Below are 220845 nucleotides of genomic sequence, written 5' to 3'. Positions count from 1 at the left end.
GGGTGCTCATCGAACGCACCCGAAGGTATTCATCGCCGTGCGGAGACGGCGGCCGAGACCCGCAGGAGCCTCAGGCGGGGGTCGCCTGCGCAGGCGCCTGCAGCGGCGGCGTGCCGGTCTTGAACATGCTTGCGAGCTGCGCGCGCAATTCCGGCGTGTCGGCGTGGCCGTGGACGGCCACGGCGTGCTGGACGGCGGCATCGAGCAGTTCGCTCTCGCTATCGGCGGAGAGCGCGACACTGCAGTTCATCGTGCTTGGAAACTCGCGGCAGTCGATGTATTGGCGTGACATGGTGGCTCCTGGAATGCCCTTTCGGGCGTGATTCGAAGGCCAGGCCGGCCGGCAGGGGCCGGCCGGGGGCTACCCATGCAGGCGTCAAACCGTGTTTCGTCGATGGCCATGTGTATCCCCGCCGCCGGCAGGCGGCCTGCGCGCCCCGTGTCTGCCTATACTGCTTTGGTGGTGAACTTTGGTGGCAAAGGGCCTGCGAGCATCCTGCGTCTCGATGCGTGCAGGCGCCATACGCAGCAATGCGTATGCACCGTGAAAGGGGCATGCCATGACACACCTGATGCGCAACGACCGAGCGGGCGCGCTTCGCCTGCTGGAGCAGCTGGAGTCCGGGCATTCGCCGATGCGGCCCCATGGCGCCGGCAGCAGCGGCCTGCGCACAAGTCCGCGCATCGCCGCCAAGGCACCGGGCCGCAGCGAGTTCCGCCGCGCCGCATGGCAGGCCGACCGCTACCGGCGCGCGGGGCTGGAGCATGCGGTGGCGGTGGCCTTCCTGTACCGGCTCGCCTGCCGCGCCGCGGTTCCGCTGCATGATGTGCCGCTCTCCGATGCCCCGCTGGCCGGCCTCACGCCGCGCGAGGGCGACGTCATGCACTGGCTCTCGCGCGGCAAGACCGACTCCGAGATCGCCGCGCTGCTGGAGATCAGCCCGCGCACCGTCCACAAGCACCTGGAGCATGTGTACGTGAAGCTGGGCGTCGAGACGCGCACGGCGGCCGTGGTGCGCGCGCTTGCCATGGGCAGGGCCTCCTGAGAGGCTGTCTGGCGATCTGCTTGGGGTCGCGTTGTTCGGGGCGGCGCTCCCGCCGACGGGGTACCTTGCTCCGCGAATGTCCTCCGGCCTTCGGCCTCCCCCTTGATTTCGCTGCGCAAGGCACCCCATCGACGTGATCGTTATTCAGAACGGCCGTTGATCGGCCAGCACCGCAGCCGCGCCTCACGGGCACAGGACATCGGGTGCTCCCCGCAGCGAAATAAAGGAGGAGGCCGAAGGCCGGGGGACATTCGCGGAGGGGAGTACCCGGTGTCCTGTGCACGCACCCTGAACTGATGCCCTCAGCGCGAGGCCACCGCCACCGGCGCATCGGTCGGCGATGCGGACCGCCCGATCATCCAGGCGCACGCCGCCGACACCACGCCGGCGAACAGCACGTACATGCAGATCTGCCACGGCTGGCCGCCGCCCGACTTGAGCAGCGCGGTCGCGATGATCGGCGTGATGCCCGAGGCGAAGATGCCCGAGAACTGGTAGACGAAGGAGATGCCGGTGTAGCGCACCTTGGCGTCGAAAAGGTCGCAGAAGAGCGCCGCCTCCGGCCCGTACACCGAGGCATACAGGATGCCGAACGGGATGATGATCGCGAGCCACACCAGGAGCACGTTGCCGCCGCTGTGCGTCATGAGCCAGAAGCCCGGAAACGCCGACACCGCCGTGATCAACGAACCCCACATGTAGACCTTGCCGCGCCCCATCCGGTCGGACAGGCGGCCGAAGAAGGGAATGAAGAAGATCATCACCACGGCCGCGGCCATCACGCCCAGCAGCGCGTCGGTGCGGCTGATCTTGAGCGTGCCGGTCAGGTAGTTGATGGAGAACACGCCGAAGATGTTGAAGAACACCCCGTCGATGTAGCGCGCGCCCATGCCCTTGAGCACGTTGCCCGGATAGCGCCGCAGCATGTCCATGAACGGAATGCGCAGCTCCGCGTTGCGCGCCTTCACGGCCGCGAACTCCGGCGTTTCCTGCACGTGCAGCCGGATGTACATGCCCACGCCCACCATCACGCCGGAAATCAGGAACGCGATGCGCCAGCCCCATGCCAGGAACTGCTCGTCGGTCAGCAGCCACGACAGCAGCGCCACCACGCCCGAGGCCATGCACAGGCCAATGGCCAGCCCGATCTGCGGCAGCGACGCATAGAAGCCGCGCTTGCCCTTGGGCGCGTACTCGTACGCCATCAGCACCGCGCCGCCCCATTCGCCGCCCAGGCCGATGCCCTGCGCCACGCGAAGCAGAAGCAGCAGCAAGGGTGCCGCGATGCCGATCTGCGCATAGGTGGGCACCAGGCCGATCAGGAAGGTGGCCACGCCCATGATCATCAGCGTGATGATTAGCATGCTCTTGCGGCCGATCTTGTCGCCGAAGTGGCCGAAGATCACGCCGCCCAGCGGCCGCGTGACAAAGCCCACGGCAAAGGTGGTGTAGGCCAGCAAGGTCGACACCACCGGGTCGCTGCCCGGGAAGTAGAGCTTGTTGAACACGATGCCGGCCACCACGCCGTACAGGAAGAAGTCGTACCACTCGATGGTGGCGCCCACCAGGGCCGAAGCCACCACCCTGCGAATCGCTTTCTCGTCGCTTGTGCTCATGTCGTTGTCTCCGATGTGGTTGTCGCGGCGGCTGCCGCCCTCACGTCCTCCCTGATCATGTCGACGGCCTTCTCGGCCATCATCACGGCCGGTGCGTTGGTGTTGCCCGACACCAGCGTGGGCATGGCCGAGCAGTCGACCACGCGCAGCCCGGCCACGCCGTGCACGCGAAGGCGCGCATCGACCACCGCGAGCGGGTCGCTGCCCATGCGGCAGGTGCCCGTGGGATGGAAGATGGTGGCGCCGTTGTTGCGGCAGAACTCCAGCAGCTCGGCATCGCTCGCGGCTTCGGGGCCGGGCTTGACCTCGCGCTTCACATAGGGCCGCATCGCGGGCGCCTCTGCGATGGCGCGCGCCGCCTTCACGCCGGCCACGGTGGTGGCGCGGTCGAGCTCGGTGGCCAGGTAGTTGGGCTGCATCTCGGGCGGCTCGGCCGCGTCGAGCGAGCGGATGCGCACGTGCCCGCGCGACTCGGGCCGCAGCTGGCACACCGACATCGTGAAGCCCGAGTACGGATGCACCTTGCCGCCCGCCATGTCGGCCGAGAGCGTGGCCACGTGGAACTGGATGTCGGGCGTGGCGGCCACCGGCCGGCCGTTTGCGTCTTTCAGCGCGCGCATGAAGCAGCCGCCCTGGTTGATGCCCACCGCGAGCGGGCCGGTGCGGCGCATCAGCCATTCCAGGCCCATGCTCGCCTGGCCGAACCAGGAGTTGAGCTGGTCGTTGGTGGTGATGGGCTTGCTGCACTCGTAGCCCAGCCGGATCTGCAGGTGGTCCTGCAGGTTCTCGCCCACGCCCGGCAGCACCTGCACCGGCGCAATGCCCATGCGCTCGAGCAGCGCGCGAGGGCCGATGCCCGAGAGTTGCAGCAGCTGCGGCGACTGGATCGAACCGGCCGACAACAGCACCTCGGCGCGGCAGCGCGCGGTTTTCATCTCGCCGCCCTGGCGATAGGTGACGCCCACGGCGCGCCGGCCGTCGAACACCAGCCGGCTGGCCAGCGCATCGGTCTCGATGCGCAGGTTCGGCCGGTGGCGCGCCGGCACCAGGTAGGCCTTGGCGGTGCTGCAGCGCCAGCCCTTGTGCGTGGTGAGCTGGTAGTAGCCCGCGCCTTCCTGCGCGGCGCCGTTGAAGTCGTCGGTGCGCGGCACGCCGATCTGCTGCGCGCCGCCGATGAAGGCCTCGATGAGTTCGTGCTTCGCCGCAATGTCCGACACCTTCAGCGGCCCGTCGCCGCCATGGAAGGCGTTCGCGCCGCGCTCGTTGCCTTCGCTGCGGATGAAGTAGGGCAGCACCTCGTCGTAGCTCCAGCCGGGGTTGCCGAGCGCGGCCCAGTGGTCGTAGTCCTCGCGCTGGCCGCGGATGTAGATCAGTCCGTTGATCGAGCTCGAGCCGCCCAGCGTCTTGCCGCGGGGCCAGTAGATGCGCCGGCCGTTCATGTGGGGGTCGGGGTCGGTCTCGAAGCGCCAGTTGTAGGTGGGGCTCCACATCGTCTTGCCGTAGCCGATGGGCAGGTGGATCCAGAGCGACCGGTCGACCGGGCCCGCCTCGAGCAGCAGCACGCGCGTGGCCGGGTCTTCGCTCAGCCGGCCGGCCAGCACGCAGCCGGCCGAACCGGCGCCGACGACGATGTAGTCGAACTCTTCATCACGCATGCAGGGCACCCGGGGAGTGGAACAATCGCTTCGCTTGCTTGCATCCTAGGTTATTGTTTTTCGGAACGCAATGTTCCATTTTTAAGGTTTACCCGCATGCCACGTCCCGCGCGCCCCGCAGCCGCCGTGTCTTCGCCACCGCTTTCCGTGCCCGCCGCGGAGGAGCCAGCCTCCGGCTCGTCGGCCGAGCGCAGCCTGCGCCTGCTGGCGCTGCTGGCCAGCGAAGGCCGCGCCCTCACGCTCGCCGACCTGGCCGCGCAGCTGGGGCTGCCCAAGGGCACGGCGCACCGCATCTGCACCCAGCTGCTGGCCACCGGCTTCCTGGCGCGCGACGTGGACGAGCGTTCGTTCAGCGTCGGCCCCGCGCTGCGCAAGCTGGCCTTCGACACCCTGAACCACGGCACGGTGCGCGGCCTGCGGCACGAGGTGCTGTCCGAGCTCGTGCGGCAGGTGGGCGAGACCTGCAACCTCACCACGCTCGACGGCGCCCAGGTGCTGTACCTCGACCGCGTGGAGGCGAAGTGGCCGCTGCGGCTCACGCTCGACGTCGGCTCGCATGTGCCGCTGCACTGCACCGCGAGCGGCAAGCTGTTCCTCGCGCAGATGCCGAAGAAGGAGCGCGACGCGCTGATCGACCGGCTGCCGCTGGCGCGCATGACGGCCAACACGCTCGTCAAGGCCGATGCGCTGCGCACCGAATGCGATGCGATCGCCAGGCGCGGCTATTCGCGCGACTGCGAGGAATTCATCGCGGGCCTGGTGGCCGTGGCGGTGCCGGTGCGCGACGCGGCCGGGCAGGTGCGTGCGGCGCTCGCGGTGCACGCGCCGACCGCGCGCATGTCGATGGAAGAGGCGGTGAAGCGCATCGATGCGCTCAAGGCCGCCGCGCAGCGCATGGGCACGCTGCTCTGAGCGCAGGCCCTTTGGCTTGCGGTGCGACGCCTCAGCGCCACTGCAGCAGCAGCGACCACGGCTGCCAGCTCATGTGGCGGTCGGTGCAGCCCGCCGCGCCGAGGGTGCAGCCGGCGGGCAGGTAGTAGCTGGGATCGAGCGTCCGCGTGCCGGGGGCAAAGTCGAGCCGCCTGCGCGTGACCGACTGCAGCACGTTGCCGCCGATGGTGTCGAAGCCGCGCTCGTCGACCTTCACCACCACGTCGCAGTGCATCGGCAGCGGCTCGCCGCCCGTGGCCCGCGTTGCCAGCACGGCGCCGATCCTTTCGAAGCTGTCGAGTTCCGATGCCGCGCCGCGCGTGTGGCAGGCCAGATCGCCCACGCGCGGCGGCGTGCGCGCGAGGTCGCAGGCGCGCATCGCGTAGCGCGTCTCGTGGCCGGCGGCCTCGGCCGCGCCGGCCTGCCAGGCGGCGCCCGCGTAGTCCGCATGCGCTTCCGAGAACACGAACTCGTCCGCGCCCAGCCCCGCCTGCTGCGCGAGCCAGCTCACGAAGGCCGCCGACCATGGCGTATCGATGGCCGCGACGCGATTGACCGCGGTGGCCATTGCACGCAGCTCGGCCGCATCGAGGCCCTGGTCCGGCCCCACGCCCAGCCCCCGCAGGTGCGAGGCGCTGGCCTCGCTGAGCGCCTGCAGCAGCAGCGTGCGGTCGGCCGGTTGCAGCGCGCCGAAGCGCACCAGCGAAGGCAGCGGGGTGCGGGGCTGCGGCACCGCCTCCCAGTAGCCGAGCACGCGCTGCCACGGCGCGGCGCTTGCGAGCGTGGCGCGCGAATCCTCGGCTTCGGAACGGCCGGATTCGACGAGCCGGCCTTCGGCGTCCATCGCCTGCGCGCCGAAGGCCTCGTGCTCGCGCTGCGCGGCGGCGGCCATTGCCAGGGCGCGCGGGGGCGGCGTCCGCATGGCGGTGTCCAGGCAGGCCGATTCGGCGGCGGCACCTGCCGATGCGAACAGGAGCACCGTGGCCGCCGCAAGCGCGCGTCCCGGTGGCCGAGAAAAGAATGAAGAAGTCAGCATGTCGCGCGCAGCATAGCCAGCGCGGGCGTTGCCGTGCGGAATCTTGCCGCTCAGGCCATGGCCAGCGCGGCCACGGAGCGCGCCACGCTCACGGCCGCCAGTGCCACCAGCAGGTTCAGCACATGCCGGCGGAACTGCGCGGGCGACACGCCCTTGAACGAGCGCTGGCCCCACCAGATGCCGGCCAGCATCGCGGGCGCGAGCCACAGCGCCCACTTCAGCGTGCCGGCCCCGAGCAGGTGGCCCGACGCGGCATGCGCGGCCGCGGGCATGAGCGCGGCGCTTGCGAGCGACACCACGTCGCTGAAGAGCAGCAGCGCGATCATGGTGGCGCGCAGGGCGGCCGGCGCCATCGCGGTGGTGCTCAGCAGCACCGCAATGGCAATGCCGCCGATGGCCGCCACGCCGTTGATGAAGCCCGAGGCCAGCCCGGCCGCGAAGCGCACCGCGCGCGTGGGCACCAGCGCGGCACGCGTTCCCGCGCGCAGCAGCAAGGCGGCGGCCATCAGCAGCGCGCCGATCAGCAGGCGCAGCGGCGTCTCGGGCAGCCAGGCCAGCAGCGCGACACCGAGCGGAATGAACAGCAGGTTGCCCAGCATCAGCCAGCCGAGCCAGGGCATGTCGACGTCGCGCGCAATGCCGCGCAGCTGGCTCAGGCTCGCGAGGATCTCGAGCATGAAGATGGCCGGCACCACCAGCGCGGGCGACACCACCAGCGAGAGCCCCGCCACGGTGACCGCCGAGAAGCCGAAGCCCGCGAAGCCGCGCACCACGCCGGCCGCGAACACCACGCACAGGCTGTAGGCGAGCAGCGCCGGCGCCAGCGGCGGCACCAGCAGTTCCGCCGACGTCATACGTCGAACAGCGGCAGCAGCTTCAGGCGCTGCACCTTTCCCGAAGGCCCGCGCGGCAGGTCCGTGACAAAGCGGTAGTGGCCCGGCGCCTTGTAGCGGCCGAGCACCTCGGTGCTGAAGGCGCGCAATTCGTCCTCGGTGCAGGCGCAGCCGTCGCGCAGCACGATGCACACGCCGATCTCCTGGCCGTAGTGGCGGTCGGGCACGCCCACCGCCGCGGCCTCGAGCACGGCAGGATGCCGCAGCAGCGCCTCGTCGATCTCGCGCGGGGCGATGTTCTCGCCGCCCTTGATGATCAGTTCCTTGATGCGGCCGGTCACGAAGAAGAAGCCATCGGCGTCGCGATGGCCGAGGTCGCCGGTGCGCAGCCATCCGTCGGGCGTGAAGCTCGCGCGCGTGGCTTCCTCGTTCTTGTAGTAGCCGCGCATCACGTTGGGGCCGCGGATGGCCAGCTCGCCGGTGCTGCCGTCGGGCACCTCGGCCAGTGCGGCATCGATGACGCGCGCCTCGCAGCCCGAGGCGCGGCCCACCGAGCCGAGCTTGCGCAGCGCGGGATCGAGCGGGTTCGAAAAAGACGGCGCCGCGGTTTCGGTGAGGCCCATGGTCTCGACGATGCCGATGCCGAACTTCTGCTCGAAGGCGCGGTGGTGCTCCGGCGGCAGCGCGGCCGATGCCGAGCGGCAGAAGCGGATGGCAGCGGTCTGCGCGGGCGGCGGCTCATCGCCTTCGAGCAGGTACGAGATCATGGTGGGCACCACGTTGATCCAGCTGCACCGCGTGCCCGAGGCCTGCTCCCAGAAGCGCCCAGCCGAGAACTTCGGCGGCATCGCGAGGCTGCCGCCGTGGGCGAGCGGCGCGAGCATGGTCACGGCGAAGGCGTTGATGTGATAGAGCGGCAGCACGGCCAGCACGCGGTCGGCGGGCTGCAGCGCGTGCTCGGCGCTGATCGCATGCGCATTGGCCGCGAGGTTGCCTTGCGTGAGCATCACGCCCTTGGGCATGCCGGTGGTGCCCGAGGTGTACATCAGCAGGGCCACGTCGCCGGCGGCGGGCGGCGCAGCCTCATTCAGGGGCTCCGCCTGCGCCTCCTGCGCTTCGCCCGGCAGCGCATCGGCGTCGGGGCTCGCCACCAGCACTTCGACCGGCCGGCCGATGCCATCGAGCATCGCGCGCACGCGTGCTTCCCACTCGGGCGCGACGCACACCACGCGGCAATCCGAATGCGCGAGCACATAGCGCATCTGCTCGGGCTGCGACAGCAGGTTGACCGGGTTCACGCACAGGCCGCCGTGCATGGCGCCGAGCAGCAGGCGCAGCGTCTGCAAGCCATTGGGCATGACCACCGACACCGTGTCGCCCTGCCGCGCGCCATGCGCGTGCAGCACCGCCGCCACCGTGCGGCAGCCGCGCGCGAGCTCGCCAAAGCCGATGCTCTTGCGCCCGCCTTCGGTGGACAGCGCATACACTGCCTGCGGCCGTGCCGCCGCCTGCAGTTCGATCAGCTCATGAACGGTGGAGGCCGCCACGGTCAGCTTGCACCGTATTCGGCGAAGTAGGCGCCGAAGATGTCGTCCTCGCTGGGCACCCGCTCCGGAATCGGCCGCGACACGCGCGTGATGTTCAGGTAGTGCCGGTAATTCATGTTGTCGGAGAAGTTGTTCTTGCCCCAGGTGCCGCAGCCCATCGACAGCGAGAACGGCAGGCCGTTGTCGAAGCTGCCGCCGGTGGCGATGCAGTGCGCCTGGTCGACGATCACGCGCGACACCGGCAGCGTGAGGCCGAGCCTCAATGCGCGCTCGGGCACCGTGCTGTGCAGGCCGACCGAATGGCCCGCGCCTTCGTAGGCATAGATGCGCTCGACGGTGGCGGCAGCCTCGTCGAAATCGCGCGCCGAATAGATCGCGAGCACCGGGCTCAGCTTCTCCCCCGAGAACGGATGCGCGTGGCCCACGCTGTCCTCGGCGACCATGAGGACGCGCGGGTCCCTCGCCGCAATGGCCAGCCAGCCTTCGCGGTTGGCACCGTCGAGGGCCGCCGCGCGCTCGGCGATCACGCGCGCCGACTGGCCGATGACGGCGGCGGAGAGCTTGCCATCCGGCCACATCAGCGACTGCAGCGTGGCCTTCTGCGCGGCCGCGAGCATGAACGCGCCGCGGTCCTTCAGTGCCGAGAGCATCTGCGCGCGCACCGCGTCCACGATCACCAGGCTGTTCTCCGACGAGCAGCTGGTCGCGTTGTCGAAGGTCTTGGAAAGCAGGATGCGGTCGGCCGCCGCGTTCACGTCGGCCGTTTCGTCGACGATGCCCGCCACGTTGCCTGCGCCCACGCCGAAGGCCGGCGTGCCGCTGGCATAGGCCGCGCGCACGTTGGCCTGCGAGCCGGTGGCCACCACCAGGTCGCACAGGCGCATCAGCTCGGCCGTCGATTGCTTGTTGACCGGCGAGGGCAGCAGCTGCACCAGGTCGCGCGGCGCGCCGATGCGGTCGAACTGCGCATGGATGAACTCGATCAGCCGCGCCGCCGTCGACCAGCCCTTGGGCGAGGGCGCGACGATGACCGCGTTGCGCCCCTTGAGCGCATTGATGATCTTGTTGGCCGGCGTGGCGCCCGGGTTGGTGGACGGCGTGACCGCGCACACCACGCCCACGGGCCGCGCAATCTCGATGATGCCGCGCGCCGGGTCTTCCGAAATGACGCCCACCGAGCGCGCACCGCGCAGGTCGCGCAGCAGGCCGAAGGTCTTGCGGTGGTTCTTGCGCACCTTGTCGGGGGCATTGCCCACGCCGGTGTCGGCCACCGCCAGCTCGGCCAGCTCGCGGTTGCGCGCCGGCTCGATGATGGCCCAGCCCGCGGCCACCACGGCGGTGTCGACCTGTGCCTGCGACCAGGTTTCGTAGATGCGCTGCGCGGCGCGCGCACGCGCCACCAGTTCGGCGATGGGGGAGGAGGGGGAATGTTCCATAGTCGTCATCTTTGCCTTGCGTATTCAGTCGGGGAACACCGCGGAACCGGCTTTGCCGGGCCGCTGGTGTTGCCCCCGGTAGGGGGTGGGAGAAGCGACACGAAGTGCGCGGAGCCTGGGGGCGAGCTCTAGTCCACCTTGATGCTGGCTTCTTTTGCGAGCTTCTGCCAGCGCACGAGTTCCGTGGTCACCACCTTGCCCAATTGCTCCGGCGTGCCGCCGACGCCTTCGCTGCCCTGCGCCAGCAGCTTGTCGCGGATCTCCGGTTCCTTGACCACCGTGTTGATGACGCGGTTGAGCTTGTCGATGGTGGGCTGCGGCGTCTTCGCGGGCACGAACACCGCGTACCAGGAGTCGACGTCGAAATCGGCAATGCCTGCTTCCTGCATCGTGGGCACGTCGGGGAAGGCCGCGCTGCGCTTGGTGGTCGACACCGCCAGCGCCTTGAGCTTGCCGGCCTTCACGAACTGCGCGGCCGCGGGAATCGACACCCACAGCAGCGGCACCTGCCCGCCCATCACGTCGGTCACGGCCGGGCCGCCGCCGCGGTAGGGGATGTGCGTCATCTGGGTGCCGGTGCGCAGCTTCAGCAGCTCGCCCGCCAGGTGTCCGGGCGAGCCGTTGCCCACCGAGGCGAAGGAAAGCGAGCCCGGCTTGGCCTTGGCGAGCGCCACCAGCTCGGCCACCGTGTTGGGCGCGAACTGCGTGTTGGCCACCAGGATCTGCGGCAGCGAAGCGACCAGGCCCACGGGTGCGAAGTCTTTCGCGGTGTCGAACGAGAGCTTGGTGTAGATCGCCGGGTTGATGGTGTGCGAGGACAGCGTGAACAGCACCGTGTAGCCGTCGGGCGGGGCCTTGGCCACGATCTCGGTGCCGATGGAGCCGGCCGCGCCGCCGCGGTTGTCGATGAGCACCTGCTGGCCGAGCAGCGTCGAGAAGCGCTCCTGCACGATGCGCGCGATCACGTCGGTGCCGCCGCCGGGCGGGTACGGAACGATGAGCCGAATCGGCTTGTTCGGATAGTCGGTGCCGTTTTGCGCCTGCGCGGCAAAGGGCAGAGCCAGGGTGGCCGCGGCCAGCAGCGCGGCGCGCAGCCAGGGGGCGGGGAACAACAGGTTCATTCGAGTCTCCTTCTCCTTGTGGTGGATGCCGGCAGCGGCGTCGCGGGCACCGGACTTGCCCGGTAGCCGAGCGTGACGCTCGCGTCGCGCGCGCAGGCCATGAGGCGGTCGGCCAGTCCGCGCGCCTGCGTCCGCGCGAAGCGGATCGAGGGCACGCTCATGCCGACGGCCGCAACCGCCTCGCCGCGCGCGTTGAACACCGGCACGCCCAGACCGCAGACGCCGAGGCGCCATTCCTCGCGGTTTTCCGCATAGCCGCGAACGCGCGTGCGTTCGAGTTCCGACAGAAGGGCATCGAAGCTGGTGATGCTGTTCTTGGTGTGCGCCGCGAGCGTGCCGAGGCGCTCATGCAGCGCTGCAAGGTCGGGCGCGGCCGCGGCGAGCAGGGCCTTGCCCGAGGCCACGCAATACGCCGCCGCCCGGCCGCCGATGCGCGAATAGGCGGCCACGGGCAGGGGGCTGTCGAACTTGTCGAGGTAGACGATCTCGGCGCCGTCGAGCACCGCAAGGTGGATGGTCTCGCCGGTCTGCTGCGCCAGCGCCGCAAGGTGCGGCCGCAGCAGCGAGCCCATGTCGGTGGCCTCGGAAACCAGCGCGCCCAGTTCGAACAGGCGCAGGCTCGGGCGGTAGGCGCTGGTGTCCGGGTCCTGCACGGCCCAGCCGCACTCGACCAGGGTCTGCAGCGTGCGGTGCGCGTTGCTGCGCGCCATGCCGAAGGCCTGGGCGAGGTCGGTGACGCGGCAGTCGCGCTGTTGCCGCGTCATCCATTCGATGGCGGCAAGGCCTTTGGCGAGGGTGGAATCCATGAGGTTCTGGGTGTTCCAAATATTGGAACGTTGTTCCTGGATGTGAGACGCGATGTTTGGACTGATCGGTTGTTTTGTCAATCGGGGACTTGGATGTAGTTCTAAATGTTTCAGGTTTTGCTTGTTATTTTTCAGGACGCTTTTGTTCAGGGCGCGTGCACAGATCACCGGGTACTCCCCTCCGCGAATGTCCCCCGGCCTGCGGCCTCCTCCTTTATTTCGCTGCGGGGAGCACCCGATGCTCTGTGCACCTGGGCACGCTGCTGGTGTATTGCTGATCAACCACCGCTCTTTGCAACGCTCCCGTCGATGGGGTGCCTTGCGCAGCGAAATAAAGGAGGAGGCCGAAGGCCGGGGGACATTCGCGGAGCAAGGTACCCCGTCGGCGGGAGCGCGCCCCGAACAGCAGCGCCTCGGTGGCGCTCAGCGCCGATGCCGACCCGCCATCAGGTCGATCACCTCGCGGAAGATCGTATTGCCGCAAGACGTCGCAAGGCCCAGCACATGGCTGCGGCTGTAATACGGGCTCAGATCGAGCCCGACACCAATACCGGCTATCTCGATGTCGCGCCGCTGCTCCTGCCGCGCCACCACGTCGCGCAGGTGGTGGTCGAGATAGTGCGCATCGTTGGCCAGGTGCGTCGCGCTGTCCATCGGCGAGCCGTCGGAAATCACCAACAGGAGCTTGCGCGCCTCCGGCCGCTCGCGCAGGCGCGTGCAGGCCCAGTCGACCGCTTCGCCGTCGATGCCCTCGCGGAACAGGTCGGCCTTCAGCAGCGCCGCCATCGCGGGCCGCGCGCGGCGCCAGGGCGTGGCGGCGGCCTTGAAGACGATGTGGCAGCGCTCGTTGAGGCGGCCGGGGTGAGGCGGCCTGCCGGCACGCACCCACTCGCGCTGCGCGCGGCCGCCGTTCCAGGCGCCGGTGGTGAAGCCCAGCACCTCGCTGGCCGCGCCGGCCTGCTCGAGTGCGCGCGCGAACACGTCGACCATCATCGCGACCGATTCGGCATGCTCCTTCATCGAGCCCGAGCAGTCGATCAGGAACGTCACCATGCAGTCGGCCACCGGCTCCATGCGCTCGGTGCGGAACAGCCGGCGCTCGGTCGGCGAGGCCACCAGCTGCGCGAGCCGGCGGCCGTCGACCAAGCCTTCTTCCTGGCCGCTGTCCCAGCCGTCGCGCGTGGGGTCGGCGAGCAGCGCGCGCAGCTCGCGTGCCAGGCGAGCGATGTTCACGCCCTGCGCGGCGATGCGGCGGTCGAGCTTTTCGCGGTGGCCGGCGAGCACTTCCTTGCGCGCGAGCGCGGCGGCGTCGTGCTCGCGGTCGTAGGCGGCGGTGAAGACGCGGTAGGCGCCGCCCGCGCCGTCGAGCACCGCGCTGCGGCCCGACTCGGCGGTGGTGAAGCGTTCGATGATCTCGCGGTCCATGTCGGCGACGAGCATGAACACGCTGCGCTTGTCGTCCACATGCGGGTCGCGTGCGTCGCTGCTGTCTTCGCCGGCCTCGTGCAGCATCGCGGCGACGGTGCGCGCGATGGCGAGTGCGTGCACGGCATAGGCGGCCTGGTCGGCGCGGTCGCGGCGCAGGCCTGCAAGCGCGTGGCCGATCAGCGGCGCAAGGTGAAAGCGCGTCGCTTCGAGCATGTCCTCGGTTTCTTCCACCACCTGCTGGCCGCTCACGCGGGCGCGGCAGATCTGCGCCACGGCATAGAGCAGCAGGCCGCGGGCCGTGTCGGTCAGGCCCGAATGGTGGAAGGCGAGCGACCACTGCTCATGGCGGTGCCGCAGGTTGTGGCGCATGCCCGCCATGATCTCGGGCGCCATGGCTTCGGCGCGGAACTGCTCGAGCATCTCGAACAGCATGCGCTCGACGGGCTCCTCGGGCCGCAGGCTTTCGTGCAGCGCGGCATCGGACACCGTGAGCCGCAGCGCCAATCCGTCGGCCACGCCGCGGAAGGAGGCGAAGTCGTCGGTCTCGGGCGAAGGATGCAGGTGCGGCGCGAACCACGGCAGCGCCACGCGGCCGCGGTGCAGCCGCCGCCCGCGAAAGTGCAGGTCGCGCTCGCCGCAGAAGGCGCGCACCACGCCTGCGCAGAGTTCGGCGACCTGCTCCTCCTGCCGCACGCGGCGCTGCATGGCGCTCGCGGGCATGTCGGTCATTCTTGCGAGCCCGGCGACAGCTGGTGCGACTCCTTCAGTTCCTGGTCGAAGCAGCGCTGGAAATATTCGGCCACGAGCGGCCGCTCCGCGTCGTCGCACTTGTTGACGAAGGACAGGCGAAACGCGAGCGCCGGGTCCTTGAAGATCTCGACGTTCTCGGCCCAGGTGATCACGGTGCGTGGCGACATCAGCGTCGAAAGGTCGCCCGCCGCAAAGCCCTTGCGCGTGAGATCGGCCACGGCCACCATCGATGCGACCAGCCGGCGCCCCGCATCGTCCGCCAGCGAGGGCACGCGCGCCTGCACGATCGCGATCTCTTCGCCGGCCGGCAGGTAGTTGAGCGAGGCCACGATGTTCCAGCGGTCAATCTGCGCATGGTTGAGCCGCTGCGCGCCGTGGTACAGGCCGTTGAGGTTGCCCAGGCCGACCGTGTTGGCGGTGGCGAAGAGGCGGAAGAAGGGGTGCGGGTGCAGCACCCGGTTCTGGTCCATCAGCGTGAACTTGCCGCCCTGTTCCAGGATGCGCTGGATCACGAACATCACGTCGGGCCGGCCCGCGTCGTACTCGTCGAACACCAGCGCCACCGGCCGCCGCAGCGACCACGGCACGATGCCTTCCTGGAACTCGGTAACCTGTTTTCCTTCGCGCAGCACCACCGCGTCCTTGCCGACGAGGTCGAGCCGGCTGATGTGGCCGTCGAGGTTCAGCCGCACGCAGGGCCAGTTCAGCCGCGCCGCCACCTGCTCGATGTGGGTCGACTTGCCGGTGCCGTGCAGCCCCTGCACCATCACGCGCCGGTCGCGCATGAAGCCCGCGAGGATGGCGAGCGTCACGTCGGGGTTGAAGCGATAGACCGCATCGACCTCGGGCACGTGGTCGTCGCGCTCGCTGAAGGCGGGTACTTGCAGGTCGGTGTCGATGCCGAACACCTCGCGCACGCTCAGCATGCGGTCGGGCCGAAGGTCTGCGATGTCGGTCACGATGGGTTTTCCATAAATGGAGTGGGTCAGGCCTGCGCGCGGCTGGTGGTGCCCGCGTCGGCATCGATGCGGCTCAGCGCCAGTGCGGCGCGCTGCAGGGCGGGCAGCAGCGCCTTCGCCTTCGCGGCGTCGAGCCGCATGACCGGCGCCTGCACCGCGATGCACAGGTTCGAGGGGCCGTCGTCGCCCGAAGGCACCAGCGCGGCAATGCACAGCAGGCCGGGCAGGAACTCTTCGTTGTCGATGGCGTAGCCGTCCTTGCGCACGCGCTGCACTTCCTTTTCGAGCGCCTCGGGGTCGGTGAGCGTGCGGGGCGTGTAGGGCTCCAGCGGCGCGTTGGAGAGCAGGCGGCGGCGCTGGGCCGCGCTCATCTGCGCGAGAAAGATCTTGCCGCTGGCCGAGCAGTGCACCGGCACGCGCGAGCCCGAGTGCAGGTAGAAGCGCAGCGGCGCGGCGGTTTCCACGCGGTCGAGGTACACCACCTCGCTGCCCGAGAGCGCGGTGAGGTTGCAGCTCTCGCCGATTTCTTCCACCAGTTGACGCAGCACCGTATGGCGTGCACCGTGGAGGCTGTCGTTGAGCAGCAGGTTCTCGGCCAGCCGCCGCAGCCGCGTGCCGATGCCGTAGTGGCGGCCGTCGCCCTCGCGCTGCAGCAGGCCCGCGCCTTCGAGCTGCTGGAGCATGCGGTGCAGGGTGGGCTTGGGCATGCCGGTCTCTTCCACCAGGCCCTGCAGCGAGTAGCGCTGGTCCTTGGCGGCCATGACTTCGAGCAGCCCGAAAAGGCGCATGGTGGGCGTGTCGCCCGGCGCCGGCTCCAGGGTTTCGGGCGTGGGCCCCTTGACGATCTTCATGGGCCGGATCATAGTCTTTTTACAAAAAACAAGACAAGAAGTACCGATTTTTGTAAATTGTTTGACGCCAAGGACTTGCCGCCCTATATTCCGCCGGAGAGAAATCGGAACAACCCGTTCCGGCTTTTGAAACCCGCCGACCGCCCCATTCCCTTCAGGAGACGCCTTCCATGAGCCAGAAGCAACCCGCCGCACCCACCCGCGAAGCCGTCGCCGGCGTGCAGAAGATGACGCCCTCCGAGGCCTTCGTCGAAACCATGGTCGCCAACGGCGTGACCGACATCTTCGGCATCATGGGCTCGGCCTTCATGGACGCGATGGACATCTTCGCGCCCGCCGGCATCCGCCTGATTCCGGTGGTGCACGAGCAGGGCGGCGCCCACATGGCCGACGGCTATGCGCGCGTTTCGGGCCGCCACGGCGTGGTGATCGGCCAGAACGGCCCCGGCATCAGCAACTGCGTGACGGCCATCGCGGCCGCCTACTGGGCGCACAGCCCGGTCGTGATGATCACGCCCGAGACCGGCACCATGGGCATGGGCCTGGGCGGCTTCCAGGAAGCCAACCAGCTGCCGATGTTCCAGGAGTTCACCAAGTACCAGGGCCACGTCAACAATCCCAAGCGCATGGCCGAGTACACCGCGCGCTGCTTCGACCGCGCCATCTCCGAGATGGGCCCGACGCAGCTCAACATTCCGCGCGACTACTTCTACGGCGAGATCACCACCGAGATCCCGAAGCCCATGCGCGTGGAGCGCGGCGCGGGCGGAGAGAACAGCCTGAACGCGGCCGTCGAGCTGCTGGCCTCGGCGAAGTTTCCCGTGATCCTCTCGGGCGGCGGCGTGGTGATGGGCGATGCGGTCGAAGAGTGCAAGGCGCTGGCCGAGCGCCTGGGCGCCCCCGTGGCCAACGGGTACCTGCGCAACGACTCGTTCCCCGCGAGCCATCCGCTTGCCGCCGGCCCGCTGGGCTACCAAGGCTCCAAGGCCGCGATGAAGCTGATTGCGCAGGCCGACGTGGTGCTGGCGCTCGGCTCGCGCATGGGGCCCTTCGGCACCTTGCCGCAGCACGGCATGGACTACTGGCCGAAGGACGCGAAGATCATCCAGGTGGAAGCCGACCACACCAACCTGGGCCTCGTGAAGAAGATCACCGTCGGCATCCACGGCGACGCCAAGGCCACCGCCCGGGAACTGCTCAAGCGCCTGCAGGGCAAGACCCTGGCCTGCGACGCCACCAAGGCCCAGCGCGCCGACAAGATCAAGGCCGAAAAAGCCGCATGGGAAAAGGAGCTCGACGAGTGGACCCACGAGCGCGACCAATTCAGCCTCGACGCCATCGAAGAGGCCAAGGGCGAGAAGACGCCCACCGGCGGCACCTACCTGCATCCGCGCCAGGTGCTGCGCGAGCTCGAGAAGGCCATGCCGCCGCGCGTGATGGTCTCCACCGACATCGGCAACATCAACGCCATTGCCAACAGCTACCTGCGCTTCGAGGAGCCGAGGAGCTTCTTCGCGCCGATGAGCTTCGGCAACTGCGGCTACTCGCTGCCGACCATGATCGGCGCCAAGTGCGCGGCGCCCGACCGTCCGGCCGTGGCCTATGCCGGCGACGGCGCCTGGGGCATGAGCATGGTCGAGATCATGACCGCCGTGCGGCATGACATCCCGGTGACGGCCGTGGTCTTCCACAACCGCCAGTGGGGCGCCGAGAAGAAGAACCAGGTCGACTTCTACAACCGCCGCTTCGTCGCGGGCGAGCTCGAGAGCGAGAGCTTCGCGGGCATTGCCAAGGCCATGGGCGCCGAGGGCATCGTGGTCGACCGGCTCGAGGACGTGGGCCCGGCACTGAAGAAGGCCATCGACATGCAGATGAACCAGAAGAAGACCTGCGTGATCGAGATCATGTGCACCCGCGAGCTCGGCGATCCATTCCGCCGCGATGCGCTGTCCAAGCCGGTGCGCTTCCTCGACAAGTACAAGGACTACGTCTGACCGATTCGCTGTTCACCCTCAACGCCGGGTCGTCGTCGATCAAGGTGGCGCTGTTCGAGGCGCCGGCCGAGGGCGGTGCGCTGCCCGCCGCCCGCTGGTCGGGCCAGGCCGATGGCCTGGGCGCGGGGCTGAAGGCGCGGCTGCGCGTGCGCGATGCCGACGGGCGCACGCTGCACGACGCGGCGCTGGAAGGCGACAGCCGCTCGCACCAGGGCGCGCTGGCCGCGCTGCTCGAATGGCATGCACAACAAGGCGACGGCGGCCGCATCGCGGCGGTCGGCCATCGCATCGTGCATGGCGGCGCGAACTTCGTGGCGCCGGTGCGCATCGACGATGCGGTGCTGGCCGAACTGGCTGCGCTCGAGCCGCTTGCGCCGCTGCACCAGCCGCACAACCTCGCGGGCGTGCGCGCGGCCATGAAGGCTTTCGACGGCGTGCCGCAGGTGGCGTGCTTCGACACCGCCTTTCATGCCAGCCAGCCCGATGTGAACCGCCGCTTCGCGCTGCCGCGCGCGCTGCACGATGCAGGCGTGCGGCGCTACGGCTTCCACGGCCTGTCCTACGAATCGATCGTGACGCAGTTCGCGCAACTGGCGCCGCAGCTGGCACGGCAGCGCGTGATCGTCGCGCACCTGGGCAACGGCGCATCGATGTGCGGCATGGCCGAGGGCCGATCGGTGGCCACGACGATGAGCTTCTCGCCGCTCGACGGCCTCACCATGGGCACGCGCTGCGGGCACCTCGATGCGGCCGTGGTGCTGTATTTGATGCGCTCGCAGGGCATGTCGGCGGACGATGTCGAGAAGCTGCTGTTCCGCGAGTCGGGCCTGCTGGGGCTCTCGGGAATTTCCAGCGACATGCGCGAGTTGGAGGCTTCGGCTGCGCCCGCTGCCGCCGAAGCCATCACGCATTTCATCGAGCAGGTGGTGCAGCACGTGGGCAGCCTGGCTGCGGCGCTGCGCGGCGTGGATGCCATCGTGTTCACCGGCGGCATCGGCGAGAACGCCGCCGCGCTGCGCGAGCGCATCCTTCTGCAGTGCGGCTGGCTCGGCCTTCGCGTCGATGCGGAGGCGAACCGCGCAGGGCATGCGCGGCTCACCACGCCTGGGAGCACCGTCAGCGCCTGGGTGCTGCGCACCGACGAAGAGGCCGTGATCGCGCGGCACACCGCGCGGCTGCTGCGGCTCAGCCAGGCTGGATAGCCGCCGCCTTGATGACGTGCGCCCAGCGCGCGATCTCGTCAGCCAGGAACGCTCCAAAGCGGTCCGGCCCGCGCGCATCGATCACGAAGCCCTGCTGGCGCATGCGTTCATCGAGGCCGGGTTGCGCGAGGATCTTCACCACCTCCGCGCCCAGCTTCTGCACCGCGGCATCGGGCATGCCGGCCGGCGCCATCATGCCGGTCCAGTTCTCGACCTGCAGCGCGGGCATGCCGGCTTCGGCGGTGGTCGGCACATCGGGCAGCAAGGGGTAGCGGGTCTTGCTTGCGATGGCGAGCGCGCGCAGCTTGCCGCCCTTCACATGCGCAATCGACTCCGGGATGTTCGAGAACACCACGTCGAGCTGGCCGCCGATGAGGTCGGTGATGCACGGAGCGCCGCCCTTGTAGGGCACGTGCTGGATGTTGGACTTGTTGAGGTCGTTGAAGAGCGCGAGCGTCAGGTGAGGCGGCGTGCCGTTGCCGCTGGAGCCGGCATTGAGCTTGCGCTCCTTCGCCGCCTCGACGAGGCCCTTCATGTCCTGGATGGGGCTGGCCACGGGCACCACGATCAGCATCGGGCTGCCGGCCAGCAGCGCCACCGGCCGCAGGTCCTTCTGGAAGCTGAACGGCGACTTCGGAAACAGCGTGACGTTGGCCGCGTGCGTCAGCGTGACCGCGAGCAGCGTGTTGCCGTCGGGCGGCGCCTTGGCCACCAGGTCGGCGCCGATCTGCCCGTTGCCGCCGGGCCGGTTGTCCACCAGCACGTTGACCTTCCAGCGCTCGCCCAGCTGCTGGCCGATCTGCCGCGCCATCACGTCCGTCAGGCCGCCCGGCGGAAAGGGCACCACGTAGCGCAGCGTGGCGTCGGGCCTGGGGTAGTCGCCGCCCTGCGCGCGGGCCAGCATCGGCATGAGCGCGCCCAGCGATCCCGCCGCAGACAGGGCGGTGGTTCCCTGCATCCATTCGCGTCGTTTCATCGTGTTGTCTCCTGTTGTTGTGTGGGGTCGTGGCGCCTAGCTTCGCCACTGCGCGAGCAGCGCCTCGGGCACCTCGATGCCCTCGGCCTCGGCGCGCAGCCGCAGTTCCTCGCGCCGCGCGCCGGGCAGGCGCACGCCGTCGTCGCGCAGCATCTCGCCCACCAGCACCTCGACGCGGTCGAGGTAGCTCGCAGAGCCCGCGAGCGCGCCGGGGTCGATGACGATGAAGGCCTGGCCGATGCGCGGCCGGTTGCCGGCGTCCTCGAAGAAGCTCGACGCTTCGAAGCCGAACTGCGCACCGATCAGCGCCGTGACCAGCAGCTCGACCACCAGCGCCAGCATCGCGCCCTTGGGGCTGGTGGCCGCGCCAATGGGCAGCATCGAGCCTTCGAGCGCGGCCTGTGCGTCGGTGGTCGGCTGGCCGTTGCGGTCCACGGCCCAGCCGATCGGTATGGCCTTGCCCTGCTTCGCGGCCACCATGACCTTGCCGCGCGCCACTTCCGAAAGGCTCAGGTCGATGGCGAGCGGCAGCGCACCGCGGCGCGGAAAAATCGCCGCCACCGGATTGGTCCCGAAGATCGGATGGCGCCCGCCGGCTGCCGGCATTGCGGCCGGCGAGTTGGCAAAGCCGAGCCCGACCATGCCGGCTTCGGCCACCGGCCGCAAATGGTCGACCACCACGCCGCAATGGTGGCTGTCCGTGACGCCCGCAATCGCAATGCCGAAGTCGCGCGCGCGGCCGATGGCCTCGGCAACAGCCATTTCGCAGGCGGCGAAGGCCAGGCCCTCGTGCGCATCGATCAGCGCGGCCGCGCCTTTCTGGCGGCGCAGCGTAGGCACCGCATTGCCGTTCACCCGGCCGTTGCGCAGGTGCGTGGCGTACTGGGCCACGCGGGAGAGGCCGTGCGAGCCCAGGCCCTGCGCCTCGGCCAGCACCAATGCGCGTGCGGCGGCGGCTGCCATCGCCTCGTTCGCGCCAGCCGCGCGCAAGGCCGCGGCCACCGCGTTTCGCGCTTCCTCAAGACTCAGCATCGTCATGGTTCCAGCGCCTCCAGCACCTTCTGTGCAATGAGGCTGCTCACGCGCTCGTTCGACTCGGCCGTCACGCCCGCGATGTGCGGTGTCAGCAGCAGGTTGGGGCAGCCCTCGAAATGCGGGCTGGCCGCGAGCGGCTCGGCCTCGAACACATCGAGCGCCGCACCTCCGAGCCGGCCTTCGCGCAGCGCAAGCGCCACGGCGGCTTCGTCGACGATGCCGCCGCGCGATGTGTTGACGAGCACCGCGCCGCCCTTCATGGCCGCGATGCGCGGCGCATGGAAGAGGTTGCGCGTGCCGTCCACCAGCGGCACATGCAGGCTCACCACGTCGGCCTGCGCCACCAGCGCATCGAGGCCCAGCGGCTGCGTGCCCGTTGCGGCGAAGGCCGGGTGGCTGCCGTCCATCATCGCGTCGAAGGCCACCGTGCGCATGCCGAGCGCCTGCGCAAGCCGCGCCGTCAGTTGCCCGATGGCGCCGAAGCCGACCAGCCCCAGCGTCTTGCCCGCGAGCTCGCGCCCGTTCGACAGCGCATTGCGCGGCCAGCGTCCCGCGGCCACCGCGGCGGTGGAACCGTAGGCGCCGCGCAGCAGCAGCATGGCGCTCGCGATCACGTACTCGGCCACGCTCAGTGCATTGGCGCCCGTGGCCGGAATCACCCGGATGCCGCGTGCTTCGCAGCCCGCCACGTCGATGTTGTCCAGGCCCACGCCCAGCCGGCCCACCACCGTGCACTGCGTGAGCGCATCCAGCAGTTCGCCGCGCACCTGCGTGCGGTTGCGCACGATGAGCGCGTGGGCCCACTTCGCTTCCTTGTAGAGCCGGGCGCCGTCGTCCACCAGCGCCACCTCGTACAGAACGTCGTGCCGCTCGCGCAATTGCGCAACCGCGGCGGCGTCCATGAACTCCGCAATCACTATCCGCTTCATGATGCCTGCCATCGCGCGGGCGCCGTCAGGCCGACTCGTACAGCCGCGTCAGCACGAACTCGCGGTGGCCCAGCGCTTCGGCCGCGGTGAGCCGGCCGTTGGCGGTTCGCAGCATGCATTCGAGCAGTTGGTCGCCGGCCTGGTCGAGCGTCATCTCGCGCTGCAGCAGGCCCGAGGTGTCGACGTCGACGTGCTCGCTCATCAGCCGCACGGTGCGCGGATTGGCGCAGATCTTGATGACCGGCAGGATCGGGTTGCCGATCACGTTGCCCTGGCCCGTGGGAAAGAAGTGCACCGCGTAGCCCGATGCGGCGCACAGCGTCACCATCTCGGCCGCCGCGCTGGACGAGTCCATGAACCACAGGCCCGGGCCGGTGGGCGCCTCGGCCTTGTCGAGCACGCCGTCCACCATGCACTTCTTTCCGATCTTCTGGATGTTGCCCAGCGCCTTTTCCTCGATGGTCGTGAGGCCGCCCGCGATGTTGCCCTTGGTGGGCTGCGAGTCCGACAGGTCGCTGGTCTTGTGGCGGTTGATCATGTCCTGGTAGCGGTTGAACATGAACATGAAGCGCTCCTTCACGTCGGGCGTGCGGCAGCGGTCCGCCACGATGCGCTCGCCGCCGGTGATCTCGGAGGTCTCGCCGAACACCAGCGTGTTGCCGGTCTCGTAGAGCTTGTCGAAGGCGTTGCCCACGGTGGGGTTGGAGCCGCAGCCCGAGGTGGTGTCGCTCTCGCCGCACTTGGTGGACACCCACAGCTCGTGGATGCCGCAGGGCTCGCGCTGCTTCTCGCTGGCCGCTTGCACGAACTCGCGCGCCACCTTGCTCGCGCGCAGGATGGTGTCGTGGTCGCCGTGGCCCTCGATGCCGAAGCCGGCCACCGGCTTGCCCGTGGCGGCGATGCCGTCGACCACCTTCTGCGTCCAGCTGTCCTCGATGCCGATGACGACCACCGCCGCCACGTTCGGGTTGCAGCCCGAGCCGATCAGCGTGCGGAAGTGCAGCTCCAGGTCGGCGCCGAACTGCAGGCGGCCGTAGGGATGCGGAATGGCCAGCGCGCCCTTGATGTTGTGGGCCACCGCTTCGGCGGCCGCGTTGGAGAGATCGTCCAGCGGCAGGATGATGACGTGGTTGCGCACGCCGACGCGGCCGTTTTCGCGGCGGTAGCCGAGGAAGGTGGTGTCTTTGGAAATGATGGACATGCGGTTCTTTCGGATTCGTGGGTGATGTGGAATTCGCGAAGCGGGGCAGGGCCTTACCAGCGCTTGGTCTTGATGTTCTGCACGTGCGCGTGCTCGCCGGCCTTGATCGGCGCGACCACCTTGCCCATGTCGATGCCGTACTTCCACACCGTGTCGCCGGGCGCCATGTCCTTGAGCGCGACCTTGTGGCCGATCGGGATGTCCTGGCGTGCGTCGACGCTGGTCATGCGGTCCTCGTCCATGATCCAGCCGCTGAGCGATATGCCGGCCTTGACGCCTTCCACCACCACGACCGCGACCGTGTCCTTCGCGTCGTGCAGAACGAAATGAATCATCGTTGTCTCCTGTTGTGACTCGCTGAGAATTTGCAGCCGGGCCAGTGTCCGAGTGCGCGTCTCCGCGTGTCAAACAGGTCATATGAATGACTTGGATGAATCGCGATGCGGCCGCCACAATGCGCCATGCCCCGCTCGACAGACATCTCCGCGTTCGAACCGATTCCCGCCGAGTCGGCGGGCGCGCCGCTCTACCGGCTCGTCAAGCGCTCGCTGCTGCGCGCCATCGAATCGGGGCGCTGCGCGGCCGGCAGCGTGCTGCCGAGCGAGAGCGAGCTGGCGGCGGCCCTCGGCGTGTCGATCGGCACGCTGCGCCACGCGACCGACGACCTGGTGGCCGAGCACATCCTCGTGCGGCGGCAGGGGCGCGGCACCTTCGTGGCGGTGCACAACGACGACCGCTTCATGTTCCAGTTCTTCCATGTGGAGCGCAGCGACGGCCTCAGGCAGGCGCCGCAGGTGGAGTTCGTGGCCTTCGAGCGCGTGCGCATGGACGAGGGGCCCGCGCAGGCGCTGGGGCTGCGAACCGGCGAGCCGGCCATCCAGATCGACAACCGGCTGCTGCTGCAGGGCCGGGCGGTGATCCACGACCGGCTCACGCTGCCGGCGCTGCTCTTCAAGGGCCTGACCGAGAAGCGCTTTCGCGAGCGGCCGAGCACCATCTACCACCTCTACCAGACCGAGTTCGGCATCACCGTGACGCTGGCGCGCGAGCGCGCACGCGCGATGGCGGCCGACCGCAGCGTGGTGCGCATCCTGGGCGTGGCGCCGGGCGCGCCGGTGATGGAGGTGCGGCGCACCGCGCTTACTTTCGGCGACAAGCCGGTGGAGTACCGCGTGTCGACCATCAACACGGCGCAGTACGAGTACGTGCACCTGCTGTCGCGGCCGGCTTGATCGGCCTGATCGGCTTCGTGCGGCCTAGCGCGCGGACGGCATGCGCGGCACGGTCGCCCCGCAGTGCCGGAGGAAGTCGGCCGTCGCGCGGCCCAAAAGCTTGTCGCGATGCATCACCGTGGCCAGCCGCCGCATACCCGCGGGCAGCCGCGTGCGCAGTTCGATCAGGTGGCCGTCTTCGAGTGCCTGCGCCACCGTGTAGCGCGAAAGGCAGGCCAGGCCCGTGCCCGAGGCCACCACGCGCTTGATGGCCTCGGTGCTGCCGAGCTCGAAGCCCACGCGCACCTGCTCCAGGTTCTGGATCAGCCACGCATCGGTGACCTGCCGCGTGCCCGAGCCGTGCTCGCGCAGCACCCAGGTGGCCTGCGAGAGCTGGTGGTGCGTGGCAATGCGCTTGGCGAGCGGATGGCCCGGTGCGGCGACGATCACCAGCTCGTCTTCGCGCCAAGCGCGCACCACCAGGTCGGGGTGCGTCTGCGGCCCCTCGATGAAGCCGACATCCACGTCGAAGCCCGCCACCGCCTCGATCACGTCGCGCGTGTTGGCAATGTGCAGGTGCACCTGGCTCTGCGGATGGAGCGCCGTCCATTGCGACACGCGCTCGGGCAGCAGGTATTCGCCGATGGTGAAGCTGGCCGCCACGCGCAGCGGCGCTGCATGCTCGCCGCTGAAGAGTGCCTCCACCTCGCCGGCCTGGTCGAGCAGTGCCTGGGCCTTGGGCAGCAGCGCGCGGCCGTTTTCGTTGAGCACCAGGCGGCGGCCGAGCCGGTCGAACAGCAGGGCGCCCACGGAAGACTCCAGGTCGGCCAGCGCGCTGCTCGCGGCCGACTGCGAGCGCGCGACGCGGTCGGCCGCGGCGCGCGTGCTGCCTCCCCGGGCCGTGGCCACGAACACTTCGAGCTGGCGCAGGTTGAGCCGAAGCCGCTGCGCGGTCTGCTGCTGATCTGTTTTTCCGGTCATCGTGAGCGATATTCTCCGCTTTTTCGTTTGATCGATGCTCTCTAACATCGGCGCAGCCCCGCACAAAAAAACGAAGGACCGCCAGTGTTCAGTTTCCTGTCCCGAGAGCCCGTCCACGATCCGCTCGCCGCCCCCACGCCAACGGCGGACACCCAGGTCAAGACCACCACCTGCTACATGTGCGCCTGCCGCTGCGGCATTCGCGTGCACCTGCGCGAAGGCGAGCATGGCCCCGAGGTGCGCTACATCGACGGCAACCCCGAGCATCCGCTGAACAAGGGCGTGATCTGCGCCAAGGGCTCGTCGGGCATCATGAAGCAGGTGTCGCCTGCGCGCCTCACGCAGCCGCTGCTGCGCAAGGCCGGCAGCGAGCGCGGGGCCGGGGAGTTCGAGCCCATCAGCTGGGAGCGCGCCTTCGACATGCTGGCCGAGCGGCTCGGCAAGATCCGGGCGACCGATCCGAAGAAGTTCGCCCTCTTCACGGGCCGCGACCAGATGCAGGCGCTCACGGGCCTGTTCGCGCGCCAGTTCGGCACGCCCAACTATGCGGCGCACGGCGGCTTCTGTTCGGTCAACATGGCCGCGGGAATGATCTACACCATCGGCGGCAGCTTCTGGGAATTCGGCGGGCCCGACCTCGACCGCGCCAAGCTGTTCGTGATGATCGGCACGGCCGAGGACCATCACAGCAACCCGATGAAGATCGCCATCAGCAAGTTCAAGCGTGCAGGCGGACGCTTCATTTCGATCAATCCGGTGCGCACGGGCTACTCGGCCATTGCGGACGAGTGGATTCCGATCAAGCCCGGCACCGACGGCGCATTGTTCATGGCGCTGCTGCATGAGCTGATCGCGAACGACCTGATCGACCACGCTTTCTTGAAGCGCTTCACCAATGCGCCGCAGCTCGTGGTGCTGGACGACTGCGAGCGCCAGGGCCTGTTCGCCTTCGACCCGGACCCCACGCGCGGGCCGCCCGGCGACGGCCGCCATCCGCACAACAAGCTGGTGTGGGACAGATCGAGCGGCAGCGTGAAGAACGCCTACCCCGAAGGCATTGCCGACGGCTGCGATCCCGCGCTCGAAGGCCACTACACGCTGGCCGACGGCACGCGCGTGGCGCCCTCGTTCCAGCTGCTGCGCGAGCGCGTGGCCAGCTGCACGCCCGAATGGGCCGAGGCCATCACCGGCATCGATGCCGAGCGCATCCGCAAGCTTGCGCGCGAGATGGGCGAGACCGCGCTGCACCAGGCCTTCGAGCTGCCCATTGCGTGGACCGATGCCTGGGGCAAGAAGCACCCGACCACGCAGGCGCGGCCTGTGGCCTTCCACGCGATGCGCGGGCTCGCAGCGCATTCGAATGGCTTCCAGACGGTGCGCGCGCTGGCCGTGCTGATGAGCGTGCTCGGCACCATCGACGCGCCCGGCGGCTTCAGGCACAAGGCGCCGTACCCGCGCCACATCGTGCCCAACTACCGCGCCTTCAACGACCCCGGAATGATCCAGCCCAACACGCCGCTCAATGCCGCGCCGCTGGGCTTTCCGGCCAACCCGGAAGAGCTGGCCATCAACCCCGACGGCTCGCCGATCCGCATCGACCATGCGTTCTCGTGGGAGCACCCGCTGTCGGCGCACGGGCTCATGCACAACGTGATCACCAATGCGGTGAAGGGCGACCCCTACCGCATCGACACGCTGCTGATCTTCATGGCCAACATGGCCTGGAACTCCAGCATGAACACCATGGCCGTGCGCGAGATGCTCAACCGCAAGGACGAGAAGGGCGAGCACATGATCCCCTTCCTGGTGGTGTGCGACGCCTTCCAGAGCGAGACCGTGGCCTTTGCCGACCTGGTGCTGCCCGACACCACCTACCTGGAGCGCCACGACGTGATGAGCATGCTCGACCGGCCGATCTCGGAGTTCGACGGCCCGGTCGATTCGGTGCGCATTCCGGTGGTGCCGCCCACCGGCCAGTGCAAGCCGTTCCAGGAAGTGCTGATCGAGCTGGCCTCGCGCCTGAAGTTTCCGGCCTTCACCACGCCCGAGGGCGGGCGCAAGTTTTCAGGCTATCCGGACTTTGTCGTCAACTTCCAGCCGCAGCCGGGCATCGGTTTTCTGATGGGCTGGCGCGGCAAGGACGGCACCGAGCATCTGCGCGGCGAGCCCAACCCCAAGCAGTGGGAAGCGTATGCGCAGAACAACTGCGTGTTCCAGTACCACATGCCCGAGACCATGCACTACATGCGCAACTGGAACCGCGAGTACCTCGACTTCGCAAAGGACAAGGGCTGGCGCCAGCGCAACGACCCGGTGCAGCTGGCGCTGTACTCCGACACGCTGCAGAGCTTCCGCCTGGCCGCGCAAGGCAAGAGCCCAGGTCGGCAGCCGCCCGATGCGCTGCGGGAGCGCATCGACACCTACTTTGATCCGCTGCCTTTCTGGTATCCGCCGCTCGAGGAGGCCTCGACCGATCTCGACGCGTATCCGCTCAACGCCATCACACAACGGCCGATGGCGATGTACCACTCGTGGGATTCACAGAACGCGTGGCTCAGGCAGATCCACAGCCACAACTATCTTCACGTGAACCCGCTCACCGCGCAGGCCGCGGGCATTGCCGATGGCGGCTGGTGCTGGGTCGAGAGCCAATGGGGCCAGGTGCGCTGCATGCTGCGCTACAGCGAGGCCGTGGAGCCCGGCACCGTGTGGACCTGGAACGCGATCGGCAAGGCCGATGGCGCATGGCAGCTGGCGCCCGGTGCGGACGAGGCGCGCAAGGGCTTCCTGCTCAACCACCTGATCAGCGAGGAACTGCCTTGCGCAGGCACCGCGAGCGGCCGCATCAGCAATTCGGATCCGGTCACGGGGCAGGCGGGCTGGTACGACGTGCGCGTGCGCATACGGCCGGCGGAACCGGGCGAGCCGGAAGAAAGCTTTCCGCAGATGGCGAGCATGCCGAGCGCACCGGGGGTGCTGGGGAAGGCGGCGAGCGTGCTGACGTACTTTGCGGGGAGGGGGAAGAAATGATGCAGTGGCTCAAGGACTTGATGGCCCCGGATCTGCTCCCTCCCCCGGAAGGGGAGGGAGAAATGCCAGCGTCCGCGCCGAGCCGGGCGAAACCCTCGCCAAGCAACTCGCCCTCGTCATCGACCTCAACGTCTGCGTCGGCTGCCATGCCTGCGTCACGTCGTGCAAGCAGTGGAACACCTCCGGCAGCGCCGGCCCGCTTGCGGATGCGCAGCCCTACGGCGCCAGCCCCACCGGCACTTTCTTCAACCGCGTGCAGACCTACGAGGCCGGCACCTTCCCGGCCACGCAGACGGTGCACTTCCCCAAGAGCTGCCTGCACTGCGAAGACCCGCCCTGCGTGCCCGTGTGCCCCACGGGTGCCAGCTACAAGCGCAAGGAAGACGGCATCGTGCTGGTCGACTACGACAAGTGCATCGGCTGCAAGTACTGCGCATGGGCCTGCCCGTACGGCGCACGCGAGCTCGACGAAGAGCGCCAGGTCATGACCAAGTGCACGCTGTGCGTCGACCGGATCTACGACGAGCACCTGCCCAAGGAGGACCGCAAGCCCGCCTGCGTCAAGGCCTGCCCCACCGGCGCGCGCCTGTTCGGCGACGTGAAGGACCCGGACTCCGAAGTGTCGAAGGCCATCCGCGAACGCGGCGGCTACTCGCTGATGCCCGAGTGGGAGACGAGCCCAGCCAACCAGTACCTGCCGCGCCGCGTCACGCAGCAGACCACCCCCTCGATCGAAGCGCGGGAGTAGCCGCATGCATCCCGCGTTCTCCATTCTTTTCTTCACCACGCTGGCCGGCGCCGCGCAGGGCCTGGTCGTCGCGCTTGCGCTCGCGGCGCTGTTCGGCATGGGCCTCGCGCCCGGCTTTCTCACGCTGGCGCTCGGCGTGGCCGAAGTGCTGCTCGTGGCGGGCCTGGCCGCATCGTTCATGCACCTGGGCCGCAAGAGCCGCGCATGGCGCGCCGTGCTGATGTGGCGCACCTCGTGGATGTCGCGCGAAGTCATCGTGCTGCCGGGCTTCATTGCGCTGGTGGCGCTGTGGTGGCTGTCGCTGCGCTTCGGCGCCGGTGCGCCGTGGTCGTGGCTGCTGCCGGTGCTGGTGCTGTGCGGCGCGGTTGCGCTCTGGTACTGCACCGCCATGATCTATGCGTGCCTTCGCTTCATCGAGGAATGGGCGCACCCGCTGACCGTCGTCAACTTCACGCTGATGGGCCTCTCGTCGGGGCTGGTGCTGGCTTGTGCGATGGCGGTGCTGTCGGGCGAAACACGCTTCGTGCAGCTGTTCGGGCCCTGGGCGCTTGCCGCCACGCTCGCGGCATGGGCCGCACGCGGCGGCGCGCTCAGGCGCAACGCGGCGATCCGCCACAAGTCGACCTTGCAATCGGCCACCGGCATCCGCGCCGGGAAGCTCGTGCAAAAGTCGATGGGCATGTCGGCCGGCTCGTTCAACACGCGCGAGTTCTTTCATGGCGCCACGCTGGCCGCGCTCAGGAACATGAAGCTCGGTTTCCTGCTGCTGGCCTTCGTGCTGCCTTCGCTGCTGCTGCTGTGGGGCGTTGCCGGCGGGGCCGTGTGGCCGTGGCTGCTGGCGGTGCTGGTGCAGGCGCCAGGGCTGCTCGCGGAGCGCTGGTTCTTCTTTGCGCAGGCGAAGCACCCGCAGAACCTGTACTACCAGGTGGTGTCCTGAAGACCCAGCCAAGGGCGTCGTTCAGGCCTGGACAGGCCCCCCTAAGCGTGCGGCCGTCAGGCGACAGCGCGATGCCGTTGGGCGTCATCACCGGCCGCGCCCACGTCATGCCTGGATCGGCGTCAGCAGTTTGTCGGGCGTGATGGGCAGGTCGCGCACGCGGCGCCCGGTGGCGTTGTAGACCGCGTTCGCAATGGCGGCGGCCACGCTGGTGATGCCGATCTCGCCCACGCCCTTCACGCCCATGCGGTTGACCCGGGTGTCGGTTTCGGGCGCAAAGAGCACCTGCACGTCGCCGATGTCCGCGTTCACGGGCACGTGGTAGTCGGCTAGCGTGCGCGTGACGAAGTGGCCGGTGCGCTCGTCGAGCACCGACTCTTCCATCAGCGCGTTGCCAATGCCCCAGACGACGCCCCCGATGATCTGCGACGCCGCGGTCTTGGGGTTGAGGATGCGCCCGGCCGCAATCACCGCCAGGTAGCGAGGCACGCGCACCAGCCCCAGGTCTTCGTCGACCCACACTTCGGCAAAGTTGGCACCGAAGGCGTAGTGCGACCAGGCGGCGATGTCCGCGCCCGGCGTGGCCGTGTTGCTGGCGCGCCATTCGTTCAGCTGGGCCGCCTGCAGCAGCTCCGCCACGCTGGGTTCGCGCACGAAGCGCAGGCTCACCTTCTCGCGCAGCTGCTGCTTGGCCGCTTCGCAGACCGCGAGCGCCGCGGTGCAGAAGGTGTTGGCGCCCCAGGAGCCGCCCGAGCCTGGCGTGGGCGGCAGGGCCGAATCGCCGAGCCGCACCTGCACCTTGTCGAGCGGCAGGCCCAGCGTCTCGGCCGCGGTCTGCGCAATGACGGTGTAGCTGCCGGTGCCAAGGTCGGTCGCACACATCTCCACCACCGCGCGCACGTCGCGGCCATTGCGCGTGAGCAAGAGGTTGGCCGAGGCGCCGCGATGCGGTGCGCCGCGCGATGCCGCGCTCATGCCGTAGCCCACGAGCCAGTGGCCCTGCCTGCGGCTGCGCGGCATGGCGCTGCGATTGCTCCAGCCGAATTTCTCGGCGCCGATGCGCATGCATTCGACGAGCGAGCGGCTGCCGAAGGGCTTGCCCGTGTCGAGGTCGGTCTTGGCGTCGTTCCTCACGCGCAGTTCCACGGGGTCGATCTTCAGCTGCTCGGCAAGTTCGTCCATCGCCGATTCGAGCGCAAAGCTGCCGGGCGCCTCGCCCGGTGCGCGGGTCCACTTGGGCGTCTGCACGTTGAGGCGGAAGGCGCGGTGGGTGACCTGCGAGTTCGGCACCTCGTACATCATTCGCGAGATGACGCCGGTCTGCTCGACGAACTCCTCGTGCACCGAAGTGTGGGTGACGGTGTCGTGGCCCAGCCCCGTGAGCCGGCCGCTCGCATCCGCACCCAGCCGCATGTGCTGGCGGTTGTGCTGGCGCAGGCCGACCACCATGAACATCTGCTGCCGCGTGAGCACATGCTTGACCGGCCGCCTCACGAGGCGCGCGGCCAGCACCGTGAGCATCGCGTTGTCGCGCGTGAGGATCTTGCTGCCGAAGCCGCCGCCCACGAACGGGCACACCACGCGCACGTTCTCGCGCGGAATGTCGAAGGTGGCGGCAATGGCCGGGGCGGCATCGCTCACCATCTGCAGCGAGTGGTGCACCGTGACCTTGTTGTCGCCCTCCCATGCGGCCACGGTGGCGTGCATCTCCATCGGGTGGTGGTGCTCGATGGGCGTGTTGTAGACCGCATCGACGGTGCCCGCTGCGGCGCGCAGGCCCTGGTCGAGGTCGCCGCGGCGCGTGTCGGTCTTGTAGCCGGCGTTGATGGCCGCCGGCGCGTAGGCGTTCTTGACGTTGGCGTCGAAGCCGATGCGGGGCTGCGCCGCGTCGTAGCTCACCTTCACCAGCGTGGCCGCATGGCGCGCCTGCTCGAGCGTTTCGGCCACCACGAAGCCGATGAGCTGGCCGTGGTGGTGAATGGCCGTGTCCTGCAGCAGCGGCGTGGCGCGCGTGAAGCGGTTCTGCGGCGTCTCGGGCGCGGGCGGCGCCATTTTGGGCACGTTCTTGTGCGTGAGCACCAGCAGCACGCCGGGCAATTGCTCCGCCGCCGCGGTGTCGATGTCGCGCACGCGCCCGGCCGCCACGGTGCTGCCCAGCGCAACGCCGTACACCAGCCCCGGGTACGAGAACTCGGCCGCATAGCGCGCCTGGCCGGTCACCTTGAGGCGGCCGTCCACGCGGTCGACCGGCTGCCCGATGAGGGGAGTCGCTTGCCTGTTCATGCCGTGCTCCTGCTCGTGGTTTCCAGCGCGCGCACGATGCTTCGCCTGGCCAGTTCGATCTTGAAACGGTTGTGCTCGAAGCCCGTGGCACCGGCCAGCGCGGCCTCCGCCGCCTGGCGGAACAGCGCCATGCTGGGCTCGGCGCCTTGCAGCAGCGCCTCGGCCTCGCGCGCGCGCCAGGGCATGTGGGCCACGCCGCCCAGGCAGATGCGCGCCTGCCGGATGCGGCTGCCCTCCATGTCGAGCGCGGCCGCCACCGACACCAGCGCAAAGGCATAGCTGGCACGGTCGCGCACCTTCAGGTAGTGCGAACGCTGCGCGAAGCGGGCGCTTTCGGCCGGCAGGTCGATGGCGGTGATCAGCTCGCCGGGCGCCAGGTTGGCATCGAGCTCGGGCGTCTCGCCCGGCAGGCGGTGAAACTGCGCAATCGGAATGGTCCGGCGGCCTGAGGGCCCCTGCAGCTGCACCACCGCATCGAGCGCGTGCAGCGCCTGCGCCATGTCGCCCGGATAGCTTGCGATGCACTTCGCACTGGTGCCCAGCACCGCGTGGTTGCGGTTGAAGCCCTGCAGCGCGCTGCAGCCCGTGCCCGGCTCGCGCTTGTTGCAGGGCTGCGTCACGTCGTAGAAGTAGGGGCAGCGCGTGCGCTGGCGCAGGTTGCCGCCGTTGGTAGCCGCATTGCGCAGCTGGCCCGAGGCGCCCGCAAGAATGGCCTGCGCCACCAGCGGATAGCGCGTGCGCAGCACGGGGTGGCTGGCCGTGTCGCTGTTGCGCGCCAGCGCGCCCAGCCGGAGCCCGCCCCCGGGCTGCGCCTCGATGGCCGCGAGCGGCAGGCGGTTGATGTCCACCAGCTGGTCGGGCGCTTCCACGCCTTCCTTCATCAGGTCGACGATGTTGGTGCCGCCGGCCAGGAATCGGGCGCCCGGCTGCGTGGCCGCCCGGACGGCCGTGTCCACGTCGGTGGCGCGGGTGAATGCGAAGGGCTTCATGCGCGGCTCCTTCGGCTGTTGCCCGCGCGCGGCATCAGGCTCACTTCGCGCACCGCGGCCACGATGCCCGGGTAGGCGCCGCAGCGGCAGATGTTGCCCGACATGCGCTCGCGGATCTCGGCGTCGCTCAGCTGCGCCACCGGCCCGGTGCGCCGCACATCGGCCGTGACATGGCTCGGCGCGCCTTGCTCCGCCTCGCGCAGCATGCCCACGGCCGAGCAGATCTGCCCCGAGGTGCAATAGCCGCACTGGAACCCGTCGTGCTTGATGAAGGCGGCCTGCATCGGATGCAGCTCGCTGCCGCGCGCGAGCCCCTCGATGGTGGTGACTTCCGCGCCATCATGCGAGAGCGCGAGTGCCAGGCAGGAGTTGATGCGCCGGCCATTGACGAGCACCGTGCACGCGCCGCACTGGCCGTGGTCGCAGCCTTTCTTCGTACCCGGCAGCGCCATCTGCTCGCGCAGCAGGTCGAGCAGGGTCGTGCGCGGATCGACTTGCAGCGCATGCGGCTTGCCGTTGACGCGCAGGGCGAGGGCCATCGAAGAAGAAGAGGGCGGCGCTGCATTGGCATCCGCCTGCGCGGCCGTTGCGACAGACGCTGCCATGGGCGCGGACGCCAGGATGCCGGCGATGCCGGTCGTCCCGCTTTCCGCAAGGAAGGCGCGGCGGGTCAGCTGGCCGGCGGGTGAGGGGAGAAGAGGGTTGCTGTTGTCGTTATCGTCGTCAGGCAAATCATCGGCCTGCCGTTCATCGGAAAGGAGGGATGTCATCGTGTGTGGCACCTGGGGTGGATCGATCGATGAAGGGACCTCGCCGCGCGAGCTGCGGCCCGTGCGCTGTCGAGGGGCGTCGATTCCCCAGCTTAGCTATCGATAACTTGTTGCAGGCATCGGTTTTTTTAATACCTGCTGCGGGGGGCGAGTCAATCCCCTCCACACCCCCCGCGCTCCAGCACCGGCAGCAATTGCGGCCCCAGCGACTTCAGCAACTGCGTCGGCAGTGCGCTCGTGAACCGGTAGCGGGCGGCGTAGGGCTCGTTCACGTAGGCCATGATGGTGCCGAAGTAGCGGTCGCCGATGGTGAACACGAAGGTGGCCGAGCGGCTGATCTTGCGCTCCGGGCCCGCGCCTGCGCCGCGGCCGTTGTGGCCGTAGCGGTGGTCGCCGGTGCCGGTCTTGCCGCCGATCTCTATCGCGCGGCCGTTCGCGTCCACCAGGGCATCCTTCAGGCGCCGCGCCGTGCCGTCCTGCACCACCTGCACCAGCGCGCGGCGCAGCGTTGCGGCCACTTCGGCGGGCAGCACGCGCTCGGCACCCGCGCCTTGCGCCTCGAGCCGCGTCTCGTAGGGCGTGTCGCGCGCAAAGTGCAGTGCGCCGACGCGCTGCACCGGCCGCCGTACGCCGTCGTTGGCGATGATGCCCATCAGTTCCGCCAATGCGGCCGGCCGGTCGCCCGACGCGCCAATGGCGCTCGCATAGGACGGCGTCAGCGATTCGAAGGGGTAGCCCAGGCGCTGCCACGAGCGATGGATTTCCGCGAACGCATCGAGCTCGACCAGCTCGCGCAAGCGCTTGTCCTGTGCGCTCTTGTGCCGCGTCTTGAAGAGCCAGGCGTAGACCTCCTGGCGTTCGCTCGCGCTCGCGTCGAGCACCTCGGTCAGTGTTGCGCCGGGATGGCGCCGCAGGTATCCCACCAGCCAGAGTTCGAGCGGATGCACGCGCGCGATGTAGCCGCGGTCCGCGAGCGACAGGCCCGAGTAGGTGGTGTGCAGCGCCCGCAGTGCACGCGGCGAGCCGGCGCCCTTGCCCAGCCGCTGCGTGAGCAGCTCGTCGAGCCGTTCTTCGCTGGCCCCGGGTTCGATCGTGAACAGCGCGCTCGCCAAGCGCGGCGCCGATGGCTTGAGGCTGCGCAGCAGCAGCGCCTCGGCGCCCGCGGCCGATTGGCGCTGGTACTTGCGATAGAAGCGGATCAGGTAGGCCGAGCCTTCGCGGTCGGCAAAGCGCTCGAGCATCTCGCGCCGGCGCGGGTCGGCCGGGTCCTTCAGCAGGGTCTCGGCATCCGATGCGCCGCCGAACATGCGGTGGCGCACCACGTCGCGCATCAGGCGGATGAACACCAGGTTGACCGAATGCTTGAAGCCTTCGCGCACCGTCATCGATTCGCTGTTGCGCGAGCGTTCGAAATTCTCGAACTGGTGCAGGCCGCCGCCGGTGAAGAACGATTCGCCGGGGTTCGCCGAATACTTGCGCTCCATGGCCGCCTCGAGCATTGGCGTGAGTCGGCGGTCCTTGGCGCGCAACAGGTACTGCCGCGCCCACGCACCGAGCGGATCGCGCGGGTTGTTCGGCAGCGCCGAAAGTTGGGCGGCGCCCAGGTCCGCCCAGCGGGCGTGCAGCTCGGCCACGATCTCGAGGTAGCTCACCAGCGTGCGCAGCTTGGCGGTGGAGCCCAGGTCCAGCCGCGCGCCCTGGTTCACGTCGAATGGCTGGTTGATGTTGTCGGCCTGCACGCGCAGCAGGTTGGCCTGGGCGCCGCGCTCGAACAGCGTGAAGCTGTAGATCAGCGGGGCCGGGTCCGCGCCCGGGTCGAGCATGTGGGCGCCGAACAAGCCCGCGGCCTTGGCGGCGGCGGGCGTGCGCAGGCCGGTCAGCACCTGCGCCGCCAGCGCCTGCGCTTCGCCGTCCAGGCTGGTCTCAGCCTCCAGGTCGAGCCGTTCCAGGTCGTAGGCGCGCGGCACGTCGAGCAGCGTGGAGATGTGGGTGCGCAGCGCGATGGTGGCCTTGCGCTGCACGAAGTCCGTGCGCGGCCTGGTCGGCAGTTCGGGCCGCAGATTCAGCGGCAGCGGCAGCGCCGCATCGCGCAGCGTGGGCGCGATCAGGCCCGCATCGCCCATCAGCCGCAGGTAGCTGTCGGTCAGCCGCGCCAAGCCGGTGCCGTCGCCGAGCAAGTGCTGCGAGGGGCGGCGCTGCGCGATCATCAGCGACAGCGCCTGCTTGAAGGCCTCGGCCTGGCGCTGGAGCGCCTCGGGCGTGGGCGTGGTCGCCCCTTCCGCGTTGTCGGCGAGCAGGCGGTTGACCTCGCGGAAGTCGCGCCCGTACCAGGCCCACAGGCCATCGCCCATGCCGTGCACTTCGCCGATGCCGGGGCGCGCGGCCAGCGGCACCGTGTCGAGATAGTCGACGACGATCTGGCGGCGCCGCGCCAGCGTGTCGTCGCCGTCCTGGTAGGCGCGCACCGAGGCCGAGGCCATCTGGCGCAGCTTCTCGCGGACCGACCCGGTGCGGCCTTGCGGCGAATGGCGGTACTTTTCGATCTGCGTGGCCAGCGTGCTGCCGCCGGTCGCGGTCGCGCCCGGGCTGAACACCCGCAGCCCCTGCTCGACCGCGGCCTTGGCAAAGCGTTCCGGATCGAGCGCGGGATTGCGCTGCGCCGGCTCCGCATCGAGCAGGTGGCGGTCTTCGACGAACAGCAGGGCGCTCACCAGCAGCGGCGGCACGTCTTCGAAGCGCTCGTAGGCGCGCTGGGGCACGCGCGTGTGCAGCAGCGCCGTGTTGCGGCAGTCGCGCACCGTCAGGCCGGCCTGATTCTTCTCGCGGTAGGGCGTGAAAAGCCCGCGCTCCTGCAGTTCGACCAGCCGCGGCGACATGCGCGCCTGGCGGGTGATGGCAAAGCCCCGCGGCTGCAGGCGTTCGATGAAGTCGGGAAGACCGTGGTAGCCGAGCCGCGCGTCGTACGGCCCGCTATGGGGAAAGCGGATGGCGTCGCTGGCACCGTCGCTGACGCTGAAGCCCGCGCCGCTGGCAAAGTCGCGCCACAGGGCCGATTGCCATCGGGAGGTCTTCAGCTCGTCGACCACCGCAAAAGCGGCAAGCGCGCCTACCACGGCGAGCCCAGTGCCGATCCAGAAGACCTTCTTGAACCTTGTCATGCTGCCTCGCACAGTCTGAACCGGGGGTCCGTCCAGCGCGATGATGCGCTTTCCGCGGCCACTTGGCGCGCATGCGCGGCAATCTTGCGTGCCGGAAAACTACCTATGGCGAGTCAACGCCGCGTTGGCATACAAGTCGTAGTTCGGTTGTTTCAGCCGTAACGAGGTAGGCGGCCGGGGGTTTTTCAGCCCACCGCCTTGATGAGCCGTTCGCGCCCCGCCTTGGCCAGCATCGAAGCGACCGCGCAGGAGGCCAGGCGAGCCGGCTCCGAGTCGGCCCGGCTCGTCAGGATCACCGGCACCCGGGTGCCCAGCACGATGCCCGCCGCATAGGCCCCGCCCAGGAAACTCAGGCTCTTGGCCAGCATGTTGCCCGCGTCCAGGCTGGGCACGATCAGCACGTTGGCGCGGCCCGCCACCGGCGAGACGATGCCCTTGATGCGCGCCGCCTCAGGGTCGATGGCGTTGTCCATGGCCAGCGGTCCGTCGAGCTGCGCCCCGGTGATCTGGCCGCGGTCGGCCATCTTGCACAGCGCGGCGGCATCCAGCGTGGACGGCACCTTGGTGTTGATCGTTTCCGTGGCCGAGAGAATCGCCACCCGCACCGCCGGCATCAGCAGCGCATGCGCAAGGTCGATCGCGTTCTGCACGATGTCGACCTTTTCATCGAGCGTGGGCGCGATGTTGATGGCGGCGTCCGAAATGATCAGCGGCTGCGAGTGGCCCGGAATGTCCATCACGAAGCAATGACTGATGCGCCGCGATGTGCGGAGGCCCCCTTCGCGCCGCACCACCGCGCCCATCAGCTCGTCGGTGTGCAGGCTGCCCTTCATCAACGCATCGACTTCGCCGCGCAAGGCCATGGCGACGGCGGCGTCGGCCGCGGCGTGGCTGTGAGGGGCGTCGACGATGGGGATGTTCGAGAGGTCTGCGCCGGCTTCGCGTGCGGCAGCTTCGATCTTTGCGCGGGGGCCGACGAGCGTGGGGGCGATGAGGCCGAGCGCGGCTGATGCGAGGGCCGCTTCTAGGGAGACGGCGTTGGCTGGGTGGACGACCGCGACGCGAAGCGGTGGGAGCGCGCGGGCGGTGGCGATCAGGCGGTCGTAGTGGGGGTGGGTGGCGGGAGATGCGGGTGGCATGCGGGCTCCGGAGAGTGGGGAGGGGCACTACGATGTCACGGATTTTCCCTTGTCGCGTAGATCGATCGATGCGGCGGCCTTACGCAAGCGACCGCGCAACTGCATCTCTGTGATCGCCGTTATGACGAACACCTTGAACAACTTCGAAAGGAAGGGCTGATCAACGGCTAAGAAATTTGCAGACTTGCGGACGAAAATGAAGCCCGATGTTCAGGCACGTTCCAACACCAAGGTGCTGGAAATGCTGGCAGAAATGCCGCTCCACGAACTTCGTCAAGCGCGCAACCTGTCTCAGAAGATGCTCGCCGATGTTTTGCATGTGCAGCCGCCATCGATTGCAAAGCTGGAGCGACGCACGGATATGTACCTCTCGACCCTGCGTAGCCACATCGAGGCGATGGGCGGCGAACTGGAAATCGTGGCTCGCTTCCCCGATGGTGCCGTGAAGATCACCAAACTGGCCGAGATCGATGATGTCGAAGGCATCGCTCGTATATAGCCTGGCGACCTGGATCAGACAGCCTTTCGCGAGCGGGTCTTACGACGTGGAGTGGGACATGATCAAGAGCGGAATGCGGCGGCCCTCACTCCGGCGAAGTGGACGGCGGTGCTTGCCGCCCGGATGCCGAGCGTGCAAAGCGCGTTTCAGCACTTCAGATCGAAGAATCGCTTGCGGGCCTTGTAAAGGTCGACATCGGCACGAGCCTTTGCTTCGCCCGATGCTCCCGCTGCGTCCGACTCCAGTTGGGATAGACGATTGTCGAGATTGGCGCACTGGGCCTGATCGTCCCTGGGCAGTTTGACGCGGCGACGCATCAGGTCCATGTCGGCATGCGAGCGGCCATGGAGCGGACGGAGTGCGTTGTCGAAGGTCGTATTGAACTCTTCGCGCTGCACCTCGCGGCCTTTGCGGGACTGCCCGCTCATCTTGTCCATGCCTTGCGTGGGTGTTGCGTCGATCACCTTGGCCCCGACGCATGGGGCGTCCGAGTAGCTGACCTTGCCGTTCGTCTCGCAGCGATAGACCGGGTGTTGCGCCGCGGCTGGGAAGATCGCGATGGCCAACAGGGCAGTGGCCAAGCACAGCGGGCGCCAAAGCGCATGGCGGGTAGGAATCGGCGTGGAATGCGACAGCATCAGAGTCATGCCTCAAATCCTCTTACATTGGCTACTACATCGCCTAAGAAAAAAGCCCCGTCGCTATCGTCCTGATAGCAACGGGGCTTTTCATTTGGTGCCGGAGAGATGAATCGAACACCCGACCTTCTCATTACGAATGAGCTGCTCTACCGACTGAGCTACACCGGCGAAGCCTCGGATTATAGCAACACCGTCAGGCCTTTTCGGCGTGGTACTTGGTCAAACGCTCGACTTCGTTACGCGAACCCAACATCACGCTCACGCGCTCGTGCAGTTTGGTGGGCTGCAGCTCCAGGATGCGCTGCTTGCCGTTGGTGGCCGCGCCACCGGCCTGCTCGACCAGCCAGCTCATGGGGTTGGCCTCGTACATCAGGCGCAGCTTGCCGGCCTTTTCGGGCTCGCGCTTGTCCCACGGATACATGAACACGCCGCCGCGCATCAGGATGCGGTGCACGTCGGCCACCATGCTGGCAATCCAGCGCATGTTGAAGTCCTTGCCGCGCGGGCCTTCCTTGCCGGCCAAGCATTCGTCGATGTAGCGCTTCATGGGCTCGTCCCAGTGGCGCATGTTGCTCATGTTGACCGCAAATTCCTTCGTATCGGCCGGAATCTGGATGTCTTCCTGCGTGAGCACGAAGCTGCCTTGCTCGCGGTCGAGCGTGAACATGGCCACGCCGTTGCCCACGGTGAGCACCAGCGTCGTTTGCGGGCCGTAGATGCAGTAGCCGGCGGCCACCTGCTGGGTGCCGGGCTGCAGAAAGTCGGCTTCCTGCACGCCGGGGGTGTCGTCGGGCTTCTTCAGCACGCTGAAGATGGTGCCGATGCTCACGTTCACGTCGATGTTGCTGCTGCCGTCGAGCGGGTCGAACATCAGCAGGTATTCGCCCTGCGGGTAGCGGTTGGGCACCACGTAGATGCTGTCCATTTCCTCGCTGGCCATGGCCGCAAGGTGGCCGCCCCATTCGTTGGCTTCGATGAGCACTTCGTTGGCGATGATGTCCAGCTTCTTCTGGATCTCGCCCTGCACGTTTTCGCTCTCGGCGGTGCCGAGCACTCCTCCCAGCGCGCCCTTGTTGACGGCCTGGCTGATGCTCTTGCAGGCGCGGGCCACCACTTCGAGCAAAAGGCGCAGCTGGCCGGGAATGAGACCGTCGGCGCGCTGCTGTTCGACGAGGTAGCGGGTGAGGGAGATCTTTTGTTGAGCCATAGGGTTCTGCTTCCTGGATGGGGTTCGGTTGCGATGTCGTGGTTGGCCGGGGTCAGTCGGCGTTGTCCTCGGGCCAGGGGGCGCCGAGGTCGTAGGCGATGCGCGTTGCAACGTCGGTGGCCGCCTTGGCGAGCCCTTCGTTGAGCAGCTTGCCCTGGTTTGCCAGCCACAGCGCGCGGCGGGTGCTGCGCTGCGTATTGGCGTCCTTGCCGCGCAGTTCCTGTTTCAGCGAAGGTCCGACGAGGTCCGACAGCGACACGGTCGAGCGGTACGAATACTCGTGCCAGAGCGTTCGCTTGTCGGCAGAGCCGATGAGCACATTGGCGCGCACGACGGCCTGGTCCTCGTCGTCGGAAACACTAGCCCAGCCTTCGACCACGGTTTGGGCATTGCCGGCGTTCAGTGGGTAGCCCCTGAACTGATCGCGGGTGGGGGGCTGGTAGGTGGCGTCGCGATAGTGAGGGCTGGTGCGCAATGCCTTTTCAAGGCGCGCGCCGAGTTGAGGCGCCAGTTCATAGCTTCCCATGACCGCCAGATAGAGGGCCGACCGAGACTCGCTGTCTTCCTGAAGCGATGCCTGGTAGCCCTGGTTGGCGGCCCCGGCCGCGCCACCGAGGGCCATGGCGCCAATGATTCCCACGCCGGGAATCGCCGACAAGCCGGCGCCCACGGCTCGCATGCGCTTTGAGCCTGCTGCGGGATCGTTTTCCACGCCGATGCCGGTATCGGGCGCTACCACCTGCACGGTCGAGCCGGGCAGGGTGGCCAGCTGCGAAGACTTGATCCACGGCTGCCGCGAGCTGCTGCCGCCCGCGCAGCCGGCGAGCGCCGCGCAGAGCATCAGCACCGCCGCGAGCGCGGGCCGCTTCGGGCGTCGTTCAGTTGCCGGCCAGCGCACGCGTCACCACCTCATGCGTGTCCTTGCTCAGGTCGGGCTTGGCGGCCACGCGGGCGATCGCTTCGCGCGCGGCGCTGCGGTACGGCTCGGCCAGCTTGCTCCAGCGGTCGAGGGCGCGGGCGAGGCGGGCGGCCACCTGGGGGTTGATGGCGTCCAGCTCGATGACGCGCTCGCTCCAGTACACGTAGCCGGCCGCGTCGGGGCGGTGGAACGCGCCGGGGTTGGCGCTGCAGTAGCTGAAGATCACGCTGCGGGCGCGGTTGGGGTTCTTGATGGAGAAGTCCGGGTGCTTCATCAGCTGCTTGACCAGCGGCAGGATGTCGCCGCCGCGGTCGGGCGCGCCGGCCTGCAGCGAGAACCACTTGTCGATGACCAGCGCCTCGTCCTTGAAGAGGGCGTGGAAGCGCGCGAGCGCCTGCGCGGCCAGGGTGTGGCCCGACGACACCAGCGCGTTGAGCGCGTTGAAGCGGTCGGTCATGTTGCCGGCGTCCTTGAAGCGCTGCAGCGTCTTGCCGGGCCACACGGTGTCGCCCGAAACGCGCGCCGCCAGGCACAAAAAGCTGAGCGCCATGCCGGCCAGCGCGCGGCGGCCCGACGAGGTCGGGTCGGGCGTGTAGGCGCCGGTGTCGTGGTTTTCTTCGTAGACCTGTTGCCAGGCCGAAAAGAGGGTGGTGGCCAGCTGCGCGCGCATGGCTTCGCGCACCAGGTGCACGCGCTGCGGGTCGACCACGTCGAGCTGCTCGGAGATGTAGGTTTCCGAAGGCAGCGTGAGCACCAGTTCCTTGAAGGCGGCATCGAGCTTGGGGTTGCGCAGCACGCTGCGCATGGCGTCCAGGTAGGCGTCGTTCAGCACCGGGGTGGTGTCGGTGGCCAGCGCGGCAATGCCCTGCAGCGCGGCGCGCAGGCCCAGGCGCTGGCCGGCTTCCCAGCGGTTGAAGGGGTCGGGGTCGTTGGCCAGCAGGGTGAGCAGCTGGGCGTCGGTGTATTCGAAGTCGAGGATCACCGGCGCGCTGAAGCCGCGCAGGATGGAAGGCACGGGCTCGGCGTCAAGGCCGACGAAGGTGATCTGCTCGCCGGCGCGCGAGAGCACCACGGTGCGCGTGCAGGGTGTGCCCGGCGCGCCGCGCGTCACTTCGGTTTCGCCTTCGAGCTGCAGCGGCAGTTCGCGCCCGCTGGCGTCGAGCAGGCCGATGTTCACCGGAATGACGAAGGGTTCCTTGGTCGGCTGGCCCGGCGTGGGCGGGCAGCTCTGGACAATGCTCAGGGTGTAGCTGCGGTTCTGCGCGTCGTACACGCCGTGGGCGGCCAGGCGCGGCGTGCCGGCCTGGCTGTACCAGCGCTTGAACTGCGGCAGCAGGCGGGCGAGTTCCGAATCGGGGTTGGCGTCGGCAATGGCCTGGGCGAAATCGTCGCAGGTCACGGCCTCGCCGTCGTGGCGTTCGAAGTAGAGCGTGATGCCCTTCTCGAACCCCTTGCGGCCGACCAGCGTCTGCATCATGCGCACCACCTCGGCACCCTTTTCATAGATGGTGACGGTGTAGAAGTTGCTGATCTCGATGTAGCTGTCGGGCCGCACCGGGTGGGCCATGGGGCCGGCGTCTTCGGGGAACTGGGCGGTGCGCAGAACGCGCACGTCCTCGATGCGCTTGACGGCGCGGGCCGAGGCGTCGGCGCACAGATCCTGGCTGAATTCCTGGTCGCGGAAGACGGTGAGGCCTTCCTTCAGCGAGAGCTGGAACCAGTCGCGGCAGGTCACGCGGTCGCCGCTCCAGTTGTGGAAGTACTCGTGGCCGACCACGCTTTCGATGTTGCTGTAGTCGGCGTCGGTGGCGGTGGCCTGGTTGGCCAGAACGTACTTCGTGTTGAAGATGTTCAGGCCCTTGTTCTCCATGGCGCCCATGTTGAAGTCGCTGGTGGCCACGATCATGAAGCGGTCCAGGTCCAGCGGCAGGCCGAAGCGCGCTTCGTCCCACAGCACGGAGTTGACCAGCGAGTTCATCGCATGCTCGGTCTTGTCGAGGTCGCCGGCGCGCACGTACACCTGCAGCAGGTGTTCCTTGCCATTGCGCGCGGTAATGCGCTGCTCGCGCGCCACCAGCTTGCCGGCCACCAGCGCGAACAGGTAGCAGGGCTTCTTGAAGGGGTCGACCCACTTGGCAAAGTGGCGGCCTTCGGGCAGATCGCCCTGCTCGACGAGGTTGCCGTTCGACAGCAGCACCGGATACGCAGCCTTGGCGGCGCGCAGCGTGACGGTGTACATCGCCATCACGTCCGGACGGTCGAGAAAATAGGTGATGCGGCGGAAGCCCTCGGCCTCGCACTGCGTGAAGAAAGTGTCTTCGCTCACGAACAAGCCCATCAGCTTGGTGTTCTTGATGGGGCAGCAGGTGGTGAAGATCTCGAGCTCGAAAGCATCGGGCAGGCCGTCGATCACGAGCTGGTCGCCTTCCATGCGGAACGATGCGCCCTGGCCGTTGACCAGCACGCGCGCCAGGTTCAGCTCGTCGCCGTCCAGGCGCAGCGGCTGGGCCGGCGCGTCGGGGTTGCGGCGCAGCTGCATGCGGTTGAGCACGCGGGTCTTGGCGGGGTCGAGGTCGAAGGTGAGGTCGACGGTGTCGATCCAGAATGCCGGAGCGGCATAGTCTTCGCGGCGAATGGCAATCGGTTGCCCTTGGGCGTCACGCTGCAGCAGCATCGAGTGTCTCCAGAAAATTCGAATGGGCGAGTTCGTCGTAGTCGCGAACCGCGGCAATCACATGGGGGCCGGCAAGCTCGGCGGCGGAATGGGTGCTGCACACGGCCACGGCACGCATGCCGCCGCGGCGCGCGGCCTCGATGCCGAAGGGCGCATCTTCAAAGACGATGCAGCGCTCGGGCGCCACGCCGATGCGGCGCGCGGCTTCCAGAAAGATCTCGGGCGTGGGCTTGCCGGCAAAGCCTTCGTCGCCGCCGACAATGGCCAGCGGCAACGGGTCCATCTTCAGGCGCGACATCGCAAACTCGATGTTGTGCCGGTCGCCGGCGGTGCCCACGGCCACCTTCAGGCCGCGTGCCACGGCGGCCTTGGCAAAGGCGGTGAAGCCGGCCACTTCGGTGAAGTTGTCGCTGAACATGGCGCGGTAGATTTCTTCCTTCTCGTGCACCAGGCCCAGGCACTCGGCGTCGGAAAGCTCGCGCTGGAACAATTCGCGCATGCACTCGGCGCCGGTGCGGCCCGTGGTGCGCGCAAGGATGTCGGTCACGTCGAGCGTGAGGCCGTGGCGTTCGACAAACTCCACCCACGAGCGCGCATGCCACGGCATGGAGTCGATCATGGTGCCGTCCATGTCGAAGATGAAGGCTTCGACCTTCCCGTGCTTCAGGCTCATCGCTTACACGCCCTGCTTGAGCGAGGCTTCGATGAACACGTCGAGGTCGCCGTCGAGCACCTTCTGCGTGGCCGAGACTTCGACGTTGGTGCGCAGGTCCTTGATGCGGCTGTTGTCCAGCACGTAGCTACGGATCTGGTGGCCCCAGCCCACGTCGGTCTTGCTGTCCTCGAGCTTTTGCTGCTCTTCCTGGCGCTTGCGCATCTCGTGGTCGTACAGGCGCGAGCGCAGGCGCTTCCACGCCACGTCGCGGTTGCTGTGCTGGCTGCGGCCGTCCTGGCACTGCACCACGATGCCGGTCGGGATGTGCGTGAGGCGCACGGCCGAGTCGGTCTTGTTGATGTGCTGGCCGCCCGCGCCGCTGGCGCGGAAGGTGTCGGTACGCACGTCGGCCGGGTTGATCTCGATCTCGATGGAGTCGTCGATTTCCGGGTAGACAAAGATCGAGGCAAAGCTGGTGTGGCGCCCGCCCGACGAGTCGAACGGCGACTTGCGCACGAGGCGGTGCACGCCGGTTTCGGTGCGCAAGAGGCCAAAGGCGTAGTCGCCCTCGACCTTGATGGTCGCGCCCTTGATGCCCGCGGTGTCGCCCGGGGTTTCGTCCTCGATCTGCGTCTTGAAGCCCTTGCGCTCGGCGTACTTCAGGTACTGGCGCAGCAGCATGCTGGCCCAGTCGCAGGCCTCGGTGCCCCCTGCGCCGGCCTGGATGTCGACGAAGGCGTTGAGCGGATCGGCCGGGTTGTTGAACATCCGGCGGAATTCGAGCTGCTTGATGTCGGCTTCGAGCGCGGCGGCGTCATCGGCAATGGACTGCAAGCCGTCCATGTCGCCGTCTTCCTTCGACATCTCGTAGAGCTCGGTGTTGTCCGACAGGCCGCTGGTGAGGCGGTCGAGCGTGACGACCACGTCGTCGAGCGATTTTTTCTCGCGGCCCAGTTCCTGGGCCTTCTTGGGGTCGTTCCAGACGTTGGGATCTTCGAGCGACGCGTTGACCGTCCTCAGGCGTTCGGCTTTGGCATCGTAGTCAAAGATACCTCCGTAAATCCGCAGTCCGGGCGCTCAGGTCTGCAAGCGTTGCGCCGATCTGGTTGATTTGTTCTGCGTCCATGGGGTGTCCTGACTGTGTTCGGGGGAAACCCGGCATTTTCTCACGGACCGATAACCCGCCCTGCAGAGCCCCTGTATTGCTCCTTCCCCTTCCGGGGGAAGGTTGGGATGGGGGCGGTTCCCGCATTCGGTGCGGCCTATTCCAGCACCGCCGTTGCCGCCTCGGGGTAGAGGTTCGGAAACAGGATGTTCAGCGAGCCCAGCGGAAAACCGATGCTCAGCTCCGAACGATGGCTGTCGCTTTTCAGAAGTCCGTCCTTGATGAATCGAGAAATCACTTTTCGGGCCGTTCGCTCTTCCAGTCCGGTCATCCGGATGAACTCTCCGCGCGACACCGTGCCACCAACGGCAATCGTATGCAGCGGCAGCAGTGCCTCCTCGCGATATTCCGTGATGCCCTCCGTCGCGCCGCGCACCAGCAAGTAGGCGCGCATGCGGTCCTTGAGCTTGGAAAGGTCGAGCATCGAAGCCATGAAACTGACTTGGTCTTCGCACAGTTCGAGGAAGTAGCGGCACCACTCCCAGAGCATTTTTTCGCTGAGATTCCCCCGCCCGTCGAGATCTCCCTGCCTTGCGCTGTCCGCGTTGTCCAGCATTTCGAAGTAGCGGTCGCGCTGGCGAGCCAGGCCGCGATTGACAGACCAGAGGCCGCCGCTCATCAAATGCAGGGCGCAATGGGTCTGCAGCCGGATGGCACGCCCGTTTCCGTCTTCGAAGGGATGCGTCCAGGCCATTCGATGATGTGCGGCTGCAATGGTGTAGATCACAGCATCGATGCCCTTGAGGCCACCGTAGACCTCATCCATCCTCTTGAGAAACCGAGGGATCGATTTCCACGCTGGCGGCTGGTGGCGGCCCACCGCGACGTCATGCGTGCGGAGGCTTCCGGGAATGATGACCCGACCGTCATCGGTGAGGCGATCGGGTTCCGGGAGGCGGCGGTACAGGTTCTCGTGCGCTTGTTTCAGGAAGCCGCTGCTCAGTGCGCCCGCTTCGGTGGTGACGATTTCTTCCAGTTCCCGTTCGGCGTCGATGTGTGCCAGTGCGACACGCTGCCGTCTGGCGACGTCCGGCGTGTCGGAAAAGTCTTTGCTCAGCGCGCGCTCGATGTTCACGGGATGTGTGCTTTGTCCCTCGATGCGGTTCGAGTAGTACGAGTTCATCGATCGGACGATCTCGCGCAGCGCAGCCCGTGCTTGCGGACTTGCGGAGCCTTTCATCTCGGACGACTTCTCGAATATTCGGCGCGTGATTTCGCTCAGTTCGCCGAGTTTTTGCGTTGGCAGCAATGGCTCGAACTGATGAGGTTGGTCGTAGACCTGCAAAGGTGCGGGATTGACGGACATGGATTCCGGTTTAAGTTCTGGTCAGTTTAGGATGAAAGCCTTTTAAATTCAATAAGTTACTGAAAAACTGATCGCGATGATTTTCCGGTTGTAGTTCTGGTTGGAATACCGGAGGAGGTCATCGATGGCAACCCGCCGTAGAAGCAAAAAGCCCCCTGTGCGCGGCGCGGGCGCACAGGGGGCAAGGGGGAATCTGCGTTTGGATCAAAACGCGGGGACGAGCGAGCCCTTGAACTGCGTCTCGATGAAGCTCCTCACCTCGGGCGACTGGTAGGCCGCCACCAGCCGCCTGGCCCAGGGCTTGTCCTTGTCGGCGCGGCGCACGGCGATCAGGTTGGCATACGGACTCTTGGCCGATTCCTTGATCACAGCGTCCTTGTTGAGCGACAGCCCGGCCTTCTCGGCGTAGTCGTTGTTGATGGCGGCAATCGCCAGGTCGTCGAGCGAGCGCGGGAGCTGGGCGGCGTCGAGCGGCACGAGCTTGAGCTTCTTGGGGTTGCTCACCACGTCCAGCGGCGTGGCCGTGTTGTTCTTCACCGCCTCGGGCTTCAGCGTGATGAGGCCGGCCGACTGCAACAGCAGCAGGGCGCGGTTGCCGTTCGACGGGTCGTTCTGGATGCCAACCGCCGCGCCGTCGGGCAGCTGGTCGATCGTCTTGATCTTGCGCGAGTAGAAGCCCAGCGGCGCGGTGATGGTGAGGCCCACGGGCACGATGTCGAAGCCGCGCGCCTTGTTCTGGTTGTCCAGGAAGGGCTGGTGCTGGAAGGCGTTGGCGTCCAAGTCGCCCGAGGCCAGCGCGGCATTGGGCAGCTGGTAGTCGTTGAACACCACGAGCTGGATGTTCAGGCCGTCCTTGGCGGCCACCTTCTTCACCACCTCAAACACCTGCTCGGCGCTGCCGACCGAGATGCCGACCTTGACGGTGTTCTTGGTGCCGTTGTCCTGCGCGAAGGCGGCGCTGCCGCAGATGAGGGAGGCGGCCAGCGTGGCAAGGACGAGGCTGCGGCGGCGAAAGAGGTTCTGCATAGATCGGATGTGCGTTTCACAACAAAAAAAGAAGGCGCGAATGTGGCATTGCCCGGCACGTTTGGGAACGAACGAATCTTCATATCGATATGGCAATGCGCAACCCTCAATCCGAGGTCTTATGTGTTTTCAAGCATAAGCACGAGCCGATTTGTTCGTTCCCTTTTGACGCCTTTGTTTTCATACTCGGCCCCTTTTCGCGAACCTTTGCGGCCGGCTCCGCGCCCGCCGCTGCCTTTTTTATGAGCAACCCTCCGTCCGATGCGGGCCGCGGCAACGCGCAGCCCGTGATCCGTCTTCAATCCGTGCAGAAGTCATTCGCACTGCCGAGCGGCGAGGTGTTCGACGCCGTGCAGTCGCTCTCGCTCGACATCCACCAGGGCGACGTGTTCGGCCTGATCGGCAAGAGCGGCGCGGGCAAGTCGACGCTGCTGCGCCTCATCAACCTGCTGGAGCGGCCCGATGCGGGCCAGGTCTTCGTGGGCGGGCGCGACCTCACCACGCTCTCGCGCCGCGAACTGCGGGGCACACGCCAGAACATCGGCATGATCTTCCAGCAGTTCAACCTGCTGCAGAACGCCACGGTGTTCGACAACGTGGCCTTCCCGCTGAAGATCCACGGCCGCCATTCCAGGGCCGAGATCGACGCCCGCGTGCGCGAATGCCTGGCCCTGGTGGGCCTGGCCGAGAAGATCGACACCTACCCGGCCCAGCTCTCGGGCGGCCAGAAGCAGCGCGTGGCCATTGCGCGCGCGCTGGCGCCGCGGCCGCAGGTGCTGCTGTGCGACGAGCCCACCTCGGCGCTGGACACCGAAACCACGCGCGCGCTGCTCGAGACGCTGCGCGACATCAACCAGAAGATCGGCGTGACCATCGTGATCGTCACGCACGAGCTCTCGGTGGTCGAGGTGCTGTGCCGCAACGTGGCCATCCTGGAGAAGGGCCGGCTGGTGGAGCAGTTCGCTGTGGTCGATGCGCCGAGCGAAGAGCGCAAGACCGCGCTGGGCCGCGAGATCGACGAGCTGGTGCGCCGCCGCGAACGCGAGGCGCGCGAACCCATCGCGCCGCGCCCGCCGTCATTGCAGCGCAGCCCGCAGGAGGTGGCCTATGTTTGAGAACATCGCCCCCATCCTCCCCGAGCTGTGGGTGGCCACGGGCCAGACCTTCATGATGCTGGCCATCGGCCTTTCGGCCGCGGTGCTGATCGGCGGGCCGCTGGGCATCCTGCTGTTCCTGCTGGGCCCGGGCCAGTCGCTCGAGAACAAGCCGGCGTTCCTGGTGCTCAACTGGATCGTGAACACCGTGCGCTCGTTTCCTTTCATCATCCTGCTGGTGGCGCTGGTGCCGTTCACGCGGGTGATCGCGGGCACGTCCATCGGCCCGCTGGCGGCCGCGGTGCCGCTGTCGTTCGCGGCCATTCCGTACTTCGCGCGGCTGGTCGACCAGTGCCTGCGCGAAGTGCCGCGCGGCGTGATCGAGGCGGCGCATGCCATGGGCGCCTCGGAGCTGCAGATCGTCTGGCGCGTGCTGGTGGTCGAGGCCCGCTCGGGCCTGGTGCTGGCGCTCACGGTGCTGGCGGTGAGCTTTCTCTCCTACTCGGCAATTGCCGGCGTGGTGGGCGGCGGCGGCATTGGCGACCTGGCCATCCGCTATGGCTACTACCGCTTCCAGACCGACGTGATGGTGCTCACCGTGGCGCTGCTCGTGGTGCTGGTGCAGATCCTGCAGTTCGTGGGCAACACCACGGCGCGCAGGCTGGACAAGCGTTGAATCTCTTTTTCTCTCGTTCCTTCTTTTTTTGATTTCATGAAAACCGCTCTGCTGCGCCGCTCCGTCCTTGCCCTGTCCCTGGTTGCCCTGTCGTTCGGCGGCCTTTCGTTGGCAGAGGCCCAGGAAGCCAAGAAGAACCTCGTGATCGGCGGCACCGCCGGCTCCAACATCGACCAGCTCAAGGCCGGCATCGTGCCCATCCTCGAGAAGAAGGGCTACAAGGTGAAGCTGGTCGAGTTCAACGACTACGTGCAGCCCAACCTCGCGCTCGCGCAAGGTTCGCTCGATGCCAACTTCTTCCAGCACCAGGTCTACCTGAAGAAGTTCTCGGCCGACCAGAAGCTGGACCTTGCCGAACTGGTGCAGGGCCCCATTGCACCGCTGGGCGTGTACTCCACCAAGCGCAAGACGCTGGCCGAGGTGAAGGAGGGCGACCGCTTCACGCTGCCCAACGATCCGAGCAACCTGGCCCGCGCGCTGGTGCTGCTGGAGCAGAACAAGCTCATCACCATCAAGCCCGGCGTCGATGCGCTGCGCGCGTCCGAGAAGGATGTGGCCGAGAACCCGAAGAAGCTCAAGTTCATTCCGCTCGAGGCCGCGCAGCTGCCGCGCTCGCTGGGCGACACCGAGTACGCCATCGTCAATGGCAACTTCGCGATCTCGTCGGGCCTGAAGCTGAGCGAAGCCGTGGTGCTCGAGAAGACGCCCGACTACTATCTGAACGTGGTGGCCGTGAAGAGCGCGGACAAGAACGCGCCCTGGGCCAAGGACATTGCCGAGGCCTACCGCTCGAAGGAATTCAAGGCCGTGGTCGACAGCAAGTTCCAGGGCTACGCCAAGCCCAGCTTCCTGCAGTAGTTCTTCTTCTCAAGCCAAGGACGCCCATGCCCGTGCTCGCCGTTTTCGATGCCGAAGGAAGCTGGCGCGACACGCATGTGTGCGACGGCTGGATCACCGAACACCTGGCGCGGCAAGGTGTGGCCTGGGGCCGCGAAGACGACGCACCGGAAGGCCAGCGGGTTCTCGACCGCGTGGGGCTTTTCTACCTGCCCACGCAGGACGGCTACCTGGGCCTGCTGTTCGAGGCCGGTGAATGGGTGGCCCTGCCGGCCGGCAAGCCGCATGTCTTCGACGCCGGCGAGGCGCATTCCTTCGATGGACTGCCCGCCGCACTGCCGCTGTTCGAGGCTTTCGTCGAACAAGTGCTGTCCCTCACGGGCAACGACGCCGACGACGAAGCGTGAACGAAAGCGTCCCCTGAGCGGCGGAGAGCCGGAGCGCGTGCCTACGCGCCGGAAGACGGATGGCCGCGCAGTGTGTGCAGTTCGCGGCGCAGCGCCTCGGACTCCTGCTTGAGGGCAAGGATGGCCTCGTAGGCCTTGCCGAGCTCGCCTGACGCGCTGGCGGCCTGGGCCCGGAGTTCGTCGCGCTCCCGTTCGCAGTTCTGCAGCTGCTGCCGTGCCTGCGCCAGCGCGAGCATGTCGAAGGTTTCCGCGTGGTGGCGCAGGAGCTCCGTGGACTCGGCGTCGTATCCGTTCTGGGTTTCGCCGAAGTCCGCCAGCCGTCCCAGGCGCACGAGGGGCGGTCCGGGCCTGCGAAAGACCGCGACGAAATCGGCCCAGCCGGACGCCGCGGGGCGGGCGACGAAGGACTCGACCAGTTCGACTTCGACCCGCCGGCGCCGGCCCCATTCGACCAGCGCCACACCGGCATCGGGATAGAAGCGCCAGCAATCGACCGGATACCGGTGAAACGCATAGTTGCTTGGCGCATTGACATAGAGCAGACCGCCGGGCCGCAGCAGACGCACGAGCTCCAGAAAAGTTTCCCAGAAGCAGGGGTCATGCTCGAGGGCCGAACTCGTGACGACCACGTCGGCGCAGGCGTCGGGCAGCGGCAGGGGGTCGCCCGGCGTGACCACCTTGTCCACGCCCCGGCCCGGCGCGGCATCGAGACCGAGATAGCTCGCCGTGGCGGGGGCATGGTCCCTCAGTGAGCCGTTGACGTCCTGGCTGCCGAGCTCGACCACATCCCTGAAATGCGGCTGCCAGTACAACGCGAAGAAGCGGCGGCCATGTTCGTAGGCGGTGTCATGCATGGTTCATTTTGTCTCGCAGTTCGTGCGCAGCGCAATGGCTCTCAGGGCGAAAGAATCATCACCTTGCACTGGCTCGGCACGATGCGCATGCCCACCATGTTGCTGCGGTTCTGCGTGCTCAGGCTGGTCATGCGCGTGGCCGGCGTGCCCTTGATGAGCACCGTGAACGCGCCCGTCACGTGCCGCGACTGGCTCATGAAGGTCTGCGAGACGATGCCGCCGCCCGCCCCGGTGGTGTCGCCCAGCGTGATCGGCGTGGTGGTTGCCATGTTGTGCGCGGGCATGCACATGAAGAGGATGTTCCACGCGTTGGGCACGGCCGTGGGGCCGAACGCCATGTTGGGGTAGGGAATGGGCGCCATCGCGGCGGGCGGGGTCTTGCAGACATCGGGAAAGGCGAGGTCCATTCCCATCAGCTGGCAGTTGGCAAACATTGCGGTGCTCCTTTTGCTGCGGGCCGGGTCAGCCCATGTGGATCTGCGCGGCGTCGACCTTCACGAGCTCGCTGGCCGTGACCACCGTGTGCCGCGCATGCAGGCGCGCCGTGCCGCCGGCTTCGCAGTCGAGATGGCCCACGCGGACCTGCTCGGTTTCGTCCACCACGCGCAGCGCATTGCGCGCCATCTGCACGATGCGATCGGCCACCGATTCAAAGACGCGCCCGACCAGCCGCAGCCGCCCCACCGTGGCGTCGAGGGCCTGGCCGGTGAAGTGCAGGTCGTCGACGCGGCACTGTCCGCTCGCGGCCTGGAGCTTCCATTGCGCGGCGTGCATCTGGAGCTCGCCGCCGCTGCGCAGCCGTACGTCGCCGGGGCTTTCGATCGAGAGGGCGCCTGATGTGTCGATGCGGCTGACCGCGTCGTCGGCCTGTTCGAGCACGGCGATCAGGTACACCCGGGCTCCGTCCGGTCCGGACAGCAGCACGGTGTCGCCCACCTCGGGCCGCAGCAGGCAACTGGCGGCTCGGCGGCAGCGCCAGGTCCCGCCGTCCTCGTCTTCGACATCGAAGTGGGCATCGGGCAGTGCGGCCGCCAGCCGGCCCACGAGATGAACCGGCGCGGTGGCTGCCGCAAGGGCGGGGCGCAGTGGAATGACATTCATGGCGGATTCCCTTCTTGATGTGGGTGTGGACGTCTGGAAAGCGGGCGGGCGGTTGCGGGGCTCAGTGCGAGTCGGACCAGGCCTGTGCCTTGAAGAGCTCGGGCTCGTTGTCGATGATTCCGCCGCGGCTGGAGAACCGCGCGCCCTGCTGCTGGGCGCGGTGCAGGCGCGTGCGAAGGAAGTGCGCACCGCCCAGGTCGGCACCGGTCAGGTCGGCATATGAAAGATCGGCGTCCTGCATGTCGGCGTTGCGGAAGTTCGCGCCGGCGCAGCGCGCGTGGTGAAACACGCCGAGCGGCAAGCGGGCTTGCGAGAAGTCCGCGCGTTCCAGCAGGGCGCGGGCCCAGATCGACTGGTCGAAGCGCCCGCCGCTGCAGTTCGCGTCGCTGAGGTCGGCTTCAGGAAACAGCGCCTGGCATGCGTCCACCTTCGAGAAGTTCGCGCGCGTCAGCGTGGTGCCCTTGAAGTTGGCTTGCGTGAGCGTGGCGCCGCTGAAGTCGGCATCGTCCAGGCGGCTGTCCGTGAACTGGCACATGCACAGCGAGAGGCCCGCGAGGCGCTGGCCGCTCAGGTCGCACTCCAGGAACATTGCGTTGAGGCCGGATGCACCCTGGAAAATCGCCGTCTTCAGGTCGAGGCGGTAGAAGGTCACATGGCCCAGCGCCGCGCCGGTGAAATCGGCCCGGTCGAGCTGCGATTCCATGAAGCTCGCGCGCTCGAACTGCCGCGACTGCAGGCGGCTTTCCGTGAGCTCGCAGCGAAAGAACTTGGTGAGATCGAGCCTGGCCTGCGCGAAGCTCGCCCGCGCCGCGTGGCACTCGACGAAGGAGGCGCCTTCCAGCGTGGCGGCATCGAACCGTGCCGCCTCCATGCGGCTGCGAAAGAACTGCGCCTCCTTCAACCGGGCGAAGGAAAAGTCGCATCCCGAGAGCTGGCAGTGCGACAGCGAGCTGCCTTCGAGATTGGCCCGGGCGAGGTTCGCGCCGCTGAAATCGACGTCGTCCATCATCGCGCCCGAGAGGTCGAGGCCGCTCAAGTCCCATCCCCTGCAATCGGCGTTGCCGACCTGGGTGCCATGGCGGATCCTGTCGACGAGTTCATCGCGGGTCATTCGGGCGCTGCGGCGCGTCGCGCGGGCCAGGTCTTGGCATGCCGTGTGTAGGCGCCGAGCAGGTGGGTGCTGCCGTCGATCAGGCTTTGCGACACGTCGGTGCGAAACAGGTTGGCGCCGCTCAGGTCGGCCTGCGCGAAGACGGCCTTCGAGAAGTTGGCGTCGATGAGGTTGGCGCCGCGCAAGCTGGCGCCGGTGAGGTCGGCGCGCACGAAGAGGCTCTCGCCCGCAACGAGCCGCTCGAGCTTGGCGCCCTGCAGCGCGCATTCCGAAAAATCGCAGTTGTCCAGGCGCGCTTCGCGCAGGTCCGCCTGCTGCATCGGCGTCGTGCGCAGGCCGCATTGCTTGAGCGCGGCGCGGCGCAATACCGCGCCGGCCAGCGTGCTGCCGTGCGCGAAGCTGCAGGCATCGAGCCGGGCGTCGGAGAAATCGACCGACCGGCTGCAGTCGCTCGTGACGAAGCTGCAGCGCACCAGGGACGCATTGGCAAAGCGCACATCCTCCAGCGCGCATTCGAGCCATACCACCTGCTGGAAGGAGGCGCCGCCGAAGGCCATGCCGCTCATGCGCAGCTTGGTCAGGAAGACCTGGTGCCAGTCGGAGCCGCGAAAGTCGCAGTGGCTCATCTCGCTTTCGGTGAAGCGCGTCTGGTCGAGCACGGTGTTGGCCATGTTGCAGGACGCGAAGCGCGTCTTCTCGCAGTTGGCGCTGCTCAGGTCGGCGCCGGAGAAATCGGCGAACTCGCAGTGCGCGCCGCCGAGGTTGGCGTTGCGGAAGGTCGCACTGGCCAACGACGTGCGCGAGAGCCGGGCCCGTGCCAGCACCGCGCCGTTGAAGTTGGCGTCCGACAGTTGCGCGTTGTCGAGGTTGGCGTCTTCGAGCGCGGCGCCGGAGAAGTCGGCCCCGCGCAGGTCCATGTCCGAGAGATCGGCCCCGACGAGCCGCATGCCCGAGAAATTGCGCGCCCCGGGCCCGGCCTCGGCCAGCCGCCGCCGGATCTTCGCGGCGCGGAACGAGGGCATGGGAGGCGCGGCGTCGGACAGGTGGGCGCCGTGGAGGTAGCCCTGCCGGATCTGCGCGGTCATCCGATCCTTGGTGCCCAGGGAGATGAGCGTGGGCGGGGGGCTTGCGGGGTTCCCGGCGGGTGGCGCGGCGGCAAGCTGTTCGAGCTGCCGTATCAGCGCGTCGGGATCGAAGCGCTGCGGCTGCTTGCGGCTTTTCTGCAGCAGCGCGGGGTCGATTTCTTCCTCTTGCCTGCGGCGCATCTGTTCGCCCTGGGCTTGCAGGTTTTTTCGGGCTTCCATCATTTCCCCTTGCATGCGCTCGAAGTACTCGGGCACGTCGTCGAACTCCAGCGGCGCGGCCGGGGGCTGGGGCGCGGGCAGGTACTTGTCGGGATCGACGCCCAGCGCGATGAGTTCGGCGCGGCGGCTTTCGTGGTCGCGCTGCTGGCCGGCACGCAGGTTGCGCAGCAGCGGCCGCGCCATCGGGTCAGGCGCGTCGAGGATGCCCCAGCGCCCGAGGACCGCCTTGGGTGCGAGGTCGCTGTCGCGAAAGGCGAGCAGGCCGCCGCGCGCGGTGTCCAGGCGCTGCAGCAGCACGGATTGGTAATGCGCGAGCTCGCGCGGCTCCTGCGGCAGCTCGAGTGCCGGCATGATGTGCCGCACGTCTGCCGCGTCGTCCTCGCGCACCGGCAGCACGCCGTGCCAGATCAGCGCCACGCGCTCGCGGTGCGGGAAGAACCAGGCCGTGGTCAGGCGCAGGCCGATCTCGTGCAGGCCGCGGCCTTCCTTGTCGAAGCTTGCGAAGCAGCGCGCGCGCCAGTCGGGCAGGCGGCCGCTCAGCACCGGCTTTTCCGGGTGCATGTTGAGAATTTCGTAGGGCGCGCCGGGCGGGAGCTCCTGGCGCCCGGGCCAGCGCTGGTCTTCGGGCGCGGCGTTGAAGAAGCGCCAGTCCATGTCCTGCGCGAACCCCGGGAAGTGGTGCTCCAGCCAGTGCTGCCCGAACTTGCTACCCATCAGGGCCATGCGCTGCGGGCTGTCGATGGGCACGGCGCCGAAGCTCGCGGGCGCCACCGCCTGCCCGCGCGAGCGCACGCGGGCATGAACGGCCTCCACGTTGGGTGCACGGCGCGTGCGGATGCCGTTGATGAGCTCGTCGAACGCGCCGATGCCTGCCGGGTTCTCCGGCACGCCCGGCCCCCCGTAGGCGTGCGCCCAGTCCAGCGGCATGGCTTCGAAGGGCTGCGGTGCGGTCAGGCGGCCGTCGAGCCAGTAGCGCTCGCCCGACACGTGCAGGGACTTCTCGAGATCGGCGACGCGCAGGCGCACGGCGCAGGCGGTCTTGTCTTGTTGGTGGTGGGTGTAGCCATGGCCGCTCGCGAGCACCTCCGGCATGCACTTGGGCACGCCCGCATCGAACACGCCCAGGCCGCCGATCTCTTCGCCGACGGTCTGCCACAGCTCCTGGTCGGCCATGAGCTTCGGTTCCGCCCCGAGGCTGGCGAACGCCGTGACGGCCACACCGAGCTGGTCGACGCCCTGCCAGCGGTATGGCCGGGTGAGAATGCCCAGGCGCAGCGGCTTGACGGTTTTCATCGGCCGGAAACCTCCGAAGGTGCACGAAGCCGGGAGCTGTCGGCGCCGTAGTGGGCGGCCGAGGTACCGCTGCGCTCGACGGCGACCTCGCGGCTCGCCGGATCGAAGCGCACCGCAATGGTCCGGCCGGCCGCGTGGCCGGGCAGTTCGGCGAGGGGAATGGCGGTGGTCTGGTCGACCTCGAAGGTCTCGCCGGTCTCGGCGGCCTGCACGCGAAGGCGCAGCTGCGCGATCGCCCAAGTCGTGCCTTCGCCCGAGCGGCGCTGGCCGGTGTCGGAAAAGGCAATCACCTGCGCCATGGCAGGCGTGCCGCGCGCGAGGATGCGAAGCGCCCTTCGCGTGCGCGACAGGCTCTCGGCGTGCTTGCGGCGCTCGCGCACGAGCGTGACGCAAAGAGTGAACCCCAGCCACGCAAGCAGCGGTGCCAGCACCCACCAGATCGAGAAGGGGACATTCGGCATCCGGCCAAGGCGTTCAGCCGAAGAGCACGAAGCCCTTGAGCGCGCCCCAGAAGCCGCCGGTGTGCTCCGAGGCCACCACGTTCGAGAAGCTCACCGCGCCGAAGTTGGCCTGGTGTGCGTACATGTTCATGATCTGCGCGGTGGCATCCATCTTCTTGATGTTGGTCGTGAACGTGAAGCCGGCGTTGCTGTTGTTCACGCCGTAGGTCGCGCTCGACAGGCCGGTGGCCGTCACCGCCGTCGGCGACCAGTCCCACAGCAGCACGCGGTTCACGCGCTTGACGTGGTTGCCCTCGAAGGTGAAGTCGCCGCTGGCCTTGATCTCGACGTCGCCCGCCGTGGCCTCGATGGTCACCTTCTGGGCCTTGCCGTTGTAGTTGCCGGCCGAGACGGTCGAGTGGTGGTCGCCTGTCTCGATGGTTTCGGTGAGGCCGTCCTTGATGTTGTCCTTGCCGCCGCCGCTCACGATGGTTCGCTGCCAACCGGTCTGGTAGCTTTCCTGCCGGTTGCCGTCGAGCGTCTTCAGTATGGAGTTGCCGGTGTGGATCTCCTCGTCCATGCCGAGCTTCACGTCGACCAGCAGCCCCTTGTCGAAGGTCTCGTGGCGCAGGCCGCCGTTGACCGTGACCTCCGACAGGCCGCTGAGCACCGTCTCCTTCGAGCCGAGCTTGGTGGTGGTCTCGATGCGGTTGTCGAAGAAGTGCTCGGTGAGCGCGCCCGAGACGGTGAGCTTCGAGCCGTTGCGGTATTCGGCGGTGTCCTTCTGCTTGACGAGGGTGTCGCGGGTCTGGTCGACGGTGAGCGTGTCGGTCTTCAGGATGTGGGTGATGCGGTGGCCGTCGACGGTTTCTGTCTCGTCGTTCTCGACGTGGATCCGCAGGTCGTTCTCGACATCGATCTCGAAGTCCTTCTCGGCATGGATGCGCACCAGCTCGCAGCCCGGCGCGTCGTCCAGGATGAATTCGTTCGCGTTGGCCGGCGAGCCGTCCTGGCTGCGGCTCACGAAACCGCTCACGGTCACCTGCGCCGGCAGTTCGAGCGGGGGCATCTGGTCGGCGTTGTAGACCCGGCCGATGATGATGGGCCGGTCGGGGTGGCCGCCGATGAAGTCGACCACCACCTCCTGTCCCTTGCGCGGATGGTTGACGGCGCCGTAGTTGGAGCCGGCCCATGCGCTGGAGACACGCACCCAGCAGGAGCTGTTCTCGTCGCTCTTGCCGTAGCGGTCCCAGCGGAACTGCACCTTCACGCGGCCGTACTGGTCGACCCAGAATTCCTGGCCCGCCTTGCCGACCACGGTGGCCGTCTGCGGCCCGTTGGTGCGCGGCAGCGGCGTGACGCGCGGCGCGCGAAAGACATAGGCGCTGGGCTGCACGGCAAAGTCGAAGCTGTAGTGGCCTTCGGCGCCGCCGCTGGCGTAGCCGCCCTCGCGCAGCGCATACGACACCGACACCACGAGGTATTCGCGGTTGTCTTCCTGCCGCGGGCAGTTCTGCATGGTGAAGCGGTAGCCGGGCGCCATGCCGCGCACGTTGGTGTGGCCGATGTCGCGCTCGGCCTGCGCCTGCGCTTCCTCCAGGCGGATGCGCGAGTAGTGCTCGCCCTGTTCGGCCTCGCTGAAGCCGCCGAGCCATTCGTACATCTCGTACTGGCCGTGCTCGTTGCCGCGCGGCTGGCTGCGCATGTTCATCAGGTCGGCGCGGGGCTTCTTGAAGTCGAAGTCGTCCACCACGTAGCTGCCGGGGCGGATCTCCTCGGTGACCTGCCACTGGTCGATCACTTCCTGCCGCGGGTCGGCGCCGCGGTCGGCGGCCAGGTAGCTGATCTTCGCGTAGCCGGGCAGGGTCTCGTGCGCGCCGATGTCGTCGGCCAGCACCAGCGTGTGCTGGTCCTTCTCGTGCGTGAAGTAGTAGTAGATGCCTTCGTGCTCCATGAGGCGGCTCACGAAGGCGAAGTCGGTTTCCTGGTACTGGACGCAGTACTCCCACTGCCTGTAGCTCGCGCTGAGCCTCTTCTCGAAGGCAAAGCCGTAGTCCGCAAACACCTCTTCGAGGATGTCGACCACCGACTTGTTCTGGAATATCTTGCAGTCGCTGGTGCGCGTGAGATACCAGAGCCATGGCCGCACCGTGGCGCGGTAGACCACGTAGCGCGAGGCGCCATCCTCCTTGCCGATCATCGTGAAGCGGACGATCTGCCCGTTCAGGAAGCGCGGCGCGCCCGCAGTCTGTATCTCCAGCGCCAGCGGCTTGCCCAGCACGGCCTTCATGTCGATCGACATGCTGGGACTCAGCAGTTCGACCTCGAACTCGAACAGCTGCGACAGCCCCTCGGTTCCGTGCATCGAACGGAACATGAGCTGGTCTTCGCCCAGCGGCGTGTGTGCGCGTACGACTCGGGGCATGCGAAAAACTCCCTTGCTCAAGACAGCACCTCCTGCACCAGCATCGCCCACTGCGTGGCGGCCGAAGCAGTGATTGCGAACTTATGTTTGAAGCGCTCGTTCACCGGTGAACCCGCATGGGGCCAGGGGTGCTTCATCGTTGTGCCTTTTGCGTCTGGCATGTGCGCTTCTTTGCAAGTAGCAGGCCAGCGCGCGCCGGGCCTCATGCCGCGTTGCGGCTTCGGCGGCGCCGCCTGTAGGATGTGCGAATGACCCAGCACATCGGAATCGTCGGGTGCTCCGCCGAAGGCGCGGCGCTCTGCTACCAGACCATCTGCGTGGAAGGGGCCGAGCTGCTCGGCCCGCATGCGCATCCTGAAGTGGCCATGCACACGCCCTCGCTTTCGGACTACATGGCGCACATCTACCGCGGCGACTGGCACGGCGTGGGCGAGGTGATGCTGGCCTCGGCGAGCAAGCTCGCGAAGATCGGTGCCGACTTCCTGGTCTGCCCCGACAACACGATCCACCAGGCGCTGCCCTTCATCGAGGCGCGTTCGCCGCTGCCGTGGCTGCACATTGCCGAGTGCGTGGCCGACGAGGCCGCGCAGCGCGGCTTCCGGCGCCTGGCCATCACCGGCACGCGCTGGCTGGTCGACAGCGAGGTCTATCCCGAGAAGCTCTCTGCCCGGGGGCTCGAATACGTCCGGCCCACGGCCCTGGAGCGCGAGGAGATCAACCGCATCATCATGGACGAGCTGGTGCGCGGTGTGTTCACGCCCGACGCGGTGCTGGCGTTCCGGCGCGTGATCCAGCGCATGAAGGACGAAGAGGGCTGCGATGCGGTGGTGCTCGGCTGCACCGAGATTCCGCTCATCATGAACGACGTGAATTCGCCGCTGCCCACGCTCGACTCCACGCGGCTCTTGGCGCGCGCGGCGCTGCGGCGCGCCGCGGCCTGAAGCGCCGGCCGCCTCAGCCGGCCAGGAACTGCTCGATCAATCCCGCCACGCGCTGCGGCTGGTCGTGGTGCAGCATGTGGCCCGCGTCGGCCAGCTGCTCGATGCGCACCGACGGCACGGACTTCAGCCGCTCGTGGAATTCTTCGAGCGTGTAGCGGTTCTTCCACCAGCCGTGCAGGCTGTCGTCGGCGGCCTCGACCATCAGCGTGGGCGCCGAGATCCGCGCATAGAGCGCCAGCGTTTCGTCGACCCGGAAGATGTTCGCGTTGATGATCTTGTGCGCGGCGTCGCCAAGGATCTGCCAGCGCTCGCTGCCGTCGGGCTGCAGCTGGAGCGCGGACCAATGGCTCGCGAGCCAGCCGGCCTTGTCGGGCGTGAGGCGCGGGTTGGTCTTCATGAGCCGCCGCGCCACGCCGTCCACACCCGAGTAGCCCGCCAGCGCCATCTCGCCGCGGTGCAGGCGCTTGAGCTCGTCGATCCATTGGCCGTAGCGCGCGGGCGCTTCCTCGGGCTTGCGCGCCGGCATGCCAAAGCCTTCGAGGTTGACGAGGCGGCGGATGCGCGCGGGCCGGGTGCCCGCATAGTGCATGGCGACATTGCCGCCCATGCTGTGGCCGACCAGGTCGACCGGCCGCGCCGCATCGCCTTCGCCCGCGTAGTGGTCGAGCAGCCATTCGAGATCGGCCAGGTAGTCGGGCAGCCAGTAGTTGTCGACGCCGCCGCCGTCTGTGAGGCCGAAGCCGCGCCAGTCGGGCGCGACGATGAAGCGTTCTTCGGCCAGCGCATCGACCACGAACTGCCAGGAGGCGGCCACGTCCATCCAGCCGTGCAGCAGCACCAATGGCGGCTTGTGCGGCGAGGGCTCGCCCCAGAGGCGCACGTGGTAGCGGAGATTGCGCACGGGCACGAATTCGCTGCGCGAGGGGCGGAGGGCTTGGTACATGGGCGCCGATGATACGGAGCCGGGCGGCGGGCCGCAGTCCGGCACAGGACAGCACGCGCCCGGGTTTTGGCTGCGCCGCCAGCGCGCCGCGGACGAGGGCGGTAGCATCCCGCGCATGAAAAAAATCCAACTCGGCCAGAGCGACCTGCACGTCACCCCCATCTGCCTGGGCACCATGACCTTCGGCGAACAGGTGGACGAGCCCACCTCCCACGCCATCCTGAGCCGCTCGCTCGAGCGCGGCGTCGACTTCATCGACACGGCCGAGATGTACTCGGTGCCCACGCGCCAGGAGACCTACAGCGTCACGGAAACCATCATCGGCAACTGGTTTGCGGCCAACCCCGGTGTGCGGCAGAAGCTCATGCTCGCCACCAAGGTGGCCGGCCCGCTGCGCAACACGCCGTGGGTGCGCGAAGGCGTGGGCATGACGGCGGCCGACATCGTGGCCTCGTGCAATGCGAGCCTGAAGCGCCTGAAGACCGACGTCATCGACCTCTACCAGATCCACTGGCCCGAGCGCCACGTGCCCGCCTTCGGCAACATCTACTACGACCCGGCCAAGGAAGTCTCGCAGACCCCGATCCTCGAACAGCTCGAAGCCCTTGGCGGGCTGGTGAAAGCCGGCAAGGTGCGCGCGATCGGCCTGTCGAACGAAACGCCCTACGGCGTGCACGAGTTCGTGCGGCTGGCCGAGCAGCACGGGCTGCCGCGCGTGGCCACGGTGCAGAACGTCTACAACCTGGCGAGCCGCGGCGTCGAGAACGGCCTGGACGAGACGATGCACCGGCTGGGCGTGTCGCTGCTGGCCTATTCGCCGCTGGCCTACGGCCTGCTCACCGGCAAGTACGACCAGAGCGGCATCACCGGACCCGATGCGCCCCAGGACGCGCGCATCACGCGCTACGAGTCGGTGCGCAAGCTGCGCTGGGGCCGCCCCGAGGCGCTGAAGGCCGCGCGCCTGTACAACCAGCTCGCGCGCGACAACGGCCTCACGCCCACGCAGCTTGCGCTGGCCTTCTGCTACACCAAGTGGCAGGTGGCAAGCACCATCATCGGCGTGACGACGGTGGCGCAGCTCGACGAAGACATCGATGCCTACGGCACCACGCTCTCGCCCGAGGTGCTGGCCGAGATCGACAGGATCCGGTGGGAGATCCGGGACCCGGCGGCGTGAGCGCCGCGCCGGGCCGCCCCAAGCAAGCTCGCTCCCGCTTGGCGGGAAGGCGCGCAGCGCCAAGGGTGCACCAGTGAGCAAGAAGGCACACGTTTCCGAAACCCCCGCGACGCAGCTGCTGCGCGCGAACAAGGTCGCCTTCACCGAGCATCCGTACGAGTACCTGGAGCACGGCGGCGCGCAGCACAGCGCGGCCGTGCTGGGCTTCGACCCCTTCACGGTGGTGAAGACGCTGGTGATGCAGGACCAGGACGCCAGGCCGCTGATCGTGCTGATGCACGGCAACCGCACGGTCTCGACCAAGAACCTCGCGCGGCAGATCGGCGCCAAGTCGGTCGAGCCCTGCAAGCCCGAGGTCGCGCAGCGCCACAGCGGCTACATGGTGGGCGGCACTTCGCCCTTCGGCACGCGGCGCGCAATGCCGGTGTACATCGAATCGACCATCCTCGAACTGCCGAGGATCGCGATCAACGGCGGGCGGCGCGGCTACCTCGTGGGCATCGACCCGCAGGTGTGCGTTGCCCTGCTCGGCGCCACGCCGGTGCAGTGCGCGCTGGCAGAATAGCCGGCGTCGCCGAACAAGAACAACCATTCCTCCCCGCGGAGCGCCGCCTTGAGCTTTCATCTGCCGTCTTTCATCGCCATCGTGGCTTCGTACCTGATCGGCTCGCTGTCCTTTGCGGTCATCGTGAGCAAGGCGCTCGGCATGGCCGATCCGCGCAGCTACGGCAGCGGCAACCCGGGGGCCACCAACGTGCTGCGCTCGGGCAACAAGGGCGCGGCGCTGGCCACGCTGCTGCTCGATGCGCTCAAGGGCTGGCTGCCGGTGTTCCTGATCCGCCATTTCGGCGCCCAGTGGGGCCTGGGCGAAGGCGTGGCCGCGCTGGCCGGGCTGGCGGCCTTCCTGGGCCACCTCTACCCCGTGTTCTTCGGCTTCCAGGGCGGCAAGGGCGTGGCCACGGCGGCCGGCGTGCTGGTGGGCATTGCGCCCTGGCTGGGGCTCGCGACCGGCGCCACCTGGCTGATCATCGCGGTGTTCTTCCGCTATTCGTCGCTGTCGTCGCTGGTGGCGGCCTTCTTTGCGCCGGCCTATTACCTGCTGGGCGGCAATATTGCGTGGCCGCTCGACCGCACGGTGCTGATTGCGATCATCATCATGAGTCTGCTGCTGGTCTGGCGGCACCGCGAGAACATCCGCCGGCTCGCGGCCGGCACGGAGTCGAAACTCGGCTCGAAGAAAAAGGCTTGATAAACACCATGGCATCCATCACACGCTTCCACGTCGGCCCGCGCCTCTCCGAAACAGCCGTGCACAACGGCACCATCTACCTCGCGGGCCAGGTGCCCGACGACACCACGCAGGACATCCGCGGCCAGACCACCCAGGTGCTGGCCATGGTCGACCGCCTGCTCGCCGAGGCCGGCAGCGACAAGTCGCGCATCCTCATGACGCAGATCTTCCTGGCCGACATCACCGACATCGCGGCCATGAACGAGGTGTGGGATGCCTGGATTCCCGCCGGCAACACCCCGCCGCGCGCAACGGTGCAGGCCAAGATGGCCAATGCGGCCTACAAGATCGAGATCGTGGTCACGGCCGCCCAGGCCTGACGCGGGCGGTCAATAGCGTTTTTCGAGGACCATCTGGTCCGCGTCGCGGCGCATCGAGAAACGGTTGATGAAGCTGTTGCCTAGCAGCACGAAGGGCATGGGCTGCGGCGAGACGATGGCGTCGATGTCGTACACCTCCACGTCGCCCACGCGCACCGATTGCAGCCGCAGCTTGTAGCCGCTGGACACGCCGTTGGCGGTGCTCATCTGGATGCGCTGCCCCTTGCTGTAGTCCAGGCCGATGCGCTGGGCATCGTCGGCCGACAGGGCGATGGACGTGGCGCCCGTGTCGAGCATGAAGGTGACGGGGCGGCCGTTGATGGCGCCCTGCGTCATGAAATGGCCGCGGCTGTCGGCCGGCAGCACGATGCGGCTGCCGCCACCGGTGCCTCCCCCGCCGCCAATGCTGACCGGCGTGTCCATGCGCAGGTTGACGCGCTTGCCCTCGAGTTCGACCACCGCCTGCTCGGCCTGCAGCGACACCAGCTTCACGCCCTGGAAGGTCTCGCCGACCGCCACCGTCTTGGGCGGCGCGCCGTTCACGATCAGGATCGCGCGGCTGCCGATGGTGCCGGTCAGCATCACGGAGCCGGCCGCATGCGCCCCGGCAGCGGCAGCCAGCAGCTGCGCTGCGACGAGGAGGGCCTTCATTTGCGGCTCAGTCGCGGAAGTTGTTGAAAGACAGCGGCATGTCGGGCACGTCTTTCTTGATGAGTGCCATGGCCGCCTGCAGGTCGTCGCGCTTGGCGCCGGTGATGCGCACCGCGTCGCCCTGGATGGCCGCCTGCACCTTGAGCTTGCTGTCCTTGATGATGCGGGTGATCTTCTTGGCCTGCTCGGATTCGATGCCGCTCTTGACCTTGATGACCTGCTTGACCTTGTCGCCGCCGATCTTCTGCACGTCGCCCTTGTCGAGGAAGCGCACGTCGACGCTGCGCTTGGTGAGCTTGGCGCGCAGGATGTCCTCGACCTGCACGAGCTGGAACTCGGCGTCGCCGATCATGGTGATTTCCTTGTCCTTGAGCTCGACGGCGGCGGCCGTGCCCTTGAAATCGAAGCGCGTTGCGATTTCCTTGGCGGTGTTTTCGACCGCATTCTTCACTTCGGGCAGATTGGGCTCGCAGACGGTATCGAAAGACGGCATGGGCTCTCCTGAATTCACGGGTGCTGGATGCGACAATTCTCCCATGATCGTGGAGAACAACGTCCCGCTGCAGCCGTACAACAGCTTCGGCATCGTCGCGCGCGCGCAGAACCTCGTGCGCATCGCCAGCGAGGCGGACGTGGCCGAGCTGCGGGCCGACCCCCGCTGGCGCGATGCGCCCCGCTTCGTGCTGGGCGGCGGCAGCAACATCGTGCTCACCGGCGACGTCAAGCCGCTGGTGCTGAAGGTCGAGATCAAGGGGCTGCGGCTGGTCGAGGAAACCCCGCGCGCCTGGATCGTGGAGGCCGGCGCGGGCGAAATCTGGCATGACGCGGTGCAATGGATGCTCGAGCACGGCTACCCGGGGCTCGAGAACCTGGCGCTCATTCCGGGCACGGTGGGCGGCGCGCCGGTGCAGAACATCGGCGCCTACGGCGTCGAGCTGCAGGACCGCTTCGATTCGCTCGATGCCATCGACCTGGACACCGGGCGCGGCTTCACGCTCGACGCCGCGCAGTGCGCCTTCGGCTACCGCGACTCGGTGTTCAAGCATGTGCGCAGCGGCCCCAATGACTTCGGCCTGTCGGGCCGGGCGCTGATCACCCGTGTGCGCTTTCGCCTGCCCAAGCCCTGGAAAGCCGTGGTGGGCTACCTCGACCTCGAGCGCAAGATGGAAGAAACCGGCAACTTCACGCCCAGCGCCACCGACGTGTTCGACTGGGTCTGCGCCATCCGCCGCGCCAAGCTGCCCGACTGGCGCGTGCTCGGCAATGCCGGCAGTTTCTTCAAGAACCCCACGGTCACGCCCGAGCAGTGCGCCGACATCATTGCGCGCGACCCCAAGATCGTGCACTACCCGATGGACGACGGCAGCATCAAGCTCGCGGCCGGCTGGCTCATCGACGCCTGCGGCTGGAAGGGCAAGTCGGTCGGCAATGCCGGCGTCTACGAAAGGCAGGCGCTGGTGCTGGTGAACCGCGGCGGCCTTGAGAACCCGGTCACGGGCGGCGAGGTCATGACCCTGGCCAAGGCCATCCAGACCAGCGTGTACGAGCGCTTCGGCATCCGGCTGGAGCCGGAGCCGGTGGTCGTCTGACGGCATGGATCTCGACTTCCTGCACCTGAACTACCGGCGGCGCATTGCCGCCTTGATCTGGACCCGGCGGGCGGTGGTGGCGGGCGCCTTCGTTACCGTGTTCTTCGCCTTGCGCCACGGCCGGCTGGCGCTGGTGCCGTTGATCCTGGCCCCCTGGGCGCTGGCGGCCGCGCTCGGCTTCATGGAAACCAGCCTGCGCCGCCAGTTCATCCGCGAGGCCCGGCTGCCGCCCTTCCTGGCCGGCAAGCTGCGCGCGGCCCATCCCGGCCTGAGCCAGCGCGACGCCGAACTGGTGCTGCGCGGGCTGCGCCAGTTCTTCATGGCGCATTTGCGCAGCGGCCGCAAGTTCGTCGCCATGCCGTCCAAGGTGGTCGATACGGCCTGGCACGAGTTCATCCTGCACACGCAGGGCTACCAGAACTGGTGCAAGGCGGCCTTCGGCGGCATGCTGCACCACAGCCCGGCCGAGGTGCTGGGCAAGGACTCCAAGCGCAACGACGGCCTGCGCCGCAGCTGGTACTGGGCCTGCAAGGAGGAAAGCATCGATCCGCGCACGCCGGCGCGCCTGCCGCTCCTGTTCGCGCTGGACGTGAAGTTCGGCATCCCGGGCGGCTTCGACTACGTGCCCGACTGCAGGGCGGTCGACCGGCATGCCGGCTCCGATGCCCATTGCGGCACCAGCTTCGGCGACTCGTCGTCCGATGGCGGCGGCTCGGGCGATGCCGGCGGCTTCGGCGGCAGCGAATCAAGCAGCGGCGGCGGCGATGGCGGCGGGGGAGGGGATTCGTCCGGCGGCGACGGCGGCGGTTGTGGCGGCGGCTGCGGGGGCGGCGGCGGCGATTGACCGGCCGGAGCGGCGCACCAGGCGTACGCACCAAAGCAAACGGGCCCGCGAGGGCCCGTTCGTCATTGGAGGAAGCGCGTGGCGCTTACTTGGTCTCGTCGTCGTTCGAGAGCCGCGGCACCGCGGTGCCCTGGCCCGGCGACAGCAGCCCGGTGCGGGTGTAGATCGCGAGCTTCTCGCGCGTGTCGACGATGTCGAGGTTGCGCATCGTGAGCTGGCCGATGCGGTCCAGCGGCGTGAACGCGCCCGCGACCTTCTCCATGCTCAGCCGCTCGGGCTTGTAGGTGAGGTTGGGCGAGACGGTGTTGAGAATCGAATAGTCGTTGCCGCGGCGCAGTTCGATCGTCACTTCGCCGGTGACGGCGCGCGCCACCCAGCGCTGTGCGGTCTCGCGCAGCATGATGGCCTGCGGGTCGAACCAGCGGCCCTGGTAGAGCAGGCGGCCGAGCTTGCGGCCGTGGTCGCGGTACTGCTCGATGGTGTCTTCGTTGTGGATGCCGGTCACCAGGCGCTCGTAGGCAATGAACAGCAGCGCGAGGCCCGGAGCCTCGTAGATGCCGCGGCTCTTGGCCTCGATGATGCGGTTCTCGATCTGGTCGCTCATGCCCAGGCCGTGGCGGCCGCCGATGCGGTTGGCTTCCAGGATCAGCTCGACGAGGTTCGCATGTTCGACGCCGTTCAGGGCGACCGGGCGGCCTTCCTCGAAGCGCACGCTGACCGTCTCGCGCTTGACCTCGACCTCGTCCTTCCAGAACGCCACGCCCATGATCGGCTGCACGATCTGCATGCCGCTGTCGAGGTTCTCCAGGTCCTTGGCCTCGTGCGTGGCGCCGAGCATGTTGGAGTCGGTGCTGTAGGCCTTCTCGGCCGACATCTTGTAGCCGAAGCCGGCCTTGGTCATGAAGGCCGACATCTCGGCCCGGCCGCCGAGCTCGTCGATGAACAGCTGGTCGAGCCAGGGCTTGTAGATCTTGAGGTTCGGGTTGGTGAGCAGGCCGTAGCGGTAGAAGCGCTCGATGTCGTTGCCCTTGTAGGTGCTGCCGTCGCCCCAGATGTGGACGTCGTCTTCCTTCATGGCCGACACCAGCATGGTGCCGGTCACCGCGCGGCCGAGCGGCGTGGTGTTGAAGTAGGTGACGCCGGCGGTGGTGACGTGGAAGGCGCCGGCCTGCAGCGCGGCAATGCCTTCGTTGGCGAGCTGCGCGCGGCAGTCGATCAGGCGGGCGTTCTCGGCGCCGTAGAGCATCGCCTTGCGCGGGATCTCGTCGTAGTCGGGCTCGTCGGGCTGGCCGAGGTTGGCGGTGTAGGCGTAGGGAATCGCGCCCTTCAGCTTCATCCAGTGCAGTGCCGCGCTGGTGTCCAGGCCGCCCGAAAAGGCAATGCCGACCTTCTGGCCGGCGGGAACGTTTTGGAGAATGGTCGACATGTGGGTGTCCGGTTCGCGGTTCAGCCGAAATGGCAGATGTAGCTGTAGGGCTCGCCAGTGACCCGGATCTGGAAGCTCGAATTGCCCGGCACGCTGAACTTCTGGCCGGGGCCCGAGGCGATCCATTCGGTGGTTCCCGCCAGCTGGTACTCGCAGCTGCCGGCGGTGCCTTCCATGATCTCGGGCGCGCCGGTGTTGAAGGTCAGGGTGGACGGAAGGATCACGCCGACCGATTTCCTGGTGCCGTCGGCCAGCGTGAGGCTGTGGCTCACGCACTTGCCGTCGAAATACACATTGGCCTTGGTCGCCACTGCGGCGCTGTTGAGAGTGTCGGTAGTCGTCGTCATTGGAGGGCGCCGGCGCATGCGCGGTCGGCTTGTCGAGGACGCGCCACCGCGGCGGCGCACCCCTTGGGGGTTGGAAAAGTCCTCGATTTTAGGGCTTGGCCGGCACCGCCAGCCCGGCCCGCCGCATCGGGCGGCTCAGCGCCAGTGGCGGTAGCCGTATCCGCGATAGCCGCCCCAGCCCCTCGAGTACCCCAGGTTGAGCGAAATGCCCACCGGCGGGTAGGCATAGGGATAGGTGTAGGCAGGCTGCACGTAGACGGGCGGCGCATACACCGGTGCCGGCTGCACGTAGACCGGCGCCGGTGCATTGGAGACCACCACGCCCGGTTCGGGCACGACGTTGTCCCAGGGCGAGCCGCCCGGCTGCGCGTATTGCGGCTGCTGCTGTTGGTACTGCTGCTGATACTGCTGTTGCTGGCCGCTGTTGTTGGCCTCGACGGGGTAGGGCTGCAACTGCGGCTGCGGCGCCACAGGCGAGGTCGTCACGCCATAGGCGCCGACCTCGACCGGGATGGTCGCGCCCGGCCGGCTGTTGGTGCGGGTGGTGTACTGGCGGCCGTTGTATTCGTAGGTGACGTTGTAGCTCACGTCGCTGCCGGTCGTCTCGCGGATCGGGGTGGCCGAAATCACCCGGGCCTGGACCACTTGCTGGGCCTGCACCACGCCGGCGCCGGTCGCCAGCAGGCCGGCCACGGAAAGACCCGCAAGGGTGCGAAAAACGTGCTTGTTCATGGTGTTCTCTCCTGCAGATCGAGGTTGGAGGCCGGCCGGCAAGGCGGGGTTCCGGCATTTACACGGCATTCACGGCGTTCACGGTGGCCCAGGCTTCGGCCTCGAACCCCGTCGTAACGCCGGTTTTCGGGCCCCAGTTGACCACCGGCCGCTTGATCAGGCTCGGGTTGGCCAGCAGCACGGCCCGCGCCGAAGCGGCGTCGACCACCGCGTTGCGGGTGGCTTCGTCGAGCTTGCGCCAAGTGGTGCCGCGGCGGTTGACCAGCGCCTCCCAGCCGGGCTTCTTGAGCCACTGGTCGAGCTCGGCCTCGGGCACGCCCTGTTTCTTGAAGTCATGGAAGGTGTAGGCGACGCCGTGGTCGTCGAGCCAGCTGCGGGCGCGCTTGACGGTGTCGCAGTTCGGAATGCCGTAGAGGGTTGTCATGGACGCCAATGATGCCGATAAAACGTGGGACGCCGGGCGCTTTGCGGGTCGGCGACAATGCCGGGCTCCATGGAAACCCTTAACGACTGGCTCGCGCGCGCCGAGCAACTCCATCCGAAGAACATCGAGCTCGGCCTCGACCGCGCCAAGGAAATGGCCGCCCGCATGGGCCTGCGCTTCGACTGCCCGGTGATCACCGTGGCCGGCACCAACGGCAAGGGTTCGACCTGCGCCATGCTCGAATCGATCCTCACGCACGCCGGCTACCGCACGGCGGTGTTCACGTCGCCGCACTTGGTGCGCTTCGAGGAGCGGCTGCGGCTGGCGGGCGAAGCGGTCGATGCTTCCAAACTGATAGCAAACTTCGAGGCGGTGGAAGTGGCCCGGGGCGACATGCCCCTGACGTACTTCGAATTCACCACGCTGGGCATCCTGCGCTGCATGATCGAGGAGAAGCCGGACGTGGCCATCCTGGAAGTCGGCCTCGGCGGCCGGCTCGATGCAGTCAACATCATCGACACCGATTGCGCGGTCATCACCAGCATCGACCTCGACCACATGGACTATCTCGGGCCCGACCGCGAAAGCATCGGCTTCGAGAAGGCCGGCATCATGCGCGCGGGCAAGCCGGCCATCGTGAGCGATCCGATGCCGCCGCAAAGCGTGATCGACCATGCGGCGGCCATCGGCGCCGACCTCTGGCGCTTCGGGCACGACTTCAATGTGTCGGGCGACAAGCAGCAGTGGGGCTGGTCGGGCCGCGGGCGGCGCTACAGCGGGCTGGCCTATCCCGCGCTGCGCGGCGCCAACCAGCTGCTCAATGCCGCCGGCGTGCTCGCGGCGCTCGAGGCGCTGCGGCCCCGGCTGCCGATCACCGCGCAGGCGGTGCGCACGGGGCTCGCGATGGTCGAGTTGCCCGGCCGCTTCCAGATCGTGCCGGGCGAGCCCACGCTGGTGCTCGACGTGGCGCACAACGCCCACGCGGTCGCGGCGCTGGCGGAGAACCTCGACGCGATGGGTTTCTACCCCACCACGCATGGCGTGTTCGGCGTCATGGCCGACAAGGACCTGGCCCCGATCCTCGCGCGCATCGGCCCGATGATCGACCGCTGGTACTTCACCGACCTGCCGACCCAGCGCGCCGCCAAGGCCGCAGATCTGCTCGCGAGCTGGCAGGCGCAGAACACGCGCACCGACGTGTCCGGCAGCGTGCATGCGAACCCGATGGAGGCGCTGCGCGCAGCCATCGAGCGCGCGGACCCCGCTGATAGAATCGTGGTCTTCGGATCGTTCTTCACCGTGGGTGGCGTGCTGGAGCATGGCACTCCGCGGCTGCAAGCCAAACACCTGCTGCCCGGCGGCTGATCGCCGGCCCGTCCGCACCATCTGGCACACACCTCGCTGCACTCCTTCAGGGATCGAACTTCATGGCGTTTTTCAAGTTCCGCACGCGCGGCCAGCAAGGCAACGAAGGACGCAGCGCACCGGCCGCCGTCCCCGCGGAAAGTGTCGAAACCATGCGTCGCCGTGCGCGCCACCGGCTGGTGGGCGCGGCGGTTCTGGTACTGCTTGGCGTGATCGGATTCCCGCTGCTGTTCGACACCCAGCCGCGCCCGGTCGCGGTCGACATTCCGATCGAGATTCCCGACCGCAACAAGGTCAAGCCGCTGCCCGTGCCCGCCACGCCGGCACCCGCCGCACCGGCGACCGGCGCGGCCGATCCCGGCGCCCGCGTGGCCGCTGCACCGTCGGGCAGCGGCGGCATGATCACCGAGAGCGCCGACGGCACCGAGATAACCGATCCCGGCAAGCCGGCGGCCAGCACGCCTCCGGCCGAGACCCGGCCCGCGGCCGAGGCCAAGCCGGAGCGCAAGCCAGAACCCAAGCCCGAGCCCAAGCCGGAACACAAACCCGAGCCGAAGCCCAAGCCCGAAGCCAAGCCGGAAGCCAAACCCGAAGCCAAGCCCGCCGCCCCCAAGCCGGCCTCGGCCGACGACGGCAACCGCGCGCGCGCCTTGCTCGAAGGCAAGCCGTCCAACACCAGCACCAAGCCCGCTGCGTCCGAAGACGGCGGCCGCTTCGTGGTGCAGGTCGGCGCCTTTGCCGATGCCGACAAGGCCCGCGAGGTGCGGCAGAAACTCGAGAAGGCCGGCCTCAAGACCTATGTGCACGTGGCCAAGACGGCCGATGGCGAGCGCACGCGTGTGCGTGTCGGCCCGTTCGGCTCGCGTGCCGAGGCGGACAAGGCCGCCGAGAAGGTCAAGGGCTTGTCTTTGTCGGCTGCCATCCTCACGTTGTAGTAGCCATCGCCCGCCGCCGTGGCCCTGCTCGACTGGATCGCCGTCACGCTCGTCGTCGTGTCGATGCTGTTCGGCCTGGTGCGCGGCCTGGTGTTCGAGGTGATTTCGCTGGTGGGCTGGGTGGCTGCATTCATTGCCGCCCAGTGGCTGGCGTCGGATGTGGCGGCCTGGCTGCCCTTCGGCGACCCGCAGGCCACCTGGCGCTATCCGCTGGCCTTCGTGCTGGTGTTCGTCGGGGTGGCGTTCGGCGTGGGCCTGGTGGCGGCGCTGACGCGAAAGCTGATTGCGGCTGTCGGCCTCAGGCCGGTGGACCGGATATTGGGTGGGGCCTTCGGGGCGGCGCGGGGTGTGGTTGCCCTGCTCGTGCTGGCGGTCATTGTTCATTTGCTGGCGTTGAGCGACAGTGCCTGGTGGCACGAATCGCACAGCGCCAATGTTCTCGATGCGGCATTGCAGGGCCTGAAACCCGCGCTGCCTGAAAAGTTGGCAAGCTACCTGCCCTGAGAGGAATCGTTCATGTGTGGAATCGTCGGCGTTGTCAGCAACGCACCCGTCAATCAGCTGCTCTATGACGCCTTGCTGCTGCTGCAGCACCGCGGCCAGGATGCGGCCGGCATCGTCACCCTGCTGGAGCGCAAGTTCTTCATGCACAAGGCCAAGGGCATGGTGCGCGACGTGTTCCGCACGCGCAACATGCGCGCGCTGCCGGGCAGCGTGGGCCTGGGCCAGGTGCGCTACCCGACCGCGGGCAACGCCTACAGCGAGGAAGAGGCGCAGCCCTTCTACGTGAACGCGCCCTTCGGCATCGTGCTGGTGCACAACGGCAACCTGACCAACGCGCATGCGCTGCGCTCGGAGCTGTTCTCCACCGACCACCGCCACACCAACACCGAGAGCGACTCCGAAGTGCTGCTCAACGTGCTGGCCCACGAGATCGAGCGTTCCTCGCGCGGCGTGCCGTTGCATCCGGCCGAGGTGTTTGCTGCCGTCAAGAACGTCTACAAGCGCCTGCGCGGCTCGTACGCCGTGGTCTCGCTGATCGCCGGCCACGGCCTGCTGGCCTTCCGCGACCCCTACGGCATCCGTCCGCTGTGCATGGGCCGCAGCGCCGACGGCACCGTGATGGTGGCGAGCGAATCGGTGGCGCTCGAAGGCTCGGGCCACGTGTTCGAGCGCAACATCGCGCCGGGCGAGGCGGTGTTCATCGATCTCGAAGGCAACGTGCACTCGATGCAGTGCGCCGAAGGGGCGACGCTCAACCCCTGCATCTTCGAATTCGTCTACCTGGCCCGGCCCGACTCGGTGCTCGACGGCATTTCGGTCTACCAGGCGCGGCTCAACCTGGGCGAAACGCTGGCCAAGCGCGTGGTGTCCACCGTGCCGCCGAACCAGATCGACGTGATCATTCCCATCCCCGAATCGAGCCGGCCGAGCGCCACGCAGCTCGCGCACCTGCTCGGCGTGCCGTACCGCGAAGGCTTCGTGAAGAACCGCTACGTGGGCCGCACCTTCATCATGCCGGGGCAGGGCGTGCGCAAGAAGTCGGTGCGCCAGAAGCTCAACGTGATTGCCAGCGAGTTCAAGGGCCGCAACGTGCTGCTGGTCGACGACTCCATCGTGCGCGGCACCACCAGCCGCGAGATCGTCCAGATGGCGCGCGACGCCGGTGCGCGAAAGGTCTACCTGGCCAGCGCGGCGCCGCCCGTGCGCTACCCCAACGTCTACGGCATCGACATGCCCACCAAGGACGAGCTGGTCGCGCACGACCGCACCGTCGAGCAGATCCGCGAGCTGATCGGCTGCGACGCGCTGATCTACCAGGACGTCGACGCCATGAAGCGCGCCATCGGCTCGCTCAACCCCAAGCTCGACGGCTTCGATGCCTCCTGCTTCGACGGCGTGTACGTGACCGGCGACATCGACACCGAAGCCATCTCGCGCATGAACGGCAACCGTCCGCGCGTCGAGGAGACCGAAGAAGATTCTTCGCGCCTGGCGCTTCCCAACCACAGCGAGTGAGAGCCGAAGAAGTGACCGACGAACGAACCCTGCCGCCCGGGCTGCACCGCGACACGCTCGCGCTGCGCACCGGCTTGGCGCCGAGCCAGCACGGCGAGCACTCCGAAGCGCTGTTCCTGACCAGCGGCTTCGTGCAGCCCGATGCCGAGACCTCGGCGCGCCGCTTTGCCGGCACCGAGCAGGGCTTCACCTACTCGCGCACCTCCAACCCCACCGTCACCAGCTTCGAGCAGCGCCTGGCCGCGCTCGAAGGCACGGAGGCCGCCATCGGCGCTTCCACCGGCATGGGCGCGATCCTCATGATGTGCATGGGCCTGCTCAAGGCCGGCGACCACGTGGTGTGCTCGCGCTCGGTGTTCGGCTCCACGCTCAACCTGTTCGGCAAGGAGTTTGCCAAGTTCGGCGTCGAGACCACCTTCGTCTCGCAGACCGACGTGGCCGAATGGCGCGCGGCCCTGAAGCCCAACACCAGGCTGCTGTTCGCCGAGACGCCGACCAATCCGCTGACCGAGGTCTGCGACATCCGGGCACTGGCCGACCTGGCGCACGGCGCCGGCGCGCTGCTCGCGGTCGACAACTGCTTCTGCACGCCCGTGCTGCAGCGGCCGGCCGAACTGGGGGCCGACCTCATCATCCATTCGGGCACCAAGTACCTCGACGGCCAGGGCCGCGTGATGGCCGGCGCGATCTGCGGCCCCTCCAAGCTCATCGTCGACGTGTTCGGCCCGGTGGTGCGCACCGCCGGCATGGCGCTCTCGCCGTTCAATGCCTGGGTGGTGCTCAAGGGCCTGGAAACACTGGGCATCCGCATGCAGGCGCAGTGCGCCAATGCGCTGGCCGTCGCGCAGTGGCTCGAAACGCAGCCCGGCATCGCACGCGTCTACTACCCCGGCCTGGCCTCGCATGCGCAGCACGAACTGGCCATGCGCCAGCAGTCGGGGCAGGGCGGGGCGGTGCTGTCGTTCGACGTGGTCGGCAACGATCCGGACAGCGCGCGCGCCAATGCCTTCCACGTGATCAACAGCACGCGCGTGGTGAGCATCGCCACCAACCTCGGCGACACCAAGACCATCATCACGCACCCCGGCACCACCTCGCATGGCCGCCTGACCGAAGCACAGCGCCAGGCCGCCGGCATCAGCCAGGGGCTCATCCGCCTCGCGGTCGGCCTGGAGCACATCGACGACATCAAGGCCGACCTGCTGCGTGGCCTGGGCACCCTGAAATCCTGATTGATCCATGACCGGCAAAGTTCGCACCCGCATCGCTCCGTCTCCCACCGGCTTCCTCCACCTGGGCACGGCCCGCACCGCGCTCTACTCGTGGGCCTATGCACGCCATCACGGCGGCGAGTTCGTGCTGCGCATCGAGGACACCGACGTGGCCCGCTCCACGCAGGACTCGACCGACCAGATCCTGGCTTCGATGCACTGGCTCGGCCTGGACTACGACGAAGGCCCCATCTACCAGATGCAGCGCCTGGAGCGCTACCGCGAAGTCATCGCACAGATGCTCGCGGCCGGCACGGCCTATCACTGCTACTGCACGCCGGCCGAGCTCGATGAAATGCGCGAGGCGCAGCGCGCGCGCGGCGAGAAGACCCTGTACGACCGCCGCTGGCGCCCCGAGCCCGGCAAGACGCTGCCGCCCGTGCCCGAAGGCGTGCCGCCGGTGGTGCGCTTTTGCAATCCGCCCGAAGGCGACGTGAGCTGGAACGACCTCGTCAAGGGCGAGATCACCATCAACAACCGCGAGATCGACGACCTCATCATCCTGCGTCCCGACGGTGTGCCCACCTACAACTTCGCGGTGGTGGTCGACGACTGGGACATGGCCATCACGCACGTGTTCCGCGGCGACGAGCACATCAACAACACGCCGTGGCAGATCAACATCTTCCGCGCGCTTGGTGCGCCGCTGCCTGCGTTCGGCCACGTGCCGGTGATCCTGGGCGACGACGGGCAGAAGCTCTCGAAGCGCCGTGGCGCGGTGAGCGTCACCGCCTATGAAGAGAACGGCTACCTGCCCGAAGCCATGCTCAACTACCTGGCGCGCCTGGGCTGGAGCCATGGCGACGACGAGCTCTTCACGCGCGAGCAGATGGTGAGCTGGTTCGACGGCTCGCACCTTTCGAAGAGCCCGGCGCAATGGGATGCCGCGAAGCTCGCGTGGGTCAACGCGCAGTACATCAAGGCCAAGCCCGACGCGGAGCTTGCACCGCTCGTGGCCGCGCAGCTGAGTAAGCGCGGCATCGAGGCCGACGATCGGCTGCCCGCCATTTGCGCGCTCTTCAAGGACCGCTGCGAAACCACGGTCGCGCTGGCCGACTGGGCCGCCGCGTTCTACACGGACGTGGCGCCGAGCGAAGCCGACCTCGCGCAGCACGTGACCGATGCAGTGAAGCCCGTCATCGCAACGCTCGCCGAGAAGCTCGCGGGCGTGGCATGGGAAAAAGTTTCGATCGCCGCGGCCATCAAGGAAGTCCTGGCCGCGCATTCGGTGAAAATGCCTGTGTTGGCGATGCCGGTTCGCGTCCTCCTGATGGGAACACCGCAGACGCCATCCCTCGATTCGGTGCTCGCCATCTTTTCTCGTGAAAAAGTTATCGAGCGTTTGAAAAGGGCCTGATTTTTCGGTCTATAATTTGAGGCTCGACAGCGACGCAGGGTGATTCTGAAAAGAAAAGCCTGAAAGTCAAATGGGGGTATAGCTCAGCTGGGAGAGCGCTTGCATGGCATGCAAGAGGTCATCGGTTCGATCCCGTTTACCTCCACCATCAAAGTGTCGAGAAGATAAGTGCTGATCGCAGCACGGTTCCTAAGGTTTTGACCCTATCGTCTAGAGGCCTAGGACACCACCCTTTCACGGTGGCTACCGGGGTTCGAATCCCCGTAGGGTCGCCAGTTTCGCGCAAGTGAAGCAGGCACAAGTCGTCAGCACTTGGCTCCGCAAGGAGTGAACGTTGTCTACCAGGAGTGGTAGTTCAGTTGGTTAGAATACCGGCCTGTCACGCCGGGGGTCGCGGGTTCGAGTCCCGTCCACTCCGCCAGTCAAAGAACGGGTTGCATCAGAAACGGTGCAACCCGTTTTTCTTTGGGCTGCACGCACACGCGCTATGCGTACGAGCGCGCGATGCCGCCGGGAGCCGGATCCCGGCTTCCGCCCAGTCTCGCCTGCAGGATGGCCAGCAGCGCCAGCACCGGCAGGGCCAGCTCCAGGATTTCCTCGAAGCTGTGCATCAGGTAGCTGCGAAAGGCCGCGGAAGAAGAACCCACGGCGAGCAGGTCCGGCTGCTGTCCGGCGAGCGAAGCGGGCAACTGGTCGAGGATGACCGCGGCCCCGATCACCGCAACGAAGGTCAGCGAGGTGGCGGCTTCCGGGCGCCATTGGCGCCAGGAGCGCATCGCGCGGCTGGCCGACCATGCGCGCCTGGCCAGCCATCCGGCGGCGGCCGCAATGAGCGTGAGGATGGCCGCACCGGCAAGCACCCGCGGAAGGGGCGCTTCGAGCAGGCCGGCGGCGCCGAAATGCGCCAGGTGCCAATCCGCCTCGCGCGCTGCAAAGGCAAGAAGCAGGACGCCGATGGCCGTGCGGTCCAGGCGCGAGAGAGAGGCCATGCGAACCATCGGCAGGCAAAGCACCGCGGCCAGGTACAAGAGCACCGTGCCTTTCTCGACCGGCCCGTCTTCTTCCAGCATGCCCGGCCCGACCACGCCGGGTGTATTCGATCCGACCCAGGCGGCAACGAGCACGAATACCATCACCAGGCATGGGCCGGCCCTGCCGTCGGCCAGGGCGCGCAACGGCCGCGCCAGGGCTGCTGCAGCCTGGGGCGTGAGCCTCGGCGCAATCGCCTGCATCGCAAACAGCGCCGCGGCAATGGCCGCACCCAGCAGCGCACCCGCCGCGACATCGAACGGAAAATGAATGCCGACATGGATGCGAGCCCAGCCCGTGGCCACGGCGGCGGCAAGAATGACGAGCCCGACGTCGCGCATCGGGCGCCGCAGCAGCAGCATGAAGGCCATGGTGAACATCACCGAGGCATGCGTGCTGGGCAGTCCCGCGCGCAGGCCGTGGGGAACATGCGCAGGGCTCAGTCCCATCATGAAGGGGCGCGGCATGCCCACGGAGGCGGCGATCTCCTGCGAGACCAGGGAAGCCGCTCCTCCGGCGGCCAGCACCGCCAGCACGCAAGGCCGCTGCGCAACTCGCCGCCACGCGGCCCAGGCCAGAACCGCTGCGCATGCCCACGACGAACCCAGCGCGATGGCCGAAGCCAGCTGGAGCACCGCGGGCGAGGGCGCAAAGCCCGCCGCGAGTGCATCGAAGAGCGCGAGATTCAGCGGATGCATCCTTTTTGATTCACTTTCCTTGCGGGTTCGGGCCGTCCACGCGAACGGCGTGGCCGCATCGTAAAACGAGCTTCGCCACGCGGGTGTGACACGACGCTTCTTCTTCGGTCTCGATCGATCAATCGACGCGCTCGACGCCGCACCAGCGCGCCATGAACACCGCCAGCACGGCGCTCACCTGCACCAGGCTGTCGATGGAAACCCACTCGTCGATGCCGTGGATGCTGGAGCCCGTGGGGCCGTAGCAGACCGCGGGCGTCTGCCCATAGATGTTGAAGAACTTCGCGTCCGTCGTGCCCGTGAAGGCCGTGGGTTCGAGCGGCTGCCCGACGATGTCCTGGTGGCACTTCGAGAGCTCGGAGACGATCGGCGAATCCAGGCCGAGGTCGAAGCCGTCGGCCTGGAAGCCTTCGTAGATCAGCCGGTAGCGCAGGCTCTCGCGGGCCGGATGCGCAGCGTAGGCGGCGGCCAGCACGGCCTCGACCTCGGCCTTGGCGCGGGCCACGTTCATGTCGGGATAGAAGCCGATGCGAATGTCGCTGCGGCAGGCCGAGGGCACCGACGAAGCCCACTCGCCGCCCTGGATCTTTCCGAGGTTGAAGTTGATCGGATGCGCATGGTGCGCGTAGCTGCGATAGCGGTTGGCGGGCTCGTTCCAGCGCTGCTCGAGCTTCTTGAGTTCAGAGAAAAGGTACAGCGAGAAGTCGATCGCGCCGACACCGGTCTGGGCCACCGAAGCATGCACCGGCTTGCCCAGCACCTCGAGCGCGAACCACAGCACGCCCATCTGGCAGGTCATCACGCCGCCGAGCGGCTCGGGGATGATGGCCGCGTCGGCGCGATAGCCCTCGACCAGGCAGGCCAGTGCGCCGTTGCCCGTGCACTCCTCTTCCACCACCGACTGAAAAAACACCGGCGATGCCGGTTCGAGCCCGAGCGACTGCAACGCCGCATACGCCATCGTGTAGGCCGCAATGCCTGCCTTCATGTCGGCCGCGCCGCGGCCGTAGAGCCGGTCTCCCTCGATCACGGGTTGGAAGGGCGGGTGCTTCCAGAGCAGCTCGGCGCCGGTCGGCACCACGTCGATGTGGCCATTGAAGATCAGCGATCGGCCCTTCTGCGGCCCGCGGGGTCGGTGAATGCCCACGACGTTGGTGCGCCCTTCGTACGGCACGATGGAGGGCGAGTAGCCCGGATGCTGGCGGATCTTCTGCTCGTCGATCTCGAACTGGTGCACGCGCAGGCCCAGCTTCGTGAAGGTCTCGGCCATGAAGGCTTGCGCGCCTTGCTCGTGTCCCAGCAGCGAAGGATGCGCAACGAGCTGCTCGAGCATTCGAACGGCCGGCGCGCGCAGCGCGTGGGCGGCCTCCACGATGGCGGCTTCGGTGATCCGGTCTTCAGTGGGCTGGGGCATGGGGTCGGGGCCGCCTGCGTTGGCGGCGCTGGAAGAAGGAGCTTCATTCTTCCACGCCGCGCAGGCGCCGCCGCAGCCGCGGGTGGCCGGGCTGCAGGTGCCATGCCGACAAGGTAGTTTCCCCACGCCGGGCCCTCGTTCGCCAATGGCTCGACTTCGCGTAGGCCGTTTTCCCAAGTCGGCTCCAGCGGTATTTTGCCGTCTTAGCATGGCTGTTCGAACAGGCTGCCGAGGGCCGCGAAAGAAGAAAGCGCCTCGGCCTTTCCATCGTTCCAGCCAGTAAAGGAGAGCGTCATGCGATCCATCCAGTTCAGAAACCTTGCGCTCGCGTGTGCCGTTGCAGTGGGCGGCGCCGCGGTGGTGGGCTGCACCACCACGCGGCCCCAGGACCATGCCAGCACCGCTTCGTCGCGTGCATCGATCGATGCCCAGGTCGACGCCGCACTGTCCAAGTTGTACGACTCCGTCAAGGGCTCGCGCGAGGTCGTCTCCTCGTCCAGCGGCGTGCTGGTGTTTCCTGCCGTGGTCGGCGCCAGCATGGGCATCGGTGCCGAATACGGCCGGGGCGCGCTGCGCGTGAACGGGCGCACCCAGGCCTACTACAGCACCACCGCGGGCTCGATCGGCTTCCAGGCCGGCGCGCAGTCGAAGGCCGTGATCTATGTGTTCACCACGCAGGCCGCGCTCGACAAGTTCCGCAACAGCAAGGGATGGACGGCGGGCGCCGATGCCACCGTGGCCGCCGCAACCATGGGCGCGAACGGCAGCATCGACACCAACACGCTGCGCCAGCCCGTGGTCGGCTTCGTGCTGACCAACGTGGGGCTCGAGGCGGGCGTTTCGCTGTCGGGCGCGAAGATCACGGAGATCCGGCTGTAGCCAACTGCGCCCGCAGTTCGGCGACTTGCCTGCGCAAGCCGTCGTTCTCGGCCGTCAGTTCGGCCACGCGCCGTTCCAGCATTTGAACGGCGTCGAGCTGCTGCCCTGCGGGCTGGTCGGCCGTGTCCGATTCGGCCGATGCCTCGCGCGGCTTGCGCCTGGCCTCGCGCACCCGCTTGGCGGCCTGCCTGAGTTCGTCCTTGCCCGCGTTCGCCGCCGAGACCTGCTCTTCGGCAGGCAGGCTGGCCACGGCCGCCGCCGTGTTGATGGAGATCACGCCAGACTTGACGGCCGCCACCAGCTCGGGTGCGGCCTGCTTCTGGATCTTCTCGATCATCACGACCTGGTTGCTGCTCAGGCGCGCGGCCCTCGCGATGGCTTCGCGGCTGCTCAAGGGAGCGGGCGGGGGCAGGGCCGCGGCGCTCTCGGCGGGCGATTCGGCAGCGGGCGTGTCGGCGTCGAAGGGCGCGCCGTCGTCGGGCCCAGCCGTCTCGGCCAGCGCACGCGCACGGCGCTCGTCGACGATGTCCTTCTTTCTGAGCGCCAGCACGCCGCGCAGGAAGTCCGAGATGCTGCGCCGGCCGAGGTGCTGGTCGATCATCCACAGGTGCACGTCCTCGATGGTCTTGAAGCGCGTGTTCTGCACCGTCTGGAACGGCAGCCCGTGCTTCTGGCAGATGCCGTAGCGGTTATGGCCGTCCACCAGCACATCGCCCCACAGCACCAGCGCGTCGCGGCAGCCTTCGGTGAGGATGCTGCGTTCCAGCGCTTCGTGCTCCTCCGGAGTCAATGGATCGATATAGGCTTTGAGTTCTTCGTTGACGACGATGTTCATGGGGACGGGATCGGAGAGAGGGGCGGAATTCTAGATGCGGGGTGGGCCAGATCATCCTGCCGTCATGCAAGCGCTCCACCATCGATGAGCGGACCGGCCGATTTCCGGCGCCCCCCTGTCTCGCTTTTGCGTGCTCGAACGTCTAATGGATATGGAGCAAGAAGAGGTCGGGACATCGGGTTTTTTTGTACCCACAAGTAGTAATAATTCTCATTTGTATTGAAAACTTCAGGAGCACCGCCTTCATGTTGATGTGTCTGCATCCTCCCCGACCTTCTCCCGGGCGGTCCGCGCCCCGCCTCGCATGATGCGAGAGCCGGTCGACAGCGCGCTGCACCTTTCGGAGCCCACGCTCGCGGAGGTCTTCATCGCGAACCGTGCCCAGCTCCTGCGCGTGGCGCGAAGAATCGTCCGTACTGCGGAGCTGGCCGACGATGTGGTGCAGGACGCCTACCTCAAGATCACCGACGGCCCTTGCGTGCGCAAGGCCGACCGGCCGATCGGCTATTGCTGCCAGGTGGTGCGCAATGTCGCGCTCGACTGCTGCCGGCGCCACACCGTCGAGGCCAACTACCGCACTTTCGATGTCGATGTCGAAGCGCTCGACGTCGCCGGCGCGCCCACCCCCGATCGCCTGATGCGCGAACGCCAGGCGATCCAGGCCATCGACAAGGTGCTCGCAGGGCTCCCTGCGCGCACGCGCCTGGTGTTCGAGCTCTACCGGCTCGAGGGCCTCACCCAGCGCGAGATTGCGCAGCGCCTGGGATGCGCGCTCGGACTGGTGAACGGCCTGATTGCCGAGGCAGCGCTGGCGATCAAGGAATGCGGCCGCCTGCTCGAGGACGACTGAGCCTTCGCACGCTTGCGGGATTGGTGTAGGGTAAAAGCCTTAACTCCCGCGCGGCGTGCCGATGTACTGTCGCGTGATGCATCACACCCTTCACGCATGACACAAGAACAGGACGATCCCATCTGGAGCACCGCATGGCAGTGGGTGCAGCGCGAGCACGACCACGAGCGCTTCGATGCCCCGGCGCGTGCCGAGATGACGGCCTGGCTTCTTGCCGATCCGCTGCACCGCAAGGCCTACGACAGAGCCGCCCGGCTGTGGCTGCTGGCCGGACTGGTGCCTCCGGCCGCCACAGAGGAGTGAACAGATCGCGTCCTGAAACGTCTTGTTGATCAGGAGCGATGAGATGGCCGCCTGGCCACCTGATCGCCTTTCACCCTGTTCAACCGCACAAGGACGCACCCATGTCGACGAGCTGCTTCGATCGCGAAGACGAGACCTTCATCGTTCTGGTCAACCACGAAGACCAGTACTCCATCTGGCCCCACTGGAAGGCCGTGCCGAAGGGCTGGACAGCGGTCGAGGGCGTCAAGGGCGACAAGAAGACCGTGCTTGCCCACGTCGAGCAGAACTGGACCGACATGCGTCCCCGCTCGCTGCGCGAATGGATGGCGCAGCAGAACCCGGCGACCGGAACTGCAGCCCAAACCACGGCTGGCTGACGCGCATGGACGCGAGCGTCTCGCTGCTGTGCCTGCCTTGTGCGGGCGCCAGCGCAACGATGTACCTGCGCTGGCGGCGGCTGCTGCCGCGCTGGGTCCACATCGTGCCCGTGGAGTTGCCCGGCCGCGGTGGCCGGCTGTCCGAGCGGCTGGTCCGGAACTTCGATGAGCTCGTCGCGCAGGTCTGCGCGGAACAGGCCGAGGCGCTGCGCGGCAACTTCGCGATCTTCGGCCACAGCATGGGATCGTTGCTGGCCTACGGCATCACCCGCCGGCTGCGGTCGATGGGGCGCCCGCTGCCGCTTGCGCTGCTGGCTTCCGGCAGCTGCGCACCTTCGCGGCGCGATCCCGCGCGCTTCGCCGGCAAGACCGATGATGCATCGCTCGCGGCCGAGTTGCGCAAGCAGGGCGGAACGCCCGAAGAAGCCTTCGCAAGCGCGGAACTCATGCGGATCACGCTCGACATGCTCGGTGCCGACTACCGCGTGTGCGAGAGCTTCCGGTACCGCGAAGAAGAAGCGCCGCTGCCCATGCCCGTGCATGTCTTTGCCGGGCGCGAGGACGACATCGACGCGGCATCCGTCCATGCATGGTCGGCCGAGGCGGGCGGTGTCTTCACGCTCGACTGGTTCGACGGCGGCCACTTCTTCATCCGGCAGCACGAAACAGCATTCCTGGCCGCACTCATCGAGCGGCTTGGCCAGGCCGTTGCAGGAGAGCGCCATGCGCCCCGTGTCCTGGCCTGACCCGCTCCCCGCAGGCATCGAGGTCAACCGCCTCGACCTCGACCTGGACGCCGATGTCTCGGCCGAGCGCCAGCTGCTGGCACTCGACGAGCGCGCGCAGGCCGACAGGTATGCGCGCAGCGCCGACCGCGTGCGCTTCACCGCCACGCGCGCGGCCCTTCGCGGCCTGCTTGCCCGGCGCGTGGGCTGCCAGCCGGCCGATGTGCGGTTCGCAATGGGCCCGCACCGCAAGCCCTTCCTCGACGTGGCCGGCGGCGATGCGCCGCTCTTCAACGTCACGCACTCGGGCGCCCATGCGCTCATCGCGCTCGCCGATCCCCGCGTGGTGAGCGCCGTGGGCATCGACATCGAGGCCTGCAGGAGCGACGTCGATATCGAGGCCGTCGCTTCGCTCGCCTTCACCGGCAGCGAACGCCGCGCGCTGCAGGAAGCCGGTGACCCGCTGCAGGCCCTCTACAGCCGCTGGGTGGGCAAGGAGGCGGTGCTGAAAGCCGTCGGCGTCGGCGTGGCCGAGCACCTTCAATCCATCGGCATCCATCCCGGTGCGCAGGGGCGATACGTCCTCGAATGCGCCGTTCCCGAATGGTCCGGCCTTCACGCCGTGGCGCTCGATGCGCCCACGGGCTATGCCGCCGCGCTCGCGTGGCGTGCCAAGGAATCGACATGAATGAAACGCTCACCCGCTTCGTGCGCAGCAAGGCGCCCGCCGGCTCCGACCTGCCCGTCCTCATGACGCCCGCGCATGCCGGCGAAGACCTGCTCTCGGCCGTGCAGCGCCTGCGTCCGCAGATCGAGGAGTCGCTGCTGCTTGCCGGCGGTGTGCTGCTGCGCGGCTTCTCGGTGCCGGCAGTGGAGACCTTCCAGCAGTTCGCCTCGTCGTTCGGCCATCCGCTGCTGAAGTACGAGTTCGCCTCCACGCCACGCTCCGCGGTGTCGGCCTCCACCGGCGCAGGTGTCTACACCTCGACCGAATACCCGGCGCACCAGAGCATTCCGCTGCACAACGAGCAGGCCTACACGCGCGAGTGGCCCATGAAGATCTGGTTCCACTGCGTGACCGCATCGCCCGAAGGCGGCGAGACGCCCATTGCCGACAGCCGCGCGGTCTACCGCCGCATGCCCGGGCACATCCGTAAGCGCTTCGAGCCCGGCATCCTGTACGTGCGCAACTTCGGCGAGATGGACGTGCCATGGCAGAAGGTGTTCAACACCGAAAGCCGCGCCGAAGTCCAGGCCTTCTGCGAGCGCTCGGGCATTGCGTGGGAATGGAAGGACGACGACGGCCTGCGCACCCGGCAGCTTTGCCAGGCCGTGGAGACGCATCCCGCGACCGGCGAGCAGGTGTGGTTCAACCAGGCCCACCTGTTCCACATCTCCGCGCGCGAAGCCGAAGAGCGCGAAGTGCTCGAAGAAATCTACGGCATCGAGAACGTGCCGCGCAACACCTTCTTCGCCGATGGCTCGACCATCGGCGACGAAATATTCGACGAGGTGCGCGCCGTGCTCGATGCGGAGACGGTGGCCTTCCGGTGGGAGGAGGGCGACGTGCTGATGCTCGACAACATGCTGGTGGCGCATGCGCGCTCGCCGTTCAAGGGGCCGCGCAAGGTGATCGTGGCCATGGCCGAGCCGCACGGCAATCTGGGCCGCTTCTAGAACCGCAGGGAGTCCGCAAGATGGAAAAGAACACACAGGCGCAGCAGGCGCCGATCTCGCCGCGCCCAACGAATTTCGTGGCGCACCTTCGCGCGCTGGCCGACGCGCGGCGCGACGACATCTGGCTCACCGTCGTGAGCGCGGTGGATGGCACGGAGCGCGCAGAGCCGATCAGCTACGGCACCTTCGAGCGCCGCGTGCGCGCGCTCGCGGCCCGGCTGCAGCAGCAGTTCGCCAAAGGCGAACGCGCGCTCGTCATGCTGGACAACGGCGACCACTATGCGGTGAGCATGCTGGCCTGCTTCTACGCGGGCGTGATTGCGGTGCCGGTGTTCCCGCCGGAATCGGCGCGCCCGCAGCACCTCGCACGGCTGACCGGCATTGCCGCCGATTCGCAGGCGCGCTGCGTGCTGACGTGCGAGGCCATGGCGCGCGCGATGAATGAAACGAGCGCCGGCCTGCGCCAGTTCGGCGAAGCGGACATCGTTGCCGTCGACAGCGTGGACATCTCGCTTGCCGATGCATGGACGCCCTTCGAACCGGCGGGCAGCGACGTCGCCTTCCTGCAATACACCTCGGGCTCCACCTCGACGCCCAAGGGCGTGATCGTGACGCACGGCAACCTGATGGCCAACGAAGAAGCGATCCGGCGCAGCATGGGTGTCGGCCCGGGCGACAGCTTCGTTTCGTGGGCGCCGCTCTATCACGACATGGGCCTGATCGGCGGATTGCTGCAGCCGCTCTACAGCGGCATTCCGCTGGTGCTCACGTCGCCGCGCTATTTCCTGGAGCGTCCGGTGCGCTGGCTCGAACTGATCTCGCGCCATCGCGCGACGCTCAGCGGCGGCCCCGACTTTGCCTACCGCCTGTGCCTGGAACGCGTGAAGGATGCGCAACTGGCCCCGCTCGACCTGTCGAGCTGGCGCGTGGCCTACACCGGCGCCGAACCCGTGCGCGCCGACACGGAAATCGAGTTCATCTCGCGCTTCACATCCGCGGGCTTCGATGCGGCAGCCGTCTATCCCTGCTACGGCCTTGCCGAGGCGACGCTCTTCGTCACCGGCGGACGCCGTGGCGGCGGCCTGGTCGCGCCCACGTTTTCCGCCGCCGGCCTCGCCAGCGGCACGGGAACGCCTGCGGACGAAGGCACGGCGCTGGTCGGCTGCGGCGACGTCGCGCCCGGCCATCGCATCGAGATCGTCGATGCCGAATCGCTATCGGCCGCGGCCCCCGGAAAGATCGGCGAGATCTGGACCTGCGGTCCGAGCATCGGCCACGGCTACTGGGGCAAGGAGCGCGAGACCCGTGAGACCTTCGTCGAGCGGGACGGCCAGCGCTGGCTGCGCACCGGCGACCTCGGCTTCATGCACGAAGGCCAGCTCTACGTGACCGGCCGCATCAAGGACCTGATCATCGTTCGCGGCCACAACATCTACCCGCAGGACATCGAGCGGCTCATCGAGGCCGAGGTCGATGCGGTGCGCAAGGGCCGCGTCGCGGTCTTCGCCACGCAGGGGCCGGGCGGCGAAGGCATCGGCGTGGCCGCCGAGGTGTCGCGCAGCATGCAGAAGCTGGTGCCGGCCGCGGTGCTGGTCGATGCGCTGGGCGCCGCTGTGAGCGAAGTGTTCGGCGAGACCTTGTCGGCCGTGCTGCTGCTCAACCCCGGCGGCATGCCCAAGACCACCAGCGGCAAGCTGCAGCGCAGTGCCTGCCGTGCGGCCTGGCTCGACGGCAGCGCCGATGCCTATGCCGTCTACCAGCACGGCGCCTTCGTGCGCGGAGGCCCGATCGAGGCCGTTGCCGAGGCACCCCTCGACGAAGTCGAACAGGCCGTCGCCGCCATCTGGCGCGAGGTCTGCAAACACGGCGACGACCGCCCGCTTGGCCGCGATGCCCACTTCTTCAACCGCGGCGGCAGCTCCCTCACCGCCACGCAGGCGGCCGCGCGCATCGGCGCGCGCTGGCAGATCGACTTTCCCGCGCGCAGGCTCTTCGAGCAACCGCGCCTTCGCGACTGCGCGTCGGCCATCCGCGAACTGCAGCGGCAGGGCGTGCGCCCGCAGCCCGCGCCCATCGCCGTGATCCCTGCGGAGCGCCGGCTGTTGCCGCTGCCGCTCTCGCACGCGCAGGAGCGCCAGTGGTTCCTCTGGCAGATCGATCCATCGAGTGCGGCCTACCACGTGAGCGGCGCGCTACGCCTGGCCGGCGCGCTGCGGGTCGATGCCCTGCAAGCAGCGCTCGACGATCTGGTGGCGCGCCATGAATCGCTGCGCACGGTCTTCAGCGCCGGTGCCGATGGCAGCGTGGAGCAATGGATCAGGCCGGGCGGCTCCGTGCCGCTGTCGCTGGTCGACCTGCGCGGCGCCGAGGGTGAAGCCGATGCCCGATTGGACGAAGCCACGCGGCGCCTCAAGGCCGAGCCCTTCGACCTCACGCAGGGCCCGCTGCTGCGCGCCGCGCTGATCCGCACCGCCAACGAGGTGCATGTGCTCGCCGTGGTGATGCATCACATCGTGTCCGACGGTGCCTCGATGCAGTTGCTGATCGACGAACTGGCCGCAGGCTACGCCGCGCACCTGAAGGGCGACACGGTGCGCCTGCCCGCGCCGCGCATCCAGTACGCCGACCATGCGCTCTGGCAGCGCGAGTGGCTGGCGGCGGGCGAGGGCGAGCGGCAACTGGCCTGGTGGCGCACGCAGCTCGGCGACACGCACACCGTGCTCGAGCTGCGCACCGACCACCCGCGCAAGCCGCAAGCCGGCTACGGCGCTGCGCGCCACGCCTTCGAGCTTCCGGCGAGCCTGCTCGCGCAGCTGCGCAAGGCCGCGGACGGCGGTGGCGCCACGCTCTTCATGGTGCTCCTGGCCGGCTTCCAGGCGCTGCTGCACCGCTACACGGGCCAGGAAGACATCCGCATCGGCGCACCGTTTGCCAACCGCAACCGCGTGGAAGCCGAAGGCGTGGTCGGCCTGTTCGTCAACACGCTGGTGCTGCGCAACCCGATCCATGGCCGCCTCGGTGCATCGCGCGTGCTGGCGCAGGCGCGTGACGCGGTGCTGGGCGCACAGGCGCACCAGGATGTGCCCTTCGAGCAACTCGTGCAGATGCTGCAGCCCGAGCGCAGCCTGAGCCGCACGCCGCTGTTCCAGGTGATGTTCAACCACCTGTTCGAGGACTACCGCTCGCTCGGCCAGCTGCCCGGCATCACCGCGCAAGACCATGCGCTGCCCGATCTCGCGGCGCAGTTCGAGCTCACGCTCGAAGCGCGCGAGCGGCCGGGCGGCCAGCTCTCGCTCGCCCTGATCTACGCGGCCGAGCTGTTCGAGCCCGACACCATGGCGCGCATGGCCGGCCACTATGTCGCGATCCTGCAGGCGCTGGCCGAGCGTCCCCATCAACCCATCGGCGACATCGAACTGCTCGGCGCGCCGGAACTGGCCCGGCTCGCGCAGTGGGGCGTGAATGGGCATCGCGAGCCGCAGCCCGAGCCCGTGCACCGCATGATCGAGCGGCAGGCCCGCATGCAGCCCGATGCCACTGCGCTGCTGTTCGCGGATGAGGCGCTTGGCTTTGCGGAACTGAACCGCCGCGCCAACCGCCTGGCGCACCGGCTGATCACGCTGGGCGTGAAGCCCGAGGTGCTCGTGGGCATCGCGATGGAGCGCTCCGTCGAGATGGTGGTCGCCATCCTGGGCGTGCTGAAGGCGGGCGGCGCCTATGTGCCGCTGGACCCCGAATACCCCGCCGAGCGCCTGGCCTACATGGTGCAGGACAGCGGCATCGGCCTGCTGCTCACGCAGCGCAGCCTGGTCGATTGCGTGCCCGACCGCCGTGCCTTGACGGTGCTGGAAGTCGATGCAGCCGATTTCAGCGCCGAGCCCGAGAGCGATCTGCAAGTCGGCCTGCACATCGAGAACCTCGCCTACGTGATCTACACCTCGGGCTCCACCGGCAAGCCCAAGGGCGCGGCCATCCGCCACAGCGCGCTGCACAGCTGCATGGCGTGGATGCAGGGCATCTACAAGCTCACGCACGCCGACACCGTGCTGCACAAGGCGCCCTTCGGCTTCGACGTGTCGGTGTGGGAGCTGTTCTGGCCGATGAGCTCGGGCGCGCGGCTGGTGGTGGCCAACCCCGGCGATCACCGCGACCCGGCGCGCCTGGTCGAGCTGATCCAGCGCCACCAGGTCACCACGCTCAACTTCGTGCCCTCGATGCTGCAGGCCTTTCTCGCGCACAAGGGCATCGAGGCCAGCACGCGCCTGCGCCACATCATCTGCGGCGGCGAGGCAATGCCGGCCGAGACGCAGAAGGAAACGCTCGAGCGCCTGCACGGCGCGGGCCTGCAGAACCTCTACGGCCCCACCGAGGCCACCATCCACGTCACGCACTGGGCCTGCCGCCTGTATCCCGATGACAGCGGCCAGAGCCAGGTGCCCATCGGCAAGCCGATCAGCCACACCAGCACCCACGTCCTGGATGCCGAACTCAACCTCGTGCCGCAGGGCGTGGCGGGCGAGCTGTACCTGGGCGGCGTCAGCCTTGCGCGTGGCTACCTGAAGCGTGCCGGCCTGAGCGCCGAGCGCTTCGTGGCCGATCCGTTCGACAGCGCTGGCGGCGGGCGGCTCTACCGCACCGGCGACCTCGTGCGCTGGAACGGCGAAGGACAGCTGGAGTACCTGGGCCGCATCGACCACCAGGTGAAGATCCGGGGCTTTCGCATCGAGCTTGGCGAGATCGAGGCCGAGCTGCTGGCGCAGCCCGCCGTGCGCGAAGCCGTCGTGGTCGCCAGGGACGGCCCGGCCGGCGCGCGGCTCGTCGGCTACCTCGCGCCGCATGCGGGCGAGGCCATCGACACCGCGGCGCTGAAAGAGCGGCTTGCGCAGGTGCTGCCCGACTACATGGTCCCGCGCGCCTTCGAGGTGCTCGATGCACTGCCGCTGAACGCCAACGGCAAGGTGGACCGCAAGGCGCTGCCCGAGCCGGCCCTTGCCGGCGGCCAGGCCTACGAGGCGCCGCAGGGCCATGTTGCGCAGACGGTGGCCGCGGTGTGGTCCGAGGTGCTGCAGGTCGCACAGGTCGGCCTGAACGACAACTTCTTCGACCTGGGCGGCCACTCGCTGCTGCTGATCCGCGCGCACCGGCTGCTGGAAGACCGGCTGCACACCGCCATCCCGGTGGTCAATCTCTTCAAGTACCCCACCGTCCAATCGCTGGTCCAGTGGCTGGAGCAGGCGCCCGCGCGCGCCGCCGCATCGGCCAGCGCGGCCGCGGCGAGCGACGACCGGGCGCTGCGCCAGCGCGCCGCCATGCTTCAACGCCGCAAAGCGGCAGAGAGAGTCAACTGATGTCCCACCCCTTCGAATCCTCCGAGCCGAGCGGCATCGAGATCGCCATCGTCGGCATGGCCGGGCGCTTTCCGGGCGCCGGCGACGTGGACGCCTTCTGGCGCAACATCCGGGACGGCGTGGCCTCGGTCTCCCGCTTCAGCGACGAGCAGCTGCGCGCGCAAGGCGTGCCGCAGTCGCTGCTGGACGATCCCGACTACGTGAAGGCCGGCGTGATGTTCGAGGGCTTCGACAAGTTCGATGCCGGTTTCTTCGGCTACTCGCCGCGCGAGGCCGAAACCCTCGACCCGCAGCAGCGCATCTTCCTGGAATGCGCCTGGGCCTCGTTGGAACATGCGGGCTGCGACGCCGCACGCTGGCCGGGCAAGGTCGGCGTGTATGCGGGCGAGGGCGCCAACGTGTACCTCATCCGCAACCTGCTGCCATCGTTCGGCCTTGGCGCGGCGAGCGGCATCGCCGACCTGCTGGGCCTCATGAGCGGCAACTCGGGCGGCTCGCTGTGCACCCGCGTGTCGTACAAGCTCGACCTGCGCGGTCCCGCGGTGACGGTGCAGACCGCCTGCTCCACGTCGCTCACCGCGGTCCACACGGCCTGCCAGGCGCTCCTGAGCCACGACTGCGACATGGCGCTGGCCGGCGGCGTGTGGCTCAACCTGCTGCAGGAAGGCGGCTACCGCTACCAGGCCGGCGCCATCCTCTCGCCCGACGGGCACTGCCGCGCCTTCGACGCGAAGGCGGCCGGCACCGTCATCGGCAGCGGCGCGGGCATCGTGGTGCTCAAGCGGCTGGACGACGCGCTGCGCGACGGCGACACCATCCATGCGGTCATCAAGGGCAGCGCGGCCAACAACGACGGCGCCGCCAAGGTCGGCTTCACGGCGCCCAGCGTGGACGGCCAGGCCGAGGTGATCCGTGCGGCCCAGCTCATCGCGGGCGTGCCGGCGGACACCATCGGCTACATCGAGGCGCACGGCACCGCGACCACGCTGGGCGACCCCATCGAACTCGCCGCGCTCGCGCAGGCCTTTCGCGCCGAGACCGAGCGCCGCGGCTTCTGCGCCGTGGGTTCGGTGAAGACCAACATCGGCCACCTGGATGCCGCGGCCGGCGTGGCCGGGCTCATCAAGACGGTGATGGCGCTCAAGCACCGCATGCTGCCGCCCAGCCTGCACTACGAGAGCCCGAACCCGCAGATCGATTTCGCGTCCAGCCCGTTCTACGTCAATGCGCAATTGCGTGCATGGCCTGAAGGCAAGGCGCCGCGCCGCGCGGGCGTGAGCTCGTTCGGCATCGGCGGCACCAACGTGCACGTGGTGCTCGAAGAGGCGCCGGCCGTTGCCGCGGCACAGCCTGCTTCCGGCTGGCAGGTGCTGCCCGTGTCGGCAAAGGACGAAGCCGCGCTGGCGGAGGGCCGATCGCAGCTCGCGGCGCATCTGCAGGCCCATCCGGAGCTGGCGCTGGGCGATGTGGCCCACACGCTGCAAAGCGGACGCCGCCCCTTCGCCTGGCGCAGTGCCGTGGTGGCCAACCAGCCGGCGATGGCCTCCGAGATGCTGGCTTCGCCGATGCTCCCGTCGTCGCGTGCGCCCGCCGCTGCGCCCGAGGTGGTGTTCCTGTTTCCCGGCGGCGGCACGCAGCATGCACGCATGGGCGAGGCGCTCTATCAGCACAGCGCCGTGTTCCGCGAAGAACTCGACCGCTGCGCTGCGCTGCTGAAGGCCGGCTGCGGCATCGACCTGCTCGCGCTGGTGTTCCCGGCCGATGGCGACGAAGCCGCGGCGAACGAGCGGCTGTTCCGCATGGAATACGCGCAGCCCGCGCTGTTCGCCGTCGAGTACGCGATGGCGCGCTGGTGGATGAGCTGCGGCGTGCAGCCCGCGCTCATGCTCGGCCACAGCCTCGGCGAATACGTGGCGGCCTGCCTGTCGGGCGTGTTCTCGCTCGAAGACGCGCTGCGCATCGTCGCCGCGCGCGGCCGCCTGATGCAGACGCTCGCGGCGGGCGCGATGACGGCGGTGTCGCTGCCTGAATCGGCGCTGGCCCAATTCCTTCGCGACGGCTGCGACCTGGCCGCGGTGAACGGCGAACAGCTCTGCGTGCTGGCCGGCCCGTTGGACGCCATCGAGCGCGCCGAAGAAGCGCTGCGTGCGCGCCAGCAACTGCCGCGCCGCCTGCATGTGGCCATCGCCTCGCATTCGAGCCTGGTCGATCCCATCGTGGCCGAGCTGGAGCAGCTGATCGCCTCGCTGCCGCGCCATGCGCCGCGCATTCCCTTCCTGTCGAACGCGACGGGCCGGCCGATCACCGGAGCAGAGGCGACCAGCCCCGCGTACTGGGGCCGCCACCTGCGCGGCACCGTGCGCTTTGCCGAGGGCTTGCGCGAGATCTTCGCCGCGCCGGGCCGTGTGCTGCTCGAGGTCGGCCCCGGCGAAACGCTCGCGAGCCTCGCACGCCAGCATCCGCAAAGCCGCGAGGCCGCGGGCATCTGGGCGAGCCAGGTGCACCCGCAGCAAACGGCGCGCAACGCCCAGCAGCTGGCCGTTGCCGTGGCGGGACTGTGGACCGCGGGCGTCGACATCGACTGGGTGGCCTGCCGCGCGGAAGGCGCAAGCCGGCGCCGCGTGCCGCTGCCCACCTATGCCTTCCAGCGCAAGCGCTTCTGGATCGAGGCGGGCGAGGCTGCGCAGCCTGCGAAGAGCACGGCGCCGAACCTCTTCTACGCGCCCCTCTGGGAACGCAGCGCGCCGCTTTCGCCCGCTGAAAAGCAGGGCGAGCGCGCAGGTTGCGCGCTGGTGCTCGGCGATGCGAACAGCTTCACCGACCGGCTCGCGCGCACCCTGCGCGAGCGCGGCGAAAAGGTGGTGCTGGCCTTGCGCGGACCGCGCTTTGCCCGCATCGCGCCGGGCCAGTACGCCCTGCGCGCGGGCGAGCGCTCCGACCACGAAGCGCTGCTGCGCGAGGTCAAAGCCGAAGCCGGGCCGGTGCTGCGCCTGCATCACCTGTGGAGCCTGGACGGCGACCGGCCCGCGGCATCGCAGGCGCAGGTCTTCGAGGCCGGCTACTTCAGCCTGCTCGCACTCGCGCACGCGCTCGATGCGGTGGGTACCGCAGGCCGCGGAACCCTTGCGCTCACCGTCGTCACCGACCGCGTCGAAGACGTTGCCGGCACCGAGCCGCTCGCACCCGAGAAGGCCACGCTGCTCGGCCTCGCGAAGATCCTGGGCCAGGAGTACCCATCGATCGCCTGCCGCGTCGTGGACGTGGTGCTGCCCGCGCCCGAGAGCGCGGCCGAGGCCGAGCTCGCGCGCCGCGTGGCCGACGAAGCATGGGCAGCGCCAGACGAATTCCTGGTGGCCTACCGCGGGCCGCATCGCTGGCGGAAGCGCTATGCGCCGCTGCCCGATGTGCCTGCGCCCGCCGCAAGGCAGCGCCTGCGCGAAGGCGGCGTCTACCTCATCACCGGTGGCATGGGCGGCGTCGGCTTGGCGATGGCGCGCTACCTGAGCCGCACCTGGAAAGCGAAGCTCGTGCTGCTCGGCCGCACGCTCCTGCCTGGGCGCGGCGATTGGGAGCGCCTCGTTGCGGACGCCGGCCAGCCCGTGGCGCTGCGGCGCAAGCTGCAGCAGCTGATCGATCTCGAAGCGGACGGCGCCCAGGTGCTGCCGGTGGCCGCCGACGTCAACGATGCCGCGCAACTGTGCGCGGCCCTCGCCGCCGTGCATGCGCGCTTCGGTGCGGTCCACGGCGTGGTGCATGCCGTCGTGCACCCCGACCGCGGCATGATCGCCCAGCGCACGCCGGCGCTGGTCGAAGCGGCCTTCGCGCCCAAGATCGCGGGCACGCTCGCGCTGCTCGATGCGCTGCGTGCCGAGCCGCTGGACTTCGTGCTGTTCTGCTCGTCGATCTCGGTGCTCATCGGCGGCCTCGGCCGCAGCGACTACGCCGCCGCCAATGCCTACCTGGACGCACTGGCCACGGCCGGCCGCCGCAGCTCGCCGCTGCCGCTGTTCTCGGTCAACTGGGATGCGTGGCGCGACGTTGGCGTGGCGCTCGACATGGACCTGCCCGAGGGCGTGGGCCTGGACGAACGCACCGGCGTGCTCGCTTTCGAGCGCATTGCCAACGGCCCCGACCTGCCGCAGACCATCGTGTCCGTCTCGCCGCTGGCGCCGCGCCTCAGGCCGCTCGACGACCTGTTCGATTCGCTCGACGACGCGCCCGCGGCCGAGGTGCGCAGCGGCCATTCGCGCCCAGTGCTGCAGACGCCGTATGCCGCCCCCGAAAGTGAGCTGGAAGATGCGCTCGCCGGCTTCTGGAGCGATGCACTGGGCATCGTGCCCGTGGGCGTGCACGACAACCTGTTCGAGCTGGGCGGCGATTCGCTGCTCGCCATCCGACTGCTGGCCCGCGTACGCAAGGCCTACGGCGTGGAGCTGCATCCCGCCGCGTTCTTCAAGGCGCCGACCATCGCCGAGCTCGCGACCCTGGTCGAGCTGCGCCTGATCGAGGACATCGAACGCGAAGCCGAAACCGCAGAAACCACCGAAGACAGCGCACCATGAGCGAAGCCCAGAATCTTTCCGAACGGCGCGCCAGGCTGACGCCCGCGCAACTGAGCCTGCTGCAACAGCGCCTGAGGCGCGACGCGGCCCCGGCGCCGGCGCATGCGGCGATCGTGCGCGACCAGGACGATGGCGCCGCCCCCGTGTCCTTCGCGCAGCAGGGGCAGTGGTTCCTGTGGCAGCTGAACCCGGGCAACACCGCCTATCACGTCGGCGGCGGGCTCGGCTTCTCCGGGTCGCTCGACATCACCGCCTTGCGCGAGGCCATGCAGGCGCTCGTGGCACGGCACGAGGCGCTGCGCACTGTCTTCCGTTCGGGGGAGGGGGGGCTGCCCGAGCAATGCATCCAGGCGACAGTCGAGATCGGGATTCCCTTCATCGACCTGGCCGCGCTCGACGCAGCGGCGCGCGAATCGCGCCATGCCGAGGTGGTGGCGGATGTCTGCCGCACACCCTTCGACCTGAGGGCAGGCCCCTTGCTGCGCGGCACGCTGTTGAAGATGGCGGACGGCGAGCACCAGTTGCTCCTGATGATGCATCACATCATTTCCGATGCCTGGTCGGTCGAGTTGATGCTCGACGAACTGGCGCAGCTTTATGCGATACGCGTTCAAGGCTTGCCAGCATCGCTGCCGCAGCCGGAGATCCGCTATGTCGACTTCGCCCGCTGGCAGCGCAAGTGGCTGGACGACGGCGAGGGCGAGCGCCAGCTCGCCTACTGGCGCGGCCGGCTCGGCGACAGCCACCCGGTGCTCGCGCTCGCCACCGACCGGCCGCGCTCCGCCGACGCGGACTACAGCGCGGCGCAGCACACGCTGGATGTGCCGGCAGCGCTCGTCGAGGCGCTGAAGCGCCAATCCCGCGAGCAGGGCGGCACGCTGTTCATGGCCTTGCTCACTGCGTTCCATGCCCTGCTGTTCCGCCACACCGGGCAGCAGGCGATCCGCGTCGGCGTGCCCGTGGCGGGGCGCGGCCGGCCGGAGACCTCGGGCGTCATCGGCGCCTTCATCAACACCGTGGTGCTCGATGCACGCATGCACGGACAGATGCGCCTGGCCGACCTGCTGCTGCAGGTGCAGGGCGTGTCGCTCGAGGGGCAGGCGCACCAGGACCTGCCGTTCGAGCGGCTGGTGCAGGCCCTGCGGCCCGAGCGCGGGCATGCGGGCTCGCCGCTGTTCCAGGTGATGTTCAACCATCTTGGCCAGGGCGACCGGCCGTTGCAGGGCTGGCCCGGACTGCGCGTGCGCCGGATCGATCTCGCCCAGCGCGCCGCACCGTTCGAGCTCACGCTGGAAACCATCGAGCGCGCAGACGGCGGCATCCAGGCCAACTTCCGCTATGCGGCCGAGCTGTTCGAGCCGCAGACCGTCGAGCGGCTCGCGGGCCACTACGGCCGCGTGCTCGAAGCATTGGCCGCGCGGCCCGCATCGACGCTGAATGAACTCGACCTGCTGGGCTCCGCAGAAAAAGCGCAGCTTGCCCGGTGGAGCATCAACACCGAAAGCCATGGCGACGCCGTGCCGGTGCACCGCCTCATCGAACAGCAGGCGGCCCGGCATCCGGATGCGGTCGCGGTGCTGTTCGGCGATGCATCGCTCAGCTACGGCGAGCTCAACCGCCGCGCCAACCAGCTCGCGCACCGGTTGATCGCCGAGGGCGTGGGCCCCGAGGTCAAGGTGGGCGTTGCGCTGGAGCGCAGCCTGGAACTGGTGACCGGCTTGCTCGCGGTGCTGAAGGCCGGCGGCGCCTACGTGCCGCTGGATCCCGAGCATCCGGCCGAGCGCATCGCCTACATGGTCGAAGACAGCAAGATCGGCCTCGTGCTCACGCACAGCAGCCTGGCCGATCGCCTTGCACTGCCGCCCGGCGTCGCGGCGTTCGCGCTCGACACGCTGGACCTCGGTGGCATGGCGCAGGCCGACCCGGCAGTCGCACTCAGCGGCGAAAACCTCGCCTACGTGATCTACACCTCGGGCTCGACCGGCCGCCCCAAGGGCGCGGCCAACCGGCACGCCGCATTGCACAACCGGCTGGCGTGGATGCAGGCGGCCTACCCCATCGATGGCGCGGACACCGTGCTGCAGAAAACGCCGTTCAGCTTCGACGTGTCGGTGTGGGAGTTCTTCTGGCCGCTCATGGCCGGTGCGCGGCTGGCCGTGGCGGCTCCCGGTGATCACCGCGAGCCCGCACGCCTCGCACAATTGATTCAGCGCCACGGCGTGAGCACGCTGCACTTCGTGCCCTCGATGCTGCAGGCCTTCCTGGCGCACGACGGGATCGGGGCCTGCACCAGCCTGCGGCAGATCGTCTGCAGCGGCGAGGCATTGCCCGCCGAGGCGCAACTGGGCGTCTTCCAGCGGCTGCCGCAAGCGGCGCTGCACAACCTCTACGGCCCCACCGAGGCGGCCATCGACGTCACGCACTGGACCTGCCGCCGCGACGGCCGCACCCAGGTGCCGATCGGCCGGCCGATTGCCGGCACGCAGGCCTTCGTGCTCGATGGCGATCTGAACCTCGTCGCGCCCGGTGTGGCGGGCGAGCTCTACCTGGGCGGCATCGGGCTTGCGCGCGGCTATGTGGAGCGCGCGGGGCTCACCGCCGAGCGCTTCGTGGCCGACCCCTTCGGCTTGGCCGAGGGCGCGCGCCTCTACCGCACGGGCGACCTCGTGCGATGGAACAGCGAAGGGCAGCTCGACTACCTGGGGCGCATCGACCACCAGGTGAAGATCCGCGGTTTTCGTATCGAACTCGGCGAGATCGAGGCCCAACTGCTCGTGCAGCCTGAAGTGCGCGAGGCCGTCGTTGCCGCGAGCCAGGGGCCGGCTGGTGCGCAGCTCGTGGCATATGTCTCGCCGCAGGCGGGACAGGCCGTCGATGCCGCGCAGCTGCGCGAACGCCTCGGCCGCGTGCTGCCGGACTACATGGTGCCGGCGCTCGTCGTCGCGCTGGACAGCTTGCCGCTCAACCCGAACGGCAAGGTGGACCGCAAGGCGCTGCCGCCGCCCGGGCAGGCGAGCGCGCGCGTCTACGAAGCGCCGCAGGGCGAGGTGGAAGAAGCGCTCGCCACCATCTGGGCCGAAGTGCTCGGCGTGGCCCGCGTCGGCCGCCACGACAACTTCTTCGAACTCGGCGGCCATTCGCTGATGTCGGTGCAGATGGTGGCCCGCGTGCAGGGCACGATGCACGCGGAGCTCTCCGTGAAGGACGTCTTCCAGCACCCGGTGCTCGCCGCCATGGCGGGGCTCGTCGCCACAGCGGCGACCAGAAAGCCCGTCGCCCAATCCCTTTCGGACATTGATTCCTTCATCGACAGTTTGGAGATCGCTTGATGGAAATCACGGCAACCCACCTTCACATCGGCAAGCGCTTCTCGGGCCTCAATCCGGCGCAGCGCCGCGCGGTCTACCAGAAAATCCGCGCGGAGGGCCTGGCGATCGGGCAGTTCCCGATCCTTGCGCGCGATGCAGCGGCGCAGGCGCGGTGCCCCGCCTCGTATGCGCAGCTGCGCCAATGGTTCCTGTGGCAGCTGGAGCCCGGCAGTTCGGCCTACCACATTTCGGGCGGGCTGAAGCTCAAGGGCCTGCTCGATGTGCAGGCGCTGCAGGCCAGCTTCGACGCCTTGCTCGAACGCCATGAGTCGCTGCGCACGGTGTTCCAGGTAGATGCCGAAGGCCATGTCGAACAACTGATTCGCGAGCGCACGGCGCTGGAGATTCCGTTCACCGATCTCTCGGGCATCGATGCCGAAGTGCGCGAGGCCCGCGCGCGGGAGGCGGCCGTGCGCCTGGCCGAAACACCGTTCGATCTCACGGCCGGGCCGCTGCTGCGCGTGGCGCTCATCCGCCTGGCCACCGATGAACACTTGCTGGTCGTCGTGATGCATCACATCGTGTCGGACGGCTGGTCGATGCAGATCCTGGTCGACGAATTCGCCGCGCAATACCGTGCGCGCGCGGCCGGGCAAACGCCGCGGCTCGCGCCCCTGCCGATCCAGTACGCCGACTACGCAGCGTGGCAGCGCCACTGGCTCGAAGCCGGCGAGAAGGAGCGCCAGCTCGACTACTGGAAGGCCCAGCTGGGCGCCGAGCACCCGGTGCTGCAACTGCCCACCGACCACGCGCGGCGCAGCGACGGCAAGTACCGCGTCGCCCGCCACGAGATGGCGCTGCCGCAGCCCGTTGTCGATGCGCTGCACCGGCGCGCGCAGGCCGAGGGCAGCACGCTTTTCATGGTGCTGCTCACCGCGCTGCAGGTGCTGCTGCACCGCTACACCGCGCAGCAGGACATCCGCGTCGGCGTGCCCGTGGCCAACCGCCACCGGGTGGAGTCGGAGCGCGTCATCGGCTTCTTCGTCAACACGCAGGTGCTGCGCAATGTGCTGGGCAGCCGCACCAGCCTGCGTCAGGCACTGCAGCAAACCCGCGAGGCGGCACTCGGCGCGCAGGCTCACCAGGACCTGCCGTTCGAGCAGTTGGTCGAGGCCCTGCAGCCCGAACGCAGCCTGGGCACGGCGCCGCTGTTCCAGGTGATGTTCAACCACCAGCGCAGGGACCAGGCCGCGCTCGCCAAGCTGCCCGGTCTCACGCTGCAGGACTACGAGATCGGCACGCAGACGGCCCAGTTCGAGCTGACACTGAGCACCGTCGAAGACGCGCAAGGCCACGTTCAAGCGAGTTTCCATGTGGCGCAGGAGCTGTTCGATCCAGAGAGCATCGCCCGCTTGGCCGAGCACTACCTGGGCGTGCTGCGCGCACTCGCCGAACGGCCCGAACAGGCGGTGGGAGACGTCGACCTGCTCACTGCAGGCGAAAAGGAGCGGCTCGCGGCATGGGGCGTGAACGATTCCGGTCATAACAGAACCGAGCCCGCGCACCACCTGATGGCCCGGCATGCGAAGGCGAACCCGGATGCGCCCGCGCTGCTCTTCGGCGACGAAGTGCTGAGCTATGGCGAACTCGACCGGCGCGCCAATCGCCTGGCTCATCGATTGATCGCGATGGGCGTGAAACCCGAGACGCGCGTCGGCATCGCGGTGGAGCGCTCATTCGATATCGTGGTCGGCCTGCTCGGCATCCTGAAGGCCGGCGGCGCCTATGTGCCGCTCGATCCGGAGTACCCCGCCGACCGCCTGGCCTACATGGTGGAGGACAGCGGCATCACGCTGCTCCTCACGCAGAGCCATGTGATGGCCGGCCTGCCGCTGCGGGACGGCCTGCGCGTGCTGCAGCTCGACACCGCCGACCTGGGCGGCGAGCCCGACGACGCGCCCCAAGTGCCCGTGCATGCGGGCAACCTCGCCTACATCATCTACACATCGGGCTCGACCGGCATGCCCAAGGGCGTCATGGTGTCGCACGGCCCGTTCGCCGCGCACTGCGTCGAAACCGCGGTGCTCTACGAGATGGGGCCTCGGTCGCGCGAGCTGCACTTCCTGTCGTTCTCGTTCGACGGGGCGCACGAGCGCCTCTTCACCGCGCTGTGCTGCGGCGCCTCGCTGCTCTTGCGCGATGCCTCGCTCTGGACCGCCGAGCAGACGCTCGACGCCATGCAGCGCCACGGCGTGACCAACGCCGGCTTCCCGCCGGCCTACCTGCGGCAGCTGGCCAATTGGGCGCGCGACACCGGCCGTTGCCCGCCGGTGCACCTGTACTCCTTCGGCGGCGAGGCGATGTCGCGCGAAGGCTTCGACGCCGTGTGCCGGCACCTGAAGCCCGCGCTGCTGATCAACGGCTACGGCCCGACCGAGGCGGTCGTCACGCCGATGCTCTGGAAGGTCGCAAACACCGCGGCGTTCTCCGAGGGCTATGCGCCCATCGGCCGGCCTGTGGGCAACCGCAGCGCCTACGTGCTCGATGCGGACCTGAACCTGGTGCCGCGCAACGTGGCCGGCGAGCTGTACCTCGGCGGCGAGGGCCTGGCGCGCGGCTACCTGCACCGCGCACCGCTCACGGCCGAGCGCTTCGTGGCGGACCCCTTCGATGCCGAAGGCGGACGCCTCTACCGCACCGGCGACTGGGTGCGATGGCGCGACGACGGGCAGCTCGAATACCTGGGGCGCATCGACCACCAGGTGAAGATCCGAGGCTTTCGCATCGAGCTCGGCGAGATCGAGGCGCAGCTGCTGGCCCAGCCCGAAGTGCGCGAGGCGGTGGTGGTCGCAAGGCCGGGGCCGAGCGGTGCGCGGCTGGTGGGCTATGTGTCGCCGCAAGCCGGCCGGCTCGCCGATGCCGCCGTGCTGAAGGAGCGGCTCGCCCGCGCGCTGCCCGACTACATGGTGCCGGGCACGCTGGTGGTGGTCGATGCGCTGCCGCTCGCTCCGAGCGGCAAGGTCGACCGCAAGGCGCTGCCGGAGCCGGCCGCCGAACACGGCAAGGCTTTCGAGTCGCCGCGCGGGGCGGCCGAAGAGGCCATTGCGGCGGTATGGACCGATGTGCTGGGTCTCGCGCGCGTGGGCCGGGGCGACAACTTCTTCGAGCTCGGCGGCGATTCGATCCTGAGCCTGCAGATCGTGGCGCGCCTGCGGCTGGCGGGCTGGAAGGTCGCGCCCAGGCAGATCTTCGAGCGGCAGACGGTGGCGCAGCTCGCGGCTGTTGCAATGCCGGCCGATGCGTTGCGTGCCGCGATGGGCGACGTGCAGGGCGAGGCGCCGCTGCTGCCGTTCCAGCATGAATTCTTCGAGATGGACATGCCGGTGCGCGCGCACTGGAACCAGGCGGTGCTGCTGAAGAACCGCGAGCCGCTGCAGCTGCCGGCCTTCAGGCAGGCGCTGCGCGCGGTGGTGCAGCAGCACGACAGCCTGCGCCTGCGCTACCGGCAGGACGCAGGCGGGCCGTGGCGCCAAACCTATGGGAGCGTGCCCGAAGACCAGTTCGCGGAACTGGTGTGGGTGCGGCGCGCGGCGGATGCCGCGCAGGTGGCGCCGCTGTGCGAAGAGGCGCAGCGCAGCCTGGATCTTGCGCACGGCCCGCTGGTCCGCGCGCTCGCCATCGAGCTGCCGGACGGCGACTCGCGGCTGCTGCTCGTCGTTCACCACCTGGTGGTCGATGGCGTGTCGTGGCGCATCCTGCTCGAAGACCTGCAGGCCGCCTACTGGCAGAGCCTTGAGGGCCAGCCTGTCGCGCTGCCTGCCACGGGCAGCAGCTGCAAGGACTGGTCCGTCGCATTGCAGGGCTATGCAAAGGCCCATGGCGACGAGCTCGCCCACTGGCAATCGCTGGCCGACGTGCCGGCCGCGCTGCCATGCGCGCGTCCGCATGGATCGAACACCGCGGCCGACGAGGAGAGCGTCGAGTTGCGGCTCGACCAGGCCACCACAGAGGCCTTCCTGAAGGATGCGCCCGCGGCCTACCGCACACAGGCCAACGACCTGTTGCTGACCGCGCTGGGCCGCGCGCTGTGCGCATGGAGCGGGCACGGCAGGCTGCTGGTCGACCTGGAAGGCCATGGCCGCGAAGACCTGTTCGCGCACATCGACCTGTCGCGCACCGTCGGCTGGTTCACCACGCTGTTCCCGGTGGCCCTCGATCCGCTCGGCGCGCAAGGCGAGGCACTCAAGCGCGTGAAAGAAGACCTGCGCCGCGTTGCGCGCAAGGGCGTGGGGCATGGTGTCTTCAAGCACCTGGGCGATGCCGCGCAGCGCGAGGCGCTGCGCGCGCTGCCCAGGGCGCAGGTGGTCTTCAACTACCTCGGCCAGTTCGACAACAGCGGTGCCGATGCGCAGGCGCAATGGAGCCTCGCACAGGAGCCCAGCGGCGCTCCGGTGGATGGCGGCGCGCCGCTCACGCACGAGTTCTCGATCAACGGCCAGGTCTACGGCGGCGAGCTCTCGCTGCGCGCAAGCTACAGCCGCGCACGCCACGACCGTGCCGCGGTCGAGGGCTGGATGCAGCGCTTCCGCGAGGAACTCGAAGCGCTGGTGCGGCATTGCACCGGCGGCGCCGAAGGGGTGACGCCGGCTGACTTTCCGCTGGCCGCCATCGGCCAGCCGCAACTCGACGCGCTGGCATTGCCGGTGGCGAACCTCGCGGACCTGTACCCGCTCTCGCCGATGCAGGCCGGCATGCTGTTCCACAGCCTGCTCGCGCCCGGCGGCAGCGCCTACCTGAACCAGTTGCGCGTGGACATCGACGGGCTCGATGCCGAACGCTTCAAGGCGGCCTGGCGCGCGGTGCTCGAGCGGCACGAGGTGCTGCGCACCGGGTTCGTCCAGGGCGAAGGCGCGTGGCAATGGGTGGCACGGCAGGTCGAGGTGCCGCTGGCCGAACACGACTGGCGGGGGCGCGCCGATGCGCCCGAGGCCCTGGACGCACTGGCCGGCGAGCAGCTTGCGCAGGGTTTCGACCTTGCGCAGCCGCCGCTGATGCGGCTCGTGCTGGTGCGCGTTCGCGATGACCGGTACCACTTCGTCTGGACCATGCACCACCTGCTGCTCGACGGCTGGAGCACGTCGCAGCTCATGGGCGAGGTGCTGCGGCACTACGCGGGCGAAGCACCCGCGGCCCCCGGCGGCCGCTATGCCGACTACATCGCGTGGCTGCAAGGGCGCGACGGCGCCGCCGACGAGCGCCACTGGCGCCAGGAACTCGCCCGTCTCGAAGGCCCCACCTGGCTGGCCAACACCTTGCCCAAGCCCGCGGCCGAACAGGGCGGGCACGGCATGCACCGCCACGAGATCGACGCGCCGCGCACGCGCGCGCTGCTCGAAGCGGCCCGGCGCGAACGCGTGACCCTCAACACGCTGGTGCAGGCCGCGTGGGCGCTGCTGCTGGCGCGCCACACGGGGCAGCGCAGCGTGAGCTTCGGTGCCACGGTGGCGGGCCGGCCGGTGGATCTTCCCGGCGCGCAGCAGATGCTGGGCCTGTTCATCAACACGCTGCCGGTGATCGCCACGCTGCAGCCGGAGCAACGCGTGGGCGATTGGCTGCGCGCGCTGCAGGCACGCAACCTCGCGGCGCAGGACCACGAGCACACGCCGCTGTACGAAGTGCAGCGCTGGGCCGGGCAGGGCGGGCAGGACCTGTTCGACAGCCTGGTGGTGTTCGAGAACTATCCGCTCGACCAGGCACTGAAGCAGCAGGCACCCGGCGGCCTGCGCTTCGGCGAGGCGCGCAACCGCGAAGAAACGAACTATCCGCTGACCCTTTCCGTGCACCAGGGCGACACGCTGGTGCTGAGCTACAGCCATGCGCGCAGCCAGTTCGACGAAGCGGCGGTGCATGCATTGGCCGCGCACATGGACAGGCTGCTCGGCCTGCTGGCCCACGCGCCCGATGCGCGGCTGGGGGATGTGGGGCTCGCGGACAAGCTGCCGCCGCCGGGCGAGGCCATGCGCAATACGCACAACGACGCCGAGCCCGTGCACCGCTGGATCGAGCGCCAGGCCAGGGCGAACCCCCAAGCCACCGCGCTCGTGCTCGGCGACGAAGCGCTCGGCTACGGCGAGCTCGACGCCCGTGCCAACCGCCTGGCGCACCGGCTGGTCGCGCTCGGCGTGGAGCCCGAGGTGAAGGTCGGCATCGCGGTGGAGCGCTCCATCGGCATGGTGGTGGGCCTGCTCGCCATCCTGAAGGCCGGCGGCGCCTATGTGCCGCTGGACCCCGAGTACCCCGCCGACCGCCTGGCCTACATGATCGAGGACAGCGCGATCGGCCTGCTGCTCACGCAAAGCCATGTGAAGGCGAAGCTCCCGGTGGGCGATGGCCTGCAGGTGCTGGCGCTCGACACGCTCGACCTGCGCGGCGAACCGGCGCACGCACCCGAGGTGACGGTACACGCCGACCACCTCGTCTACGTGATCTACACCTCGGGCTCGACCGGCCGCCCCAAGGGCACGCAGCTCACGCACCGCAACGTGGCGCGCCTGCTGGGCGCCACTCACGGCTGGTTCCGCTTCGGCCCGCAGGACGTGTGGACGAATTTCCATTCCTACGCCTTCGACTTCTCGGTGTGGGAAATCTTCGGCGCGCTGTGCACCGGCGGCAAGCTGGTGATCGTGCCGTACTGGGTGAGCCGCTCGCCCGACGACTTCGTGGCCTTGCTGCGCGCGCAGCGCGTGACCGTGCTGAACCAGACGCCATCGGCCTTCCGCCAGCTGATCCACAGCCCGGCGCTGGACGGCGGCGAACGCCTCGCGCTGCGCTGCGTGGTCTTCGGCGGCGAGGCGCTGGAGCCCGAGAGCCTGCGGCCCTGGATCGATCGCTTCGGCGATGCGCAGCCGCAGCTGGTCAACATGTACGGCATCACCGAGACAACGGTGCACGTCACCTACCGGCCCGTCGTGCGGGCCGACCTCGACGAGAAGCGCAGCCCCGTGGGCGTGTGCATCCCGGACCTCGGCCTGTGGGTGCTGGACGGCGACCTCAACCCGCTGCCCGTGGGCGTGGCGGGCGAGCTCCACGTGTCCGGCGCAGGCCTGGCGCGCGGCTATCTCAACCGCGCCGGCCTGAGCTCGGAGCGCTTCATCGCCGCGCCCTTCGGCGAGCCGGGCAGCCGGCTGTACCGCACCGGCGACCTGGTGCGCTGGCGTGCCGATGGGCAGCTCGACTACCTCGGGCGCATCGACCACCAGGTGAAGATCCGGGGCTTTCGCATCGAACTCGGCGAGATCGAAGCCCGGCTGCAGGCGCAGCCCGAGGTGCGCGAAGCGGTGGTCCTGGCCAAGGACGGGCCGGCGGGTGCGCGGCTCGTCGCGTATGTGTCGCCGCGCGCCGGCCATGAGCTGGACGTCGCGGTGCTGCGCGAGCGGCTATCGCAGCACCTGCCCGACTACATGGTGCCCTCGGCCATCGTGCCGCTCGACGCGGTGCCGCTCAACGCGAACGGCAAGGTCGACCGCAGGGCGCTGCCCGATCCGGAGCTGGCCAGCGCAACGGACTTTGCCGAGCCGCAGGGCGAGGTCGAGACCGCGCTCGCGGCGATCTGGTCCGAGGTGCTGGGCGTGGAACGCGTCGGGCGCCACGACAACTTCTTCGAGCTCGGCGGCCATTCGCTGCTGGCGGTGCAGCTGGTGTCGGGCGCCAGGCGGCGCTTCGGCATCGAGCTGCCGCTGCGCACGGTGTTCGAGCAACCCTCGCTGATGGCATTCGCCGCCGCCGTGGCCGCGGTGGCCACTGAGCCGCCGGCCGGCGCGGCGGTCTCCCAGGACCGCGGCGCCGAGCGCATCGATGCCCTGCTGGGCGAACTGGAGATGGAAGACCTATGAGCCTGGAAATGACCGCGCTCTCGCGCCGCTTTGCCGCGTTGCCCGCGGCCAAGCAGCGCGTGTTTCTCGAGAAGCTGCGCGCGAACGGCGTGGGTTTCGACGCGCTGCCCATCGTGCCGCGCGACCCCGCGGCGCCGGTGCCGATGGCCTATGCGCAGCGCGCCCTGTGGCTGGTGTGGCAGCGCGCGCCGCAGTCGCCGGCGTACAACCTGTCGGGGCGGCTGGCGTTGCCCCTGCCGTGCACGCCGCAGCAGGTGCAGGCCTGCCTCGCCCAGCTGGTGGCGCGGCACGAGGTGCTCTGCACCACCTACCCGGCCGGCGCCGAAGGGCAGCCGCTGCAGCACATCGACCCCGCGCATCGCTTCGGCTGGGCGGTGCGCGAATGGGCTGGCTCGCGCGCGGACAGCGAGCGCGAGCTTGCGGCTGCCGCCACCGGGTTTGGCGCGCGGCCGTTCGACCTGGAGCACGGACCTGTCTTTCGCGGTGAACTGAACCTCTTTGCCGATGGCGCGCCCGAACTCTTTCTCGCGGTGCATCACATCGCGGCCGACGGCCAATCGGTGGCGCTGCTCGTCGGCGAACTGCAGGCGCTGCTCGCGGCGCCCGCCGGGAGCACGCAGCCTGCGGCACCGGCCCTGCAATACGCCGACTACGCCATGTGGCAGCGCCAGTGGCTCGAAGCCGGCGAACTCGAAAGGCAAACTGCGTATTGGCGCGAACAGCTGCGGGATGCGCCGCAAAGCACGCCGCTGCCGCTGGACCGTCCGCGCCAGAAGGCGCGCGATGCGCGCGGCGGCCAGACCAGCTTCGCGCTGCCGCCCGATGTGTCGCAGCGCCTGAAGGAGCTGGCGCGCAAGCACGCCGCATCGCCGTACATGGTGGCAATCGCGCTGCTCGGCCTCTTGGTCTACCGCTACTGCGGCGAGCGCGACGTGTGCATCGGCTCGCCATCGGCCACGCGCGACCGCCCCGAGCTGGCTGCCCTGGTGGGCCACTTCACCAACGTGCTGGTGCTGCGCATGAAGGTGGACCCCGCGGCCGGCTTCGTCGCGCTGCTGTTGCAGGTGCGTGAGCGCGTGCTCGAAGCCAAGAGCCACCAGGACCTGCCGCTGGACATGCTCGTCGAGGCGTTGGCGCTGGAGCGCACGCCGGGCTTGCATCCGCTGTTCCAGATCAAGTCGACGCAGCAGGCGGGGGGGGCTGTGCCCGCCGATCCGGCCGCGGCCGCGCACGGTATCGGCGTGGACGAAGTGCACTTCGACCTGAGCTTCGACTTGGTCGACACCGGCAGCGCGCTGTCCTTCGTTCTCGCGTACGCCGCGGACATCTTCGACCACGCGACCATCGAGCGGCTGGCCGATGCGCTGCGCAGCCTGGCCGCGCAGGTCGCGGCCGATCCGGCGCGCGCGTTGGCCGCAACGCAACTGTCCGGCGATTCGAGCCTGCGCGGCGAACGCGCGTCCTGGCCCGCCGACAACGTGCTGTCGCTGTTCGACCAGGCGGCCGCAAGGCGCGGCGGCGCGACGGCGCTCACTTTCGGCGACCGCGCGCACAGCTTCGATGAACTGTCGCGCGCGGCCGGCCACTGGGCCACCGAGCTCGAAAGCCGCGGCATTGGTGCCGAACAGCGCGTGGCCGTCTGCATGGAGCGCACGCCCGAGTTCGTGCTGGCGGTGCTGTCGGTGCTGAAGGCCGGCGGCGCCTACGTGCCCATCGACCCGGCGCTGCCGCAGCGGCGCATCGACGAGCTGCTGGCCGATTGCGGCGCCGCGCTGGTGCTGGTGTCCGGCGGCAAGCCACGGCAGGCAGCATTGCCATGCATGCAGGTGGGCTTCGACGTGCCGGGCGGCTTCATGCCGCATCGCGCGCGTGCGGTGCACCCCGCGCAGGCGGCCTACCTGATCTACACCTCCGGATCGACCGGCCGGCCGAAGGGCGTGGTCGTGCACCACGGCGCGTTGGCCAACTATGTGCAGGGCGTGCTCGCGCGGCTGGCGCTGCCCGAGGACGAGAGCTTCGCGATGGTCTCCACCGTCGCGGCGGATCTTGGCCACACCTCGCTGTTCGGCGCGCTGTGCTCGGGTGGTGCGCTGCACCTCATCTCGAGCGAGGCGGCCTTCGATCCCGATGCGTTTGCGGACAGCATGGCGAAGGCGCGCGCCGGCGTGCTGAAGATCGTGCCCAGCCACCTGAAGGGCCTGCTGAATGCGCAGCGCGCGGCCGCGGTGCTGCCGTCGCACGCGCTCGTGCTGGGCGGCGAGGCGACGGACGCGGCAACGCTGCAGGCCATTCGCGCGCTGCGGCCGGACCTGCGCATCTTCAATCACTATGGGCCGACCGAGACCTCGGTCGGCATGCTGACGCATGCCGCGCCGGCGCAGGCTGACGATGCCGGCAACCTGCCCCTGGGCAAGCCCATCGCGAACATGGACGCCTGGGTGCTCGACGACGCATTGCAGCCCGTGCAGCCCGGCATGGCGGGCGAGCTCTACATCGGCGGTGCCGGCGTGGCGCGCGGCTATCTTTCGCGCGCCGGTCTTTGCGCCGACCGCTTCGTTGCCTCGCCCTTCGGCAACGGGCAGCGTATCTACCGCGCGGGCGACCGCGTGCGCCAGCGCAGCGACGGCACGCTGGAGTTCCTGGGCCGCAGCGACGACCAGGTGAAGATCCGCGGCTACCGCGTCGAGCCGGGCGAAGTGGCGGGCCGCATCCGCGGGCTCGATGGCGTGGCCGATGCCGTGGTCGTCGCGGACCCGGGCGTGCAGGAGGGCATGGTGCTGCGCGCCTACGTGGTCGCCAGGCCGGGCACTTCGCTCGATGTGGAAGAGCTCCGGCACGCGTTGGCGGACAGCCTGCCGGCGTGGATGGTGCCCGAGCGCATCGTGCTGCTCGACGCGCTGCCGCTCACGGCCAACGGCAAGATCGATCGCAAGGCGCTGCCGCGTCCGGCGCAGCCCGAGCCCGCGCGCGGTTTCGACGCCCCGCAGGGCCCGACCGAAGAGGCGCTGGCCCGCATCTGGAGCCAGGTGCTCGGCGTGGACCGCATTGCGCGTGGCGACAACTTCTTTGCGCTGGGTGGCGACTCCATCCTGAGCCTGAAGCTGGTGGCGCGCATCCGCAAGCAGCTGCCCGGCGGCGGCCAGCTGAGCCTGCCGGATGTGATGCAGGCCAGCAGCCTCGGCAGCCTCGCCGAGCGGTTGCGGCAGAAGTTCGAGGGTTCGCACGATGCCGTCTGCCTGAGCGCGAGCGGCACCGGCGTACCGCTGTTCTGCCTGCCGGGCCTCATCGTGAACACGCGCGAGTTCCTGCCGCTCGCAGAGGCGCTGCAGGGCGAGCGCGTGGTGTACGGCTTCGTGAGCCACGTCTACACGCGCAAGCGCTGGCGCGGGTTCGACCTGCAGGCGCTGGCCGCCGAGTACGCGAGCTTCATCCTCGCCACGGCCACCGAGGGGCGCTGCGCGCTGCTGGGCTGGTCGTCGGGCGGCGACCTGGCCTTCGAGCTTGCGCGGCAACTGCAGGGGCGCATCGAGATCGTGTTCACCGGCATGCTGGACGTGTTCGAGACCGCGCCGCTGCGCGCCTCGGCGCCGCTAGGCGCCGCCCGGCGTGCCCAGGCCGACGAGGTGCTCGCGCAATGGCTGGGCCGCTCGGAAATGGCCGGGCACTGGAGGGCGCTGTTCGCCCGCATGGACGGCGAGGAGCTTGCCTGGGTGGCCGAGCAGGTGCTGAACCCGGCGCAGCCGCTGCCGCTCGACGGCACCGGCGACGAGGCGGCCGAGTACCTGCTGTGGGCGACGATCGACAAGCGCGTGCAGGCCGCGCGCTACACCTGCGCGCGGTCGCCGCTGCCGCTGCATGTGTTCCTCGCGGACAGTTCGCTGCGCCGCGAGGAGACGCTGCGCAACTGGGCCGACCACGCGCCGGTGGTGTCGGTCGAAGTGCTGCCGCAGGCCGATCACCTGGACATCGTTCGCCATCCCGCGCTGTGCGCTTCGCTGAAGGGGCTGCTGCGCGAGGCCGATGCGGCGCATGGCGCCGTGCAGGCAGCCCAGTCCGCGGCCTACCAGCGGTAGGTGGCCGTGGCCGTGACCTTGCGCTGGTCGCCGTAGTAGCAGTTGCCGTACTGGTCGCAGTTCGCGAAATAGGTCTTGTCGGCCAGGTTGCGCACGTTCAGCGCAAGGCTCCAGCGGTCGATGTCATAGCCGATCATTGCGTCGAACACGGTGTAAGAAGGCACCTGGACCGGCGCCTTGTTCAGGTCGCCGCGGTTCGAGCCGGTGAAGCGCGCCCCCAGGCCGACCTTGATGCCGTTGTCGAAGCGGTAGTCCGCCCAGAGCGCGGTGCGGTGCTTGGACACCGCGAGCAGCGGCGTGCCGATCTCGCTCGGCGTGCTGCTGGCCGTGATCTCGACCTTGGGCGTGTAGGCGTAGGACACCGTCACGTTCATGCGCTTGACGGGCTGGAAGGCCGCCTCGAGCTCCAGGCCGCGTACCAGCACCTCGCCGGTCTGGCGCGGGCGGAAGTTGGCGTCGGCGGTGATGTAGTTCTGGCGGCGCAGGTCGAAGAGGGCGGCGCTGTAGCTGTCCGTGGTGCCCATGGGTTGGTAGCGCACGCCGGCTTCGTACTGGCGGCCGGTCTCGGGCTTGAACGGGCTCTGGGTGTCCGGGTTCAGGCGCGCCGAGGGCGAGAACGATTCGGAGTAGCTCAGGTAGGGTGCCCAGCCGCTCGGGAAGGTGTAGACCAGGCCGCCGCGCTTGGTGAACTTGTGCTCGGGGATGTCGCTGCGCGTGCCGTCCAGGTTGCTGTGGATGACCGTGGAGGCGCTGTCGTAGCGGCCGCCGAGCGTGAGGCTCCAGCGCTCGCCCCACTTGATCTGGTCCTGGATGTATAGGCCGGTCTGCGTCAGGCGGGTGTTGGCGTCCACGTAGGGCGCGGGCACGAAGAACGGACCGCCGTACACGGGCGCGTAGATGTTGATGCTCGGCGCACTGCCGCCGCTGTAGCTGGCCTGCTCGATGCCGGTGCGCTGGTGGTCCAGGCCGATCAGCACCTTGTGCTTCCAGTCGCCCGAGACGAAGTTGGCTTCGAGCTGGTTGTCCAGCGTGAAGGTCGAGACGCTCTCGCGGCTGCCCGAGATGCTCCGGCGCAGCATCTGGTAGTTGCGCGGGTCGGCGGCGTTGCTGTTGAGCGGCACGATCGCGCGGCCCTGCACGGCGCCGTAGTCGACGTCGAGCCGGCCGTAGCGCAGGTTCTGGCGCGCGGTGAAGGTGTCGTTGAAGCGGTGCTCGAACTCGTAGCCGACCATCCACTGGTCCACGTCGAAGTGGTTGAAGTTGGGGTCGCCCACGAAGAGCGAGTCGGGAATGTAGTTGCCGAAACGCGTGGGAACCAGCGAGCCGACCGTCGGGCGCCCGCGCGTGTACACACCGCCGCGCACGCGGTTGAAGTGCGACAGCAGCGTGAGCGTGGTGTCCGCCGAGGGGCGCCAGGTGAGCGAGGGCGCGATGTAGAAGCGGTCGTCGTCCATGCTGGCGGCCGGCAGCTTGCTGTCGCGGCCCACGGCCGTCAGGCGGTAGCTGAGCTTGCCTTCGGCATCGACGGGGCCGGAGAAGTCGGCGGCGACCTGGGTGCGGTTGTTGCTGCCCAGTTGCAGCTGCACTTCGCGCAGCGGCTCGGTGGTGGGGCGCTTGCTCACGACGTTGACCACGCCGCCGGGGCTGGCCTGGCCGTAGAGCACCGAGGCCGGTCCGCGCAGCACTTCGATGCGCTCCATGCCATAGGGCTCGATCTGCCAGACGCCCCAGTTGCCGTTGTTGCGCAGGGGCATGCCGTCCAGGTAGAAGCCCGGCGCGTAGCCGTCGAAGCCGCGGATCGAGATCCAGTCGTAGCGCGAGTCGGCGCCGAAGACGGTGGTGCTCACGCCGGGGGTGTAGCCCAGCGCGTCCTTCACGGTGGTGGCGCCGATGGCGGCCACGCGGTCGGCCGTGATCACCGAGATCGACTGCGGGGTTTCCAGGATCGGGGTGTCGGTCTTGGTGCCGGTGGCGCTGCGCTTGGCCACGTAGCCGTTCACATGGCCCTTGGCCGACGCTTCCGTATCGGCCGTGACGGTCACCGCCGGCAGGTTGCTGCTGTCCTGCGAGAAGGCGGGGGCCGCCCACAGGGTGCAGGCGGTTCCGAAGGCCGAGGCAAGCGCGGCGCTCAGCAGGCGGGGTCGGGGCAGGGGACGCATAGGTTGAGGTACTCCAGGAGCAGTAAAAAAACGACGTGTTCGGGTTTCAGCGCAAGGCCTGCCGGATCCCGCAGTTCTGGCGCTTCCGTACATGAGACGTTTGAACTACAAAAAGAGAGACACCCTGTACCCCATGCTTCAGCGCGTGCCGTCCGCCCGCGTCACCGGGCTTCGGCGGCTGCCTGGACGCGGACGGCCTGGCGCTCGCTCCGGCCGGCACCGGCGGCGCTGGCCTTCAGCAGCGCGCTGCCGATCTCCCCCGTGCGCACCGAGGTCACCGACAGCAGCGTGTCGCTCAGCCCGTGCGAGGACTCGCAGGCGCCCTGCAGGAAGATGGCGGGGCGGAAGTCCCCGGTGCTGCGCACGCGGTAGTGGCGGTCCACCGAGAAACCGTCCAGGTACGGTGCGAGGGGCGTCAGCAGTTCCTTGTGCTGCTCGCGTGCGTAGCCGGTGGCCAGCACCACGGCGTCGTAGCGCGAGGTGCTTTCGCGGCCGGTGTTCTGGTCGCACATGGTCAGGTGGATGCCGTCGGCGGTGGCGTGGGCGGCGTGGATGTCGTGCCGGCGCAGGAAGCGCATGCGGTTCTCGCCGCGCACCTTCTGCTGGTAGAACATCTTGAAGATCTGCTGGATAAGTTCCAGGTCGGCCACCGCATAGTTGGTGTGGCCGAACTCCTCGAGCAGGGCGGCGCGCTCGTCGTCGGGCCGGCTGTACATGTAGTCGGTGAACTCGGTGTTGAACACCTCGTTCACGAAGGGGCTGTCGTCCGAAGGACGGATGGAGCGGGCCCGCATGACGAGGTCGACCTGCGGCGCATGGGGGCGGCCCTGCAGATCCATGAAGATCTCCGCGGCGCTCTGGCCGGCGCCGACGATGGCAATTCTTTGCGCGCCGTCCTGCGTGGCGATGCCCTGCAGGTAGGTGCTCGAATGGAACACGCGCGGGTCGCCGCGCAGCGCCCGGAAGCAGTCCGGAATGTTCGGCATGCCGCCGACGCTCACCACGAGGTTGCGCGCGAGGCGCTCGCTCACGTGGCCCGTGCGGTCGCGCGAGCGCACGCGCAGCAGCGTCACGTCGTCGCCATGGGCCTCGCGCTCGGGCAGCACCTCGAACACTTCCTCGCCGTAGACGCAGGCATCCTCGAACTGCGCGGCGGCCCAGGCCAGGTAGTCGTTGAACTCGTGGCGGCTCGGGAAGAAGGTCTTCAGGTTGATGAAGTCCTGCAGGCGCTTTTTCTCGTGCAGGTAGTTGATGAAGGTGAAGCGGCTGGTCGGGTTGCGCAGCGTGGCCAGGTCCTTCAGGAAGGAGATCTGCATGTGCGCATGCTCCAGCATCATGTCCTTGTGCCAGGCGAAGGCCGGCTGCTTCTCGATGAACATCGCGTCGAGCCGGTGCCCGTCGCGCCGCTTCTCGTCGAGCGCGATCGCCAGCGCGATGTTCGAGGGACCGAAGCCGATGCCGATGACGTCGTGGATGACCATGGCGGATTCCTTTTGCTGCGAAGCGGTTGAGCGGTTGGCGGGTCAGACGGGCTTGGCGCGAGTGGCTGCCGGCGCGTCGCTGCGCGGCAGCCAGAGGCCGTCGATGAAGTAGCGTTCGCGCAGCATCATCACGAGCTGTGCGCGCTTGTGCGGCAGGTCGAACTCCTTCACCTTGGCGTAGCCCGACTTGTCCAGGTTGCGGATCTGCTGCACGTGGTCGATGCGCGGCTCGCCCACGGCGCGCTGGGTGCGCGGGTCGCACAGGAAGATGTAGTGCGAGATGGAGGTGAGCCACGCGGTGGCGAATGCCTTGCCGCGGAACGACGGCTCGCCGACCAGCACGTGCCAGCCGCGGTCGTAGTCCTGCACGTCGTAGAAGGGCGCGATGCGGCTTTCCTTGGCCCAGTACATCTCGAAGTAGGCAAAGGGCTCGCCGTCGAAGCTCGCGATCATCGAGTACATGTGCGGGTCGCGATCGATGCCCGAGAGGTAGGCGCGGTGCTTGTCCAGGTCGCCTGCCTCCTCCCAGATCTCGGCCACGTCGGGGTCGTTCATCCAGCGGTTGAAGATGCCCAGGTCGCGCTCGAAGTCGATGCTGCGAAACGAGAAGGTCTTGCCGAGCCACGGAATGAAGCGCTGGTAGAGCAGGCCGCGGGGCTTGGGCGTGCGCAGCGGATGCACCTTGCCGTGGGTGAGCGCATAGCGCTGCACCATCGGCGCATGCACGGCGGGAAGCCACAGGCGCGGCTGCTGCCAGAGCATGTCGCGAAAGGCGCGCACGCCGCCGTCCGGCGACGCGAGCAGCACGCCGGTGTGGGCCAGCTCCTCGGCCAGCGCGGGCGCCGCCACCGCGAGGCTCTTGTGCGCAGGAAGGTGCTCGAAGGCGGCTTCCAGGGCCGCGAGCAGGTGAGGGGTGGAGGCCGCGCTGCCGTCGACCCATTGGAGCGCGGCATCGGCCCCGCCGGTCGCGAGCCGCCAGAGCGAGCGCGTGTCGCCCTGGCGGCTGCGCACGGCGAGCATCCCGCCGTCCAGGGTGATGTCGTGCGGCGTGCCGTCGGCGTAGGAGGTGAGGGTCATGGGGTTCCTTCGGTGGACCGGCGGCTCGCGAGCAGGGCCAGGCCCTGGTGGAACGCCGGAAAGAGGCTGTGGTTGAAGTTGTTCCAGCGCAGCTCGAGGATCGAGTCCTCGGGGTCGATGTGCGTGCCGAGCACGTCGTGGATGACTTCTCCGGAGTCGATGCCGTTGTCCACGTAGTGCAGCGAGGCGCCGGTCTTCAGGAGCGGCGGGGCGGCGATGCTTTCCATCGTCTGCCAGTTCACGACCTTGCGGCCCTTGGCGCCGTGCAGCGCATCGAGCGTGGCGCGGGCGCCGCGGCGCTCGTAGGGCGACTCGATGCGCGTGATGCCGGGGTGGATGTTGACGATCCTGCGGTGGAACGGCGCACCCGGGCGCACGAGCTCGTCCAGGATCACCAGGAGCCCGTCGAGCACGACGATGTCGGCCTGCAGCGTGAGCAGCTTGTCCAGCAGGCGGCGCTCGAAGGCGCTCTTGGCGGCGGGGCGTTCTTTCGCATCGAGCGGAAGCCGCCGGTATTCGGACGGCACCGCGTGGAGCATGCCGTTGACGAGCTTGCCCTGCGTCTTCAGGTCGCCCGGAAAGATCCACTGGCGGCCGGGCTGGCAGGAGAAGCCGTAGTCCTGCAGCGCCGCGCGGTCCCGCGGCGAACCTTCGTCGTCGTCGTAGACGATGCCTTCGAGCGAATAGGCCTCGCCCAGCGGGCTTTCGTCCAGTGCCTTGGCCAGGTATTCGAGCGGGGACGCCATGTAGCGCTGCGTGCCCTTGAAGTCGATGTACTGGCCGGCCTTGTCGGCGGCCGCGTTTCTCAAGGACAGGATGTAGACGAGCTTTGCCTTGGACATGGGTGTGGCGTGAAAGGATGGATCGGCGTTGGAGTTGGCTCGGGAGCAGGCAGGCGTGGGGCCTTCAGGAGAGAAGACGTGGCAGCGTGCCATCTGTTCACGGCTGCAGGATTTCGCCGGCGCTCTTGCGGTGCTGCGGCGCGAGCGGGCAGGCGCCGCAGTAGTCCTCGCGCGGAAGCAGGTAGTAGAGACAGCACTGGCGGTGCAGCTTGACCGGCCGGCCCTGGCCGGCGCCGGCCGGCCGCACTTCGCGGCAGCGGGCGTGCAAGGGGTTGACCGGCCGGGCCTCGTCGGGCCAGGCGGGGTAGTGCAGGAGACGGTCGCGGTCTTGTGCGATGTGGGCTGCACCGCCGGTCGCGGCCAGCGCCAGGTCGAAGATCGGTTCGAGGTGGCGTGCGGTGTTGCCCCACAGGATCTTGGGCGCAAGCCGCGTGAGGCTGCACAGGGCAGTGAAAAGCGGCTGAAGGTGCTGCCACAGCAGCGGCGCATAGCGCTGCGCGTTGTCGGCGCCGCGGCGCGCATCGCCCAGGTGCAGCACATGAAAGCTGGCGGGCGCGCCCTTGTCGTCGATCCGCACCCAGATGTGCTCCGCTGAAACGGGAAGCACGTGCTGCAGCACGCTGGCGGCGGCCACCACGGGCGGCAGCAACGCGGAGAGATAGTCCAGGCTCCATGCCGAGGCGACCGGCCGCAGGTCGCGCGCGCCGGCTGCGCCGCGCGCTCGCGCGTGAAGGTGCAGCACGTCGGCAAGGAGCGAAGGCGAATGCGCCAGGTCGGCCACGCGCAGTGCGCCGGCCGGTACCGTGTCCGCGCACTGCAGCCGCTCGGCATGCACGGCCAGTGCACCGGGGAACAGGGGTTCCAGCAGCGCGATCACGAGGCGGCCTGCAAGAGGTGCGGGGAATGCATCCCTTGAAGACGGTTTGGCGGCGGGGGTGTTCATCCGGCGCCGCGCATGAACATTGGCCGGACCCAACCGTCTATGCAGTAAGCGGCGTGCAGCCGCACGGGCGATGTCGACAGGGCATGGCCTTTTTCAAGCCGTTTTGCCCCGGGTGGGCGGAAAGAGCCTTTGCATGACACCGACCACCACGACCCCCCGTGGCAACACCTCCGAACTCGGGCGCCTGCTCAAGCCGTTTCTACCGTGGGTCCTCTTGTCCACGGTCACGGGCATCAGCGCGGGTGCGGCCACCGTCGCGCTGCTGGGCACCATCAACCAGGTGCTCAACCGCGAGGGCGGCATGGCGGGCGGGCTGCTGCTGACCTTCGTCGGGCTGTGCGCGGTGGCGCTGCTGGGGCGCATGGCCTCGGACGTGTCGACCAACTTCGTCGGCCAGCGGCTGGTGGCGCAGGTGCGCAAGAGCCTCGCGCAGAAGATTCTCTCGGCGCCCATCGATGCACTGGAGCGCTACCGCACGCACCGGCTGATGCCGGTGCTGTCGCAGGACGTGGACATGATCAGCGACGTGGCCTTCGTGCTGTCGTCCACGCTCATCGCGTTCGCGATTGCGCTGGGTTGCCTGGCGTACCTCGCCTACCTGTCGCTGCCGCTGTTCTGCCTCTTGGTGGTGGCGCTCGCGATCGGCGCGACCATCCAGACGCGCGCGCAGGTGCGCGCCGAGGTGGGTTTCTGGAAAGCGCGCGAATACGAGGAGCAGCTGCACAAGACCTACCGCGCGATCAGCGAAGGCGCGAAGGAATTCCGCATGCACCGCGCGCGCCGCACGCGGATGTTCGGCGGGCAGATCGAGCGCATCGTGGACAACATCCGCACCGTGAACGGACGCGCCATCAACACCTATGTGATGGCGACGGCCTTCGGCTCGGCGCTGTTCTTCCTGCTGATCGCGCTGATCCTGGGCTGGGCCGCGTTCCGGCCGACCGAGCCCGCGGTGCTGAGCGGCTTCGTGCTGGTGATGCTGTTCCTGAAGGGGCCGGTGGACCAGATCGCGGGCGCGCTGCCGGGCGTGGGCCGGGCCAGGATCGCGTTCCGGCGCATTGCCGACCTGGCGGCGCGCTTTGCAACGCCGGAGCCGCACCTGCACCTGGAGCGCGCATCCAACGGCGTGATGCTCCACCGCGAGATCGCCATGCGCGGCGTGTGCTACCGCTTCGATGCGCCCGAAGGCGGCGAGGCTTTCACGCTCGGCCCCATCGACCTGCTGCTGCGGCCCGGCGAGATGGTGTTCATCGTGGGCGACAACGGCTCCGGCAAGACGACGCTGATCAAGCTGCTGCTCGGCCTTTATGCACCGCACGGCGGCGAAGTGCTGCTCGACGGCGGCGTGGTGACGCCACAGGGGCGCGACGACTACAGGCAGCTGTTCACGACGGTGTTCTCGGACTTCTACCTGTTCGAGGACCTGGCGGCCGGCGAAGAGGGCGCGGGCACGGCCACGCTGCCGCAGACCGCGCTGCCTTACCTGGAGCGCCTGGAAATCGCGCACAAGGTGAGCGTGAAGGACGGCGCCTTCACCACCACCGATCTTTCGACCGGACAGCGCAAGCGGCTGGCGCTGGTGCATGCGTACCTGGAAGGCCGCCCGGTGCTGGTGTTCGACGAATGGGCCGCCGACCAGGATCCGGCGTTCCGGCACCTGTTCTACACGGAGCTCCTGCCCGAACTGCGCGCCAAGGGGCACCTGCTGGTGGTGATCTCGCACGACGACAGGTACTTCCACCTGGCCGACCGCGTGGTCACGATGCGCGCCGGAAAGATCGAGGAAGACAAGGCGTACGTCCCGCCCGAAAGCCTGGCTGCATGATGCGTGACCGTGTGCCCGACGATCCCGCCTTCGACGCCGCGTGGACGCTCTTTTGCACGCTGCACGATTCGCCCTCGCCGGAGCGCGCCGAGGAGCTCATCCGCTGGCTCGGCGTGGACCCCGGGAACATCTGCGCGCTGGACGACGTGCTGACGCTGTGGGCGCTGGCCGGGGCCGCGCTGATCAAGCCGTCGATGCAGGAGGCGCTGCGCGAAGAAGGGCGCCTGCAGTGAAGCCCGGCCGCTACTTCTGCCGGTCGCGCAGATCCGCCGCGATGCCGCCGAGCGCGTCCCAACGGCGGCGCGCTTCCTGCGCCGCGGCCGCATGCTCCGCCGACCGGCTGCGCCACCGCGCAAGCGCCAGGCGGGCGGCCATGGCGGCGTCTTGCGCAGCGGCGATCTCGCTCTGCACGATCAGCGCGAGGGCACGCTCGATGAGCTTCTCGTTCGGGACGCTTGCCACGGTGCAACCGTCCGCTCAGGCGAAGTCTTCGGCGAACATTGCGTCGAAGCCCGGGCGCATCGAGACGGCCGGCTGCTCGACCAGCTCCGAACGCAGCCGGGCGAACACGCGCGAGCAGTCGATGGCGGCGCGCAGCAGGTGCTTGGCGACCGCCATCTCGCTGATGTTCAGTTGCTGCGCGATTTCGGCGCGCGTGTGTCCGTAGGCGCGGAACAGCAGGAACACTTCGCGCCGGCGGGGCGGCAGCGTTTCGAGCGTCTCGACCACGCGCGCCAGCACCTGCTGCTGGGACGCGATGAATTCGCAGGAAGGCGCGACCTGGCGCGAGCCCGAGTTGAAATGCGTGCCGGCCCAGTCCTGCGCCACCTTGCGGCGGCGCGCATCGTCCACGCACAGGTTGCGCGCCACGCGAAACAGCAGGGCGCGGGGCGACTCGATGCCGCCGGCGCCTTGTTGCGTGCCGCCCGGCGCCGCATCGTCGATGCGGATGCCGCTGTTCATCTTGAGCGCGTGCGCATACACGCGCTCGAAGCTCGATTGCGCGATGTCCGCCGCGTAGTGCGGGTCGCGCAGGTCGCGCGTCAGCTGCCGGCGCAAGTCCGCATAGTGGGCCAGCAGTTCCTGGACGATGTCGCGCATCCGATCGCCTTCTCGCAAGCATCAACGTGTGGGTTCCCTGGGCCGGCCACCGCCGCGCGATGCGGGGTGGCCGGGGAGATTGAATAAGAATTATTCTTATTGAAGTGTAACCTTAACCGCTTCTTAACGAAGCCGGAAAAGGCGTGGGAACCCCGTGCGCGTGCCTGAAAAAGACACTCGGATCGAAAAGTGAGTAGCTTTGTTTTCGCTTGGGGCGCGCGCTGCGGCCCCGAAGGCCGGTCAACCGCGCTTGGGAATGCCCAGACCCTTCACAACCGCCGGCCGCGCCACGAAGGTTTCGAGCACCCGCGCCACATTCTTGAACTCGCTGAAGCCCACCAGGTCGCCCGCTTCGTAGAAGCCGATCAGGTTGCGGATCCACGGGAACGAGGCGATGTCGGCGATGGTGTAGTCGTCGCCCATGATCCAGGCGCGGTTCGCCAGGCGCTTGTCGAGCACGCCGAGCAGGCGCTTCGATTCGGCCACGTAGCGGTCGCGCGGGCGCTTGTCCTCGTAGTCCTTGCCGGCAAACTTGTTGAAGAAGCCGAGCTGGCCGAACATGGGGCCGATGCCGCCCATCTGGAACATCAGCCACTGGATGGTTTCGTAGCGGCCCGCTGCGTCCTGCGGAATCAGCTTGCCGGTCTTGTCGGCCAGGTACAGAAGAATGGCGCCCGATTCGAACAGCGCGAGCGGCTTGCCGCCGGGCCCGTGGGGGTCGAGGATCGCGGGGATCTTGTTGTTCGGGTTGAGCGAGAGGAATTCCGGCGACATCTGGTCGTGGGTCTCGAAGCTCACCAGGTGCGGCTCGTAGGCCAGGCCGGTTTCCTCCAGCATGATCGACACCTTCACGCCGTTGGGCGTGGGCAGCGAATACAGCTGCAGCCGGTCAGGATGCTGTGCGGGCCATTTCTGGGTGATGGGAAAAGGGGACAGGTCGGTCATGGGCGATTCATGAAAAGCGGAGTTGGAACGCCGCGCCCGCAGGGGGTCAGATGCCCAGCCAGCTCATCAGGGCCGTCTCGACCTCGGCCGAGGGTGCGACAAAGCCAGTGTAGGTCGATGTGGCGAGCGCGCGCTTGCCGGCATCGCTTTGCGCGAGGCCGAGCAGGGCTTCGCGTGCCGCGCTGGCCGTGGCGGCGTCGAGCTTGCGCGAGGCCAGCCATTGCTTGATGGGCACCGCGCGCGATTCCGCGCACACATTGCCGCCGCCTTCCTTCCAGGTCTTGACCACGCCCGATGCCGCCGTGGCGCCGTAGGCGGCAAAGCCGTTCTGCACGTAGAAGGGCACCGCGTCCTGGTAGCGCGTGTTGGTGAGCTTGAGCGCGGCGGGCTGCAGGCCCTGCTCGCGCAGCATCGCGCGCGTGATCACCGAGGTGATCGAATCCGCGTCGGGCATCACCAGGCCCTTGCCGGAGATGCTCTTCCAGTTGGAGATGGGCTGCGGCTCCTTGCACAGCAGCGACACCTTGTAGGCGGTGAAGCCGCTGGTCCAGGCCAGCGCCTGGTAGCGGCCGCTCTTGACGGCCTCGAGCGCCACGTGGGCCGGGTGGATGAAGGCCAGGTCGACCTGCTGCTCCTTCAGGGCCTCGCGCGCGCTGGTGTAGGAGATCAGCACCTTGATGGTCACCGGCTGCTTCAGCGCCTTGCTCAGCACCTCGGCAATGGGCTCGAAGCGCGGCGCGATCTGGCTTTCGGTGGTCTGGTAGCTCACGCCTTCGGTCACGCCGATGACCAGCGCGTGCGCCGGGGCGCCCGCTGCCAGCAGCAGCGCTGCCACCGCCGGGGCGGCAAGGCGGAGCGGGTTCGGATGGCGGGCGCGGGGCGCGCTGGCGGCGCTCCCGTCGGGTTGGCCGGAGCGGATGGGGGCTGGGATGTACATCAAAAGATCATAGGGGGCCGCCGCCCGGCCGCCGATGATCGCAAGCACCTATGCGCGCAGCCGCCCGCCCGTGGCATGGCAGCCGCGCGGCGGGGGCCTCAGAATCGCGCCTTGAGGAAGGCCGAAGGCCCGTGCAGCTTGACCTTGACGCGGGTCTCCGCCGTGCTGCTCTGGCGCGCCAGGTCGATGTTGGTGACGCCATAGGCCAGCACCAGGCCGACGTTCTTCACCGGGAACCACTCCACGCCCGCGCTGGCGTTGTAGATGTTGCCGTGGAAGCGGCCGCCGCCCTTGCGCACGCCGGAGAGGTCGGCAAACAGGCGCAGGTCGGGGTTGATGGCGTGCCGCACGCCCAGTTCGAGCAGCGGCGCAACGGCGTTGTCGCTCGCATCCTCGTTCAAGGTACGGATCCGTCCGTTCACCGCGACGTTGGCGTTCGTGCCCACGTCGATGCTGTAGTAGGCGGCGCCGGCGCCCAGGCCGAACACCGTGTTGCCCGAGCCGAGCCACCACTTGTACGAGAGCTTGGCGAAGTCGAGCTTCACGTTGATGTTGGCATTGCCCACCGCGCTGAACGTGCCGAAGCCGCCGAAGGAATCGCTGCCCGCGGCCTGGCCGAAGTAGTCGCGCTTGTAGCGGTAGTAGTCGAACGAGAGGCCATGGCTGTCGCCGATCAGCAGGTCGGCCGTGATGCGCGGCATGGTCACGCGGCCGGGCTCCAGGTCGCGCGTGCGCAGCGCGCCGTACGGCGAACTGACCGATGCGTTGAATTTGGGATCGGCGCTGAAGGCCCCCGCCGAGAAGCTGAAACGGTCCAGCGCGGGCGACGGCTCGGCCCAGGCCAGTGCGGGAGCAAGGAGAAATCCGGCGCCAGCCAATGCGCCCAGCTTCGTCAGCCTTGCAGAGCTGGCAAGCGGGCAGGAGCGGAGCAACAGCATGGAGAGATCCTTAAGAGGAGGAGGAAAAGACAAAAAAATACGCCTCGGGATCGACACGCAATTTGTGTGCGCGCCAGTCTTCCGGGCGGTTGCTCCCTGTTGATGAGCGCCAAGTTAATAGCCCCCTTGCGCAAAGCCCATGCGCCGATTGCCGCTGTGCGTGTAGGACGATGGCGACCCAGGCGTTCGCACACCTCAAAAAGTACTCAAGGTAAGCTTTGGAGATGCCAAAAAGTCTGTCCACCACCACCGGGCCGCAGCGTCTTCTCTATGCCGGCGTGGCGGGCATCGCCGTCGCGGCCGTCCCTTGGCCGCTCGACCCCATGGCGCGCGGGCTCGCGGGCTGGTGCACCAGCGCGGCGGTGTTCCTGCTGCTCACGTGGTGGCTGGCCGACACCTTCGATGCGGCGCAGACCCGCAAGCGCGCCCAGTCGCTGGACCAGCCCAACGTGGTGATCCTGGTGTCGATGCTGGTGGTCATTGCGGCGAGCGTGGTGGCCATCGCGATGCTGCTGCAGCAGGTCAAGCTGATGAGCGGGCCGGCGCGGGCAGGCCACATCGCGCTGGGGCTGGTGGCGCTGGTGGGCTCGTGGCTCATGATGCACACGATCTACGCCTTTCACTACGCGCACCGCTACTACATCGACCAGCGCGACGGCTCGCCCGACGGCGGGCTGGATTTTCCGGGCAAGGAAGAGCCGGACTATTTCGATTTTCTCTACTACGCCTACGTGGTCGGCATGACCACGCAGGTGTCCGACGTGCAGGCCACCTCGCGCGAGATGCGGCGCATCACGCTGGTGCACAGCGTGCTCGCCTTCGCCTTCAACATGCTGGTGCTCGCGCTGTCGGTCAACGTGGTCGCGGGGGCGATGTAGCGGCCGCGCCGCCCGCGCGCGGCCACAGCTTCACGATGCCGGTGGAGAGCGCCACGCCGCAGACGATCACGCCCGCGCAGATCAGCATCCATTGCGTGATGTTCTCGCCCAGGAACACGGCGCCGTAGAACACCGCGAACACCGGCACCAGGAAAGTCACCGTGAGCGCGCGCGCCGGTCCCGCATTGGCGATGAGCCGGAAGAACAGGATGTACGCAAGGCCGGTGCATGCGATGCCCAGCGCCAGCAATGCCAGCCAGGCGCGCAGGCTCGGCATCTGCGCGGGCCAGAACCACAGCGCCGGAAGCGCGAGGAACAGCGTGGCGCCGATCTGGCTGCCGGTGGCGGTGGCCAGCGCGGGCACGCCGCCCAGGTAGCGCCGCGTGGCGCTGGCCGCCACGCCGTAGCTGGCGCAGGCGCCGAGGCAGGCGAGCACGGCCCATAGCGCGGCGTTGCCGTTGGCGTCGGCATGCAGGCCCGCGCTGCGGCTCGCCAGCATGGCGACGCCCGCGAAGCCGATGACCAGGCCCACGATGCGCGAGCCATCGGGCCGGTCGCGAAACCAGGCCCAGGCCACCAGCGCGCCGAACATCGGCACCGTGGCATTGATCACCGCCGCCAGGCCGCTGTTGATGGTCAGCAGCGCAAAGCAGAACAGCGCGAACGGAATGCCCGAATTCAGCACGCCGATGGCCATCGACGCCTTCCAGTGCTGCGCCAGCGCGGCGCCGTGGCCGCGCATGAACAGGAGCGGCAGCAGGAACAGCGTGGCCACCGCCACGCGCACCGCGGCCGCCGGCAAGGCGCCGAACTCGGCCGCGCCGATGCGCATGAAAAGGAAGGACGCCCCCCAGAGCGCGCCGAGCAGCACGAGGTCGATGAGCCAGGGCTTGTTGGGCTTGGGCGAGGGAAGGGCGGTGGTGCTGTTGTCTTTTGTTGTCGTGCTCATGGGGTCTTCGCGGCCCTCGGGCGGGCGCGTGCTCTCTATTTCGCTTCGAGTTCCAGCAGTGCGGTCTTGCGGTGGAGCCCGCCAGCGTAACCGGTCAGCGAGCCGTCGGCGCCCAGCACGCGGTGGCAGGGCACGATCACGCTGATCGGGTTGCGCCCCACGGCCGCGCCCACCGCGCGCACCGCGGCCGGGTTGCCCACGTTCGCGCTCAGCGCGCCGTAGGTCATGGTCTTGCCCGCCGGAATGGCGAGCAGCGCCTGCCACACGCTCTGCTGGAACGCGGTGCCGTGCGACAGGTCGAGCTTCACGTCGAAGCTGTCTCGCCTGCCCGCGAAGTAGTCGCGCAGCTGGGCGCCGGCCTCGACCAGCGCGGGATGGTCGTCCTGGGTCTGCCAGCCCGTGGTGTCGGGCCAGTGGCGCTGCTGGTCGAACCAGACGCCTGCCAGGCCCTCGTCGGTGGCCGCCATCGTGATGCCGCCGAGCGGCGTGTCGATGTGCGAGGTGTAGATGACTTTGCTCTTGAACTTCATGGCATTTCAGGCGGAGGCGCCTGCCGTAGTGAGGTTGTTGAAAGGCGCTGCCGCCGCCGACGGGGCTGCAGTGGCGGCAGCGGGAGAGGAGGGCGCCGGCGCATGCCAGGCGCGCAGCACCGCATAGCTGCGCCAGGGCCGCCAGGCCTGCGACGCCTGGCTGGCCGCGCGCTCGGTGCTCACGCCCAGTGCCTTCTGCAGCGCCACGTCGCCCGCGGGGAAGGCGTCGGGCCAGCGCAGCGCGCGCATCGCGATGTACTGCGCGGTCCAGGCGCCGATGCCGGGCAGCGCCTGCAGCGCGGCAATGGTCGAAGGCACGTCGGCGCCCGCATGCAGCGCGAGCCCGCCGCCCGCGACCTCGCGCGCGATGGCCTGCAGCGCGGCCTGGCGCTGGCGCACGATGCCGAGCTTGCCGAGTGCATCGCCGCTCGCGGCCGCCAGTGCCGCGGGCGTGGGAAACAGGCGATTCAGGCCTTCGATCGGCGTGGCGATGGGCTCGCCGAAAGCCTCCACCAGCCGCGAGCCCAGCGTGCGCGCCGCGGCTACGGTGACCTGCTGGCCCAGCACCGCGCGCACCGCCAGCTCGAAGCCGTCGACCGTGCCGGGCACGCGCAGCCCATCGCCGTGCGGAAAGGCCTCGTGCAGCGCGGCGTTGATGGCCATCGGCTCGGCATCGAGGTCGAGCATGGCGCGTGCGCGGCTGATCACGATCGGCAGCACCGCGGCGAGCGAGTCGCTGACCGACAGCAGCATCTGCTCGCGCTCCATGTCGAAGCGCAACTGCAGCCAGCCGGCGTGCACCTGTCCGCCCTGCTGCACCCGCAGCGTGCGGGCCAGGCGAACGAAGGTGGGCGTGCTGCCCTTGGCGGGTTCCTTGCCGTCGGCCGTGGTCGCCAGCTCGACACCGCGCAGCGCGCGCCGCGCGAAGAAGCCGAGCATCGCGCCCACGTCATAGGGCGGCCGAAAGCCCAGCCGCACCTCGATGGCCTTGCCCTCGCCGCCCTCGGCGCCGCCGGCACGCCGCAGCGCGCTCGGGTTGAGGCCGTAGTGTTCCAGGAACGCGGCGTTGAAGCGGCGCACGCTCGCAAAGCCGCTGGCCAGCGCCACCTGCGTCATCGGCAGGCGCGTGTCGGCGATCAGCTGCTTGGCGGCCAGCAGGCGGCGCGTCTGCAGGTATTGCAGCGGCGAGACGCCGAACTGCGCCTCGAAGATGCGCCGCAGGTGGCGGTCGCTCACGCCGAGCCGCGCGGCGATCTGCGCCGCGCCCGGACCCTCCTCGGACCAGGCATCGGGCTCGTCGATGAGCCGCGCGGCCTGCAGCGCGAGGATGCGCGAGGCATCTTCGGTCGACCAGCTCGCCGCCCGCGGCGCGAGCTCGGGCCGGCAGCGCAGGCAGGGGCGGAAGCCCTCGGCCTCGGCCTGCGCCGCGTGGCGGAAGAAGCGGCAGTTCTCGCGCCGCGGCAGCTTCACGCGGCAGACCGGCCGGCAGTAGATGCCGGTGGAGGTCACCGCGGTGAAGAAGGAGCCGTCGAAGCGCGCATCGTGCGTCTTCATCGCCAGGTAGCAGGCGTCGCTCTCGAGTGCGTCGGTGGATGCATGTGAGGTAGGCATGGGCAAATGATACGGTTTCGACTCGTTTCAACTGGCCGTTTTCGGACATGTGGGCCCCCAGGCGCTTGCCTACAATGGCCCGTTCTCCAGAACCTACAGGGAATGCCTCTTCATGCAACTCAGTGCGTCGATTTTCAAGGCCTACGACATCCGAGGCGTGGTGCCCGTCACGCTCGATGCCGAGGTCGCGGAAGCGCTCGGCCGGGCCTTCGGCAGCGCCGCCCGCGCCGCCGGTGAAAAGACCGTGGCCGTGGGCCGCGACGGCCGCCTCTCGGGGCCCGCGCTCGCCAAGGCACTGATCAGCGGCCTGGTGGCCAGCGGCATCGAGGTGATCGACGTGGGCGCGGTGACCACGCCGATGCTCTACTTTGCGGCCCACACGCTGTGCACGAGCGGCATCCAGGTCACGGGCAGCCACAACCCGAAGGACTACAACGGCTTCAAGATGGTGCTGGCCGGACGCGCCATCTACGGCGACGAGATCCAGGGCCTGCGCAAGGTGATGGAAGAAGGCAGCGCCAGGCTCGCCCCCGGCGGCAGCGTGCGCAAGGTCGACGTGACCGACGCCTACACGAAGCGCATCGTCGGCGACATCCAGCTGGCCCGTCCGCTGAAGATCGTGGTCGATTCCGGCAACGGCATTGCGGGCGCCTCGGCACCGGCCATCTTCCGCGCCATCGGCTGCGAAGTGACCGAGCTCTTCAGCGAGGTCGACGGCAACTTTCCCAACCACCACCCCGATCCGAGCAAGCCCGAGAACCTCAAGGACCTGATGGCCGCGCTGGCCTCGGGCGGCGCCGAACTGGGTCTGGCCTTCGACGGCGACGGCGACCGGCTGGGCATCGTCACCAAGGACGGCCAGAACATCTTCCCCGACCGCCAGATGCAGCTCTTTGCGCAGGACGTGCTCTCGCGCGTGCCGGGCGGCACCATCGTGTACGACGTGAAGTGCTCGCAGCGCCTGGCGCCGGCCATCGAGGCCGCGGGCGGCAAGCCGATGATCTTCAAGACCGGCCATTCGCTGATCAAGGCCAAGATGAAGGAAATCGATTCGCCGCTGGGCGGCGAGATGAGCGGCCACATCTTCTTCAAGGAGCGCTGGTTCGGCTTCGACGACGGCACCTACGCGGGCTGCCGCCTGCTCGAGATCCTGAGCAAGACGCCCAATGCGAGCGACACGCTCAACGCGCTGCCCACGAGCTTCTCGACGCCCGAGCTCAACGTGAAGTGCGCCGAGGGCGAACCGCACGCGGTGGTCGACAAGCTCGTCGCGGGCGCGAGCTTCGCGGCCCCCGCGGTGGTCTCGACCATCGACGGCCTGCGCGTCGACTGGCCCGATGGCTTCGGGCTCATTCGCGCGTCCAACACCACGCCGGTGCTGGTGCTGCGCTTCGAAGGCCAGACCGATGCGGCCCTCAAGCGCATCGAGGCCGAGATGCTCGCGCTCCTCAAGACCGTGAAGGCCGACGCGACGCTGGCCGAAGCGTCGCACTGAGCACCGTGCGTTCGCCGCTGCTGCGCCTCTACGGCGCCTTCACCACCGCTGTGCAACCGCTGGTTCGCCGCAAGCTGCGGCGCAGGGCCGAGGCCGAGCCCGGCTACGGCGTGGCCGTGGAGGAGCGCTTCGGCCACTACGACGATGCAACCACCGGCGAGGGCCAGTGCTGGGTGCATGCGGTCTCGCTCGGCGAAACGCGCGCCGCCGCCATCCTGATCGCGGAGCTGCGCAGGCAGTACCCGGGCATACCGATCCTGCTCACGCACGGCACTGCCACCGGCCGCGAAGAGGGCGCCAAGCTGCTCGAACCCGGCGACACGCAGGTCTGGCAGCCCTGGGACATGCCGGGCGCGGTGCAGCGCTTTCTCGACCGCTTCCAGCCGCGCATCGGCGTGCTGATGGAAACCGAGGTCTGGCCCGAGATGGCCGCCGCCTGCGCCGAGCGCCGCATTCCGCTGGTGCTGGCCAATGCGCGGCTCAACGAGAAATCGCTGGCCGCGGCCGAACGCCTCGGCTGGCTCGCGCGGCCCGCGTACTCGGCGCTGGCCGCCGTGTGGGCCCAGACCGAGGCCGACGCGCACCGGCTGGTGTCGCTGGGCGCCAAGGTGGCCGGCATCCACGGCAACCTCAAGTTCGACGCCTCGCCCGATGCGCGCCAGCTGGCCGCGGCCGCGACGCTGCGCGAGCGGCTGCCCAAGCCGATGGTGGTGCTCGCGAGTTCGCGCGACGGCGAGGAGCGCATGCTGCTCGACGTGCTCAGGCGCTTCGGCGCCACGTCGCCCGTGCCGCCCGAGCAGGGCGCCATCCGCTCCATTGCCAAGCGCGTGCACGACGTGCAGTGGATGATCGTGCCGCGCCATCCGCAGCGCTTCGACGAAGTGGCTGCGCTGATCGAGGCCGAAGGCTTTGCCGTGGCGCGCCGCAGCGCCGCGGGCGAGCCGTCCGATGCCGAGATCTGGCTGGGCGATTCGCTCGGCGAAATGGCGCTGTACTACGGCCTGGCCGACGTCGCGCTGCTCGGCGGGAGCTTCGAACCGCTGGGCGGGCAGAACCTCATCGAGCCGGCCGCCTGCGGCTGCCCGGTGGTCATGGGGCCCTCGACCTTCAACTTTGCCGAAGCGGCGCAGCTCTCGCTGGCGGCCGGTGCCTCGCTGCGCGTCGAGAACATGGAGCAGGCGGTCACCGCGGCGCTCAAGCTGGTCGAGAACCCCGAGCGGCGCGCCGCCATGGCCGAGGCCGCGCTGGCTTTCTCGTCATCGAACCGCGGCGCGGCCGAACGCACCGCGGCCGCGGTGCTGGCCATTGCGCAGGCTGCCGACCCGGTGCCGACCGAAGCCGCGCCGCTCGAGGATGCGCGGGCGGAACCCACGCTCGAGTAGCTGCGGGTTGATTCCTCAGCGCACCGACGGGTTCAGGATGACCGGCGGCGGCGGTGCCGAAGGCATCGTCGGCGCCGGCGGATTGAACGGCTGCACCGGCACCGGCGGCACCACGGGAATGGGCGGCGGCGTCACGGGCACCGAAGGCGCGGCCTGCGGCCGTTCGCCGGGCGCAGGCGTTGCCGCCGTGCTGCCGTTCTTTGCCAGCGTCGCGTTGATCGCGTTCATGTCGTCGACCGTCAGCGTGCCGTTGGCCTGGCGCAGCTTCAGGTTGCCCAGCAGCACGTTGTAGCGCGCCTGCGCGAGATCGCGCTTGGTCTGGTAGAGCTGGCTCTGCGAATTGAGCACGTCGATGTTGATGCGCACGCCCACCTGGTAGCCGAGCCGGTTGGCGTCGAGCGCGCTCTGGCTCGATGCCTCGGCCGCCTCGAGCGCCTTGACCTGGCCCGCACCGGACACCAGCCCGAGGTAGGCCGCGCGCGTGGCCTGCGCGACGCTGCGGCGGGTGCCTTCGAGCACGCTGCGCGACTGGTCCTCGAGGGCCAGCGTTTCCTTGATGCGGTTCTCGGTGGCAAAGCCCGCGAAGAGCGGCAGGTTGAACACCACGCCGACCGAGGCGGCATCGATGCGCGTGCCCACGGTGCTGGTGCTGGTGCCCTGCGGATTGCGCGTGACGTTGTAGCCCAGGTTGGCGTCGAGCGTGGGCTTGTGGCCGGCTTCGGCCTTGCGGATTTCGAGCCCGGCCACGTCGAGCCCGAGCTGCGCCTGGCGGATCGCCGGGTGCGCTTCCTCGGCCTGGGCCACCCAGGCTTCGATGTTGGCCGGCGTGGCGGTCGGCAGCACCACCGGCTGCGCCAGCGGCACCGGCACGCTGCCCGGGCGGCCGACCAGCTGGTCGAGCACCACCTTCTTGACCTGCAGGTCGTTCTCGGCGGCGATCTCCTGCGCAATGACCAGGTCGTAGCGGGCCTGGGCTTCGCGCGTGTCGGTGATGGTGGAGGTGCCGACCTCGAAGTTGCGCTTGGCCGACGCGAGCTGCTCGGCCACCGCCACCTTCTGCGCGCGCACCAGCGTCAGGCTGTCCTGGCTCGCGAGCACGTCGAAGTAGGCCTGGCTCACGCGCACGATCAGGTCCTGCTCGGCAATGGTGAGCACCGACTGCGCGATCTCGGCCTGGCGCTTGCCCTGCTCATAGGTGGCCCAGTTGGCGGGCCGGTACAGCGGCTGCGTGGCGTTGATGCCGATGTTCTGCGTGGTGAAGTCGCGCGGCGTGGTCGTTCCGCGGCCGGGCCCCGTGAGGGTGTCGATGTCCAGGTTGTTGCGGGTGGCGCCGGCCGTGAGCCCCACGGCTGGAAGGATGCCGGCCTTGGCCTGCGCGGCGCGCGCCACGCTCGCGTCGTACTGGGCCCGCGCGCCCTGGTAGGTGGCGTCGAAGCCGCGTGCGGATTCGTAGAGTTCGTTCAGTGTCTGGCCTTGGGCCGGCAGTGCGAGCAGGGTGGCAAAGAGACTTGCGAGCGCTGCGGAAAGAGGCAAAAGCCTGGGCCTGAAAGGCATTGAACGTCCTTGAAGAAAGAATCAGTAGCGCGGCACGGAGGGGTCGTGCTGTGCGGACCAGGCGTCGATGCCGCCGGCCACGTTGGCGAGCTCGGCAAAGCCGTTCTGGCTCAGGAAGGCCGCCACGCGCTGGCTGCGCGCACCGTGGTGGCAGAGGCACGCGATGCGCTGGCCCTCGTCGAGCTCGGCAAGCCGCGCCGGAATCTCGTTCATCGGGATGGCCACGAGCGTGAAGCCCTGCGGCGCAACGCTGGCCGTCTGTAGCTCCCAGGGCTCGCGCACGTCGAGCAGCACGGGCGGCGCCTCGGGATGCTGCGCAAACCAGGCGGCAAGATCGGCGGGGCGGACTTGGTCGATCATTGGGTGATGCCCGCTCAGAACGAGAAGCGCGAGGGCTCGGGGAAATTGAGCAGCCGCGGCGCCACGGTGTCCCAGGGCTGGATGGTGTCCCACTTGCTTTCGCTGCTGCGGGTGACGAAGTGGGCGCGCATCATCGGCTCCTCGCCCACGATGGCGGCAAGGCGGCCGCCCACCTTGAGCGAGCCGAGCAGGTTCTGCGGAATGCGCGCCACCGAGCCGCTGAGCACGATCACGTCGAAGCTCGGGCCGCTCGGCAGCGGCACGGCGCCGTCGGCGTTGCGCACCTCGACATTGGCCACGCCGTTCTGGCGCAGCGTCTCGGCGGCGCGGGCGGCCAGCGCGGGATCGATCTCGAGGGACAACACCTGGGCCGCGCGATGGGCGAGCAGGGCGGCCATGAAGCCCGATCCGGTGCCGATCTCGAGCACCGATTCGTGCTTTTGCACATGCAGGTCCTGCAGGATGCGCGCCTCGACCTTGGGCGAGAGCATCACCTGGCCGGGAACCGAGCCGTCGCCCAGCGGGAGTTCCATGTCGAAGAAGGCCAGCGCGCGGTGGGCGGGCGGCACGTAGTCTTCGCGCCGGATGGCGGCCAGCAGGTCGAGGATTTCCAGATCGAGCACATCCCAGGGCCGGATCTGCTGTTCGATCATGTTGAAGCGCAGGCGCTCGAGGGAGGGGGTGGGGTTCATGGGAGGCTTTTCCTTGTGGGGCTCAGGACAAACCTTCAATTTTAGGTTGCGCGGCGCGGGCGCGCGGCTGGCCGGCGATGCATTTGCGCGTCATGCGGCGGCTCCGGGCTGCCGGGTGAGGCCGTAAAGCACGGTCTCGGCCTGCGTGGCGAGGTATTTTTCGGGGTCGAGCGAGGTGTCCGCGTCGACGCAGACCATGGCCGAATGCTTCCACAGCATCAGGAAGATCATGGGCGCCACCACCGCGTAGATCGCGTGGTCGATGTCGACCGGCGCGAATTCGCCACGGTCGATGCCGCGCTGCAGGATGCGCCGCAGCAGCGCATGGCCCGGGCGCACCACCTCCTTGCGGTAGAACTCGGCCAGCTCGGGAAAATTGGCGCCTTCGCTCATCATGAGCTTGGTCAGGCCCGAGGCCTTGGTCATGCCCACGCGCTCCCACCAGACGCGCATGCAGTAGCGCAGCATGTCGGCCGTGGTGCCCTCGAAGGCCTCGAACTCGTCGTTCCACTCGGCGAACCGGCCGCCGAGGTTCTCGACCACCACGGCCTTGAAGAGCTCTTCCTTGCTCGGGAAGTAAAGAAAGAGGGTGCCCTTGGAGACGCCCGCGCGCGCCGCCACTTCCTCGGCGCGGGTGGCGGCAAAGCCTTTTTCGACGAACAGGTCGAGCGCCGCCGCCAGCAGTTCGCCCGGACGCGCCTCCTTGCGGCGCTCGCGCTTGGCGCGCACCGGGCAGATCTTGTCGGCAAAGAATCGGGGGGTCGGCATGATTTTAATGACTCGCGGGTTAGTAATATAGGGACCAGCATCCGGCCCGTCAAGCCGCGACAATATCGGGTTCGCTTTTTCCCCACCTGCCGGAGCAGCCATGTCCTCTTCATCGTCGCCCACTGAAACCATCGTGCTCGGCGGAGGCTGCTTCTGGTGCACCGAGGCCGTGTTCGACCGAGTGCAGGGCGTGGTGGACGTCGAATCGGGCTATTGCAACGGCCAGGTCGTCAACCCGAGCTACGAGCAGGTCTGCACCGGCCGCACCGGCCATGCGGAGGTGGTGAAGGTGGAATTCGACCCCGCGGCCATCAGCCTGCGCGAGATTCTCGAGATCTTCTTCGTGGTGCACGACCCCACGAGCCTGAACCGCCAGGGCAACGACGTGGGCACGCAGTACCGCAGCGGCATCTATGTCACGGGCGATGCGCAAAAGCAGGTGGCCGACGAGGTCATCCGCGAGATCGAGGCAAGCAAGACCTACAGCGCGCCCATCGTGACCGAGGTGGCGCCGCTTGCCAACTATTCGGCGGCCGAGGCCTACCACCAGGACTACTTCCTCAACAACCCGAACCAGGGCTACTGCGCCTTCGTGGTCGGGCCCAAGGTCGAGAAGTTCCAGAAGACCTTCGCATCGCGCGTCAAGGCCTGACCGTTCTCTTTCAGGCCCAGCGTTCCGTGCACCTCGCCAACCCCGCTCCGAACCGGTCGATCCTGTCGACCCGCGCGATCGCCGTCGCGCTGATGGTGGCGCTGTGGTTCGCGGGCACGCTGGGGCTGGTGCACCGGACGCTGCACGTGCCCGGGCTGGCGCAGGTCCACGCGGCCGCTTTGGCGGCGCACCCGGCGGGCGCGCATGAGCATGCGGCGCACGCCCACGGCATCGGCGACCTGTTCGGCGACCACTCCGACGCCGAATGCCGGCTCTACGACCAGCTCTCGCATGGTTCGGGCGCACCCGGCGTGCCGATGGTGGTGCTGCCGGTGCTGCTGCCCTCGGCCACCTTTGCCTACCTGCAGGGCGAGGCCATCGCCCGCTGGGTTGCGCTGTTCGACGCGCGCGGCCCGCCTTCCACTCGCTGAATCCCCCCTGTGTTCCGGTTGCTCATCCGCGCCTTGCGGATGGCGGCGATCGCCCCTTGGTTCAACGAGTGTTCATCATGATTCCCAATTTCCGTCGCAACGCCATCGGCGCTGCCGTTCTTTCGCTGGCCTCCTTCGCAGCCATGGCCCAGGCCCAGCCTCAACCCGCGCTCCAGGCGCAGCCCGCCGAAGCGGCCCCGCCGGCCCTGCCGGAGATCGCCGTCACCGGCAATCCGCTGGGCGCGAGCGAACTGATCGCACCCACCACCACGCTCTCGGGCGACAGGCTCCTGATGCGCTCCGAATCGACGCTCGGCCAAACGCTCGACAACCTGCCCGGCGTGAGCAGCAGCTACTTCGGCCCCAATGCCAGCCGGCCGATCATCCGCGGACTGGATGGCGACCGCATCCGCATCCTGCAGAACGGCGGCGGCGCGCCCGACGCCTCGTCGCTGAGCTACGACCATGCGGTGCCGATGGACGCGCTGGTCACCGAACGCGTCGAGGTGCTGCGCGGCCCGTCGGCGCTGCAGTACGGCGGCAGCGCGGTGGGCGGCGTGGTCAACGTGATCGACAACCGCATTCCGAGCGAGCCGATCAACGGCTTCGGCGGCCGTGCCGACCTGGGCTTTTCCACCGGCAACAAGGAAAAGAACGGCGGCGTGGTGCTCGAAGGCGGCAACGACCGCTTCGCGCTGCACGTCGATGCGTTCAACCGCGACTCCAAGGATGTCTCGGTGCCCATCGACCTGGAATGCAGCAAGCCCGGCCGGCCCTGGCTCGCTCGCAAGATCTGCAATTCGGCCAACGAGGCGCATGGCGGCGCGGTGGGCGGCACGCTGTTCTTCGACCAGGGCTGGATCGGCGCCTCGGCCAGCACCTACCGCAGCACCTACGGCACCGTGGCCGAGGACGACGTGACCATCGGCATGAAGTCCGACCGCCAGGCCATCGAAGGCGAGTGGCGCCCGGGCGGCTTCATCAGCAGCATCCACGCCAAGGCCAGCCACACCAACTACCGCCACACCGAGTACGAAGGCGGCGAGGCCGGCACCACCTTCTCGAACCTGAGCAACGACCTGCGCATCGAGGCGCGCCACCAGAAGATCGGCAACTTCGAGGGCCTGGTCGGTTTCAGCAGCGAGAGCAACCGCTTTGCCGCGGACGGCGCGGAAGCCTTTGCGCCGCACAGCCGCACGCGCTCGAATGCGCTGTTCCTGTACGAGGAACTCGGCACCTCCTGGGGCCGGCTGAGCTTTGGCGCGCGCACCGAGAAGGTCCGCGTCAGGTCGCTCGGCTATCCCGACGATCCGACCGTGACGCGCTTTGCCATCGGCGAACGCAGCTTCAATCCGCACAGCGCGGCCGTGGGCGCGCTGGTCAACCTGGCGCCGCAGTGGCAGCTCACCTCGAACCTGGCCTACACCGAGCGCGCACCGAAGGACTACGAACTGCTCGCCAACGGCCCGCACGTGGCAACGGCGGCCTGGGAGGTCGGCAACCCGGACCTCGACAAGGAAAAGTCGGTCGGCTTCGACGTCGGCGCGCAATGGAAGTCGGGCGCCAACACGGCCCGTGTCAACGCCTACGTCACGCGCTTTCGCAACTACATCGGCCTGACGGCATCGGGCCGCACGCTCGACGAAGAAGGCCAGGTGGTGACCGACCCCGAAGCCACCGACACGCTGGCCGAGTACCTCTACAGCGGCGTGCGCGCGCGCTTCACCGGCATCGAGGCGAGCGGCAACCTGCGCCTCCTGGGCACCGACGGTTTCGGGCGGCTGGCCGATGCCGCGACGCTGGACCTCGAATGGCGCGGCGACGTGGTGCGTGCCAAGAACCTCGACACCGGCGAGCCGCTGCCGCGCATCGCGCCGTTCCGCGCGGGCGCGACCCTGGCCTACGGCAACGGCCCCTGGAGCGCACGCTTCGGCTTCGACTACAACGCCGCGCAGCGCCACGTGCCGAGCGTGGGCGCGCGCGAGACCGATGCCTACACGCTCTGGAATGCCTCGATCGCCTACCGCATGAAGGTGCAGCGCGCCAACCTCACCTGGTATGCGCGCATCGACAACATCACGAACAAGCTGGCCTACAGCCCGACCTCGATCCTGACGACAACGGTGTACCCCAACGCGCCGCTGCCGGGGCGTTCGCTGAAGGTCGGGCTGCGCGTGACCTTCTGAACGAACCCGCCGGCGTTGCCTGCAGGCTTGAGGCTATCCTCGGCGGGTGAATTCGTTCGTCATTTCTTCGCTGCTGCCGGTCGTCGTCCTGATCGCGGCAGGCTACCTGGCCGGCCGGCGCCGCTGGATCGGCGGCACTGCCGTCAAGGACCTTTCCAACCTGATCTTCCTGCTGCTTGCGCCGGCGCTGCTTTTCCGCGCGATGAGCACGGTGCACGTGCAGGAGCTGAGCCTGAAGCCGGTGGCGGCGTATTTCATCGCCTCGGGCCTGCTGTTCGCGGGCACGCTGGCGCTGCGCGGCTTCAACCGCACGGCAGCCGTCATTGCGCTGGCCAACACCTACAGCAACACGGTGATGATCGGCATCGTACTGGTCGGCCTGGCCTATGGCGAGCAAGGCATGGTGGTGCTGCTCACGCTGATCTCGCTGCACTCGCTGGTGCTCCTGACCAGCGCCACGGTCGTGCTCGAACTGGCGGTGGCGCGCGAGCATGCGCAGCGGGACGGCCACGAGAAGCGCCCCATGGCGCGCACCGTGCTGCGCGCACTGCGCAACGCCATCATCCACCCGGTGCCGATGCCGATCATCGCGGGGCTGCTGTTCGCGCAGACCGGGCTTGCGATGCCCGATTTCCTCGACAAGCCGATCCAGCTGCTCGGCCAGGCCTTCGGTCCGGTGGCGCTGGTGATGGTGGGCATCACGCTCGCGCTGACGCCCGTCGGGCGGCACTGGCGCGAAGCGACGGTGCAGGCGCTGGTGAAGAACCTGCTGCATCCGCTGCTGGTGGCCGGCATCGGCTGGCTGCTGGGCGTGCGCGGCATACCGCTCACCGTGATGGTGGTGGCGGCGGCGCTGCCGATCGGCGCCAACGTCTTTCTCTTTTCGCAGCGCTACCGCACATCGGAAGACCTGGTCACGGCCAGCGTCGCGGTGTCGACGGTGCTCGCGCTCGCGACGCTGACCCTGGTCATGACGCTGGTGCAGTGGCTGCCTTGAGACTCTCATAGCGTTGACGGGCCCTATGCCATTCGGCAGGGTGGCCATTTGGCGAGATGGCGAGCGGCGCCTCTCGCTCTACATTTGCCCGCTGATGATTTACCCGCCGCGGTCTTCGCCGTTTTCCGCCATGGCGCCGATTGCGATGGTGATCGCGCTGTGCGGCGGCGCCATGCCGGCGGCCGCCGATACGAAGCCGTGCCGGACGCCCTGCCTTTCAGCCGCCGTGCCGCGCGAGCCGGCGCCGGCTGCGGCCAGCCCGGTGGAGCCGAAGCCTGCCCCGGCTCCGAAGCCGAGCGCCAGGCCGAAGCCGCAGGCGGTTGCCGTGGCTGCGCCGCCGACGGCGGAAGCGGAGAAGGCCCCGGCCCCGAAAAGGCCGCCGCCCTCCAGGCGCTGCAGCGAAATCAACATGCGCGCAGCGGTGGGCGAGCCGCTGTCGGATGAAGACATGAAGATCTTGAGGAGCCAATGCTGATGACGAAGACCACCCACCCGATCCGCACGGCCTTGCGCGCACTGGCGCTGTCGTGCGCCGCGCTGCTTTGCGCCGCCTGCGCGCACCGGCCGGCGCCGGGCAATGCCATGCCTTTCGAGCAGGCCGTCAACCAGGCGGTGGACGACCTGATCGCGCAGACGCAGAAGCTGCCGGCCTTCCTGGCCAAGGTGGAATCGTCGATCAAGCAGAGCCGCATCGTGATCGACCCGCTGCTCGAGGGCGCGAGCGGCCAGCAGACCGAGGTCACGCGCGTGGCCGAGCAGCGCATCGTGCAGCGCATGCAGTCGCAGTTCAGGCAGTTCACCGTCACGCCCTTCAACAACGCCGAGATCGAGCGCGCGCAGTACGTACTCAACGGCACGCTGGTGCGCGACAAGGATTCGGCCGATGGGCGCTACCGTCTGAACCTGGCGCTGACCGAGATCAAGAGCGGCATGGTCATCGCGCAGTCGGTGGCGCGCATCAGCGACGCAACGCTCGACACGCGGCCCACGGCCTTCTTCCGCGACAGCCCGGTGAACGGCAAGGACCGGGGCGTGGAAGGCTACATCCGCACCGCCGAAACGCAGCCCGGGCAAGCCGCCGATGCGCTCTACCTGGAGCGCCTGCCCACGTCGACCGTGCTGCAGGAAGCCACCGCCGCCTACGAGGCCGGCCGCATGAGCGAGGCGCTCAGCCGCTACGAGGCGGCGTCGCGCCGGCCCGACGGCCAGCAGCTGCGCATCTACAGCGGCCTGTATCTCACGCAGGCCAGCCTCGGCCGGACGGCCGATGCGGAGAAGACCTTCGGCACCCTGGCGCGGCTCGGGCTCGAAACCAACAACCTGAGCGTGAAGTTCCTGTTCAAGCCCGGCTCGACCGATTTCCTGGCCGACCCGAAGATCAGCGCCGCCTATCCGATGTGGCTGCGGCAGATCGCGCGCCAGGCGGCGCAGATCGATTCCTGCGTGGTGGTCACCGGCCACACGAGCCGCACCGGCTCGGAGTCGGTCAACGAGCGCCTGTCGCTGCAGCGCGCGCTCAGCGTGAAGACCCGGCTGGTGGGCGAGGCGCCGCCGCTGTCGAAGAAGCTGCGCGAGTCCGGCATGGGGTTCCGCGAGAACATCGTGGGCACGGGCGCCGACGACGCGAGCGATGCACTCGACCGGCGCGTCGAGTTCAAGGTCGCGCCCTGCGAGGCTTGACCAGGCTCAGGGCGCCAGCCGCTCGCGCACCCAGTCGGCGCCTTCGAGCCGGTAGCGCAGCCGGTCGTGCAGGCGGCTCTTGCGGCCCTGCCAGAATTCCCAGCGGTCCGGCACCAGGCGGTAGCCGCCCCAGTGCGGCGGGCGCGGCGGCGACAGCAGGTGCCTGGCGGCGGCCACGGCCGCGTTCTTGACCAGCACGTCGCGGCCGCTGATCACCTCGCTCTGCGGGCTGGCCCAGGCGCCGATGCGCGAATCGAGCGGGCGGCTCGCAAAGTAGGCGTCGCTCTCCTGCGCGCTCGCCTTTTCCACGCGGCCCTCGATGCGCACCACGCGTTCGAGCTCGACCCAGTGGAACTGCAGGGCCGCGTACGGGTTGCCCGAAAGCTCGCGGCCCTTGCGGCTTTCGTAGTTGGTGTACCAGACGATGCCGCGCGCGTCATAGCCCTTGATGAGCACGATGCGGCTCGAGGGCCGCAGGTCGCCGCCCACGGTGCACAGCGTCATCGCGTTGGGCTCGGGCACCTGCGCGTCGATGGCCTCGCCGAGCCAGCGCTCGAACTGCTTGAATGGATCGTCGGCGCTGTGGGTTTCGCCGAGTTCGGCGCGCTCGTAGCTCTTGCGCAGCGCGGCCAGCGCTTCGCTGGTAGGAGGGGAAGAGGAAGAACTCATGCCGGCATTGTTGCGCATGCGCTGCCGCCGCAAGGCACCGCGGGGCATTCCGCGCACATACTCGGCGCATGGCGACAAAGGCGAATTCCCCGTGCGTGATCGTGCTGGCCTCGGGCCGCGGCGAGCGCTTCATTGCGGCCGGCGGCACGGGCCCCAAGCTGCAGGCGCTGCTGGCGGGCAAGCCGCTGCTCGAACGCACGCTGGACGCGGTGCGCGCGAGCGGCCTGCCGTGGCGGCTCGAAGACGCGGGCCACCCGGGCATGGGCGACTCGATTGCCGCCGCGGTGCGCGCCACGCCGGATGCCGCCGGCTGGCTCATTCTTCCGGGCGACCTGCCGCTGGTGCGCCCCGAGACGCTGCGGGCCGTGGCCGGCGCGCTGGCCGGCCGGGTGCGCGCGGTGCAGCCGCAATACAGGGGCGAGCGCGGCCACCCGGTCGGCTTCTCGGCCGGCTGCGGTGCCCAGCTCGCGGCGCTCCAGGGACCGCTGGGCGCCTCCTCCATCCTGAAGGCGATGCGCGCCATCGATGCGGTGGCTGACCTCGTGGTGGACGACGTCGGCATCGTGACCGACATCGATACGCCCGAGGCGCTGGCCGCTGCCGAGGCGCTCTGGCTGGCGCGCCTGCCGGGCTAGCCGGTCAGCGCCGCGCGATCACCGCGCAGGCGGTGCGCGGGCCGGAGTTGCCGGCCGGCTGGGTGGTGAAGTCGTCGCGGTCGCGGTGCACCACGAGCGCGCGGCCCACCACGTTGTTGGCAGTGCCTTCGGTCAGCGAGATCGAGTGGACGTCGACGCTGAAGCGGGCCACGCCGCTGCCGTCGGCCACCAGGCTCGGCAGTTCGCCGGCATGGCTGCCCGGCGCGCTGAACTTGCCGTGCGTGCCGCCGGCCGGGTTGAAGTGGCCGCCCGAGGCGTTGCCGTTGTCGCCGCAGTCGCCCTTTTCGTGGATGTGGAAACCGTGCTCGCTGCCCGGCGCCAGGCCGCGCACCTCGCCGGCCACGCGCACGCCATGGTCCAGCGCGGTGAAGATCACCGTGCCCCGCGTGGGGTTGGGCGAGATCGCGGCGGTGGGCATCAGTTCGGCAGCCGCGCTCGGCTTGCCGCCCATCATGCTGCCGCAGGCCGAAAGCAGGGCGCTGGCGAGAAGGGCGGTGCCGGTGGCGGCGAGAAGGCGATGGTTCATGGATTTTCCTTGGACGGTCCGGAGGATTGTTGGGGAAGGGGGGACGAAGAATTTTTGTCCGGAGACCCTGGAACATATACCGGAGGCTGCGGCGTCCCGCAATCGGCCGCCGCCTCGGCCTGTGCCTGGCGCTCCTGTTCCTCCTGCCGCTCGTGCGCCAGCGCGACCAGCCGCGCCAGCGCCGCATCGTGGATCGAATGGCGGCGCAGCTCCAGCAGGGTCTGGCGCGCGTAGTCGAGCGAGCTGCCGTAGCGGCCCACGGCATGCGTGAAGATGTGGCGGTAGCGCTCGTCGCTGAGCTCGCCGGTGAAGTTGGGGCTGCGCCTGGAGAGCGTGAAGGCCAGCGCGCGCACCGGGCCTTCGGGCGTGTTGCACTTGAGCCACCGCGGGTCGTACACGCCGGTGGGCATTTCGCGCAGCCAGAGCCTGCGCAGCGTGTCGAGCCCGTGGGCCGACGGCACGCGGAACACCATGCCGCGGCAGCTGCCGCCCGACAGCAGGCCGAAGACGAGGCCGGGCGTCTGCACGCTGCCGCGGTTGATGCGGCTCCACATCTTGAGCGCGCGATGCCAGCCGTGCACCGAGGCCGGGCGGCGCTCCGCAAAATCGAATTCGGGCCGCCAGATCAGCGAGCCGTAGCCGAAGAGCCACAGGTCGTCGCGCCCGCCCCAGTCGGCAATGGCCTGTTCGAGCATGGGCTGCGGGTCGCGCAGCGGCCTGGGCATCGGGTCCAGGCCCGGCGGTCCGGGATCGGGTGCGGGGCCGGAGGGGCCGCCGCCTACAATTTCGCGATCATGGTTCACCGCACCATTATTTACCGGCCTCTTTCTTCTTACGGAGTACGACCCCTCATGAGCGACGACGACAGCCAGCAAAACTTCATCCTCGGATTTCTCCTGGCACTGATCGCGCTGGTGATTTTCTTCGTGCTGGGCATCGTGCTCTGGCACAAGAACCATGGCGCGGCGCCGGCTGCCATGCCTGCCGTCGCCGTGGCTGCGGCGGCCGCAGGGCCGGCCACCCACACCACGGTGGCGGAGGTGACCGAGACGGTGACGGTCGTCATTCCCGACGGGGCCAGCATCCGCGTGGCCGACGGCGTGGTGAATTTCTACTTCGCCACCGGCAGCGCCGACCTGGCGCCCGGCGCGGCCGAGGCGCTGGCCGCCGTCATCAAGGGCGTGGAGAGCGGCCGCAAGGCCGTGGTCTCGGGCTTCCATGACACCACCGGCGACGCGGCCATCAACGAGCAGCTCGCGAAGAAACGCGCTGAAACAGTCCGTGACGTGCTGGTGGGCCTGGGCGTGCCGGCCGGCAAGGTCGACCTGCAGCGGCCCGCCATCACCGCGGGTTCGGGCAACGACGCCCAGGCGCGGCGCGTCGAAGTCAAGCTGGTCGACTGAGCCAGCCGCGGGCCCTTGCGGCCCGCCAATCCGTATTGCCGGGGTGCGGATTTCCATCGGCCTCGGCCGCGGGGTCTTGGTACCATTGACTTCCACGTCGAAGGTCGCAAAAGCGACAGTGGCCAGAGGCCGGCAGCGCGACCGAAACCATCCCCATGAGCACACATCCCACCGTCCTTGACGTTACCGATCGCATTCGCGAGCGCAGCCAGGGGCCGCGCAGCGCATACCTCCAGCGGCTCGCGGAAATCCGCAACCGCGACAGGGGTTCCGACCGCATGGGCTGCGCCAACGTCGCGCACGCCGTGGCCGGCATCCCGGCCAACGACAAGTTCAAGGTGGTGACGGAGCGCGCGCCCAACATCGGCATCGTCACCGCCTACAACGACATGCTCTCGGCCCACGCGCCGTACCAGGGCTACCCCGACATCATCAAGCAGGAGGCGCGCAGCCTCGGCGCCACCGCTCAGGTGGCCGGCGGCGTGCCCGCCATGTGCGACGGCGTGACCCAGGGCACGCCCGGCATGGAGCTGAGCCTGTTCAGCCGCGACGTGATCGCCATGGGCACTGCGATCGCGCTCACGCACGACATGTTCGACGGCGCGCTGCTGCTGGGCGTGTGCGACAAGATCGTGCCGGGCCTTTTGATCGGCGCGCTGCACTTCGGCCACCTGCCCACGGTGTTCGTGCCCGCCGGCCCCATGCCCTCGGGCCTGTCGAATAACGAAAAGTCGAAGGTGCGCGAGCAGGCGGCGCAGGGCCTGGTCGGCCGGCAGGGCCTGCTCGACGCCGAGATGGCCGCCTACCACACCATGGGCACCTGCACCTTCTACGGCACCGCCAACAGCAACCAGATGCTGCTCGAGGCCATGGGCCTGCACGTGCCCGGCACCGCCTTCATCCAGCCCGGCGACGCCATGCGCGAGACGCTCACGCGCGAGGCCGTGCGCACCGTGCTGGGCCGCGCGGGCGAGGCGAAATTCAGTTGCCCCCCGATCGGCGAAATGGTCGACGAGCGCTGCATCGTCAATGCCATGGTGGCGCTGCTGGCCACCGGCGGCTCCACCAATCACCTGATCCACTGGGTGGCCGTGGCGCGCTCGGCCGGCATCGTGATCGACTGGGACGATTTCTCCCGGCTCTCCGACGTGATCCCGCTGCTGACGCGCGTCTATCCCAACGGCAGCGCCGACGTGAACGCGTTCCAGGCCGCGGGCGGCCCGGGCTTCGTGATCGGCGAGCTGCTCGACGCCGGCCTGATGCACGCCGACGTGCTCACGGTGCGTGCCGGCGGCATCCGCGAGTTCGCGAACATCCCCTCCCTTGCGCAGGACAAGCGCCTGGCCTGGACCTCCGCCGCGCCTTCCAAGGACGAAGCCGTCGCGCGGCCCGTGGAGAACCCCTTCAGCGCCACCGGCGGCCTGAAGCTGCTCAACGGCAACCTGGGGCGCAGCGTGATCAAGGTGTCCTCGGTGCCCGACGACCGCCACGTGATCGAGGCGCCGGCGCGCGTCTTCGATTCGCAGGCTGCGCTGCACCAGGCCTTCACCGCCGGCGAGCTGGAGCGCGACGTGGTCTGCGTGGTGCGCTGGCAGGGGCCGCAGGCCAACGGCATGCCCGAGCTGCACAAGCTCACGCCGCCGCTGTCGGTGCTGCAGGGCAAGGGCTTTCGCGTGGCGCTGGTCACCGACGGCCGCATGAGCGGCGCCTCGGGCAAGGTGCCCGCGGCCATCCACGTTTCGCCGGAAGCCGCCGCGGGCGGCCCGCTCGCCAAGGTGCGCGACGGCGACGTCGTGCGCCTGGACGCCGTCGCGGGCACACTGGCGGTGCTGGTGCCCGACGACGAATGGGCCGAACGCGAGATCGCCAAGCTGCCCGAGGCCCAGCGCATCGCAGACAGCCACGGCCTGGGCCGCGAGCTGTTCGCTGGCATGCGGCGCAATGCGCTGACGGCGGAAGAAGGCGCATGCTCGTGGCTGTGAACATTGGAGCAATGAAATGACAGACAAACTCACCGCACTCGAGGTCATGCGCGATGCACCGGTCATTCCGGTGATCGTGCTGCACGACGTGAAACATGCCATTCCCCTGGCGCGCGCGCTGGTGGCCGGCGGCATCCGCATGCTCGAGGTCACCTTGCGCACGCCGCAGGCGCTCGAATGCATCGAGGCCATTGCCAGGGACGTGCCCGAGGCCGTGGCCGGCGCGGGCACCATCCGCAGCGCGGCCGATGCGCAGGCCTCGGCGCTGGCCGGCGCGAAGTTCGGCGTGAGCCCGGGCTATACACGCGCAGTGGGCAAGGCCTGCCACGACCTCGGCCTGCCGCTTTTGCCCGGCGTGGCCACCGGCAGCGAGATCATGACGGCGCAGGAAGACGGCTACACCGAGCTCAAGTTCTTTCCCGCGCTGCAGGCGGGCGGCATTCCCATGCTGAAGGCGTGGCAGGGCCCGTTCGGCGACGTGAGCTTCTGCCCGACCGGCGGCATCCATGCCGACAACGCAGCCGAGTTCCTGGCGCTCTCGAACGTGGCCTGCGTGGGCGGCTCGTGGATCGTGCCGGCCGACGCCATCCGCAACGGCGACTGGGCGCGCATCGAGCAGCTCGCGCGCGCCGCGAGCCAGCTCTCGCGCTGAGCCGGTCATGCGTGCGGATTTCGACGCCAGTGACCTGAAGGTCATTGCCTTCGACGTTTTCGGCACCGTGGTCGATTGGCACAGCGGCATCGCGGCCGAGGCCGAGCGCGTGTTACCCGGTGTCGACGGCGCCGCCTTTGCGCTGGCCTGGCGCGCGGGCTACCAGCCCGCCATGAAGTCCGTGATGGAGCGCATCGCGGCGGGCGAGGGCGGCTTCACGCTGCTCGACGAGCTGCACCTGAGCATGCTCGAACAGGTGCTGCACGACTTCAGCCTGGCCGACCGGCTCGACGGCGCCGCCAAGCGCGACCTGAGCCGCGCCTGGCACCGCCTGCCCGCGTGGCCAGACGCGGTGGAGGGGCTCACGCGCCTCAAGAAGAAATTCACCATCTGCACGCTCTCCAACGGCAACATCGGCCTTTTGACCGAAATGGCCAAGCGCGCCGGCCTGCCCTGGGACTGCGTGCTGTCGGCCGAGGTGTTCAAGGCCTACAAGCCCGATCCGCGCACCTACCTCGGCGTGGCGGGCGTGTTCGATGCGACGCCGGGGCAGGTGATGCTCGCCGCGGCGCACCACGACGACCTGGCGGCGGCGCGCACCTGCGGCCTCAAGACCGCCTACATCGAGCGGCCCCATGAATTCGGCCGCGCCCAGCCGAAGGACGTTTCGCCGAATCCGGACAACAATCTGCACGCGCGCGACATCAGGCAGCTGGCCGAGCTGCTCGGCTGCTGAACCCTCGTCACGTCGCGCGCGGCGCCGTCACCTCGCCCTGGCCGCGCTGAAGGATTTCGCGGACTTGATCATTCCCCGCATCATCTGCGTGAGCGGGAACTCCACGAAGCGGTAGACCATGTGCGACGCCCAGATCGACGCGATACAGATCGCAACGGAAATGGCGAGGATCTGAGGCACCGAGGTGAAGCCCAGCAGTTTGATCGTGAGAGGGATGGCAACCAGGATGAACGGGTGGAACAGGTACAGCGAATAGGAGCTGTCCCCGATGGCCAGGATCACGCGCAGCCTGGCCCAGAACGCCCCGAGCGATATCAACCCGAAGAAAATCATTGCGGAGGGAATTGCCAGCGCAAATCCCCGGAGTTCGCTGCTGCCAAGGCCTTCCGAAATGGCCAGGTGCGCAAGAAATGCCCCGGCGGCCATCAGGACGATGGACACCGGCGCGCTCTGCCGGATCAGCCCTTTCTTGAACGCCACGCCAATGGTCACGCCGAATGCGAACTCCAGGAACAATGAAAAATTCATGACCTTGTAGTCGAGGCCGGAAAGCAATCCAATGAACGATGCCGCGGCCAATACCAGGCACGCGAGATAGGCGTTCCTTGGCCTGGCGGTCGGCAATGCGACCAGCGCCCACAAGCCGTAGAAAATGATTTCGTAGGTGAGCGTCCATCCGTTGTTGACCAGGTACGGGGCGGACGTGGGCCACAAGAAGAATGACGCGGCAATGTCGGTGGGCTCCTGCGCATTGCTGTTGATCAGCTTCGGCGCAAGCATGAAGACCACCAACGCCAGCAAGGACAGTCCCCAATAAAGGGGAAACACACGGATGATCCGCTTCTCCATGAATTCCACGTGGGTCATGGTCTTGTTGGCAGTGACAAAGTAGATGATGAAGCCGCTGATCATGAAGAAGATATCGACCCCGATGATCCCGAAATCGAACAGCGGAATGGCGCCGCCGGAAAGCGCATGGGCTTTCTGCGCCGCGTGATGAATCACGACCAGCAGCGCGGCAATGCCTCGGCCTGCCTGGATGGATTCGACGTACTGTGGCTGGTCCACCGCAATGGATTGGGATTTCACGAAATTCGATCCTGACGAGTGGGGCGGACAAAGAGCGGGTTGCTCGAAATGGCAGCGGCCTGCCTGCGCCGCAGCAGCCTTTTTTCGGCCAGCTCGGTTTTCTGCGCCAGTGCCATGGCCGAAAAGACGAGCGGACTCACGATGGCGAAATGGCGGGCAAACGAGCCGAAGTCAGGCTCGAACACCCCCTCGATGATGAGAAAGGACAAAGGCGCAAGAGCCACCTTGCCGGCCTGGATCAGGTTCTTGTTGCCCGACTTCGCGCCCTCGACGATGACTTTCACCATCCACACGAACGTGAAAGGCATGATCGAGATGAACGCCAATTGGCTGACCGAGCCAAAGCGCAGAAGCTCGAGCGGAAAAGCCAGGCGGAAGAAGGTGATCGTGGCGTTGAGCGCCTGCAGCAGGGCGTTGTCGGAAGCGATGACCGCCTCGATGACCGTCCGCGATCCTTCGGCGCCGACTTCCCGGTTCTCATTGACCGTTGCGCGGGCAAAGTCCAGGGTGGCGCCAAGTGCGATCTGGAAGGTCAGCGCGAGCGCGATATAGACCAGGACGATGATGACCAGGAGCCTGAATACGGTGAGCTGCTTTCTTATCAAGCGCAGCCCGAGCCAGACGGCGCTGACCAGCAGCCAATACTTTCTGACCACCCAGCCGTAGATCGTCGACGACAGGAACCACGTCAGCCCGAACCCGCTGTGCTGCGCCGCCATCACCGAAAGCAGCACCACGCAGGCCGACAGCATGTCCTTGGAAAGCACCGAAAGGAAAATGGCCCTGATGAATCCCCAGCCGAGCGAGACGAAAAATACGCCAAGGGGAATTCGGCTGAATTGGAGTATGGGGATGACGGTGAGCGTGACGCTCAGAAAGGCGCCGGCAATGGGCGCCGTCTTGGCGCTGAGCCCGGCCGACTCCAGCAGGAATGCGCTGCAGGCGTAGGAGTTTCTTTCCTCGATCGTGGTGGAGGTGAGCTGGCACAAATCGGCGCCGAAGAAGCTCAATAGCGTTTCTTCGTCCGGAAAATTCTGGGCCGCCGTGTCGTGGTAGAGAAACGGAATGACGCCGACGATCAGGGCGGAAAAGAAAAAGATGATCAGCGATATGGCCGGATCAATAGGCTTGCCGCGTATGCTCAGAATCGTCAATTTTCATTCCGCTTGGAAGAAAGCGCTCATGTAGAAAATAGTTCAAGGAATAAGGAGCATTCGGCGCCGCGTCCGAATGGACGATCTTGCTGAACTGTGAAGCTCTTCGATCGCGATTCCGGGTATCAGAATGTGATGCGTCCTGCATCAGCACTACCCCTTGAAAATACCAGCAAAGAATATGCCGATCGCCTTTAAAAGGTGATCATTTGTATCCTCAATTCAGCGGCCGCGAAGCGCTGATGGCGGCGCCGGGCGCGGGCGCCGCGGTGGCCCGGCTAGGACGCGCGCAGGGCGTCCGAACCGGCAGGGCTGCCGTCGCCGGAAGCCTTTGCCTTGTCCTGGATGAGCTCGATCTTGTAGCCGTCGGGATCGGTCACGAAGGCGATCACGGTGGTGCCGCCCTTCACGGGCCCGGCTTCGCGCGTGACGTTGCCGCCGGCGGCCTTGATCTTTTCGCAGGCCGCGTAGGCGTCGGGCACGCCGAGCGCGATGTGGCCGTAGGCCGTGCCGAGTTCGTAGCTTTCGGTGCCCCAGTTGTAGGTGAGCTCGATCTCGGCCTGCCCGGGGTTGCCGCCGCCGTAGCCGACGAAGGCGAGGCTGTATTTGTACTCGGGGTTCTCCGAGGTGCGCAGCAGGCTCATGCCAAGCACCTGGGTATAGAAATCGATCGAACGCTGGAGGTTGCCGACGCGCAGCATGGTGTGGAGGAGTCGCATCTCGTGGGATCTCTGTTGTTGCGGGGGAAGAATTCCATTGTCGGCGCTAGGCGAGCGCGAGCAAGTGCGCCTCGTGCTTGCGCAGGAATTCGCGCAGGTGCTGCGGATACTCCGGCACCACCGCGCTCTGCACGCTCGGCCGCGCCGCCAGTGCCTTGCGCCACGCATTCACCTTGGGCAGGGCATCGAAGATGTGCGAGTTGCTGATCTCATCGAACACCTCGAAGTAGCGAAAGATCGGCGCGAACACCGCGTCGACCAGGCTGAAGTTCTTGCCTGCAAAGTAGGGGCCGGCGCCCAGCGCGGCTTCGACGCGCTCGAACTTGGCGGCAAGGGCCAGGCGCTTCTGCTCGAACACTTCGGCGTCGCGCGTGGTCTCGTAGCCCCACAGGTCGCCCAGGATGGCCGAGCCGAACTCCATCCATGCGCGATGCTCGGCGCGGGTGAGCGGATCTTCGGGATGCAGGCGCGGGCCGGGCTGGGTTTCTTCGAGGTACTCGCAGATCACATTGCTCTCGAACAGCACTGCTTCGCTGCCGTCGGGCCGCTGAAGCCGCAGCAGCGGCACCTTGCCCAGGGGCGAGATGGCAATGAACCAGTCCGGCTTGTTCGCCAGGTCGATCACCACGCGCTCGAAGGGCACGTTCTTTTCGGCCAGCGCGATGGCGGCGCGCTGCACATAGGGGCACAACAGGTGGCTGACGAGGGTGAGGGGCTTGTTGGACATGGCGTGGGCGCTCCGGAAAAGTTGCAGTTGGGACCGCGGCAATTCTTGCGGCCCCGAACAACCTTTTCCCGAAAAGCCCATTCGCCGAACGGGCGCCCTGTGCTATTTGGCAGTGGTGTCCAGCCAGTGCGTGATGCGGCCGCCGTGCATCACGCCGATGCGGTCGGCCATGGCATGGGCCTCGGCCTCGTTGTGGGTGACCAGGATCGCGGTCTGCCCGGCGCGCCGGAGGATGCCGCGCACCTCGGCCGTGAGGCGCTCGCGCGTGCCGCCGTCGAGGTTGGAGAACGGCTCATCGAGCAGCAGCAGTTCGGGCGAAGGCGCCAGTGCGCGGGCGAGCGCAATGCGTTGCTGCTGCCCGCCCGACAGTTCATGCGGAAAGCGCTCGCCGGCATCGGCCAGGCCCACCAGCGCCAGCATCTCGGCCACGCGGGCCTGCTGCTGCGCACGGCTCGAGCGGCGCAGGCCGAAGGCCACGTTCCGGCTGGCCGAGAGATGGGGAAACAGCGCGTACTCCTGGAACATCATGCCCACGCGCCGCTGCTCGGGCGGCAGGTGCACCTGGGTGGAGGAGAGCAGCACGTCGCCGAGCCGGATGGCGCCCGCGCGCAGCGGCTCGAAGCCCGCGATCGCCCGCAGCACCGTGGTCTTGCCGCAGCCCGAGGGGCCGAACAGGCAGGCGATCTCGCCGGCGCGCAGCGAAAGCGAAAAGTCGTTGACCACGGCATGCAGGCCGCGCGGCGTTTCGTAGGCGAGCTGGATCGATTCGATGGAAAGAGGGGAACTCATTGTGTCTCTGCGGCTGGCGTGCCCAGTTGGTTGCGCGCCAGCAGCACCACCGGCAGCAGGCCGGCCGCCACGATGGCGAGCGCGGCAATCGCGCCTTCTTCATACGTGCCGCGGGCGGCCTCGGCATAGAGCCAGGTGGCCAGCGTGTCGAAATTGGCCGGCCGCAGCAGCAGCGTGGCCGGCAGTTCCTTCATGGCATCGACGAAGACCAGCAGCGCGCCCGTGGCAATGGCGGGCTGCAGCAGCGGCAGGTGCACACGCCTGAGCGTGCCGCCGCTGGTTTCGCCCAGCAGCCGCGAAGCCTGCTCGATGGCGGGCGGAATGCGCGCGAGCCCGGCCTCGATGCCGCCGACCGGCATGGCAAGGAAGCGGATCGCGCAGGCCACCACCAGCACGATGCCCGCGCCCATGAGCGGCAGGCCCTGCAGGCCGAGCATGCCGGCCAGCGCGGCGTCGAAAGCGAGCGCCGGCGTGAGCAGGCCGATGGCGAGCACGGTGCCGGGCAGCGCATAGCCCAGCGTGGCCGCGCGCGCCTGCCAGCGCGCGCGGTTCGGGCGCGATCCCTGGCTGCGCGTGGCCCAGGCCACCACCAGCCCCGCGGCCACCGCTGCCACCGTGACGCCGGCGGCCAGCGTGACCGTGTTGCCGAGGCTGGCGAGCAGCCCTTGCGACACGCCGCCGCCCTGGCGCAGCCGCTTGGCGCTTTCCCAGACGAGGTAGAGCGCGGGCGCCACGAAGCCGATCAGCACCGGCAGCGACGCGGTGGCGGTGGCGAGCCAGGCGGCGCCGCCGTGCAGGCGCCGCGGCTGCATGGCGCGCATGCGCTGCGCCGAGCCGAAGCGCTGGTGCCGGCGCCCGTTGCGTTCGAGCCAGACCAGCGCGACCACCACGAACAGCATGGCGCAGGCGATCTGCGCCGCACCGGCCAGGTCGGAGCGCGTGATCCAGGTGGTGTAGACCGCCACCGTGAGCGTGTTCACGCCCAGGAATTCGGAGGCGCCGATGTCGTTGAGCGTTTCGAGCAGCGCCAGGCTCAGGCCCACCGCGAGCGCCGGCCGGGCCAGCGGCAGCGCCACGCGAAAGAAGGCGCCGCGCCGGCTTTCGCCGAGCGTGCGCGCCGCTTCCATCAGGTGCGCGGGCTGCGTCATGAACATGGCACGCGCGGTCATGTAGACATAAGGGTAGAGCACGAAGCCGAGCACGAAGACCGCGCCCGGCATCGAGCGTAGGTCCGGCAGGCGGAACTGGCGCGGGCTGTCGAAACCCAGTGCCCAGCGGATCGCGCCCTGCACCGGACCGATCGGATGCAGCAGGTCCAGGTAGGCAAAGGCGACGATGTAAGTCGGCATTGCGAGCGGCAGCAGCAGCGCCCAGTTCAGCACGCCGCGCCCCGGAAAGTCGCAGGCCGTCACGAGCCATGCGCAGCCGGTGCCGATCAGCAGCACCAGCGCGCCCACGCCCATGAGCAGCAGGGCCGTGTTGAGCGCGGCCTGCGGCAGCACGTGCGCGAACAGCGGCCCCCAGTGCGCGACGCCCGAGCCGAAGGCAAGCCAGGCGAGCATGAGCACCGGCGCGAGCACGCCGATGGCGATCCCGAACGAGGCCCAGCGCCAGATCGGCCCCGCCGCCTGCAAACCGCCGAAGCTCATGCGAAACACAGGCCTTTCATTGCTCCCCTGGGGGCGAGCAGCATTACTGGTCGAACCCGACCTTGTCGACCAAGGCGCTGGCCTGCTTGCGGTACTTGGCAATCTCGGCCACCGGCAGCGGGTCGGCCTTCAGCTCGCCGATGGTCTCTCCGATGATCGGATCGAGCGCCACGCCCTTGCGCACCGGATATTCGTAGTTGGCCTGTGCGTAGAGCGCCTGCGCCGGCTCCGACACCAGGAACTCGAGCAGCTTGACCGCATTGGCGCGCTGCGGCGCGTTTTTGGCCACGGCCGCGCCGCTGATGTTGACGTGCGTGCCGCCGCCCTTGGCGCCAGCAAAGGTCGGGCGGACCACCTTGATGGCGTCGCCCCACTTGCGCGCGTCGGTGCCGGCCGCAGCGCTCTTCATCTGGCCGACGTAGTAGGAGTTGGCCAGGCCGATGTCGCAGATGCCGCCCAGGATGTCGCGCGCCACGTCGCGGTCGCCGCCGGTGGCCTTGCGGGCCAGGTTGGCCTTGACGCCGCGCAGCCACTGCTCGGTCTTGGCCTCGCCGTCGTGCGCGATCATGGCCGCGATCAGCGCCGTGTTGTAGGGGTGCTGGCCCGCGCGGATGCAGACCTTGCCCTTCCACTTGGGGTTGGCCAGGTCTTCGTAGCGGAAGCTGGTGATCGGCTGGTCTCTGTCGGCGTAGAGCACGCGCGCGCGCAGCGAGAGCGCGAACCACTGGCCGTCGGCGCCGCGCAGGTTGGCGGGCACGGCCGATTCGAGCGCGGCCGATTTCACCGGCTGCGTCACGCCGCCATCGACCAGGTCCATCAGGTTGCCGATGTCCACCGTCATCAGCACGTCGGCCGGCGAGCGCGCGCCTTCGGCCTTGACGCGTTCGAGCAGGCCGTCCTTCACGAACACCGTGTTCACCTTGATCTTGCTCTGCGCGCTGAAGGCCGAGATCAGGGGCTGGATCAGCGCGGCTTCGCGCGTGGTGTAGAGCGTGAGCTCATCGCTGGCAGCGTGCGCGGGCAGGGCAGCGGCGGCAGCCAGCCAGGCGGCGGTGACGCCGATCAGTGCGCGGGCGGCGCGGCCTTGGACGCCGGGGCGGTCGGTCATGAAGGATCCTCCAGGTGCAGAGACGTGTTGTGGAAAGTCATCGCCACCGCGAGGGTGACGATGAGAATAATTATCACTGCCCTTGAGGCGGTTTTTTACCTCCTTGCACTTACATTGCTAATCCACCCATTGGCAAACCTGGGCCAGCGGCGCCCGCGACGTGCGGAACCGGTTGGCCGGGTGCGAGGGGTCCTCGTAGCCGAAGGCGATGCCGCAGACTACCTGGCGATCGTCCGGGATGTCGAACCAGCGATGCAGGAACTTCGAGCGCGAGGCCACGGCCGCCTGCGCGATGCTGGCCACGCCCAGGCTGCGCGCCGCCAGCATGAAGTTGTTGACATAGGCGCCGCAGTCGAGCGCGCCATAGGTGCCGAGCAGCGCCTCGGTGGTGACGAGCGCCACATGCGGGGCGCCAAAGAACCTGAAGTTCTCCTGCGCCTGCCGTTGCGAGGCCTCGCGGTCGCCGCGCGCCACGCCCACGCTTTCATACAGCTGGAAGCCGCATTCGCGGCGGCGCTCGCGGTACACGCCGCGGTATTCCGCGGGCGGTGCAATGTCGAATGCGGCATCGGCCGCGGCTTCGTCCGAATCGAAGGCCTGGCGCAGCCGTTCGGTGGCCGCGGCACTGGCCACGATCACCTGCCAGGGCTGCGAGTTGCACCACGAGGCGGTGCGCTGCGCCAGCCGGAGGATGGCATCGATCGTCTCGCGCGCAACGGGCTCGGCCAGGTAGCCGCGGCAGCTGTAGCGCTCCGCGAGCAGGGCCTCGAAGGCCGGCGCGAGCGTGGGGTCGCGGGGGATGGAGGAGGGCATGGGCTGCGGGCCGATCGCGTTCAGCGCGGCGACGGGATCTCGAACACCAGGCAGGTGGTGGTGGCGTGCGCATACAGCGTGCCGTCGGGGCCCACGAGGCGCGCCTCGGCGGTGGCGAGCTGCCGGCCGCAGTGGATCACCTTGCCTTCGGCGCGCACCCGCTGCACCTTGGGCGTGAGGCCCTTCACGTAGTTCACGCTGAGTTCGGCGGTGGTGTAGGCGCGGCCGGGCGGCATCATGGTGTGGACCGAGCAGCCCAGCGCGGAATCGAGCACGGTGGCAATCCAGCCGCCGTGGATGGTGCCGAGCGGGTTCAGGTGCTGGGCCAGCGGCGTGCCCTGGAAAACGGCCACGCCGGGGCTCACCGACAGCAGCGTGAAGTCGAGCGTCTTCGCGATGGCCGCAAAGGGAATGTCCCCGTTCAGCATGGCCTGCATCATCTCGAGCCCGGTCTTGCCGGCGATCTGCTCGGGGCGGGCGAGTCCGGGGCCGGGGCCGCTTTCGAGCCGGCCGGCAACCCGGCGTTCTTTGGCGATCCAGGCCTCGAGCTGGGAGGGGGCTTGCGTCATTCCTGTGTTTCTCCTGTGGGCATTGCGGGACGATTAAGTTGCATATGCAATGGTTGTACCTACAATGATAAACCATGGACATCCAGACCAAACCCCGCGGCTGCACCAGCTTCAAGGTGCGCCAGCTGATGCGGCGCCTCTCGCAGCACTATGACGCGGAGGTCTCGCAGAGCGGCCTCAAGACCACGCAGTATTCGCTGCTGTCGAACCTCAAGCGGCTCGGCCCGGTGCGCCCTGTCGATTTTGCGGCCGATCTGCGGATGACGGCCTCCACCTTGAGCCGCAACCTGCAGCCGCTGATTGCCGCGGGCTGGATCGAGCAGAGCGCGGGTGCCGATGCGCGCAGCCGCCTGGTGGCGCTCACACCGGCGGGCGAAGCCAAGTGGCGCGAAGCGCAGCAGCACTGGAAAGCCGCGCAGCAGAAGCTCAATGCGCTCCTGGGCGTGCAGCGCGTGCTGGCGCTGCACCAGCTCATCGACGAATCGCTCGAGCTGCTGGGCACGGACGACTCGCCGGACCTCCAGGACTGAAGCCACCCCGCAAAGAACACCCAAGCCGCGGCAACGGCCGCGTGCGGAACATATTTTTCCTCCCAATCCATTCCAACAGCAGAGGTCCCATGTTCGCCACCCCCGTTTCCGCATGGCTGCAGCGCCGCGGCATCCACTACGGCTGGATCGTCGCCGCGATCACTTTTCTCACCATGCTGACCATGTCGGCGGCGCTGGGCCTGCCGGGCGCCATGCTGCAGCCGCTGGGCAAGGAGTTCGGCTGGAGCACCGAGCAGATCTCCTCGGCGCTGGCCCTGCGCTTTGCGCTGTTCGGGCTCATGGGGCCGTTTGCCGCGGTGCTGATGGAGCGCTACGGCCTGCGGGCCGTGATCTGCACCGGCCTGGCGCTGGTCGGGCTGGGCATGGCGCTGGTCACCATGGCTTCGCAGCTGTGGCAGCTGTTCGTGCTGTGGAGCCTGATGCTGGGCCTGGGCACGGGCATGACGGCGCTGGTGCTCGGCGCGGTGGTGGCCAACCGCTGGTTCGTTGCGCGGCGCGGGCTGGTCATCGGCATGCTCACGGCCAGTTCGGCCACGGGACAGCTGGCCTTCCTGCCGTTCGCCGCCTGGATGATCGAGCACTGGGGCTGGCGCTCGGCCATCGTGCCGATCGTGATCGGCAGCGTGCTGATCGCGCTGCTCGCGCTGTGCCTGGTGCGCAACCGGCCCGCCGACCTCGGCCTGCTGCCGTACGGCGAACGGCCCGGCACGCAGCCGGCGGCGCCGGCGGCACCTGCCGCAGCCATGAACTTTGCGACGCCCTTCCGCGTGCTGAAGGAAGTGTCGACCAACCGCACCTTCCTGATCCTTGCGGCCACCTTCTTCATCTGCGGCCTCAGCACCAACGGCCTGGTGCAGACGCACTTCATCTCGCTGTGCGGCGACAACGGCCTGGGTGCGGTGCCGGCGGCCTCGGTGCTCGCGATGATGGGCGCCTTCGACTTCGTGGGCACCATTCTTTCGGGCTGGCTCTCGGACCGCTACGACAACCGCAAGCTGCTCTTCTGGTATTACGGGTTGCGCGGGCTGTCGCTCTTCTGGCTGCCGCATTCGGAATTCACGATCTATGGCCTTGGCCTGTTCGCGATGTTCTACGGCCTGGACTGGATCGCCACCGTGCCGCCGACCGTCAAGCTCGCGGGCGCCGAGTTCGGCGCCGCGAAGGTGGGCCTGGTGTTCGGCTGGGTCTTTGCCGCGCACCAGCTGGGCGCCGCCACCGCGGCCTACGGCGCGGGCTTTGCGCGCACGCTTCTGCTCACCTACACGCCGGCGCTGTATGCGGCGGGTGCGGCCTGCCTGGTCGCCGCGCTGATCGTGATGGCGATCCGCCGTCCCGCAAAGGCTGCCGCTGCGGCCGTGCCGGCCGCGCCGGCGCGCGCCTGAGGGGAGCGGCGCCATGGCTGCATCGACGTCCGCAGACCTCGACCCGCGCACGCGCCGCCTGCTCGAGGCGCCGATCGTGCCCACGCTGCTGCGCCTGGCCGCGCCCAACGTGCTCGTGATGGTGGCGCAAGCCTCCGTCGGACTCATCGAAACCTACTTTGTCGGCAAGCTGGGCACCCATGCGCTCGCGGGCATGGCGCTGGTGTTTCCCATCGTCATGCTGATGCAGATGACATCGAGCGGCGCAATGGGCGGTGGCATCGCCTCGTCGATCGCCCGTGCGCTGGGCGCGCGCCGCCGCGCCGACGCCGACGCGCTGGTGTGGCATGCGGTGGCCATCGCGATCGGCTTCGGCCTGTGCTTCTCGCTCGCGCTGCTGGGTGGCGGGCGCTGGCTCTATACCCTCATGGGCGGCACCGGCGCGGCGCTCGATGCGGCCTTGACCTACTCGAACTGGGTGTTCGCGGGCGCGGTGCTGGTGTGGCTCTTCAATTCGCTCTCGGCCATCATCCGCGGCACCGGCAACATGGCGGTGCCGGCGAACGTGACGGTGGTGGGCGTGGTGTTCCTCGTTCCGGCATCGCCGCTCCTGATCTTCGGCTGGGGTCCGCTGCCGGGCATGGGCATCGCGGGCGGCGCGATGGCGCTGCTGCTGTACTACCTGCTGGGTTCGGTCGCGCTCATCGTCTACCTGCGCTCGCCGCGCAGCCTGCTGCGTCCCACGCTCGCCGCACTGAAGCTGCGCTGGCCGCTGTTCCGCGACATCCTGCGCATCGGGCTGGTGGGCGCGGTATCGACAGTTGCCACCAACCTCTCGATCGGCATTGCCACGGCCTTGACCGGGCACTTCGGCTCGGGCGCGCTGGCGGGCTACGGCACCGCGTCGCGGCTCGAATACCTGCTGGTGCCGCTGGTGTTCGGGCTGGGCGCGCCGCTGGTCGCGATGGTCGGCACCTGCATGGGCGCGGGGCAGCGGGAGCGCGCGCTGCGCGCCACCTGGGCCGGCGCGGCGCTGGCCTTTGCGCTGACCGAAACCATCGGCCTTGCCGCGGCGCTGTTCCCGCGGCCATGGCTGCTGCTGTTCGGCAGCGACGCCGCCATGCTCGAAACCGGCGCGCACTACCTGCGCGTGGTGGGGCCGCTCTACGGCTTCTTCGGCGTGGGGCTGGTGCTGTACTTCGCCTCGCAGGGCGCGGGGCGCCTGCTGTGGCCGGTGCTCGGCAACATCGCGCGGCTCGCGGTGGCCGGCGTGGGCGGCTGGCTGGCCCTGCGCTGGGGCGGCGGACTGGCCGGCGTGTTCGCGGCGCAGGGGGCGGCGCTGGTGGTGTACGGCATCGTCATCGCCTCGGCGATTGCGGGCGGTGCCTGGTTCGGCCGCGTGGGCTGGCCGCGCACCACCCGCGGCCTGCTGCAGCGCGTGGCGCAGGCCTGAACCGCTTCAGGTCGATGCGCCCGGCCGATCAGTAGCGGTACGGGTTCTCGGGCCGGCGGTCGTAGCGGTTGGGCACGCCGTCGCCGTCGTAATCCCGGCGGCCGTAGCGGCGCTCTTCCCAGTGGCGATGCCGGTGCTCGTAGCGGTCGCGCCCGTGGTAGTAGCCCGGACCGTAGTAGTGCCGCGGAGGCGGCGGCGCATAGTAGTGGCGCGGCGGGGGCGGCGGTGCGGGCACCACGTACACCTGGGTCTGGATGAAGCGGCCGCCGGTCTGGGCCTGTGCCGGTGCGCTGAGTGCAGCCAGCGAGAGCAGGGCCGCGGCGCCGATGGCGTAAGTGAGCTTTTTCATGGCAACTCCCATGGAGTGGTTGGAAGCCCTATCCTCGCGGCCCCATGTGAACGCTTTGTAAGGCTGGAGCGAAATCGGATGAAGAGCTGTAAGCCGCTTTGCGGCCGCCGGTGCCATCCTGCGCGAAGCTCCGGTGCTTCGCAGCCCGGTGGATGGACCTCAGCCGCGCGGCGCAGGCAGCAGCCGCCGCAGCGCCTCGAAGAACAGGTCCGACTGCTCGCGTTCGCCCTGGATCTGCGCCGCCACATGCGCGGCCATCTTGGCGTCCACCGGAACCAGCGGGCGCCCGGTCGATTGCGCAATCACCTGGTGCAGGCTCGCGCGTTCCAGGTAGTAGAGGTCGTCGTAGGCATGCGCAATGCAGGCGCCCGCCACGATCACGCCGTGGTTCGCAAGAAAGGCAATGTCCTTGCCCGCCATGGCGCGCGCGATGCGCTCGCCTTCGGCATCGTCGAGCGCGAGGCCGTTGTAGACCGCGTCGATGGCGATGCGGTTCATGTAGCGCATCGCGTTCTGGCTCAGCGTGGGATCGAGCGCGCGCTCGGCCGTGAGCGTGAGCGCGGTGGCGTAGGGCATGTGGCAATGCAGCACGACCGCGTGGCCCGTGATGCGATGCACTGCGCCATGGATGAAGAGGGCCGTGGGCTCCACGCGGTGGCGCCCCGCGAGCACTTCGCCGTGCACGTCGATCAGCACGATGTCGTCGGCACCGATCTCGCTCCAGTGCAGGCCGCGCGGATTGATCAGGTAGCGGTCCTGCGCGCCCGGCAGCAGTACGCTGAAATGGTTGCAGACCCCTTCGGACAAGCCGTGGTGGGCAGCCGCGCGCAGCGCGAGCGCAAGGTCTTCGCGCAGCTTGCGCACGGCGGGGCTGGCGTAATCTGAATCGGCGGACATCGACGCTCCCTCGTGGACGTTGGAAAGAAGATCTTCTTCAGATGGCGGTCGCGCCGGTGAAGGCCGCGACGAATTTCTGCGCATCGGCGCGCACGGCCGAAGCCTGCTTGCCCGGCTTGTAGAGCGCGGAGCCGATGCCGAAGCCGGCCGCGCCGGCCGCACGCCATTCGGCCATGTTGGCGGGCGTGATGCCGCCCACGGGCATCAGCGGCGTGCCCTGGGGCAGCACCGCGAGCAGGGCCTTCACCACCGCGGGCGATGCGAGCTCGGCCGGAAACAGCTTGAGCCCGGTCGCGCCCGCGGCCAGCGCGCCGAAGGCTTCGGTCGGCGTCAGCACGCCGGGCAGGCAGACCATGCCGAGCCGCACGGCCTCGGCGATCACCTCGGCATTGAAGTTGGGCGACACCACCAGCTCGCCGCCGGCCGCATGCACATAGCGCACCTGCTGCACGTCGAGCACCGTGCCGGCGCCCACCAGGGCCTGCGGAAAGCGCGTGCGCATCAGCGTGATGCTGGCGTAGGGCTTGGGCGAATTGAGCGGCACCTCGAGCAGCCGGAAGCCCGATTCGACGATGGCATCGCCGACGTCGGCGGCCTCGGCCGGCGTGAGCCCGCGCAGGATGGCGACCAGCGGCAGCGCGCGCATCGCGGTTTCGAATTTTTGTTGCGGTGTGGTCATGGCGGATTCCGGTCTGCGTCGAGAAAGCCGGACAGCGCATGCAGCCCGGCCCAGGTGGCTTCGGCGCCGAGCGTGCGCGTGGCGGTGCCGGTGGCGCGCAGCGCCAGGGCATAGCGTTGGGTGAGGGCGGAGGCGCCGATCAGCACGACCTCGCCGGCGGCCTGCAGCGATTGCGTGCGCAGTTCCTCGCCGATCAGCAGGCCCGAGAGATAGCTGGAGAGTTCCGGCGTGGCCATGCGCTCGAACAGCGCCAGCGTGCGCGTGCCGAAGGCGTTGTGCAGCAGGCCGTGGCCGTTCTCGGAGCGCGTCACGCCGTCGAGAAAGGCCGCTTCGTCGAGCGGCGCATCGGCATCGAGCGTGCGCGCAAGAATCGAATGCTGGCTCAGCAGCGCATAGAACTCGCCGGTCATGTAGGTGCGAAAGCCCGCGACGCGGCCCTTCCTGGCCGTGGCCCACTTGTTGTGCGTGCCCGGCAGCACGAAGACGCCTTCGTCGAGGCCGGCGATCGACATGGCACCGAAGATCTGCACCTCTTCGCCGCGCATGACATCGGGAACGCCGTCATGCTCGTCGCGAAGGCCCGGCACGATGGCAATGCGCGAGCCCGGCCGCACGTCGATGTCGATGATGCTGCGGCCCACTTCGACGCGGCCGGCGGGGCAGGCGCAGTACGGCGCCTCGACCCAGCCCTGCTTGCTGCCGGCCATGCCGGAGATCAGGCAGCGCGCGCCTTCGAGGCCCATCCAGTCGCCGAACAGCGCTTCAAAGACCGCGGGGAACCCGCCTTGCGGCACCTTGAGGATGCCGCGCGCATCGCTGCGCTCTTCGAGCACCTTGCCGTCGGCATCGAGCAGTGCGCCGCGCAGTGAACTCGTGCCCCAATCGATGGCGACCAGTCTTGTCATGTCAGTGATTGTCGCGCGGCACGAAGGCCCCGCGGCGACCACGCAGGAAGGCCAGGTCGGCGCCCTGGTCGGCTTGCAGCACCGTGTCGACGTACAGCTTCCAGTAGCCCGAATCGAGCGGCGCCTTGGGCGCGACCCACTTCTCGAGCCGCCTGGCGAGCTCCTCGTCGCTCACATGCAGGTGCAGCTTGCGGTTGGGCACGTCCAGCTCGACGATGTCGCCGTCCTGCACCAGCGCGAGCGGTCCGCCCGCGGCTGCCTCGGGCGCCGTGTGCAGCACCACCGTGCCGTAGGCCGTGCCGCTCATGCGCGCGTCGCTGATGCGGACCATGTCGGTGATGCCCTTGCGCAGCACCTTGGGCGGCAGCGGCATGTTGCCCGACTCGGCCATGCCCGGATAGCCGCGCGGGCCGCAGTTCTTCAGCACCATCACGCAGTGCTCGTCGATGTCGAGGTTCTCGTCGTCGATGCGCTTGTGCAGGTCGTCGGCGCTTTCGAACACCACCGCGCGGCCCTTGTGCACCAGCAGCTCGGGCGTGGCGGCACTGGGCTTGATGATGGCGCCGTTGGGCGCGAGATTGCCGCGCAGCACGCAGATGCCGGCCTTGTCCTTGAAGGGCTCGGCCAGCGGGCGGATCACCTGCGGGTTGTAGTTCTCGGCGTCCTTCACGTTGTCCCACAGTGTCTGGCCGTTGGCCGTGATCACATCCTTGTGCAGGTACTGCGCGATCTCCTTGATGACCACCGGCAGCCCGCCCGCATAGCAGAAGTCTTCCATCAGGAAGCGGCCCGAAGGCTGCAGGTCGACCAGGCAGGGGAGGTCCGAGGCCAGGCGGTCGAAGTCGTCCAGCGAAAGATCGACGCCGATGCGCCCCGCAATGGCCAGCAGGTGGATGACGAGGTTGGTGGAGCCGCCGATGGCGGCGTTGACCTTGATGGCGTTCTCGATGGCCTGGCGCGTGAGGATCTTCGACATGTGGAGGTCTTCATGGACCATGTCGACGATGCGCCGCCCCGCCATGCGGGCCAGCACGTTGCGCCGGCCATCCACCGCCGGGTAGGCGGCGTTGCCGGGCAGGCCGATGCCCAGCGACTCGACCATGCTGGCCATGGTGCTGGCGGTGCCCATGGTCATGCAGTGGCCGTGGCTGCGGTGCATGCAGCTCTCGGCCTCGAAGAAGTCCTGCAGCTTGAGCGTGCCGGCGCGCACCTGCTCGCTCATCTGCCACACGCCGGTGCCCGAGCCCAGTTCCTGGCCGCGCCACTTGCCCGAAAGCATCGGGCCGCCGGAGACGCCGATGGTCGGCAGGTCGACGCTGGCCGCACCCATCATGAGCGCGGGCGTGGTCTTGTCGCAGCCCATGAGCAGCACCACGCCGTCCAGCGGATTGCCGCGGATGCTTTCTTCCACGTCCATGCTCGCGAGGTTGCGGTACAGCATGGCGGTGGGGCGCAAGAGCGTTTCGCCGAGCGACATCACCGGGAATTCGAGCGGAAAGCCGCCCGCTTCGTAGACGCCGATCTTCACCTGCTCGGCGAGCGTGCGGAAGTGCGAGTTGCAGGGCGTGAGCTCGCTGAAGGTGTTGCAGATGCCGATGACCGGGCGCCCGTCGAACTGGTCGTGCGGCACGCCCTTGCCCTTGACCCAGCTGCGGTAGATGAAGCCATCGCGGTCATGGCGGCCGAACCATTGCTGGCTGCGCAGGTCTTCGGGTTTTTTCTTGGGGGAAGTGCTCATCGGGTTGTCTCCGTTTGCGACCGCTTGCGGCCCCAAACCTCAGGGTTTGTCCTGCCGATCGATCATTTCAATCATCATATGATAAGTGCGAAGAGCTTGCCGGACCCTTAGTGTTTTCGAGTGTCGGCATATCAAATTTCACATCACGCACATGATCAAGAACATCCACGGTCGCACGCTCGAGCTGCTCGGCGAAGCTGTCGTGGCCGGCCGCTATGCGATCGGTGCGTCGATCCCGGCCGAACCCATTCTGGGCGAGGAGCTCGGCGTGAGCCGCACCGTGGTGCGCGAAGCCATCAAGTCGCTCGCGGCCAAGGGCCTGATCGTGACGGGCCCCAAGGTGGGCACGCGGGTGCTGCCGCAGGACAAGTGGAACTGGTTCGACCCTGACGTCATCACCTGGCAGTCGCGGGCCGGGCTCACGCCCGAGTTCCTGCGCGACCTGCAGGACCTGCGGCGCGTGGTCGAGCCGGCGGCCGTGCGGCTCGCGGCCGAGCGCGCCAGCCCGCAGGACATCGAGGAAATAGAGCGTGCCTACGCCGGCATGAAGGAAGCCGTGGAGAACGGCGGCGACTACGTCACCTTCGACCTGCGCTTTCATACCGGCCTCCTGAGCGCAGCGCGCAACCGCATGCTCGCGCAGATGAGCAAGGCGCTCAATGCACTGCTTCGCACCAGTTTCGAGATATCGACCAGCAAGCCCGACGGTCCCGCGCTTTCGCTGCCGCTGCATCGCGCGGTGCTCGACGCGGTGATTGCGCACGATCCGGCCAAGGCCGAGCTGGCGGTCATCCGCCTCATCGACGGTGCGCGGCAGGACATCGAAGACGTGCTCGGCTCGTCGCGCCGCCGGCTGCCGCGGCTCGGCCGCCCGCCGCCGCGGCTCAAGGCCCACTAGCCGGGCAGCCCGGGTCCAGGCGCGAGCCGGCGCAGGTTGCCACAGATTTTTTCACCCACGCTCGTGTTCGAGCATTTCCACCGAAAAAAGAAGGAGACACCATGAAAGTCGTCAAGTCGCTGATAGCACCGACGTTGTTCGCGCTGGGGTTGTTGGCGTCGGCAGGTCCCGCCGCCGCGCAGGAAAAGCTCACCGTCTGGTGGGTGAAGGGCTTCTACAAGGCCGAGGACGACGCCTTGTTTGCGGCCATCAAGAAGTTCGAGGACAAGAACAAGGACGTGAAGATCGAGCTGTCGCAGTACCCGATCCAGGACATGATTCCCAAGACCGTGTCCGCGCTCGACTCCGGCAGCCCGCCCGACGTGGCGTATGCCGACGTGTACGACTTCCAGGTCACGGGCAAGTGGGCCTTCGACGGCAAGCTCGAGGACATCGGCAGCGTGCTCGCGCCCATGAAGGACCGCTTCGCGCCCAACACGCTCGAGACGGCCTTCCTCTACAACGACCAGACCAAGAAGAAGGCCTACTACGCGTTCCCGATCAAGCAGCAGACGATGCATATCGAGTACTGGAACGACATGCTCAACGAGGCCGGGTTCAAGGAGTCCGACATCCCCACCGCCTGGAAGGACTACTGGTCGTTCTGGTGCGAGAAGGTGCAGTCCGGCAGCCGCAAGCAGACCGGCAAGCGCACCTTCGGCATCGGCATGCCGATGGGCGTGGATTCGAGCGACTCCTTCTATTCGTTCCTGACCTTCATGGACGCCTACAACGTCAAGCTGGTGGACGACAGCGGCAAGCTGCTGGTGGACGACCCCAAGGTGCGCGCCGGCCTGATCAGCGCCTTGACCGACTACACCACGCCCTACATGAAGGGCTGCACGCCGCCCTCGTCGACCAGCTGGAAGGACCCGGACAACAACGTCGCCTTCCACAACAAGACGACCGTGATGACGCACAACGCGACCATCTCCATTGCCGCCAAGTGGCTCGACGATTCGAACAACGCCTCGCTCACGCCCGAGCAGCGCGAGGAAGCGCGCAAGAACTACACCGAGCGCATCCACACGGCGGGCTTTCCGAACAAGCCTGACGGCAGCAAGATGGTCTACCGCTCAGCGGTGAAGACCGGCGTGGTGTTCAAGGACGCCAAGAACAAGGCGCGCGCCAAGGAGTTCGTTGCCTTCCTCATGCAGGAAGAGAACCTCACGCCGTACGTCGAGGGTTCGCTCGGCCGCTGGTTCCCGGTGACCAAGGCCGCGCAGGCGAGCCCGTTCTGGAAGGCCGACCGCCATCGCCTGTCGGTGTTCAACCAGTACGCCGCCGGCACCGTGACCTTCGAGTTCACCAAGAACTACAAGTTCACCGTGCTCAACAACGAGAACGTCTGGGCCAAGGCCATGAGCCGCGTCGTCACCGACAAGGTGCCGGTGGACAAGGCGGTCGACGAGCTGATCGCGCGCATCAAGACGGTCGCGGCGCAGTAAGCCGCATCCCCAAAACACCTTCACCGGGCCGACTCGCATGAGCTCCACTGCCACCGCCGCGCCATCCCTGGCGCCTGTTGTCAATCTCGGGGCGCGGCACGCGCGCTGGCAGTTCTGGGGCGCGGTCATGGTCGTGCCCTACCTGCTGGTGTTCGTGGTGTTCGTGCTCTATCCGGTGGGGTACGGGCTGTGGCTCGCGCGCCATCCGCAAAGTTACGTCAAGCTGGTCGAAGACCCGATCTTCTTCCGCTCGGTGATCAACACGGCCATCTTCCTGGTCGTGGCGATCAACATCAAGATGCTCGTGGCCCTGGTGCTTTCGGGCTTCTTCGTGACATCGCGCTGGTGGATCAAGATCGTCTCGGCGGTCTTCATCCTGCCATGGGCGATGCCCTCCATTCCCACCATCCTGTCGGTCCGCTTCATGCTCAACCCCGAGTGGGGCGTGATCAACAGCACCATCTTCCGCCTCACCGGCGCGGATGGTCCCAACTGGCTCAACGATCCTTCGCTGGCACTGGCCCTGGCGATGGTGGTGCACGTATGGAAGTCGCTGCCGTTCTGGACGCTGATCCTGGTGGCAGGGCGGCTGGCCATTCCTGCCGAACAGTATGAAGCCGCTTCGGTCGACGGCGCCTCGACGTGGCAGAAGTTCCGCTTCGTGAGCTGGCCCGCGCTGAAGACGCTCTACGTCACGTCCCTCATTCTTTCGATGATCTGGACGCTGGGCGACTTCAACAGCGTCTACCTGCTGACCGGCGGCGGACCTGCCGACCTGACGCACGTGCTCGCAACCTTGGGCATCCGCTATCTGCGGCTGGACCAGGTCGACCTGTCGATGGCATCGATCGTGGTGGCGCTGCCGCTCGTCCTGCCACTCGTCTACTTCATGATGAAAAGGCTCTCGAAATGAGCCCCCACGCTCACCACTTCGTGTGTTCGCTGCCCCCCGGGGGGGCGCTCGCCCTCCTAGAGGCGGCTCGTCGGAGGACGATATGAAACGCTGGACCCCCAAGGCCATAGCGACCGAGGCCAAGCTGCTGCTGATCGGCATTCCGGTGCTGCTCTGGACGCTGATCCCGGTCTACCACATGGTGCTGTTCGCGATCTCCTCCAAGGACTCCGCGACCTCGGGCCACCTGTGGCCCAAGAACCCGACGCTGGACAACTTCCGCATCGTGTTCCAGCAGAAGCACTTCTACCTCGACCACTTCTGGCTGCAGCTGGGGAACTCGCTGCTGATCGCGCTGTCGGTCGGGGCGCTCACGCTGTTCGTCGCAACCACGGCCGCGTTCGCGATCAGCCGGCTGCGCGTGCGCGGCGGGCGCACCGTGATGAACCTGGCGCTCTTCACCTACTTCATTCCCGCGGCCTTTCTTGCCGTGCCCATGTACAAGACCATGGGCAACTACGGCCTGCTCAACAGCCAGTGGGCGCTGATCCTTGCCATGGTGACCATCGCTTCGCCGTACTGCATCTGGGTGCTCAAGCAGGCCTCCGACAAGCTGCCCTACGAGCTCGACGAGGCCGCGCGCATGGACGGCGCCTCGCCGCTGCAGCTGTTCCGCCTGGTGTACCTGCCGCTGATGGTGCCGTCGCTGGTGGCGGTGGGCACCTATTCGCTGCTGCTGGCATGGAACGAATACCTCTACGCCTTCCTGCTGCTGTCGAACGACAGGAGCGTGACCTTGGCGGTGGCGCTCGGCAACTTTCTTTCGGCCGACGATTCGCCGTGGGAGCTGCTGATGGCCACCGGCCTCATCTATGCATTGCCGCCCGCGGCGATCTACTACGCCTTCAAGCGCTACATGGTGGGCGGCCTCACGGCAGGCGCCGTCAAGAGCTGAGCGAACCCTGGGAATAAAAATGGCATCCGTATCCTTTCGCAATATCCAGAAATCCTTCGGCAAGGTCCAGATCATCCAGGGCCTGAGCTTCGACATCACCGATGGCGAGTTCGTGGTGCTGGTCGGGCCTTCGGGCTGCGGCAAATCCACCTTGCTGCGCATGCTCGCGGGCCTGGAGGACATCAGCGGCGGCGAGATCATGATCGACAGCCGCGTGGTCAACGACCTCGAGTCCAAGGACCGCGACATCGCCATGGTGTTCCAGAGCTACGCGCTCTATCCGCACATGACGGTCGGCGAGAACATGGGCTTCAGCCTGCGGCTGCGCAATGCCGAGAAGTCGGTGACCGACGAGCGCGTGGCGCGCGCCGCGAAGATCCTCAACCTCGATGCACTGCTCGGGCGCTATCCGCGCGAGCTGTCGGGCGGCCAGCGCCAGCGCGTGGCCATGGGGCGCGCCATCGTGCGCGACCCCAAGGTGTTCCTGTTCGACGAGCCGCTCTCCAACCTCGACGCCAAGCTGCGCGTGGCCATGCGCGCCGAGATCAAGGCGCTGCACCAGCGCCTGAAGACCACCACCGTCTACGTGACGCACGACCAGATCGAGGCCATGACCATGGCCGACCGCATCGTGGTGATGCACGACGGCATCGTCGAGCAGATCGGCACGCCGCTCGACCTGTACGACCGTCCCGACAACCTGTTCGTCGCGCAGTTCATCGGCTCGCCGTCGATGAACGTGATCGAGGGCACGGTGCGGCGCTCGGGCGGCGAATGCCATGTCGAGGCACATGGCGCGCGCTGGCCCGTGCCGCCGGGCACCTCGGCGCCCGATGGCCAGCCGGTGCACTACGGCATCCGCCCCGGCGACATCACGCTGGGCGGCGGCAGCGGCGTCGATGCGCAGGTGATCGTGGTCGAGCCCACGGGCGCCGAGACCGAACTGCTGGTGCAGGTCGGCGAAGCGAAGCTGGTGCTCGCGGTGCATGGCCGCGTCGACGCGCAGCCCGACCAGACCGTGGGCCTGGCGATCGATGCCAACCGCGTGCACCTGTTCGACCGCCAGAGCGGCCGGCGCATGCCCTGAGCTTCCGGCTCAGTCGGTGCGCAGCCGCAGCAGCGCGCGCACGAAGCCGTGGTCCGAGCGCGAGCGGTCCCGGCCTTCGTGCAGGTGGTCGTTGAAGTAGTCGACCCGGCGCACGTCGCCCAGGCTGCGCCGGCTCGTCGCAACGAACTCCTCGCTCACGAAGATCTGGTCGAGCACGGCCGGAAAGCCCTGGTGGATGTGCGAATAGGCCACGTCCTTCTTGAGTGCCGATTCGCCCTGCATCTCGTAGGCGTTGAACAGCGCCACGTCGCGCGCGGCCTTGTCGTAGGCCACCTCGGAGGTGGCGGCCACCAGCTGCGTGGTGACGCTGTGCGGGTCGTCGTTGAAGTCGCCCATCACCACCAGCGGCGTGTTGGTGCCCTGCAGCAGGTCGATCACGATGCAGCGCAGAGCCGCCGCCTCGACGCCGCGCATGACCAGCGAGCGCAGCGAAGCCATCACGCCGACCTTGCGGTCCTCCCGGTCTTCCAGGGCATGGCCCTGCGCGTCCTGCAGGAACTTCGGCCGCTTGGACTTGAGGTGCACCGTGAGCACGTGCACCTGCTGCCCGTGCTTCATGCGCAGCGTGGCCAGAAGGGGCGGGCGCTCGAAGCGCGTGTGCGGGCCCAGGCCCGGCACCTCGACCCCGAAGCCGGGCGGAAAGTCGACGAAGGAGCGGACCTCGTCCACCTGCAGCCGCGTGGCAATGCCGACCCGAGGCGTGCCCTGTGCGCCCGGCCGTGCAGGCGTGCCCGGCGGGCTCGCGGGCGGCGGCGTGTTCTCCGCGCCCGGGACCGAGACGAAGTCGTAGCGCAGGCCGCTGCGCGCAATGGCCGCCTTCAGCGCGCTCTCGTCCCAGACCTCCTGCACCGCGAGCACATCGGCATTGAGCGCGTGGAAGCGCTCGCCGGTCCAGGCGATCTTGCGTTCGTATTCGCGCTCGTCGTAGGCGTCCTGGTTCTCGTAGTACACCCGGTGCGGGTTCGCGAGATTCAGCAGGTTGCAGGTGGCGACGAAGAGCGTGGCGTAGTTGGGCGGGATGTCTTGCATGGCACGCGATTGTGTCCGCTGCGGCCGGCGCGCGGGAGAGGCCATACCGGCAACGCAAAAGACAAAGGGCACCGAAGTGCCCTTTGTCTTTGTTGCCGGGCAGATGTTCCATCTACCCGCTGCGCCGGTCAGCGCCCGAACGAGCGTCCGCCGCCGCCGCCTGAGCGGTTGCCACCGCCACCGCCGCCGTAGCCGCCGCCACCACCCGAACGGCCACCGCCGCCCGAACGGTTGCCGCCGTAGCCGCCGCCACCGCCGCCCGGACGTCCGCGACCGCGGCCGCCACCCATGTGGTCGACGCTGGTGCGCAGCGGATCCGGCTGGCCGTCGCCGCCGGCGACCGCTTCGGCGCGCAGGTGCGCGACCTGGTTGGCCTGGGTCGGGCTGTGGCTGTTGCCGTGATGGCGCGGTTGGCGCTCGTCATGCGGCAGATGGTTCTGCGGCGCATGGTGCGGTGCGCGTGCCGGGCCTTGCGGTCCGCGGCCTTGTGCCGGGCGGGCGCCTTGGCCGCGCGGGCCCTGGCCCTGTCCCTGGCCGCCGCCATTGGCATTGCGGCCCTGGCCGCCGCCGCCCTGGCCGCCACCGCGGCGTTGGCCGCCGCCGTTGCCGCCGCCACCGCCGGCGCGCTCGCCGCCGCCTTGGCCGGCCTTGTTCTCGCGGATGCGCTGCAGCATCTCGGTGCGGGCAGCCTTGGCGGCCGCCTGCATCACGTCGCGGCTCGGCGGACGGCCGGCGCCGCCCCAGATCGTCTGGCGACCCATGGCGATCGGCTCGGCGCGTTCGCCTTCCTCGGGGCCGAAGCCTTCGACGAACTGCACCGGGATCGTCTGCTTGGTGAAGCGTTCGATTTCCTGCATGAAGCCTTCTTCGTCCATGCAGACGAAGCTCACGGCCTCGCCGCTCGAACCGGCGCGGCCGGTGCGGCCGATGCGGTGCACGTAGTCTTCGCTGACGTTCGGGATCTCGTAGTTCACGACGTGCGGCAGCTCGTCAATGTCGATGCCGCGGGCCGCGATGTCGGTGGCCACCAGCGCGCGGATGTCGCCGCTCTTGAAGCCGGCCAGCGCCTGGGTGCGGGCGCTCTGGCTCTTGTTGCCGTGCAGCGCCATCGCCTCGATGCCGTTCTTGGTGAGGAATTCGGCCACGCTGTTGGCGCCGAACTTGGTGCGCGTGAACACGAGCACCTGGCTCCACTTGTTCTCGTTGATGATGTGCGCGAGCAGCGCCTTCTTCTTGCCGCGGCCCACCGGGTGGATCACCTGCGTGATGCGCTGCACGGTGGTGTTGCGCGGCGTCACCTGGATGCTCTGCGGGTTCTTGAGCAGCGTGGCGGCCAGGTCGCGGATCTCGTCGCTGAAGGTGGCCGAGAACAGCAGGCTCTGCTTTTCCTTGGGCACCAGCGCCAGGATCTTCTTCACGTCATGGATGAAGCCCATGTCGAGCATGCGGTCGGCTTCGTCGAGGATCAGCATCTGGACCTGGCTCAGGTCGAGCATGCCCTGCTGCTGCAGGTCGAGCAGGCGGCCGGGGGTGGCCACGAGGATGTCGACGCCCTTCTTGAGCTTGCTGATCTGCGGGTTCATGCCCACGCCGCCGAAGATCACGGTGGAGTCGAGCTCCAGGTACTTGCCGTAGGTGCGCACCGACTCTTCGACCTGGGCCGCGAGTTCGCGCGTGGGCGTGAGCACCAGCGCACGGATGCCGATGCCGCCGAACTTGTTGGTGGCGCTCGCGCCCGTGCTGAGCTTGTGCAGCATGGGCAGCGTGAAGGCAGCGGTCTTGCCGGTGCCGGTCTGGGCGCCGCCCAGCAGGTCGTGGCCTTCGAGGACCGCGGGAATGGCTTGCGCCTGGATGGGGGTGGGGGTGTCGTAACCGTGCTCGTGCACAGCCTTCAAGATGGCGGGAGCCAGCTTCAGTTCGTCAAAATTCATTGGAAACAATAAGCGCCATACACGGCGCAGTGGCATCGGCCCGCTTGGCGTCTTGTGTGACGCCGAGCCAGTCAAGGCTGATGAAGGTCAGGGGTGGGAGCCGGAAAGTCCGCCCTCGCAAGAGGGTTGAAAGGCGCTTTCTTCGTCCCCGGCAGAGAGCCGGTGTTGCGGGCAACTGGACCCGGCAACGGTGTGTATTGTCGCATGAGTCGATAATCCATGGTTTGCCGCGTCCGAAAGCTTCTTCGGGCGCCCGCACTTTTTCCCCAATTTCCGCTACCCAAGGTAACTATCCACAGATGGCTCAATACGTCTATTCGATGAACCGCGTCAGCAAGACCGTGCCGCCCAAGCGGCAGCTCTTGAAAGACATTTCGCTCTCTTTCTTCCCCGGCGCCAAGATCGGCGTGCTCGGCCTGAACGGCTCGGGCAAGTCCACGCTGCTCAAGATCATGGCGGGTGTGGACAAGGAGTTCGAGGGCGAGGCGCTGCCCATGCCGGGCATGACGATCGGCTACCTGGAGCAGGAACCCAAGCTCGATCCCGAGCACACGGTGCGCGAATCGGTCGAAGAGTCCATGGGCGCGGTGTTTGCGGCCAAGGCGCGCCTCGAAGAGGTGTACATCGCCTATGGCGCCGAAGACGCCGACTTCGACGCGCTGGCGGCCGAGCAGGCCCAGCTCGAAGCCATCATCGCCACCGCCGGCACCGATTCCGAGCACCAGCTGGAAATCGCCGCCGATGCCCTGCGCCTGCCGCCATGGGACGCGAAGATCGGCCTGCTGTCAGGCGGCGAGAAGCGGCGCGTGGCGCTGTGCCGCCTGCTGCTGTCCAAGCCCGACATGCTGCTGCTCGACGAACCCACCAACCACCTGGACGCCGAATCGGTGGAATGGCTCGAAGTGTTCCTGCAGCGCTTCACGGGCACCGTGGTGGCCATCACCCACGACCGCTACTTCCTGGACAACGCGGCCGAGTGGATCCTGGAAATGGACCGCGGCCGCGGCATTCCCTGGAAGGGCAACTACAGCACCTGGCTCGAGCAGAAGGGCGAACGCCTGGCGCAGGAGCAGAAGAGCGAAGAAGCCCACGCCAAGGCGCTGAAGAAGGAACTGGAGTGGTCGCGCCAGAACCCGAAGGCACGCCAGGCCAAGAGCAAGTCGCGCCTGGCCCGCTTCGAAGAGCTGAGCGACATGGAATACCAGAAGCGCAACGAGACGCAGGAAATCTTCATTCCTGTGGCGGAGCGGCTGGGCCAGCAGGTGTTCGAGTTCCACAACGTCAGCAAGTCCTTCGGCGACCGCATGCTGATCGACAACCTGAGCTTCACCGTGCCGCCGGGCGCGATCGTCGGCATCATCGGCCCGAACGGCGCCGGCAAGTCGACGCTCTTCAAGCTGCTCGCGGGCAAGGAAAAGCCGGATTCGGGCGAGGTCGTCATCGGCCAGACCGTGAAGATGGCCTTTGTCGACCAGCACCGCGACGAACTCGCCAACAACAAGACCGTGTGGGAAGACATCTCGAACGGGCTGGACATCATCAACGTCGGCAAGTTCCAGATGGCGAGCCGCGCCTATGCGGGCCGCTTCAACTTCAACGGCGCCGACCAGCAGAAGAAGGTCGGCACGCTGTCGGGCGGCGAGCGCGGCCGGCTGCACCTGGCCAAGACGCTGATCGCGGGCGGCAACGTGCTGCTGCTGGACGAACCGTCGAACGACCTGGACGTGGAAACGCTGCGCGCGCTCGAAGACGCGCTGCTCGAGTTTGCCGGCACCGTGATGGTCATCAGCCACGACCGCTGGTTTCTCGACCGCATCGCCACCCACATCCTCGCGGCCGAAGGCGACAGCCAGTGGACCTTCTTCGACGGCAACTACCAGGAGTACGAAGCCGACAAGAAGAAGCGCCTGGGCGAAGAAGGTGCCAAGCCCAAGCGCATGCGCTACAAGGCACTCAAGTAGGCCTCAGGGTGCTTCGACAAGAGCGCGCGGTTCCGCAAGGGGCTGCGCGCTTTTTTCATCGTCCGCCGCAAACACCTCGCGCGCCGCCGCCAGGCCGTTGAGCGCGGCCGGAAAGCCCGCGTACACCGCCATCTGCATGATGGTCTCGACGACCTCGGTGCGCGTGACGCCGACGTTGAGCGCGCCGTGGATGTGCACCTTGAGCTGCGGCGCGGCATTGCCCATGGCGGTGAGCGCGGCCACCACCGCGATCTCGCGCGAACGCAGGTCGAGGCCGGGGCGCGAGTAGATGTCGCCGAACGGAAACTCGATCAGGAGGCGTGCGAAGTCGGGAGCGATGCCGGCCAGGCTCTCGACGACCTTGACGCCGCCTTCACCGTCGATCTGCTGGAGTCTGGCGAGTCCGCGCTCGTAGCGCAGGTTGTTGTCGTTGCCGTTGTGGCTTGCTTGTGCGTTGGTCATCGCTCGTCTTTCCTTCGGGGGCTGTGCCCGTTGACGAGGGACGCTTCCTGTCGATGGCACGGTAGTGCGCGATCTTCAGCGACAGCGCCTGCATGGATTGCTGCAGCGCCGCCACCTTGGCCTGGACTTCGGCAAGATGCTGTTCGAGCATCTGGCGCCGCTCCCCGACACTGGCGTCCCCCTGGCTTCGAAGCCTGGCGAAGGCCTGCATGCCCTGGATGGGCATGCCGGTCTCGCGCAGGCGCAACAGGAAGGCCAGCCAGTCCAGGTCGGCGCTCGCGTAGCGGCGCTGGCCGCCCGGTGCACGGGGCACCACGGCGATCAGTCCGATGCGCTCGTAGTAGCGCAGCGTGTCGGCCGTGAGGCCGGTGCGCCGCGCGACTTCCGCAATGGTCAGGTGGACTTCCATGGCGGGAATTCTCGAAGTTGGAGCGCGCTCCAAGTCAAGCGCTTTTTGCGGCTTCTTCGGTCGGCGGTGTGCGGGGCGCGAAATCGCCGGGCTGCGGCCAGCGCATCTGCACGCGCCTTTGCACCGTGTGGATGTTGTTGCGCAGCGCATAGAGCTCGTCGGCATACGACAGCGGAACGGCCACCTTGTTGACCACGCGGTCGAGCTCCTCGAGTTCGTCGAGCAGTTCGTCGCGCCCGCCCTGGCGCGCATCGACCTTGGCCTCGATGTCGCGCAGCCGCGCATACCAGCGGAACACGCGGCGGCGCACGCGGAACTGGTAGAGCGGCGGCACCACGCGGCTCAGCGGCAGCATCAGCACCAGCAGGCCGCCGAGCACCAGCCACATGCGCTCGATCAGGTTGCTGGCCCAGAACGGCAGGTAGCGCTGCCAGAACGGCGGCGTGCCGTTGATGGCGCGGTCGCCCTCGGGGCTCACGGGCAGTTCGCTGGTGCGCGTGTTGGGAAAGTCGCGCGCGCGGTTGAACCAGCCGGCGTCGCTGTGCACGCTTTGTGCGGCCTCTGCGAAGAGCTGGCGCAGCGCGGAGTGGGTCTTGTCGCGCGAGAGCAGCGAGGTGGTGGCCGCGAGCAGCGAGACATCCGTGGGCGGCAGGTCCTTCGACAGGTCGACCACGCCGCGCGGCAGCGTCACCGCCGAGAGAAACGGAAAACGCCGCGTGTACGCATCGGCCTGGCCGAAGTCCATGAGCTTGATGTCGGGCGCGCGCAGCAGCCGCTGCACCTGTGGCGACTGCGGCGCCGAGGACAGCACGATGGCATCGAGCAGGCCGGCCTGCAGCGCTTCGGCCGCGGCCGCCTGTTCGAGGTTGGAAAGCAGCAGCGCATCGGGCTCGAGGTGGTTGGCCTTGAAGAGCCTTTCCATGATCTCGGGCAGGCCGCTGCCCGCCAAGTCGACGTTCACGCGCAGGCCGCGCAGCTGGGCGAGCGAAGTCAGCGTGGCCGTCTTGCGGTCGATCTTCTGCGCGCTGTCCGCGCGGTAGAAGAGCCAGATCGGCTCGAAGAACAGGCTGCCGAGGGAGGTGAGGCCGGCTTCCTCGTCGGCCACCGGATCGGCGCCGCCGCCGCGCACGAAGCCCACGTCGGCGCCGCCGCTGCGCAGCAGTTCGAGGTTTTCGGAAGAGCCCGTGGTGGCCTTCAGCTCCACCTCGATGCCGCTGCTCTTGAGCAGCTCGGCATAGCGCTTGCCGAACTGCGAATAGGCGCTGCCGGTGGGGCCGGTCGCCAGCGTCACATGCTTGGGCGGCTGCGGCTGCAGCCACCAGTAGGCGGCAATCAGGAGGCCGATCACGAGGAACACGACGGGACCGGCCGAGGCGATCAGGTCGCGGATCGACAGCAGGATCAACTTCAGTGTCTTGGGCATGGCCATGGGGTACTCAACCTTTCGTTGCGGCGAGATCGGCCGCGCACGGCACGTGCAGCTCGCCAACGGTCACGGAGCGCGCCGCCAGCACCGCGCGCAGGGTGGCGCGCGCCACCGCTTCGGCCGCCATGGTGCCGAGCACGGTCATGCCGGGGCGGGATTCGGCCCCGGGGCCTTCGAGCGGAATGCGGCCGGTGGCCAGCGCGAACAGCGTGTCGCCGTCGCTCATGGTGTGCACCGGGTTGATGGCGCGCGCCAGGCCGTCGTGCGCCACGTTGGCGAGGCGGTTGGCCTGCATCTTCGTCAGCACCGCATCGGTCGCGATCACGCCGAGCGTGGTGTTGGTGCCGGCGAGCAGGGGCTTGGGCAGCTCGCCGCGCAGCAGGGCGCGGCGGGTGTCGAGCAGCGCGCGGCCGTCCTCGGTGCGCGCGCCGGCCACGGGCTGCGCGGTGTCGGGGTCGATCACGTCGCCCAGCGCGTTGACCGCGATCAGCGCGCCCACCGTCACGCCGCCCACGGTGACCGAGGCGGTGCCGATGCCGCCCTTCATCGCGCGGTGCACGCCGAAGAGCTTGCCCACGAGCGCACCGCTGCCGGCGCCCACGTTGCCTTCTTCCGGCGCATCGCGGGTGGCCGCCTCGCAGGCCGCATAGCCGGCGGCGGCGTCGGGGCGGATGCGCGCGTCGCCCATGGGCAGGTCGAACAGCACGGCGGCCGGCACGATGGGCAGGGTGCCGAAGCGCACGTCCATGCCGACGTTGCGCTCCTCGAGCCAGCGCATCGCGCCTTCGGCCGCGGCCAGGCCCCAGGCGCTGCCGCCCGCGAGCATCACGCCGTGCACCTGCTGCACCAGGTTGCCGGGCGAGAGCAGGTCGGTCTCGCGCGTGCCCGGTGCGGCGCCGCGCACGTCGACGCCGGCCACCGCGCCCTCGCGCGCGAGGATCACGGTGCAGCCGGTGGGCCGGCGCGTATCGGAGAAATGGCCGACTTCGATGCCGGCCACATCGGTGATGGCGCCGGCAGACGAAGCAGCGGAAGAGGACGAAGCGGATGACGGAACAGGCATGGCGGCCGATTATGGGACCGCCCCTCTACGATAGGCCCCCATGACAGTTGCAAGAAGTTTCTCCGGCGAGGGCGCGGGACGCCATGTGGCCGTGATCGGCGCAGGCGCCGTGGGCAGCGCGACCGCCATCGAGGCCCTGCGCGCCGGCCTGCGCGTGACGGTGGTGGAGCCCGGCGAACCAGGTGGCCCGCAGGCCACGAGCTACGGCAATGCGGGTTGGCTCTCGTCGCATTCCGTGGTGCCGCCCGCGCTGCCCGGCGCCTGGCGCAAGGTGCCGGGCTGGCTGGCCGATCCGCTGGGGCCGCTCGCGCTGCGCTGGCGCCATCTGCCGCGGGCCTTGCCCTGGCTGCTGCGCTACCTGGCCTCGGGCTGGACCGAGGCGCGCGTGCAGCGCACGGCCGACGCACTGCGCACGCTGCTGGCCGATGCGCCGGCGCTGCATGCCCGGCTCGCCGCCGAGGCGGGGGTGCCTCAGCTCATCGAGCGGCGCGGCCTGCTGCATGCCTACCGGTCGCGCGAGGAATTCGAGGGCGATGCGCTCGGCTGGCGCGTGCGCGGGCGCACCGGCGTGCACTGGGAGGAATGGCCGGCGGCCGAACTGCGCCGGCGCGAGCCCGACCTGGACGCGCGCTACACGCTCGGCATCTTCGTGCCCGAAGCCGGGCACTGCCGCAATCCCGGTGCCTATGTGGCGGCGCTCGCCCGGCACGCGCAGGAGGCCGGCGCGCAGCGCGTGGCGGCGCGCGCCACCGGCTTTCGGATCGAGGGCGGGCGGCTGCGCGCGGTGCGCACCGATGCCGGCGAGATCGCCTGCGACGCCGCCGCCATCTGCGCCGGTGCGCGCTCGGGCCCGCTGGCCGCGGCGGCCGGATCGCCGGTGCCGCTCGAATCCGAGCGCGGCTACCACGTGGTCGTCGAAGGCGCTTCGGTGGGGCCGCGCACGCCGACGATGGTGGCCGACGGCAAGCTCATCGCACACTGGATGGACGGCGGCCTGCGCGCGGCCGGCCAGGTCGAGATCGGCGGGCTCGATGCCGCGCCCGACTGGCGGCGCGCCGAGATCCTGCACCGGCACCTGCTGTCGATGTTTCCGGCGCTGGCCGCCCAGGCGCCGCAGGCGGTGGCCGTGAAGCACTGGCTCGGCCACCGGCCCAGCCTGCCCGACGGGCTGCCGTGCATCGGCACGTCCGCGGCCAGCGCGGACATCGTGCTGGCCTTCGGGCATGGGCACGTGGGCCTGTGCGGTTCGGCGCGCACCGGCAGGCTCGCGGCGCAATTGCTCGCGGGCACCGCGCCCGAGACGGCGCTGGCGCCTTTCGATCCCGCCCGCTTCGGCTGACGCGCGGCGCGTTCTTCCTCAGCGGTAGCCCTGGTAGACGCGGCTGCCGCCGTCGGCCAGCACCAGCAGCACGTCGTAGGGATCGCGCCGATCGCCATAGGCGGCGCCGTCCATGCCTGGCGATCCCACCGGCATGCCGGGCACGGCGAGGCCGATGGCCTTGGGCTTTTCGCGCAGCAGCCGGTGCACCTCGCGCGCGGGCACGTGGCCTTCGAGCGCATAGCCGCCGACCAGGCCGGTGTGGCAGGAGCCCAGCCTGGCGGGAACGCCGAGCCGGGTGCGCGCGGCGCTGTTGCCGTCGTCGTGCACGCGGGTGGCGAAGCCGTTCGAATTGAGGTGCTTCACCCAGTCCTGGCAGCACCCGCAGTTCGGGTCTTTCCAGATCTCGACCATCGGCGCGGCGGCCGATGCGGCCAGCGGCCATGCCGCCGTGGATGCGAGCGCGAGCAGCGGGGTGGCGCGCAGAAGGATGCGTCTTTGCATGGCTTGTTTCTCCTCAGGACGGAAGCTGCGCGCGGGCCTTGTCGGCCCACGCCTGCAGGTTGTCGAGCAGGTCTTTCTGGCTGAAGGAACAGCTCTCCTCGCTGAACAGCGCGCTCGATTCGAGCCGGTCGAGCAGGTTCAGCAGCACCTCGCCATAGCGCGGCGGCAGGGCAGCGAGCAGTTCGCTGCTCGCACGCGCCTCGTTCGAAAGTGTGGCGACCGATCCGCCGCCGCCCTGCAGCGCCGCGATGCCGCCGCCGATGGCGTCGAGTTGCCGTGCGGCGGTGCTCATGACGAAGCCTTTCCGGGTGGCGGCAGCGAGAGGCCGCGTTCGCGCATCAGGTCGCGCAGCACATCGGGGTAGTCGGTGATGAGGCCGTCCACGCCCCAGTCCATCAGCCGCAGCATGTCGGCGCGCTGGTTCACGGTCCAGGGCAGCACCTTGAGGCCGAGGCCTTGCGCTTCCTTGATGGCGGGCCGTGTCAGGTCGTTGTAGGCCGGCGACCAGATGACGGGCCCGCCCGCCGTGCCGGCCGCGGCCTTGACCAGCTGCGGCGTCGAAGCGAAGTCGGCCGCGTCGAGGCCGGCTGTCCAGCGGCTGTCCTTGAGCGTGCGCGCGGAGCTCAGATAGGCGCGCGGCAATTGCGGCGCAAGCTGGCCGACCAGCGCGAGCGTGCGCCAGTCGAAGCTCTGGATGGTCACGCGGCCGCCCATCTGCGCCTTGTCGATCTCGGCGAGCAGGGCGCGCACCATCGGCTCGGGCGCGGCGGTTTCCTCGGTCTTGGTGGGGTCGACCTTGGTCTCGATGTTGAAGCGCACCGTGGCCGCCGCGGCGCCGCGTGCGCGCACGTGGTCGAACAGCGCGGCCAGGGTCGGAATGCGCTCGCCGTCGCGCGGCAGCTGCAGCGCGAACTGCTTGCCGTAGTTGCTCGCGGGGTTCAGCCGGCCGACGTCGTAGCTCTGAAGCTGGGCCAGCGTCAGGGAGCGGACGGTGGGGCCGGTCTTCGATGCGAGCCACGCACCGTTCGCGTCGCGCGTGTGGTCGGCATTGAGCGCGGTGTCGTGCGAGATCACGACCACGCCGTCGGCCGTGAGCCCGATGTCGAGTTCAAGCGTGCTCACGCCCAGGTCGATCGCGTTGGAGAAGGCCGCCAGCGTGTTCTCGGGTGCAAGGCCCCGCCCGCCGCGATGCGCCTGCAGGTCGAAGTGCTGCTTTGCCGTGGGGAGAATGGCCGCGCAGCCCGCGACCAGCAACGCGGCGGCAAGCAGTGGGAGTTTCATTTCAGCTGCACCTTGATGCCGTCGTCCTGCACCGTGATGTCGCCGATCTCGTAGGTCTTGCGCCCCACCGTGAGTTCTTCGGCCGTGAAGCTGCGCAGCACCTGCCCCTGCAGCAGCTCCTGCGCCACCACCGCGCCCACCTGCTGCAGGCGTTCCGCATCGCGGCCCTGCACGCCCTGCAGCTCGAGGCGCTCGGCCTTGGGATGGTCCAGGCGCAGCGCGCGCGCCGCGGCGTCGTAGCGCAGCGCGCTGCTGACCGAGACCACGCCCTGTACCGGCGAGGCGGCCAGCAGGGGGCTGGCAATGGTCAGCGTGGCCGTGATGGCCGCGCGGTTGCCGCGTGCGTCCAGGCCCAGCTGCGGGTCGCGCAGCCCGACCATGAAGATCTCGGCATAGCGTTCGGCCACCGGAAAGCGCTTGGCGATCTGCGCCTGCAGTTCGTCGCGCGTGGCGGTGTATTCGCTGGTGAAGAAGTTGAAGCCGGCCAGCGCGGCAAGCGGCACTTGCAGGGCCGCGGCGCCGCACAGCGCGCGCAGCATCCAGCGGCGGGAGGTGGTGAAGGGCAGGGAGCGGATTTGCATACTCCTCGGAGCTTGCCACAGCCCGCGAGGTTCCGGCCAGTACGGCCTCCGGCCGGCGCGCTGGGCCCATGCTGCTATGCGAACAGGAAAATCTCCTACGCGGCGCCGCCGCCCGGCACGCCACGGTCGAGGCTGCGGAACAAAAAGACCAACGATGCAGGGCACGACGCGAATCGGAATTTCTGGCTGGCGCTATGCGCCATGGCGCGGCCGCTTCTATCCCAAGGGGCTCCCGCAGCGGCTCGAGCTCGACTTTGCATCGCGCATGCTGCCCACCATCGAGATCAACGGCTCGTTCTATTCACTGCAGCGCCCCGTGTCCTACCAGGCATGGCACGACGCGACGCCCGAGGATTTCGTGTTTGCGGTGAAGGGGCCGCGCTACATCACCCACAACCTGCGGCTCAAGGAACCGCGCGCCGCACTGGCCAACTTTTTTGCCTCGGGCGTGTTTGCGCTGGGCGCCAAGCTCGGGCCCATCCTCTGGCAGCTGCCGCCGTCCTTCGCCTACGACGCCGACCGCCTCGAGGAATTCCTGGCGCTGCTGCCCAGGGACGGCCGCTCCGCCCTCAAGCTCGCGCGGCAGCACAACGAGAAGCTCAGCGACGAGCGTGCGTTGCTGAAGGCGCCCGCAAAGCTGCGCATCCGGCATGCGGTGGAAGTGCGCCATGCCAGCTTTGCGAACGCGGAGTTCATCGCGATGCTGCGCCGCCATGGCGTCGCGCTGGTGGTGGCCGACACGGCGGGGCGCTGGCCGCTGCTTGAAGACCTGTGCGCCGACTTCGTCTACATGCGGCTGCATGGCGACAAGGAGCTCTACGCGAGCGGCTACGACGATGCCGCGCTCGACCGCTGGGCCGAGCGCATCGATGCCTGGCGCCATGGACGGCAGGTGAAGGATGCAAGACTGGCCGTGCCTTCGCGCCGGCTCTCCGGCCGCAAGGGGCGCGACGTGTTCTGCTACTTCGACAACGACGTCAAGGTGCACGCGCCCTACGACGCCGCGCACCTGGCGGCCCGGCTCGGCGTGGCCACCGGCCTGGGGGAGGACGACAACTTCGAAGCGCCGCCGGACATGGCCGTGCGAAAGCCGGCGCGTGCGCGCTCAGGCCGCACGTAGCGCGGCGCCCGCGTACCGCTTCAGTCGTGCAGCGACGAGAGAAACTGCTTCAGCTCGGCCGTCTGCGGATTGCCGAAGATGTCGGCCGGTGGCCCCATCTCGTGCACGCGGCCCTGGTGCATGAAGATGACGCGGTCGCTCACCTTGCGCGCGAAGCTCATCTCATGCGTGACCATCAGGAGCGTGATGCCTTCGTCGGCCAGCGACTCCACCACGCGCAGCACCTCGCCCACCAGCTCGGGGTCGAGCGCCGAGGTGATCTCGTCGCACAGCAGCACGGCCGGCTCCATTGCCAGCGCGCGGGCGATGGCCACGCGCTGCTGCTGGCCGCCCGAGAGCTGCTCGGGCATGGCGTCGAATTTTTCGGCCAGGCCCACGCGCTCGAGCAGCTTGCGCGCCTGCGAAGCCGCCTCCATGCCGCTGCGCTTCTTCACCAGCGTGGGGGCGAGCATCACGTTCTTGCCGACCGTGAGATGCGGAAACAGGTTGAAGCTCTGGAAGATCATGCCCACGCGCTGGCGCAGCTCGCGCATGGCCATGGCGCTCTCGTGCAGCAGGGGCTTGCCATCGACCGTGAGCGAGCCTTCCTGGAACACCTCGAGCCCGTTGATGCAGCGCAGCAGCGTGCTCTTGCCCGAGCCGCTCTTGCCGATGATGGCGATGACCTCGCCGCGCTTCACCTCGAGGTCGATGCCCTTGAGCACCTCGTTGGCGCCATACGACTTGCGCAGCGCGGTCACGCGCACGATCGGCGCGGCAAAGGTCTGGGATTCAAGCACGGCGGCCATGGGATTTCCTCTCGAGATTCTTGGCGTACAGGCTTACCGGGAAGCACAGCACGAAATAAAGCAGCGCCACGCAGCTGAACACCACGAAGGGCTGGAAGGTGGCGTTCGAAATCATGCTGCCGGCCTTGGTGAGTTCGACGAAACCGATCACCGAGGCGAGCGCCGTGCCCTTGATCACCTGCACCAGGAAACCCACCGTCGGCGCGATCGCGATCTTCACCGCCTGCGGCAGGATCACGTGGCGCATCTGCTCGCTGAAGCTCAGCGCCAGGCTGCCCGAGGCTTCCCACTGGCCCTTGGGAATGGCGGCCACGCAGCCGCGCCAGATCTCGGTGAGGAAGGCGCTGGTGTAGAGCGTGAGCGCCACGCTGGCCGCGGTCCACGCCGACACGTCGATGCCGAACAGCGCAATGCCGAAGTAGGCGAGGAACAGCTGCATCAGCAGCGGTGTGCCCTGGAACAGCTGCACGTAGAGGCCGACGGCGCGGCCCATGGCGCTGCCGCCGCGCAGCCGCAGGAACAGCAGCAGCGCGCCCACCAGCCCGCCGCCGATGAAGGCGATGAGCGAGAGCACGACGGTCCAGCGCAGCGCCATCAGCAGGTTGCGCAGGATGTCCCAGAGAGAAAAATCGACCATGGTGTTGGCGTCCTGCGTTCAGCGGCCGAAGAAGAATCTCGGCCCGGCCCAGTTGAGCAGCCTGCGCAGCGCAACGGCCAGCGCCAGGTAGAGCAGCGTGGCGACGATGAAGGCCTCGAAGGCGCGGAAGTTGCGGCTCTGGATCAGGTTGGCCGCGTAGCTCAGCTCCTCGGTGGAGATCTGCCCGCACACGGCCGAGCCCAGCATCACGATGATGATCTGGCTCACCATGGCGGGCCACACCTTCTTGAGTGCCGGCGGCAGCACCACGCGGGTGAACACCTGCACCTTGTCGAGCGCCAGGCTCACGGCCGCCTCGATCTGCCCCTTGGGCGTGGCCTCGATGCCGGCGCGGATGATCTCGGTGGAATAGGCCCCGAGGTTCATCACCATCGCAATGATCGATGCCACCTCCGGCGTGAGCTTGACGCCCGCCGCGGGCAGCCCGAAGAAGATGAAGAACAGCTGCACGATGAAGGGCGTGTTGCGGATCAGCTCCACATAGCTGCCGACCACCCAGCGCAGCCACGCCGGCCCGCTGGCGCGCGCCCAGGCGCAGGCCACGCCCACGGCCATGCCGATGACGGTGGCGATGGCCGTCAGGCCGACCGTCCACGCGATGCCCTTGGCGAGCAGCCGCCAGTCGACGAGAACAGCACCGAAGTCGAATTCCATGGCCGCGCCTTTGTTCGGGGTTCAGCGAGCGAGGCTCAGACCGGCAGGTCGCCGGCGGCCTTGCCGAGCCACTTCTTCGACATGGCGTCGAGCGTGCCGTCCTTCTTGGCGGCCGCAATGATCTCGTTGACCTTGGTCTTCAATGCGGTTTCGCCCTTGGCCACGCCGACGAAACAGGGGCTGTCCTTCAGCAGCAGCTTGAATTCGGCGCTCACCTTCGGGTTCTTGGCGAGCATGTCGCCGGCCACGGCTGCGCTGGTGGCCAGGGTCTGCGTCTGGCCGGCCACGAAGGCCGCGATGGTGGCGTTGTTGTCCTCGAAGCGGCGGTAGTCGACGTTCGGCGGCGCCACCTTGTTCAGTTCCTGGTCTTCCATCGCGCCGCGCGTCACGGCAACGGTCTTGCCGGCCATGTCGGCAAAGCTCGTGAGCTTCATGCTCTTGGCGGCATACACGGCCTGGAAGAAGGGCGCGTAGGCGGCGGAGAAGTCGATCACCTTCTCGCGCTCGGGGTTCTTGCCGAGCGTGGAGATCACGAGGTCGGCCTTGCGCGTCTGCAGGTAGGGAATGCGGTTGGCGCTGGTCACGGGCACCAGCTCGACCTTGACGCCGAGCTTGGCGGCGATCAGCTCGGCCATTTCCACGTCCAGGCCCTGGGGCTTCATGTTCCTGTCGACCGAGCCGTAGGGCGGATAGTCGGTGGGCACGGCGATCTTGATGGTCTTGGCCTTCAGCACGTTGTCCAGCGCGTTCTGGGCCTGTGCACCGCCGGCGGCGGCCAGCATGGCGATGGATGCAAGCGCGAGCGAGAGGTGGCGTTTGGACGAAGAGAAAGTCATAGCAGGGCTCCTAGGTAAGTCGATGAATCGGTGTCGTCGGGGGAGGGCGCGGCGGCCTTGCGCCGCCGGGGAACGGCCGCGGCGGTTTTCTTGTTCTTCTGCTGCAGCGGCGCCAGCGCGTCGCGCAGCTGCGCGAGCGGATCGGTCGGCGCCTGCACGCGCAGCGCCGACTGCACCGTGCCGATGTGCGCGGCCATCAGCGCCTCGGCGGCGGCGTGGTCGCCCCGCTCAAGGGCGGCGACGATCTGCACGTGGTCCTCGCAGGACTGCACGGCATCGTGCGTGGACTGGTAGAGCATGGCGATCAGCGTGGTGCGCGCGGTGAAGTCGCGCAGCGTGTCGGCCAAGAGCGTGTTGCCCAGGCATTCGGCCAGGCACACGTGGAAGTCGCCGAGCAGGAAGCTGCGGTTGCCGACGTCGCTCTCTTTCAGTGCGGCCTTTTCACGCTGCAGGTGCGCCTTCAGCTGGCGCAGCGCGGCCTTGTCGATCTTGCCGGTACTGCCCGTACTGCGGATGAGGCCGAGCTCGATGACACGCCGGGCCTCGAAGGCTTCGCGCGCCTCGTCCTGCGAGGGCTCGATCACGAACCAGCCGCGCCGCGCACTCACCGTGACGATGCCGCGCGCCGCCAGCCGGGTGAGCGCCTCGCGCACGATGGTGCGGCTGCAGTCGAACAGCATGGCCAGCGGCTGCTCGCCCAGGCGCGAGCCCGGCGCGAGCTTCTGCGCCATCACCGCCTCGACGATGCGCGCACTGATTTCGGATGCGGATGTAGACATTGGCATGCATACCAGCAGCTTTTGTGCCAACTGGTATGCAAGCTATGTGCACCGAAATGGGTTTTCGCTGCGTGCCGGTGGTGCATGGCGCTGCTGTTCAGGGCGCGCTCCCGCCGACGGGGTACCTTGCTCCGCGAATGTCCTCCGGCCTTCGGCCTCCCCCTTTATTTCGCTGCGCAAGGCACCCCATCAGCGGGAGCGTTATGCGGAGCGGTGGTTGATCAGCGATGCACAACGAGCGTGCCCTGGTGCACAGGGCATCGGGTGCTCCCCGCAGCGAAATAAAGGAGGAGCCGAAGGCGGGGGACATTCGCGGAGGGGAGTACCCGGTGGCCTGTGCACGCCGCCCTGAACAAGAGCAACCCGGAACTGCCAGCGATCAATCCATCCGCGCGCCCGAAGCCTTCACCGCCTTGTCCCAGCGCGGCGTCTCGGTGGCCAGGAAGCGCGCAAAGTCCTCGCTGCCCAGATAGGCCGGGTCCGCGCCCTGGCTCACCATCCGGTCGCGCACCTCGGCGCTCGTCAGCACCTGCTTGAACGCGTCGCTGAGCCTGGCGACCACGTCCCCGGGCGTGTCCTTCGGTGCGAAGAAGCCGTAGAAGCCCACCACCTCGAAGCCCTTGACGCCCGACTCGATCACCGTCGGCACATCCGGCAGCGCGGGGTTGCGCTCGCGGCTGGTCACGGCCAGCGCGCGCACCTTGCCCTGCTTGTGGTAGTTGGCCGCCTGCGGAATCGACTCGGCCATGAACTGCACCTGCCCGGCCATCAGGTCCGTGAAGGCCGGGGCGCTGCCGCGGTACGGGATGTGCACCATGAAGATGCCGGTGGCGGTCTTGAACATCTCCGGCACCAGGTGGCTGATGCCGCCGTTGCCGGCCGAGCCGTAGTTGACCTGGCCGGGCCGTGCCTTGGCGTAGTCGATGAACTGCCGCAGGTTCTGCACCGGCAGCTTGGGCGTGACCAGCAGGGCCAGCGGCTGCATCGCGGTGCGTGCGATGGGCACGAAGTCGCGCTGCGTGTTGTAGGGCAGCTTGCTGTAGAGCGCGCCATTGATCACGGCCACGCCGGTGTTGGCCAGCATCAGCGTGTAGCCGTCGGCCGGGCTCTTGGCGACCGCATCGGCGCCCACCGAACCGCCCGCGCCGGGCTTGTAGTCGACGATCAGCGGCTGGCCCAGCACCGCCTGCAGCTTGTCGGTCAGGAGGCGCGCATGCTGGTCGAGCGGGCCGCCGGCCGGAAAGCCGATGACGAGCTTGATCGGCTTGTCGGGGTAGGCGGCCATGGCGGCGCCGCCGATGCCGAAAGACGCGATTGAAAACAAGGCCGCCAGGAAGGCGGCGCGGGCTGGGCGGGTCATGGATCGTCTCCTCTTTTTTTTCAAGTGGAGACGATCATAAGCAGCGGTTCAAGCGGCGAGCGTCGCCTTCAGCGTGATTTCCGGCACGCTGGCCAGCGCCTTCGACAGCGGGCAGCCGGCCTTGGCGGCGGCCGCGATCTGCTGGAACTTCGCTTCCTCCAGCTTGGGCACGGCGGCGTCGAGCTCGAGCGCGATGCGGTCGATCTTGAAGCCTTCGCCGTCCTTGGCCAGCCGCACCGCGGCCTTGGTGTCGATGCGGGTGGCGGTGAAGCCCTCTTTCTCCAGCGCGAAGGCAAAGGCCATCGTGAGGCAGGCCGCATGGGCTGCGCCGACGATCTCCTCGGGGTTGGTGCCGCGCTTGTCGTCCTCGAAGCGGCTGGCGAAGCCGTAGGGATAGTCCTTGAGGGCGCCGGTCTCGGTGCTGACCTGGCCCTTGCCGGTCTTGCCGGCGCCTTCCCAGTGAACGCTTGCGTGCTTGTCTGCTGCCATGAAAACTCTCCTTCGGTCGGGGTGACGGGTGGTGGGAGACGCAGGTATCGCGCGGAACGCCGCGCTTGTCTGTAGTCGCAGGGCGCATGCGATGAAGATCGCGAAGATCGAGCAATGCGCGCAGGGCGTCGCCAAGGTGACGCCTCCGGGGGCTTCCCCGATGGGAGCGGCGCGCGGCTCGGCTTAGGCTGCGGCCTGTCTTCTTTCTCTCCCTCTCCCTCCGCCCGCCTTGACCATGCAACCACGCCCGCACCACAAGTTCTGGCCCAAGCGCCTTCCGCATTCGATCACCGTTCCTGCCACCTCGCTGTGGCACAACCTCGCGACCTCGGCGGCGCGCTATCCGGACAAGGCCGCGCTGGTCTTCTTCGGCCGGGTGCTGAGCTACCGCGGCTTCGCGGACCAGGTCGAGCGGCTGGCCGGCACGCTGCATGCCCTGGGCGTGAAGCGGGGCGACCGCGTGGTGCTGGACATGCAGAACTGCCCGCAACTGGTGGTCGCTCATTTCGCGATCCTGCGCGCCAATGCGGTGGTGGTGCCCGTCAACCCGATGAACCGGGCCGAGGAGCTCAAGCACTACATCGTCGACCCCGACGCCAAGGTGGCCATCACCACCGGCGACCTCGCCGGCGAGCTTGCCAAGGCCAGCAACGCGCTGCCGCCCGCGCAGCAGCTGGCCCACATGATCGTGACCCAGTTCACCGATGCCTTCGACGCCGATGCGAGCGGCGACGACGCGCCGGCGCCGGCCTGGAAGGAGTGGCTCGCCACGCGCCATCCGCTGCCCGAGCTGGCAGGCGGCAAGGCCATGGCCTGGACCGACGCGCTGGCCGCGGGCCATGCCGCGCCCGAGCATGTGGTGGGCGCCAACGACATGGCGCTGCTGCCCTACACCAGCGGCACCACCGGCCTGCCCAAGGGCTGCGTGCACCACCATTCGAGCCTCATGCACAACGCGGTGGCCGGCCAGCTCTGGGGCCAGGCCACCTCGGAAGCGGTGGTGCTGGCGGTGGTGCCCATGTTCCACATCACGGGCGTGGTGAGCATGATGCACACCTCCATCCTCGCGGCGGCCACGCTGGTCATCATGCCGCGCTGGGACCGCGAGGTGGCGGGCCGGCTCATCTCGCGCTGGAAGGTCACGAGCTGGACCAACATCCCCACCATGGTGATCGACCTCATGGCCAGCCCCAACTTCGCGAGCTACGACCTGTCGAGCATCACGCACATCGGCGGCGGCGGCGCGGCCATGCCGCAGGCCGTGGCGCAGCGCCTCTTCGAGCAGTACGGCCTCAAGTACCAGGAGGGCTACGGCCTCACCGAAACCGCCGCGCCCTCGCACACCAACCCGTCGGACCATCCCAAGCAGCAGTGCCTGGGCATTCCGTTCATGAGCACCGATGCGCGCGTGGTCGACCCAGACACGCTGGCCGAAATGCCCATCGGCGAATCGGGCGAGATCATCATCCACGGGCCCGAGGTGTTCCAGGGCTACTGGAAGCGCCCCGACGCCACCCAGGCGGCCTTCGTCGAGTTCGAGGGCAAGCGCTTCTTCCGCTCGGGCGACATGGGCCGCATGGACGAGGACGGCTACTTCTTCATGACCGACCGCCTGAAGCGCATGATCAACGCGAGCGGCTTCAAGGTGTGGCCGGCCGAGGTCGAGCTGCTGATGTTCCGCCATCCCGCGATCCAGGAGGCCTGCGTCATTTCCACCCGGGACGACTACCGCGGCGAATCGGTCAAGGCGGTGGTGGTGCTGCGCGCCACGCACAAGGACACCACCGAGCAGCAGATCATCGACTGGTGCCGCGAGAACATGGCGGTCTACAAGATCCCGCGCAAGGTGCAGTTCGTCGACGCGCTGCCCAAGAGCGGCAGCGGCAAGGTGATGTGGCGGCTGCTGCAGGAAGACGAGAACGGCGCGCGGTAACAGCGGGTTTGCGGCCGGGGCGCGGCGCATTTCGCGCCGAGAATCCGGGGCTTCGACCGCCCGATTTTCCCCGCCCATGCGCCTGCGCTTTCCGTTCGCCGTTTGTCTTGCGTTGCTGCTGCTGCCGCTGCTGTCGCAGGCCGCTTCTTCGTCCCGCACCTGCCTGGTGGTCGGCATCAGCGACGGCGACACGCTCACGGCGCGCTGCGGGCGCCTCGGTGCCTACGAGGAGGTCAAGGTGCGCATTGCCGCCATCGACGCACCGGAGCGCGCGCAGCCCTACGGCCAGCGCAGCAGGCAGGCGCTGAGCCGCATCTGCTACTTCGAGCAGGCGGTCATCACCGAGCGCGACACCGACCGCTACGGCCGCACCGTGGCCGACGTGCGCTGCAACGGCGAGGATGCGGGCACCCGCATGGTGGCCGAAGGCTGGGCCTGGGTGTACGACTTCAACGGCATCGCCACGCGCCGCGGCGGCGAACTGTTCAAGCTGCAGGACAGCGCGCGTGCGCAGCGGCTCGGGCTGTGGGCCGGCGCCAGGCCGCAGCCGCCCTGGGAATGGCGGCGCCGCCAGCGCGAGGACCACCCGGACCGCTTCCTGTTCTGAGCCTACGACTCGCTCTTGCCCCGCACGTCCGCCACCACGCGCGCATTGCGCTGGAAGCTCCAATAGGCGCTGGCCCAGTCCATCAGCACCACGATGCGGTTGCGGAACCCGATCAGGAAGTACGCGTGCGCGAACAGCCAGAACAGCCACGCGAGCCGGCCGCTGAAGCGCAGCGGTCCCAAGGGCGTTTCCAGGTCGACCACCGCCGAATTGCGGCCGATGGTGGCCAGGTTGCCGTAGTCCCGGTAGCGGAAAGGCACGGTCGGCACGCCCGCGATGCGGCGAAGAATGTTGGCGGCCGCCGCGCGGCCCATCTGCTTGGCGCCGGGCGACACGCCGGGCACCGGCTTGGGCGGCTTGCCGGGGGCGTAGCTCAGGGCCGCGGCCAGGTCGCCCACCACGCTGATCTCGGGATGGCCCGGCAGGCTCAGGTCGGGCTCGACCTTGATGCGGCCCGCGCGGTCGCATTCGGCGCCGGTCGCCTCGCCCAGCATGCGTCCGAGCGGCGATGCCGCCACGCCTGCCGCCCACACCACGCAGCTGCTGTCGATGCGGTAGCTGGTGGCCGGAGCACCGCTGGCACCGCCGCCGGCTTCCACTTCGAGGCCGGTGGCGTCGATGGCGGTCACGCGTGCATTGAGCCGCACCTCGACGCCCAGCCGCTGGAGCTGCTCCAACGCCTTCTGGCTCAGGCTCTCGGGCATGGCCTGCAGCACGCGCGGCCCGCCCTCGACGAGCAGCACCTGTGCGCTCCCCGGGTCGATGCGGCGGAATTCGCCGGAGAGCGTGTGCTTGGCGATCTCGGCCAGCGTGCCGGCCATCTCGACCCCCGTGGGGCCGGCGCCGATCACCACGAAGGTGAGCAGGGCGCGGCGGCGCTCGGGGTCGGTGGCGGTTTCGGCCGCCTCGTAGGACATCAGCACGCGGCGGCGGATCTCGAAGGCGTCCGACAGCGTCTTGAGGCCCGGCGCCAGGGGCGCCCATTCGTCATGGCCGAAATAGCTGTGGGCCGCGCCGGCCGCGACCACCAGGTGGTCGTAGCTCACCAGGCTGCCGTTGGCCAGCCGGAGCGCGCGCGCGGCCGGATCGATGGCACTCACTTCGCCGAGCAGCGTGGTGATGCGCGGCTGCGCGCGGAACAGGGCCCGCACCGGCGCTGCGATCGACGGCGCGGCCAGTCCGGCGGTCGCCACCTGGTAGAGCAGCGGCTGGAACAGGTGGTGGTTGGTCTTTTCGATCACCGTCACGTCCACGTCGGCGCGTTCGAGCCGGCGGGCGGCTTCGAGTCCGCCGAATCCGCAGCCGACGATGACGACATGGGGGCGGGCGGAGGCGTTGGTCGTTTGCATCGAACAGATGATACGCAGCCGCCCTGCACGCCGGCCGATCTTGTGCCAAAGTGGCTCCCCCCACCGATGGTTGCCTGTGCCTCCCCCCGGGCCACGGCGTGCCAAGGGCGCGAACTTGTCCTACGCGCCTTTGCAACGGCCATCGGCTACAAATTGCGGTTGACCCGACTGGAGACACCATGACGCTTTCCCGGCCGATCACCCAGGCGGCGAGCGCGCTGCGCGGCAAGTTCCGCGAAGTGCGCGCCGCCAGCCTGGCACTCGCCGCGCCGCTCTCCGCCGAAGACCAGTGCATCCAGTCGATGCCCGACGCGAGCCCGACCAAATGGCATCTCGCGCACACGACCTGGTTCTTCGAGACCGTGCTGCTCCAGCCGCATGCGGCGGGCTACCGGCCTTTCGACGAGCGGTTCCATTACCTCTTCAACTCGTACTACGAAGCGCTCGGCCCGCGCCATCCGCGCCCGCAGCGGGGGCTGCTCACGCGCCCTTCCGTGGACGAGGTGCATGCCTACCGCGCCCATGTCGACGAGGCGGTGCTGGCGCTGCTCGACGACGCCGACGGCGAGCGCGATTGGGCGGCCATCGAGCCCATCGTCACGCTCGGACTGCACCACGAGCAGCAGCACCAGGAGCTGCTGCTCACCGACATCCTGCATGCCTTGTCATGCAACCCGCTGTTGCCCGCCTACCGGCCCGCGGCCGGGCCCGCGCTGCGGCTGGCTGCCGTGCCGCCGGCCATGCGCTGGCTGCCGCAGCCCGGCGGCATGGTGCAGGTGGGCCACGAGGGGCCGCAGCAGGGCTTTGCCTTCGACAACGAAACGCCGCGCCATGCGGCCCTGCTGCAGCCCTATGCCATGGCCGACCGGCTGGTGAGCTGCGGCGACTATGCGCAGTTCATTGCCGACGGCGGCTACCAGCGCCCCGAGCTCTGGCTCTCCGACGGCTGGGCGGCGGTGCAGGCGCAGGGCTGGCGCCATCCCGCCTACTGGCTGGCCGCCGACGACCCGCGGCTGCAGGCCCAGCAGCCGCAGGGCGGCTGGCAGGTGTTCGGCCTGCATGGCGTGCGGCCGATGGAGGCCGATGCACCCGTGTCGCAGCTGAGCTTCTACGAGGCCGCCGCGTATGCCGAATGGGCCGGTGCGCGCCTGCCGACCGAGTTCGAATGGGAAGCGGCCTTCGATGCGCCCGGCATCTCGCAGATGACCGGCCACGTCTGGCAGTGGACGCGCTCCTCCTACGACCCGTATCCCGGCTTCAGGCCCATGCCCGGCATCGCGGCCGAATACAACGGCAAGTTCATGGTGGGCCAACTGGTGCTGCGTGGCGGCAGCGTGGCGACGCCGGCCGGGCACACGCGGCCCAGCTACCGCAATTTCTTTCCGCCGGCGGCGCGCTGGCAGTTCTCGGGGCTGCGGCTCGCGAAAGACATCTGAATCATGCGCAATCCAAGCTCCTCGTCCTCCTTTTCGTTTGCCGCCGCCCAGCCGCAGCAGCGCCAGCCTGTCGCGCCTGCCGCCGCGGAAAAAAACGCGGCGCTGCTCTCCGAGTTCGGCCGCGAGATGCAGGCGGGCCTCGCGCGCAGGCCGCGCAGCATTTCGCCCAAGTATTTTTACGACGCCGCGGGTTCGCAGCTGTTCGACCGCATCTGCGAGCTGCCCGAGTACTACCCCACGCGCACCGAGCTGCGCATTCTTGGCGAATGCGCGGGCGAGATCGCCGCGCAGGTGGGTCCGGGCGCCGAGATCGTCGAGTTCGGCGCCGGCTCGCTCACCAAGGTGCGGCTGCTGCTCGATGCGCTCGAGGCGCCCAGGCGCTACCTGCCGATCGACATTTCCGGCGAGCACCTGGCGGCCGCCGCCGAGCGGCTCAGGGCCGACTACCCGCAGCTGGCGGTGCAGCCGATCGCGGCGGACTACACCATGCCGCTGGTGCTGCCCGCGCCGCTCGCCGGTGCGGGCAAGCGCGTGGGTTTTTTCCCCGGCTCGACGATCGGAAATTTCGAGCCCGACGAGGCACTGGCCTTCCTGCAGCTCGCGGCGCGCATGCTGCGCGGCGGCGGGCTCCTGATCGGCGTCGACCTGGTGAAGGACCCGGCCCGCCTGCATGCCGCCTACAACGATGCGCAGGGCGTGACCGCCGCGTTCAACCTCAACCTGCTGCGGCGCGCCAATGCCGAGCTCGACGCGAACTTCGACCTCGACGGTTTTGCGCACGCGGCGTTCTACAACGCGCCGAAGCAGCGCATCGAGATGCACCTGGTCAGCCGGCGGGACCAGATCGTTTCACTGAACGGCGAGCGGTTTGCGTTCGAGGAAGGGGAGACCATTCACACCGAGTACTCGCACAAGTTCACCGTGGAAGGATTGCGAGCGCTGGCGGTGAAGGCGGGGTTCCGGCCGGGGGCTGTGTGGACGGATCCGGAGAGGCTTTTCAGCGTGCATTGGCTGGGGGCTTGAATTGTTTTGAGTTCCGGGGCCGGGACTCGCCCCGGCGGGCGACTCACTTTCTTTTGCTTCGCCAAAAGAAAGTAAGCAAAGAAAAGGCGACCCTACTGTCTGCGACCCTTCGCTTCGCTGCGGGCAACCTGCGGTGCTCGATTACGGCGGGGGTCCGCAGAACTCGCTCCACTACGTTCCGCTCAAACAGCTGCGGCCCTGATCCCGCCTCCATCTGCGCTCCTCGGCGCATACAGAAGGGGTGGGAACGGGCAGCCTTCGCTCTCGCTCGGCCCCAATACCAACAGCCAATACCAATAGCCCAACCACCGCGGCGCGTAGCGCCGCGGTGGCTTGGTGGCCGAGCGAAGCAAAGGCCCGTGTGGTTTGCCCTCCCCTCTGTATGCGCCGAGGAGCGCAGCGTTTCGCGGATCAGGGCTCGCCCTTGTTTGAGGTTCTATGTTTTTTGCAAGTCATTTTTAGGGATCAATCGAGCTGGATCGAACACCTCGTTGCCCTTCCAGATAGCGAATGCCACGCGCAACAGCTTGCGCCCAAGAATCATCAGCGCCGCGGTGGTCGCGAAGCCCTTGGCACGGATCGACTGGTACAGCGGCTTGAGGGCCTTGCTGTGACTCGCGGCGAAGCCCGCCAGATACATCTGCCGGCGCAGCAGCGGTGGGCCCTTCTTGCTCAGGCGACGTCGCCCGCGTTTGGTGCCGGAGTCGTTGGGGCGTGGGTCCAGGCCGCTGTAGGCCACCAGTGCATCTGCGTTGGCGAAGTCGAAGCGGCTCAGCAGCGTGGCGAGCAACGCCGAAGTCTGCGGGCCGATGCCGGTGATCGTGCGCAGACGCTCGCATCCCTGGGCCATCTGCGCATCGCTGGCGATCAACGCTTGGACCTGCTGGTCCATCGACTGCAGCAAGGCGTCGAATGCCGCCTGCAGTTTTGCAGTCTCGATGCCCTTCGTATCGATTCCTGTGAAGACCTGGCGCAAGGCCGATCGATGCGTGGCCACCTGGGCTCGGCGCGCGAGCAGATCCTGCAACCGTTGCTGCAACGAGCTGCCAGGTTGCCAGGGGTGCAGCCGGGCACGATGCTCGACGAGATACCGGGCAATCACCCCGGCGTCCACGCCATCGGTCTTGGCCCGGGTGCCCAAGGCACGCGCGTAGAAGTAGACGTCGCGCGCATTGAGCACATAGACCTTCAATCCGGCCTGGCTTGCCAGGTGCGCCAACAGAGTGTGATAGCGGCCCGTGGACTCCATGGCGATGAGCGCATGCGCCGGAATCGCTCGAAGCCAGTTCGAGATACTCACAGCGTCGTTGGCGACACTGCACGGTCGTCGCTCTGGTCCCATGGCGATGACCAGCTCGGCCTTGGACACATCCACGCCGATGCACAGGGTGGGCTCTTGCATGACAACACCTCCGATTGGACAATTTGTCGTGTCGGGGTGCAGCCCACCTGCCACGTTGGCTTGCCTTCAGATCGGTGGTCGTTGCACCGCCAGGTGCAGCGCCGCTCAGTTCCTGATCGACGTTGGAAGGTGGGGCGGGAGAAATCTCAAAACTGTCGGTCCGCTGCCGCGGCCGAATCCGAAGCGAGTCCCTCCACCCCGACACCCAAACATACAAGCGAAGCGAGTTTGGGCGAGACCCCGCGAAACGTGAGCACCGCAGGTTGCCCGCAGCGAAGCGAAGGGACGCAGACAGTGGGGTCGCCTTTCTTTTGCCTACGTTTCTTTGGCGAAGCAAAGAAAAGTAGGTCGCCCGCCGGGGCGAGACCCGGCCCCGAAACTCAAACAAGCCCAGGAACCCAAAACATATAGCCGGCATACCGCCCCCATGGATTCGCCCCCCAGAAGCAACGGGCACAATATCCCTTCCCCGCGCGGCAGCGCACCGCCAACTGCGCCCCGCGCCACCTCCCCCTTGGAGTGCAAGACATGAAAGCAACCTGGAACGGCGTCACCATCGCCGAAAGCGACGACACCGTGCTTGTCGAAGGCAACCACTATTTCCCGATGAGCTCGCTCAATCGCGACCACGTGACCTTCAGCAACCACAAGACCACCTGCCCCTGGAAGGGCACGGCCAGCTACTACTCGCTGCTGGTCAACGGCGAGCTCCACACCGACGCTGCCTGGTACTACGCCGACCCGAAGCCCGAGGCCGAGGAAATCCGCGACCGCGTGGCGTTCTGGAAGGACGTGAAGGTCACCGCGTCGTGACCACGGCCGCGTTCGCTCCACCCTTCGTCCAGCCTGCCGAGCTGCAGGCCGCGCTGCGCGAGCAAGGCTATGCCGTGCTGAGCCCGCAGGGCGTGAGCGACTGGCTGGGTGTGCCGCTTGCGCAGCTCGAAGCACTGCATGCCGACTGGAACGATCTCCCGCCGGACGAATACCTGAAGGACGGCGGCCGCTATCGCACACGGCGCCACGCCTGCTTCACGGTCGAAGGCGATTCGATCGTGCAGGCGCCGCACCGCGCGCACTGGCAGCCGGTCGAATACAACGCGCTGCATGGCGGCATGCAGCGCTGGTTCGCGCCCATGCACGAAGCCACCGTGGCGCAGCCGGCCTGGCAGCGCCTGCTGCAGCGCCTGGGCGAGGCCGCGAGCGGCATGCGCGGCGCGGCGGCGGCGCAGCCGTGGTTCGTCGAGGCGCACCAGTTCCGCATCGACACCGCGGGCGGCATCGGCCGGCCCACGCCCGAAGGCGCGCACCGCGACGGCGTCGACCTGGTGGCGGTGGCGCTGGTCGGGCGCAGCGGCATCAAGGGCGGCGAGACGCGCGTGTTCGAAGCCAGCGGCCGCCGCGGCGAGCGCTTCACCATGACCGAGCCCTGGACGCTGCTCCTGCTCGACGACGCGCGCGTGATCCACGAGTCCACGCCGATCCAGCCGCTCGAGGAGGGCGGCGCCGGCTGGCGCGACACACTCGTCGTCACCTGCCGCGCCGGGGCTTTCCAGGGGGATTGATCCCGCTGGCTTGAGTCCTACAGCCACTGCCCGGCGCAGAGGTTAAATTCGGGGCCCGGCTCGGTTGCGAGCCGCGCCTGTCCGCGAACGAAAAAGTGAGGTCCGCCATGTTCAATCACATCCTGGTTCCGATCGACGGCTCCGAAACTTCCATGCTCGCGGTCAGCAAGGCCAGCGGCCTGGCGCTGGCGTTCGGAAGCCGCATCACGTTGATCCACGTGATCGACAACTACCCCTTCATCGGCGTGGGTGCGGACTATGCGCTGGGCCAGAACGAATACCTGGCCGCGGCCACCGCAAGCGCGAATGCGGCGCTCGCCCGCGGCGTGGCGGCGCTCGCCGCCGAGGGCCTGCACAGCGACCAGCGCGTGATCGACGGCCACGTGGTGCACGAAGGCATCGTCGACACCGCCATTGCCATTGCGGCCGACCTGATCGTGATGGGCTCGCACGGGCGCAGCGGCATCGAGAAGCTGCTGCTGGGCAGCGTCACGCAGCGCGTGCTGCAGGACGCGCCCATGCCGGTGCTCGTGGTCAAGGGCGGGCTGTAAGGCGAGAGAAATCGAAGCCGGACGGGCTCTGCAGGCAAAGGCTCTGCTGCGTGACCGGGTGCACGAAGCCCAGTTCGCTGGCATGCAGCAGCAGGCGCGGCGCACGCGCCCGGACATCGGCGCTGCCGTAGAGCGCGTCTCCCAGAATCGGATGGCCGATCGACAGCAGGTGCACGCGCAACTGATGCGAGCGCCCCGTGAGCGGCTCCAGCAGCAGGTGCGTGGCCTGCGAATTCCCATCCGGTGCTGAAGACGAAGACGACAGCGCACGCCAGCGCGTGAGGCTCGGCTTGCCGGCCGGGTCCACCTTCTGCAGCGGGCGGTTGGGCCAGTCGGCCATCAGCGGCGCATCGATGACCGACCATTCGTCCTGCACCGGCATCGCACCGTCCACGATGGCCTCGTAGCGCTTGTGCACGCGGCGCTCGGCAAAGGCGTCGCCGAGCGCACGCTGCATGGCCGCGCCGCGCGCCATCAGCACCAGCCCGCTGGTCGCCATGTCGAGCCGGTGCACGATGAGCGCATCGGGCCAGCGCCGCATGGCGCGCGCGCTCAGGCAGTCCTGCTTGTCTTCGCCGCGCCCGGGCACGCAGAGCAGGCCGGCGGGCTTGTTCAGCACCAGCAGGTGGGCGTCTTCGTGGATGAGGTCGATGTCCGGCATGGGTAGCCCGGAGTGTAGAGAGCAGAGCCCGCGCTCGCTGCTGCACCTTGGCGCTGCGCTCATGCGAAGCTCATGAAGCCTCGGCTATCCTCGAACAGATGTCCGGCCCTGCCTCTCCTCCCGCCTCTCCTCCCGCCTCTCCTCCCGCCTCTCCTCCCGCCTCTCCTCCCGCCTCCGCTCCCGTTTCCCCGGGCTTCACCGAACTCCGGCGCGAGCGAGCGTTCATGCAGATGTGGGTGGCGCGGCTCTTCGGCACCGCGGCCTCGCAGATGCTGCTGGTGGCCATCGGCTGGCACATGTACGAACTCACCGGCAGCGCCTGGGACCTCGGGCTGGTGGGCCTCTACCAGTTCGTGCCGGCCTTGCTGCTCGCGCTGCTGGCCGGCCATGTGGTCGACCGCCACCACCGCGGCCGCATCGTGGCGGCCTGCTTTGCGGTGCAGGGGCTGGTGGCGCTGGTGCTGCTGCTCGCGGTGGTGCAGCGCTTCGACACGCGCGGCCTGCTGCTGGGCCTGTCGCTGGTGCTGGGCGCGGTGCGGGCCTTCCAGATGCCGGCGCAACAGGCGCTCACGCCGCTGCTGGTGCCGCCCGCGATGCTGCCGCGCGCCATGGCTTTCAGCTCGGCCGGCATGCAGGGCGCGATCATCGGCGGGCCGGCGCTCGGCGGCCTGCTGTTCGTGGCCGGCATGGCGGTGGTGTACGGCGCCAGCGTGCTGTGCTTCGCGGTGGCCTGTGCGCTGGTGCTGCGGCTGCGCTATACCTACACCCCGGCCGCGCGCGAGCCGGTCACGCTGGCCACGGTGTTCGCGGGCGTCGATTTCATCTGGAAGCGCAAGCCGGTGCTCGGCGCCGTCTCGCTCGACCTCTTCGCGGTGCTGCTGGGCGGCGCGGTGGCGCTGCTGCCGATCTACGCCAAGGACATCCTGCACACGGGGCCCTGGGGACTCGGCCTGCTGCGCGGTGCGCCCGCGGTGGGCGCGCTGGCGATGTCGATCGCCCTCACGCGCCGGCCCATCGAGCGCAACATCGGCCGCACGCTGCTGATGGCCGTCGGGCTCTTCGGGCTGTGCATGGTGGTGTTCGGCATTTCGCGCAGCTTCATCGTCTCGCTGATCGCGCTGGCTGTGTCCGGCGGGGCCGACATGGTCAATGTGGTGATCCGCCAGACGCTGGTCCAGCTCGAAACGCCCGACGCCATGCGCGGCCGGGTCAGTGCGGTCAATTCGATCTTCATCGGCGCCAGCAACCAGCTGGGCGAGTTCGAATCGGGCGCCACGGCGGCGCTCTTGGGGCCGGTGGGCTCGGTGGTGGTGGGCGGCGTGGGAACCATGATGGTGGCGCTGGGCTGGTTCAAGCTGTTCCCGTCGCTGGCGCAGCGCGACCGGCTGGTGGTCGCGATGCCCGCGGCGGCCAAATAGGAGGGAGGAGGGCGCCGCGCCGCGGCCGTCAGAACACCGAAAACGCCTGGGGCGCATCGATCGTGAGGTCGCTCTGCGCCTCGGCCACGCAGGGCAGGATCCAGCCCTCGGCCTTTTCCTCGGCGCTCAGGCCGGGCCATTCGATGACGTGGCGGATCGAGCCCGCCACCAGCTGGCAGATGCAGGTGCGGCAGGTGCCGTTGCGGCAGGAGCTCGGCATGTCGATGCCGGCCGCCTCGGCCGATTTCAAGAGCGTGGTGCCGGCCTCGGCGTCGAAGCCGAGGCCCGACGGTTCGAGCCGGACCCTCATCGCTGCGGGGGCTGTTGTTGCTGCTGCTGCTGCTCGCGGCGCTGTTCGCGCAGCATGAAGAGATAGAGGCTCTCGACCTTCTCGCGCGCCCAGGGCGTCTTGCGCAGGAACTTGAGGCTGGAGCCCACGCTCGGGTCGATGGCGAAGCAGCGGATCGGAACGAGTTCGCCGAGCTGCTCCCAGCCGTAGTGGTCGGCCAGCGCCGTGACGATGGCCTCCAGCGTGAGCCCGTGCAGCGGGTTGCGGGGCTGGGCCGGCTTGGCGGGCGCCGGGGCCGGCCCGGCGGGGGCCTCGTCGGTCACTTGTTCTTGAGCTTGCCGCGCGGGATCACCGCCGTGGTGATCGTGCGGACGGGTTCGATGCCGCCGGTGCCTACCGGCTTGGGCGGCGAAGTGTCCTTCTTCGGTTTCTTGGCTTCCTTGTTTGCGCGCTGTTGACCCTTGGCCATATCGACTCCTTTTGATGCTGCGTATGCGGCGTAGTAGCGGGCAGTTTAGCGGTGCGGCGACAATACGCAGTTCCTTTTGATTTCCCCGCATCCATGTCAGATCACGAAGTTCGCCCCGCCACCATGCGCGACGCCAAGGCCGTCGCCGAAGTCCATGCCCTGGCCGCCAAGGCTGCCTACGAAGGCATCCTGCCCGAAGAAGAGCTGCGCGTGCTGGCGCCCGCCTCCCGCGAAGCCAAGTGGCGCGAGGCCATCGAGTTCAGCGAGCCGCAGGTGCAGGTGGCGGTGCAGGACGGCGAGATCGTCGGCTTCGTCGGCTTCGACCGCTCGCGCGACCCCAAGACGCCGTCCACCACGGGCGAGATCTGGGCCCTGTACGTCAAGCCCGAGCATTGGGGCAAGGGCATCGGCGTCGCCCTCTGGGACGCCGCGCGCGAAGGCCTCGAGGAAGAGGGCTGCACCACGGTCACGGCCTGGGTGCCCATCCGCAACGACCGCGCCATGCGCTTCTTCGAGCTCGCCGGCTTCAAGCGCGAAATGAAGACCGCCAAGACCACCGCGCTGGGCACGGTGCGGGTCGAGGAAATCCGGCTCAAGCGCAGCGTTGCCTGACGCCTGAGCCCGGCGGCCGGCCGCGTACGGGTATTGCCGGCGCGCGCCGCGGTTGCGGCTAAGCTCGCCGCTTCTTTTTTTTCCACACCGACCCTTGCCATGGCCACCAGCCTGCTTCTGCTGCTCGACGACATCGCCACCGTCCTGGACGACGTCTCGGTCCTCACCAAGGTGGCCGCCAAGAAGACGGCTGGCGTGCTCGGCGACGACCTTGCGCTCAATGCGCAGCAGGTCTCGGGCGTCAAGGCCGACCGCGAGCTGCCGGTGGTCTGGGCGGTGTGCAAGGGCTCGTTCGTCAACAAGCTCATCCTCGTGCCCGCGGCGCTGGCCATCGGCACCTGGCTGCCCTGGCTGGTCACGCCGCTCCTGATGGTGGGTGGTGCCTTCCTTTGCTTCGAGGGCTTCGAGAAGCTCGCCCACAAGTTCCTGCACAGGCAGGCGCATGAGGCCGACACCGCGCGCCACGAGCGCGCCGTGGCCGACGAGGCCGTCGACGTGGTGGCGGCCGAGAAGGACAAGATCAAGGGCGCGGTGCGCACCGACTTCATTCTCTCGGCCGAGATCATCGCCATCACGCTGGGCACCGTGCAGGGCCAGTCCTTTCTCACGCAGCTCACCGTGCTGGCGGGCATTGCACTGGTCATGACCATCGGCGTCTATGGCCTGGTGGCCGGCATCGTAAAGCTCGACGACGCGGGCCTCTACCTGAGCCGGAAGGCGAGCAAGGCCGCGCAGGCCCTGGGCCGCGGCATCCTCGCGGCCGCGCCCTGGCTCATGAAGGCGCTGTCGGTGGCCGGCACCGCGGCCATGTTCCTGGTGGGCGGCGGCATCCTGGTGCACGGCGTGCCGGCCCTCGGCCATGCCGTCGAAGACTGGGCCAAGGCCACCGGCGGCGTGTTCGGCGCAATCGGGTCGATGGGGGTGAATGCGGGCATCGGCATCGTGGCGGGCGCCATCGTGCTGGCGTGCGTGGAGCTCGCCGGCAAGCTGCGCGGCAAGAAGGGCTGAGCCCTGCCGGCTGCGGGCCGGCCCGTTGCCGCGCTACTTGCCGCGCCGGACCAGCCCGACCACCACCAGCGCCACGCCCAGCACCAGCGCGAACCAGCCGACCAGGTAGGCGCCGGCCACCATCTCGAACCAGCGCGTGCCCTGCAGGAAGCGCGGCGCCAGCAGAACGGCGGCGCCGATCACGAGGCAGAGAATGCCGCGCTCGAGCGTGCGGAGTTGTCGTTTGGGTTGCGCCATGGCTTCTTCGTCTGGGGTGGTGGGTTGCGTCAGTGCGACATTGTCCCGCGCATTGCGGCCGGATGGCCCTGCAGTGCAAACGACTTGCCCGTGGGCACCAGCGTGTCGCCGTCCACGCGCAGGATCGTGATGTCCTGGTCGATGAAGTTGCCCACGTAGAGGTACTGGCCGTCGGCGCTCCACACGGCGCCTTCGGGCAGGCCGCGCACCACCACCTCGTTGGCGCGCGAGACCTTCTTGCCGTCGATCTTCAGCAGCACCACCGACCCGTTGCGGTGGTAGAAGTAGGCGTTCTTTGCCGAGTTGCTGCCGCGCAGGATCACGGCCACCGCATGCTTGCCGGTCGGGCTCACGGCCAGGCCCTCGGGCCCGTCGCCGACCACCACCTTGTCGACCACGCGCGGCGGCACCGCTTCGAGGTCGATCACGCTCACCGTATCGACCTGTCCGTCCGATGCGCCCGAGTTGCCGTTGTCGGCCGTGAGCGCGAGCTTGCCATCGGGCGTCACGTCGACGTTGTAGGGCCACAGGCCCGCCGCGAGGTCGACCTTGTTGTAGCTGACCTTCTCGCCGTTGACCTCGAGCAGCGCGATCTTGTGGCTGGTGAACTTGGCCGCCAGCGCGCGCTTGCCATCGGGCGTGAAGCGCACGTGCGCCACCGAGTCGCCCATGGCGACGGTGTCGATCAGCGTCACCTGCTTGCCCGCGATGCGCAGCACGCTGACCGAGTTGTCGGCGCGGTTGGCCACCAGCGCGAGGTTGCCGGCGCGGTTGATCGACAGGCCCGAGGGCTGCTTGCCCACGGTGAGCGTGTCGATCAGCCTGGGCGGCGTGGTGCTCAGGTCGATCACGAACAGGCGGTTGTCGGGCACCTGCCGGCGCACGCCGTTCTCTTCCACCACGTTGAGCGAGTTGGCCACCAGCGCCAGCGTTTCGCCGGGGGTGATCGCGAGGTTGACGGGCGGTCCGGCGATGGTGTTGTCCAGCTGCAGGCTGCCGACGAGCCTGGGCGCCAGCGGATCGGTGCCGATGTCCAGCACCTGCACCGTGTCGCGCCCCATCGGCGCGAGGATCACGGCGCCGGCGTCGCTCCACGACTGCTTCTCGTCGTTGGCGACCAGCATCAGCTGGCGCTGCGCCGTGGCGGGGGTCAGATTGGTGCAGCCCGAAACCGCGGCGAGTGCGGCCAGGGCAAGGGTCGCCAGTGCGGCGGGGCGAAACTTCATGGGGCGGTCTCCGTGTTGTATGTTGTTGTCGTGCCGGCCCTGGGGCCGCAGCGCATGGTAGCGGCACAATCGATCGATCCACCAGCGAGAGCCGCACGCATGACCATCGAAATCTCCAAGGAAGCCCGCCAGCAGGCCATCGCGTCGATCGAGCGCTACTTCAACGAGAACATGGACGAGAAGATCGGCAACATCGCGGCCGGCGCGCTGCTCGGTTTCTTTCTTGAAGAGGTCGGCCCCATCGTCTACAACAAGGCCGTGGCCGACGTGCAGGAGCGGCTGCAGTCGCGCATCTCGGAGGTCGACCTCGAAGTGCACGAGGACGAGTTCCAGTACTGGCGCAAATTCGATCGGCAGAAAAAGAGCCGGTAGCCCGCGCCAGGCGTCGTGCGCACGCATCGCCCGGCGTTCAAAGATGCTTCCAAACGTTGCAAAATCCCAAGCCATGCAACCACACCGTCCCATTTCGCGTTCTGCGCCTTCCTCGCTGCTGCGCACCCTTGCCGCCTTGCCGCTCGTCCTGGCCGCTTCCCTTGCGGCCGCCCAGCAGGACCCGGCGTCGTTCCCGCTGGATTCGGTCGGCTACCTGAACGAGGAGCTGCCGCGCATGGAGGCCGCCATCGCGGCCAGGGACCGCAGCTTCTTCCACGGTGCGATGGCCCGCACGGTGGAGTTCTCCGAGCGCTGGGGCTTCAAGGCGCAAGCCAATCCCGACCTGGCCAAGTACCCGATGTGCACCGAGGCGGTGATGGACTACGTGGTCGTCGGCATGTGCAGGCTCAATCCCGCGAGCGATGGATGCGAGCCCGGGCTGGCACCGCGCTTCGAGGCCAATGTGCAGCGCTGCCGCGAGGTGGCGGCGCGAAAATAGGCGCCCCGTCCTTCGACGAAAAATGAAAGTCCCCGCAGGCAGGCGCTGCGGGGCGGAGACACGCCATGGAATACACACGCTACCAGACCCTTGCCATCACGCGCCGCGGCGCCCATGGCGCGGTGCTCGACATCCAGATGCGCGCGGCCAACGGCAAGTTGCCCACGGCCGGCCACGACGGCCACCGCGAACTGGCCGAGATCTGGCGCGACGTGGCGGCCGACGACACGGTGCGCTGCGCGGTGCTGCGGGGCGAGGGGCTGGGCTTCTCGGGCGGCGGCGACCTGGCCATGGTGCAGGACATGACCACCGACGACGCGGTGCGCCAGCGCGTCTGGAAAGAGGCGCGCGACCTGGTCTACAACATCATCAACTGCGACAAGCCCATCGTGAGCGCCATGCACGGCCCGGCCGTGGGCGCGGGCCTGGTGGCGGGGCTTTTGGCCGACATTTCGATTGCCGCCAGGGACGCGAAGATCGTCGACGGCCACACGCGCCTGGGCGTGGCGGCGGGCGACCACGCGGCCATCGTCTGGCCGCTGCTGTGCGGCATGGCCAAGGCCAAGTACCACCTGCTGCTGTGCGAGCCGGTGAGCGGCGCGGAGGCCGAGCGCATCGGCCTGGTGTCGCTCGCGGTGGACGAGGCCGAACTGCTGCCGCGCGCCTACGAGGTGGCCGACCGGCTTGCGGTCGGCAGCCAGAGCGCGATCCGCCTGACCAAGTACGCGCTCAACAACTGGCTGCGCCAGGCCGGCCCGGCCTTCGATGCCTCGCTGGCGCTCGAATTCATGGGCTTCGCGGGCGCCGACGTGCGCGAGGGAGTGGCCTCGCTGCGCGAGCGGCGCGCGCCGAACTTCGGCTGAAGTCCACTCGCCGAATCAGGCCTTCTTCAGGCCCTGCAGCGTCTGCAGCAGCACCACGCGCGTCTGGCCGAGCACCATGCCTTTCCATTCGTCGTTATCGCAGTAGAAGGCATCGCGCAGTTGCTGGCGGATTTCGCGCTTCTGCGCCTCGGGCGCCTCGGGATGGCGGCGCAGCCAGGTGTCGGCGCGCAGGCGGGTCAGCACCTCGCTGTCGGGCAGCGTGCCGAACTCCAGGCCCATGGGCGCGATGCTCGCATCGGGGCACTCGTCGTAGGCGATGGAAACCACCGGCCCCGACACGTCGGCCGAGGCCGAGTCGCCGGCAAAGGGCGCGAACACGTCGGCACCCCACCAGGCATGCGCCTGCGCAAGATCGGCCGGCGCATTGCGGCCGGGGTAGATCTTCTCGCCATGGCCGTAGGGGCCGAGGCCGGTGTGGATGTCGATCCAGCCGATGTGCCTGGCCGACGCGGCATAGCTGCGCAGGATGGCGCGCATCGTGCGGTTGCTCCACGAGGGCGCGGTGCCGCCGTAGAACAGGCCGTCGGGCGAGCTGTACTGGCCCCGGGTGACGGCCGCGCGGAAAGCCCGCATGCCGTGCTTTTCGATGTAGGCCGCCATGGCGGCATCGTCGGCGGCAGTGGGCGGCCAGCTGGCGGGCAGCACCAGCGGCTCGACCTCGGCGTACTCCGCGTTCACCGGCAGCGGCGCGCCGAAGTCGATGTGGTTGCGATTCAGGTCGATGTTGTCCTCGTTGGTGCGGTGCAGGTGCGAGAAGCCGTGCGGATTGACCGCATGCACCAGCAGCAGCCCCACGTCCGCTTGTTGGAGCCGCCCCAGCAGGTCGGCGTCGTGCAGCGTGGCAAGCTGCGCGCCCGAGCCGCAGAAGCCCTCGGGGCCGTGCGTGCCCGAGGTGACGAGCAGCAGCTTCTTCGCATCCCTGGCGCCGATCAGCGCCACGTCGGTCGCCAGCTCCTCGCCGAGCGCGCCGCGGTGCGTCGGCAGCACGAAGGATTCGACCGCGGCGCCGCGCATTGCCGCGGCATCGAGGAACTTGGCGCGCGCCTCGGCGTACGTGCCCGAGAAATGGCGGGTGGCGGCGGTGGAGGGGGTGTGCATGGGTGGTGGCTCCTGTGCGTGGATGTAGGGGGGCTGTCAGGCCGGCGGGTAGGCGGCGCCTGCTTCGCCCGGGGCCCAGGGCGCGTACTTGTGCATCGCGCGCTCGAACAGCGGCGAGGTCGTCCAGCCCGCGAGCCAGGCGCGCAGCAGCGGCCAGGGCTGGCTTTCGAACCATGCGGGCTCGACCATCGCGAACTGCCGCACGAAGGGCATGACGGCGGCATCGGCCAGCGCCGCGCGCGCGCCGAAGAGCTGCGGCCCGGAGCCGCTGGCGAGCCGGGCTTCCAGCTCCAGCAGGAACTGCGCACCCAGTTCGCGCGCATCGCCGGCGGGCGCGTCCGCGAAGCGGCCCGGGTACTTGTAGCGGTCGAGCTGCGGCTTGAAGTGGTTGTCGCACGCGGCCACGAGCGCGAGCATGCCGTCGAGCGTGCCCGCCTCGGGTGCGAGCCAGCGCAGCGGATCGTTGCGGCCCAGCGCCCACCGCATGATGTCCAGGCTTTGCTCCAGCACGGCGGCATCGGGCAGCACCAGCACCGGCACCGTGCCCTTGGGCGAGGCGGCGAGCATGTCGGGCGGCTTGTTCTTCAGCACCACTTCGCGCAGCTCGCAATGCTCACCGCTCGCGGCCAAGGCGAGCCGGGCACGCATCGCGTAGGGGCAGCGGCGAAAGCTGTAGAGGATGGGCAGGCGAGGGTCTTGCATCGAGCGCAGGAGTCTATGCGCGCAACCTGGCCGCATGGGTGCCTGGCGCCTGCTCCCTCAGCCCCTGCATTCCCCGCAGGTGCCATGCAGCGTGAGCGCGGTGTGGCGGGTGTCGATGCCCTGCTTGCGCAGCTCGCGGCCGAGCCGGCTCATCACCTTGGGCAGCTCGGGATCGGAGGGGAGCGCGAGCACCTTGTGGCACTGGTCGCATTCGAAGGTGTTGCCCGACGCGGCTTCCACATGGCGCGAAAAGCGGTTGACGCGGTCCGCCCCCACGCGGCGGTCGCACAGGCCGGCATCAACCAGGCGGTCGAGCACGCGGTACACCGTGACACGGTCGGGCGCCTCCCCGGTGGCCGTGGTGTAGGCGGCCACCACGTCGTCGTGCGTGAGCGGCTGCGAGGCGTGCTCCAGCAATTCGAGCACGGTCTGCGCGGCGCGCGTCACGCGCAGACCGCTGCTGCGCAGCAGGGTTTCGCTGTCGGGCGTCGTCGCGGCAATGGGGGGCTTCGGATGCGGGCTCATGGGTTTTCCGTGGAACCGACATTGTGTTGCATTCCGTGAGCCCGCGCCCTGGGCGGCCCGAATGCGCTAAGGTCTGGTTTTTCGCGTTTTTTGAATACCTTCTACCGACCATGTCCAGCTCCCCGATCGAAATCGAGACCGCTCCGAATCCCACCGCCACGGTCATCGTGATGCACGGCCTGGGCGCCGACGGGAACGATTTCGTGCCGATTGCCAACGAGCTCGACCTCTCGAGCGTGGGCCCGGTGCGCTTCGTGTTTCCCAATGCACCGGTGATCCCCGTCACCATCAACGGCGGCTACCGCATGCCGGCCTGGTACGACATTGCCATGGCCGACCTGGTGGCGCGCGAGGACGAGGCGGGCCTGCGCCGCTCGCAGGCCGCGATCGAGGCGCTGATCGCCAGCGAGAAGGCCCGCGGCATCGCGGCCAACCGCATCGTGGTGGCGGGTTTCTCGCAGGGCTGCGCCATGGCGCTGATGACGGGCCTGCGCCACACCGAGCGGCTGGCCGGCATCGTCGGCCTCTCGGGCTACCTGCCGATTGCCGCCACGACCGCGGCCGAGCGGCATGCGGCCAACCACGACACGCCGGTCTTCCTGGCCCATGGCCGGCAGGACCCGGTGGTGCCGCTCGAAGCGGCGCTGCGGTCGCGCGACGCGCTCGCCGCGCTGGGCTATCCCGTCGAGTGGCATGAGTACACGATGGCGCACTCGGTCTGCATGGACGAGATCGCCGACCTGAACCGCTTTCTTCTGCATGTACTGGAGACAAAAAAATGATCCTCGTCATCGGACACGCCATGGCGAAACCCGAAACCCTGCAGGCGATGCTGGCCATCAGCGTGGAGCACGTGCTGCGCTCGCGCACCGAGCCCGGCTGCATCTCGCACGAGGTCAGCGCCGACGTGCAGCAGCCGCTGCGGCTGAGCTTCGTCGAGCGCTGGAGCGACATGGCGGCGCTGAAGGCGCATTTCCGCGTCGAGGCGTCGCGCGCCTTCGGCAAGGCGCTGGCCGCCATGGCCGACGGCACGCCGCAGATCTCCATCTACCAGTCGGAAGAGATCGAGCCCGCATGAGCCAAGCTATCAAAACAATAGCGGCGCGCAGCATAGCGGATGGCGGGATTCCCTGCACGAGCAGCGCCCGCGCGGCCGTGCTACCTTCCAGCCCCTCAGAGATTGACGGGTCATAACAATATGAGCAGCAGATTGCAGGAGAGGCTGGGTGCGCTCTCAGCCGCGCGGTTGAAGGGCATGCGGCGCGGCATCGAGAAGGAAAGCCTGCGCGCGCTGCCGGACGGCAAGCTCGCGCTCACGCCGCACCCGCTGGCCCTGGGATCGGCGCTGACCCATCCGCACATCACCACCGACTTCAGCGAATCGCAGCTCGAGCTCATCACGGGCGTGCATGCCAGCGCCGAGTCGGCGCTGGAGGAGCTCACGCGCGTCCACCAGTTCACCTACCGCGTGCTCGACTCGCTCGGCGACGAGCGCCTCTGGGTCTCGAGCATGCCCTGCGGCCTGCCGACCGACGAGACCATTCCCATCGGGCGCTACGGCTCCTCGAACGTCGGGCGCGCCAAGAGCGTCTACCGCATGGGGCTGAGCCACCGCTACGGGCGGCGCATGCAGACCATCTCGGGCATCCACTACAACTGGTCGCTGCCCGACGTGTCGAGCGAACAGTATTTCGCGCTCATCCGCAACTTCCGGCGCCATGCCTTCCTGCTGCTGTACCTGTTCGGCGCTTCGCCCGCGCTGTGCTCCAGCTTTGTCGCGGGGCGCCCGCACGAGCTGCAGCCGCTGGGCGACGGCAGCATGTTCATGCCGCACGGCACCTCGCTGCGCATGGGGCGCCTGGGCTACCAGAGCGACGCCCAGGCCTCGCTGGCCGTGAGCTACAACAGCCTCGAGGGCTACGGCGCCTCGCTGCAGGACGCACTCACGCGGCCCTGGCCGGCCTACGAGGCCATCGGCATCCGCAACCTCGGCGGCGACTACAACCAGCTGGCCACCAGCCTGCTGCAGATCGAGAACGAGTTCTACGGCACCATCCGCCCCAAGCGCGTGATCCACTCCGGCGAGCGCCCGCTGCATGCGCTGCGCGAGCGCGGCGTCGAATACGTCGAGGTGCGGCTGATGGACCTCGACCCCTTCGAGCCCGTGGGCATCAATGCCCAGACCATGCGCTTTCTCGATGTGTTCCTGCTGCAGTGCCTCCTGAGCGACAGCCCGGCCGACACGCCCCAGGAAATCGCCGAACTGGCCCACAACCAGCACCTGACGGCGGCGCGCGGACGCGAGCCGGGCCTGCAGCTCTTGCGCGGCGGCCGCGAAGTGGGCCTGGCCGACTGGGGCATCGAGCTGGTCGAGCAATGCCGGCCCATCGCCGCCGCGCTCGACGCCGCGAGCGGCGGCACGCAGCATGCCGATGCGGTGCACGCCGCACTGGCCGCGCTGCAGGACCCCGGCAGCCTGCCTTCGGCGCGGGTGCTGGCGGCGGTCGAAGAGCAGCACGGCAATTCCTTCATCGGCTTCGTGCGGGCGCAGGCGGAGCAGACCCGCGCCACGCTGCTGGCGCTGCCGTTCTCGGCCGAGCAGCAGGCCGAATTCGAGCGCATGACCGAGGAATCGATCCAGGAGCAAAAGCGCATCGAGGCCGCCGACACCATGCCTTTCGAGATCTACCGGGAGCAGTACGTGTCCCCCGCGCGCCTGGGAATCGGTCGCGGGCGGGTGGCCGTCGCGGCCTGAGCGCCCGGCGCGTCCCACTGCCACACGGCCCGCCTGACGACAGGCGCGAAGCGCGATGGCCTACAGGCATTGGCCGGCATCGCCCACCGTGGCCGCCGCTGCCGGGGCGACCATGGGCGGCATGCAACCCGCCAGCTTCAGATTTCGATTCCGGCCCATGGTTCGGCCGGAGATTGCGGCATGACTTTCAAGGCCTACCTTGTCGAGGACAGCCCGCTCATTCGCGAAAACCTCGTCGGCTTCCTGCACGACGTGGCCGATGCGGACGTGGTGGCCTGCGCCAGCAGCGAGGAAGAAGCCGTGCACTGGCTCGACCATCACCGCGACGACTGGGACCTGACCATCGTCGATCTTTTCCTGGAGCACGGCAACGGCCTGGGCGTGGTCCGGGCCTGCCGCCACCGCGCGGCCAAGCAGAAGGTCGTGGTGCTGAGCAACTACGCCACCTCCGAGATGCGCCAGCGCTCCGCGCAGCTGGGCGCCGATGCCTTCTTCGACAAGTCCGCCGAGCTCGACCAGCTGGTGGCCTACTGCGAAACGCTGCGTCACGCGCGCGACTGAGCCCGCTTCCGGGTGGTCCCGCCGGGACGCCTTTCTGGGGTAAAACGCCACGCGGCCGCCGTGGCGGCCTTCGGCACACCCATTCCCAAGGAAAGAAAGCAGCGAGATGAGCAACAGCACCATCGACTTCAAGGGCCGAGTGGCCATCGTGACCGGCGCGGGCGGCGGCCTGGGCCGCCAGCATGCGCTGGCCCTGGCGGCGCGCGGCGCCAGGGTGGTGGTCAACGACCTGGGCGGCGCCCGCGACGGCTCCGGCGCCTCGGTGAGCGCGGCGCAGGCCGTGGTCGACGAGATCGAGGCCGCGGGCGGCGAGGCGATGGCCAACGGCGCCTCCGTCACCGATTTCGAGGCGGTGCAGGCCATGGTGAAGCAGGCGGTCGACGCCTGGGGCCGGGTCGACATCCTGGTCAACAACGCCGGCATCCTGCGCGACAAGAGCTTTGCGAAGATGGAGCTTGCCGATTTCAAGCTGGTGGTCGACGTGCACCTGATGGGCGCGGTGAACTGCACCAAGGCCGTCTGGGCGCTCATGAACGAGCAGAAATACGGCCGCATCGTCATGACCACGTCGTCGTCCGGCCTTTATGGCAACTTCGGCCAGAGCAACTACGGCGCCGCCAAGCTTGCGCTGGTGGGGCTCATGCAGACGCTGAGCATCGAAGGCGCAAAGAACGACATCCGCGTCAATTGCCTGGCGCCGACCGCGGCCACCCGCATGACCGAGGGGCTGATGCCGCAGGAAGTGCTGGACGCGCTCAAGCCCGAGGCCGTGGTGCCCGCCATGCTGGTGCTGGCGGCCGAGAACGCGCCGAACCGCACCATTCTCTGCGCCGGCGCCGGCACCTTCGAGGCCGCCCACATCACGCTGACGCAGGGCGCCTGGCTCGGCATCGGCGCGGACACGCCCGAGCAGCTGGCCGCGCGGCTCGCCGAAGTGACTTCGCGCGAGGGCGAGATCGTGCCGCAGAGCGGCTCGGCCCAGGGCAGCAACGAGGTCGGCAAGGCGATGGCGAACGCCCGCAAGGGCTGATCCGCCATCCGGTCCATGGCCGCTTGACCTCGAGTGCACTCGAGCATTTCCAATGGATTCACCGGGCCTTCCGGTTTCATTCATCCATCCGGGGAAAGCAGCCATGAACACGACAGACGACAGCAGGGCGCTGGTGCAGCGCATCCATTCCGAGCTGGACCAGGGCAACGGCCAGTTCTTCATCGACAGCCTGGCCGACGACGCCCGCTGGACGCTCGAAGGCAGCACGCCGTGGTCGCGCACCTACGCGGGCAAGGTCGCGATCCGCGAAGAGCTGCTCAAGCCGCTGTTCGCGCAGTTTGCGGGCCCCTATGTGAGCAGGACCGAGCGCATCATTGCCGAGGGCGACCGGGTGGTGGTGCTGTTCAGCGGCGACGTGCCCACCCGGGCCGGCAAGCGCTACAACAACCGCTACTGCTACATCTACCGCATCGAAGGAGGCAAGGTGAAAGAGCTGACCGAGTACTTCGACACCGCGCTGGTCGAGCGGGCGCTCGAGGCGCCGCCGGCTGCGGTTCCTGCCCATGCCGGCTGAGGGCGGCACCCCATTCCACATCGGCGAGCTGGCCCAGCGCACCGGCCGCACCGTGCATGCCATCCGCTGGTACGAAACGCAGGGCCTGGTGCCGGGCGTGGTGCGCGACGAGGGCGGGCGGCGCCTGTATGGCGAGCTGCACGTCGGCTGGCTCGACCTGATGGACCGGCTGCGCCGCACCGGCATGTCGATTGCCGAGATGCGCGAATACACCGCGCTCGCGCTGCAGGGCAAGGCCACGCTGCGCCAGCGCCGCGACCTGCTGGCCGCGCACCGCGCGCGCGTGGCCGAGACCATCGCGGATTGGAACCAGGCGCTGTCGCTGGTCGAGCGCAAGATCGATTTCTACGACGACTGGATGCAGAGCGGCCACAGGCCGCCGCTGCTGCCCGCCGAAGCGCCGCGCGCGCCGCCGCCCGGGCAGAAAAGGCGCGGCGGCCGGCCGCCTACTCCGCGATGAAGCCCGTGTCCTTGCGGATCGAATCGCGGTCGCGGTGGTTGTTCAGGCGGCCCAGCGTGTTGTCGAGCAGGCGCTTGAGCTTGTCGGCCGCGCCGCGGAAGGCCTCGTCCAGGGTGGTGGCGTGCTGGGTGACGGCCAGCGGTTGGTGGTGGGCCAGGCGTGCTTCCATCACGCAGCACTTGTCTCCGCCGCCGGCCTTGTCGTGGTTCTCGTCGCTCAGATGCACTTCGACGCGGGTGACGTCGTCGACGAAGCGGCCCAGCTGCTGCTTGATTTCCGCGTCGGCCCAGCGCTCCAGCGCATCCTTGTTGTTGACGCCGTTGCTCGTGTTGACCTGGATCTGCATTGTCTTGTCCCTGATGATGGATGAACGAAGCCCTACTGTGCACCCTGAACGCCCCGGGTACGCGTAGCGTGTTCCCCAACCCCCGGGACGAGGCGGGATTCAGCTCTGGATATAGGTCGTGAGCTGGGCGATGGTTTCCTCGTGGTCGGCAATGATGTCGTCCATCAGGTCCTGGATGGAGATCATGCCCACCACCTTGGCGCCGTCGACCACCGGCAGGTGGCGGAACTTGCGCTGGCTCATCAGCGCCATGCAGGCGCGCGTGCGGGTCTGCGGGGTCACGGTCATCACGTCGGGCGTCATGATCTCGGAGACCTTCATCTCCTTGGAGTTCTTGCCCTGCAGCGCCACCTTGCGGGTGTAGTCGCGCTCGGACAGGAAGCCCACCAGCCGGTCGCCGTCCATCACCATCAGCGCGCCGACCTCGAAGCGCGCCAGGGTGGCCAGCGCATCGAACACGCTGGTGTCGGGCGAGGTGCGCCAGGCCGCGGAATCGTGGCGCTTGAGCAGTTCGGAGACGGGTTTCATCGCGGTAGCTCCATCAAAAAGTTTGGCTCGGGCCGGCGCGTCCATGCGCCGCACCCGGTCAAATGATAGGGGCGGAACCGTCCCCCGCGATGCAAAAACCTCTAGGGGATTGCGCGCGCCGCACCGCGACGCGCGCTGAAGCGAACTAAGGTGTTGCTGCGAGCACGCGGCTGAGCGCCACCGGGTCGCCCACCACGGCCTTGACCAGGCCCTTGTCGTCGAAGCTCACCTGGTACTCCGACCAGCTGTCGCGCCAGTAGCGCCAGATGGGCGCATCGAGGCTGGGGTTCTCGCTGGCCACCGGGTAGCCGATGGCCATCAGCACCTGTTCGCGCGTCATGCCGGGCGCCACCTTTCCGGCCATGATGGCGTCGCGCACGGCGGGTGCGAAGGTCGCCATCTTCTGCTTCGGGTCTTCGGTCACCACGTAGCGCTGCGCGAAGTCGATCAGGGTGATGTTGCGGCTGTAGTCGTTCTTGATGCGCTGGGGCTTGCCCGCGAGATCGAGGTTGAACCAGCGGAAGTCGTAACCCGTGATGCGCGCCGGCGTGCCCACGGCCACGATGCTGGTGCCCTGCTCGTCGTAGTTGATGTCGCTGATCGAGTTGCCGTAGGTGCGCATGTTGCAGCACAGGTAGCCGCTGACCAGCGGGCCCGGCGGCGGCGAGGGACGCTGGGCATGGACGACGGTCGCGGGAACGACGGCGGCTGCCAGCAGGGCGGCAGCGGCAAGGCGCTTGAACATGGATTTCCCTCGTATTTATTGAAAGTGGCTGCGCATGCAGCGCGCGGATTCTAGAGGGCGCGGTGCGCCCGGGCACAGGCAAAATGGGCCTGCGCAGCTACACAAAGCCCACAATGCGCACCGGCCTTCGGGCCAACCTTCCCCCACAGAGCGAAAGAAAGAACACCCATCGATGGCGATCCAGTGGTTCCCCGGGCACATGTACACGACCCAGAAGGCCATCACCGAGCGGGTGAAGGACATCGACGTGGTCATCGAGCTGCTCGACGCACGCCTGCCCGGCTCCAGCGCCAACCCGATGCTGGCCGAACTCACCTCCGGCCGGCCCACGCTCAAGGTGCTCAACAAGCAGGACCTGGCCGACCCGGCGCGCACGGCGCTCTGGCTTGCGCACTACAACGCGCTGCCCGCCACGCGCGCCATTGCGCTCGACGCGAGCCTGACCACGCCCGCGCAGGCCATCGTGCGCGCCTGCCACGAGCTCTCGCCCAACCGCGGCGGCATGGCCAAGCCGATGCGCGTGCTGATCTGCGGCATTCCGAACGTCGGCAAGTCGACGCTCATCAACACGCTCACCGGCAGCCGCAAGGCCAAGACCGGCGACGAGGCCGGCATCACCAAGCTGGAGCAGCGCATCACGCTGGCCGACGACTTCTACCTGTGGGACACGCCCGGCATGCTGTGGCCGCGCATCGTGGTGCCCAAGAGCGGCTACAACCTGGCGGCCAGCGGCGCCGTCGGGCGCAATGCCTTCGACGAGGAAGAAGTGGCGCTGGAACTGCTCAACTATCTGAAGACGCACTACGCGGCGGGCATCACCGAGCGCTTCAAGCTGGCCGAGCTCGATGCCGCGGCCATTGCCGCCATGAAGGACGAGGAAGTGCTCGACGCCATCGGCCGCAAGCGCGGCGCGCTGCTGGGCAAGGGCCGCGTCAACCTGCAGAAGGCGGCCGAGATCGTGATGCACGAGTTCCGCGCGGGCAACCTCGGGCGCGTCACGCTCGAGACGCCCGAGGAGTTTGCGCAGTGGCTCGCGGAGGGGCTGCGCGCCGATGCGGAGCGTGCGGCCAAGAAGGCCGCGCGCGGCAAGAAGCGCAAGCCGGCTGCCGAATCGGCCGAGGGCGAAGGGCCACGGCCGGACTGACCGGCCGGAGGCCACCCGCCCACTATCATCGAGCCATGCAACGCCTCACGCGCCAACGCAACGCGGTCTTCTCGGCCTTCAGCGACACCGGCCTGGTGCTGACCGCACCTGAAATCCTCGAGCGCGCCCGCGCCATCGTGCCCGAGATCAGCCTCTCCACCGTGTACCGCCAGGTCTCCATGCTGCTGGCCGACGGCGAGATCGCCAAGGTCGAGCTGCCCGGCGAGCCGGCGCGCTACGAAGTGGCCTGCAAGCCCGATGCGCACCGCCATTCGCACCAGCACGGCGAAGAGGCCGACCACCACCATCACTACTTTCACTGCAGCAGCTGCGGGCAGGTCTTCATGCTGCATGCCTGCCCCGGGCCGATGACCGACCTGGTGCCCAAGGGCTTCCAGGTGAAGAGCCATGAAGTGACGCTGCACGGCGTGTGCGCGGCCTGCGCCGGTGCCGCCCGCAAGGCGCGGTCGCCCAAGGCCCACTGACGCCCGGCGGCAGGCAGGTCAGCGCATCTGCAGGCGCGCGTCCTTCGGGTAGCTGATGCTGTAGTCGGCCGCGACGCGCGCGGTCTTTCCGGGCTCCAGGTCGAAGCGCCACATGGCAAGCCCGGGCTGCTTGTTCCAGGCCAGTTCGGCCGGCTGCGGCGAGAACTGCGCAGCCACGCGCACCTGCTCGTCGACCGAGACGGGGGCCGCCTCGAGCACCTGCACCGCGATCGGCGTGCGGTGGCGGTTCTCCACCACGTAGGCGCGCTGCACCTTGCGCTCGGCGCGCGAGCCGGCAAAGCCGCCGGTGCCCTGGCTGTCGTTCTCGGGCTCGGCCTGCACGCGCACCAGTTCGTCGCGGCCGAAGGAGAGCGTGAGCCTGGCGTCGCTCGGCGCGCTCCACCGGCCGCTGCCGACGAAGTTGCCGTCGCGGTAGAGCTGCAGCGCACCGGCCGGCCATACGCCGGCCGGCTGCGCGAGCTCGGCCACCAGGAACGCGCTGGCATCCACGCGCGGGCTGGTGCGGGCCGCGAGCTTGGCCGTGTCTTCGTGCTGGCCCAGCGCCAGTGTCACGCGCTGGCCGCTGGAGGGCACGTCGATGCTCTGCGGCACCGCGAATTCGGTGGCAAAGCTGTTGTCGAACACGTTCACGTCGAACAGGGGCTCCGTGGCCTCGGCCATGGCAAGCCGGTCGGCGGATGCGGCGGGCGCGGCGGGCGCCGGTGCCATCATCGCGGCCATGCCCCCCTGGACACGCGGCGGCGGCTCGATGCCGATGCGCCACGCCGTGGGCGTGCGGCCCGCGGTTTCGCGGCGCGGCTGGCCGGTGGAGAGCACCAGCTTCACGCCGCGCCAGTCTTCGCCCGTGGCCTGCGCCACCAGCGCCTGGCGCTCGATGCGCACCTTGCTCGTGGCGGTGTCGAGCAGCGCGCGGTAGCTGGGCGTCCAGCCGGGGCCGGCGACTTGGTAGCTCAGCTTCACGTCGGCATCGGCGCTGGCGGCCAGCGTCACGGTCACGGCCATCACCTGCGCGCCGTGGCCTTGCGAGCGCTTGCGTTCGGCCAGCAGCGGATTGAGCTGCCGGTCGATGTCGGCCTGCCTGCGCTGGATCTGGTGCTGCTTGAGCAATGAGTCCTGCCCGGTGCGGCGCATCGCCTCGGCCATGGCCGCGAGGTTGCGTGCATCCATCGGCGCGCGGGCGCCCTGGGCCGATTCGCCGCTGCCGCCCGAGAGGCCTTTGAGGTAGCCCGTCACCATGCCGAGCGCATCGGTCTCGGCCTGCAGGGCGGCCTTCTGGTCTTCGAGTTCGCGGATGCGGCCGTCGAGCGCGCTGGTGGCGCAGCGGGGCGACAGTTCGCGCGCCTCGCTGAGCACCGAGGTCTCGCCCACGCGCACCGATGCGCCGGCCGACACCTGGAGGCTCTGCACGTCGAGACTCGCGGGCAGGCAGGCGAAGGTGACCGACCGGCTGCCGGCCGCCACCCGCGCGACGCGCTCCACCGTGGCGCTGCCGGGGTAGACCTTGACCTGGGTGATGCGCGAGTTGTCGGCTGCGGCTTGCGCATGGGCGCCGGCGCTTGCCGCCAGCCAGGCGGTGGCGGCGAAGGTGGCACGGAGAAGAAAGAAGGCGGAGGAGGGTGCTTGCATGGAGAACCTTCGGAAGTGGATGGATGGCTTGTCTCCACTCATACGGCCGGGCTCGTCCAACGGGGTTAAGCCTTCGCGGAATTTTTTCGACGCGGGCGTTGCTGTCGCCAACGCAACCGCGGCGCCGCGGCCGGTCGCGCGCGCGACGAGGCATGGCGGCTGCGCTTCGTAGAGTGGCTCGTGCGCATCGCCCGTGCATTTCCGCTCCAAGGAGACCTTCCATGCTCGACACCATCCAGGCCATCAACAAGACCGCTGCCTTCAACCGCTGGGCCGGCTTCGAGGTCACGCGCGCCGCCGACGGCGAGGCCGAATTGCGCATGCAATGGCGCGAGGAAGACATGGGCCAGTACGCCGGCTTCCTGCATGCCGGGTTGATCGGCGCCATGCTCGACACCGCCTGCGGCTTCGCGGCCGCCACGGTGGCGGGCCGCGTGCTGGCCTCGCATTTCTCGGTGAACTGTTTGTCGCCCGCGCTGGGCCGTGCCTTCATCGCGCGCGGCAAGGTAGTGAAGGCGGGGCGCAAGCAGGTGTTCACCACCGCCGAGCTCTATGGCCAGGGCGATGGCGACAGCCTCAAGCTCGTGGCGACGGGGACTGCCATCCTGGTTCCGGTGGAAGCGCCTCCGCCCGCAAAGTGACTGCGGTCTTGGCGCTGGCGCGCCGGCGCTTGAGCCCGAACAGCGGCCGCAGCCCGTTGAAGCGGCGGATCAGCCCGTCGTTGAGCAGCCAGCAGCCCACGATGGTCAGCGCGACCAGCAGCGTGGGCTCCAGCACCGGCCCCAGCGCGAGCGGAGCCAGCAGCGCAACGCCCGCGATGATCAGCGTCTGGTGCAGCACGTACCACGGGTACACCGACTCGTTGGCCCAGCGCAGCCAGGGCCACGGACGGTTCAGGTGGCGGTGGCCGTGGCCCAGGATGGTGGCGACCGCCAGCCACAGGTAGAGCATGCGCAGGGCGTCCATCGGTACGCCGGAGGGCGGGCCCTTGGCGCCGAGCCGCAGCACGATGAAGGTGGTGATCGCCGCCGCCGCCAGCGCCAGCGACACCCGACGCAGGCGCTCCAGTTCGCGCCACACGCCCGTGTCCACGCCCATCCAGTAGCCGTAGAGGAACACGGTGAAGTAGATGCTGTGCAGGTGAAAGTCGCGGACCAGGTTGTGCGTGGGCGGAAAGTGCCGCGCCAGCAGCATCGTCCAGACCAGCAGCGGAAGCGCCGGCAGGAGCAGCAGCTTCCAGCCGCGCAGCCCGTTGAATCGGCGGCGCATCCACTGGCCGGCGGGTGACCGCCACAGCGGCAGCGTCAGCGCGATGAGCGCCGTGTAGCTGAACAGGTAGGGCAGGTACCAGAGGTGGTTCCAGGTGATGCCGAACTCCGCGCCGTCGAAGGCCGCCTTCGGCCACGGATCGCCCATCGAAAGATAGCGCAGCAGGAAGGCGCCGAAGCCCGGCGCCACCAGGCCGCTGGCCACGCCTTGCGCATAGGCCTGGTAGGGCACGACCACCGCCATGCCGAAGGCCAGCGGCAGCATCAGCCGCACGCCGCGGCTGCGCAGCAGGCTCCAGGTGCCGTGGCTGCGGCTCAGGAAGCCCAGCGACACGCCCGAGACCAGGAACACCAGGTCCATGCGCCAGAGGTTGAGCATGCGCATCGGCCACTGCAGCCATTCGGCTGCATGCGGGCTCTTGAGGTGCCAGGGCCAGTCGGCCACGTAGTACATCGCCACGTGGTACAGGATGACCAGCAGGAAGGCCAGCGCGCGCAGCGCGTCGATGTCGTGCCGCCGGTCGGGCAGGGGGGCTGGGGTGGTGCTCATCGGCCGATGGTTGTGTCCACCCGCCGCGCGTGGCCTGCCCGCGGGACGGATCGCCGGCCTTTTGTGACGAGCGGTGCCCTCCAGGGACGAAATTCGCCCGCCGGGTGCGGGGATCGCGAGAATCCCGGGCATGGCAGATTCCCGAAAGAACCTGTACGAGCGCTACGAACCCATCCGCCGCCGCGTGGAAGTGGGCTTCTGGATCGTCTTCATGGCGCTGCAGGCGGTGTTCAACACCACCGTCGCGCTGGTCGACGCGCGCGACCGCGCCGTGCCGCGCGCCGCCTGGGAAATCGTCACCTGGGAGGTGTCGAGCCACCTCGTGCTGCTGGCGCTGGTGCCGGCGGTGGTGGCCATCCAGCACCGGCTGTCGCCGCTCGCGCGCACCCACCTGCTGCGCTACCTGGGCTGGCACCTGGCCGCCAGCGTGGTCTTCAGCGTGGTGCACGTGGCGGCGATGTTCGCGCTGCGCGCCATGGTCTACGCGGCGGTTGGCGAGCGCTACGACTTCGCGGGCTGGACCGGGCGCTGGGGCTACGAATACCTGAAGGACGTGCGCGCCTACCTTTCGATGGTGTTCGGCATCTGGGTGTACGGCGTGTTCATGCTGCGGCTGCAGGGCGAGGCGCGCGTGCTCGACCCGCCCGAGGCGGCGGCGGCAGCGCCGGCCGAGCCCGCCAAAGCCCATCGGGCTGCCGCGCCGCCCGCGCGCCCCGAGCGCTTCCTGGTGCGCAAGCTGCGGCGCGAGTTCCTCATTGCCGCGAGCGACATCGACTGGCTCCAGGCCGAAGGCAACTACGTCGGCCTGCACGTCAACGGCCACGACTACTTGCTGCGCGCCACGCTCACCGATTTTCTGGCGCAGCTCGACCCCGCCCATTTCGTGCGCGTGCACCGAAGCCACGCCGTCAACCTCGGCCGCATCAAGGAAATCGAGCCGCTCGACGGCGGCGATGCCCGGCTGCACATGCACGACGGCAGCACGGTGCCCTGCAGCCGGCGCTATCGCGACGCCTTGCGCGCCGGGGCGAGCTGACTGGGGCGGTGCGTCGATTCGTCCTGTTCCGGTGCGGCCGCCGCACTGCTAACGCCCATTTCCGGCAATGACGCACCACGAACGAGCCTTCAGGCACCATTTTTGCTTTCTTGCGGCGCTGCCCCGAGCAATTCGGGTGCATGCACCAATTCAAACCAAAAACTGCAAGAAGCTCCAATGGACGCACTCAAACAGGGCGCAGACGCGCTGTTCATTCTTCTCGGCGCGATCATGGTGCTGGCCATGCATGCCGGTTTCGCCTTCCTGGAACTGGGCACCGTGCGCAAGAAGAACCAGGTCAATGCGCTGGTCAAGATCCTGGTCGACTTCTCGGTCTCGACCATCGTGTACTTTCTGGTGGGCTATGGCGTGGCCTACGGCACCCACTTCTTCGTGGGCGCCACCGAGCTCGCAGCCAAAAGCGGCTACGAACTCGTGAAGTTCTTCTTCCTGCTCACCTTCGCGGCGGCCATTCCGGCGATCATCTCGGGCGGGATTGCC

Annotated in this window: 206 protein-coding genes and 4 tRNA genes (1 of these 210 running past the window's edge); 92 read left to right on the top strand and 118 right to left on the bottom strand. The window is 68.5% G+C overall.

Annotation, left to right across the window (positions count from 1 at the left end; genetic code table 11):
- Nucleotides 1-70 precede the first annotated feature (70 nt).
- Nucleotides 71-292, bottom strand: coding sequence for a DUF1059 domain-containing protein (locus AC1DMS_RS17070; RefSeq protein WP_018905405.1), 222 nt, complete (start codon nucleotides 290-292; stop codon nucleotides 71-73).
- A gap of 280 nt (nucleotides 293-572) precedes the next feature.
- Between AC1DMS_RS17070 and AC1DMS_RS17065 the strand changes: the two genes are divergently transcribed.
- Complete coding sequence (locus AC1DMS_RS17065; protein WP_418145825.1) at nucleotides 573-1046, top strand: helix-turn-helix transcriptional regulator; 474 nt, start codon at nucleotides 573-575, stop codon at nucleotides 1044-1046.
- Between the two features lie 302 nt (nucleotides 1047-1348).
- On the opposite strand, the gene AC1DMS_RS17060 is transcribed toward AC1DMS_RS17065, so the two are convergent.
- On the bottom strand, nucleotides 1349-2662 hold the full coding sequence (locus tag AC1DMS_RS17060; protein ID WP_478181472.1) for an MFS transporter: 1314 nt from the start codon (nucleotides 2660-2662) through the stop codon (nucleotides 1349-1351).
- Nucleotides 2659-4317 (bottom strand): GMC family oxidoreductase, encoded by a 1659-nt coding sequence (locus AC1DMS_RS17055; RefSeq protein WP_478181471.1) that lies wholly within the window; start codon nucleotides 4315-4317, stop codon nucleotides 2659-2661. Before AC1DMS_RS17055 ends, AC1DMS_RS17060 begins: the two co-directional genes overlap by 4 nt.
- Before the next feature lie 96 nt (nucleotides 4318-4413).
- On the opposite strand from AC1DMS_RS17055, the gene AC1DMS_RS17050 reads away from it, so the two are divergent.
- Nucleotides 4414-5229, top strand: a complete 816-nt coding sequence (locus AC1DMS_RS17050; RefSeq protein ID WP_478181470.1) for an IclR family transcriptional regulator — start codon at nucleotides 4414-4416, stop codon at nucleotides 5227-5229.
- 31 nt (nucleotides 5230-5260) lie between these two features.
- On the opposite strand, the gene AC1DMS_RS17045 is transcribed toward AC1DMS_RS17050, so the two are convergent.
- The 9 genes from AC1DMS_RS17045 to AC1DMS_RS17005 all read right to left on the bottom strand — a co-directional run bounded on the left by AC1DMS_RS17045 (nucleotide 5261) and on the right by AC1DMS_RS17005 (nucleotide 16026).
- Nucleotides 5261-6283 (bottom strand): DUF2272 domain-containing protein, encoded by a 1023-nt coding sequence (locus tag AC1DMS_RS17045; RefSeq protein ID WP_478181469.1) that lies wholly within the window; start codon nucleotides 6281-6283, stop codon nucleotides 5261-5263.
- A 50-nt stretch (nucleotides 6284-6333) separates the two neighbouring features.
- Complete coding sequence (locus AC1DMS_RS17040; protein ID WP_018905411.1) at nucleotides 6334-7137, bottom strand: sulfite exporter TauE/SafE family protein; 804 nt, start codon at nucleotides 7135-7137, stop codon at nucleotides 6334-6336.
- Entirely contained in the window at nucleotides 7134-8663 is a 1530-nt protein-coding gene (locus AC1DMS_RS17035; RefSeq protein ID WP_478181468.1) for an AMP-binding protein, read from the bottom strand. Before AC1DMS_RS17035 ends, AC1DMS_RS17040 begins: the two co-directional genes overlap by 4 nt.
- 2 nt (nucleotides 8664-8665) lie before the next feature.
- The gene (sauS, locus tag AC1DMS_RS17030) at nucleotides 8666-10099 is read right to left on the bottom strand and encodes an acylating sulfoacetaldehyde dehydrogenase (RefSeq protein WP_478181467.1); all 1434 of its coding nucleotides are present in this window, start codon (nucleotides 10097-10099) and stop codon (nucleotides 8666-8668) included.
- Nucleotides 10100-10227: 128 nt separating this feature from the next.
- Nucleotides 10228-11220, bottom strand: coding sequence for a tripartite tricarboxylate transporter substrate binding protein (locus AC1DMS_RS17025; RefSeq protein WP_478181466.1), 993 nt, complete (start codon nucleotides 11218-11220; stop codon nucleotides 10228-10230).
- Complete coding sequence (locus AC1DMS_RS17020) at nucleotides 11217-12026, bottom strand: IclR family transcriptional regulator (RefSeq protein WP_478181465.1); 810 nt, start codon at nucleotides 12024-12026, stop codon at nucleotides 11217-11219. The genes AC1DMS_RS17025 and AC1DMS_RS17020 overlap by 4 nt, the downstream gene beginning before the upstream one ends.
- Nucleotides 12027-12449: 423 nt before the next feature.
- Nucleotides 12450-14183 carry a cobaltochelatase CobT-related protein gene (locus AC1DMS_RS17015; protein WP_478181464.1) on the bottom strand — a complete coding sequence of 578 codons (1734 nt, stop codon included), beginning with the start codon at nucleotides 14181-14183 and terminating at the stop codon, nucleotides 12450-12452.
- Nucleotides 14180-15163, bottom strand: coding sequence for an AAA family ATPase (locus tag AC1DMS_RS17010; RefSeq protein ID WP_478181463.1), 984 nt, complete (start codon nucleotides 15161-15163; stop codon nucleotides 14180-14182). The genes AC1DMS_RS17015 and AC1DMS_RS17010 overlap by 4 nt, the downstream gene beginning before the upstream one ends.
- Before the next feature lie 26 nt (nucleotides 15164-15189).
- Nucleotides 15190-16026, bottom strand: a complete 837-nt coding sequence (locus AC1DMS_RS17005) for an IclR family transcriptional regulator (RefSeq protein ID WP_478079404.1) — start codon at nucleotides 16024-16026, stop codon at nucleotides 15190-15192.
- A 158-nt stretch (nucleotides 16027-16184) separates the two neighbouring features.
- Between AC1DMS_RS17005 and xsc the strand changes: the two genes are divergently transcribed.
- The gene (xsc, locus tag AC1DMS_RS17000) at nucleotides 16185-18008 is read left to right on the top strand and encodes a sulfoacetaldehyde acetyltransferase (RefSeq protein WP_018905419.1); all 1824 of its coding nucleotides are present in this window, start codon (nucleotides 16185-16187) and stop codon (nucleotides 18006-18008) included.
- On the top strand, nucleotides 18005-19210 hold the full coding sequence (locus AC1DMS_RS16995; protein ID WP_369664499.1) for an acetate/propionate family kinase: 1206 nt from the start codon (nucleotides 18005-18007) through the stop codon (nucleotides 19208-19210). Before xsc ends, AC1DMS_RS16995 begins: the two co-directional genes overlap by 4 nt.
- Here AC1DMS_RS16995 and AC1DMS_RS16990 read toward each other — a convergent pair.
- The 5 genes from AC1DMS_RS16990 to AC1DMS_RS16970 are packed head-to-tail and all read right to left on the bottom strand — an operon-like array spanning nucleotide 19194 to nucleotide 23686.
- Nucleotides 19194-20186: a Bug family tripartite tricarboxylate transporter substrate binding protein gene (locus AC1DMS_RS16990; protein ID WP_018905421.1), complete on the bottom strand. Its 993-nt coding sequence runs from the start codon at nucleotides 20184-20186 to the stop codon at nucleotides 19194-19196. The genes AC1DMS_RS16995 and AC1DMS_RS16990 overlap by 17 nt on opposite strands.
- A gap of 36 nt (nucleotides 20187-20222) precedes the next feature.
- Nucleotides 20223-21224: an Ldh family oxidoreductase gene (locus AC1DMS_RS16985; protein ID WP_478181462.1), complete on the bottom strand. Its 1002-nt coding sequence runs from the start codon at nucleotides 21222-21224 to the stop codon at nucleotides 20223-20225.
- Nucleotides 21221-22150: a hydroxyacid dehydrogenase gene (locus tag AC1DMS_RS16980; RefSeq protein ID WP_478181461.1), complete on the bottom strand. Its 930-nt coding sequence runs from the start codon at nucleotides 22148-22150 to the stop codon at nucleotides 21221-21223. The genes AC1DMS_RS16985 and AC1DMS_RS16980 overlap by 4 nt, the downstream gene beginning before the upstream one ends.
- Before the next feature lie 25 nt (nucleotides 22151-22175).
- Entirely contained in the window at nucleotides 22176-23351 is a 1176-nt protein-coding gene (locus tag AC1DMS_RS16975) for a UxaA family hydrolase (protein WP_478181460.1), read from the bottom strand.
- A gap of 53 nt (nucleotides 23352-23404) precedes the next feature.
- The gene (locus AC1DMS_RS16970) at nucleotides 23405-23686 is read right to left on the bottom strand and encodes a UxaA family hydrolase (RefSeq protein WP_478181459.1); all 282 of its coding nucleotides are present in this window, start codon (nucleotides 23684-23686) and stop codon (nucleotides 23405-23407) included.
- Between the two features lie 126 nt (nucleotides 23687-23812).
- Here AC1DMS_RS16970 and AC1DMS_RS16965 point away from each other — a divergent pair, with 126 nt between their 5' ends.
- The gene (locus AC1DMS_RS16965; RefSeq protein WP_478181458.1) at nucleotides 23813-24583 is read left to right on the top strand and encodes a GntR family transcriptional regulator; all 771 of its coding nucleotides are present in this window, start codon (nucleotides 23813-23815) and stop codon (nucleotides 24581-24583) included.
- Between the two features lie 24 nt (nucleotides 24584-24607).
- Here AC1DMS_RS16965 and AC1DMS_RS16960 read toward each other — a convergent pair whose 3' ends face one another.
- On the bottom strand, nucleotides 24608-25543 hold the full coding sequence (locus AC1DMS_RS16960) for a LysR family transcriptional regulator (RefSeq protein WP_478181457.1): 936 nt from the start codon (nucleotides 25541-25543) through the stop codon (nucleotides 24608-24610).
- Between the two features lie 84 nt (nucleotides 25544-25627).
- Between AC1DMS_RS16960 and AC1DMS_RS16955 the strand changes: the two genes are divergently transcribed.
- Genes AC1DMS_RS16955 through AC1DMS_RS16945 form a run of 3 tightly spaced genes read left to right on the top strand, consistent with a single transcriptional unit; the run spans nucleotide 25628 to nucleotide 30258 of the window.
- Nucleotides 25628-28573 carry a molybdopterin oxidoreductase family protein gene (locus AC1DMS_RS16955; protein ID WP_478181456.1) on the top strand — a complete coding sequence of 982 codons (2946 nt, stop codon included), beginning with the start codon at nucleotides 25628-25630 and terminating at the stop codon, nucleotides 28571-28573.
- Between the two features lie 4 nt (nucleotides 28574-28577).
- Nucleotides 28578-29321: a 4Fe-4S dicluster domain-containing protein gene (locus tag AC1DMS_RS16950; protein WP_478181455.1), complete on the top strand. Its 744-nt coding sequence runs from the start codon at nucleotides 28578-28580 to the stop codon at nucleotides 29319-29321.
- Between the two features lie 4 nt (nucleotides 29322-29325).
- A complete protein-coding gene (locus tag AC1DMS_RS16945; RefSeq protein WP_478181454.1) occupies nucleotides 29326-30258 on the top strand; it encodes a dimethyl sulfoxide reductase anchor subunit family protein in 933 nt (310 codons plus the stop codon).
- Nucleotides 30259-30363: 105 nt separating this feature from the next.
- Here the strand turns inward: AC1DMS_RS16945 and AC1DMS_RS16940 are convergent, their stop codons facing one another.
- The 5 genes from AC1DMS_RS16940 to AC1DMS_RS16920 form a co-directional block, all read right to left on the bottom strand.
- Entirely contained in the window at nucleotides 30364-32541 is a 2178-nt protein-coding gene (locus AC1DMS_RS16940) for a xanthine dehydrogenase family protein molybdopterin-binding subunit (RefSeq protein WP_478181453.1), read from the bottom strand.
- Nucleotides 32538-33530 (bottom strand): FAD binding domain-containing protein, encoded by a 993-nt coding sequence (locus AC1DMS_RS16935; protein ID WP_436300532.1) that lies wholly within the window; start codon nucleotides 33528-33530, stop codon nucleotides 32538-32540. The genes AC1DMS_RS16940 and AC1DMS_RS16935 overlap by 4 nt, the downstream gene beginning before the upstream one ends.
- Nucleotides 33527-34300 carry a 2Fe-2S iron-sulfur cluster-binding protein gene (locus AC1DMS_RS16930; RefSeq protein ID WP_478181452.1) on the bottom strand — a complete coding sequence of 258 codons (774 nt, stop codon included), beginning with the start codon at nucleotides 34298-34300 and terminating at the stop codon, nucleotides 33527-33529. The genes AC1DMS_RS16935 and AC1DMS_RS16930 overlap by 4 nt, the downstream gene beginning before the upstream one ends.
- A gap of 152 nt (nucleotides 34301-34452) precedes the next feature.
- Nucleotides 34453-37458: a transglycosylase domain-containing protein gene (locus tag AC1DMS_RS16925; protein WP_478181451.1), complete on the bottom strand. Its 3006-nt coding sequence runs from the start codon at nucleotides 37456-37458 to the stop codon at nucleotides 34453-34455.
- Between the two features lie 185 nt (nucleotides 37459-37643).
- Nucleotides 37644-38597: a phosphate acetyltransferase gene (locus AC1DMS_RS16920; protein WP_478181450.1), complete on the bottom strand. Its 954-nt coding sequence runs from the start codon at nucleotides 38595-38597 to the stop codon at nucleotides 37644-37646.
- A 184-nt stretch (nucleotides 38598-38781) separates the two neighbouring features.
- Here AC1DMS_RS16920 and AC1DMS_RS16915 point away from each other — a divergent pair, with 184 nt between their 5' ends.
- Nucleotides 38782-39096, top strand: coding sequence for an XRE family transcriptional regulator (locus AC1DMS_RS16915; RefSeq protein WP_423838433.1), 315 nt, complete (start codon nucleotides 38782-38784; stop codon nucleotides 39094-39096).
- A gap of 146 nt (nucleotides 39097-39242) precedes the next feature.
- On the opposite strand, the gene AC1DMS_RS16910 is transcribed toward AC1DMS_RS16915, so the two are convergent.
- From AC1DMS_RS16910 to AC1DMS_RS16870, 9 genes are all read right to left on the bottom strand, one after another.
- Nucleotides 39243-39743, bottom strand: a complete 501-nt coding sequence (locus tag AC1DMS_RS16910) for a DUF4124 domain-containing protein (RefSeq protein ID WP_478181449.1) — start codon at nucleotides 39741-39743, stop codon at nucleotides 39243-39245.
- 86 nt (nucleotides 39744-39829) lie between these two features.
- Nucleotides 39830-39905, bottom strand: a tRNA-Thr gene (locus AC1DMS_RS16905).
- A 25-nt stretch (nucleotides 39906-39930) separates the two neighbouring features.
- Nucleotides 39931-40944, bottom strand: a complete 1014-nt coding sequence (locus AC1DMS_RS16900; RefSeq protein ID WP_015866572.1) for a class 1 fructose-bisphosphatase — start codon at nucleotides 40942-40944, stop codon at nucleotides 39931-39933.
- A 52-nt stretch (nucleotides 40945-40996) separates the two neighbouring features.
- Complete coding sequence (locus AC1DMS_RS16895; protein WP_478181448.1) at nucleotides 40997-41842, bottom strand: hypothetical protein; 846 nt, start codon at nucleotides 41840-41842, stop codon at nucleotides 40997-40999.
- Complete coding sequence (gene pepN / locus AC1DMS_RS16890) at nucleotides 41823-44537, bottom strand: aminopeptidase N (protein WP_478181447.1); 2715 nt, start codon at nucleotides 44535-44537, stop codon at nucleotides 41823-41825. Before pepN ends, AC1DMS_RS16895 begins: the two co-directional genes overlap by 20 nt.
- Nucleotides 44521-45210 (bottom strand): HAD family hydrolase, encoded by a 690-nt coding sequence (locus AC1DMS_RS16885; protein ID WP_062366100.1) that lies wholly within the window; start codon nucleotides 45208-45210, stop codon nucleotides 44521-44523. Before AC1DMS_RS16885 ends, pepN begins: the two co-directional genes overlap by 17 nt.
- 3 nt (nucleotides 45211-45213) lie before the next feature.
- A protein-coding gene (gene prfB / locus AC1DMS_RS16880) for a peptide chain release factor 2 (RefSeq protein ID WP_125964635.1) occupies nucleotides 45214-46318 on the bottom strand; the annotation gives its coding sequence in 2 pieces (ribosomal slippage) (nucleotides 45214-46236 and nucleotides 46238-46318; 1104 coding nt in all).
- Between the two features lie 136 nt (nucleotides 46319-46454).
- Entirely contained in the window at nucleotides 46455-47663 is a 1209-nt protein-coding gene (locus AC1DMS_RS16875; RefSeq protein ID WP_015866567.1) for a Fic family protein, read from the bottom strand.
- A 204-nt stretch (nucleotides 47664-47867) separates the two neighbouring features.
- A complete protein-coding gene (locus tag AC1DMS_RS16870) occupies nucleotides 47868-48689 on the bottom strand; it encodes a MetQ/NlpA family ABC transporter substrate-binding protein (RefSeq protein ID WP_478181446.1) in 822 nt (273 codons plus the stop codon).
- Between the two features lie 242 nt (nucleotides 48690-48931).
- Between AC1DMS_RS16870 and AC1DMS_RS16865 the strand changes: the two genes are divergently transcribed.
- The 4 genes from AC1DMS_RS16865 to AC1DMS_RS16850 are packed head-to-tail and all read left to right on the top strand — an operon-like array spanning nucleotide 48932 to nucleotide 51703.
- The gene (locus AC1DMS_RS16865; protein WP_015866565.1) at nucleotides 48932-49804 is read left to right on the top strand and encodes a methionine ABC transporter ATP-binding protein; all 873 of its coding nucleotides are present in this window, start codon (nucleotides 48932-48934) and stop codon (nucleotides 49802-49804) included.
- Nucleotides 49797-50459 (top strand): methionine ABC transporter permease, encoded by a 663-nt coding sequence (locus AC1DMS_RS16860; protein ID WP_015866564.1) that lies wholly within the window; start codon nucleotides 49797-49799, stop codon nucleotides 50457-50459. The genes AC1DMS_RS16865 and AC1DMS_RS16860 overlap by 8 nt, the downstream gene beginning before the upstream one ends.
- Nucleotides 50460-50495: 36 nt before the next feature.
- On the top strand, nucleotides 50496-51317 hold the full coding sequence (locus tag AC1DMS_RS16855) for a MetQ/NlpA family ABC transporter substrate-binding protein (protein WP_412511494.1): 822 nt from the start codon (nucleotides 50496-50498) through the stop codon (nucleotides 51315-51317).
- A gap of 26 nt (nucleotides 51318-51343) precedes the next feature.
- Nucleotides 51344-51703, top strand: a complete 360-nt coding sequence (locus AC1DMS_RS16850) for a cupin domain-containing protein (RefSeq protein WP_018905447.1) — start codon at nucleotides 51344-51346, stop codon at nucleotides 51701-51703.
- A gap of 41 nt (nucleotides 51704-51744) precedes the next feature.
- Here AC1DMS_RS16850 and AC1DMS_RS16845 read toward each other — a convergent pair whose 3' ends face one another.
- The 8 genes from AC1DMS_RS16845 to AC1DMS_RS16810 form a co-directional block, all read right to left on the bottom strand.
- A complete protein-coding gene (locus AC1DMS_RS16845; RefSeq protein WP_478181445.1) occupies nucleotides 51745-52557 on the bottom strand; it encodes a methyltransferase domain-containing protein in 813 nt (270 codons plus the stop codon).
- A gap of 41 nt (nucleotides 52558-52598) precedes the next feature.
- Nucleotides 52599-52991 (bottom strand): DUF4150 domain-containing protein, encoded by a 393-nt coding sequence (locus AC1DMS_RS16840; RefSeq protein WP_018905449.1) that lies wholly within the window; start codon nucleotides 52989-52991, stop codon nucleotides 52599-52601.
- 28 nt (nucleotides 52992-53019) lie between these two features.
- Nucleotides 53020-53658: a DUF3540 domain-containing protein gene (locus tag AC1DMS_RS16835; protein WP_478181444.1), complete on the bottom strand. Its 639-nt coding sequence runs from the start codon at nucleotides 53656-53658 to the stop codon at nucleotides 53020-53022.
- Between the two features lie 61 nt (nucleotides 53659-53719).
- Nucleotides 53720-54769, bottom strand: coding sequence for a pentapeptide repeat-containing protein (locus AC1DMS_RS16830; protein WP_478181443.1), 1050 nt, complete (start codon nucleotides 54767-54769; stop codon nucleotides 53720-53722).
- Nucleotides 54766-57366 carry a DUF2169 family type VI secretion system accessory protein gene (locus AC1DMS_RS16825; RefSeq protein WP_478181442.1) on the bottom strand — a complete coding sequence of 867 codons (2601 nt, stop codon included), beginning with the start codon at nucleotides 57364-57366 and terminating at the stop codon, nucleotides 54766-54768. The genes AC1DMS_RS16830 and AC1DMS_RS16825 overlap by 4 nt, the downstream gene beginning before the upstream one ends.
- The gene (locus AC1DMS_RS16820) at nucleotides 57363-57827 is read right to left on the bottom strand and encodes a hypothetical protein (RefSeq protein ID WP_478181441.1); all 465 of its coding nucleotides are present in this window, start codon (nucleotides 57825-57827) and stop codon (nucleotides 57363-57365) included. The genes AC1DMS_RS16825 and AC1DMS_RS16820 overlap by 4 nt, the downstream gene beginning before the upstream one ends.
- A gap of 13 nt (nucleotides 57828-57840) precedes the next feature.
- The gene (locus tag AC1DMS_RS16815) at nucleotides 57841-60231 is read right to left on the bottom strand and encodes a type VI secretion system Vgr family protein (protein ID WP_478181440.1); all 2391 of its coding nucleotides are present in this window, start codon (nucleotides 60229-60231) and stop codon (nucleotides 57841-57843) included.
- A 17-nt stretch (nucleotides 60232-60248) separates the two neighbouring features.
- Nucleotides 60249-60392 (bottom strand): hypothetical protein, encoded by a 144-nt coding sequence (locus AC1DMS_RS16810; RefSeq protein ID WP_167313212.1) that lies wholly within the window; start codon nucleotides 60390-60392, stop codon nucleotides 60249-60251.
- 87 nt (nucleotides 60393-60479) lie between these two features.
- On the opposite strand from AC1DMS_RS16810, the gene AC1DMS_RS16805 reads away from it, so the two are divergent.
- A complete protein-coding gene (locus tag AC1DMS_RS16805) occupies nucleotides 60480-61172 on the top strand; it encodes an aspartate/glutamate racemase family protein (RefSeq protein ID WP_478181439.1) in 693 nt (230 codons plus the stop codon).
- A gap of 13 nt (nucleotides 61173-61185) precedes the next feature.
- On the opposite strand, the gene AC1DMS_RS16800 is transcribed toward AC1DMS_RS16805, so the two are convergent.
- Nucleotides 61186-62115, bottom strand: a complete 930-nt coding sequence (locus AC1DMS_RS16800) for an alpha/beta fold hydrolase (RefSeq protein WP_412511488.1) — start codon at nucleotides 62113-62115, stop codon at nucleotides 61186-61188.
- A gap of 115 nt (nucleotides 62116-62230) precedes the next feature.
- On the opposite strand from AC1DMS_RS16800, the gene AC1DMS_RS16795 reads away from it, so the two are divergent.
- The 4 genes from AC1DMS_RS16795 to AC1DMS_RS16780 all read left to right on the top strand — a co-directional run bounded on the left by AC1DMS_RS16795 (nucleotide 62231) and on the right by AC1DMS_RS16780 (nucleotide 64903).
- Nucleotides 62231-63292 (top strand): aldo/keto reductase, encoded by a 1062-nt coding sequence (locus tag AC1DMS_RS16795; RefSeq protein ID WP_478181438.1) that lies wholly within the window; start codon nucleotides 62231-62233, stop codon nucleotides 63290-63292.
- Between the two features lie 73 nt (nucleotides 63293-63365).
- Nucleotides 63366-63857: an aminoacyl-tRNA deacylase gene (locus AC1DMS_RS16790; protein WP_015866551.1), complete on the top strand. Its 492-nt coding sequence runs from the start codon at nucleotides 63366-63368 to the stop codon at nucleotides 63855-63857.
- Nucleotides 63858-63905: 48 nt separating this feature from the next.
- Nucleotides 63906-64541, top strand: a complete 636-nt coding sequence (gene plsY, locus AC1DMS_RS16785; RefSeq protein ID WP_015866550.1) for a glycerol-3-phosphate 1-O-acyltransferase PlsY — start codon at nucleotides 63906-63908, stop codon at nucleotides 64539-64541.
- An 8-nt stretch (nucleotides 64542-64549) separates the two neighbouring features.
- Nucleotides 64550-64903, top strand: coding sequence for a RidA family protein (locus AC1DMS_RS16780; protein WP_015866549.1), 354 nt, complete (start codon nucleotides 64550-64552; stop codon nucleotides 64901-64903).
- 9 nt (nucleotides 64904-64912) lie between these two features.
- Here the strand turns inward: AC1DMS_RS16780 and AC1DMS_RS16775 are convergent, their stop codons facing one another.
- Nucleotides 64913-65554 carry a retropepsin-like aspartic protease family protein gene (locus AC1DMS_RS16775; protein WP_436300510.1) on the bottom strand — a complete coding sequence of 214 codons (642 nt, stop codon included), beginning with the start codon at nucleotides 65552-65554 and terminating at the stop codon, nucleotides 64913-64915.
- 7 nt (nucleotides 65555-65561) lie between these two features.
- Nucleotides 65562-66047 (bottom strand): YajQ family cyclic di-GMP-binding protein, encoded by a 486-nt coding sequence (locus AC1DMS_RS16770; RefSeq protein WP_015866547.1) that lies wholly within the window; start codon nucleotides 66045-66047, stop codon nucleotides 65562-65564.
- A gap of 43 nt (nucleotides 66048-66090) precedes the next feature.
- On the opposite strand from AC1DMS_RS16770, the gene murB reads away from it, so the two are divergent.
- Nucleotides 66091-67143: a UDP-N-acetylmuramate dehydrogenase gene (murB, locus tag AC1DMS_RS16765; protein WP_062366125.1), complete on the top strand. Its 1053-nt coding sequence runs from the start codon at nucleotides 66091-66093 to the stop codon at nucleotides 67141-67143.
- A 4-nt stretch (nucleotides 67144-67147) separates the two neighbouring features.
- Complete coding sequence (locus AC1DMS_RS16760) at nucleotides 67148-67987, top strand: glycine-rich domain-containing protein (protein WP_478181437.1); 840 nt, start codon at nucleotides 67148-67150, stop codon at nucleotides 67985-67987.
- 85 nt (nucleotides 67988-68072) lie between these two features.
- Here AC1DMS_RS16760 and argG read toward each other — a convergent pair whose 3' ends face one another.
- The 4 genes from argG to AC1DMS_RS16740 all read right to left on the bottom strand — a co-directional run bounded on the left by argG (nucleotide 68073) and on the right by AC1DMS_RS16740 (nucleotide 70916).
- A complete protein-coding gene (gene argG / locus AC1DMS_RS16755) occupies nucleotides 68073-69413 on the bottom strand; it encodes an argininosuccinate synthase (RefSeq protein WP_015866544.1) in 1341 nt (446 codons plus the stop codon).
- A gap of 20 nt (nucleotides 69414-69433) precedes the next feature.
- The gene (gene ppnP / locus AC1DMS_RS16750; protein ID WP_062366127.1) at nucleotides 69434-69760 is read right to left on the bottom strand and encodes a pyrimidine/purine nucleoside phosphorylase; all 327 of its coding nucleotides are present in this window, start codon (nucleotides 69758-69760) and stop codon (nucleotides 69434-69436) included.
- Between the two features lie 135 nt (nucleotides 69761-69895).
- Nucleotides 69896-70492 carry a hypothetical protein gene (locus tag AC1DMS_RS16745; RefSeq protein ID WP_478181436.1) on the bottom strand — a complete coding sequence of 199 codons (597 nt, stop codon included), beginning with the start codon at nucleotides 70490-70492 and terminating at the stop codon, nucleotides 69896-69898.
- A 58-nt stretch (nucleotides 70493-70550) separates the two neighbouring features.
- Nucleotides 70551-70916, bottom strand: a complete 366-nt coding sequence (locus AC1DMS_RS16740; RefSeq protein ID WP_307596315.1) for an ArsC family reductase — start codon at nucleotides 70914-70916, stop codon at nucleotides 70551-70553.
- A gap of 57 nt (nucleotides 70917-70973) precedes the next feature.
- On the opposite strand from AC1DMS_RS16740, the gene folC reads away from it, so the two are divergent.
- From folC to AC1DMS_RS16695, 9 genes are all read left to right on the top strand, one after another.
- The gene (folC, locus tag AC1DMS_RS16735; protein WP_478181435.1) at nucleotides 70974-72281 is read left to right on the top strand and encodes a bifunctional tetrahydrofolate synthase/dihydrofolate synthase; all 1308 of its coding nucleotides are present in this window, start codon (nucleotides 70974-70976) and stop codon (nucleotides 72279-72281) included.
- A gap of 62 nt (nucleotides 72282-72343) precedes the next feature.
- The gene (locus AC1DMS_RS16730; protein ID WP_307596313.1) at nucleotides 72344-73216 is read left to right on the top strand and encodes an SPOR domain-containing protein; all 873 of its coding nucleotides are present in this window, start codon (nucleotides 72344-72346) and stop codon (nucleotides 73214-73216) included.
- Nucleotides 73217-73234: 18 nt separating this feature from the next.
- On the top strand, nucleotides 73235-73720 hold the full coding sequence (locus tag AC1DMS_RS16725) for a CvpA family protein (RefSeq protein ID WP_015866538.1): 486 nt from the start codon (nucleotides 73235-73237) through the stop codon (nucleotides 73718-73720).
- A 12-nt stretch (nucleotides 73721-73732) separates the two neighbouring features.
- A complete protein-coding gene (gene purF / locus AC1DMS_RS16720; RefSeq protein WP_018905467.1) occupies nucleotides 73733-75235 on the top strand; it encodes an amidophosphoribosyltransferase in 1503 nt (500 codons plus the stop codon).
- Between the two features lie 11 nt (nucleotides 75236-75246).
- Entirely contained in the window at nucleotides 75247-76467 is a 1221-nt protein-coding gene (locus tag AC1DMS_RS16715) for an O-succinylhomoserine sulfhydrylase (RefSeq protein ID WP_478079368.1), read from the top strand.
- 7 nt (nucleotides 76468-76474) lie between these two features.
- A complete protein-coding gene (gene gltX / locus AC1DMS_RS16710) occupies nucleotides 76475-77863 on the top strand; it encodes a glutamate--tRNA ligase (RefSeq protein WP_478181434.1) in 1389 nt (462 codons plus the stop codon).
- A 72-nt stretch (nucleotides 77864-77935) separates the two neighbouring features.
- A tRNA-Ala gene (locus AC1DMS_RS16705) sits at nucleotides 77936-78011 on the top strand.
- A gap of 51 nt (nucleotides 78012-78062) precedes the next feature.
- A tRNA-Glu gene (locus AC1DMS_RS16700) sits at nucleotides 78063-78138 on the top strand.
- 69 nt (nucleotides 78139-78207) lie between these two features.
- A tRNA-Asp gene (locus AC1DMS_RS16695) sits at nucleotides 78208-78284 on the top strand.
- A gap of 64 nt (nucleotides 78285-78348) precedes the next feature.
- Here the strand turns inward: AC1DMS_RS16695 and AC1DMS_RS16690 are convergent.
- Nucleotides 78349-79590 carry a phosphatase PAP2 family protein gene (locus tag AC1DMS_RS16690; protein ID WP_478181433.1) on the bottom strand — a complete coding sequence of 414 codons (1242 nt, stop codon included), beginning with the start codon at nucleotides 79588-79590 and terminating at the stop codon, nucleotides 78349-78351.
- A gap of 118 nt (nucleotides 79591-79708) precedes the next feature.
- The gene (locus tag AC1DMS_RS16685) at nucleotides 79709-81004 is read right to left on the bottom strand and encodes an ArgE/DapE family deacylase (RefSeq protein WP_478181432.1); all 1296 of its coding nucleotides are present in this window, start codon (nucleotides 81002-81004) and stop codon (nucleotides 79709-79711) included.
- Nucleotides 81005-81298: 294 nt separating this feature from the next.
- Between AC1DMS_RS16685 and AC1DMS_RS16680 the strand changes: the two genes are divergently transcribed.
- The gene (locus AC1DMS_RS16680; protein ID WP_436311379.1) at nucleotides 81299-81883 is read left to right on the top strand and encodes a BPSL1445 family SYLF domain-containing lipoprotein; all 585 of its coding nucleotides are present in this window, start codon (nucleotides 81299-81301) and stop codon (nucleotides 81881-81883) included.
- Here the strand turns inward: AC1DMS_RS16680 and AC1DMS_RS16675 are convergent.
- Entirely contained in the window at nucleotides 81864-82718 is an 855-nt protein-coding gene (locus AC1DMS_RS16675) for a ParB N-terminal domain-containing protein (RefSeq protein WP_478181431.1), read from the bottom strand. The genes AC1DMS_RS16680 and AC1DMS_RS16675 overlap by 20 nt on opposite strands.
- Before the next feature lie 304 nt (nucleotides 82719-83022).
- Here AC1DMS_RS16675 and AC1DMS_RS16670 point away from each other — a divergent pair, with 304 nt between their 5' ends.
- From AC1DMS_RS16670 to AC1DMS_RS16620, 11 genes are all read left to right on the top strand, one after another.
- The gene (locus AC1DMS_RS16670) at nucleotides 83023-83568 is read left to right on the top strand and encodes a sigma-70 family RNA polymerase sigma factor (protein ID WP_478181430.1); all 546 of its coding nucleotides are present in this window, start codon (nucleotides 83023-83025) and stop codon (nucleotides 83566-83568) included.
- A 96-nt stretch (nucleotides 83569-83664) separates the two neighbouring features.
- Entirely contained in the window at nucleotides 83665-83871 is a 207-nt protein-coding gene (locus AC1DMS_RS16665) for a DUF4880 domain-containing protein (protein WP_478181429.1), read from the top strand.
- Between the two features lie 101 nt (nucleotides 83872-83972).
- Complete coding sequence (locus AC1DMS_RS16660) at nucleotides 83973-84230, top strand: MbtH family protein (protein WP_015866528.1); 258 nt, start codon at nucleotides 83973-83975, stop codon at nucleotides 84228-84230.
- A gap of 5 nt (nucleotides 84231-84235) precedes the next feature.
- Complete coding sequence (locus tag AC1DMS_RS16655) at nucleotides 84236-84976, top strand: thioesterase II family protein (protein ID WP_478181428.1); 741 nt, start codon at nucleotides 84236-84238, stop codon at nucleotides 84974-84976.
- Complete coding sequence (locus AC1DMS_RS16650; RefSeq protein ID WP_478181427.1) at nucleotides 84954-85643, top strand: 4'-phosphopantetheinyl transferase family protein; 690 nt, start codon at nucleotides 84954-84956, stop codon at nucleotides 85641-85643. Before AC1DMS_RS16655 ends, AC1DMS_RS16650 begins: the two co-directional genes overlap by 23 nt.
- Nucleotides 85640-86632 carry a TauD/TfdA family dioxygenase gene (locus AC1DMS_RS16645; RefSeq protein WP_478079358.1) on the top strand — a complete coding sequence of 331 codons (993 nt, stop codon included), beginning with the start codon at nucleotides 85640-85642 and terminating at the stop codon, nucleotides 86630-86632. Before AC1DMS_RS16650 ends, AC1DMS_RS16645 begins: the two co-directional genes overlap by 4 nt.
- Before the next feature lie 20 nt (nucleotides 86633-86652).
- Nucleotides 86653-91980: an amino acid adenylation domain-containing protein gene (locus AC1DMS_RS16640; RefSeq protein ID WP_478181426.1), complete on the top strand. Its 5328-nt coding sequence runs from the start codon at nucleotides 86653-86655 to the stop codon at nucleotides 91978-91980.
- Nucleotides 91980-96542 (top strand): type I polyketide synthase, encoded by a 4563-nt coding sequence (locus AC1DMS_RS16635; RefSeq protein WP_478181425.1) that lies wholly within the window; start codon nucleotides 91980-91982, stop codon nucleotides 96540-96542. Before AC1DMS_RS16640 ends, AC1DMS_RS16635 begins: the two co-directional genes overlap by 1 nt.
- Nucleotides 96539-99871 (top strand): amino acid adenylation domain-containing protein, encoded by a 3333-nt coding sequence (locus tag AC1DMS_RS16630; protein ID WP_478181424.1) that lies wholly within the window; start codon nucleotides 96539-96541, stop codon nucleotides 99869-99871. Before AC1DMS_RS16635 ends, AC1DMS_RS16630 begins: the two co-directional genes overlap by 4 nt.
- A complete protein-coding gene (locus AC1DMS_RS16625) occupies nucleotides 99871-107742 on the top strand; it encodes an amino acid adenylation domain-containing protein (RefSeq protein WP_478181423.1) in 7872 nt (2623 codons plus the stop codon). The genes AC1DMS_RS16630 and AC1DMS_RS16625 overlap by 1 nt, the downstream gene beginning before the upstream one ends.
- Nucleotides 107739-111815, top strand: coding sequence for an amino acid adenylation domain-containing protein (locus tag AC1DMS_RS16620; protein ID WP_478181422.1), 4077 nt, complete (start codon nucleotides 107739-107741; stop codon nucleotides 111813-111815). Before AC1DMS_RS16625 ends, AC1DMS_RS16620 begins: the two co-directional genes overlap by 4 nt.
- Here AC1DMS_RS16620 and AC1DMS_RS16615 read toward each other — a convergent pair.
- The 5 genes from AC1DMS_RS16615 to fhuF all read right to left on the bottom strand — a co-directional run bounded on the left by AC1DMS_RS16615 (nucleotide 111803) and on the right by fhuF (nucleotide 118251).
- Entirely contained in the window at nucleotides 111803-113974 is a 2172-nt protein-coding gene (locus AC1DMS_RS16615; protein ID WP_478181421.1) for a TonB-dependent siderophore receptor, read from the bottom strand. The genes AC1DMS_RS16620 and AC1DMS_RS16615 overlap by 13 nt on opposite strands.
- A 161-nt stretch (nucleotides 113975-114135) precedes the next feature.
- Nucleotides 114136-115455 (bottom strand): lysine N(6)-hydroxylase/L-ornithine N(5)-oxygenase family protein, encoded by a 1320-nt coding sequence (locus AC1DMS_RS16610; RefSeq protein WP_478181420.1) that lies wholly within the window; start codon nucleotides 115453-115455, stop codon nucleotides 114136-114138.
- A 42-nt stretch (nucleotides 115456-115497) separates the two neighbouring features.
- Nucleotides 115498-116532: a GNAT family N-acetyltransferase gene (locus AC1DMS_RS16605; RefSeq protein ID WP_478181419.1), complete on the bottom strand. Its 1035-nt coding sequence runs from the start codon at nucleotides 116530-116532 to the stop codon at nucleotides 115498-115500.
- The gene (locus AC1DMS_RS16600; RefSeq protein WP_478181418.1) at nucleotides 116529-117374 is read right to left on the bottom strand and encodes a formyltransferase family protein; all 846 of its coding nucleotides are present in this window, start codon (nucleotides 117372-117374) and stop codon (nucleotides 116529-116531) included. Before AC1DMS_RS16600 ends, AC1DMS_RS16605 begins: the two co-directional genes overlap by 4 nt.
- A 97-nt stretch (nucleotides 117375-117471) precedes the next feature.
- Nucleotides 117472-118251 carry a siderophore-iron reductase FhuF gene (fhuF, locus tag AC1DMS_RS16595; protein WP_478181417.1) on the bottom strand — a complete coding sequence of 260 codons (780 nt, stop codon included), beginning with the start codon at nucleotides 118249-118251 and terminating at the stop codon, nucleotides 117472-117474.
- Nucleotides 118252-118450: 199 nt separating this feature from the next.
- Between fhuF and AC1DMS_RS16590 the strand changes: the two genes are divergently transcribed.
- Both AC1DMS_RS16590 and AC1DMS_RS16585 read left to right on the top strand, forming a co-directional pair.
- On the top strand, nucleotides 118451-120142 hold the full coding sequence (locus AC1DMS_RS16590; protein ID WP_478181416.1) for a cyclic peptide export ABC transporter: 1692 nt from the start codon (nucleotides 118451-118453) through the stop codon (nucleotides 120140-120142).
- Nucleotides 120139-120375: a hypothetical protein gene (locus AC1DMS_RS16585; protein WP_047785419.1), complete on the top strand. Its 237-nt coding sequence runs from the start codon at nucleotides 120139-120141 to the stop codon at nucleotides 120373-120375. Before AC1DMS_RS16590 ends, AC1DMS_RS16585 begins: the two co-directional genes overlap by 4 nt.
- Nucleotides 120376-120385: 10 nt before the next feature.
- Here AC1DMS_RS16585 and AC1DMS_RS16580 read toward each other — a convergent pair whose 3' ends face one another.
- The 5 genes from AC1DMS_RS16580 to AC1DMS_RS16560 all read right to left on the bottom strand — a co-directional run bounded on the left by AC1DMS_RS16580 (nucleotide 120386) and on the right by AC1DMS_RS16560 (nucleotide 124063).
- A complete protein-coding gene (locus AC1DMS_RS16580) occupies nucleotides 120386-120604 on the bottom strand; it encodes a hypothetical protein (protein ID WP_018905491.1) in 219 nt (72 codons plus the stop codon).
- Nucleotides 120605-120619: 15 nt separating this feature from the next.
- Entirely contained in the window at nucleotides 120620-121243 is a 624-nt protein-coding gene (locus tag AC1DMS_RS16575) for an RNA polymerase sigma factor (RefSeq protein WP_478181415.1), read from the bottom strand.
- A 240-nt stretch (nucleotides 121244-121483) separates the two neighbouring features.
- On the bottom strand, nucleotides 121484-122188 hold the full coding sequence (locus AC1DMS_RS16570) for a glutathione S-transferase N-terminal domain-containing protein (RefSeq protein ID WP_478181414.1): 705 nt from the start codon (nucleotides 122186-122188) through the stop codon (nucleotides 121484-121486).
- 46 nt (nucleotides 122189-122234) lie between these two features.
- Complete coding sequence (locus AC1DMS_RS16565; RefSeq protein ID WP_418145760.1) at nucleotides 122235-123125, bottom strand: phosphate/phosphite/phosphonate ABC transporter substrate-binding protein; 891 nt, start codon at nucleotides 123123-123125, stop codon at nucleotides 122235-122237.
- Between the two features lie 98 nt (nucleotides 123126-123223).
- Nucleotides 123224-124063 carry a hypothetical protein gene (locus tag AC1DMS_RS16560; RefSeq protein ID WP_015866508.1) on the bottom strand — a complete coding sequence of 280 codons (840 nt, stop codon included), beginning with the start codon at nucleotides 124061-124063 and terminating at the stop codon, nucleotides 123224-123226.
- A gap of 224 nt (nucleotides 124064-124287) precedes the next feature.
- On the opposite strand from AC1DMS_RS16560, the gene AC1DMS_RS16555 reads away from it, so the two are divergent.
- Nucleotides 124288-124941, top strand: coding sequence for a DUF1345 domain-containing protein (locus tag AC1DMS_RS16555; protein ID WP_026284110.1), 654 nt, complete (start codon nucleotides 124288-124290; stop codon nucleotides 124939-124941).
- On the opposite strand, the gene AC1DMS_RS16550 is transcribed toward AC1DMS_RS16555, so the two are convergent.
- Genes AC1DMS_RS16550 through AC1DMS_RS16540 form a run of 3 tightly spaced genes read right to left on the bottom strand, consistent with a single transcriptional unit; the run spans nucleotide 124916 to nucleotide 128031 of the window.
- Nucleotides 124916-125890 carry a DMT family transporter gene (locus AC1DMS_RS16550; RefSeq protein WP_015866506.1) on the bottom strand — a complete coding sequence of 325 codons (975 nt, stop codon included), beginning with the start codon at nucleotides 125888-125890 and terminating at the stop codon, nucleotides 124916-124918. The two genes, AC1DMS_RS16555 and AC1DMS_RS16550, sit on opposite strands and share 26 nt — an antisense overlap.
- 35 nt (nucleotides 125891-125925) lie before the next feature.
- Nucleotides 125926-126420, bottom strand: coding sequence for a methylated-DNA--[protein]-cysteine S-methyltransferase (locus AC1DMS_RS16545; protein ID WP_412511458.1), 495 nt, complete (start codon nucleotides 126418-126420; stop codon nucleotides 125926-125928).
- A 6-nt stretch (nucleotides 126421-126426) separates the two neighbouring features.
- Complete coding sequence (locus AC1DMS_RS16540) at nucleotides 126427-128031, bottom strand: DNA-3-methyladenine glycosylase 2 family protein (RefSeq protein WP_478181413.1); 1605 nt, start codon at nucleotides 128029-128031, stop codon at nucleotides 126427-126429.
- A 112-nt stretch (nucleotides 128032-128143) separates the two neighbouring features.
- On the opposite strand from AC1DMS_RS16540, the gene AC1DMS_RS16535 reads away from it, so the two are divergent.
- Both AC1DMS_RS16535 and AC1DMS_RS16530 read left to right on the top strand, forming a co-directional pair.
- Complete coding sequence (locus AC1DMS_RS16535; protein ID WP_478181412.1) at nucleotides 128144-129526, top strand: phosphomannomutase/phosphoglucomutase; 1383 nt, start codon at nucleotides 128144-128146, stop codon at nucleotides 129524-129526.
- 5 nt (nucleotides 129527-129531) lie between these two features.
- Nucleotides 129532-130908 (top strand): 3-deoxy-D-manno-octulosonic acid transferase, encoded by a 1377-nt coding sequence (locus tag AC1DMS_RS16530; RefSeq protein WP_478181411.1) that lies wholly within the window; start codon nucleotides 129532-129534, stop codon nucleotides 130906-130908.
- A gap of 15 nt (nucleotides 130909-130923) precedes the next feature.
- On the opposite strand, the gene AC1DMS_RS16525 is transcribed toward AC1DMS_RS16530, so the two are convergent.
- The 4 genes from AC1DMS_RS16525 to AC1DMS_RS16510 form a co-directional block, all read right to left on the bottom strand.
- Nucleotides 130924-132462 carry a TolC family outer membrane protein gene (locus AC1DMS_RS16525; protein WP_478181410.1) on the bottom strand — a complete coding sequence of 513 codons (1539 nt, stop codon included), beginning with the start codon at nucleotides 132460-132462 and terminating at the stop codon, nucleotides 130924-130926.
- Between the two features lie 21 nt (nucleotides 132463-132483).
- On the bottom strand, nucleotides 132484-132822 hold the full coding sequence (locus tag AC1DMS_RS16520; RefSeq protein ID WP_015866500.1) for a rhodanese-like domain-containing protein: 339 nt from the start codon (nucleotides 132820-132822) through the stop codon (nucleotides 132484-132486).
- Between the two features lie 14 nt (nucleotides 132823-132836).
- Nucleotides 132837-133514 carry a protein-L-isoaspartate O-methyltransferase family protein gene (locus AC1DMS_RS16515; protein ID WP_478181409.1) on the bottom strand — a complete coding sequence of 226 codons (678 nt, stop codon included), beginning with the start codon at nucleotides 133512-133514 and terminating at the stop codon, nucleotides 132837-132839.
- Nucleotides 133515-133604: 90 nt separating this feature from the next.
- Complete coding sequence (locus AC1DMS_RS16510) at nucleotides 133605-134282, bottom strand: TetR/AcrR family transcriptional regulator (RefSeq protein ID WP_015866498.1); 678 nt, start codon at nucleotides 134280-134282, stop codon at nucleotides 133605-133607.
- A 100-nt stretch (nucleotides 134283-134382) separates the two neighbouring features.
- On the opposite strand from AC1DMS_RS16510, the gene msrA reads away from it, so the two are divergent.
- From msrA to AC1DMS_RS16490, 4 genes are all read left to right on the top strand, one after another.
- On the top strand, nucleotides 134383-134934 hold the full coding sequence (gene msrA, locus AC1DMS_RS16505) for a peptide-methionine (S)-S-oxide reductase MsrA (protein ID WP_412511455.1): 552 nt from the start codon (nucleotides 134383-134385) through the stop codon (nucleotides 134932-134934).
- A gap of 26 nt (nucleotides 134935-134960) precedes the next feature.
- Nucleotides 134961-135365 (top strand): hypothetical protein, encoded by a 405-nt coding sequence (locus AC1DMS_RS16500; RefSeq protein ID WP_412511454.1) that lies wholly within the window; start codon nucleotides 134961-134963, stop codon nucleotides 135363-135365.
- A gap of 77 nt (nucleotides 135366-135442) precedes the next feature.
- Complete coding sequence (locus tag AC1DMS_RS16495) at nucleotides 135443-137551, top strand: TonB-dependent receptor (protein ID WP_478181408.1); 2109 nt, start codon at nucleotides 135443-135445, stop codon at nucleotides 137549-137551.
- A 46-nt stretch (nucleotides 137552-137597) separates the two neighbouring features.
- Nucleotides 137598-138548 (top strand): AEC family transporter, encoded by a 951-nt coding sequence (locus AC1DMS_RS16490; RefSeq protein WP_018905503.1) that lies wholly within the window; start codon nucleotides 137598-137600, stop codon nucleotides 138546-138548.
- 99 nt (nucleotides 138549-138647) lie between these two features.
- On the opposite strand, the gene AC1DMS_RS16485 is transcribed toward AC1DMS_RS16490, so the two are convergent.
- Nucleotides 138648-138959, bottom strand: coding sequence for a hypothetical protein (locus AC1DMS_RS16485; RefSeq protein WP_278876717.1), 312 nt, complete (start codon nucleotides 138957-138959; stop codon nucleotides 138648-138650).
- Between the two features lie 57 nt (nucleotides 138960-139016).
- Between AC1DMS_RS16485 and AC1DMS_RS16480 the strand changes: the two genes are divergently transcribed.
- Nucleotides 139017-140228: an OmpA family protein gene (locus AC1DMS_RS16480; protein WP_478181407.1), complete on the top strand. Its 1212-nt coding sequence runs from the start codon at nucleotides 139017-139019 to the stop codon at nucleotides 140226-140228.
- Nucleotides 140229-140234: 6 nt separating this feature from the next.
- Here the strand turns inward: AC1DMS_RS16480 and pdxH are convergent, their stop codons facing one another.
- Nucleotides 140235-140915 (bottom strand): pyridoxamine 5'-phosphate oxidase, encoded by a 681-nt coding sequence (pdxH, locus tag AC1DMS_RS16475; protein ID WP_412511451.1) that lies wholly within the window; start codon nucleotides 140913-140915, stop codon nucleotides 140235-140237.
- Nucleotides 140916-140965: 50 nt separating this feature from the next.
- On the opposite strand from pdxH, the gene AC1DMS_RS16470 reads away from it, so the two are divergent.
- A complete protein-coding gene (locus AC1DMS_RS16470; RefSeq protein ID WP_478181406.1) occupies nucleotides 140966-141532 on the top strand; it encodes a nucleotidyltransferase family protein in 567 nt (188 codons plus the stop codon).
- Nucleotides 141533-141536: 4 nt separating this feature from the next.
- Here the strand turns inward: AC1DMS_RS16470 and AC1DMS_RS16465 are convergent, their stop codons facing one another.
- Both AC1DMS_RS16465 and AC1DMS_RS16460 read right to left on the bottom strand, forming a co-directional pair.
- The gene (locus tag AC1DMS_RS16465) at nucleotides 141537-142079 is read right to left on the bottom strand and encodes a superoxide dismutase family protein (protein ID WP_369663184.1); all 543 of its coding nucleotides are present in this window, start codon (nucleotides 142077-142079) and stop codon (nucleotides 141537-141539) included.
- Entirely contained in the window at nucleotides 142076-142882 is an 807-nt protein-coding gene (locus AC1DMS_RS16460; protein ID WP_478181405.1) for a gamma-glutamylcyclotransferase, read from the bottom strand. The genes AC1DMS_RS16465 and AC1DMS_RS16460 overlap by 4 nt, the downstream gene beginning before the upstream one ends.
- A 48-nt stretch (nucleotides 142883-142930) precedes the next feature.
- On the opposite strand from AC1DMS_RS16460, the gene AC1DMS_RS16455 reads away from it, so the two are divergent.
- The 4 genes from AC1DMS_RS16455 to AC1DMS_RS16440 all read left to right on the top strand — a co-directional run bounded on the left by AC1DMS_RS16455 (nucleotide 142931) and on the right by AC1DMS_RS16440 (nucleotide 146852).
- Nucleotides 142931-143482: an OmpA family protein gene (locus tag AC1DMS_RS16455; RefSeq protein ID WP_278876715.1), complete on the top strand. Its 552-nt coding sequence runs from the start codon at nucleotides 142931-142933 to the stop codon at nucleotides 143480-143482.
- A gap of 155 nt (nucleotides 143483-143637) precedes the next feature.
- Nucleotides 143638-145464, top strand: coding sequence for a phosphogluconate dehydratase (gene edd, locus AC1DMS_RS16450; RefSeq protein ID WP_478181404.1), 1827 nt, complete (start codon nucleotides 143638-143640; stop codon nucleotides 145462-145464).
- Between the two features lie 16 nt (nucleotides 145465-145480).
- Nucleotides 145481-146116, top strand: coding sequence for a bifunctional 4-hydroxy-2-oxoglutarate aldolase/2-dehydro-3-deoxy-phosphogluconate aldolase (eda, locus tag AC1DMS_RS16445; RefSeq protein WP_278876712.1), 636 nt, complete (start codon nucleotides 145481-145483; stop codon nucleotides 146114-146116).
- Nucleotides 146117-146123: 7 nt separating this feature from the next.
- Nucleotides 146124-146852 carry a haloacid dehalogenase type II gene (locus tag AC1DMS_RS16440; RefSeq protein ID WP_478080134.1) on the top strand — a complete coding sequence of 243 codons (729 nt, stop codon included), beginning with the start codon at nucleotides 146124-146126 and terminating at the stop codon, nucleotides 146850-146852.
- A 27-nt stretch (nucleotides 146853-146879) separates the two neighbouring features.
- On the opposite strand, the gene AC1DMS_RS16435 is transcribed toward AC1DMS_RS16440, so the two are convergent.
- From AC1DMS_RS16435 to AC1DMS_RS16395, 9 genes are all read right to left on the bottom strand, one after another.
- Nucleotides 146880-147941: an acyltransferase family protein gene (locus tag AC1DMS_RS16435; RefSeq protein ID WP_478181403.1), complete on the bottom strand. Its 1062-nt coding sequence runs from the start codon at nucleotides 147939-147941 to the stop codon at nucleotides 146880-146882.
- Nucleotides 147938-149095 carry a hypothetical protein gene (locus AC1DMS_RS16430; RefSeq protein WP_018905513.1) on the bottom strand — a complete coding sequence of 386 codons (1158 nt, stop codon included), beginning with the start codon at nucleotides 149093-149095 and terminating at the stop codon, nucleotides 147938-147940. Before AC1DMS_RS16430 ends, AC1DMS_RS16435 begins: the two co-directional genes overlap by 4 nt.
- A 278-nt stretch (nucleotides 149096-149373) precedes the next feature.
- Nucleotides 149374-149814, bottom strand: a complete 441-nt coding sequence (gene gloA, locus AC1DMS_RS16425; protein WP_015866481.1) for a lactoylglutathione lyase — start codon at nucleotides 149812-149814, stop codon at nucleotides 149374-149376.
- Between the two features lie 46 nt (nucleotides 149815-149860).
- Complete coding sequence (locus AC1DMS_RS16420; RefSeq protein ID WP_015866480.1) at nucleotides 149861-150541, bottom strand: glutathione S-transferase family protein; 681 nt, start codon at nucleotides 150539-150541, stop codon at nucleotides 149861-149863.
- A 102-nt stretch (nucleotides 150542-150643) separates the two neighbouring features.
- Nucleotides 150644-151330 (bottom strand): ABC transporter ATP-binding protein, encoded by a 687-nt coding sequence (locus AC1DMS_RS16415; protein WP_015866479.1) that lies wholly within the window; start codon nucleotides 151328-151330, stop codon nucleotides 150644-150646.
- Nucleotides 151327-152979 carry an ABC transporter permease gene (locus AC1DMS_RS16410; protein WP_478181402.1) on the bottom strand — a complete coding sequence of 551 codons (1653 nt, stop codon included), beginning with the start codon at nucleotides 152977-152979 and terminating at the stop codon, nucleotides 151327-151329. The genes AC1DMS_RS16415 and AC1DMS_RS16410 overlap by 4 nt, the downstream gene beginning before the upstream one ends.
- A 43-nt stretch (nucleotides 152980-153022) precedes the next feature.
- A complete protein-coding gene (locus AC1DMS_RS16405; protein ID WP_278874709.1) occupies nucleotides 153023-154087 on the bottom strand; it encodes a Fe(3+) ABC transporter substrate-binding protein in 1065 nt (354 codons plus the stop codon).
- A 117-nt stretch (nucleotides 154088-154204) separates the two neighbouring features.
- Nucleotides 154205-154900 (bottom strand): nitroreductase, encoded by a 696-nt coding sequence (locus AC1DMS_RS16400; protein WP_028256348.1) that lies wholly within the window; start codon nucleotides 154898-154900, stop codon nucleotides 154205-154207.
- Nucleotides 154901-154920: 20 nt separating this feature from the next.
- A complete protein-coding gene (locus AC1DMS_RS16395; RefSeq protein WP_478181401.1) occupies nucleotides 154921-155469 on the bottom strand; it encodes a PaaI family thioesterase in 549 nt (182 codons plus the stop codon).
- Nucleotides 155470-155543: 74 nt separating this feature from the next.
- Here AC1DMS_RS16395 and AC1DMS_RS16390 point away from each other — a divergent pair, with 74 nt between their 5' ends.
- The 3 genes from AC1DMS_RS16390 to AC1DMS_RS16380 all read left to right on the top strand — a co-directional run bounded on the left by AC1DMS_RS16390 (nucleotide 155544) and on the right by AC1DMS_RS16380 (nucleotide 158834).
- Nucleotides 155544-155999 carry a MarR family winged helix-turn-helix transcriptional regulator gene (locus tag AC1DMS_RS16390; RefSeq protein WP_015866474.1) on the top strand — a complete coding sequence of 152 codons (456 nt, stop codon included), beginning with the start codon at nucleotides 155544-155546 and terminating at the stop codon, nucleotides 155997-155999.
- An 89-nt stretch (nucleotides 156000-156088) separates the two neighbouring features.
- Complete coding sequence (locus AC1DMS_RS16385) at nucleotides 156089-157402, top strand: MFS transporter (RefSeq protein WP_015866473.1); 1314 nt, start codon at nucleotides 156089-156091, stop codon at nucleotides 157400-157402.
- Between the two features lie 13 nt (nucleotides 157403-157415).
- Nucleotides 157416-158834: an MATE family efflux transporter gene (locus AC1DMS_RS16380; RefSeq protein ID WP_478081330.1), complete on the top strand. Its 1419-nt coding sequence runs from the start codon at nucleotides 157416-157418 to the stop codon at nucleotides 158832-158834.
- A gap of 28 nt (nucleotides 158835-158862) precedes the next feature.
- Here AC1DMS_RS16380 and AC1DMS_RS16375 read toward each other — a convergent pair whose 3' ends face one another.
- The 5 genes from AC1DMS_RS16375 to AC1DMS_RS16355 form a co-directional block, all read right to left on the bottom strand.
- The gene (locus AC1DMS_RS16375) at nucleotides 158863-159183 is read right to left on the bottom strand and encodes a hypothetical protein (RefSeq protein WP_478181400.1); all 321 of its coding nucleotides are present in this window, start codon (nucleotides 159181-159183) and stop codon (nucleotides 158863-158865) included.
- 159 nt (nucleotides 159184-159342) lie between these two features.
- Nucleotides 159343-160080 carry an aldolase gene (locus tag AC1DMS_RS16370; protein WP_018905521.1) on the bottom strand — a complete coding sequence of 246 codons (738 nt, stop codon included), beginning with the start codon at nucleotides 160078-160080 and terminating at the stop codon, nucleotides 159343-159345.
- 37 nt (nucleotides 160081-160117) lie between these two features.
- Nucleotides 160118-160759 (bottom strand): 2-dehydro-3-deoxy-6-phosphogalactonate aldolase, encoded by a 642-nt coding sequence (locus AC1DMS_RS16365; protein ID WP_436311354.1) that lies wholly within the window; start codon nucleotides 160757-160759, stop codon nucleotides 160118-160120.
- On the bottom strand, nucleotides 160756-161664 hold the full coding sequence (locus tag AC1DMS_RS16360; protein ID WP_062366221.1) for a 2-dehydro-3-deoxygalactonokinase: 909 nt from the start codon (nucleotides 161662-161664) through the stop codon (nucleotides 160756-160758). The genes AC1DMS_RS16365 and AC1DMS_RS16360 overlap by 4 nt, the downstream gene beginning before the upstream one ends.
- Before the next feature lies 1 nt (nucleotide 161665).
- Nucleotides 161666-163402, bottom strand: coding sequence for an IlvD/Edd family dehydratase (locus AC1DMS_RS16355; RefSeq protein ID WP_015866467.1), 1737 nt, complete (start codon nucleotides 163400-163402; stop codon nucleotides 161666-161668).
- 151 nt (nucleotides 163403-163553) lie between these two features.
- On the opposite strand from AC1DMS_RS16355, the gene AC1DMS_RS16350 reads away from it, so the two are divergent.
- From AC1DMS_RS16350 to AC1DMS_RS16330, 5 genes are all read left to right on the top strand, one after another.
- The gene (locus AC1DMS_RS16350; RefSeq protein ID WP_478181399.1) at nucleotides 163554-164300 is read left to right on the top strand and encodes a FadR/GntR family transcriptional regulator; all 747 of its coding nucleotides are present in this window, start codon (nucleotides 163554-163556) and stop codon (nucleotides 164298-164300) included.
- 101 nt (nucleotides 164301-164401) lie between these two features.
- Nucleotides 164402-165787 carry an ABC transporter substrate-binding protein gene (locus tag AC1DMS_RS16345; RefSeq protein ID WP_307596258.1) on the top strand — a complete coding sequence of 462 codons (1386 nt, stop codon included), beginning with the start codon at nucleotides 164402-164404 and terminating at the stop codon, nucleotides 165785-165787.
- A 37-nt stretch (nucleotides 165788-165824) separates the two neighbouring features.
- On the top strand, nucleotides 165825-166700 hold the full coding sequence (locus AC1DMS_RS16340; protein WP_018905526.1) for a carbohydrate ABC transporter permease: 876 nt from the start codon (nucleotides 165825-165827) through the stop codon (nucleotides 166698-166700).
- An 82-nt stretch (nucleotides 166701-166782) separates the two neighbouring features.
- Entirely contained in the window at nucleotides 166783-167634 is an 852-nt protein-coding gene (locus AC1DMS_RS16335) for a carbohydrate ABC transporter permease (RefSeq protein WP_015866463.1), read from the top strand.
- Nucleotides 167635-167653: 19 nt separating this feature from the next.
- Nucleotides 167654-168721, top strand: a complete 1068-nt coding sequence (locus AC1DMS_RS16330) for an ABC transporter ATP-binding protein (protein WP_015866462.1) — start codon at nucleotides 167654-167656, stop codon at nucleotides 168719-168721.
- Between the two features lie 9 nt (nucleotides 168722-168730).
- Here the strand turns inward: AC1DMS_RS16330 and AC1DMS_RS16325 are convergent, their stop codons facing one another.
- Together AC1DMS_RS16325 and AC1DMS_RS16320 are read right to left on the bottom strand one after the other, a co-directional pair.
- Nucleotides 168731-169771: an endonuclease/exonuclease/phosphatase family protein gene (locus AC1DMS_RS16325; RefSeq protein WP_062366225.1), complete on the bottom strand. Its 1041-nt coding sequence runs from the start codon at nucleotides 169769-169771 to the stop codon at nucleotides 168731-168733.
- A 128-nt stretch (nucleotides 169772-169899) separates the two neighbouring features.
- Nucleotides 169900-171702, bottom strand: coding sequence for a DEAD/DEAH box helicase (locus AC1DMS_RS16320; protein WP_418145749.1), 1803 nt, complete (start codon nucleotides 171700-171702; stop codon nucleotides 169900-169902).
- A 299-nt stretch (nucleotides 171703-172001) separates the two neighbouring features.
- Between AC1DMS_RS16320 and ettA the strand changes: the two genes are divergently transcribed.
- The gene (gene ettA / locus AC1DMS_RS16315; protein WP_015866459.1) at nucleotides 172002-173663 is read left to right on the top strand and encodes an energy-dependent translational throttle protein EttA; all 1662 of its coding nucleotides are present in this window, start codon (nucleotides 172002-172004) and stop codon (nucleotides 173661-173663) included.
- Nucleotides 173664-173666: 3 nt separating this feature from the next.
- Here ettA and AC1DMS_RS16310 read toward each other — a convergent pair whose 3' ends face one another.
- From AC1DMS_RS16310 to AC1DMS_RS16295, 4 genes are read right to left on the bottom strand one after another with little or no spacing between them, the layout of a single operon-like run.
- Complete coding sequence (locus tag AC1DMS_RS16310; protein WP_478181398.1) at nucleotides 173667-174125, bottom strand: carboxymuconolactone decarboxylase family protein; 459 nt, start codon at nucleotides 174123-174125, stop codon at nucleotides 173667-173669.
- Nucleotides 174037-174534, bottom strand: coding sequence for a MerR family transcriptional regulator (locus AC1DMS_RS16305; RefSeq protein WP_478181397.1), 498 nt, complete (start codon nucleotides 174532-174534; stop codon nucleotides 174037-174039). Before AC1DMS_RS16305 ends, AC1DMS_RS16310 begins: the two co-directional genes overlap by 89 nt.
- 34 nt (nucleotides 174535-174568) lie before the next feature.
- Nucleotides 174569-175963 (bottom strand): TAXI family TRAP transporter solute-binding subunit, encoded by a 1395-nt coding sequence (locus tag AC1DMS_RS16300; protein WP_478181396.1) that lies wholly within the window; start codon nucleotides 175961-175963, stop codon nucleotides 174569-174571.
- 7 nt (nucleotides 175964-175970) lie between these two features.
- Nucleotides 175971-177023, bottom strand: a complete 1053-nt coding sequence (locus AC1DMS_RS16295) for a P1 family peptidase (protein WP_478181395.1) — start codon at nucleotides 177021-177023, stop codon at nucleotides 175971-175973.
- A gap of 40 nt (nucleotides 177024-177063) precedes the next feature.
- Here AC1DMS_RS16295 and AC1DMS_RS16290 point away from each other — a divergent pair, with 40 nt between their 5' ends.
- Nucleotides 177064-178362, top strand: a complete 1299-nt coding sequence (locus AC1DMS_RS16290) for an NAD(P)/FAD-dependent oxidoreductase (RefSeq protein ID WP_478181394.1) — start codon at nucleotides 177064-177066, stop codon at nucleotides 178360-178362.
- Nucleotides 178363-178380: 18 nt separating this feature from the next.
- Here AC1DMS_RS16290 and AC1DMS_RS16285 read toward each other — a convergent pair whose 3' ends face one another.
- The 4 genes from AC1DMS_RS16285 to AC1DMS_RS16270 are packed head-to-tail and all read right to left on the bottom strand — an operon-like array spanning nucleotide 178381 to nucleotide 180707.
- Nucleotides 178381-178845 carry a DUF411 domain-containing protein gene (locus tag AC1DMS_RS16285; protein WP_478181393.1) on the bottom strand — a complete coding sequence of 155 codons (465 nt, stop codon included), beginning with the start codon at nucleotides 178843-178845 and terminating at the stop codon, nucleotides 178381-178383.
- A 13-nt stretch (nucleotides 178846-178858) separates the two neighbouring features.
- Entirely contained in the window at nucleotides 178859-179137 is a 279-nt protein-coding gene (locus tag AC1DMS_RS16280) for a hypothetical protein (protein WP_478181392.1), read from the bottom strand.
- Complete coding sequence (locus AC1DMS_RS16275; RefSeq protein WP_478181391.1) at nucleotides 179134-180126, bottom strand: glycerophosphodiester phosphodiesterase; 993 nt, start codon at nucleotides 180124-180126, stop codon at nucleotides 179134-179136. The genes AC1DMS_RS16280 and AC1DMS_RS16275 overlap by 4 nt, the downstream gene beginning before the upstream one ends.
- Entirely contained in the window at nucleotides 180123-180707 is a 585-nt protein-coding gene (locus tag AC1DMS_RS16270) for a YceB family lipoprotein (protein WP_369663166.1), read from the bottom strand. The genes AC1DMS_RS16275 and AC1DMS_RS16270 overlap by 4 nt, the downstream gene beginning before the upstream one ends.
- A 154-nt stretch (nucleotides 180708-180861) precedes the next feature.
- On the opposite strand from AC1DMS_RS16270, the gene AC1DMS_RS16265 reads away from it, so the two are divergent.
- A complete protein-coding gene (locus AC1DMS_RS16265) occupies nucleotides 180862-181827 on the top strand; it encodes a DUF72 domain-containing protein (RefSeq protein ID WP_278875789.1) in 966 nt (321 codons plus the stop codon).
- A 20-nt stretch (nucleotides 181828-181847) separates the two neighbouring features.
- On the opposite strand, the gene AC1DMS_RS16260 is transcribed toward AC1DMS_RS16265, so the two are convergent.
- The 7 genes from AC1DMS_RS16260 to AC1DMS_RS16230 all read right to left on the bottom strand — a co-directional run bounded on the left by AC1DMS_RS16260 (nucleotide 181848) and on the right by AC1DMS_RS16230 (nucleotide 187391).
- Complete coding sequence (locus AC1DMS_RS16260; RefSeq protein WP_018905539.1) at nucleotides 181848-182615, bottom strand: amino acid ABC transporter ATP-binding protein; 768 nt, start codon at nucleotides 182613-182615, stop codon at nucleotides 181848-181850.
- Entirely contained in the window at nucleotides 182599-183252 is a 654-nt protein-coding gene (locus AC1DMS_RS16255) for an amino acid ABC transporter permease (protein ID WP_015866448.1), read from the bottom strand. The genes AC1DMS_RS16260 and AC1DMS_RS16255 overlap by 17 nt, the downstream gene beginning before the upstream one ends.
- Before the next feature lie 18 nt (nucleotides 183253-183270).
- Nucleotides 183271-183927, bottom strand: a complete 657-nt coding sequence (locus tag AC1DMS_RS16250; RefSeq protein WP_015866447.1) for an amino acid ABC transporter permease — start codon at nucleotides 183925-183927, stop codon at nucleotides 183271-183273.
- Between the two features lie 35 nt (nucleotides 183928-183962).
- Nucleotides 183963-184763, bottom strand: a complete 801-nt coding sequence (locus tag AC1DMS_RS16245) for a transporter substrate-binding domain-containing protein (RefSeq protein ID WP_478181390.1) — start codon at nucleotides 184761-184763, stop codon at nucleotides 183963-183965.
- Nucleotides 184760-185542, bottom strand: a complete 783-nt coding sequence (locus AC1DMS_RS16240; RefSeq protein WP_015866445.1) for a GntR family transcriptional regulator — start codon at nucleotides 185540-185542, stop codon at nucleotides 184760-184762. Before AC1DMS_RS16240 ends, AC1DMS_RS16245 begins: the two co-directional genes overlap by 4 nt.
- Before the next feature lie 379 nt (nucleotides 185543-185921).
- Nucleotides 185922-186902 (bottom strand): Bug family tripartite tricarboxylate transporter substrate binding protein, encoded by a 981-nt coding sequence (locus tag AC1DMS_RS16235; RefSeq protein WP_478181389.1) that lies wholly within the window; start codon nucleotides 186900-186902, stop codon nucleotides 185922-185924.
- A 48-nt stretch (nucleotides 186903-186950) separates the two neighbouring features.
- Nucleotides 186951-187391 (bottom strand): OsmC family protein, encoded by a 441-nt coding sequence (locus AC1DMS_RS16230; protein ID WP_018907542.1) that lies wholly within the window; start codon nucleotides 187389-187391, stop codon nucleotides 186951-186953.
- 235 nt (nucleotides 187392-187626) lie between these two features.
- Here AC1DMS_RS16230 and AC1DMS_RS16225 point away from each other — a divergent pair, with 235 nt between their 5' ends.
- Nucleotides 187627-189324 carry a long-chain fatty acid--CoA ligase gene (locus AC1DMS_RS16225; protein ID WP_278875799.1) on the top strand — a complete coding sequence of 566 codons (1698 nt, stop codon included), beginning with the start codon at nucleotides 187627-187629 and terminating at the stop codon, nucleotides 189322-189324.
- Between the two features lie 76 nt (nucleotides 189325-189400).
- On the top strand, nucleotides 189401-189931 hold the full coding sequence (locus tag AC1DMS_RS16220) for a thermonuclease family protein (RefSeq protein WP_307596243.1): 531 nt from the start codon (nucleotides 189401-189403) through the stop codon (nucleotides 189929-189931).
- Between the two features lie 2 nt (nucleotides 189932-189933).
- Here AC1DMS_RS16220 and AC1DMS_RS16215 read toward each other — a convergent pair whose 3' ends face one another.
- Entirely contained in the window at nucleotides 189934-191280 is a 1347-nt protein-coding gene (locus AC1DMS_RS16215) for an NAD(P)/FAD-dependent oxidoreductase (RefSeq protein ID WP_015866440.1), read from the bottom strand.
- Between the two features lie 179 nt (nucleotides 191281-191459).
- Between AC1DMS_RS16215 and egtB the strand changes: the two genes are divergently transcribed.
- A complete protein-coding gene (gene egtB, locus AC1DMS_RS16210; RefSeq protein ID WP_015866439.1) occupies nucleotides 191460-192716 on the top strand; it encodes an ergothioneine biosynthesis protein EgtB in 1257 nt (418 codons plus the stop codon).
- Between the two features lie 3 nt (nucleotides 192717-192719).
- A complete protein-coding gene (gene egtD / locus AC1DMS_RS16205; protein WP_018907547.1) occupies nucleotides 192720-193739 on the top strand; it encodes an L-histidine N(alpha)-methyltransferase in 1020 nt (339 codons plus the stop codon).
- A gap of 436 nt (nucleotides 193740-194175) precedes the next feature.
- Here egtD and AC1DMS_RS16200 read toward each other — a convergent pair whose 3' ends face one another.
- A complete protein-coding gene (locus AC1DMS_RS16200) occupies nucleotides 194176-195141 on the bottom strand; it encodes an IS110 family RNA-guided transposase (protein ID WP_278880023.1) in 966 nt (321 codons plus the stop codon).
- A 528-nt stretch (nucleotides 195142-195669) separates the two neighbouring features.
- Here AC1DMS_RS16200 and AC1DMS_RS16195 point away from each other — a divergent pair.
- The 3 genes from AC1DMS_RS16195 to AC1DMS_RS16185 all read left to right on the top strand — a co-directional run bounded on the left by AC1DMS_RS16195 (nucleotide 195670) and on the right by AC1DMS_RS16185 (nucleotide 197254).
- Nucleotides 195670-195954, top strand: coding sequence for a DUF427 domain-containing protein (locus AC1DMS_RS16195; RefSeq protein ID WP_015866436.1), 285 nt, complete (start codon nucleotides 195670-195672; stop codon nucleotides 195952-195954).
- On the top strand, nucleotides 195951-196703 hold the full coding sequence (locus tag AC1DMS_RS16190; protein WP_018906259.1) for a 2OG-Fe dioxygenase family protein: 753 nt from the start codon (nucleotides 195951-195953) through the stop codon (nucleotides 196701-196703). Before AC1DMS_RS16195 ends, AC1DMS_RS16190 begins: the two co-directional genes overlap by 4 nt.
- A 107-nt stretch (nucleotides 196704-196810) precedes the next feature.
- A complete protein-coding gene (locus tag AC1DMS_RS16185; RefSeq protein WP_015866434.1) occupies nucleotides 196811-197254 on the top strand; it encodes a universal stress protein in 444 nt (147 codons plus the stop codon).
- On the opposite strand, the gene AC1DMS_RS16180 is transcribed toward AC1DMS_RS16185, so the two are convergent.
- Nucleotides 197238-197915 (bottom strand): RluA family pseudouridine synthase, encoded by a 678-nt coding sequence (locus tag AC1DMS_RS16180; protein WP_478181388.1) that lies wholly within the window; start codon nucleotides 197913-197915, stop codon nucleotides 197238-197240. The two genes, AC1DMS_RS16185 and AC1DMS_RS16180, sit on opposite strands and share 17 nt — an antisense overlap.
- Nucleotides 197916-198139: 224 nt before the next feature.
- Between AC1DMS_RS16180 and AC1DMS_RS16175 the strand changes: the two genes are divergently transcribed.
- On the top strand, nucleotides 198140-199333 hold the full coding sequence (locus tag AC1DMS_RS16175) for an MFS transporter (RefSeq protein ID WP_307591921.1): 1194 nt from the start codon (nucleotides 198140-198142) through the stop codon (nucleotides 199331-199333).
- Nucleotides 199334-199361: 28 nt separating this feature from the next.
- On the opposite strand, the gene AC1DMS_RS16170 is transcribed toward AC1DMS_RS16175, so the two are convergent.
- From AC1DMS_RS16170 to AC1DMS_RS16160, 3 genes are read right to left on the bottom strand one after another with little or no spacing between them, the layout of a single operon-like run.
- Nucleotides 199362-199643 (bottom strand): 2Fe-2S iron-sulfur cluster-binding protein, encoded by a 282-nt coding sequence (locus AC1DMS_RS16170; RefSeq protein ID WP_319426968.1) that lies wholly within the window; start codon nucleotides 199641-199643, stop codon nucleotides 199362-199364.
- Entirely contained in the window at nucleotides 199640-199945 is a 306-nt protein-coding gene (locus tag AC1DMS_RS16165) for a VF530 family protein (protein WP_319438792.1), read from the bottom strand. The genes AC1DMS_RS16170 and AC1DMS_RS16165 overlap by 4 nt, the downstream gene beginning before the upstream one ends.
- Nucleotides 199942-200091, bottom strand: a complete 150-nt coding sequence (locus tag AC1DMS_RS16160; protein ID WP_015866429.1) for a hypothetical protein — start codon at nucleotides 200089-200091, stop codon at nucleotides 199942-199944. Before AC1DMS_RS16160 ends, AC1DMS_RS16165 begins: the two co-directional genes overlap by 4 nt.
- 93 nt (nucleotides 200092-200184) lie before the next feature.
- Here AC1DMS_RS16160 and AC1DMS_RS16155 point away from each other — a divergent pair, with 93 nt between their 5' ends.
- Nucleotides 200185-200703, top strand: a complete 519-nt coding sequence (locus AC1DMS_RS16155; RefSeq protein ID WP_018906264.1) for a GNAT family N-acetyltransferase — start codon at nucleotides 200185-200187, stop codon at nucleotides 200701-200703.
- Between the two features lie 99 nt (nucleotides 200704-200802).
- Nucleotides 200803-201711, top strand: a complete 909-nt coding sequence (locus AC1DMS_RS16150; protein ID WP_015866427.1) for a DUF808 domain-containing protein — start codon at nucleotides 200803-200805, stop codon at nucleotides 201709-201711.
- A 33-nt stretch (nucleotides 201712-201744) separates the two neighbouring features.
- On the opposite strand, the gene AC1DMS_RS16145 is transcribed toward AC1DMS_RS16150, so the two are convergent.
- Nucleotides 201745-201948 (bottom strand): hypothetical protein, encoded by a 204-nt coding sequence (locus AC1DMS_RS16145; RefSeq protein ID WP_015866426.1) that lies wholly within the window; start codon nucleotides 201946-201948, stop codon nucleotides 201745-201747.
- A gap of 29 nt (nucleotides 201949-201977) precedes the next feature.
- Nucleotides 201978-203174, bottom strand: a complete 1197-nt coding sequence (locus tag AC1DMS_RS16140) for a YncE family protein (protein ID WP_418145736.1) — start codon at nucleotides 203172-203174, stop codon at nucleotides 201978-201980.
- Nucleotides 203175-203273: 99 nt separating this feature from the next.
- Between AC1DMS_RS16140 and AC1DMS_RS16135 the strand changes: the two genes are divergently transcribed.
- The 3 genes from AC1DMS_RS16135 to AC1DMS_RS16125 all read left to right on the top strand — a co-directional run bounded on the left by AC1DMS_RS16135 (nucleotide 203274) and on the right by AC1DMS_RS16125 (nucleotide 204908).
- Nucleotides 203274-203546 carry a DUF2164 domain-containing protein gene (locus AC1DMS_RS16135; RefSeq protein ID WP_028256211.1) on the top strand — a complete coding sequence of 91 codons (273 nt, stop codon included), beginning with the start codon at nucleotides 203274-203276 and terminating at the stop codon, nucleotides 203544-203546.
- A gap of 73 nt (nucleotides 203547-203619) precedes the next feature.
- Nucleotides 203620-204045 (top strand): hypothetical protein, encoded by a 426-nt coding sequence (locus AC1DMS_RS16130; protein WP_062366262.1) that lies wholly within the window; start codon nucleotides 203620-203622, stop codon nucleotides 204043-204045.
- Between the two features lie 65 nt (nucleotides 204046-204110).
- Nucleotides 204111-204908: an enoyl-CoA hydratase/isomerase family protein gene (locus AC1DMS_RS16125; protein WP_028256213.1), complete on the top strand. Its 798-nt coding sequence runs from the start codon at nucleotides 204111-204113 to the stop codon at nucleotides 204906-204908.
- Nucleotides 204909-204923: 15 nt separating this feature from the next.
- Here the strand turns inward: AC1DMS_RS16125 and AC1DMS_RS16120 are convergent, their stop codons facing one another.
- The 3 genes from AC1DMS_RS16120 to AC1DMS_RS16110 are packed head-to-tail and all read right to left on the bottom strand — an operon-like array spanning nucleotide 204924 to nucleotide 207254.
- The gene (locus tag AC1DMS_RS16120; RefSeq protein ID WP_478181387.1) at nucleotides 204924-206027 is read right to left on the bottom strand and encodes a M14 family metallopeptidase; all 1104 of its coding nucleotides are present in this window, start codon (nucleotides 206025-206027) and stop codon (nucleotides 204924-204926) included.
- A gap of 36 nt (nucleotides 206028-206063) precedes the next feature.
- Nucleotides 206064-206729 (bottom strand): glutathione S-transferase, encoded by a 666-nt coding sequence (locus tag AC1DMS_RS16115; RefSeq protein WP_028256215.1) that lies wholly within the window; start codon nucleotides 206727-206729, stop codon nucleotides 206064-206066.
- 57 nt (nucleotides 206730-206786) lie between these two features.
- Nucleotides 206787-207254, bottom strand: coding sequence for a Fur family transcriptional regulator (locus AC1DMS_RS16110; RefSeq protein WP_015866419.1), 468 nt, complete (start codon nucleotides 207252-207254; stop codon nucleotides 206787-206789).
- A gap of 110 nt (nucleotides 207255-207364) precedes the next feature.
- On the opposite strand from AC1DMS_RS16110, the gene AC1DMS_RS16105 reads away from it, so the two are divergent.
- From AC1DMS_RS16105 to AC1DMS_RS16075, 7 genes are all read left to right on the top strand, one after another.
- A complete protein-coding gene (locus AC1DMS_RS16105) occupies nucleotides 207365-208036 on the top strand; it encodes an alpha/beta hydrolase (protein ID WP_478181386.1) in 672 nt (223 codons plus the stop codon).
- Complete coding sequence (locus AC1DMS_RS16100; protein WP_015866417.1) at nucleotides 208033-208332, top strand: putative quinol monooxygenase; 300 nt, start codon at nucleotides 208033-208035, stop codon at nucleotides 208330-208332. Before AC1DMS_RS16105 ends, AC1DMS_RS16100 begins: the two co-directional genes overlap by 4 nt.
- Nucleotides 208333-208452: 120 nt before the next feature.
- Nucleotides 208453-210009 (top strand): glutamate--cysteine ligase, encoded by a 1557-nt coding sequence (gene gshA / locus AC1DMS_RS16095; RefSeq protein WP_015866416.1) that lies wholly within the window; start codon nucleotides 208453-208455, stop codon nucleotides 210007-210009.
- A 180-nt stretch (nucleotides 210010-210189) separates the two neighbouring features.
- Complete coding sequence (locus AC1DMS_RS16090; RefSeq protein ID WP_018906274.1) at nucleotides 210190-210570, top strand: response regulator transcription factor; 381 nt, start codon at nucleotides 210190-210192, stop codon at nucleotides 210568-210570.
- Nucleotides 210571-210676: 106 nt separating this feature from the next.
- The gene (locus AC1DMS_RS16085; protein WP_478084050.1) at nucleotides 210677-211600 is read left to right on the top strand and encodes an SDR family NAD(P)-dependent oxidoreductase; all 924 of its coding nucleotides are present in this window, start codon (nucleotides 210677-210679) and stop codon (nucleotides 211598-211600) included.
- Between the two features lie 103 nt (nucleotides 211601-211703).
- On the top strand, nucleotides 211704-212135 hold the full coding sequence (locus AC1DMS_RS16080) for a nuclear transport factor 2 family protein (protein WP_015866413.1): 432 nt from the start codon (nucleotides 211704-211706) through the stop codon (nucleotides 212133-212135).
- A complete protein-coding gene (locus tag AC1DMS_RS16075) occupies nucleotides 212125-212595 on the top strand; it encodes a MerR family transcriptional regulator (RefSeq protein ID WP_015866412.1) in 471 nt (156 codons plus the stop codon). The genes AC1DMS_RS16080 and AC1DMS_RS16075 overlap by 11 nt, the downstream gene beginning before the upstream one ends.
- Here the strand turns inward: AC1DMS_RS16075 and AC1DMS_RS16070 are convergent.
- From AC1DMS_RS16070 to bamE, 3 genes are all read right to left on the bottom strand, one after another.
- Entirely contained in the window at nucleotides 212582-212941 is a 360-nt protein-coding gene (locus AC1DMS_RS16070; RefSeq protein ID WP_018906278.1) for an HPF/RaiA family ribosome-associated protein, read from the bottom strand. The two genes, AC1DMS_RS16075 and AC1DMS_RS16070, sit on opposite strands and share 14 nt — an antisense overlap.
- A 99-nt stretch (nucleotides 212942-213040) precedes the next feature.
- A complete protein-coding gene (locus tag AC1DMS_RS16065; protein WP_015866410.1) occupies nucleotides 213041-213469 on the bottom strand; it encodes a CBS domain-containing protein in 429 nt (142 codons plus the stop codon).
- Nucleotides 213470-213614: 145 nt separating this feature from the next.
- Nucleotides 213615-214214, bottom strand: coding sequence for an outer membrane protein assembly factor BamE domain-containing protein (gene bamE / locus AC1DMS_RS16060; RefSeq protein ID WP_478181385.1), 600 nt, complete (start codon nucleotides 214212-214214; stop codon nucleotides 213615-213617).
- 172 nt (nucleotides 214215-214386) lie between these two features.
- On the opposite strand from bamE, the gene ylqF reads away from it, so the two are divergent.
- Nucleotides 214387-215358 carry a ribosome biogenesis GTPase YlqF gene (ylqF, locus tag AC1DMS_RS16055; protein ID WP_478181384.1) on the top strand — a complete coding sequence of 324 codons (972 nt, stop codon included), beginning with the start codon at nucleotides 214387-214389 and terminating at the stop codon, nucleotides 215356-215358.
- A gap of 35 nt (nucleotides 215359-215393) precedes the next feature.
- Nucleotides 215394-215843: a Fur family transcriptional regulator gene (locus AC1DMS_RS16050; RefSeq protein ID WP_015866405.1), complete on the top strand. Its 450-nt coding sequence runs from the start codon at nucleotides 215394-215396 to the stop codon at nucleotides 215841-215843.
- A gap of 18 nt (nucleotides 215844-215861) precedes the next feature.
- On the opposite strand, the gene AC1DMS_RS16045 is transcribed toward AC1DMS_RS16050, so the two are convergent.
- The gene (locus AC1DMS_RS16045; RefSeq protein ID WP_478181383.1) at nucleotides 215862-217490 is read right to left on the bottom strand and encodes a DUF4139 domain-containing protein; all 1629 of its coding nucleotides are present in this window, start codon (nucleotides 217488-217490) and stop codon (nucleotides 215862-215864) included.
- A 221-nt stretch (nucleotides 217491-217711) separates the two neighbouring features.
- On the opposite strand from AC1DMS_RS16045, the gene AC1DMS_RS16040 reads away from it, so the two are divergent.
- Nucleotides 217712-218131 (top strand): PaaI family thioesterase, encoded by a 420-nt coding sequence (locus AC1DMS_RS16040; protein ID WP_015866403.1) that lies wholly within the window; start codon nucleotides 217712-217714, stop codon nucleotides 218129-218131.
- Here AC1DMS_RS16040 and AC1DMS_RS16035 read toward each other — a convergent pair.
- On the bottom strand, nucleotides 218067-219308 hold the full coding sequence (locus AC1DMS_RS16035) for an acyltransferase family protein (RefSeq protein ID WP_478181382.1): 1242 nt from the start codon (nucleotides 219306-219308) through the stop codon (nucleotides 218067-218069). The genes AC1DMS_RS16040 and AC1DMS_RS16035 overlap by 65 nt on opposite strands.
- 130 nt (nucleotides 219309-219438) lie before the next feature.
- Between AC1DMS_RS16035 and AC1DMS_RS16030 the strand changes: the two genes are divergently transcribed.
- Both AC1DMS_RS16030 and AC1DMS_RS16025 read left to right on the top strand, forming a co-directional pair.
- Nucleotides 219439-220344 carry a LytTR family DNA-binding domain-containing protein gene (locus tag AC1DMS_RS16030; RefSeq protein WP_478181381.1) on the top strand — a complete coding sequence of 302 codons (906 nt, stop codon included), beginning with the start codon at nucleotides 219439-219441 and terminating at the stop codon, nucleotides 220342-220344.
- A 177-nt stretch (nucleotides 220345-220521) separates the two neighbouring features.
- Nucleotides 220522-220845: the 5' end (the start) of an ammonium transporter gene (locus AC1DMS_RS16025; RefSeq protein ID WP_478181380.1), read on the top strand. 879 nt of this gene lie beyond the right edge of the window; the window shows 324 of its 1203 coding nt (coding positions 1-324); its start codon is at nucleotides 220522-220524; the stop codon falls past the right edge of the window.

This window comes from Variovorax sp. 05T418, assembly GCF_056396385.1.
Note: the sequence above shows the minus strand (reverse complement) of the source record. Positions and strands in the feature narration are given on the sequence as shown.

Coding starts and splice junctions, on each gene's coding strand:
- AC1DMS_RS17070 (WP_018905405.1), bottom strand. CDS start 292: ATGTCACGCCAATACATCGACTGCCGCGAGTTTCCAAGCACGATGAAC.
- AC1DMS_RS17065 (WP_418145825.1), top strand. CDS start 573: ATGCGCAACGACCGAGCGGGCGCGCTTCGCCTGCTGGAGCAGCTGGAG.
- AC1DMS_RS17060 (WP_478181472.1), bottom strand. CDS start 2,662: ATGAGCACAAGCGACGAGAAAGCGATTCGCAGGGTGGTGGCTTCGGCC.
- AC1DMS_RS17055 (WP_478181471.1), bottom strand. CDS start 4,317: ATGCGTGATGAAGAGTTCGACTACATCGTCGTCGGCGCCGGTTCGGCC.
- AC1DMS_RS17050 (WP_478181470.1), top strand. CDS start 4,414: ATGCCACGTCCCGCGCGCCCCGCAGCCGCCGTGTCTTCGCCACCGCTT.
- AC1DMS_RS17045 (WP_478181469.1), bottom strand. CDS start 6,283: ATGCTGACTTCTTCATTCTTTTCTCGGCCACCGGGACGCGCGCTTGCG.
- AC1DMS_RS17040 (WP_018905411.1), bottom strand. CDS start 7,137: ATGACGTCGGCGGAACTGCTGGTGCCGCCGCTGGCGCCGGCGCTGCTC.
- sauS (WP_478181467.1), bottom strand. CDS start 10,099: ATGGAACATTCCCCCTCCTCCCCCATCGCCGAACTGGTGGCGCGTGCG.
- AC1DMS_RS17025 (WP_478181466.1), bottom strand. CDS start 11,220: ATGAACCTGTTGTTCCCCGCCCCCTGGCTGCGCGCCGCGCTGCTGGCC.
- AC1DMS_RS17020 (WP_478181465.1), bottom strand. CDS start 12,026: ATGGATTCCACCCTCGCCAAAGGCCTTGCCGCCATCGAATGGATGACG.
- AC1DMS_RS17015 (WP_478181464.1), bottom strand. CDS start 14,183: ATGACCGACATGCCCGCGAGCGCCATGCAGCGCCGCGTGCGGCAGGAG.
- AC1DMS_RS17005 (WP_478079404.1), bottom strand. CDS start 16,026: ATGATCCGGCCCATGAAGATCGTCAAGGGGCCCACGCCCGAAACCCTG.
- xsc (WP_018905419.1), top strand. CDS start 16,185: ATGAGCCAGAAGCAACCCGCCGCACCCACCCGCGAAGCCGTCGCCGGC.
- AC1DMS_RS16990 (WP_018905421.1), bottom strand. CDS start 20,186: ATGAAACGACGCGAATGGATGCAGGGAACCACCGCCCTGTCTGCGGCG.
- AC1DMS_RS16985 (WP_478181462.1), bottom strand. CDS start 21,224: ATGACGATGCTGAGTCTTGAGGAAGCGCGAAACGCGGTGGCCGCGGCC.
- AC1DMS_RS16980 (WP_478181461.1), bottom strand. CDS start 22,150: ATGAAGCGGATAGTGATTGCGGAGTTCATGGACGCCGCCGCGGTTGCG.
- AC1DMS_RS16975 (WP_478181460.1), bottom strand. CDS start 23,351: ATGTCCATCATTTCCAAAGACACCACCTTCCTCGGCTACCGCCGCGAA.
- AC1DMS_RS16970 (WP_478181459.1), bottom strand. CDS start 23,686: ATGATTCATTTCGTTCTGCACGACGCGAAGGACACGGTCGCGGTCGTG.
- AC1DMS_RS16965 (WP_478181458.1), top strand. CDS start 23,813: ATGCCCCGCTCGACAGACATCTCCGCGTTCGAACCGATTCCCGCCGAG.
- AC1DMS_RS16960 (WP_478181457.1), bottom strand. CDS start 25,543: ATGACCGGAAAAACAGATCAGCAGCAGACCGCGCAGCGGCTTCGGCTC.
- AC1DMS_RS16945 (WP_478181454.1), top strand. CDS start 29,326: ATGCATCCCGCGTTCTCCATTCTTTTCTTCACCACGCTGGCCGGCGCC.
- AC1DMS_RS16940 (WP_478181453.1), bottom strand. CDS start 32,541: ATGAACAGGCAAGCGACTCCCCTCATCGGGCAGCCGGTCGACCGCGTG.
- AC1DMS_RS16935 (WP_436300532.1), bottom strand. CDS start 33,530: ATGAAGCCCTTCGCATTCACCCGCGCCACCGACGTGGACACGGCCGTC.
- AC1DMS_RS16930 (WP_478181452.1), bottom strand. CDS start 34,300: ATGACATCCCTCCTTTCCGATGAACGGCAGGCCGATGATTTGCCTGAC.
- AC1DMS_RS16925 (WP_478181451.1), bottom strand. CDS start 37,458: ATGACAAGGTTCAAGAAGGTCTTCTGGATCGGCACTGGGCTCGCCGTG.
- AC1DMS_RS16920 (WP_478181450.1), bottom strand. CDS start 38,597: ATGCCACCCGCATCTCCCGCCACCCACCCCCACTACGACCGCCTGATC.
- AC1DMS_RS16910 (WP_478181449.1), bottom strand. CDS start 39,743: ATGACTCTGATGCTGTCGCATTCCACGCCGATTCCTACCCGCCATGCG.
- AC1DMS_RS16900 (WP_015866572.1), bottom strand. CDS start 40,944: ATGGCTCAACAAAAGATCTCCCTCACCCGCTACCTCGTCGAACAGCAG.
- pepN (WP_478181447.1), bottom strand. CDS start 44,537: ATGCTGCTGCAGCGTGACGCCCAAGGGCAACCGATTGCCATTCGCCGC.
- AC1DMS_RS16885 (WP_062366100.1), bottom strand. CDS start 45,210: ATGAGCCTGAAGCACGGGAAGGTCGAAGCCTTCATCTTCGACATGGAC.
- AC1DMS_RS16875 (WP_015866567.1), bottom strand. CDS start 47,663: ATGTCCGTCAATCCCGCACCTTTGCAGGTCTACGACCAACCTCATCAG.
- AC1DMS_RS16870 (WP_478181446.1), bottom strand. CDS start 48,689: ATGCAGAACCTCTTTCGCCGCCGCAGCCTCGTCCTTGCCACGCTGGCC.
- AC1DMS_RS16865 (WP_015866565.1), top strand. CDS start 48,932: ATGAGCAACCCTCCGTCCGATGCGGGCCGCGGCAACGCGCAGCCCGTG.
- AC1DMS_RS16860 (WP_015866564.1), top strand. CDS start 49,797: ATGTTTGAGAACATCGCCCCCATCCTCCCCGAGCTGTGGGTGGCCACG.
- AC1DMS_RS16855 (WP_412511494.1), top strand. CDS start 50,496: ATGAAAACCGCTCTGCTGCGCCGCTCCGTCCTTGCCCTGTCCCTGGTT.
- AC1DMS_RS16850 (WP_018905447.1), top strand. CDS start 51,344: ATGCCCGTGCTCGCCGTTTTCGATGCCGAAGGAAGCTGGCGCGACACG.
- AC1DMS_RS16845 (WP_478181445.1), bottom strand. CDS start 52,557: ATGCATGACACCGCCTACGAACATGGCCGCCGCTTCTTCGCGTTGTAC.
- AC1DMS_RS16840 (WP_018905449.1), bottom strand. CDS start 52,991: ATGTTTGCCAACTGCCAGCTGATGGGAATGGACCTCGCCTTTCCCGAT.
- AC1DMS_RS16835 (WP_478181444.1), bottom strand. CDS start 53,658: ATGAATGTCATTCCACTGCGCCCCGCCCTTGCGGCAGCCACCGCGCCG.
- AC1DMS_RS16830 (WP_478181443.1), bottom strand. CDS start 54,769: ATGACCCGCGATGAACTCGTCGACAGGATCCGCCATGGCACCCAGGTC.
- AC1DMS_RS16825 (WP_478181442.1), bottom strand. CDS start 57,366: ATGAAAACCGTCAAGCCGCTGCGCCTGGGCATTCTCACCCGGCCATAC.
- AC1DMS_RS16820 (WP_478181441.1), bottom strand. CDS start 57,827: ATGCCGAATGTCCCCTTCTCGATCTGGTGGGTGCTGGCACCGCTGCTT.
- AC1DMS_RS16815 (WP_478181440.1), bottom strand. CDS start 60,231: ATGCCCCGAGTCGTACGCGCACACACGCCGCTGGGCGAAGACCAGCTC.
- AC1DMS_RS16810 (WP_167313212.1), bottom strand. CDS start 60,392: ATGCCAGACGCAAAAGGCACAACGATGAAGCACCCCTGGCCCCATGCG.
- AC1DMS_RS16805 (WP_478181439.1), top strand. CDS start 60,480: ATGACCCAGCACATCGGAATCGTCGGGTGCTCCGCCGAAGGCGCGGCG.
- AC1DMS_RS16800 (WP_412511488.1), bottom strand. CDS start 62,115: ATGTACCAAGCCCTCCGCCCCTCGCGCAGCGAATTCGTGCCCGTGCGC.
- AC1DMS_RS16795 (WP_478181438.1), top strand. CDS start 62,231: ATGAAAAAAATCCAACTCGGCCAGAGCGACCTGCACGTCACCCCCATC.
- AC1DMS_RS16780 (WP_015866549.1), top strand. CDS start 64,550: ATGGCATCCATCACACGCTTCCACGTCGGCCCGCGCCTCTCCGAAACA.
- AC1DMS_RS16775 (WP_436300510.1), bottom strand. CDS start 65,554: ATGAAGGCCCTCCTCGTCGCAGCGCAGCTGCTGGCTGCCGCTGCCGGG.
- AC1DMS_RS16770 (WP_015866547.1), bottom strand. CDS start 66,047: ATGCCGTCTTTCGATACCGTCTGCGAGCCCAATCTGCCCGAAGTGAAG.
- murB (WP_062366125.1), top strand. CDS start 66,091: ATGATCGTGGAGAACAACGTCCCGCTGCAGCCGTACAACAGCTTCGGC.
- AC1DMS_RS16760 (WP_478181437.1), top strand. CDS start 67,148: ATGGATCTCGACTTCCTGCACCTGAACTACCGGCGGCGCATTGCCGCC.
- argG (WP_015866544.1), bottom strand. CDS start 69,413: ATGTCGACCATTCTCCAAAACGTTCCCGCCGGCCAGAAGGTCGGCATT.
- ppnP (WP_062366127.1), bottom strand. CDS start 69,760: ATGACGACGACTACCGACACTCTCAACAGCGCCGCAGTGGCGACCAAG.
- AC1DMS_RS16745 (WP_478181436.1), bottom strand. CDS start 70,492: ATGAACAAGCACGTTTTTCGCACCCTTGCGGGTCTTTCCGTGGCCGGC.
- AC1DMS_RS16740 (WP_307596315.1), bottom strand. CDS start 70,916: ATGACAACCCTCTACGGCATTCCGAACTGCGACACCGTCAAGCGCGCC.
- folC (WP_478181435.1), top strand. CDS start 70,974: ATGCCGGGCTCCATGGAAACCCTTAACGACTGGCTCGCGCGCGCCGAG.
- AC1DMS_RS16730 (WP_307596313.1), top strand. CDS start 72,344: ATGGCGTTTTTCAAGTTCCGCACGCGCGGCCAGCAAGGCAACGAAGGA.
- purF (WP_018905467.1), top strand. CDS start 73,733: ATGTGTGGAATCGTCGGCGTTGTCAGCAACGCACCCGTCAATCAGCTG.
- gltX (WP_478181434.1), top strand. CDS start 76,475: ATGACCGGCAAAGTTCGCACCCGCATCGCTCCGTCTCCCACCGGCTTC.
- AC1DMS_RS16690 (WP_478181433.1), bottom strand. CDS start 79,590: ATGCATCCGCTGAATCTCGCGCTCTTCGATGCACTCGCGGCGGGCTTT.
- AC1DMS_RS16685 (WP_478181432.1), bottom strand. CDS start 81,004: ATGCCCCAGCCCACTGAAGACCGGATCACCGAAGCCGCCATCGTGGAG.
- AC1DMS_RS16680 (WP_436311379.1), top strand. CDS start 81,299: ATGCGATCCATCCAGTTCAGAAACCTTGCGCTCGCGTGTGCCGTTGCA.
- AC1DMS_RS16675 (WP_478181431.1), bottom strand. CDS start 82,718: ATGAACATCGTCGTCAACGAAGAACTCAAAGCCTATATCGATCCATTG.
- AC1DMS_RS16670 (WP_478181430.1), top strand. CDS start 83,023: ATGATGCGAGAGCCGGTCGACAGCGCGCTGCACCTTTCGGAGCCCACG.
- AC1DMS_RS16665 (WP_478181429.1), top strand. CDS start 83,665: ATGACACAAGAACAGGACGATCCCATCTGGAGCACCGCATGGCAGTGG.
- AC1DMS_RS16660 (WP_015866528.1), top strand. CDS start 83,973: ATGTCGACGAGCTGCTTCGATCGCGAAGACGAGACCTTCATCGTTCTG.
- AC1DMS_RS16655 (WP_478181428.1), top strand. CDS start 84,236: ATGGACGCGAGCGTCTCGCTGCTGTGCCTGCCTTGTGCGGGCGCCAGC.
- AC1DMS_RS16650 (WP_478181427.1), top strand. CDS start 84,954: ATGCGCCCCGTGTCCTGGCCTGACCCGCTCCCCGCAGGCATCGAGGTC.
- AC1DMS_RS16645 (WP_478079358.1), top strand. CDS start 85,640: ATGAATGAAACGCTCACCCGCTTCGTGCGCAGCAAGGCGCCCGCCGGC.
- AC1DMS_RS16640 (WP_478181426.1), top strand. CDS start 86,653: ATGGAAAAGAACACACAGGCGCAGCAGGCGCCGATCTCGCCGCGCCCA.
- AC1DMS_RS16635 (WP_478181425.1), top strand. CDS start 91,980: ATGTCCCACCCCTTCGAATCCTCCGAGCCGAGCGGCATCGAGATCGCC.
- AC1DMS_RS16630 (WP_478181424.1), top strand. CDS start 96,539: ATGAGCGAAGCCCAGAATCTTTCCGAACGGCGCGCCAGGCTGACGCCC.
- AC1DMS_RS16625 (WP_478181423.1), top strand. CDS start 99,871: ATGGAAATCACGGCAACCCACCTTCACATCGGCAAGCGCTTCTCGGGC.
- AC1DMS_RS16620 (WP_478181422.1), top strand. CDS start 107,739: ATGAGCCTGGAAATGACCGCGCTCTCGCGCCGCTTTGCCGCGTTGCCC.
- AC1DMS_RS16615 (WP_478181421.1), bottom strand. CDS start 113,974: ATGCGTCCCCTGCCCCGACCCCGCCTGCTGAGCGCCGCGCTTGCCTCG.
- AC1DMS_RS16610 (WP_478181420.1), bottom strand. CDS start 115,455: ATGGTCATCCACGACGTCATCGGCATCGGCTTCGGTCCCTCGAACATC.
- AC1DMS_RS16605 (WP_478181419.1), bottom strand. CDS start 116,532: ATGACCCTCACCTCCTACGCCGACGGCACGCCGCACGACATCACCCTG.
- AC1DMS_RS16600 (WP_478181418.1), bottom strand. CDS start 117,374: ATGTCCAAGGCAAAGCTCGTCTACATCCTGTCCTTGAGAAACGCGGCC.
- AC1DMS_RS16590 (WP_478181416.1), top strand. CDS start 118,451: ATGACACCGACCACCACGACCCCCCGTGGCAACACCTCCGAACTCGGG.
- AC1DMS_RS16585 (WP_047785419.1), top strand. CDS start 120,139: ATGATGCGTGACCGTGTGCCCGACGATCCCGCCTTCGACGCCGCGTGG.
- AC1DMS_RS16575 (WP_478181415.1), bottom strand. CDS start 121,243: ATGCGCGACATCGTCCAGGAACTGCTGGCCCACTATGCGGACTTGCGC.
- AC1DMS_RS16570 (WP_478181414.1), bottom strand. CDS start 122,188: ATGACCGACCTGTCCCCTTTTCCCATCACCCAGAAATGGCCCGCACAG.
- AC1DMS_RS16565 (WP_418145760.1), bottom strand. CDS start 123,125: ATGTACATCCCAGCCCCCATCCGCTCCGGCCAACCCGACGGGAGCGCC.
- AC1DMS_RS16560 (WP_015866508.1), bottom strand. CDS start 124,063: ATGCTGTTGCTCCGCTCCTGCCCGCTTGCCAGCTCTGCAAGGCTGACG.
- AC1DMS_RS16555 (WP_026284110.1), top strand. CDS start 124,288: ATGCCAAAAAGTCTGTCCACCACCACCGGGCCGCAGCGTCTTCTCTAT.
- AC1DMS_RS16550 (WP_015866506.1), bottom strand. CDS start 125,890: ATGAGCACGACAACAAAAGACAACAGCACCACCGCCCTTCCCTCGCCC.
- AC1DMS_RS16545 (WP_412511458.1), bottom strand. CDS start 126,420: ATGAAGTTCAAGAGCAAAGTCATCTACACCTCGCACATCGACACGCCG.
- AC1DMS_RS16540 (WP_478181413.1), bottom strand. CDS start 128,031: ATGCCTACCTCACATGCATCCACCGACGCACTCGAGAGCGACGCCTGC.
- AC1DMS_RS16535 (WP_478181412.1), top strand. CDS start 128,144: ATGCAACTCAGTGCGTCGATTTTCAAGGCCTACGACATCCGAGGCGTG.
- AC1DMS_RS16525 (WP_478181410.1), bottom strand. CDS start 132,462: ATGCCTTTCAGGCCCAGGCTTTTGCCTCTTTCCGCAGCGCTCGCAAGT.
- AC1DMS_RS16520 (WP_015866500.1), bottom strand. CDS start 132,822: ATGATCGACCAAGTCCGCCCCGCCGATCTTGCCGCCTGGTTTGCGCAG.
- AC1DMS_RS16515 (WP_478181409.1), bottom strand. CDS start 133,514: ATGAACCCCACCCCCTCCCTCGAGCGCCTGCGCTTCAACATGATCGAA.
- AC1DMS_RS16510 (WP_015866498.1), bottom strand. CDS start 134,282: ATGCCGACCCCCCGATTCTTTGCCGACAAGATCTGCCCGGTGCGCGCC.
- msrA (WP_412511455.1), top strand. CDS start 134,383: ATGTCCTCTTCATCGTCGCCCACTGAAACCATCGTGCTCGGCGGAGGC.
- AC1DMS_RS16495 (WP_478181408.1), top strand. CDS start 135,443: ATGATTCCCAATTTCCGTCGCAACGCCATCGGCGCTGCCGTTCTTTCG.
- AC1DMS_RS16485 (WP_278876717.1), bottom strand. CDS start 138,959: ATGTTGATTTCGCTGCAGCGCCTGGAGGGCGGCGGCCTTTTCGGGGCC.
- AC1DMS_RS16480 (WP_478181407.1), top strand. CDS start 139,017: ATGCTGATGACGAAGACCACCCACCCGATCCGCACGGCCTTGCGCGCA.
- pdxH (WP_412511451.1), bottom strand. CDS start 140,915: ATGCGCAACAATGCCGGCATGAGTTCTTCCTCTTCCCCTCCTACCAGC.
- AC1DMS_RS16470 (WP_478181406.1), top strand. CDS start 140,966: ATGGCGACAAAGGCGAATTCCCCGTGCGTGATCGTGCTGGCCTCGGGC.
- AC1DMS_RS16465 (WP_369663184.1), bottom strand. CDS start 142,079: ATGAACCATCGCCTTCTCGCCGCCACCGGCACCGCCCTTCTCGCCAGC.
- AC1DMS_RS16455 (WP_278876715.1), top strand. CDS start 142,931: ATGAGCGACGACGACAGCCAGCAAAACTTCATCCTCGGATTTCTCCTG.
- edd (WP_478181404.1), top strand. CDS start 143,638: ATGAGCACACATCCCACCGTCCTTGACGTTACCGATCGCATTCGCGAG.
- eda (WP_278876712.1), top strand. CDS start 145,481: ATGACAGACAAACTCACCGCACTCGAGGTCATGCGCGATGCACCGGTC.
- AC1DMS_RS16440 (WP_478080134.1), top strand. CDS start 146,124: ATGCGTGCGGATTTCGACGCCAGTGACCTGAAGGTCATTGCCTTCGAC.
- gloA (WP_015866481.1), bottom strand. CDS start 149,814: ATGCGACTCCTCCACACCATGCTGCGCGTCGGCAACCTCCAGCGTTCG.
- AC1DMS_RS16420 (WP_015866480.1), bottom strand. CDS start 150,541: ATGTCCAACAAGCCCCTCACCCTCGTCAGCCACCTGTTGTGCCCCTAT.
- AC1DMS_RS16415 (WP_015866479.1), bottom strand. CDS start 151,330: ATGAGTTCCCCTCTTTCCATCGAATCGATCCAGCTCGCCTACGAAACG.
- AC1DMS_RS16410 (WP_478181402.1), bottom strand. CDS start 152,979: ATGAGCTTCGGCGGTTTGCAGGCGGCGGGGCCGATCTGGCGCTGGGCC.
- AC1DMS_RS16405 (WP_278874709.1), bottom strand. CDS start 154,087: ATGACCGACCGCCCCGGCGTCCAAGGCCGCGCCGCCCGCGCACTGATC.
- AC1DMS_RS16400 (WP_028256348.1), bottom strand. CDS start 154,900: ATGCCCTCCTCCATCCCCCGCGACCCCACGCTCGCGCCGGCCTTCGAG.
- AC1DMS_RS16395 (WP_478181401.1), bottom strand. CDS start 155,469: ATGACGCAAGCCCCCTCCCAGCTCGAGGCCTGGATCGCCAAAGAACGC.
- AC1DMS_RS16390 (WP_015866474.1), top strand. CDS start 155,544: ATGGACATCCAGACCAAACCCCGCGGCTGCACCAGCTTCAAGGTGCGC.
- AC1DMS_RS16385 (WP_015866473.1), top strand. CDS start 156,089: ATGTTCGCCACCCCCGTTTCCGCATGGCTGCAGCGCCGCGGCATCCAC.
- AC1DMS_RS16380 (WP_478081330.1), top strand. CDS start 157,416: ATGGCTGCATCGACGTCCGCAGACCTCGACCCGCGCACGCGCCGCCTG.
- AC1DMS_RS16375 (WP_478181400.1), bottom strand. CDS start 159,183: ATGAAAAAGCTCACTTACGCCATCGGCGCCGCGGCCCTGCTCTCGCTG.
- AC1DMS_RS16370 (WP_018905521.1), bottom strand. CDS start 160,080: ATGTCCGCCGATTCAGATTACGCCAGCCCCGCCGTGCGCAAGCTGCGC.
- AC1DMS_RS16365 (WP_436311354.1), bottom strand. CDS start 160,759: ATGACCACACCGCAACAAAAATTCGAAACCGCGATGCGCGCGCTGCCG.
- AC1DMS_RS16360 (WP_062366221.1), bottom strand. CDS start 161,664: ATGACAAGACTGGTCGCCATCGATTGGGGCACGAGTTCACTGCGCGGC.
- AC1DMS_RS16355 (WP_015866467.1), bottom strand. CDS start 163,402: ATGAGCACTTCCCCCAAGAAAAAACCCGAAGACCTGCGCAGCCAGCAA.
- AC1DMS_RS16350 (WP_478181399.1), top strand. CDS start 163,554: ATGATCAAGAACATCCACGGTCGCACGCTCGAGCTGCTCGGCGAAGCT.
- AC1DMS_RS16345 (WP_307596258.1), top strand. CDS start 164,402: ATGAAAGTCGTCAAGTCGCTGATAGCACCGACGTTGTTCGCGCTGGGG.
- AC1DMS_RS16340 (WP_018905526.1), top strand. CDS start 165,825: ATGAGCTCCACTGCCACCGCCGCGCCATCCCTGGCGCCTGTTGTCAAT.
- AC1DMS_RS16335 (WP_015866463.1), top strand. CDS start 166,783: ATGAAACGCTGGACCCCCAAGGCCATAGCGACCGAGGCCAAGCTGCTG.
- AC1DMS_RS16330 (WP_015866462.1), top strand. CDS start 167,654: ATGGCATCCGTATCCTTTCGCAATATCCAGAAATCCTTCGGCAAGGTC.
- AC1DMS_RS16325 (WP_062366225.1), bottom strand. CDS start 169,771: ATGCAAGACATCCCGCCCAACTACGCCACGCTCTTCGTCGCCACCTGC.
- AC1DMS_RS16320 (WP_418145749.1), bottom strand. CDS start 171,702: ATGAATTTTGACGAACTGAAGCTGGCTCCCGCCATCTTGAAGGCTGTG.
- ettA (WP_015866459.1), top strand. CDS start 172,002: ATGGCTCAATACGTCTATTCGATGAACCGCGTCAGCAAGACCGTGCCG.
- AC1DMS_RS16310 (WP_478181398.1), bottom strand. CDS start 174,125: ATGACCAACGCACAAGCAAGCCACAACGGCAACGACAACAACCTGCGC.
- AC1DMS_RS16305 (WP_478181397.1), bottom strand. CDS start 174,534: ATGGAAGTCCACCTGACCATTGCGGAAGTCGCGCGGCGCACCGGCCTC.
- AC1DMS_RS16300 (WP_478181396.1), bottom strand. CDS start 175,963: ATGGCCATGCCCAAGACACTGAAGTTGATCCTGCTGTCGATCCGCGAC.
- AC1DMS_RS16295 (WP_478181395.1), bottom strand. CDS start 177,023: ATGCCTGTTCCGTCATCCGCTTCGTCCTCTTCCGCTGCTTCGTCTGCC.
- AC1DMS_RS16290 (WP_478181394.1), top strand. CDS start 177,064: ATGACAGTTGCAAGAAGTTTCTCCGGCGAGGGCGCGGGACGCCATGTG.
- AC1DMS_RS16285 (WP_478181393.1), bottom strand. CDS start 178,845: ATGCAAAGACGCATCCTTCTGCGCGCCACCCCGCTGCTCGCGCTCGCA.
- AC1DMS_RS16280 (WP_478181392.1), bottom strand. CDS start 179,137: ATGAGCACCGCCGCACGGCAACTCGACGCCATCGGCGGCGGCATCGCG.
- AC1DMS_RS16275 (WP_478181391.1), bottom strand. CDS start 180,126: ATGAAACTCCCACTGCTTGCCGCCGCGTTGCTGGTCGCGGGCTGCGCG.
- AC1DMS_RS16270 (WP_369663166.1), bottom strand. CDS start 180,707: ATGCAAATCCGCTCCCTGCCCTTCACCACCTCCCGCCGCTGGATGCTG.
- AC1DMS_RS16265 (WP_278875789.1), top strand. CDS start 180,862: ATGCAGGGCACGACGCGAATCGGAATTTCTGGCTGGCGCTATGCGCCA.
- AC1DMS_RS16260 (WP_018905539.1), bottom strand. CDS start 182,615: ATGGCCGCCGTGCTTGAATCCCAGACCTTTGCCGCGCCGATCGTGCGC.
- AC1DMS_RS16255 (WP_015866448.1), bottom strand. CDS start 183,252: ATGGTCGATTTTTCTCTCTGGGACATCCTGCGCAACCTGCTGATGGCG.
- AC1DMS_RS16250 (WP_015866447.1), bottom strand. CDS start 183,927: ATGGAATTCGACTTCGGTGCTGTTCTCGTCGACTGGCGGCTGCTCGCC.
- AC1DMS_RS16245 (WP_478181390.1), bottom strand. CDS start 184,763: ATGACTTTCTCTTCGTCCAAACGCCACCTCTCGCTCGCGCTTGCATCC.
- AC1DMS_RS16240 (WP_015866445.1), bottom strand. CDS start 185,542: ATGTCTACATCCGCATCCGAAATCAGTGCGCGCATCGTCGAGGCGGTG.
- AC1DMS_RS16235 (WP_478181389.1), bottom strand. CDS start 186,902: ATGACCCGCCCAGCCCGCGCCGCCTTCCTGGCGGCCTTGTTTTCAATC.
- AC1DMS_RS16230 (WP_018907542.1), bottom strand. CDS start 187,391: ATGGCAGCAGACAAGCACGCAAGCGTTCACTGGGAAGGCGCCGGCAAG.
- AC1DMS_RS16225 (WP_278875799.1), top strand. CDS start 187,627: ATGCAACCACGCCCGCACCACAAGTTCTGGCCCAAGCGCCTTCCGCAT.
- AC1DMS_RS16220 (WP_307596243.1), top strand. CDS start 189,401: ATGCGCCTGCGCTTTCCGTTCGCCGTTTGTCTTGCGTTGCTGCTGCTG.
- AC1DMS_RS16215 (WP_015866440.1), bottom strand. CDS start 191,280: ATGCAAACGACCAACGCCTCCGCCCGCCCCCATGTCGTCATCGTCGGC.
- egtB (WP_015866439.1), top strand. CDS start 191,460: ATGACGCTTTCCCGGCCGATCACCCAGGCGGCGAGCGCGCTGCGCGGC.
- egtD (WP_018907547.1), top strand. CDS start 192,720: ATGCGCAATCCAAGCTCCTCGTCCTCCTTTTCGTTTGCCGCCGCCCAG.
- AC1DMS_RS16200 (WP_278880023.1), bottom strand. CDS start 195,141: ATGCAAGAGCCCACCCTGTGCATCGGCGTGGATGTGTCCAAGGCCGAG.
- AC1DMS_RS16195 (WP_015866436.1), top strand. CDS start 195,670: ATGAAAGCAACCTGGAACGGCGTCACCATCGCCGAAAGCGACGACACC.
- AC1DMS_RS16185 (WP_015866434.1), top strand. CDS start 196,811: ATGTTCAATCACATCCTGGTTCCGATCGACGGCTCCGAAACTTCCATG.
- AC1DMS_RS16180 (WP_478181388.1), bottom strand. CDS start 197,915: ATGCCGGACATCGACCTCATCCACGAAGACGCCCACCTGCTGGTGCTG.
- AC1DMS_RS16175 (WP_307591921.1), top strand. CDS start 198,140: ATGCAGATGTGGGTGGCGCGGCTCTTCGGCACCGCGGCCTCGCAGATG.
- AC1DMS_RS16170 (WP_319426968.1), bottom strand. CDS start 199,643: ATGAGGGTCCGGCTCGAACCGTCGGGCCTCGGCTTCGACGCCGAGGCC.
- AC1DMS_RS16160 (WP_015866429.1), bottom strand. CDS start 200,091: ATGGCCAAGGGTCAACAGCGCGCAAACAAGGAAGCCAAGAAACCGAAG.
- AC1DMS_RS16155 (WP_018906264.1), top strand. CDS start 200,185: ATGTCAGATCACGAAGTTCGCCCCGCCACCATGCGCGACGCCAAGGCC.
- AC1DMS_RS16150 (WP_015866427.1), top strand. CDS start 200,803: ATGGCCACCAGCCTGCTTCTGCTGCTCGACGACATCGCCACCGTCCTG.
- AC1DMS_RS16145 (WP_015866426.1), bottom strand. CDS start 201,948: ATGGCGCAACCCAAACGACAACTCCGCACGCTCGAGCGCGGCATTCTC.
- AC1DMS_RS16140 (WP_418145736.1), bottom strand. CDS start 203,174: ATGAAGTTTCGCCCCGCCGCACTGGCGACCCTTGCCCTGGCCGCACTC.
- AC1DMS_RS16135 (WP_028256211.1), top strand. CDS start 203,274: ATGACCATCGAAATCTCCAAGGAAGCCCGCCAGCAGGCCATCGCGTCG.
- AC1DMS_RS16130 (WP_062366262.1), top strand. CDS start 203,620: ATGCAACCACACCGTCCCATTTCGCGTTCTGCGCCTTCCTCGCTGCTG.
- AC1DMS_RS16125 (WP_028256213.1), top strand. CDS start 204,111: ATGGAATACACACGCTACCAGACCCTTGCCATCACGCGCCGCGGCGCC.
- AC1DMS_RS16120 (WP_478181387.1), bottom strand. CDS start 206,027: ATGCACACCCCCTCCACCGCCGCCACCCGCCATTTCTCGGGCACGTAC.
- AC1DMS_RS16115 (WP_028256215.1), bottom strand. CDS start 206,729: ATGCAAGACCCTCGCCTGCCCATCCTCTACAGCTTTCGCCGCTGCCCC.
- AC1DMS_RS16110 (WP_015866419.1), bottom strand. CDS start 207,254: ATGAGCCCGCATCCGAAGCCCCCCATTGCCGCGACGACGCCCGACAGC.
- AC1DMS_RS16105 (WP_478181386.1), top strand. CDS start 207,365: ATGTCCAGCTCCCCGATCGAAATCGAGACCGCTCCGAATCCCACCGCC.
- AC1DMS_RS16100 (WP_015866417.1), top strand. CDS start 208,033: ATGATCCTCGTCATCGGACACGCCATGGCGAAACCCGAAACCCTGCAG.
- gshA (WP_015866416.1), top strand. CDS start 208,453: ATGAGCAGCAGATTGCAGGAGAGGCTGGGTGCGCTCTCAGCCGCGCGG.
- AC1DMS_RS16090 (WP_018906274.1), top strand. CDS start 210,190: ATGACTTTCAAGGCCTACCTTGTCGAGGACAGCCCGCTCATTCGCGAA.
- AC1DMS_RS16085 (WP_478084050.1), top strand. CDS start 210,677: ATGAGCAACAGCACCATCGACTTCAAGGGCCGAGTGGCCATCGTGACC.
- AC1DMS_RS16080 (WP_015866413.1), top strand. CDS start 211,704: ATGAACACGACAGACGACAGCAGGGCGCTGGTGCAGCGCATCCATTCC.
- AC1DMS_RS16075 (WP_015866412.1), top strand. CDS start 212,125: ATGCCGGCTGAGGGCGGCACCCCATTCCACATCGGCGAGCTGGCCCAG.
- AC1DMS_RS16070 (WP_018906278.1), bottom strand. CDS start 212,941: ATGCAGATCCAGGTCAACACGAGCAACGGCGTCAACAACAAGGATGCG.
- AC1DMS_RS16065 (WP_015866410.1), bottom strand. CDS start 213,469: ATGAAACCCGTCTCCGAACTGCTCAAGCGCCACGATTCCGCGGCCTGG.
- bamE (WP_478181385.1), bottom strand. CDS start 214,214: ATGTTCAAGCGCCTTGCCGCTGCCGCCCTGCTGGCAGCCGCCGTCGTT.
- ylqF (WP_478181384.1), top strand. CDS start 214,387: ATGGCGATCCAGTGGTTCCCCGGGCACATGTACACGACCCAGAAGGCC.
- AC1DMS_RS16050 (WP_015866405.1), top strand. CDS start 215,394: ATGCAACGCCTCACGCGCCAACGCAACGCGGTCTTCTCGGCCTTCAGC.
- AC1DMS_RS16045 (WP_478181383.1), bottom strand. CDS start 217,490: ATGCAAGCACCCTCCTCCGCCTTCTTTCTTCTCCGTGCCACCTTCGCC.
- AC1DMS_RS16040 (WP_015866403.1), top strand. CDS start 217,712: ATGCTCGACACCATCCAGGCCATCAACAAGACCGCTGCCTTCAACCGC.
- AC1DMS_RS16035 (WP_478181382.1), bottom strand. CDS start 219,308: ATGAGCACCACCCCAGCCCCCCTGCCCGACCGGCGGCACGACATCGAC.
- AC1DMS_RS16030 (WP_478181381.1), top strand. CDS start 219,439: ATGGCAGATTCCCGAAAGAACCTGTACGAGCGCTACGAACCCATCCGC.